Annotated in this window: 197 protein-coding genes and 3 pseudogenes (1 of these 200 cut by a window edge); 99 read left to right on the top strand and 101 right to left on the bottom strand. The window is 73.2% G+C overall.

Going from position 1 to position 227,646, the window contains the following annotated elements; genetic code table 11:
- Positions 1-156 precede the first annotated feature (156 nt).
- Positions 157-900, bottom strand: coding sequence for a hypothetical protein (locus tag AFM16_RS34610; protein ID WP_078637186.1), 744 nt, complete (start codon positions 898-900; stop codon positions 157-159).
- A 245-nt stretch (positions 901-1,145) separates the two neighbouring features.
- Here AFM16_RS34610 and AFM16_RS34605 point away from each other — a divergent pair, with 245 nt between their 5' ends.
- The 6 genes from AFM16_RS34605 to AFM16_RS40300 all read left to right on the top strand — a co-directional run bounded on the left by AFM16_RS34605 (position 1,146) and on the right by AFM16_RS40300 (position 10,665).
- A complete protein-coding gene (locus tag AFM16_RS34605; RefSeq protein WP_078636315.1) occupies positions 1,146-1,814 on the top strand; it encodes a lipoprotein in 669 nt (222 codons plus the stop codon).
- Between the two features lie 116 nt (positions 1,815-1,930).
- Positions 1,931-4,423: a SpoIIE family protein phosphatase gene (locus AFM16_RS34600; protein ID WP_030795872.1), complete on the top strand. Its 2,493-nt coding sequence runs from the start codon at positions 1,931-1,933 to the stop codon at positions 4,421-4,423.
- Between the two features lie 112 nt (positions 4,424-4,535).
- On the top strand, positions 4,536-7,232 hold the full coding sequence (locus tag AFM16_RS34595; RefSeq protein ID WP_179123343.1) for a SpoIIE family protein phosphatase: 2,697 nt from the start codon (positions 4,536-4,538) through the stop codon (positions 7,230-7,232).
- A gap of 155 nt (positions 7,233-7,387) precedes the next feature.
- A complete protein-coding gene (locus tag AFM16_RS34590; protein ID WP_030795870.1) occupies positions 7,388-8,752 on the top strand; it encodes an FAD-dependent oxidoreductase in 1,365 nt (454 codons plus the stop codon).
- Positions 8,753-8,907: 155 nt separating this feature from the next.
- Positions 8,908-9,873: a DUF1152 domain-containing protein gene (locus AFM16_RS34585; protein WP_078636314.1), complete on the top strand. Its 966-nt coding sequence runs from the start codon at positions 8,908-8,910 to the stop codon at positions 9,871-9,873.
- 312 nt (positions 9,874-10,185) lie between these two features.
- Entirely contained in the window at positions 10,186-10,665 is a 480-nt protein-coding gene (locus tag AFM16_RS40300; protein ID WP_078636313.1) for a hypothetical protein, read from the top strand.
- Positions 10,666-10,697: 32 nt separating this feature from the next.
- Here the strand turns inward: AFM16_RS40300 and AFM16_RS34575 are convergent, their stop codons facing one another.
- Positions 10,698-11,198: a roadblock/LC7 domain-containing protein gene (locus AFM16_RS34575; protein ID WP_078636312.1), complete on the bottom strand. Its 501-nt coding sequence runs from the start codon at positions 11,196-11,198 to the stop codon at positions 10,698-10,700.
- Positions 11,199-11,433: 235 nt separating this feature from the next.
- Between AFM16_RS34575 and AFM16_RS34570 the strand changes: the two genes are divergently transcribed.
- Complete coding sequence (locus AFM16_RS34570; RefSeq protein WP_245177871.1) at positions 11,434-12,279, top strand: alpha/beta fold hydrolase; 846 nt, start codon at positions 11,434-11,436, stop codon at positions 12,277-12,279.
- Here the strand turns inward: AFM16_RS34570 and AFM16_RS34565 are convergent.
- Positions 12,260-12,730: a YxiG-like protein gene (locus AFM16_RS34565; protein WP_030795865.1), complete on the bottom strand. Its 471-nt coding sequence runs from the start codon at positions 12,728-12,730 to the stop codon at positions 12,260-12,262. The two genes, AFM16_RS34570 and AFM16_RS34565, sit on opposite strands and share 20 nt — an antisense overlap.
- A gap of 686 nt (positions 12,731-13,416) precedes the next feature.
- Here AFM16_RS34565 and AFM16_RS34555 point away from each other — a divergent pair.
- Complete coding sequence (locus AFM16_RS34555; protein ID WP_078636310.1) at positions 13,417-14,715, top strand: hypothetical protein; 1,299 nt, start codon at positions 13,417-13,419, stop codon at positions 14,713-14,715.
- Here the strand turns inward: AFM16_RS34555 and AFM16_RS34550 are convergent.
- Both AFM16_RS34550 and AFM16_RS34545 read right to left on the bottom strand, forming a co-directional pair.
- On the bottom strand, positions 14,689-16,299 hold the full coding sequence (locus AFM16_RS34550) for a hypothetical protein (RefSeq protein WP_078636309.1): 1,611 nt from the start codon (positions 16,297-16,299) through the stop codon (positions 14,689-14,691). The genes AFM16_RS34555 and AFM16_RS34550 overlap by 27 nt on opposite strands.
- 923 nt (positions 16,300-17,222) lie before the next feature.
- Entirely contained in the window at positions 17,223-17,978 is a 756-nt protein-coding gene (locus AFM16_RS34545; RefSeq protein ID WP_030795862.1) for an SDR family NAD(P)-dependent oxidoreductase, read from the bottom strand.
- A 150-nt stretch (positions 17,979-18,128) separates the two neighbouring features.
- Between AFM16_RS34545 and AFM16_RS34540 the strand changes: the two genes are divergently transcribed.
- Together AFM16_RS34540 and AFM16_RS34535 are read left to right on the top strand one after the other, a co-directional pair.
- Positions 18,129-19,028 (top strand): AraC family transcriptional regulator, encoded by a 900-nt coding sequence (locus AFM16_RS34540; RefSeq protein ID WP_078636308.1) that lies wholly within the window; start codon positions 18,129-18,131, stop codon positions 19,026-19,028.
- 351 nt (positions 19,029-19,379) lie between these two features.
- Positions 19,380-20,588: a hypothetical protein gene (locus AFM16_RS34535; RefSeq protein ID WP_078636307.1), complete on the top strand. Its 1,209-nt coding sequence runs from the start codon at positions 19,380-19,382 to the stop codon at positions 20,586-20,588.
- A gap of 65 nt (positions 20,589-20,653) precedes the next feature.
- Here the strand turns inward: AFM16_RS34535 and AFM16_RS34530 are convergent, their stop codons facing one another.
- Complete coding sequence (locus AFM16_RS34530; protein ID WP_078636306.1) at positions 20,654-21,562, bottom strand: hypothetical protein; 909 nt, start codon at positions 21,560-21,562, stop codon at positions 20,654-20,656.
- 271 nt (positions 21,563-21,833) lie between these two features.
- Here AFM16_RS34530 and AFM16_RS34525 point away from each other — a divergent pair, with 271 nt between their 5' ends.
- From AFM16_RS34525 to tgmB, 3 genes are all read left to right on the top strand, one after another.
- Positions 21,834-22,115, top strand: a complete 282-nt coding sequence (locus tag AFM16_RS34525; RefSeq protein WP_078636305.1) for a DUF1232 domain-containing protein — start codon at positions 21,834-21,836, stop codon at positions 22,113-22,115.
- A 233-nt stretch (positions 22,116-22,348) separates the two neighbouring features.
- Positions 22,349-22,540: a putative ATP-grasp-modified RiPP gene (gene tgmA, locus AFM16_RS34520; RefSeq protein ID WP_030795856.1), complete on the top strand. Its 192-nt coding sequence runs from the start codon at positions 22,349-22,351 to the stop codon at positions 22,538-22,540.
- Positions 22,541-22,555: 15 nt separating this feature from the next.
- Positions 22,556-23,545, top strand: a complete 990-nt coding sequence (gene tgmB / locus AFM16_RS34515) for an ATP-grasp ribosomal peptide maturase (RefSeq protein ID WP_078636304.1) — start codon at positions 22,556-22,558, stop codon at positions 23,543-23,545.
- Positions 23,546-23,633: 88 nt separating this feature from the next.
- Here tgmB and AFM16_RS34510 read toward each other — a convergent pair whose 3' ends face one another.
- The 9 genes from AFM16_RS34510 to AFM16_RS40295 all read right to left on the bottom strand — a co-directional run bounded on the left by AFM16_RS34510 (position 23,634) and on the right by AFM16_RS40295 (position 35,595).
- Complete coding sequence (locus AFM16_RS34510) at positions 23,634-23,873, bottom strand: DUF5133 domain-containing protein (protein ID WP_078636303.1); 240 nt, start codon at positions 23,871-23,873, stop codon at positions 23,634-23,636.
- 164 nt (positions 23,874-24,037) lie between these two features.
- Positions 24,038-25,807, bottom strand: a complete 1,770-nt coding sequence (locus AFM16_RS34505; RefSeq protein ID WP_030795853.1) for an ABC transporter ATP-binding protein — start codon at positions 25,805-25,807, stop codon at positions 24,038-24,040.
- 178 nt (positions 25,808-25,985) lie between these two features.
- Complete coding sequence (locus tag AFM16_RS34500; RefSeq protein WP_078636302.1) at positions 25,986-27,266, bottom strand: ABC transporter substrate-binding protein; 1,281 nt, start codon at positions 27,264-27,266, stop codon at positions 25,986-25,988.
- Positions 27,263-28,405, bottom strand: a complete 1,143-nt coding sequence (locus tag AFM16_RS34495) for a branched-chain amino acid ABC transporter permease (protein ID WP_078636301.1) — start codon at positions 28,403-28,405, stop codon at positions 27,263-27,265. Before AFM16_RS34495 ends, AFM16_RS34500 begins: the two co-directional genes overlap by 4 nt.
- A complete protein-coding gene (locus tag AFM16_RS34490; RefSeq protein WP_078636300.1) occupies positions 28,398-29,294 on the bottom strand; it encodes a branched-chain amino acid ABC transporter permease in 897 nt (298 codons plus the stop codon). The genes AFM16_RS34495 and AFM16_RS34490 overlap by 8 nt, the downstream gene beginning before the upstream one ends.
- The gene (locus AFM16_RS34485) at positions 29,291-30,136 is read right to left on the bottom strand and encodes an ABC transporter ATP-binding protein (protein WP_078636299.1); all 846 of its coding nucleotides are present in this window, start codon (positions 30,134-30,136) and stop codon (positions 29,291-29,293) included. The genes AFM16_RS34490 and AFM16_RS34485 overlap by 4 nt, the downstream gene beginning before the upstream one ends.
- Positions 30,133-30,915 carry an ABC transporter ATP-binding protein gene (locus tag AFM16_RS34480; RefSeq protein WP_030795847.1) on the bottom strand — a complete coding sequence of 261 codons (783 nt, stop codon included), beginning with the start codon at positions 30,913-30,915 and terminating at the stop codon, positions 30,133-30,135. Before AFM16_RS34480 ends, AFM16_RS34485 begins: the two co-directional genes overlap by 4 nt.
- Positions 30,916-31,095: 180 nt before the next feature.
- Positions 31,096-32,394: an RsbRD N-terminal domain-containing protein gene (locus AFM16_RS34475; RefSeq protein ID WP_030795846.1), complete on the bottom strand. Its 1,299-nt coding sequence runs from the start codon at positions 32,392-32,394 to the stop codon at positions 31,096-31,098.
- A 78-nt stretch (positions 32,395-32,472) separates the two neighbouring features.
- Positions 32,473-35,595: a helix-turn-helix transcriptional regulator gene (locus AFM16_RS40295; protein ID WP_256861379.1), complete on the bottom strand. Its 3,123-nt coding sequence runs from the start codon at positions 35,593-35,595 to the stop codon at positions 32,473-32,475.
- A gap of 256 nt (positions 35,596-35,851) precedes the next feature.
- Here AFM16_RS40295 and AFM16_RS34465 point away from each other — a divergent pair, with 256 nt between their 5' ends.
- Both AFM16_RS34465 and AFM16_RS34460 read left to right on the top strand, forming a co-directional pair.
- Positions 35,852-37,189, top strand: coding sequence for a type III PLP-dependent enzyme domain-containing protein (locus tag AFM16_RS34465; protein WP_078636298.1), 1,338 nt, complete (start codon positions 35,852-35,854; stop codon positions 37,187-37,189).
- Positions 37,190-37,287: 98 nt separating this feature from the next.
- Positions 37,288-38,178: a Gfo/Idh/MocA family protein gene (locus AFM16_RS34460; protein ID WP_078636297.1), complete on the top strand. Its 891-nt coding sequence runs from the start codon at positions 37,288-37,290 to the stop codon at positions 38,176-38,178.
- Between the two features lie 16 nt (positions 38,179-38,194).
- On the opposite strand, the gene AFM16_RS34455 is transcribed toward AFM16_RS34460, so the two are convergent.
- Positions 38,195-38,539 carry a hypothetical protein gene (locus tag AFM16_RS34455; RefSeq protein WP_078636296.1) on the bottom strand — a complete coding sequence of 115 codons (345 nt, stop codon included), beginning with the start codon at positions 38,537-38,539 and terminating at the stop codon, positions 38,195-38,197.
- A gap of 152 nt (positions 38,540-38,691) precedes the next feature.
- Here AFM16_RS34455 and AFM16_RS34450 point away from each other — a divergent pair, with 152 nt between their 5' ends.
- Positions 38,692-39,801 carry a PP2C family protein-serine/threonine phosphatase gene (locus tag AFM16_RS34450; RefSeq protein WP_078636295.1) on the top strand — a complete coding sequence of 370 codons (1,110 nt, stop codon included), beginning with the start codon at positions 38,692-38,694 and terminating at the stop codon, positions 39,799-39,801.
- On the opposite strand, the gene AFM16_RS34445 is transcribed toward AFM16_RS34450, so the two are convergent.
- Positions 39,749-42,001: an MMPL family transporter gene (locus AFM16_RS34445; RefSeq protein ID WP_030795837.1), complete on the bottom strand. Its 2,253-nt coding sequence runs from the start codon at positions 41,999-42,001 to the stop codon at positions 39,749-39,751. The genes AFM16_RS34450 and AFM16_RS34445 overlap by 53 nt on opposite strands.
- A gap of 225 nt (positions 42,002-42,226) precedes the next feature.
- Between AFM16_RS34445 and AFM16_RS34440 the strand changes: the two genes are divergently transcribed.
- The 4 genes from AFM16_RS34440 (at position 42,227) to AFM16_RS34425 (ending at position 46,647) form a co-directional block, all read left to right on the top strand.
- On the top strand, positions 42,227-42,433 hold the full coding sequence (locus AFM16_RS34440) for a hypothetical protein (protein WP_030795836.1): 207 nt from the start codon (positions 42,227-42,229) through the stop codon (positions 42,431-42,433).
- 137 nt (positions 42,434-42,570) lie between these two features.
- Positions 42,571-43,974, top strand: coding sequence for a Si-specific NAD(P)(+) transhydrogenase (gene sthA / locus AFM16_RS34435; RefSeq protein WP_030795834.1), 1,404 nt, complete (start codon positions 42,571-42,573; stop codon positions 43,972-43,974).
- A 229-nt stretch (positions 43,975-44,203) separates the two neighbouring features.
- Complete coding sequence (locus tag AFM16_RS34430) at positions 44,204-45,679, top strand: APC family permease (RefSeq protein WP_030795833.1); 1,476 nt, start codon at positions 44,204-44,206, stop codon at positions 45,677-45,679.
- An 11-nt stretch (positions 45,680-45,690) separates the two neighbouring features.
- On the top strand, positions 45,691-46,647 hold the full coding sequence (locus AFM16_RS34425) for a hypothetical protein (protein WP_078636294.1): 957 nt from the start codon (positions 45,691-45,693) through the stop codon (positions 46,645-46,647).
- A gap of 26 nt (positions 46,648-46,673) precedes the next feature.
- Here the strand turns inward: AFM16_RS34425 and AFM16_RS34420 are convergent, their stop codons facing one another.
- Entirely contained in the window at positions 46,674-48,164 is a 1,491-nt protein-coding gene (locus AFM16_RS34420) for a hypothetical protein (protein ID WP_078636293.1), read from the bottom strand.
- A 155-nt stretch (positions 48,165-48,319) separates the two neighbouring features.
- Here AFM16_RS34420 and AFM16_RS34415 point away from each other — a divergent pair, with 155 nt between their 5' ends.
- The 3 genes from AFM16_RS34415 to AFM16_RS34405 all read left to right on the top strand — a co-directional run bounded on the left by AFM16_RS34415 (position 48,320) and on the right by AFM16_RS34405 (position 50,771).
- On the top strand, positions 48,320-48,961 hold the full coding sequence (locus tag AFM16_RS34415) for a nucleoside/nucleotide kinase family protein (RefSeq protein ID WP_030795829.1): 642 nt from the start codon (positions 48,320-48,322) through the stop codon (positions 48,959-48,961).
- A 213-nt stretch (positions 48,962-49,174) separates the two neighbouring features.
- Entirely contained in the window at positions 49,175-50,098 is a 924-nt protein-coding gene (locus AFM16_RS34410; RefSeq protein WP_037876647.1) for a MurR/RpiR family transcriptional regulator, read from the top strand.
- A 289-nt stretch (positions 50,099-50,387) separates the two neighbouring features.
- Positions 50,388-50,771, top strand: a complete 384-nt coding sequence (locus tag AFM16_RS34405; protein ID WP_030795827.1) for a hypothetical protein — start codon at positions 50,388-50,390, stop codon at positions 50,769-50,771.
- Between the two features lie 288 nt (positions 50,772-51,059).
- Here AFM16_RS34405 and AFM16_RS40290 read toward each other — a convergent pair whose 3' ends face one another.
- A complete protein-coding gene (locus AFM16_RS40290) occupies positions 51,060-51,890 on the bottom strand; it encodes a peptidoglycan-binding domain-containing protein (RefSeq protein WP_078636292.1) in 831 nt (276 codons plus the stop codon).
- Positions 51,891-51,947: 57 nt separating this feature from the next.
- Positions 51,948-52,778: an ATP-grasp domain-containing protein gene (locus tag AFM16_RS34395; protein ID WP_078636291.1), complete on the bottom strand. Its 831-nt coding sequence runs from the start codon at positions 52,776-52,778 to the stop codon at positions 51,948-51,950.
- A gap of 222 nt (positions 52,779-53,000) precedes the next feature.
- Between AFM16_RS34395 and AFM16_RS34390 the strand changes: the two genes are divergently transcribed.
- Positions 53,001-53,573 (top strand): MarR family winged helix-turn-helix transcriptional regulator, encoded by a 573-nt coding sequence (locus AFM16_RS34390; protein ID WP_030795824.1) that lies wholly within the window; start codon positions 53,001-53,003, stop codon positions 53,571-53,573.
- Positions 53,574-53,669: 96 nt separating this feature from the next.
- On the top strand, positions 53,670-54,518 hold the full coding sequence (locus tag AFM16_RS34385) for a bifunctional methylenetetrahydrofolate dehydrogenase/methenyltetrahydrofolate cyclohydrolase (protein WP_030795823.1): 849 nt from the start codon (positions 53,670-53,672) through the stop codon (positions 54,516-54,518).
- A gap of 2 nt (positions 54,519-54,520) precedes the next feature.
- Here the strand turns inward: AFM16_RS34385 and AFM16_RS34380 are convergent, their stop codons facing one another.
- From AFM16_RS34380 to AFM16_RS34335, 10 genes are all read right to left on the bottom strand, one after another.
- Positions 54,521-55,237, bottom strand: a complete 717-nt coding sequence (locus AFM16_RS34380) for a gamma-glutamyl-gamma-aminobutyrate hydrolase family protein (RefSeq protein WP_078636290.1) — start codon at positions 55,235-55,237, stop codon at positions 54,521-54,523.
- A complete protein-coding gene (locus tag AFM16_RS34375; RefSeq protein WP_078636289.1) occupies positions 55,234-56,724 on the bottom strand; it encodes an aldehyde dehydrogenase in 1,491 nt (496 codons plus the stop codon). The genes AFM16_RS34380 and AFM16_RS34375 overlap by 4 nt, the downstream gene beginning before the upstream one ends.
- Before the next feature lie 59 nt (positions 56,725-56,783).
- Positions 56,784-58,229, bottom strand: a complete 1,446-nt coding sequence (locus tag AFM16_RS34370; RefSeq protein WP_078636288.1) for an APC family permease — start codon at positions 58,227-58,229, stop codon at positions 56,784-56,786.
- A 175-nt stretch (positions 58,230-58,404) separates the two neighbouring features.
- A complete protein-coding gene (locus AFM16_RS34365) occupies positions 58,405-59,043 on the bottom strand; it encodes a TetR/AcrR family transcriptional regulator (RefSeq protein WP_078636287.1) in 639 nt (212 codons plus the stop codon).
- A gap of 63 nt (positions 59,044-59,106) precedes the next feature.
- Positions 59,107-59,955 (bottom strand): fumarylacetoacetate hydrolase family protein, encoded by an 849-nt coding sequence (locus AFM16_RS34360; protein WP_078636286.1) that lies wholly within the window; start codon positions 59,953-59,955, stop codon positions 59,107-59,109.
- Positions 59,956-59,964: 9 nt separating this feature from the next.
- Positions 59,965-60,909: a 3,4-dihydroxyphenylacetate 2,3-dioxygenase gene (locus tag AFM16_RS34355; protein ID WP_030795816.1), complete on the bottom strand. Its 945-nt coding sequence runs from the start codon at positions 60,907-60,909 to the stop codon at positions 59,965-59,967.
- Positions 60,902-62,365 carry an aldehyde dehydrogenase gene (locus AFM16_RS34350; RefSeq protein ID WP_078636285.1) on the bottom strand — a complete coding sequence of 488 codons (1,464 nt, stop codon included), beginning with the start codon at positions 62,363-62,365 and terminating at the stop codon, positions 60,902-60,904. Before AFM16_RS34350 ends, AFM16_RS34355 begins: the two co-directional genes overlap by 8 nt.
- Positions 62,366-62,405: 40 nt before the next feature.
- Positions 62,406-63,212, bottom strand: a complete 807-nt coding sequence (locus AFM16_RS34345; protein ID WP_078636284.1) for an acetoacetate decarboxylase family protein — start codon at positions 63,210-63,212, stop codon at positions 62,406-62,408.
- Between the two features lie 35 nt (positions 63,213-63,247).
- Entirely contained in the window at positions 63,248-64,477 is a 1,230-nt protein-coding gene (locus AFM16_RS34340) for an NAD(P)/FAD-dependent oxidoreductase (protein ID WP_256861378.1), read from the bottom strand.
- Positions 64,478-64,481: 4 nt separating this feature from the next.
- Positions 64,482-64,670 (bottom strand): ferredoxin, encoded by a 189-nt coding sequence (locus AFM16_RS34335; protein WP_078636283.1) that lies wholly within the window; start codon positions 64,668-64,670, stop codon positions 64,482-64,484.
- A 438-nt stretch (positions 64,671-65,108) separates the two neighbouring features.
- On the opposite strand from AFM16_RS34335, the gene AFM16_RS34330 reads away from it, so the two are divergent.
- The 5 genes from AFM16_RS34330 (at position 65,109) to AFM16_RS34310 (ending at position 72,156) form a co-directional block, all read left to right on the top strand.
- Positions 65,109-66,422 (top strand): glutamine synthetase family protein, encoded by a 1,314-nt coding sequence (locus tag AFM16_RS34330; RefSeq protein WP_078637181.1) that lies wholly within the window; start codon positions 65,109-65,111, stop codon positions 66,420-66,422.
- A gap of 23 nt (positions 66,423-66,445) precedes the next feature.
- Positions 66,446-67,789 (top strand): cytochrome P450, encoded by a 1,344-nt coding sequence (locus AFM16_RS34325; protein WP_078636282.1) that lies wholly within the window; start codon positions 66,446-66,448, stop codon positions 67,787-67,789.
- Between the two features lie 70 nt (positions 67,790-67,859).
- A complete protein-coding gene (locus AFM16_RS34320) occupies positions 67,860-68,639 on the top strand; it encodes a TetR family transcriptional regulator (protein ID WP_078636281.1) in 780 nt (259 codons plus the stop codon).
- Positions 68,640-68,814: 175 nt separating this feature from the next.
- On the top strand, positions 68,815-69,228 hold the full coding sequence (locus AFM16_RS34315) for a Zn-ribbon domain-containing OB-fold protein (RefSeq protein WP_078636280.1): 414 nt from the start codon (positions 68,815-68,817) through the stop codon (positions 69,226-69,228).
- 150 nt (positions 69,229-69,378) lie between these two features.
- A complete protein-coding gene (locus AFM16_RS34310) occupies positions 69,379-72,156 on the top strand; it encodes an alpha/beta hydrolase family protein (RefSeq protein WP_078636279.1) in 2,778 nt (925 codons plus the stop codon).
- 57 nt (positions 72,157-72,213) lie between these two features.
- Here the strand turns inward: AFM16_RS34310 and AFM16_RS34305 are convergent, their stop codons facing one another.
- Positions 72,214-72,594 (bottom strand): PPOX class F420-dependent oxidoreductase, encoded by a 381-nt coding sequence (locus AFM16_RS34305; RefSeq protein ID WP_078636278.1) that lies wholly within the window; start codon positions 72,592-72,594, stop codon positions 72,214-72,216.
- Between the two features lie 64 nt (positions 72,595-72,658).
- Here AFM16_RS34305 and AFM16_RS34300 point away from each other — a divergent pair, with 64 nt between their 5' ends.
- From AFM16_RS34300 to AFM16_RS34290, 3 genes are all read left to right on the top strand, one after another.
- The gene (locus AFM16_RS34300; RefSeq protein WP_245177869.1) at positions 72,659-73,681 is read left to right on the top strand and encodes a hypothetical protein; all 1,023 of its coding nucleotides are present in this window, start codon (positions 72,659-72,661) and stop codon (positions 73,679-73,681) included.
- 43 nt (positions 73,682-73,724) lie between these two features.
- Positions 73,725-74,552, top strand: a complete 828-nt coding sequence (locus AFM16_RS34295; RefSeq protein ID WP_078636276.1) for an SAM-dependent methyltransferase — start codon at positions 73,725-73,727, stop codon at positions 74,550-74,552.
- Positions 74,553-74,689: 137 nt separating this feature from the next.
- Positions 74,690-76,090: a S1 family peptidase gene (locus tag AFM16_RS34290; RefSeq protein ID WP_078636275.1), complete on the top strand. Its 1,401-nt coding sequence runs from the start codon at positions 74,690-74,692 to the stop codon at positions 76,088-76,090.
- Positions 76,091-76,181: 91 nt separating this feature from the next.
- On the opposite strand, the gene AFM16_RS38830 is transcribed toward AFM16_RS34290, so the two are convergent.
- Together AFM16_RS38830 and AFM16_RS34280 are read right to left on the bottom strand one after the other, a co-directional pair.
- Positions 76,182-76,352: a hypothetical protein gene (locus tag AFM16_RS38830; protein WP_107419339.1), complete on the bottom strand. Its 171-nt coding sequence runs from the start codon at positions 76,350-76,352 to the stop codon at positions 76,182-76,184.
- 153 nt (positions 76,353-76,505) lie between these two features.
- Positions 76,506-77,201, bottom strand: coding sequence for a L,D-transpeptidase family protein (locus AFM16_RS34280; RefSeq protein WP_078636273.1), 696 nt, complete (start codon positions 77,199-77,201; stop codon positions 76,506-76,508).
- A gap of 161 nt (positions 77,202-77,362) precedes the next feature.
- Here AFM16_RS34280 and AFM16_RS34275 point away from each other — a divergent pair, with 161 nt between their 5' ends.
- On the top strand, positions 77,363-77,902 hold the full coding sequence (locus AFM16_RS34275; RefSeq protein ID WP_078636272.1) for a hypothetical protein: 540 nt from the start codon (positions 77,363-77,365) through the stop codon (positions 77,900-77,902).
- A 3-nt stretch (positions 77,903-77,905) separates the two neighbouring features.
- Here AFM16_RS34275 and AFM16_RS34270 read toward each other — a convergent pair whose 3' ends face one another.
- The 4 genes from AFM16_RS34270 to AFM16_RS34255 form a co-directional block, all read right to left on the bottom strand.
- Positions 77,906-78,820, bottom strand: a complete 915-nt coding sequence (locus AFM16_RS34270) for an SDR family oxidoreductase (protein ID WP_078636271.1) — start codon at positions 78,818-78,820, stop codon at positions 77,906-77,908.
- A gap of 133 nt (positions 78,821-78,953) precedes the next feature.
- A complete protein-coding gene (locus AFM16_RS34265) occupies positions 78,954-79,583 on the bottom strand; it encodes an MBL fold metallo-hydrolase (RefSeq protein ID WP_078636270.1) in 630 nt (209 codons plus the stop codon).
- Positions 79,583-80,668 carry an S-(hydroxymethyl)mycothiol dehydrogenase gene (locus AFM16_RS34260; protein WP_030795792.1) on the bottom strand — a complete coding sequence of 362 codons (1,086 nt, stop codon included), beginning with the start codon at positions 80,666-80,668 and terminating at the stop codon, positions 79,583-79,585. The genes AFM16_RS34265 and AFM16_RS34260 overlap by 1 nt, the downstream gene beginning before the upstream one ends.
- Before the next feature lie 221 nt (positions 80,669-80,889).
- Positions 80,890-81,189: a hypothetical protein gene (locus AFM16_RS34255; protein WP_030795790.1), complete on the bottom strand. Its 300-nt coding sequence runs from the start codon at positions 81,187-81,189 to the stop codon at positions 80,890-80,892.
- 169 nt (positions 81,190-81,358) lie between these two features.
- Here AFM16_RS34255 and AFM16_RS34250 point away from each other — a divergent pair, with 169 nt between their 5' ends.
- The 3 genes from AFM16_RS34250 to AFM16_RS34240 are packed head-to-tail and all read left to right on the top strand — an operon-like array spanning position 81,359 to position 83,205.
- Entirely contained in the window at positions 81,359-81,724 is a 366-nt protein-coding gene (locus AFM16_RS34250) for a nuclear transport factor 2 family protein (RefSeq protein WP_030795789.1), read from the top strand.
- Positions 81,712-81,942 (top strand): hypothetical protein, encoded by a 231-nt coding sequence (locus tag AFM16_RS34245; protein WP_078636269.1) that lies wholly within the window; start codon positions 81,712-81,714, stop codon positions 81,940-81,942. Before AFM16_RS34250 ends, AFM16_RS34245 begins: the two co-directional genes overlap by 13 nt.
- Before the next feature lie 54 nt (positions 81,943-81,996).
- Positions 81,997-83,205 carry a glycosyltransferase gene (locus tag AFM16_RS34240; protein WP_078637180.1) on the top strand — a complete coding sequence of 403 codons (1,209 nt, stop codon included), beginning with the start codon at positions 81,997-81,999 and terminating at the stop codon, positions 83,203-83,205.
- Between the two features lie 8 nt (positions 83,206-83,213).
- On the opposite strand, the gene AFM16_RS34235 is transcribed toward AFM16_RS34240, so the two are convergent.
- Positions 83,214-85,082, bottom strand: coding sequence for a cellulase family glycosylhydrolase (locus AFM16_RS34235; RefSeq protein ID WP_107419338.1), 1,869 nt, complete (start codon positions 85,080-85,082; stop codon positions 83,214-83,216).
- A 95-nt stretch (positions 85,083-85,177) separates the two neighbouring features.
- The gene (locus tag AFM16_RS34230; protein ID WP_078636267.1) at positions 85,178-87,136 is read right to left on the bottom strand and encodes an elongation factor G; all 1,959 of its coding nucleotides are present in this window, start codon (positions 87,134-87,136) and stop codon (positions 85,178-85,180) included.
- A 151-nt stretch (positions 87,137-87,287) separates the two neighbouring features.
- Between AFM16_RS34230 and AFM16_RS34225 the strand changes: the two genes are divergently transcribed.
- Complete coding sequence (locus AFM16_RS34225; RefSeq protein WP_078636266.1) at positions 87,288-88,397, top strand: XdhC family protein; 1,110 nt, start codon at positions 87,288-87,290, stop codon at positions 88,395-88,397.
- 71 nt (positions 88,398-88,468) lie between these two features.
- Here AFM16_RS34225 and AFM16_RS34220 read toward each other — a convergent pair whose 3' ends face one another.
- The gene (locus AFM16_RS34220) at positions 88,469-88,972 is read right to left on the bottom strand and encodes a metallophosphoesterase family protein (protein ID WP_078636265.1); all 504 of its coding nucleotides are present in this window, start codon (positions 88,970-88,972) and stop codon (positions 88,469-88,471) included.
- 182 nt (positions 88,973-89,154) lie between these two features.
- Between AFM16_RS34220 and AFM16_RS34215 the strand changes: the two genes are divergently transcribed.
- Complete coding sequence (locus tag AFM16_RS34215; RefSeq protein ID WP_078636264.1) at positions 89,155-91,080, top strand: glycosyltransferase family 2 protein; 1,926 nt, start codon at positions 89,155-89,157, stop codon at positions 91,078-91,080.
- A 91-nt stretch (positions 91,081-91,171) separates the two neighbouring features.
- On the opposite strand, the gene AFM16_RS34210 is transcribed toward AFM16_RS34215, so the two are convergent.
- The 5 genes from AFM16_RS34210 to AFM16_RS34190 all read right to left on the bottom strand — a co-directional run bounded on the left by AFM16_RS34210 (position 91,172) and on the right by AFM16_RS34190 (position 97,457).
- Positions 91,172-91,975 (bottom strand): class I SAM-dependent methyltransferase, encoded by an 804-nt coding sequence (locus tag AFM16_RS34210; protein WP_030795781.1) that lies wholly within the window; start codon positions 91,973-91,975, stop codon positions 91,172-91,174.
- On the bottom strand, positions 91,972-92,859 hold the full coding sequence (gene rfbD / locus AFM16_RS34205; protein WP_078636263.1) for a dTDP-4-dehydrorhamnose reductase: 888 nt from the start codon (positions 92,857-92,859) through the stop codon (positions 91,972-91,974). Before rfbD ends, AFM16_RS34210 begins: the two co-directional genes overlap by 4 nt.
- On the bottom strand, positions 92,856-93,821 hold the full coding sequence (rfbB, locus tag AFM16_RS34200; protein ID WP_078636262.1) for a dTDP-glucose 4,6-dehydratase: 966 nt from the start codon (positions 93,819-93,821) through the stop codon (positions 92,856-92,858). The genes rfbD and rfbB overlap by 4 nt, the downstream gene beginning before the upstream one ends.
- A complete protein-coding gene (locus AFM16_RS34195; protein ID WP_030795778.1) occupies positions 93,818-94,885 on the bottom strand; it encodes a glucose-1-phosphate thymidylyltransferase in 1,068 nt (355 codons plus the stop codon). Before AFM16_RS34195 ends, rfbB begins: the two co-directional genes overlap by 4 nt.
- A 100-nt stretch (positions 94,886-94,985) precedes the next feature.
- Positions 94,986-97,457, bottom strand: a complete 2,472-nt coding sequence (locus AFM16_RS34190; protein ID WP_078636261.1) for a SpoIIE family protein phosphatase — start codon at positions 97,455-97,457, stop codon at positions 94,986-94,988.
- Between the two features lie 194 nt (positions 97,458-97,651).
- On the opposite strand from AFM16_RS34190, the gene AFM16_RS34185 reads away from it, so the two are divergent.
- Positions 97,652-99,796 (top strand): SpoIIE family protein phosphatase, encoded by a 2,145-nt coding sequence (locus AFM16_RS34185; protein WP_030795776.1) that lies wholly within the window; start codon positions 97,652-97,654, stop codon positions 99,794-99,796.
- A 63-nt stretch (positions 99,797-99,859) separates the two neighbouring features.
- On the opposite strand, the gene AFM16_RS34180 is transcribed toward AFM16_RS34185, so the two are convergent.
- Complete coding sequence (locus AFM16_RS34180; RefSeq protein WP_078636260.1) at positions 99,860-101,263, bottom strand: S1 family peptidase; 1,404 nt, start codon at positions 101,261-101,263, stop codon at positions 99,860-99,862.
- Between the two features lie 601 nt (positions 101,264-101,864).
- Between AFM16_RS34180 and AFM16_RS34175 the strand changes: the two genes are divergently transcribed.
- From AFM16_RS34175 to AFM16_RS34160, 4 genes are all read left to right on the top strand, one after another.
- Positions 101,865-102,080: a hypothetical protein gene (locus AFM16_RS34175; RefSeq protein ID WP_030795773.1), complete on the top strand. Its 216-nt coding sequence runs from the start codon at positions 101,865-101,867 to the stop codon at positions 102,078-102,080.
- A gap of 131 nt (positions 102,081-102,211) precedes the next feature.
- A complete protein-coding gene (locus tag AFM16_RS34170) occupies positions 102,212-103,018 on the top strand; it encodes an HlyD family efflux transporter periplasmic adaptor subunit (protein ID WP_078636259.1) in 807 nt (268 codons plus the stop codon).
- Complete coding sequence (locus tag AFM16_RS34165) at positions 103,015-105,264, top strand: NHLP family bacteriocin export ABC transporter peptidase/permease/ATPase subunit (RefSeq protein ID WP_078636258.1); 2,250 nt, start codon at positions 103,015-103,017, stop codon at positions 105,262-105,264. The genes AFM16_RS34170 and AFM16_RS34165 overlap by 4 nt, the downstream gene beginning before the upstream one ends.
- Before the next feature lies 1 nt (position 105,265).
- Positions 105,266-108,130, top strand: a complete 2,865-nt coding sequence (locus tag AFM16_RS34160; protein WP_078636257.1) for an NHLP bacteriocin export ABC transporter permease/ATPase subunit — start codon at positions 105,266-105,268, stop codon at positions 108,128-108,130.
- 624 nt (positions 108,131-108,754) lie between these two features.
- Here AFM16_RS34160 and AFM16_RS34150 read toward each other — a convergent pair.
- Positions 108,755-109,192, bottom strand: coding sequence for a protease inhibitor (locus AFM16_RS34150; protein WP_107419210.1), 438 nt, complete (start codon positions 109,190-109,192; stop codon positions 108,755-108,757).
- Between the two features lie 504 nt (positions 109,193-109,696).
- On the opposite strand from AFM16_RS34150, the gene AFM16_RS34145 reads away from it, so the two are divergent.
- From AFM16_RS34145 to AFM16_RS34135, 3 genes and pseudogenes are all read left to right on the top strand, one after another.
- The gene (locus AFM16_RS34145) at positions 109,697-111,334 is read left to right on the top strand and encodes a purine-cytosine permease family protein (RefSeq protein WP_078636254.1); all 1,638 of its coding nucleotides are present in this window, start codon (positions 109,697-109,699) and stop codon (positions 111,332-111,334) included.
- Positions 111,331-111,890: pseudogene (locus AFM16_RS34140) on the top strand (alpha/beta hydrolase). The gene AFM16_RS34145 and the pseudogene AFM16_RS34140 overlap by 4 nt, the downstream one beginning before the upstream one ends.
- Before the next feature lie 176 nt (positions 111,891-112,066).
- Positions 112,067-113,236 (top strand): lactate 2-monooxygenase, encoded by a 1,170-nt coding sequence (locus AFM16_RS34135; protein ID WP_078636253.1) that lies wholly within the window; start codon positions 112,067-112,069, stop codon positions 113,234-113,236.
- Positions 113,237-113,380: 144 nt separating this feature from the next.
- Here the strand turns inward: AFM16_RS34135 and AFM16_RS34130 are convergent, their stop codons facing one another.
- The 3 genes from AFM16_RS34130 to AFM16_RS34120 form a co-directional block, all read right to left on the bottom strand.
- Positions 113,381-115,012 carry an RICIN domain-containing protein gene (locus AFM16_RS34130; protein WP_078636252.1) on the bottom strand — a complete coding sequence of 544 codons (1,632 nt, stop codon included), beginning with the start codon at positions 115,010-115,012 and terminating at the stop codon, positions 113,381-113,383.
- Positions 115,013-115,433: 421 nt separating this feature from the next.
- Positions 115,434-115,811: a hypothetical protein gene (locus tag AFM16_RS34125; RefSeq protein ID WP_030791908.1), complete on the bottom strand. Its 378-nt coding sequence runs from the start codon at positions 115,809-115,811 to the stop codon at positions 115,434-115,436.
- A gap of 3 nt (positions 115,812-115,814) precedes the next feature.
- The gene (locus tag AFM16_RS34120; protein ID WP_030791905.1) at positions 115,815-116,060 is read right to left on the bottom strand and encodes a thioredoxin domain-containing protein; all 246 of its coding nucleotides are present in this window, start codon (positions 116,058-116,060) and stop codon (positions 115,815-115,817) included.
- A 155-nt stretch (positions 116,061-116,215) separates the two neighbouring features.
- Between AFM16_RS34120 and AFM16_RS34115 the strand changes: the two genes are divergently transcribed.
- Positions 116,216-120,976, top strand: coding sequence for a CHAT domain-containing protein (locus AFM16_RS34115; RefSeq protein ID WP_078636251.1), 4,761 nt, complete (start codon positions 116,216-116,218; stop codon positions 120,974-120,976).
- 57 nt (positions 120,977-121,033) lie between these two features.
- Here AFM16_RS34115 and AFM16_RS34110 read toward each other — a convergent pair whose 3' ends face one another.
- The gene (locus AFM16_RS34110; RefSeq protein ID WP_078636250.1) at positions 121,034-123,277 is read right to left on the bottom strand and encodes a glycoside hydrolase family 9 protein; all 2,244 of its coding nucleotides are present in this window, start codon (positions 123,275-123,277) and stop codon (positions 121,034-121,036) included.
- Between the two features lie 290 nt (positions 123,278-123,567).
- On the opposite strand from AFM16_RS34110, the gene AFM16_RS34105 reads away from it, so the two are divergent.
- Positions 123,568-125,943, top strand: a complete 2,376-nt coding sequence (locus tag AFM16_RS34105) for a SpoIIE family protein phosphatase (RefSeq protein ID WP_078636249.1) — start codon at positions 123,568-123,570, stop codon at positions 125,941-125,943.
- Positions 125,944-126,057: 114 nt separating this feature from the next.
- Complete coding sequence (locus tag AFM16_RS34100; RefSeq protein WP_030791893.1) at positions 126,058-127,308, top strand: SLC13 family permease; 1,251 nt, start codon at positions 126,058-126,060, stop codon at positions 127,306-127,308.
- Between the two features lie 199 nt (positions 127,309-127,507).
- Here the strand turns inward: AFM16_RS34100 and AFM16_RS34095 are convergent, their stop codons facing one another.
- From AFM16_RS34095 to AFM16_RS34085, 3 genes are all read right to left on the bottom strand, one after another.
- Positions 127,508-129,472, bottom strand: a complete 1,965-nt coding sequence (locus AFM16_RS34095) for an RICIN domain-containing protein (protein ID WP_245177868.1) — start codon at positions 129,470-129,472, stop codon at positions 127,508-127,510.
- A gap of 316 nt (positions 129,473-129,788) precedes the next feature.
- Positions 129,789-130,757, bottom strand: coding sequence for an aldo/keto reductase (locus AFM16_RS34090; RefSeq protein ID WP_030791888.1), 969 nt, complete (start codon positions 130,755-130,757; stop codon positions 129,789-129,791).
- A 2-nt stretch (positions 130,758-130,759) separates the two neighbouring features.
- Entirely contained in the window at positions 130,760-131,284 is a 525-nt protein-coding gene (locus AFM16_RS34085; RefSeq protein WP_030791886.1) for a flavoprotein, read from the bottom strand.
- Positions 131,285-131,412: 128 nt separating this feature from the next.
- Between AFM16_RS34085 and AFM16_RS34080 the strand changes: the two genes are divergently transcribed.
- The 5 genes from AFM16_RS34080 to AFM16_RS34060 all read left to right on the top strand — a co-directional run bounded on the left by AFM16_RS34080 (position 131,413) and on the right by AFM16_RS34060 (position 135,924).
- A complete protein-coding gene (locus tag AFM16_RS34080; RefSeq protein WP_370628120.1) occupies positions 131,413-132,609 on the top strand; it encodes a serine hydrolase domain-containing protein in 1,197 nt (398 codons plus the stop codon).
- A 563-nt stretch (positions 132,610-133,172) separates the two neighbouring features.
- Positions 133,173-133,796 (top strand): LysE family transporter, encoded by a 624-nt coding sequence (locus AFM16_RS34075; protein WP_078636247.1) that lies wholly within the window; start codon positions 133,173-133,175, stop codon positions 133,794-133,796.
- A gap of 109 nt (positions 133,797-133,905) precedes the next feature.
- A complete protein-coding gene (locus AFM16_RS34070) occupies positions 133,906-134,352 on the top strand; it encodes a nitroreductase family deazaflavin-dependent oxidoreductase (RefSeq protein WP_030791878.1) in 447 nt (148 codons plus the stop codon).
- A 226-nt stretch (positions 134,353-134,578) separates the two neighbouring features.
- The gene (locus AFM16_RS34065; protein ID WP_030791876.1) at positions 134,579-135,589 is read left to right on the top strand and encodes a glutathione S-transferase family protein; all 1,011 of its coding nucleotides are present in this window, start codon (positions 134,579-134,581) and stop codon (positions 135,587-135,589) included.
- Positions 135,590-135,606: 17 nt separating this feature from the next.
- On the top strand, positions 135,607-135,924 hold the full coding sequence (locus AFM16_RS34060; RefSeq protein ID WP_078636246.1) for a DUF4235 domain-containing protein: 318 nt from the start codon (positions 135,607-135,609) through the stop codon (positions 135,922-135,924).
- Positions 135,925-135,996: 72 nt separating this feature from the next.
- Here AFM16_RS34060 and AFM16_RS34055 read toward each other — a convergent pair whose 3' ends face one another.
- The 3 genes from AFM16_RS34055 to AFM16_RS34045 form a co-directional block, all read right to left on the bottom strand.
- Positions 135,997-136,389 (bottom strand): VOC family protein, encoded by a 393-nt coding sequence (locus tag AFM16_RS34055; RefSeq protein WP_078636245.1) that lies wholly within the window; start codon positions 136,387-136,389, stop codon positions 135,997-135,999.
- 107 nt (positions 136,390-136,496) lie between these two features.
- Positions 136,497-136,979 carry a pyridoxamine 5'-phosphate oxidase family protein gene (locus AFM16_RS34050; protein WP_078636244.1) on the bottom strand — a complete coding sequence of 161 codons (483 nt, stop codon included), beginning with the start codon at positions 136,977-136,979 and terminating at the stop codon, positions 136,497-136,499.
- A gap of 16 nt (positions 136,980-136,995) precedes the next feature.
- Positions 136,996-137,715: a TetR/AcrR family transcriptional regulator gene (locus tag AFM16_RS34045; RefSeq protein WP_030791859.1), complete on the bottom strand. Its 720-nt coding sequence runs from the start codon at positions 137,713-137,715 to the stop codon at positions 136,996-136,998.
- A 156-nt stretch (positions 137,716-137,871) separates the two neighbouring features.
- On the opposite strand from AFM16_RS34045, the gene AFM16_RS34040 reads away from it, so the two are divergent.
- From AFM16_RS34040 to AFM16_RS34025, 4 genes are all read left to right on the top strand, one after another.
- Positions 137,872-139,371: an APC family permease gene (locus AFM16_RS34040; protein ID WP_078636243.1), complete on the top strand. Its 1,500-nt coding sequence runs from the start codon at positions 137,872-137,874 to the stop codon at positions 139,369-139,371.
- Positions 139,372-139,408: 37 nt separating this feature from the next.
- A complete protein-coding gene (locus tag AFM16_RS34035; RefSeq protein ID WP_078636242.1) occupies positions 139,409-141,091 on the top strand; it encodes an amidohydrolase in 1,683 nt (560 codons plus the stop codon).
- A 77-nt stretch (positions 141,092-141,168) separates the two neighbouring features.
- Positions 141,169-141,531, top strand: a complete 363-nt coding sequence (locus AFM16_RS34030) for a DUF1304 domain-containing protein (protein WP_030791853.1) — start codon at positions 141,169-141,171, stop codon at positions 141,529-141,531.
- Positions 141,528-142,091 (top strand): TetR/AcrR family transcriptional regulator, encoded by a 564-nt coding sequence (locus AFM16_RS34025; RefSeq protein WP_078636241.1) that lies wholly within the window; start codon positions 141,528-141,530, stop codon positions 142,089-142,091. Before AFM16_RS34030 ends, AFM16_RS34025 begins: the two co-directional genes overlap by 4 nt.
- A 598-nt stretch (positions 142,092-142,689) precedes the next feature.
- Here AFM16_RS34025 and AFM16_RS34020 read toward each other — a convergent pair.
- Positions 142,690-143,667 (bottom strand): GlxA family transcriptional regulator, encoded by a 978-nt coding sequence (locus AFM16_RS34020; RefSeq protein ID WP_078636240.1) that lies wholly within the window; start codon positions 143,665-143,667, stop codon positions 142,690-142,692.
- 70 nt (positions 143,668-143,737) lie between these two features.
- On the opposite strand from AFM16_RS34020, the gene AFM16_RS34015 reads away from it, so the two are divergent.
- Both AFM16_RS34015 and AFM16_RS34010 read left to right on the top strand, forming a co-directional pair.
- Positions 143,738-144,700 carry an NADP-dependent oxidoreductase gene (locus AFM16_RS34015; RefSeq protein ID WP_078636239.1) on the top strand — a complete coding sequence of 321 codons (963 nt, stop codon included), beginning with the start codon at positions 143,738-143,740 and terminating at the stop codon, positions 144,698-144,700.
- A 213-nt stretch (positions 144,701-144,913) separates the two neighbouring features.
- A complete protein-coding gene (locus AFM16_RS34010) occupies positions 144,914-145,309 on the top strand; it encodes an anti-sigma factor antagonist (RefSeq protein WP_245177867.1) in 396 nt (131 codons plus the stop codon).
- A gap of 16 nt (positions 145,310-145,325) precedes the next feature.
- Here AFM16_RS34010 and tuf read toward each other — a convergent pair whose 3' ends face one another.
- Together tuf and AFM16_RS34000 are read right to left on the bottom strand one after the other, a co-directional pair.
- Positions 145,326-146,519, bottom strand: a complete 1,194-nt coding sequence (gene tuf / locus AFM16_RS34005; protein WP_078636237.1) for an elongation factor Tu — start codon at positions 146,517-146,519, stop codon at positions 145,326-145,328.
- Positions 146,520-146,575: 56 nt separating this feature from the next.
- Positions 146,576-147,529 carry a ribose-phosphate diphosphokinase gene (locus AFM16_RS34000; RefSeq protein ID WP_030791838.1) on the bottom strand — a complete coding sequence of 318 codons (954 nt, stop codon included), beginning with the start codon at positions 147,527-147,529 and terminating at the stop codon, positions 146,576-146,578.
- 208 nt (positions 147,530-147,737) lie between these two features.
- Here AFM16_RS34000 and AFM16_RS33995 point away from each other — a divergent pair, with 208 nt between their 5' ends.
- Positions 147,738-148,424, top strand: coding sequence for a DUF4230 domain-containing protein (locus AFM16_RS33995; RefSeq protein WP_078636236.1), 687 nt, complete (start codon positions 147,738-147,740; stop codon positions 148,422-148,424).
- Between the two features lie 73 nt (positions 148,425-148,497).
- Positions 148,498-149,049: a VanZ family protein gene (locus AFM16_RS33990; protein WP_078636235.1), complete on the top strand. Its 552-nt coding sequence runs from the start codon at positions 148,498-148,500 to the stop codon at positions 149,047-149,049.
- Here the strand turns inward: AFM16_RS33990 and AFM16_RS33985 are convergent.
- Positions 149,046-149,282 (bottom strand): hypothetical protein, encoded by a 237-nt coding sequence (locus AFM16_RS33985; RefSeq protein WP_030791829.1) that lies wholly within the window; start codon positions 149,280-149,282, stop codon positions 149,046-149,048. The two genes, AFM16_RS33990 and AFM16_RS33985, sit on opposite strands and share 4 nt — an antisense overlap.
- 132 nt (positions 149,283-149,414) lie before the next feature.
- On the opposite strand from AFM16_RS33985, the gene AFM16_RS33980 reads away from it, so the two are divergent.
- On the top strand, positions 149,415-150,428 hold the full coding sequence (locus AFM16_RS33980; RefSeq protein WP_030791826.1) for a PHP domain-containing protein: 1,014 nt from the start codon (positions 149,415-149,417) through the stop codon (positions 150,426-150,428).
- Positions 150,429-150,434: 6 nt separating this feature from the next.
- Here the strand turns inward: AFM16_RS33980 and AFM16_RS33975 are convergent, their stop codons facing one another.
- Together AFM16_RS33975 and AFM16_RS33970 are read right to left on the bottom strand one after the other, a co-directional pair.
- The gene (locus tag AFM16_RS33975; RefSeq protein ID WP_078636234.1) at positions 150,435-150,695 is read right to left on the bottom strand and encodes a hypothetical protein; all 261 of its coding nucleotides are present in this window, start codon (positions 150,693-150,695) and stop codon (positions 150,435-150,437) included.
- A gap of 313 nt (positions 150,696-151,008) precedes the next feature.
- Positions 151,009-152,298, bottom strand: coding sequence for an ROK family transcriptional regulator (locus tag AFM16_RS33970; RefSeq protein ID WP_030791821.1), 1,290 nt, complete (start codon positions 152,296-152,298; stop codon positions 151,009-151,011).
- 333 nt (positions 152,299-152,631) lie between these two features.
- Here AFM16_RS33970 and AFM16_RS33965 point away from each other — a divergent pair, with 333 nt between their 5' ends.
- The 3 genes from AFM16_RS33965 (at position 152,632) to AFM16_RS33955 (ending at position 155,729) form a co-directional block, all read left to right on the top strand.
- Positions 152,632-153,126: an FBP domain-containing protein gene (locus AFM16_RS33965; protein WP_078636233.1), complete on the top strand. Its 495-nt coding sequence runs from the start codon at positions 152,632-152,634 to the stop codon at positions 153,124-153,126.
- A 51-nt stretch (positions 153,127-153,177) separates the two neighbouring features.
- Entirely contained in the window at positions 153,178-154,401 is a 1,224-nt protein-coding gene (locus AFM16_RS33960) for an FUSC family protein (RefSeq protein ID WP_030791815.1), read from the top strand.
- A 107-nt stretch (positions 154,402-154,508) separates the two neighbouring features.
- Positions 154,509-155,729 (top strand): lactonase family protein, encoded by a 1,221-nt coding sequence (locus AFM16_RS33955; protein WP_078636232.1) that lies wholly within the window; start codon positions 154,509-154,511, stop codon positions 155,727-155,729.
- Here the strand turns inward: AFM16_RS33955 and AFM16_RS33950 are convergent.
- Positions 155,697-156,422: a DUF2470 domain-containing protein gene (locus tag AFM16_RS33950; RefSeq protein ID WP_030791809.1), complete on the bottom strand. Its 726-nt coding sequence runs from the start codon at positions 156,420-156,422 to the stop codon at positions 155,697-155,699. The two genes, AFM16_RS33955 and AFM16_RS33950, sit on opposite strands and share 33 nt — an antisense overlap.
- Positions 156,423-156,524: 102 nt before the next feature.
- Entirely contained in the window at positions 156,525-157,148 is a 624-nt protein-coding gene (locus tag AFM16_RS33945) for a TetR/AcrR family transcriptional regulator (protein ID WP_030791806.1), read from the bottom strand.
- Between the two features lie 107 nt (positions 157,149-157,255).
- Here AFM16_RS33945 and AFM16_RS33940 point away from each other — a divergent pair, with 107 nt between their 5' ends.
- Positions 157,256-158,842: a cytochrome P450 gene (locus tag AFM16_RS33940; RefSeq protein WP_078636231.1), complete on the top strand. Its 1,587-nt coding sequence runs from the start codon at positions 157,256-157,258 to the stop codon at positions 158,840-158,842.
- On the opposite strand, the gene AFM16_RS33935 is transcribed toward AFM16_RS33940, so the two are convergent.
- The 3 genes from AFM16_RS33935 to AFM16_RS40520 are packed head-to-tail and all read right to left on the bottom strand — an operon-like array spanning position 158,804 to position 160,862.
- A complete protein-coding gene (locus AFM16_RS33935; RefSeq protein WP_078636230.1) occupies positions 158,804-159,604 on the bottom strand; it encodes a pentapeptide repeat-containing protein in 801 nt (266 codons plus the stop codon). The two genes, AFM16_RS33940 and AFM16_RS33935, sit on opposite strands and share 39 nt — an antisense overlap.
- 33 nt (positions 159,605-159,637) lie before the next feature.
- Positions 159,638-160,489 carry a helix-turn-helix domain-containing protein gene (locus AFM16_RS33930; protein ID WP_078636229.1) on the bottom strand — a complete coding sequence of 284 codons (852 nt, stop codon included), beginning with the start codon at positions 160,487-160,489 and terminating at the stop codon, positions 159,638-159,640.
- Positions 160,490-160,514: 25 nt separating this feature from the next.
- The gene (locus tag AFM16_RS40520; protein WP_323188801.1) at positions 160,515-160,862 is read right to left on the bottom strand and encodes a DUF6879 family protein; all 348 of its coding nucleotides are present in this window, start codon (positions 160,860-160,862) and stop codon (positions 160,515-160,517) included.
- 808 nt (positions 160,863-161,670) lie between these two features.
- On the opposite strand from AFM16_RS40520, the gene AFM16_RS40280 reads away from it, so the two are divergent.
- Positions 161,671-162,000 (top strand): hypothetical protein, encoded by a 330-nt coding sequence (locus tag AFM16_RS40280; RefSeq protein ID WP_245177865.1) that lies wholly within the window; start codon positions 161,671-161,673, stop codon positions 161,998-162,000.
- Here AFM16_RS40280 and AFM16_RS33910 read toward each other — a convergent pair.
- The 9 genes and pseudogenes from AFM16_RS33910 to AFM16_RS33870 all read right to left on the bottom strand — a co-directional run bounded on the left by AFM16_RS33910 (position 161,997) and on the right by AFM16_RS33870 (position 171,982).
- Positions 161,997-162,740, bottom strand: coding sequence for a PIG-L deacetylase family protein (locus AFM16_RS33910; protein WP_030791791.1), 744 nt, complete (start codon positions 162,738-162,740; stop codon positions 161,997-161,999). The two genes, AFM16_RS40280 and AFM16_RS33910, sit on opposite strands and share 4 nt — an antisense overlap.
- 37 nt (positions 162,741-162,777) lie before the next feature.
- Positions 162,778-164,079: an alpha/beta fold hydrolase gene (locus AFM16_RS33905; RefSeq protein ID WP_078636227.1), complete on the bottom strand. Its 1,302-nt coding sequence runs from the start codon at positions 164,077-164,079 to the stop codon at positions 162,778-162,780.
- 133 nt (positions 164,080-164,212) lie between these two features.
- On the bottom strand, positions 164,213-165,232 hold the full coding sequence (locus AFM16_RS33900) for a LacI family DNA-binding transcriptional regulator (RefSeq protein ID WP_030791782.1): 1,020 nt from the start codon (positions 165,230-165,232) through the stop codon (positions 164,213-164,215).
- A gap of 79 nt (positions 165,233-165,311) precedes the next feature.
- On the bottom strand, positions 165,312-166,736 hold the full coding sequence (locus tag AFM16_RS33895) for a BNR repeat-containing protein (RefSeq protein ID WP_078636226.1): 1,425 nt from the start codon (positions 166,734-166,736) through the stop codon (positions 165,312-165,314).
- A 60-nt stretch (positions 166,737-166,796) separates the two neighbouring features.
- Complete coding sequence (locus AFM16_RS33890; protein WP_030791777.1) at positions 166,797-167,117, bottom strand: L-rhamnose mutarotase; 321 nt, start codon at positions 167,115-167,117, stop codon at positions 166,797-166,799.
- 29 nt (positions 167,118-167,146) lie between these two features.
- Positions 167,147-168,229: a rhamnose ABC transporter substrate-binding protein gene (gene rhaS, locus AFM16_RS33885; protein ID WP_030791774.1), complete on the bottom strand. Its 1,083-nt coding sequence runs from the start codon at positions 168,227-168,229 to the stop codon at positions 167,147-167,149.
- 60 nt (positions 168,230-168,289) lie between these two features.
- Positions 168,290-169,276: an ABC transporter permease gene (locus tag AFM16_RS33880; protein WP_030791771.1), complete on the bottom strand. Its 987-nt coding sequence runs from the start codon at positions 169,274-169,276 to the stop codon at positions 168,290-168,292.
- 160 nt (positions 169,277-169,436) lie between these two features.
- Positions 169,437-170,468, bottom strand: a pseudogene (locus AFM16_RS33875) (ABC transporter permease); the annotation flags it as partial.
- On the bottom strand, positions 170,465-171,982 hold the full coding sequence (locus AFM16_RS33870) for a sugar ABC transporter ATP-binding protein (RefSeq protein ID WP_078636225.1): 1,518 nt from the start codon (positions 171,980-171,982) through the stop codon (positions 170,465-170,467). The gene AFM16_RS33870 and the pseudogene AFM16_RS33875, both read right to left, overlap by 4 nt.
- Positions 171,983-172,252: 270 nt before the next feature.
- On the opposite strand from AFM16_RS33870, the gene rhaI reads away from it, so the two are divergent.
- From rhaI to AFM16_RS33840, 6 genes are all read left to right on the top strand, one after another.
- Entirely contained in the window at positions 172,253-173,413 is a 1,161-nt protein-coding gene (gene rhaI / locus AFM16_RS33865) for an L-rhamnose isomerase (RefSeq protein ID WP_078636224.1), read from the top strand.
- 119 nt (positions 173,414-173,532) lie between these two features.
- On the top strand, positions 173,533-175,572 hold the full coding sequence (locus AFM16_RS33860; protein ID WP_078636223.1) for a bifunctional rhamnulose-1-phosphate aldolase/short-chain dehydrogenase: 2,040 nt from the start codon (positions 173,533-173,535) through the stop codon (positions 175,570-175,572).
- Between the two features lie 5 nt (positions 175,573-175,577).
- Complete coding sequence (locus tag AFM16_RS33855; RefSeq protein ID WP_078637178.1) at positions 175,578-177,029, top strand: rhamnulokinase; 1,452 nt, start codon at positions 175,578-175,580, stop codon at positions 177,027-177,029.
- Positions 177,030-177,100: 71 nt separating this feature from the next.
- Positions 177,101-177,862, top strand: coding sequence for a (Fe-S)-binding protein (locus AFM16_RS33850; protein ID WP_078636222.1), 762 nt, complete (start codon positions 177,101-177,103; stop codon positions 177,860-177,862).
- Positions 177,859-179,337 (top strand): LutB/LldF family L-lactate oxidation iron-sulfur protein, encoded by a 1,479-nt coding sequence (locus AFM16_RS33845; RefSeq protein WP_078636221.1) that lies wholly within the window; start codon positions 177,859-177,861, stop codon positions 179,335-179,337. Before AFM16_RS33850 ends, AFM16_RS33845 begins: the two co-directional genes overlap by 4 nt.
- Entirely contained in the window at positions 179,334-179,963 is a 630-nt protein-coding gene (locus AFM16_RS33840; RefSeq protein ID WP_078636220.1) for a LutC/YkgG family protein, read from the top strand. The genes AFM16_RS33845 and AFM16_RS33840 overlap by 4 nt, the downstream gene beginning before the upstream one ends.
- Positions 179,964-179,989: 26 nt before the next feature.
- Here the strand turns inward: AFM16_RS33840 and AFM16_RS33835 are convergent, their stop codons facing one another.
- Positions 179,990-180,568, bottom strand: a complete 579-nt coding sequence (locus AFM16_RS33835) for a hypothetical protein (RefSeq protein ID WP_078636219.1) — start codon at positions 180,566-180,568, stop codon at positions 179,990-179,992.
- 140 nt (positions 180,569-180,708) lie between these two features.
- Here AFM16_RS33835 and AFM16_RS33830 point away from each other — a divergent pair, with 140 nt between their 5' ends.
- Together AFM16_RS33830 and AFM16_RS33825 are read left to right on the top strand one after the other, a co-directional pair.
- On the top strand, positions 180,709-181,566 hold the full coding sequence (locus tag AFM16_RS33830; protein ID WP_030791741.1) for an AAA family ATPase: 858 nt from the start codon (positions 180,709-180,711) through the stop codon (positions 181,564-181,566).
- On the top strand, positions 181,563-182,918 hold the full coding sequence (locus AFM16_RS33825) for a vWA domain-containing protein (protein WP_078636218.1): 1,356 nt from the start codon (positions 181,563-181,565) through the stop codon (positions 182,916-182,918). Before AFM16_RS33830 ends, AFM16_RS33825 begins: the two co-directional genes overlap by 4 nt.
- Before the next feature lie 11 nt (positions 182,919-182,929).
- Here AFM16_RS33825 and AFM16_RS33820 read toward each other — a convergent pair whose 3' ends face one another.
- The 3 genes from AFM16_RS33820 to AFM16_RS33810 form a co-directional block, all read right to left on the bottom strand.
- Complete coding sequence (locus AFM16_RS33820; protein WP_030791735.1) at positions 182,930-183,295, bottom strand: cupin domain-containing protein; 366 nt, start codon at positions 183,293-183,295, stop codon at positions 182,930-182,932.
- Between the two features lie 144 nt (positions 183,296-183,439).
- Complete coding sequence (locus AFM16_RS33815) at positions 183,440-184,417, bottom strand: pyridoxal-phosphate dependent enzyme (RefSeq protein WP_078636217.1); 978 nt, start codon at positions 184,415-184,417, stop codon at positions 183,440-183,442.
- Positions 184,414-185,172, bottom strand: coding sequence for a helix-turn-helix transcriptional regulator (locus AFM16_RS33810; RefSeq protein ID WP_078636216.1), 759 nt, complete (start codon positions 185,170-185,172; stop codon positions 184,414-184,416). The genes AFM16_RS33815 and AFM16_RS33810 overlap by 4 nt, the downstream gene beginning before the upstream one ends.
- Before the next feature lie 217 nt (positions 185,173-185,389).
- Here AFM16_RS33810 and AFM16_RS33805 point away from each other — a divergent pair, with 217 nt between their 5' ends.
- Positions 185,390-186,208 (top strand): SAM-dependent methyltransferase, encoded by an 819-nt coding sequence (locus AFM16_RS33805; RefSeq protein ID WP_030791727.1) that lies wholly within the window; start codon positions 185,390-185,392, stop codon positions 186,206-186,208.
- Positions 186,209-186,223: 15 nt separating this feature from the next.
- Here AFM16_RS33805 and AFM16_RS33800 read toward each other — a convergent pair whose 3' ends face one another.
- From AFM16_RS33800 to AFM16_RS33790, 3 genes are all read right to left on the bottom strand, one after another.
- Positions 186,224-186,661, bottom strand: a complete 438-nt coding sequence (locus AFM16_RS33800) for a DUF3224 domain-containing protein (protein ID WP_078636215.1) — start codon at positions 186,659-186,661, stop codon at positions 186,224-186,226.
- A 48-nt stretch (positions 186,662-186,709) separates the two neighbouring features.
- Positions 186,710-187,624, bottom strand: coding sequence for a helix-turn-helix domain-containing protein (locus tag AFM16_RS33795; protein ID WP_078636214.1), 915 nt, complete (start codon positions 187,622-187,624; stop codon positions 186,710-186,712).
- 121 nt (positions 187,625-187,745) lie between these two features.
- Entirely contained in the window at positions 187,746-187,988 is a 243-nt protein-coding gene (locus tag AFM16_RS33790; protein ID WP_030791718.1) for a DUF397 domain-containing protein, read from the bottom strand.
- 130 nt (positions 187,989-188,118) lie between these two features.
- Between AFM16_RS33790 and AFM16_RS33785 the strand changes: the two genes are divergently transcribed.
- From AFM16_RS33785 to AFM16_RS33770, 4 genes are all read left to right on the top strand, one after another.
- Positions 188,119-188,568 (top strand): ATP-binding protein, encoded by a 450-nt coding sequence (locus AFM16_RS33785; protein WP_078636213.1) that lies wholly within the window; start codon positions 188,119-188,121, stop codon positions 188,566-188,568.
- A gap of 1 nt (position 188,569) precedes the next feature.
- Positions 188,570-189,058, top strand: a complete 489-nt coding sequence (locus AFM16_RS33780; protein WP_078636212.1) for a hypothetical protein — start codon at positions 188,570-188,572, stop codon at positions 189,056-189,058.
- Between the two features lie 73 nt (positions 189,059-189,131).
- Positions 189,132-190,097, top strand: a complete 966-nt coding sequence (locus tag AFM16_RS33775) for a pirin family protein (protein WP_078636211.1) — start codon at positions 189,132-189,134, stop codon at positions 190,095-190,097.
- 92 nt (positions 190,098-190,189) lie between these two features.
- Positions 190,190-190,573 carry a tetratricopeptide repeat protein gene (locus AFM16_RS33770; RefSeq protein WP_078636210.1) on the top strand — a complete coding sequence of 128 codons (384 nt, stop codon included), beginning with the start codon at positions 190,190-190,192 and terminating at the stop codon, positions 190,571-190,573.
- A 67-nt stretch (positions 190,574-190,640) separates the two neighbouring features.
- Here AFM16_RS33770 and AFM16_RS33765 read toward each other — a convergent pair whose 3' ends face one another.
- Positions 190,641-192,032, bottom strand: a complete 1,392-nt coding sequence (locus AFM16_RS33765; protein WP_078636209.1) for a PepSY-associated TM helix domain-containing protein — start codon at positions 192,030-192,032, stop codon at positions 190,641-190,643.
- A 135-nt stretch (positions 192,033-192,167) separates the two neighbouring features.
- Here AFM16_RS33765 and AFM16_RS33760 point away from each other — a divergent pair, with 135 nt between their 5' ends.
- Positions 192,168-192,839: a peptide deformylase gene (locus AFM16_RS33760; protein WP_078636208.1), complete on the top strand. Its 672-nt coding sequence runs from the start codon at positions 192,168-192,170 to the stop codon at positions 192,837-192,839.
- Positions 192,840-192,847: 8 nt separating this feature from the next.
- On the opposite strand, the gene AFM16_RS33755 is transcribed toward AFM16_RS33760, so the two are convergent.
- Positions 192,848-194,266, bottom strand: a complete 1,419-nt coding sequence (locus AFM16_RS33755) for a dihydrolipoyl dehydrogenase family protein (protein ID WP_078636207.1) — start codon at positions 194,264-194,266, stop codon at positions 192,848-192,850.
- A 143-nt stretch (positions 194,267-194,409) separates the two neighbouring features.
- Here AFM16_RS33755 and trxA point away from each other — a divergent pair, with 143 nt between their 5' ends.
- Positions 194,410-194,787 carry a thioredoxin gene (trxA, locus tag AFM16_RS33750; RefSeq protein WP_078636206.1) on the top strand — a complete coding sequence of 126 codons (378 nt, stop codon included), beginning with the start codon at positions 194,410-194,412 and terminating at the stop codon, positions 194,785-194,787.
- Positions 194,788-194,820: 33 nt separating this feature from the next.
- Here the strand turns inward: trxA and AFM16_RS33745 are convergent, their stop codons facing one another.
- The 3 genes from AFM16_RS33745 to AFM16_RS33735 form a co-directional block, all read right to left on the bottom strand.
- On the bottom strand, positions 194,821-196,266 hold the full coding sequence (locus AFM16_RS33745; RefSeq protein WP_078636205.1) for a benzaldehyde dehydrogenase: 1,446 nt from the start codon (positions 196,264-196,266) through the stop codon (positions 194,821-194,823).
- A 121-nt stretch (positions 196,267-196,387) separates the two neighbouring features.
- The gene (locus AFM16_RS33740; RefSeq protein WP_030791689.1) at positions 196,388-197,437 is read right to left on the bottom strand and encodes a LacI family DNA-binding transcriptional regulator; all 1,050 of its coding nucleotides are present in this window, start codon (positions 197,435-197,437) and stop codon (positions 196,388-196,390) included.
- 69 nt (positions 197,438-197,506) lie between these two features.
- The gene (locus AFM16_RS33735) at positions 197,507-198,175 is read right to left on the bottom strand and encodes a TetR/AcrR family transcriptional regulator (protein WP_078637177.1); all 669 of its coding nucleotides are present in this window, start codon (positions 198,173-198,175) and stop codon (positions 197,507-197,509) included.
- 120 nt (positions 198,176-198,295) lie between these two features.
- Here AFM16_RS33735 and AFM16_RS33730 point away from each other — a divergent pair, with 120 nt between their 5' ends.
- Positions 198,296-198,856, top strand: coding sequence for an NAD(P)H-dependent oxidoreductase (locus AFM16_RS33730; RefSeq protein WP_078636204.1), 561 nt, complete (start codon positions 198,296-198,298; stop codon positions 198,854-198,856).
- A gap of 50 nt (positions 198,857-198,906) precedes the next feature.
- Here the strand turns inward: AFM16_RS33730 and AFM16_RS33725 are convergent, their stop codons facing one another.
- Positions 198,907-199,788: an LLM class F420-dependent oxidoreductase gene (locus AFM16_RS33725; protein WP_078637176.1), complete on the bottom strand. Its 882-nt coding sequence runs from the start codon at positions 199,786-199,788 to the stop codon at positions 198,907-198,909.
- A 170-nt stretch (positions 199,789-199,958) separates the two neighbouring features.
- Between AFM16_RS33725 and AFM16_RS33720 the strand changes: the two genes are divergently transcribed.
- The 3 genes from AFM16_RS33720 to AFM16_RS33710 all read left to right on the top strand — a co-directional run bounded on the left by AFM16_RS33720 (position 199,959) and on the right by AFM16_RS33710 (position 203,232).
- Positions 199,959-200,960 carry an FkbM family methyltransferase gene (locus AFM16_RS33720; RefSeq protein ID WP_078636203.1) on the top strand — a complete coding sequence of 334 codons (1,002 nt, stop codon included), beginning with the start codon at positions 199,959-199,961 and terminating at the stop codon, positions 200,958-200,960.
- 214 nt (positions 200,961-201,174) lie between these two features.
- Entirely contained in the window at positions 201,175-202,149 is a 975-nt protein-coding gene (locus AFM16_RS33715) for an alpha/beta hydrolase (RefSeq protein WP_078636202.1), read from the top strand.
- Positions 202,150-202,233: 84 nt separating this feature from the next.
- Complete coding sequence (locus AFM16_RS33710; RefSeq protein ID WP_078636201.1) at positions 202,234-203,232, top strand: helix-turn-helix domain-containing protein; 999 nt, start codon at positions 202,234-202,236, stop codon at positions 203,230-203,232.
- Positions 203,233-203,272: 40 nt separating this feature from the next.
- Here AFM16_RS33710 and AFM16_RS33705 read toward each other — a convergent pair whose 3' ends face one another.
- Positions 203,273-204,727 carry an MFS transporter gene (locus tag AFM16_RS33705; RefSeq protein WP_078636200.1) on the bottom strand — a complete coding sequence of 485 codons (1,455 nt, stop codon included), beginning with the start codon at positions 204,725-204,727 and terminating at the stop codon, positions 203,273-203,275.
- A 165-nt stretch (positions 204,728-204,892) separates the two neighbouring features.
- Between AFM16_RS33705 and AFM16_RS33700 the strand changes: the two genes are divergently transcribed.
- Entirely contained in the window at positions 204,893-205,348 is a 456-nt protein-coding gene (locus tag AFM16_RS33700) for a MarR family winged helix-turn-helix transcriptional regulator (RefSeq protein ID WP_078636199.1), read from the top strand.
- On the opposite strand, the gene AFM16_RS33695 is transcribed toward AFM16_RS33700, so the two are convergent.
- A complete protein-coding gene (locus AFM16_RS33695) occupies positions 205,345-206,025 on the bottom strand; it encodes a formylglycine-generating enzyme family protein (RefSeq protein WP_078636198.1) in 681 nt (226 codons plus the stop codon). The genes AFM16_RS33700 and AFM16_RS33695 overlap by 4 nt on opposite strands.
- A gap of 12 nt (positions 206,026-206,037) precedes the next feature.
- Positions 206,038-207,417: a glycoside hydrolase family 43 protein gene (locus AFM16_RS33690; protein ID WP_078636197.1), complete on the bottom strand. Its 1,380-nt coding sequence runs from the start codon at positions 207,415-207,417 to the stop codon at positions 206,038-206,040.
- Positions 207,418-207,621: 204 nt separating this feature from the next.
- Here AFM16_RS33690 and AFM16_RS33685 point away from each other — a divergent pair, with 204 nt between their 5' ends.
- From AFM16_RS33685 to AFM16_RS33670, 4 genes are all read left to right on the top strand, one after another.
- On the top strand, positions 207,622-209,076 hold the full coding sequence (locus AFM16_RS33685; protein ID WP_078636196.1) for an amidase: 1,455 nt from the start codon (positions 207,622-207,624) through the stop codon (positions 209,074-209,076).
- Positions 209,077-209,149: 73 nt separating this feature from the next.
- Positions 209,150-209,368: an NfeD C-terminal domain-containing protein gene (locus AFM16_RS33680; RefSeq protein WP_217687320.1), complete on the top strand. Its 219-nt coding sequence runs from the start codon at positions 209,150-209,152 to the stop codon at positions 209,366-209,368.
- Positions 209,369-209,515: 147 nt separating this feature from the next.
- Entirely contained in the window at positions 209,516-210,919 is a 1,404-nt protein-coding gene (locus AFM16_RS33675) for a flotillin family protein (protein ID WP_179123341.1), read from the top strand.
- Positions 210,920-210,965: 46 nt separating this feature from the next.
- A complete protein-coding gene (locus AFM16_RS33670) occupies positions 210,966-211,412 on the top strand; it encodes a type II toxin-antitoxin system PemK/MazF family toxin (RefSeq protein ID WP_078636194.1) in 447 nt (148 codons plus the stop codon).
- A gap of 57 nt (positions 211,413-211,469) precedes the next feature.
- On the opposite strand, the gene AFM16_RS33665 is transcribed toward AFM16_RS33670, so the two are convergent.
- A complete protein-coding gene (locus AFM16_RS33665) occupies positions 211,470-212,306 on the bottom strand; it encodes a TIGR02452 family protein (RefSeq protein ID WP_078637175.1) in 837 nt (278 codons plus the stop codon).
- A 328-nt stretch (positions 212,307-212,634) separates the two neighbouring features.
- Here AFM16_RS33665 and egtA point away from each other — a divergent pair, with 328 nt between their 5' ends.
- Genes egtA through egtD form a run of 4 tightly spaced genes read left to right on the top strand, consistent with a single transcriptional unit; the run spans position 212,635 to position 217,029 of the window.
- Entirely contained in the window at positions 212,635-213,945 is a 1,311-nt protein-coding gene (gene egtA, locus AFM16_RS33660; protein ID WP_078636193.1) for an ergothioneine biosynthesis glutamate--cysteine ligase EgtA, read from the top strand.
- The gene (gene egtB / locus AFM16_RS33655; RefSeq protein ID WP_078636192.1) at positions 213,942-215,270 is read left to right on the top strand and encodes an ergothioneine biosynthesis protein EgtB; all 1,329 of its coding nucleotides are present in this window, start codon (positions 213,942-213,944) and stop codon (positions 215,268-215,270) included. The genes egtA and egtB overlap by 4 nt, the downstream gene beginning before the upstream one ends.
- The gene (gene egtC / locus AFM16_RS33650; RefSeq protein WP_078636191.1) at positions 215,270-216,070 is read left to right on the top strand and encodes an ergothioneine biosynthesis protein EgtC; all 801 of its coding nucleotides are present in this window, start codon (positions 215,270-215,272) and stop codon (positions 216,068-216,070) included. Before egtB ends, egtC begins: the two co-directional genes overlap by 1 nt.
- Entirely contained in the window at positions 216,067-217,029 is a 963-nt protein-coding gene (gene egtD, locus AFM16_RS33645) for an L-histidine N(alpha)-methyltransferase (protein ID WP_078636190.1), read from the top strand. The genes egtC and egtD overlap by 4 nt, the downstream gene beginning before the upstream one ends.
- A gap of 7 nt (positions 217,030-217,036) precedes the next feature.
- Here egtD and AFM16_RS33640 read toward each other — a convergent pair whose 3' ends face one another.
- Positions 217,037-217,708, bottom strand: a complete 672-nt coding sequence (locus AFM16_RS33640) for a 2-phosphosulfolactate phosphatase (RefSeq protein WP_078636189.1) — start codon at positions 217,706-217,708, stop codon at positions 217,037-217,039.
- Positions 217,709-217,757: 49 nt separating this feature from the next.
- Entirely contained in the window at positions 217,758-219,242 is a 1,485-nt protein-coding gene (locus tag AFM16_RS33635) for a glycosyl hydrolase family 28-related protein (RefSeq protein ID WP_078636188.1), read from the bottom strand.
- Positions 219,243-219,283: 41 nt separating this feature from the next.
- Between AFM16_RS33635 and AFM16_RS33630 the strand changes: the two genes are divergently transcribed.
- Positions 219,284-219,985, top strand: a complete 702-nt coding sequence (locus AFM16_RS33630; protein WP_078636187.1) for a CDP-alcohol phosphatidyltransferase family protein — start codon at positions 219,284-219,286, stop codon at positions 219,983-219,985.
- A 21-nt stretch (positions 219,986-220,006) separates the two neighbouring features.
- On the opposite strand, the pseudogene AFM16_RS33625 reads toward AFM16_RS33630, so the two are convergent.
- From AFM16_RS33625 to AFM16_RS33605, 5 genes and pseudogenes are all read right to left on the bottom strand, one after another.
- Positions 220,007-220,423 (bottom strand): annotated as a pseudogene (locus AFM16_RS33625) (FAD synthase family protein); the annotation flags it as partial.
- Positions 220,420-222,042 (bottom strand): fibronectin type III domain-containing protein, encoded by a 1,623-nt coding sequence (locus AFM16_RS33620; RefSeq protein WP_245177863.1) that lies wholly within the window; start codon positions 222,040-222,042, stop codon positions 220,420-220,422. The pseudogene AFM16_RS33625 and the gene AFM16_RS33620, both read right to left, overlap by 4 nt.
- Before the next feature lie 114 nt (positions 222,043-222,156).
- Complete coding sequence (locus tag AFM16_RS33615) at positions 222,157-223,707, bottom strand: oligosaccharide flippase family protein (RefSeq protein ID WP_078636185.1); 1,551 nt, start codon at positions 223,705-223,707, stop codon at positions 222,157-222,159.
- Entirely contained in the window at positions 223,704-225,269 is a 1,566-nt protein-coding gene (locus AFM16_RS33610) for a GumC domain-containing protein (RefSeq protein ID WP_078636184.1), read from the bottom strand. Before AFM16_RS33610 ends, AFM16_RS33615 begins: the two co-directional genes overlap by 4 nt.
- Positions 225,266-226,777 carry a hypothetical protein gene (locus AFM16_RS33605; protein ID WP_245177862.1) on the bottom strand — a complete coding sequence of 504 codons (1,512 nt, stop codon included), beginning with the start codon at positions 226,775-226,777 and terminating at the stop codon, positions 225,266-225,268. The genes AFM16_RS33610 and AFM16_RS33605 overlap by 4 nt, the downstream gene beginning before the upstream one ends.
- A 218-nt stretch (positions 226,778-226,995) precedes the next feature.
- Between AFM16_RS33605 and AFM16_RS33600 the strand changes: the two genes are divergently transcribed.
- Positions 226,996-227,646, top strand: the 5' portion of a protein-coding gene (locus tag AFM16_RS33600) for an NAD-dependent epimerase/dehydratase family protein (protein ID WP_078636183.1). Its footprint extends 330 nt past the window's final position; only the first 651 of its 981 coding nucleotides appear in the window; the start codon lies at positions 226,996-226,998; its stop codon lies off the right edge, out of view.

Here is a 227,646-nt window from a genome sequence, read left to right as displayed (position 1 = left end):
CCGCCCGTGGGGCGTCTGCGCCTGTTGTGTACCAAGGAATGCTCCTACGCGTCGTGGTCGGCGGCGGACAATAATTCCCCCCGGTCCCATACGCGGCCCGGTCCGGAAGTGTTCAACCGTCCCGGAAATTCATAGCAACATCTCAGATCGCGCCTCTCACCTGGGTACATGGAGCCGCACGCGGAGCCACTCCCGCAACAGGCGTCGCAGACGCACCCCCTGACCGTGCAGCAGTCCGAGGACGACGGCGGCGGCCACGGCGATCAGATGCTCGCGTCCGGCGAGGTTGGGTCTGACGACGGACTCCACGAGCATCGAGCCACCGGTGAGCGTGAACAGTACGGGGGCGCGGCGCAGGACCGCCAGATAGGTGAAGAGGCCGACGACCGCGGCGGACGGCCCGGTGTCCAGCACCTGCCCCGCCTCGGGCGGCAGCCCGAACCCCCACACGTCCGGTCCGGCCGCGAGCATGAGCCGCACCGTGAGGGTGCCGGCGAGCGTGGCGGCGTACGCGATGGCCAGGGTCCTGGCGCGGCCGAGGGTCAGCTCGGCGAGCGCGAAGGCGAGGAAGAGCTGCGCGATACCGCCCCACACGGGCAGATCGAGCGCGGGCACATACAGAGATACGGGAGTCCGCGACAACGCCACCCACAACGGCAGATCCCCCTGCACCCCACCGAGCATCCGCACAACTTCAGCCCCACCGGGCCGCTGGGCGAGGGCATGAAAGAAGACGACACCCCCACAGGCCACGAACGCCAGCACCAGCCCCCCGGGCCCCCGCCGCCGCAACCGCCGCACGGGATCGACGACGATCCCCTCCCACTCCCCCCGCAACACCCGCCGGACGAACCGGAGCCCACCCCACCGCCGCGCTCCCCCCTCGGCCGCGGCCTCCACCTCGACAAGCTCGTCCCCGTCCGCCCGCTCCACATCCGGACTCGCGACACTCACGGCGTCCCCCACACTCCTCTCACCGGCCCACCCGTCCCCACACGGCACGGCACCGACGAAGACGCGAAGACGCCCCGCGAGGATCACTGGCGCGCCCTACCACCCGGTAACCCCTCGCCCCGAGCCCCTCGGTTAAAGTTCCCCGCCGGTACCGAAGCTGGCTGGGGTCATGTCAAGAGGGGGAGATTCAGGTGCGTGCAGGGGTGGGGAACGTGGGGCGGGGGCTCGTCGTCCTCGGGATGGTGGTGGGGATGGCCGCCGTCACCGGGTGTTCGGGTGGGGAGAGCGGGGGGTCCACGAGTGTGGGGGCCTCGGCGAGCCCCACCGCCGATGTCGCCAAGCGTGGGGCGTCGGTCGGGGCGGACGGGTCGGCGTGTGAGCTGCCCGTCACCTTCGACACCGCCGAGTTCTGGAAGCCGAAGGCGGTCGACGCGTCGGCGGCGACGCAGGAGGGCGGTGACCTGGGGGAGCTGGCGGACGCGTTCCTGCGGCAGGGGCCCGTCACCGTGGCCTGTGAGATCGACGCCAAGCCCGCCGGGAAGATCGGCTTCCTGCGGGTCTACACCGGCGAGGCGGGCGACGCCGAGCCGCGCGCGGTGCTGGAGGAGTTCGTGGCCGCCGCCGAGGGCGTGAGCGGGGCGACGTACCGGTCGGTCGAGGCCGGCGAGGTCAGCGGTACCGAGGTCGAGTATCAGACCACGAGCGAGCTGCTGGAGGAGACGAAGAAGGAGCGCGCCCTGGCGGTCGGGACGCCGGAGGGGACCGTGATCCTGCACCTGGGCGGCATGGACACCCAGGAGCACGAGGCGATGCTCCCGGCGTACGAGCTGGCCAAGAGCACCCTGCGCGTCTCCGGCTGAGGCTCCCGCGCGGGCCGTGCGCGGAGCCGTTCGGCGGCCCGCGGGATGCAGACCGGCCCCGGTGTGGCGCATTCTTGCTGTGTCGCCCACGCGGCGGCACGGACGAGGTAGGGCCGATGACTGGGAGCGCCGGGGACGACGAGCTGAGGCCGCCGGGACCGCCGCCCGCGCTGCTGACCGGGGCCGCGGTGGACGCCCTGCGGGCCGGGAACGGCCGCGCCGGGGGCGTATACCTGCGCTCCGGCACGCCCGGCGTCCTGCGTCTCGCGGTCGTCACGGGGCTGCCCGGTCCGCTGTTCCGGCCGTGGTGGCGGGTGCATGTGGACCGGCCGTTCCCGGTGGCCGACGTGCACCGCACCGGCACCCCGGTGGTGCTGGCGAACGCCACGGACGCGATGCGCCGCTATCCGCAGTTCGCGGCGGGCCTGCCGTTCCAGTTCGCCGCGCTGAACGTCCCGGTGGTGGCGGAGGGCGTGTCCTTCGGTGTGATGACGGCACTGCGCGACGCGGTGGCGGACGCCGGGGAGCTGCTGGCCGAGCGCGAACGGCTCGCCGAGGCGGCGAACGCCCTGGCGAAGGCCCTGCTGCGGCTGGAGGCCGAGGGCGGGGGCACGGTCTGGGACGACGATCCGCTGTGCGTACGGCCCCCGGCCACCGCCTCCCCGCCGGGCCGGGTGGGCCGGTTCTCCTGGGATCCCGCGAGCGACACGGTCCTCGCCGACGACCAGGCGCGGGCCCTGTTCGGGCTGCCGCCCGGCGCGCTGCCGCGGACCCTGGACGCGCTGGCCCGGGTCGTGGACCCGGCCGACGCGCACCGGCTGCCCGACCTGCTGCACCGTACCGCCGAGGGCCGGCCGCCGACCGTGCCGATCGAGGTGCGCAGCGCGGCGGGCGGGCTGCGGCTGCTGGAGCTGTGGCCGGCGTCCGACGGCGCCCCGGGGGCCGTGACCGGCGTCCTGCTGGATCCGGGGCCCGGCGCGCTCGCCGACGGGGCCGCCGACCTCCTGCCGGAGGGGGTGTTCTGCCTCGACCGGCTCGGGTTGGTCGTCTACGCCAACGCGCGGGCCGCCGAGCTGCTGGGGGTGGAGCGCGCCCGGCTGGTGGGCCGTCCGCTGTGGGACGCGGTGCCGTGGCTGAGCCAGCCGGCCTGCGAGGAGCATCTGCGGGGCGCGCTGCTGTCGCCGGAGCCGGTGCACTTCCATGTGCGGTGGCCGGGCGGCGAGCCGCCGCCGTTCGAGGGGGACTGGCTGAGCATGGCCGTCTATCCCGGCGCCGACCTGGTCACCTGTACGGCGGTCCCGGCCACCCGGATGCCGGACGACTCGGCGCCCGCGCCCGAGGACTCCGGGGCGCCGCCCGCCGAGGACACCTCGACGGCCCCGCTGTACCGGCCCATCCTGCTGGCGATCGCGCTGACCGAGGCGGTGACCGCCCGGCAGGTGTCGGCGGTGGTGATGCAGGAGCTGCTGCCCGCGTTCGGCGGCCGCCGGCTCGCCATCTACCTGCTCCAGGAACGGCATCTGTACCTGGCCTGGGAGAGCGGCTTCCCGGAGGGCTTCCTCGCCCCGTTCGAGGGCGTCGGCCTCGACGCGCACCTGCCGGGCGTGGAGACGCTGACCACGGGCCGCCCGCTGTTCTTCGACTCCATGGAGGAGCTGGCGGCCGCCTACCCGGGGATACGTCTCGACGCGACCGTGGGCGCCCGCGCCTTCCTGCCGCTGATCGCCTCCGGCCGCCCGGTCGGCTCGTGCATCCTCGGCTTCGACCGCCCCCGCAGCTTCAGCTCCGAGGAGCGCACGGTCCTCACCGCGCTCGCCGGGCTGATCGCCCACGCGATGGAGAAGGCCCAGCGCTACGACACCGAGGCCGCCCTCGCCCGCGGACTCCAGCAGGCCCTGCTGCCGCGCCGGCTGTCGCAGCACGCGCGCGTGGAGACCGCCGGACGGTATCTGCCGGGCACCGAGGGCATGGACGTCGGCGGCGACTGGTACGACGTCGTGGGCGCGGGCGACGGACTGGCGCTGGTGATCGGGGACGTCCAGGGACACGGCGTGCAGGCGGCCGCCACGATGGGCCAACTGCGCAGCGCGGTCCGTGCCTTCGCGCTCGGCGACCATCCGCCCGAGCAGGTCATGAGCGGCACGAACCGGCTCCTCATCGACCTGGACCCCGGCCAGTTCGCGAGCTGCTGCTACGTCCGTCTCGACCCGGTCACTGGCCGGGCGCGGGCCGCCCGGGCGGGCCATCTCCCGCCGCTGCTGCGCCACCCCGACGGCCGTACGGACGTCGTCGAGCTGCCCGGCGGGGTGGTCCTCGGCGTCGACCCGCGCGCCCACTATCCGGTGACCGAGCTGGTCCTCGAACCCGGGGCGATCCTGGCGCTCTACACGGACGGGCTGGTCGAGCGGCCGGGGCACGACATCGACGACGGGATCGCCGCCCTGCGCGCGGCCCTGGCCGAGGCCGGGTCGCGCCCGTCCGGGCCGCTCGCCGACGTCGCCGACCGGCTCACCGTGACGGCCCGGCATCTCGTGGACCGGCCCGACGACATCGCCCTGCTGCTCGCCACCCGTCCCGAGGGCCCCGGAGATCACCCGGGGAGCACGTGACGGCGTGATCGCGGCCCGCGTGAGGGCGGGTCCGCGGACCGTGTGACGGCGCGTTCCGTGACCGTGGGTGACGCCCCTCGCCTCACCAGGCCAAGCAGTGTAGACATGGCACATGGTCCGACTCCTGGGGCGCTCGGACGCCCAGCCGGCCCGTCGACCCCGGGGCCCGCGGGTCCTGCGTACGTCAGAGTCCGCGCTGGGCGGACGCAGTCTCGCCGCGCAGGTGTTCGTCCTCCAGGTCGTGATCGTGCTGCTGGTCGTGGTGGCCGCGGTGGTGGCCCTGCTGCTCCAGGTGCGGCACGACAGCGCCCAGGAGGCCCGCAGGCGTTCGGTGGCCGTCGCCCAGACTTTCGCGAACTCGCCGGGGATCGTCGCCGCGCTGCGCAGCCCGGATCCCACGGCGCTGCTCCAGCCGTCGGCCGAGGCCGCCCGCAAGGCGTCCGACATGGACTTCATCGTCGTACTGAACACCGACGGCATCCGCTACACGCACCCCAAGCCGGACCGGATCGGCAAGCAGTTCGTCGGGAACTACCAGCCGGCGCTGCGCGGCGAGACGGTCGTCGAGGAGGTCGACGGGACGATCGGGCGGCTGGTGCAGGCCGTCGTACCGGTGAAGGCGCCGAACGGCACGGTCGTCGGGATGGTGTCGTCCGGCATCACCACCGAGCACGTCGGCGGGAACGCGGACCGCCAGCTCCCGCTGGTCCTGGCCAGCGCCGCCGTGGCGCTGGTCCTGGCCACCGCGAGCACCGCGCTGGTCAGCCGCCGGCTGCTGCGCCAGACGCACGGCCTGGGCCCGCGCGAGATGACGCGGATGTACGAGCACCACGACGCGGTGCTGCACGCGGTCCGCGAAGGGGTCATCATCGTCGGCGGGGACGGCGATCTGCTGCTCGCCAACGACGAGGCGCACCGGCTGCTCGACCTGCCGCCGGACGCCGAGCGCCGGCAGGTCCTCGACCTCGGTCTCGACCCGGGGACGGCGGAGCTGCTGGCGTCCGGGCAGATCGTCACGGACGAGGTGCATCTGGTCGGGGACCGGCTGCTGGCGATCAACCAGCGGCCCACCGACCTGGCGGACGGCCCGGCCGGCAGCGTCGCCACCCTGCGGGACTCCACGGAGCTGCGCGCGCTGTCCGGGCGGGCGGAGGCGGCCCGTGAACGGCTGGACCTGCTGTACGCGGCCGGGGTCGGAATCGGCACCAGCCTGGACGTCACCCGCACCGCCGAGGAGCTGACGGAACTTGCGGTGCCGAGGTTCGCGGACTTCACGACCGTCGACCTGTTCGACGCCGTGCTGGACGGCGAGGAGCCGGAGGCCCGGGGCGTGCTGCGGCGCACGGCGGTCGGCGGGATCCGCAAGGGCGCGCCGCTGTACGCGGTGGGTGAGCGGATCCGGTTCGTGCCCAGCTCGCCGCAGGCCCGCAGCCTGGCCGGGTCGCGGCCGGTGCTGGAGGCGCGGCTGGCGGAGGCGCCGGGCTGGCGGGCCCAGGACCTGGAGCGCACCGAGCAGGTCGTGGAGTTCGGCATCCATTCGCTGATCACGGTCCCGGTGCGGGCCGGGGCGCTGGTGCTGGGCGTGGTGAGCTTCTGGCGTTCGGAGCGGCCGGACCCGTTCGACCCGGACGAGGTGGTGCTCGCGGAGGAGCTGGTGGCGCGGGCCGCCGTCTCCATCGACAACGCGCGCCGTTTCACCCGCGAGCACGGCATGGCCGTCACCCTCCAGCGCAGTCTGCTGCCGCGCACGCTGCCCGAGCAGAACGCGCTGGACATCGCCTACCGGTACCTGCCGGCGCAGGCCGGGGTCGGCGGCGACTGGTTCGACGTGCTGCCGCTGTCCGGGGCGCGGGTGGCGCTGGTCGTGGGGGACGTGGTGGGGCACGGGCTGCACGCGGCCGCCACGATGGGCCGGCTGCGCACCGCCGTCCACAACTTCTCCGCGCTGGACCTCGCGCCCGAGGAACTGCTCGGCCTGGTGGACGAGCTGGTGGCCCGGATCGACCAGGACGAGGAGGCGGACGGCACCAGCGCGCCGGTCTCCGGGGCCACCTGTCTGTACGCGATCTACGACCCGGTCTCGCGGCGCTGCACGATCGCCCGGGCCGGCCATCCGCCGCCGGCGCTGGTGCGTCCCGACGGGCGCGTCGAGTATCCGGACGTACCGGCCGGGCCGCCGCTGGGGCTGGGCGGACTGCCGTTCGAGACGGCGGAGCTGGAGCTGCCCGAGGGCAGCCGGCTGGTGCTCTACACGGACGGGCTGGTGGAGGACCGGCAGCGGGACATCGACACCGGCCTCGACCTGCTGCGGGCCGCGCTGGAGCGCGGGGCGGACGGCACGCCGGACCAGATCTGCCGGACCGTGCTGGAGTCCATGCTGCCGGCCCGGCCCAACGACGACATCGCCCTGATCGTCGCCCGCACCCGGGGACTGGGCGCCGACCGGGTCGCCGAGTGGGACGTGCCGATGGATCCGGCGGCGGTGGGCGTGGTGCGGTCCGCGGTGGTGCGGCAGCTCGACCTGTGGGGTCTGGAGGAGCTGTCCTTCACCACGGAGCTGATCCTGAGCGAGCTGGTCACCAACGCGATCCGGTACGGCGCGGCCCCGGTGCGGGTGCGGCTGCTGCGGGACCGGACGCTGATCTGCGAGGTCGCTGACAGCAGCAACACCTCGCCGCATCTGCGGTACGCGGCGATGACGGACGAGGGCGGGCGCGGTCTGTTCCTGGTGGCGCAGCTCACGGACCGCTGGGGGACCCGGTACACCCCGACCGGCAAGATCATCTGGGCGGAACAGCCGCTGCCCTGACGGGAGTCGGGCGCGGGCGTGGGCGGAACCGGCGGCGCCTTCGACTCATACATCACGCTTATGAGTTCATAGACCGGACCCGCGTACCGGGTTAGGCATGCCTTAGTTTAGGCTTCCCTCGAGTCGATCTGTCACCGCTCGAAGGGAAACTGATCATGCCCCGCCCCCTGCGGGTAGCCATCGTCGGAGCCGGCCCCGCCGGGATCTACGCCGCCGACGCGCTGCTCAAGTCCGATGTGGCCGCCGACCCCGGTGTCTCCATCGACCTCTTCGAGCGGATGCCGGCCCCGTTCGGACTGATCCGTTACGGCGTGGCTCCGGACCACCCCCGGATCAAGGGCATCATCACCGCCCTGCACCAGGTGCTCGACAAGCCGCAGATCCGTCTCTTCGGCAACGTCGACTACCCGACCGACATCAGCCTCGACGACCTGCGCGCCTTCTACGACGCCGTGATCTTCTCGACCGGCGCGACGGCCGACCGCGAACTGCCGATCCCGGGCGTCGAGCTGGACGGCTCGTACGGCGCCGCGGACTTCGTGTCCTGGTACGACGGCCACCCGGACGTGCCGCGCACCTGGCCGCTGGAGGCCGAGAAGGTCGCCGTCCTGGGCGTCGGCAACGTGGCGCTCGACGTGGCCCGCATCCTGGCCAAGACGGCCGACGAGCTGCTCCCCACGGAGATCCCGCCGAACGTCTACGACGGCCTCAAGGCCAACAAGGCCGTGGAGATCCACGTCTTCGGCCGCCGGGGCCCGGCCCAGGCGAAGTTCTCCCCGATGGAGCTGCGCGAGCTGGACCACTCCCCCACCATCGAGGTCATCGTCGACCCCGAGGACATCGACTACGACGACGGCTCGATCGCCACCCGGCGCGGCAACAAGCAGGCCGACATGGTCGCCAAGACGCTGGAGAACTGGGCGATCCGCGACATCGGCGAGCGCCCGCACAAGCTGTTCCTGCACTTCTTCGAGTCGCCGACGGAGATCCTCGGCGAGGACGGCAAGGTCGTCGGCCTGCGCACCGAGCGCACCGCCCTGGACGGCACCGGCAACGTCAAGGGCACCGGCGAGTTCAAGGACTGGGACCTCGGCGCGGTCTACCGCGCGGTCGGCTACCTGTCCGAGAAGCTGCCCAAGCTGCCCTGGGACCTGGAGTCGGGCACGGTTCCCGACGAGGGCGGCCGGGTCATCCAGGAGAGCGGCACCCACCTCCAGTCGGTCTACGTCACCGGCTGGATCCGGCGCGGCCCGGTCGGCCTCATCGGCCACACCAAGGGCGACGCCAACGAGACGGTCTCCAACCTGCTGGACGACCACGCGAACGGCCGGCTCCAGACGCCGTCCGCGCCGGAGCCGGAGGCCGTGGAGGCGTTCCTCGCCGAGCGCGAGATCCGGTACACCACGTGGGAGGGCTGGTACAAGCTCGACGCCGCCGAGAAGGCGCTGGGCGAGCCGCAGGGACGCGAGCGCGTGAAGCTCGTCGAGCGTGAGGACATGCTGCGGGAGAGCGGGGCGTAGGCGCTTCGGGATGCTCTCGGGCGAGTGACAGGTGGGGGCGGGTGTCTTCGGGCGCCCGCCCCCGCGTGCTGGGGCGGGGCCCAATTCGCTTGCGGCGTACGAGAGTTGCGGCTGATCCGCTGCTCAGGACAGTGATCGACTGTTAGCGTCCCGGAGTGTTCACCCTCCACGAGCCTCCCCTGTTCACCCGGCTGCGCGACGCGCGCCGGGTGCTCGTCGCCGGTGCGGGCGGCGGCTTCGACGTGTACGCGGGCCTGCCGCTGGCCCTCGCGCTGCGGGCGGCGGGCAAGGACGTCCACCTCGCCAACCTCTCCTTCGCCGACCTGTACGGGCTGCCCGCCGAGGTCTGGCCGGCTCCCGACGTCGCGGCCGTCCGCCCCGGCACCCCGGCCCGCGGCGACTACTTCCCCGAACACACCCTGGCCACCTGGCTCGACGGGCACGGTCTGCCCGCCACGGTGTACGCCTTCCCGCGCACCGGTGTGAAGCCGCTGCGCGACGCCTACCGCGCGCTCCTCGACCACCTGGGCGGGGTCGACGCGATCGTCCTGGTGGACGGCGGCACGGACATCCTGATGCGCGGCGACGAACACGGCCTCGGCACGCCCGAGGAGGACATGGCCAGCCTGGCCGCCGTGTACGGCCTGGACGAGGTCCCGCACCGGCTGGTGGCGTGTCTCGGCTTCGGTGTGGACGCCCACCACGGCGTCAACCACGCGCTGGTCCTGGAGAACCTGGCCGCGCTGGACCGGGAGGGCGGCTACCTGGGCGCGTTCTCGCTGCCGCGCGACAGCCGGGAGGGCGCCCTGTACCTCGACGCGGTGGCCCATGCCCAGGCGTCCACGCCGGGCCGGCCGAGCATCGTCAACGGCTCCGTCGCCGCCGCCGTACGCGGGGAGTTCGGGGACGTACGGTTCACCGAACGGACCAGGGACAGCGAGCTGTTCGTCAACCCGCTGATGAGCGTGTACTTCTGCGCCGACGCGCCCGCGCTGGCCCGCCGCAACCTGTACCTGGACCGCCTGGAGGACACCGTCCTGATGCGGCAGATCAGCTCCCGCATCGAGGACTTCCGCGACGGCCTGCCCGTGCTGCGGCAGCCGCGCGCCTACCCGCACTGACGGCGACCGCGGCGGCAGGGTGAACACGGCCCGGACGCCGGGTGTCCGCCAGGAGGGGCACAGCACGCAGGGTCCGCCGGGCCGTGGGCATGGCGGGGCCCGGCCACGGGCATGCTGTGAACGAGGTCACTTCCGGCGGGCCGAGCCGGAACCGTTCCCGGACTCGTCGCCCTCCCCCCACGAAGGACATGTGCTTTGGCTCTTACGTACCCTGACGCCCCTTCAGCCCGTCGCCCCGGCCGTTGCTGGACGATCCGTGTCGTCGGGCACCGGGACCGTACGGCGTCGGTCACCTGTTCGTCGACGTGCGCGATGCCGCCGCGCTCCCGGGACCTCGCGGCGCTGCGCCGTTTCGCCGAGGCCCATGTCGCCGCGCACGCCCGAGCGGCCGCGGTGCACCATGACGCGGCGTGCTGGTGCCGCCGCCAGCAGTGCGCGCTGCACGACGGCACCCGGGTCAACTGCGCGGGCGGCGTGGTCCTCGTCCTGCGGCACGATCCGGCGGTGGGCCAGGTGTGGACGCTCACCGAGGTCTGCTCGGCGTGCGCCCCGCTGATGCCGCACGCGCGCGTGATGAGCCGCGCGGTACCGCCACCGGCGGCGCCGCGGGAGCCGTACGAGCCGCTGGCCACCGCCTCCGAGAGTGGCGGGCCGCGTCGCGTGCCGGGCGGATTCAGCGCGCCGCCGGGCGGTATGGGCCAGGTCCCCGTCCCGGAGCGACGCGGCGGCCGACGGCACGGAACGGCCAGACGGCGTGGGGGGCGTACGGCGTCCGGGGGCGCCGGGGGGTGACTGCGGAGGGCCGACGGTCTTGACGTCTCGGGTCAGTACTCGCGGCGGGACTGGGGCGGTATCCGGATCGGCAGGGCGCCGAGCATCGGGCCACGGGGGGTCGCGGGGGCGGGTGCGGGCGCGGGTGCGGGCCGGTCGGCGAGGAGGGGCCGGTCGGCCGGAAAGCGGCCCGTGAGGAGGTCGGCGATCCGGCTGCCGCCGCGCCGCCCCTCCAGGTGCAGCCGGCCGACGTTGACCCGGTCGTCGGCGACGAGCGTCAGCACGGCGGTCGGCCCGGCCGCGTAGGTGGCGATGTACCCGCCGGCCCCGCGGACCAGCAGCTCACGGAATCCTCCGCCGCCGGCGAGGTCGGTCATCCGCTGCCCGATGCCGAGCGCCGCCGCGGTGAGCGCGGCCAGCCCCTCCGGCTCGACGTCCGGCATGTCCCGCGCCAGGACCAGCCCGTCGGCACTGGCCGCCAGGACCCCCGTCACCTCGGGCATGCACGCGCGCAGTCGGCGCAGTTCCTTCAGAACCTCGGCCTCGACGGCCATGACCGTGTCCTTTCGGCGCGCGGGCGAGCGAGCGGTGGAGAGCGACGGAGAGCGACGGAGACGGATCAAGTGCGGTACGGGAGAGGGGTGTTCGTGTGACACCGAGACTACGGAATGTGGTGGGGCGCGGCGAGCGTTTTGGCACATTCACCTGGAACATGCGTCGACCGCCGCCTTGACAATCCGTCGCCACGACCTGAACGCTTACCGACCAGTAGGTACGAAGGAGCGGATCGTGGTTGCCGTAGCCGAACTGAGCATCCCCACCGCGGCGGGGGTCTTCGACGCCATCGCGGCGGGTCCGCACGAGGGCCGCCCGGTACTCCTGCTGCACGGCTTCCCCCAGACGAGCCTGGTCTGGCAGCGACAGCTCACGGCCCTGGCCGCACAGGGCTACCGAGCGGTGGCCCCGGACCAGCGCGGCTACTCCCCGGGGGTCCGCCCGCCGCGCCCCGAGGACTACACGATCACCACCTTGGTCGACGACGTCATCGCGATCACGGAGGCGCTGGGCTGGCCGACCTTCGACCTGGTCGGACACGACTGGGGCGGGGCGGTGGCCTGGTGGACGGCGGACGCCCACCCCGGCCGCGTCCGCACCCTGACCGTCGTCTCGACCCCGCACCCCGGCGCCCTCGCCGTCGCCCTGCGCATCGACGAGGACCAGCGCACGCGGTCGCGCTACATGCGGGACTGGCGCGAGACGCCCGCGACGGAGGACCGCCTGCTAGCCGACGACGCCCGCCTCCTGCGCACCCTCTACGCGAACAAGGTCCCGCGGGCCGCCGAGGACGCGTACGTCCGCCACCTCTCCCGCCCCGGCGCCCTCACGGCGGCGCTGAACTGGTACCGCGCCGGCCGCCCGTCCCACCCGATCGGCACCATCGACGTACCCACGCTGTACGTCTGGAGCACCCAGGACACGGCCTTCGGCCCGACGGCGGCCCAGGAGACGGGCCGCTGGGTCACCGCCCCGTACCACTTCGAAACCCTCCCGGACACGACCCACTGGATCCCCGAGGAGGCCCCGGACACCCTGAACGACCTGCTCCTGGAACACCTCAACGGGCAGGGTGGGTAGGGAGTTCGCTCACCTGAAGGTCGGAGAACACCAGGGTCAGGGTGTGCGCGTTGGTCTCCATGCGCACCTCGTGAAAGTCGATCCCGAGCGCTTCCGACCACCGACGCCCCGCCTCGGACGCCGGCAGTACGGTGGCTCCTGGATACAGACAATGCCACTTCACACCCCACACATATCCGTCGAGGTCGGCGAGGTCGGCGGCGGTCTCCTGCTCGATGAGCCGGTCGTCCAAGGAAACCCGCCAGATGTCCGGCGGCACCGACGTCTCACACCGGGCCTCGACGCAGTACCGGAAGAGATACCGCAGGTAGGCGGGCGCAACTCCGGTACGGGGATCAGCCGTCGCGTAGACGACGACCTCGTAGTCGCGCATGTAGTCGGTGTATCCGTGGTGCACGACGGCATGATCGAGGGCCTCGTCCAGCAACTGTTCGAGTACGGCGGTGTCCATGCCGCGTTTCTACCTGACCCGGCGACCGGCCAACGGCGCATGACCCGCGCATGACTATCGTGTAGCCGGACGGTTCCGGACGATCATGTGAGGTGCGCGCGTGGGCGAGGGGGGACGACTGCCCGCACCCCTGCGGGACGACGGCCGACGTTGGAGCACGGTACTCGCCGAACGCAGCGTCCTGGGCGTCGTACACAACATCGCCTCCGCCACGCGGTTGCTGGATGTGCTGTCGGTTTTCGAGGGCGATGAACGCGTGCAGGTCTTCTTCTCCTGTACGGAGTCCTCGGCACTCGATGAGGGGACGAGGGAATTCCTCTCGTCACGCGGGGCGATTGCCCTCCCGTGGGATCAGGCTGTCTCCCATCCCTTCGATATCGCGATTTCCACGAGTCGGGGCGGAGATCTGCACAAGATACCGTTTCCGCTTATATTCACCCCTCATGGCGCCGGGTATAATAAACAATTGAGCCGGGAGCCGGGAGCCGGGAGCCGGGAGCCGGGAGCCGGGAGCCGGGAGCCGGGAGCCGGGAGCCGGGAGCCGGGAGCCGGGAGCCGGGAGCCGGGAGCCGGGAGCCGGGAGCCGGGAGCCGGGAGCCGGGAGCCGGGAGCCGGGAGCCGGGAGCCGGGAGCCGGGAGCCGGGAGCCGGGAGCCGGGAGCTTTTGGGCTGACCGATGAGTGGTTGATGCATGAGGGGCGGTTGATTCCCTCGGCCATCGTGCTGTCCCACTCCGAGCAACTCGCCCGCCTGGCCGAGGGTTGCCCGGCGGCCCTGCCCATCGCCCACGTCGCCGGCGACCCCTGTCTCGACCAACTCCACGCGGGCACCGCCTTCCGCGAGACCTTCCGGCGGGCGCTCGGCCTGCTGCCGGGTCAGCGTCTGGTCGTCGTCTCCTCGACCTGGGGCCGCGACTCCGTCATGGGTTCCCCGCAGACCGATGTCCTGCGAAGAACCCTCGCCGAACTACCCGCCGACGAATTCCGCGTGATGGCGGCCATACACCCCAATGCCTGGTACGGACACGGAGCCTGGCAAATACACACCTGGCTCGCCCCACTCACCGAGGCGGGCCTCATCCTCCCGCCCCCGGAAACAGAATTCTGGAAAGCGTCCCTGTGCGCGGCAGATTTCCTGATCGGCGACCACGGATCACTGACGATTTACGGAGTAGCCCTCAAAATCCCGACCCTTCTCGGCTCATTCCGCGATTCCGTGGTCGCCCCCGATTCCCCCATGCACCGCCTGGGAGAACTCCTCCCCCGCCTCACCCACACCCGCCCCCTCCCCACCCAGCTCGCACGAGCCGCCGACACCCAGCAGGACGCCCCGGAACTGCACGCCCTCAGACGGAGCGTCACATCGGAGCCCGGCAGATCGGCCGCCCTGATCCGCCGCCTCCTCTACGCCTGGCTGAACCTGCCGGAACCGTCCCACCCGGCCGCGACCCGACCGATCCCCCTGCCCTCGCCGTCGTCCGCGCGCAACGCCCGCCTGCCGCACCTGCCGGCCATGCTCACCACGGCGACGACCACCGACACCGGCACGGCACCGTCCATCTCCCTGTGCCGCTTCCCCGGTGCTCTCCAGCGCACGGAAGGCCCTCACCTCGCCGGTGCCCACCTGACCGCGGACCCGGACGACCCGGACCCCCGCTGGCCGAGATCAGCCGACGTACTCCTGCTGCCCCGCGAGCGACACCCCCACGCCGAGACGGTGAAGTGGTCCGCCTTCACACCCCGATTCCCCGGATGCTCACTGCTCGCGGTGGAAGAGGCGGACCACGGCTGCACGGCACTGCTCCCCGACGACACCCGGCTCCAGGCCCGGTGGGTCGATCCCCCGGCCTGGGTGTCGTTCGGCACGGCGGCCTCGGCCGTCCACGCATGGCTCGAGACCTCCCCCGCGCGAACCCGACTCCGCATGACGGTCCGCGCGGGCGACCACCTACCGCCGGCCCTACTGGAGGTCTCCCCCCTCATCTGACGCGGCCAGCCGCGCCCGCGCCTCCTCCGCACGACCGCTGCGCACGTCGGTGAACAGCGCCCGCGCCCGCTCCCAGTCGGCCACGGCGCGCCCGTTGTCCCCGAGACTCCGGAAGACGTCACCCCTCGACAAGTGCGCCGTCGCGAGCACGTACGCCGCGTCGGCCTCGGCCAGTTCGGAGATCGCCGACTCCAAGGCGAGGACGGCCTCCCCGGGTTGCTCACACGCGACCCGGTCCTGCGCGTACCTCATCCAGGACTTGCCGATGTTGAGGGCGATGTCCTTGCCCTGCCCCAGAGCGGCGAAGCCCTCCCGCGCCTCCCGCAGGGTGCGTTCGGCATCGTCGTGGTGCCCCAGGGCCGAATAGGCGGGAGCCCGGTGATAGGCGAGAAGGGCGAGGCCGCGAGGATGGATGACACCGTCGAGCGCCGCCTCCGCCTGCTGGAAGCGGTCGAGCGCGTACCGCGGGCGCCTGAGCTTCTGCTCGAGAAGCCCCAGCCCCTCCAGCACGCTCGACTCCGTACGCCGCTCCCCTTCACTCCGGCCGGGAGTTCCGGACCGTACGAGACCGAGCGCCGCGTCGAACTGCTCGCGCGCCCGGCGCGGATCGTCCTCCTCGACGCTCCACCGGTCCAGGTACGCGAAGCCGAGCTGATAGTGCATCCGGGCCGTCGCCAGCCGGTCACCGCACGCCTGCGCACCGGCGAGTCCGACCCGGTGCGACTCGATCCACTCCGCATGGCTCGCCGTCCGCAGATAGAACGTCCACAGCCCCTGACACAACCGCCACGCCTCGACGTGCAGCCCGCTGTCCTGGGCGAGATGCACGGCGGCGAGCAACCCCGCGCGCCGACGGGCAAGTTCGCGCTCCGTGTCCGTACTGCCACCCGCCGGTCGCACGGCAGACGCGTAGACGCCCATCGGGTCGTGCCGCCACCGCGAGGACAACGCGGCCTCACCGGACTCGGCCGTACGGAGGTAGTACCGGACGATCCGCTCGCGTACGACCGCGCGCTCCGCGCCGCCCTCGTCCCTCTCCGCGACGGTCGCGGCGTGGTCGTGGACGAGCGGGTGCAGACGATAGGTGTCCGCACCCTCCCGCTCGACGAGCCGGGCCGAGATCAGCGCGTGGAGGGCACGCCTGATGGCCGTGGGCTGCCGATCCTCCGTGAGGGTGAACACCGTGTCGATCTGGAAGTCGACCCGCGCCAGGATGCCGAGACGCCGGTAGAGCAGGGCGGCCTCGGCGGCGAGACGGCCGTAGGTGGCGTCGAGCGCGCTGGGCAGATCGTGCGCGTCGTCCATGGTCAGCAACTCCTGCCGCGAACGTCGGTCCGTGAGCAGTACGGTGATGTCCTCGAGTACCCCCGGCACCGGCGACTTCAACTGCCCTGCGATAAGCCGCACCGCGAGCGGCAGACCACCCAACTGCTGTACGACAGGCCGGAGTCGATCCGGATGTTCGGTACTGCGGCTGACCTTGACGAGGAGTTCGAGGGCGTGTTCGTCCTTGAGCGGCTCCACGACGACGAGTTCGAAGTCCAGCACCGACTCCAGCGCGGCCGGCGCCTGTTGCCCGGTCATCAGCAGAACGCTCTGGGGCGTCGGGAAGCAGAGGTCGAACCTGCGCGAGCCTGGTGACGTTCTCCAGCAGGACGACCATCGGCCGGTGGCGCAGTTGCCGCCGCACCTCGCCCGCCTTGTGCTCCACATCGGCGGGACGGTCCTCCCTCGGCACCCCCAACTGATCCAACCAGCGCTCCAGAACCGCGGCGAGATCGGCCGGACGCCCCCGCTCGTCGGACCCCAGGTCGGCATGCAGGACATCCCCTGGGAGAGCGCCCTGATGAGACTGGAGCCAGTGCCGCGCGGTGGTGCGCTTGCCCACCCCCGGCAGGCCGGACAGATACATGGCGGTCATGCTGTGCTCGGCGGTGCAGCGGGCCCAGTAGTCGTTCATCGCCTGAAGCACGGCCGAATTGTTGACGTAGTGCAGGATGTTGGCGAAGGCGACCGGTGCGGGGCTCCGCTCGACGACCTCCCCCACGACGGCACGCACCCGGGCGGCGGCCTCGGGATCCCGCTCCAGCAACTCCTGGAACCGCCGCACCCACTCCTCTTCGACGCCGGCTTCCGCGTCCTCGTCCCCGGAGCGACGCGCGTCGAGCAACTCCCGCCGCAGCCCCTCCAACTCATCCTCCGCCGCGGCCCCCTCCCTCCCCAACAGAGAGGCGAACCGCTTCTTGCCCCACCCCCACAGGTCCTGCAGAGCCAGTCCAGTGAGGCTGCTGACACACATGACGGCCAACGCCATCATCTCGGCTTCCACACGCTCCCCCGTCCCGGTGGCCCATCCACACACCAAGCACCACCGTAGAGATCATGCACGCCCCATGACACACGATCAGAGAAGGAACGACCGAATCCAGCCGCCGGCTTCGGAAGCGATGTACGTCCCCGCACTGGTCAGGAGGAGCAGCGCCGCCTGTCGGTGGTGAGGGATCCGGCTAGAGGTTGTAGCCGCCCGATACCTCGATGTTCTGGGCCGTCACCCAACGGCTGTCGTCGGAGAGCAGGGTGGCGATCAGGGCACCGATGTCGTCGGGTTCGCCGACGCGGGCGAGGGCGGTGCGGGCGGCCAGGAGGGGGACGACCTCGGGGTGGCGGGTGAAGGCGTCGTCGGCGAGGCGGGTGCGGGTCGGGCCCGGGGAGACCGAGTTGACACGGATGCCGCGGGCGCTGAACTCCTTGGCCATGTAGCGGGTCAGCACGTCCAGGCCGCCCTTCATCGACGCGTAGACCGAGTATCCGGGCTCCAGGCCGCCCGACGTCGAGTTGCTGCTCGTGTTGACGATGGCGCCGCCGTCCGCCATCAGGGGCAGGAGCCGTTGGGTGAGGAAGTACGGCCCCTTGAGCAGGACGCGCATGAGCGCGTCGAAGGTGTCCTCCGTGGTGTCGGCGATCGACGACGTCCGTACGAAACCGGCGTTGTTGACCAGGTGGTCGAACGTGTCGCGCCCCCAGGTGGTGCGCAGCACGTCGGCGACCGTGTCGCGGAAGGCGTCGAAGCCGGCCGTGTCGCCGAGGTCGAGGGGCAGCGCGACGGCCGTGCCGCCCTCCTTCTCGATGGCGGCGACCGTCTCCAGCCCGCCTTCCCGGTTGGAACCGTAGGTCAGGACGACCCCCGTTCCGCGTCGGGCGATCTCGATCGCGGCGCCCTGTCCGATGCCGGAGCTGGCGCCCGTGACGACGGCGATCTTCATGATGTTCCTCCTGGGGAGTAGTGCCGTATGGGTGAACTTCCTCCATTCAAGCCGCCTGAGCTGCGGAGATGTTAGAACGATGCTCGCCGGTACTTGCACGATCCTCCCGGATCCGGGAGTCGCGGCGCGCGGCCGTGCTGCACTGTCCGTATGCCTCTGGACGAGCTGCGCACCCTGCTGGACCGGCACGCCCGGCCCGACTGCACGACCGCCGTCGACGGCGTCCTCATCTCGAAGGTCGACCGGTCGGATCCGCCGGCGCCCTCCATGTCCGGCACGGTCCTGGCGGTCATCGCCCAGGGTGCCAAACGCCTCGCGCTGGGCGACCGGGTGTTCGAGTACGGGGCCGGACAGTATCTGGTCGCGTCCGTGGATCTGCCCGTCACCGGGCAGTTCCTGCGGGCCGAACCCGAGAGGCCCGCGTTGGGGTTCGGGCTGACGCTGGAACCGTCCGCCGTCGCCGAGCTGCTGATCGAGGCGGGGCAGGGGGGCAGGGCCGCTCCGCGTGGCGGTGCGGGCGCGTCGCCCGGGATCGCGGTCAGCGACGCCCCCGCCGCGCTGCTGGACGCCGTGGTCCGGCTGCTGCGTCTGCTCGATGAGCCGCGCGACCGGCCCGTCCTGGCTCCGATGATCAAGCGCGAGATCCTGTGGCGGCTGATCACCGGTGAGCAGGGCGCCACGGTCCGCCAACTCGGCCTCGCCGACAGCGGCCTGAGCCATGTCTCCCGGGCCGTGCGCTGGATCCGCGAGCACTACGCGCAGCCGTTCCGGGTCGAGGACGTGGCGCGGCTGTCCGGGATGAGCGTGTCGGCCTTCTACCGCAACTTCCAGACGGTGACGGCGATGAGCCCCATCCAGTTCCAGAAGCAGATCCGGCTCCAGGAGGCCCGGCTGCTGCTCGCTACGCGGCCTGGGGACGTCACCGGGGTCGGGCAGCGGGTCGGGTACGACAATCCGTCGCAGTTCAGCCGTGAGTACCGACGGCAGTTCGGTGTGCCGCCCAGTCAGGATGCCGTTCGGCTGCGGCGGTCCGTGGGTGGGATTCCCTGAGGCGGGGGCGGTGTGGGCAGGGCTCGCCCCGACGCGGATGGTGGGCGGGCCCTGCCGCGTGTTCGATTGTCGGGGGGACCCGGGTGGCGGGTACATGTGTGCGGGGTGTCCTGCCGTGGTGAAGCGGTCACACCCCGTGTGCGGCGACCGCGCCGACAGTTGTGCGGGGTCAGGACGCGTGCGGGGGCGGGCTCCGGGGAAGGCACCCCTCTGCCGGGCACCCCCGGCACCGCCGAGTGACCCGGCACACCGGGCCCCTCACGCCCGGACCCGCCTGGTCACGCACACCCCGCGGCGCGCGATACTGGGACATACGCCCATCGCCCCGCCCGTCTCTCACCGAACGGACCCATGCTCATCTCCGCGACCGTCCCGCCCCCGACTCCCGCCACGGTCTGGCTCGGCCGTGGCCGTCACACCGGTCCCGCCGCCCCGGACGTCCTGCGCGGGCACCTCCAGGAACTCAAGGACGCCGGGACGCTCCTCGACTTCGTCGAGCTGCCCGACGCCGACACGGCCGAGGGGGAGCTGGCCTTCGAGGCCCGCTGGCTGCTGCCGGAGGACATCACCGTCCGGGCCCGGCTGAACCTCACGGAATGGTCCGGCCGGGGGCAGGAGTGGACGCTGGTCGCCGAGGCCGAGCGGTCCTGGGACGCGCGATGGCCGTCGCCCGTCACCATGTTCTGGCCCTGGGACACGGACTCCGCCTGGGGCCACGAGACCGTCACCGGACTGCGCTTCCTCGACACCAACCCCCTCCCCGCCGACGACAAGGAACTGCGCCGCACCCTCCGGGGCGCCCTGCGCGACACCTGGACCGTCCCGCTCGTCGTCCACGAGGCGATGACCCCCGACGAACGCGGCCGCCGTTCCCTCGTCCCGCTGCTCCCGCCCGGCCTCCACCACCGCGTGGTGGAACTACGCGCCGCGCCGCACCAGTTGCGTACGGTGAACTGGGCGCTCAAGGAATTCGGCGTGGAAGTGCCGCGCGGCGGCGCGCTCGTACTGCCCGGTTCCCCGGCCCTCGACGGCTACGACCCCGACGACTTCTCCGTCCGCAGCGTGTTCCTCGACGGCAGTCATCCCACCGAAGTGCTCGACGCGGTACGGCGGTTCGCGGCCCTGGCCCGGCCGCTCCCGGAGGGCGGCGACGCCGCGCTCACCCTGCTGCGGGAGCAGTGGCGGCTGCTGACCCCGCAGGAGGAACTCGCCCGGGCCCGTGAGCTGATCGCCATGTACAAGGAGGCTCTGGAGGCGATGACGCAGTCCCGGGACCTGTACCGGGAGGCCGCCGAACAGGCCCACGAGGCGCTCACCTACTACCGCGAGGCCGCCGCCGAGGCCGGTGACCCGGGTCCGAGCCGGCCGCAGTCCAAGCGGGGCGGTTCGTCCTTCCAGCCCTTCCAGCAGTTGGGCCGCACCCTGGAGCGCTTCAAGGAGTCCACCAAGGGCAAGGGGCTCGTCCCCGTCATCCCCCATCCGGCCAAGAGTGCCCAGGAGCCGGCCGACGCCGGAGCCGCTCCGGACGCGCCCGCCTCGTCCGACGCCACCAGCCGCTAGGCGCCGAAGCGGCAGCCGGGCCGTCGACGAAAGGTTTCGTCGGCGGCCCGGCCCGTGAGCGGACGTCAGTCCGTCGCCGCCGCCTCGGGCACCGTCCCCGCGTCTCGCGGCTCGGCGTCCCGGTCGCGCCGGTCACCGAACACCCGGACCAGCAGCGCGCAGAGCGCAGTCAGCGCCGCGCACACCGCCGTCGCCGCCGCGGCCCACGGCGGGGCAAGGGCCGCTTCCGGCAGTCCGGACAGGGCCGCCACGCGGCCGGACAGGAGCTGCGCGGCCAGCAGGGCCAGGGGCGCCAGCACTCCCGCCACGGCCGCCGCCGTCGGCACCGGCCCGCGGGACAGCGGCACCGCCGCCAGCAGGCACAGCACCGACAGTGCCCAGGCGATCACGAGGGCGGTGAGCGGGACGCCGTCCGGGTGCACCGGAATGTGAGAGATCCCACAGGCGGTCAGGACCGATGCCGCCGTCCACCTCGTCGCCGGACCTGGCGCGTCGGAACGACGGGGTCGTGACGCGTCGATGTCGGCGGCCGTCGGCGACGGCCCGACCGGCCGCCCCTCCTGCTCCCGCCCCCGCTCCCGCGTCAGGCGCCCGACGAGTTCCGCGACCTCCTCCACCGGACGGTGTTCGGCCGCGGCGCGGATCATGTGGCCGGTGTGGTCCGCGGGGTGCGGTGCGCGGGAGAGGACGGTCACCAGGCGGGACACGTCCTCCAGGGAACGGCTGGTGCCGGCGGCGCGCAGGACGCCGGCCGCCGCGTCCGTGCACTCCTCGGACTGTTCGAGCATGGTGATGAGCCGGGCGACGTCCTCCAGCGGCCGGTGGGCCGCGGCGGCGTGCAGCAGGCCGTCGACGGGGTCGGGGTACGGGGTGGCGGCCGCCGTGGGCGTGCCGGGGAGGGGCGGAACGGCTCGGGCCGTGGCCGGGCGAGTCGAGCCGGTGGGACGGGTGGTGCCGGTGGAGCGGGTGATCATTCTGTGCTCTCTCTGAAGGCTGCGGTCGCTCCTGCGCCCCCGAGGTGCGACACGCGATGTGACGCTGACCATTACTACGGGCATATGGCACCCCCCGCCACCCGGCCGGAGCACTCGTGTGAGGGGGCGCGTACCGACCGGCGTGCGCCTCGCTCACGCGTACGATGCGGTAATCCCGGCGGAAGCGGGAGTTCGGGGGCCCAAAGCGGGGAAACCGACAACGGGGAGCACAACACCGTCGGGCGACCCCCGCAGCGGAGGGAGAGGGCACGTGGACACGACCACCACGCTCGTCGTCATCGGCGCCGTGCTGGCCGCGGCCCTGCTCGGCGGGGCCGTGCTGGTGCTGGTGCGGCTGGTCCGGGCCCGTCGGGGCCTGCGGCGGGCCGGGCTCCCCACCGGGCCGCGCTGGGTGTTCTGGGGCGCGGTCGCCTATTTCGTCCTCCCGGCCGATGTGCTGCCCGATCCGGTGTACCTCGACGACATCGGAGTCCTGCTGCTCGCCCTGCGCTCGATGCGCCGTACTCCCGGGCGCGCGGAGTCCCTCAACTGACCTCAACCGACCTCAACTGACGTTCGCTGAAGTCGTTTTCACGCTCCACCCGGTCCATCTCCCCTGCTCCGAGCCCTGCTTGGGTCCGAACTCGACCGTGATCACGGAGAGTAAGGAAACCAATCACCCGTTCGATCCGTATTAATGACTGAAGGTCGCACCAAGGCAGCGGGCCCGAGTGACGTCGCACAGCGGCACCGCTTGATCGAGGCAGTACCGACGAGGGAGAGAACATGCAACCGTTCGCGCTCAACTACGCACGCCCCGCGGCGGAGTTGGAGTTCGCCACTCCATACGCGTACGACCCCGGAATGCAGTTGAACGTACTCCTCGACGGCCGGGTCGCCGCTCGCGACCACGCCCTGCTCAGAGAACTGGGGACGACCACCTCGACTGCGGGGTCCAAGACCCACTTCGACGACTGACCACGGGTCGCGAACATGACCGTGCTCATCCTGACCTGTGAAGAAGACGTCACGGCGGACATGGTGGTCGTGCACCTGAACGCCGTGGGCGTCCCGGTCGTCCGGCTCGATCCGGCCGATCTGACCGGCACCGTCGCCCTCTCCGGGGAGTACGTCCACGGTGCCTTCCGGGGTCATCTGTCGTCCGCGGGCCGGCTGGTGAGTCTCGACGGGCTGCGCTCCGTCTGGGTCCGCCGGCCGGGTGACGCGGCGGCCCGGGCGGCCGAGCCGTCCCCGTGGCTCACGGAGGAGTCCTCACAGGCGCTGTACGGCATGCTCCGGGGCACCGGGGCACGCTGGATGAACCATCCCGACGCGGCCGTACGGGCCCGGCACAAGCCGTGGCAGCTACGGCTCGCGCAGCTCAGCGGGCTGCCCGTGCCCGCCACGCTCATCACGTCGTTCCCGCAGGCGGCGCGGGACTTCGCCGAACGCTTCCCGGACCTGGTGGTCAAGCCGGTGTCCGGGGCTCATCCGCAGGATCCGCCGCGCGCGGTGCCCACCACCCGGGTCCCGCCGGGCGCCGACTTCGCCGCCGTGGCCTACGGTCCGACGCTGCTCCAGCGCCGGGTCGCCAAGCGGGCCGACATCCGGCTCACGGCCGTGGGGGACCGTCTGCTCGCGGCCCGCAAGGAGACCGTGCCGGGCGGCGACCCGGACGTGGTGGACGTGCGGTTCGCGCCCTCGGCCACGCCCTGGCAGCCGGCCGAGATCGCGCCGCGGCTGGCCGAGGCGGTGCGCACGTACCTACGGGAGGCGCAACTGGCCTACGGCGCCTTCGACTTCGCCGAGGACGGCGACGGGACCTGGTGGTTCCTGGAGTGCAACCAGTCGGGGCAGTTCGGGTTCGTGGAGGTGGACACGGGTCAGCCGATCGCCCGCACCATCGCGGAGTGGCTGTCGGGGCCGCCACCCGCGCGGCGGGACTTCCGGCGGGCCGACCACTGCGGCACCGTGGCCCCCTGAACTCACCCCGGACCCAGCGGACGTGACATCGCACCGGCGCCGGCCGAAGCCCGAGGGAAAGGCTTCGGCCGGCGCCGGATCAGGTCCCTCAGACGGCCAGGGACAGTCCCGGGCCGGCCGTCCTGACCGCGCCCGCCGGCGCGAGCAGCGCGTCGGCGGCGGCGACCGCCTCCCCGACGTCGGACGTCCCCATCAGCACGCACAGCGTGTAGGTCACGTCCTTGAGTTCACGAGCCGTCTCCGGCCGTTCCCCCTCGGACTGAGCGATCCTCAGCGTCGCGTACCGGGTCAGCAACGTCCTGGCGACCTTCGGGTCCGGAACGATCACGGGCGCCCCTCTCTACGGTTGTTGCGCAGCGTGTGCCCGGACCTGGGCGTTTCATGCACGCCGGGCGGACATGTCACCCGCCGGGGGCATGATCCCGCCATCGGCGCCGTTACCGAGGGCGACACGACCGACGACGGGGCGTGACACATGGTCGTAACGGTGTGTCATGCGACCTGTCCGCTGTGCAGTTCGGTGTACGGGCCGCCGCGGCGCAGGAGTTCGTCGTGGGTGCCGGTCTCCAGGATGCGGCCCTCGCCCATCACGACGATGCGGTCCGCGCCGCGCACGGTGGACAGCCGGTGGGCGACGACGAAGGTGGTCCGGCCGTGCAGCAGACGGGCGAGTGCCTGTTGGACGAGCGCCTCCGAACGGGTGTCCAGGGCGGAGGTCGCCTCGTCGAGGACGAGCACCTTGGGGTCGCGGATCAGGGCGCGGGCGATGGCGAGCCGCTGTTTCTGCCCGCCGGACAGCCGGGCGCCCCGGTCGCCGACGAGGGTGTCCAGGCCCTGCGGCAGCCGTTCGACGAACTCCAGGGCGTTGGCGTCCCGCAGGGCGGCGCGGACCGCCTCGTCGTCGGCCTCGTCCTCCTTGCCGTAGACGACGTTCTCGCGGATCGTGCCGTCGAAGAGGATCGACTCCTGGGGGACGACCGACACGAACCGGCGGTAGGTGCGCAGGTCGAGGGTGCTCATGTCGGTGCCGTCGAGGAGGAGCCGTCCGGTGGTCGGCCGGATGAAGCCGATGACGAGGTTGAGGACGGTGGACTTGCCCGCGCCGGACGCGCCGACCAGGGCGATGGTCTCGCCGGGGGCGACGGTCAGGGTGAAGTCGCGGACGGCGGGCCGGTCTTCGTCGTAGGCGTGGCCGACGTCCTCGAAGGTGACGGCGCCGCGCAGGGTGGTGACCTCGGACTTGCCCTCGTTGTCCTCCAGTTCGGGTGCCTGGAGGACCTCGCCGACCGAGCGGACCGACTCCAGCCCCTTGGCGATGACGGGGGCGAGGCCGGTGAGGGTGGTGGTGGAGTTGGTGAGCGTGGTGAGGAACGCGCTGAGCATCACGACGTCGCCGGCGCTGACGCCCCAGACGCCGTAGTACGACACCAGCGCGGCGCCGGCGAGGACGAGCACGCCGATCACGTTGAGCAGGACCCAGGCCAGCGAGCCGACACGGCCGTTGAGGAGGTCGAGGCGCATGCCGGAGGTGAGCAGCCGGCTCAGCGTGCCGTCCATGCGGCGCAGGGCCTTGCCCTCCAGGCCGTGGGCGCGGGTGACCGGGATGAGCCGGGTCATCTCGGTGACGCGGGAGGAGAGGGTCTCCACCTCGTGGCGGAAGTTCTCGTTGTGGGCGCGCAGTCGGGCCCGGAGGCGGTCCACGAGGAGGGCCGCGGCGGGCACGACGAGCAGGAAGACGGGCACGAACTCGGGGGTGCGGACGGCGATGATGACGAGGCCGCCGGTGAGCACGGTGACCGCGCCCAGGCCCTGTTCGGCGGTCTGCTGGACCATCTGCTCGACGGTCTCGACGTCCCGCACCACCTTGGCCTGGAGGACTCCGGCGCTGACCCGGGAGTGGTAGCCGATGGACAACTGCTGCATCCGGGTGCACAGGGCGGAGCGCAGCGCGGTGCCCATGCGGCGGACGCTGCCGTAGAGGAGGCGGACGTACAGCAGGTGCAGGGGGTAGTTGACGAGCAGGATGAACAGGATGACGGCGGTGCTGGTCCACAGCCGGTCGATCGGCTGGTGCTGGACGACGGTGTCGATGATGGACGCGGTGATCAGCGGCAGCAGCCAGATGGGGCTGTGCTTGACCGTGAAGACGACGACCGCGAAGGCCAGGCTGCGGCGGTCGGCGCGGAGGAGGTAGGCGAGGGTGCGGATCGGGTGCTCGCCGCGGTAGCGGTGGTCGAGCGGTCGTTCGTACGACGACGCCATGGGCGGCGGTCCTCCTGAGGGTGTCGCATGTCGGCAAGCGCTTGCGCGCGCCACCAGCCTGGCCCCGGCGCCACCAGGGGTCCAATACACAGGAGCGAACGCATTCAGCAGCGCGACCGCTGAATCGCGAGAGGGGCGCGCCGCGGCACGCCCCTCTCCCCCGTTCATGTGCGACCGGTCAGCCGCGGCCCGCCAAGTAGTCGGCGACGCCCGGTGCCTGGTGCGCGTCCTCCACGCCCACCAGACCGCCGACCGCCTTCGCGTCCGGCTTGAGGACGTACGACGCGAGGGCCGCCGGCCGGGAGACGTCGGAGAAGTCCTGCGGGGAGCCGAGGCCGGTGTCGGCGTTCTTCGTGGCGCGGTGCGCCTTGACGACGTCCTCGCGGGCGAGGCTGCCGTCCGCGCACGCCTTCTTCAGGTCGCCGCCCAGGAGTTGGGCCGCGTTGTAGCCGGAGAGCACGCCGGAGTCGACGAGGGAGTCCGGGTACTTCTTGCCGTACGCCGCCACCATCTTCCGCACGCCGGGCAGGTCCGAGCTGACCGCGGGCGCGGCGCTGACCACGTGGAGCAGGGCGGTGAGGGCGGGTGCGGCGGGGGTTTTCATGAGCTGGGGCGCGAAGCCGGGGGCGCTGCTGACCACGGGGACGCGCAGTCCGCGGGAGGCGGCGACGCCGACCAGGGACGCCGTCTGGGCCGGTCCGGCGCTGATCAGGACGGCCTTGACGCCGGCCTTGCGGAGCGCCGACACCTGTGCGGACAGGTCCGTGTCGGTGGCCTTGATCTTCTGCCCGACGACCTTCATCCCGGCCTGCTTCGCCGCCCAGGTCGAGCCCTCCAGGGCGTTGGAGCCGTAGTCGCCCTCGAAGTAGACGTGGCCGATGGTGTCGCCCTTGGCGAGGCCCTTGGTGCGGGTGAGGAAGTCGACGGCGGCGATCATGTCGACGTCGTAGGTGGTGCCCATGACCTGCACCGAGTCCTTGCCGAGCAGGGAGGCCGCCCATGCCTGCGGGAAGGTCAGCAGATGGTCGCGCTCGATGTCGTCGAGGAGGGCGGCGACCACCGGCGATCCGATGACCTGGGGCAGCGCGACGACGTCCGGGGAGACGTCGGCGTACGCGGTGACCGCCTTCTGCACGTCGTAGCCGTGGTCCTTGACGACGATCTCGACCTTGCGGCCGCAGATCCCGCCGTCGGCGTTGGTCTCGTCGGCCCACATCTGCTGGGCCTGCACGATGGACTTGCCGAGGGTGGCGTAGGGGCCGGTGAGGTCGGTGAGGGCGCCGAGCCTGACCGTCTTGTCGGTGACTCCCGGGCCGGCCTTGACGCCGTCGGCGCCCGCCGAGCCGCCCTTTCCGTCGGCCTTGGAGCTGCATCCGGTGGCCGCGGCCAGCAGGACGGCGAGGGAGGCGGCGAGGACGGCGGTGGACGGGGTGCGGTGTCTGTGGTGCGTGCGCTTCACGGGGTGGGCTCCTTGGCTCGGGCGGCGGTGGCCGAAGTGGGGTCGGTGGGAGGGGACTTCGGGCTGCGGGTGCGTGCGGCGGGCCACGGCCGGGCGCGGATCCGGGCGCGGGCGCGGCGGGCCAGGCCGTGCAGTCCGTCGGGGGCGTACAGCAGGACCAGGACGATGGCCGCGCCGTAGAGGTAGCGGGCGGCCTCGGTCGGGCCGACGCCGCCGTCGGTGGTGCCGGGGGCGGCCACCAGGGGCAGTTGGTCGGCGTAGCGGGTCATCAGCAGGGGCAGCGCGGTGACGAAGACGGCGCCCGCGGTGGCCCCGGCGACCGAGCCGAGGCCACCGATGACGATCATCGCGAGGTAGTCGACGGAGAGGGTGAGGCCGAAGTAGTCGGGGACGACCCGGCGGAAGGCCAGCGCGAGCAACACCCCTGCCAGTCCCGCGTACATGGAGGACACGACGAAGGCCGCCGAGCGGTAGCGGGCGACGTCGACGCCCAGCACCGAGGCCGCGGTCTCGCTGTCGCGCAGCGCGGTCAGGGCGCGCCCGGGGCGTCCGCGCAGGATGCCGCGCGCGGTCCACCAGGTGCCGGCCAGCAGGACGAGGCCCAGGTACCACAGCCGTTCCTCGGCGCCGAACGGCACGCCCAGCACGAGGAGTTCGGAGCCGTCGCCGCCGAACGAGAAGCCGCCGAGGGTCAGCGGGGGCACCGAGCGGCCATTGAAGCCGCCGGTGACGGAGTCCGCGGTGAGCAGGACGTGGTGGCCGAGGAAGACCAGCGCGAGGGTGGCGACGCCCAGGTAGATGCCGCGCACCCGGCCGGCGACCGGGCTGAACAGTCCGCCCGCCGCGCCGGCCAGCAGCACCGCGAGGAGCGCGGCGAGCGCGGGCGGCAGCGCGGGGCCGGGGTCGCCGGCCAGCCAGGTGTAGCCGTAGGCGCCCACGGCGAGGAAGAAGGCGTGCCCCAGGGAGAGTTGGCCCGCGGTTCCGGCGAGCAGGCCGAGGCCGACGGCACCGATGGCGGCGGCCATCGCGAACAGGCCGACCCGCAGCCAGAACGCGTCCAGGTAGAACGGCGGCGCGCACAGCAGCAGCGCGGCCAGGAGCGCCGTGACGCCCTTGGGGATCCGGGTCCGGTCAGACACGGGCCGCTCCCTTCGCTCCGAACAGTCCGGTGGGCCGTACCAGGAGGACGGCGACCATCACGGCGTAGGGCGCCACGTCGCCGAACCCCTCGCCGAGCACGTGCAGTTCGGACTGGTAGCCGGCCACGAGCGCCTCGGTCAGACCGATCAGCAGGCTGCCCGCGAGGGCGCCGGGCGGGGACGCGAGACCGCCGAGGATGGCCGCCGGGAACGCCTTCAGGGCGATCTGGCCGGTGGTGCGTTCCAGTCCGGGGGCGGGGAACGAGGCGAGGAACACGGCCGCCAGGGCGGCGAGCGCGCCGGCCAGGCACCAGGCGAGGGTGCGCACCCGGCTCAGCCGTACGCCCATCAGGGCCGCCGCCTCGGTGTCCTCGGCGGCAGCCCGCAGCGCGAGACCCCAGGAGGTGTACCGGAACAGGGCGAAGACGGCGCCGATGGCGACGGCGGAGACGACGATCGCGGCGATCCGGCTGTCGGCGACGGTCACCGGCCCGAGCCGGGTCACCGCGTCGCCCCAGGGGTCGCCCAGGGAGAGCAGGTCCCCGCCGATGCGCCGGGACAGGTCGGTGAGCAGGACGATGTCCACGCCGATGGTGACGATGGTCTGGACATGGGCCGCCCTGGGGTCGGGGTCGCCGCGCTGGAGCAGCAGCCGGTCCAGGGCGCCGGCCAGGGCCGCGGTCGCCACGACGGCCAGCGCGAGGGCACCGGCGAAACCGAGGTCGTCGTGGAGGACGGCGACCAGGTAGCCGCCGAACAACAGCAGTGAGCCGTGGGCGAAGTTGAGCACGCCGGACGCCTTGAAGACGACGACGAAGCCGAGCGCGACCAGGGCGTAGACCGCGCCGAGGGCGAGGCCGGCCAGGACGCTGTCGAGGAGAGCGGTCATACGGAATCCTCTCCGGGGGCGGTGGTCCGGCCGGGGGCCGTGAACTCGCCCGGGGCGCTGATCTCGCCGGGGGTGCCGAGGTAGGCGCGGAGCACCTCGGGGTGGTGGCGGATCTCGTCGGGGGTGCCGTGGGCGACGGTGCGGCCGAAGTCGAGGACGGTGACCTCGTCGGCGAGCCGCATCACCAGGCCCATGTCGTGTTCCACCAGCAGCACGGTCAGGCCGAGTTGGGCACGGACGGTGCCGATCACCTCGGCGGTGCGGTCGCGTTCGGCGCCGTTCATGCCGGCCACCGGCTCGTCGAGCAGCAGCACGCGCGGCTCCAGGCAGAGGGCGCGGGCGAACTCGACGCGCTTGCGGTCGCCGTACGACAGGAGGGCGACGGGTGTGTCGAAGTGGGCGCCCAGGCCGGTGAGTTCGGCGATCTCACGGGTCCGCTCCCGGTGTGCGCGCTGCTCGCGGACCGCGCCGGGCAGCCGTAGCGCGCTGGCGGCGAAACCGGCCCGGGTCAGGGCGTGCCGGCCGAGCATGAGGTTGTCGGCGACGGTGCCCTCGGTGGTGACGATGTTCTGGAAGGTGCGGGCCACCCCGAGCGCGGCGACCCGGTGCGGGGCGAGGCCGGTCAGCTCGGTGTCGCCGAGCCGGACCCGTCCCGACTCCGGGCGGTACAGGCCCGACAGGACGTTGAAGCAGGTGGACTTCCCGGCGCCGTTGGGGCCGATCAGGGCGTGCACGGAGCCCGGGACGACGGTGAACGACACGGCGCCGAGGGCGGTCAGGCCCGCGAACCGTACGGTGACGTCCTCGAAGCGGAGTTCTGGCGGCGGTGCCGGGAGGTTCACGCGGCCCCCTGGTCGCCGGCCGTGCCGCCGAGGTAGAGCCGGCGCACCTCGTCGGTGCGGGCGAGTTCGTCGGCGGGACCGGACAGCCGGACCTCCCCCACCTCCAGCACATGGGCGTGGTCGGCGAGGGACAGGGCCATGCCCGCGTTCTGCTCGACCAGCAGGACGGCCGTGCCCTGCTCGTTGATCTCGCGGATCACCTCGGCGATCCGGAACACCATGCGTGGGGCGAGGCCGAGCGAGGGCTCGTCGAGGAGCAGCAGCCGGGGCGCGGCCATCAGGGCGCGGCCGATGGCCAGCATCTGCTGCTCGCCGCCGGAGAGCAGTCCGGCGGCCTGCCGGCCGCGTTCGGCGAGCACCGGGAAGAGGGTGTACACGCGGTCCCGGGCCTCGCGGACCTGCTCGGGGGCGCGGCGGCCGAGCCCGAGGCCGCCGCTGCGCAGGTTCTCCTCGACGGTCAGACCGGCGAACACCCTTCTCCCTTCCGGGACCTGGACGACCCCGGCGCGGACGGCGGCGACCGGGTCACGGCCGTCCAGGGCCGTGTCGCCGTAGCGGATCAGACCGGCGGTGACGGTGCCGCGGTGCAGGCGCAGGGTGCCCGACACGGCCCGCAGCAGGGTGGTCTTGCCGGCGCCGTTGGCACCCAGCAGGGCCACCACCGCGCCGTGCGGGACGGTCAGGGACACGGAACGCAGGGCTTCCTGGGCGCGGCCGTACGTGACGTCGAGCCGTTCGACGTGCAGCGCGGGCCGCTCCTGCGGGGGTGCTTCGGGCATCGCGGCTCCTCGGATCCGTACCGGCGGCGGCACGTGTGTCGGGGGAAGGGGCAGCCACGACAGCACGGCGGGCGAGGGGCGGTACAGGCGAGGAGGCGGGCTCGCTGCGCGGAACCAACGGGAGGTCGGAGGGGTTGTGCGGGTGCCCAGGGGGTGGCCCGGGGGGTGGCCCGCGGTGTCTCAGGGAGTGCCCCGCAGGCCCCGGGACGTCAGGGCGAGGCTGATCTCGACCACGTCCGTGGGGCGGGACAGTGAGCGGCCCGTCAACTGCTCGTAGCGGCGCAGGCGGTTGAGGACCGTGTTGCGGTGGCAGTAGAGCCGCTCCCCGGCCCGCTGGGCGGAGCCGTCGCAGGCCAGCCAGGTGGCGAGGGTGTCGAGCAGGACGGCCTCGTCGGCGGGTTCGAGGGCGGCGAGCGGGCCGAGGACGCGGTCGGCGAGGGCGCTGCCCAGTTCGGGGGCGGAGACCACCAGCGCGGCCGGCAGGTGCTCGGTCAGCCGGACCGTGCCGCCGCCCTGCGGGCACAGGCCGAGCGCGAGGTCCGCGAGCCGGCGGGCGTCGCCGACGGCGGCCAGTCCGGTCACGGCCGTGCCGACGCCGGTACGGGTGCCGCCGTGGGCGGGGGCCGGACCGCCGTCCGCGCCGGGGTCCCGTCCGGGGTCCGGGTCGTCGTCGCCGAGCAGCACGATGCCGTAGTCCACCTCCACGCCCGTGTGCCAGTACACGCGTGTACCGCGGCCGTAGGCGGCCCGGACCGCGGCGGTGTCGGCGGGGCAGCCCCCCGTGACGGCGACGACGGCGTACCGCCCCTGTTCGGGCAGGTCGAGGGCGTGGGCGGTCTCCGGCAGGTCGGCGATCCGGCTGGTGCCGTCGAGCAGGGCGGCGGCCAGCAGCCGCAGCCGGTTCTCGCGCCGCCAGGCGAGCTGCCGTTCGACCTGACGGTACGCGTCGGCGACGAGGGTGCAGTGCTCGTCGACGAAGTTCCACACGTCGGCGGCGACATGCACCAGCAGCCGTACGTCCTCCGGGGCGGTCCGGGAGGTCTCCTCGACCAGGCCCTGCCACACCAGTGAGCCGCCGAGCCGGAACGCGTGCAGCAGGGCGTCCAGCGGCAGACCCTGTTCCGCGCGGCTCGCGCCGATCTTCCACGAGCACCGGCGGGCCGCGTCGCGGTGGCCGCGCGGGTCGAGGAGCGAGGACACGCTGTGCCGCAGGGACCGGTGCACCTCCTGCCAGGTCGCGCTCGGGTCGCTCGCCACGGCCGCGCGGTAGGCGGGCTCTTCGTCCTGGAGCGCGGCGACCAGCCGGTCGGTGAGGTCGGGCAGGTCCGCGAGGAGCACCCGGGCGGCCCGGTGCAGGACCTGGAGGGCGTCGGCGTCGATCAGCGACCGGACGCGCTGCGGGCGCGGCCGGTGCGCGGGCACGGCCGACGGGGCCGGTGCGGGGCGGGCCACGGTCCGTGACCGTAGGGCGTACTGCATCGCGGTCTCCCCCCGGGGCGGGTTGCGTGCCTGCCGGCTCGTCCTGCCCCGAAGGATGGCATACCGTCCGGTCGGTCCCTAGGGGTGTGCACGGTCGATTTCGGCGCGCCCGCCGCTCGTGCCCCCGTCGGCACCGGTGCCGCCCGGGGGTGGCTGGGCGCGTTCGACCAGCCGGGCCAGCTCGACGCGGGAGCGCACGCCGAGCGCCGCGAACGCCTTCCGCAGGTGGTAGTCGACCGTGCGGGTGCTGACCGACAGGGCCAGTGCGACCTCCCGGTTCGTGGCGCCCTCGGCGACCCAGCGGGCGATCCGGAGCTGCTGCGGGGTCAGCCCGGACAGTCCCGGCGCCGTCCCGGTCCGGCCGCCCGCGGAGACGCCGTTGGCGCGCAGTTCGGCGCGCGCCTGCTCGGCCCAGGCGCGCGCCCCGCAGCGTTCGAAGCCCACGAGGGCGGCACCCAGCCGGTCGCGCGCCTCGCGCAGCCGGCGCCTGCGCCGCAGCCATTTGCCGTACGACAGCTCCGTGCGCGCCCGCTCGAAGTCGCCGCCGGCCCGGTCGTGCAGGCCGAGCGCGGCCCGGTAGAGGGCGTCGGCCCGGTCCGGCGGGGCCAGCAGGGCACGGCAGCGCAGGAGCTGAGCGGGGGCCTGGGGATCGGCCCCGAACCCGGCCCAGCGGGCGAACTCCTCGACGACGGCGACGACTTCGGCGGCCTCGCCGGCCTCGCCGGCCCCTTGGCCGCGACCGTCCTCCCGGCCGCCTCCGTCCCGCCGGTCGCCACCGTCTCGCCGGCCGCCTCCGTCCCGTCGGCCGTCTCCGTCCCCTCGGCCGCCTCCGTTCCGCCGGTCGCCACCGTCCCCTCGGCCATCTCCGTCCCCTCGCCCGCCACCGTCCCGCCGATCGCCACCGTCCCCCCGGTCGCCACCGTCCCGTCGGCCGTCTCCGTCCCGTCGGCCGCCACCGTCCCCTCGCCCGCGACCGTCCCGCCGATCGCCTCCGGCCCCTCGCCCGCGACCGTCCTCCCAGCCGCCTCCGTTCCGCCGGTCGCCACCGTCCCGCCGGTCGCCACCGTCCTCCCGGCCGCCCCGGTCCCCTCGGCCGCCACCATCCCCCCGGCCACCCCCATCGACCCGGCCCGCCGAGACGGCGGCCTCCACATAGCAAGGCACCGCCGACATCCACACCGCGAAGTGGCCGCGCCGCGGTCCCGGGCGCACCAGGGGTCCGAGCCGGTCGGCGGCCTCGCGGGGGCGCCCGTGGCCGAGGTCGGCCCGGGCCGTCGCCCACTCCGCCAGGGTCGCCGCCTGCACGAGCCCGTGCCGTCGGGCGACGGCCAGCGCGGCACGCGCGTGGACGGCGACCTCGGCGAGGCCGCTGTCGACCGAGGCGGCCAGGGCGAGCGCCGCGTGGTGGTGGGCGGCGGTGTTGCGCCGCCCCGTCCGGTGCGCGGCGCGCAGCCCTTCCTCCGCGTGGGTCCTCGCCACCGCGTGCCGTCCGGCGCGCAGTTCGGTGTAGGCGAGATACTCCCGGGCCAGGGCGGCGGCACCGGCACCGGTCCCGTGATCGGCGGCCAGGGCCCGCGTCCCGGCCCGCCGGGCGGCCGGCAGATCGCCGAGCATCAGGGCCGCGGCGGCGGCGCGGAGGTGGGTCTCGGGGACGTCCGGCGGATCTTCGGTCTCCGGGTCCGTCACCAGCCGCCCCAGCCGCAGGGCCGCCGCCGGGAACCGCCCTTCGAGCAGGGCGCGCAGCCCGTCGGCGTAGTCGGCGGCGGACGGCACGGCGTCGCCCCCGGCCGGATCCTCGCCCTGTGGCAGGGCCTGGAGGCAGCCCGCCGCGTCGCCCGCCGCCCAGGCCGCGTCCGCCGCCGCCAGGGCCGCCGTCCGGGCCGCCCGTGGGTCGTCCGCGTCGGCCAGCAGACGGGCGGCCAGGAGCAGGGAGGCGCGGGCCTCGTCGACCGGGCCGTCGTGGCGGATCGTGGTGCCGCGGGCCAGTTCGACACGGCCGCGCAGGGCCCGGTCCACGGCGTGGTCGCGGGCCGCGTCGAACAGCCGACGGGCCCGGTGCGCGCGTCCGGCGAGCAGGGCGTGTTCGGCCGCCGCCGTGTACCACTCGGCCCGCCGGGCGGCGTCCGGCGCGAGTTCGGCCGCGCGGGTGTAGGCCGCGCAGCGCGGGCCGTGCGGGCCGGGGCCGGTGGCGGCTCCGGCGAGGGCGTCCGCCGTCCCCGGCGGGGGCGTCGCCGAGGCGCGGGCCCGGTGCAACAGGGTGCCGAGTCCAGGGGAACCGTCCGCCTCCAGCGCGGCGGCCAGCGCGCGATGGGCCGCGCGACGCCGCTCGGGCGTGGCGCCCTCGTAGACGGCGCGGCGCACCAGGTCGCTGTGGAACCGGAGGGTGCCGTCGGTCGAGTCGAGCAGCTCGGGCACCGGGACGGCGGTCCGCAGGTCCCGCGACACGAGGCGTACGTCGACCCGCTCCTCCTCCCCGTCCGCGTCCGCCAGGGCCGCCGCGACCCTCAGCAGCAGGTCCCGCCCGGCGTCGGTGAGCCCCGTCAGACAGTCGCCCGCGAGGCCGGTCAGCAGAGCGGCGTCGGCCGGCGGGCGGGGCGGCCGCCGGTGCCCTCGGAGCTGGGCGGGCGTGAGCCGCCGGGCCATGGCCAGCAGCAGGGCCGGGTTGCCGTCGGCGGCGTCCACCAGATCGTCCCGTACGGCCGGGTCGACGTCGCCGCCCGTGACCTCGTCCAGCAGCGCGGCCGCCTCCGCCGGGGCGAGCGGGTCGAGGCGGATCACCGGCAGTCCGGCGAACTCCGGGTCGACCGGGCGGTGTCCGGCCACGCTCAGCAGCAGGCTCACCCGGGCGGTGCCGCGCAGCCGCCGCGCAGCCTGGCCGAGCACGGCGCGGGAGGGGGCGTCCCACAGATGGGCGTCGTCCACGCACACCAGCAGGGGCGCGTGCGCCGCGGCGGCGTGCAGCGCGTCGACCAGCACGGCCGGACCCGGGACCGCGCCGGGCGGCGGCCCCGTCCCGTCCGGCGCCTCCACGGCCCGGAGCAGGGCGCGCAGTCCGCCGTCCGGTACGGCGGGGCCGGCCGCCACGGACACGGTGGCACCGGCCCGGTGCGCCCGGACCGCTCGCGCCAGGAACGTCGTCCGCCCGCAGCCGGGTTCACCGGTCACCACCCGTGCGGGAGCCGTGATCGTCTGTCCGGTCATGTCCACGACGCTACGGACGCGCCCGGGGAGCCGGAAGCCGTGCGTCCGGCCCCGGTTCCGGCCGTCCCGGGGCTGTCACCTGGGGGTTCGTGGGGGCCGGGAGCCCGGCGCCTTGTGCGGGTGCCCAGCGGCCACGGCCACGCCGCGTGCACGGGCACAGAGGCGGGCGGACGGCGGATGAAGACGTACGGCGTCCCGGGGGCCACCCTGGAGGTGCAGCACCGTCTCAGCGCCCCCGCCCCGAGGAGACCGCGACGTGTCGTCCCGCACCCGGAATCTGGAGACCGCGCTCCGGCAGGCCGTCACCGACGGGCTCCTCGGGGAGGAACGGCCGGTGGCCGGCTTCGTCGACGTGCGGGGCGTACGGGACAGCGTGGCCGGGCTGCACGCGGCGTTCGCGGGGGTGCCGGACGTGCTGCACGCCTTCGCGGCGAAGGCGTGCCCGCTGGTGCCGGTGCTGCGGCTGCTCGCGGACGCCGGGACGGGCTGCGAGGTGGCGAGCCCCGGGGAGACCCGGCTGGCGCTGGACGCGGGGTTCGCGCCGGAGCGGATCGTGCTGGACTCCCCGGCGAAGACCCGCGCGGAGATCCGGGAGGCGCTGGCCCTCGGCATCGCGCTGAACGCGGACAACCTCGCCGAGCTGGAGCGGATCGACGCCCTGCGCCCGGCCGGCTCCGCGTCCGTCATAGGGTTGCGGGTCAATCCGCAGGTCGGCGAGGGCTCGATCGGCGCGATGAGCACCGCGACCCCGCACTCCAAGTTCGGTGTGGCGCTGCGGGACGAGGGCGCCCGGGAGCGGATCGTCGACGCCTTCGCCCGCCGCCCCTGGCTGACCCGGCTGCACGCGCACGTCGGCTCGCAGGGCTGCCCGCTGCCCCTGATCGCCGAGGGGCTCGCGACGCTCCACGGGCTCGCCCAGGAGATCGACGCGCGTGTCGGGCGGCGCCGGGTGACCAGCCTCGACCTGGGCGGCGGGCTGCCGGTGAACTTCGCCGACGACACGGTCACACCGACCTACGACGACTACGTGGCCGCCCTCACCGCGGCCGAGCCGGCGCTGCTGGACGGCCGCTACCAGGTGGTCACCGAGTTCGGCCGCTCCCTGCTGGCGAAGAACGGGTTCACCGCGGCGGTCGTCGAGTACGTCAAGGACGCCGGGGGCCGCCGGGTGGCGCTCACCCACGCCGGCGCCCAGGTCGCCACCCGCACGGTGTTCATGCCGGAGTCCTGGCCGCTGCGGGTGTCGGCGTACGGCCCCGACGGCACGCCCAAGCGCGGGCCCCGGGTGCCGCAGGACATCGCGGGGCCGCTCTGCTTCGGCGGGGACGTCGTCGCGCACGAACGTCCACTGCCCGAACTCGCCGAGGGCGATCTGGTCGTCCTGCACGACACCGGCGCCTACTACTTCTCGGCGCCCTGGGCCTACAACAGCCTGCCCCGGCCCGCCGTGTACGGCTTCCTGGCCGAGGACGACGGCAGCGCCGCCTTCGTCACGGTGCGGCCCGCGCAGTCGGTGCGGGAGGTGTCCGAGGAGAGCGGGCTGGCACAGGCGGACGCCCTGCTGACGGGGTTCGCCGCTCCCCCGCCGCCTTGAGCGGGGGTACCGGCGGGCGCGCCCGGTGTGCGAGGCTCGGCCCGGTCGACATCGTCCCGCGTCGGCACGAGCCCCCCACGCCAAGGAGAGTCCCCGGCATGCGCATCGGTCTGCTCGGAACCGGTCCCTGGGCCCGTATGGTCCACGCCCCCGTCCTCGCGGCGCACGAGGGCCTCGACCTCGCCGGTGTGTGGGGCCGCCGCCCGGAGGCCGCGAAGGAGCTGGCGGACCTGCACGGCACCCGGGCCTACGACGACGTCGAGGCGCTGTTCGCCGACGTGGACGCGGTGGCGGTCGCGCTGCCGCCGGACGTGCAGGCGGGGCTGGCGGTGCGGGCGGCCCGGGCGGGCTGCCATCTGCTGCTGGACAAGCCGATCGCGACCACGCCGGAGGGCGCCCGGGCGGTGGTGCGGGCGGCCGAGGAGGCAGGGGTCGCGTCGGTCGTCTTCTTCACCACCCGTTTCGTGCCGGAGGCCGCCGCGTGGATCGCCGGGCAGGCGGCCGTGGGCGGCTGGTTCACGGCGCACGCCCAGTGGCTGGGGTCGGTGTTCGTCAGCGGGAGCGGCTCCCCCTTCGCGACGCCGTGGCGCGGGGAGAAGGGCGCGCTGTGGGACGTCGGCCCGCACGCCCTGTCCGTGCTGCTGCCTGTCCTCGGCGACGTCCGCCGGGTGACGGCGGCGGCCCCGGGGCCCGGCGACACCGTCCATGTGGTGCTGGACCACACCGGCGGTGCCTCCAGCACGGTGACGCTGAGCCTGACGGCGCCGCCCGCGGCGTCGGGTGCGGGCGTGGAGCTGCGCGGTGCGGCCGGGACGGCCCGGCTGCCCTCGGGCGGCCCGGACGCGTTCGCCGCCCTCACCCGTGCCGCCGACGCCCTGCGCGCCGCCGCCGAGACCGGCCGCCCCGACCCGTGCGACGCCGCCTTCGGACTGCGTGTCACCGAGATCCTCACCGACGCCCAGACCCTGCTGGACGCCGGCCGCCCCTGACCGGGCCGTCCCGGACTCAGTCGTCCTCGAACGGTTCGTCGCTCCACCGGAACCACGCCTGCTCTCCCTGGATGTGCAGCAGGAACTCGGCGACGGGGCCGCTCGGCGACACGAGTCTCACGCGCCGCCGGACCTCCTCGTAGGCGCGCGCCCACTCCTGCCAGTCGTACCCCTCCGCCTCCAGGCCGGCCTCCAGCAGGGCCAGTTCCCGGGCGAAGAAGGGTTCGACGTCGGCGAACCCCGGGCCGGGGCCGAAGCGGCCCGACAGCCACGGGAAGTCGGCGTCGTCGATCCTGATCTCCCCCACCCGCTCCCCGCCGTCCGCGCCGCGCACCTGCCAGATCTCCCCGTCGAACCCCATCGCTCCCCCGTCTCCCTCCGTCACGGTCCTCACCCCGCGTCCCAGGATGGCACCCGGGTCTGACAACGCCTGCCGACGCGGGTCCCGGCGGTCGTCACCCCGGGAAACCGTCCCGGCGTGCGCGGGCCGAGGGCGGGGTGGAGCGTGGGGGTGTGGCAGGAGCGGCGGGAACGGACGGGGAACGACGGGGCTGGCTGCGGGGCGCGCCTCCGCCGCCCTGGGTGCGGGCGCTGCCGTTGCTGCTGATCGTGGGTGTGTGCGTGGCGACGCTGATCAGCCCCGATCCGCTGGACATCGGGTTCCTGCTGGGCGCGATCCCGCCGCTGGCGGTCCTGTCGTACGGTCCGCTGGCGACCGCGCTGCTGGGCACGGCCGTGGTCGTGATGCTCAACGTGCCGGCGTTCCAGCTCGACCGGCCGGGACGCACCGATGTGCTGACGGTGTCCTTCGTCGCGGTGCTGAGCGTGTTCGTGGCGTTCGTGCGCAGCCGCCGGGACGTGCAGCTCGACGCCGAGCGCACCATCGCGGAGGCGGCGCAGCGTGCCGTGGTCCCGCCGGTGCCGGAGCGGGTCGGGGCGGTGCGCTGCGCGGGGCTGTACCGGGCGGCGGAGCGCGGCACGCTGGTCGGCGGCGACTTCTTCGACGTACGGGAGAGCCCGTACGGGGTGCGGGCGGTGCTGGGGGACGTGCGCGGGCACGGGCTGGCGGCGATCGCCACGGTGGCGTCGCTGATGGGCGCGTTCCGGGAGGCGGTGCTCGACCGGCCGACGCTGGAGGACGTGGCGGCCCGGCTGGACCGGCGGCTGACGGTGGACTCGGCGCGGTCCCCGGACACGGAGCTGTTCGCGACGGCCGTGCTGCTGGAGTTCGCGCCGGGCGCGGACCGGGTGCGGATCGTGGTGTGCGGGCATCCGCCGCCGCTGCTCCTGCGCGACGGTACGGCGGCGGAGGTGCCCGCGGTGCCGTGGACGCCGCTGGGTCTCGGTCTGCCGGGGGCGGTCCCGCCGACCGGTCTCGACGTGCCGCTGCGGCCCGGTGACCGGGTGTTCCTCGCCTCGGACGGGGTGTGGGAGGCGAGGAACGCGGCCGACGCTTTCTATCCGCTGCCGGAGCGGCTGCCGGCGCTCGCCGAGGACGCGGGCCCGGCCGTGACGGCCGACCGGGTGTGGGCGGACGTGCTGCGGCACTGTCCCGCGGTCCGTGACGACGTCACGATGCTCGTCCTGGCGCCGGGGCATCGGGAGGACTCGGAGGCGCGGTGAGCTTCTCGTCGTCGCCCTCCGCGTCGATGTGCGGCAGGATCCGGTCCAGCCACCGGGGTGTCCACCAGGCGTGCGGGCCGAGCAGGGTGAGCACGGCGGGCACCATCAGCAGCCGGACCACGGTGGCGTCGATCAGCACACTGACCGCGAGGCCGAGCCCCAGCATCTTGACCACGATGTTGTCGCTGATGATGAAGGCCGCGAAGACGCTCACCATGATCAGGGCGGCGCAGGTGATGACCCGGGCGGTGATCTCCAGGGCGTGGGCGACGGAGCCCTTGGCGTCGCCGGTGCGCACCCATGCCTCGTGGACGCGGGAGAGCAGGAAGATCTCGTAGTCCATGCTCAGGCCGAAGATGATCGCGAACATCATCATCGGCACATAGCTCTCGATGGGCACCTTGCCGTTGACGCCGAGCGCGGGCCCGCCCCAGCCCCACTGGAAGACGGCGACGACGACGCCGTACGAGGCCGTGATCGACAGGACGTTGAGGACGGCGGCCTTGACGGCGACCAGCAGGCCGCGGAAGACGGCGAGGATGATCAGGAAGGCGAGGGCGACGACGACGCCGATGATCAGCGGCAGCCGTTCGGCGACGATGTCGCGGAAGTCGACCTGGGCGGCGGTGGTGCCGGTGACATACCCCTTGGCGTCGTAGCCGGAGACGGCGTCGGGGAGGGTGTCGTCGACGAGCCGGTTGGTCAGGTCGGTGGTGGTGGCGCTCTGCGGGGACTGCTGCGGGTAGACGGTGGCGAGCAGCACGTCGCCGTCCTGGGTGGGAGTCAGCGGGGTGACCGTGGCCGCGCCGGACACCGCGTTCAGGGTCTTCTGGGCCTGGTCGGAGAGGTCGGAGCGTTTGTCGGAGGGGACGGACGTCTGGTCGATGACGACGGTGAGGGGCCCGTTGGAGCCGGGTCCGAAGGCGTCGGTCATCAGGTCGTAGGCGCGCCGGTCGGTGAAGGACGTCGGGTCGGCGCCGTCGCCGATGTGGCCGAGCTGGATGGAGAAGACCGGGATCGCGAGGATCGCGATGACGGCGATCCCGCCGCCGAGGAACTGCCAGGGGCGGCGTTCGACGCGGCGGGCGTAGGTGTGCCAGGTGCCGTGCGCGGGGGTGCCCGGTTCGGCGTCGGTCTCGGCGACGGGCTTGCGCACGTGGTAGCGGTCGATACGGCGGCCGATGAGCCCGAGGAACGCGGGCACGAGGGTGAGGGCGCCGATGACGGCGGTGACCACCGTGACGGCGGCGGCGACACCGAGTTTGCCGATGAAGGACACCCCGGACGCGTACAGACCGGCCAGCGCGATGATCACGGTGGTGCCGGAGACGAGGACGGCCCGGCCGCTGGTGGTGTTGGCGTGCCCGGCCGCCGCGACCGGGTCGGCGCCGTTCATGAGGTTCTGCCGGTGCCGGGTGATCTGGAACAGGGCGTAGTCGATGCCGACGCCCAGACCGATCATGGTGGCGAGGGTCGGTGAGACGGTCGCGAAGGTGAAGGCGGCGGCGAGCAGACCGAGCAGCCCCAGTCCGCAGATGACGCTGATCAGCGCGGTGACCAGGGGCAGTACGGCGGCGATGACACTGCCGAAGCCGATCAGCAGCACGATGATGGCGACCGCGAAGCCGATGAGTTCACTGACCCGGTCGTCCGGGGCGGGCCGGGCGAGTTCGCCGAGCGAGCCGCCGTACTCGACGTCGGCGCCGGCGGCCCGCAGCGGCTGGACGGCGTCGTCCACGCCGTCGAGGTAGGCGTCGCCGAGGGTGGACGGCTGCACGTCGAAGCGGACCGTGATGTACGCGGTCTTGCCGTCGCCGGAGACCGGGCCGACCTTGGTGGAGCTCTGCGAGAGCGGGTTCTGCGCCGAGAGCACATGGGGGAGCTTCTGGAGGCTGGCGACCGCGGTGGACATCGGGGAGGCGAGCCCGCTCACGGCGTCGTCGTCGTGCAGGACGATCTGGCTGCTGTAGCCGCCGGCCTGCGGATCGTGCTTCTCGAGCACGTCGAGGCCCTTGGTGGACTGCACGTCCGAGAGCTGGAAGTTGTCCTCGTACTCCCCGCCGAACTGCCGGTCGAGCACCTGGACGGCGACCAGGGCCACCAGCCAGGCGACGATGACGACGACGAAGTGACGGGCGCACCAGGCGCCGAGCCGCCGTAGTCCCCCGCCTCGCGGTTCCCCGGCACCGGTGGGTTCCATGTTCTGGGCCTTCTGTGCCACGCGTCGTCCGCGCTGTCCGTTCGGGCGTCCCGGGCAAGCCCGTTGCGTCCTGAGTAAGCCCATTACACGCCGCGCCGATCATCCCGGCATCTCGACGGAACGCCCCCTTCCGGATGCAGGCTCCGCCGTCAGGATGAATGGTGTTAGTGGACCCGTTGACCGCACCGGGCCCGTGCAGCCCTTCGGACGCGAGGAGCGGACACCATGCCCACGTCACAGCCCGGCGATTCCCAGCCCTCCCGGGAACGCGCCACCCCGGACAACCTGCTCCACACCCGCACCGGCACCGAGGTGTCGCCCGAGGACATGGTCCTGGCCACCGGCCGGGACATCACCCCCCGCAATCTCGCCTGGGCCAAGCGCAAGCTCGACGAGGAGGGGCCGGCGGCGATCGAGAAGCTGCTGCCCTGACCCACCGGCCCCGGGCCGCCGTACCGACGGCGGGGCGGCCGCGCCGTGCCCTGCCACGGGCGGCCGCCCCGCCGTTCGCCCATTCCTTGCCCGTTCACCCTTTCGCCCCGGGCCCCGGCACTGACAGACTCCGGAGGATGCCCGACTTCGACATGCTCGTCCTCGGTTCAGGTCCCGGCGGCCAGAAGGCCGCCATCGCCGCGGCCAAACTGGGTCGCCGAGCCGCCGTCATCGACCGCCCCGACATGGTGGGCGGGGTCTCCCTGCACACCGGCACCATCCCCTCCAAGACCCTGCGCGAGGCGGTGCTCTACCTCACCGGACTCACCCAGCGCGATCTGTACGGGCAGAGCTACCGGCTGAAGGAGGACATCACCGTCGCCGATCTGACCGCGCGCACCCAGCATGTGGTCGGCCGTGAGACCGATGTCATCCGCAGCCAACTGTCCCGCAACAACGTCCAGTTGTTCTCCGGCACCGGCCGGTTCGTCGATCCGCACACCGTCGCCCTGCGCGAGGCGGGCGGGCAGGAGCGGCGGATCAGCGCCGAGCACGTGGTGATCGCCACCGGGACCCGGCCCGCGCGGCCGGACAGCGTGGAGTTCGACGGGCGGACCATCCTCGACTCCGACAACGTGCTCACGATCGAGCGGGTGCCCCGGTCCATGGTCATCGTGGGCGCCGGCGTGATCGGCATGGAGTACGCCTCGATGTTCGCCGCGCTCGGCAGCAAGGTCACGGTGGTCGAGAAGCGGGCCGGGATGCTCGACATGTGCGACGTCGAGGTCATCGAGTCGCTCAAGTACCACCTGCGGGACCTGGCGGTGACCTTCCGGTTCGGGGAGACCGTCGCCGCCGTGGAGCGGCATCCGCGGGGCACCCTGACCGTGCTGGCCAGCGGCAAGAAGATCCCGGCGGACGCGGTGATGTACTCGGCGGGCCGGCAGGGGCTGACCGACGAACTCGACCTGGAGAAGGCGGGGTTGGCGGCCGATCCGCGGGGCCGGATCGAGGTCGACGAGCACTACCGCACCGCGGTCCCGCACATCTACGCCGTGGGGGACGTCATCGGCTTCCCGGCGCTCGCGGCGACCTCGATGGAGCAGGGCAGGGCGGCGGCGTACCACGCCTGCGGGGAGCCGGTGGCGCGGATGCACCACCTCCAGCCCATCGGGATCTACACCATCCCCGAGATCAGCTTCGTGGGCCGCACGGAAGACCAACTCACCGAGGACAGCGTGCCGTTCGAGGTGGGCATCGCCCGCTACCGGGAGCTGGCGCGCGGTCAGATCATCGGCGACGCGCACGGCATGCTGAAGCTGCTGGTGTCCCCCGTCGACCGGACCCTGCTCGGGGTGCACTGCTTCGGCAGCGGCGCGACCGAGCTGATCCACATCGGCCAGTCGGTGATGGGCTGCGGCGGGACCGTCGACTATCTGGTGGACGCCGTCTTCAACTACCCGACGCTGGCGGAGTCGTACAAGGTCGCGGCGCTGGACGCCACCAACCGGCTGCGGCAGCTCGACCGCATCGGGGACTGACCGAGCACCCGCGCGCCGACCGGCAAGTGCCGTGCCTGTCACGGCACTTGCCGGTCCTATCGGACGCGTCACGTTACCCGCAAGTCAATCTTGAAACCTCAAGTGTGCGGGCTATCATCACTCGCGACTGGGTGTGACCGTCCGCCGACGCTGTGGTGGCCGGTGTCTCCACCGCGTTCGCCCGACCGGCGCTTTCGCGGCCGTGTGCACGACGGAAAGCAGCGCAGGCATGAGCAAGGGCACCGGACGCGGGCTCCAGGCGAACGCCCTCGGAACCTTCGACACCGTGGTGATGGCCGTCGCGGGCAGCGCCCCGGCGTACTCCGTCGCCGCCACGACGGCGGTCCTGTTCGGTGCCGTGGGACTGGCCGGTCCGGCGGCGCTGCTGTACTGCGCGATACCCATGGCGGGCATCGCGATGGCCTACAGCCGGCTCGGCCGGATCGATGTGAACGCGGGGGCGGGCTACTCGTGGGTGGGGCGCACGCTCCACCCGTTCCTGGGCTTCCTCAGCGGCTGGGCGCTGGTCGTCTCGGCCACCCTCTTCATGGTCGCCGGATCGCTGCCCGCCGGGGCGATGACCCTGGCCCTCTTCGACGAGGAGCTGGCCGGCCACACGGCGCTGTCGACGGCGGTGGGCGCCGGCTGGTTCGTCCTGATGCTGGCGGTGGTGCTGGGCGGGGCCCGGCTCACCGTGCGCGCCCAGATCCTCATGTCCGGCGTCGAGTTGACGATCCTCGCCCTGTTCGCACTGCTCGCGCTCTTCCACACCGGCGGCCGGGGGCAGCGGTTCGAGTGGTCCTGGCTCGGCCTCGGACACTTCGACGGGGTGGCCGGGTTCGCCTCGGGCGCGCTGGTGGCCGCGTTCTACTTCTGGGGGTGGGACGTCACCGGCAACCTCAGCGAGGAGACCCGCGACAGCCGCCGGACCACCGGGCTCGCGGGACTGCTCGGGCTGGGCATCGTCTTCCTGCTGTTCGAGGTGTTCACCATCGCGGTCGACGTGATCCTCAGCGGGCCCGAGATCAGCGCGAACGGCGCCGACGTGCTGGCGGCGCTCGGTGAGGCGGTGTGGCCGGGGACCGGCGGGAAGCTGCTGACGGTCGCCGTGATGCTGTCCACCATCGCCACCCTGGAGACCACGCTCATCCAGGTCACCCGCTCCCTGTTCGCGATGGGCCGGGACCGTACGATGCCGGCCGCGCTGGGCCGGGTGCACCGCACGTGGAACACCCCGTGGGTGGCGATCGTGGTGGTCGGCGGGGTCGCGCTGGTGATGTTCGTGGCCTCCAACGCGCTGGGCTCGGTCGGTGACATCCTCGCCGACGCGATCGCGGCGATCGGCCTCCAGATCTCCGTCTACTACGGTCTGGCGGGGCTGGCCGCGGTCGTCGCCTACCGCAGGACCCTGCTGAGGTCCCCGGCCGACTTCGTCCTCGGCGGGCTGTGGCCGCTGTTCGGCTCGGTCTTCATGTTCTGGATCCTCTTCGAGTCGCTGGGCGAGCTGGAGCCGGCGGCGATCGCCATCGGTCTCGGCGGGCTCGCCGTGGGGCTGGTGCCGATGCTCTGGTACTGGCGGCGGGGCAGCGACTACTACCGGCCCGCCCGGCTGGACGCCTCGCGCACCGTCGAGGCGGACTGTGTGCCCGCGCGGCACCCGGCGGACCGGGCGACGGCCCACGAGGGTCCGCCGACCGACTTCTGAGGGGGAGCGTGATGGCGCGCAACCGTTTCGTTCCCGGCTTCGACCCCGACTGCGGGGACGCGGCCCTGTCCTCCGCCCGGCACGACATCGTGATCGGCCGCTGGCAGGGGGTGCGCGATCTGCTGCGGACGACCGGGGCGGACTGGCTCGCCCGCGGGCACCGGGTGCGGCAGCTCGCCCAGGCGTGCGCGGGCAGTTCGACCGTGGAGACCTGGCTGGCCGCGGAACCGCACAGCGCGGACGCGCTGGTGCTGCGCGCCGCCACCGAGACGGTCCGGGCGTTCAACCTGGCCATCGCCGCGGGCCGGGGCGTGCCGATCGACCAGCGGCGCATCGACGCGGCGGTGGCGGCCTGTCTGTCGGCGACCGAGTCCTACCTCGACGACCCGACGCCGTGGATCTCCCTGATCTCGGTGGCCCGGCTCTACCCGGCCGGGGTGCGGCGGCAGGAACTGGCGCGCTGGTGGGACGAGTTGCACCGGCGCGACCCGTACAGCATGGAGGGACATCTCCAGGTGCTGCACTACTACTCCGCGCGCTGGCACGGCTCGCACGGCCTGATGTACGACTTCGCGCGGGACGCGGCCGGGGTGGCGCCCCGGGGCTGTCCGCTGCCGGTGCTGGTGCAGTACGCGCGCGTGGAGGAGTACCGGTACGCCGTCGACACCACCGCGGGGCGCTCCGCGACCGTGGGTCTCGGCCAGCACTGGACCGACGACGCCGCGGCGAGCGACGTGCGCCGCACCTGGGAGCGGTGGTTCACCGGCCGGGTGCGCGGCACGGTCGCCCCCGGTGCGCTGCGCGACTGCAACTATCTCGCCCACGCCGCGTGTTCGGCCCGCGCCGAGGACGTCGCGGGCCCGCTTCTCACCCACCTCGGTACCCGCTTCACCCGCACACCCTGGTCCTACACCGGTGACCCCGCCCAGCAGATCACGCGCTGGCGCAAGGAGTACGTCCGCCGCTGACGTCCGTCACGCGCTCGCGTTCTGCCTCACGACCGGCCCCGCCCCGGCGCCGGTGCGATGTGCAGACGCAACAGCGGGGAACGGTGGACCGTCCAGTCGCGGGCGTACGCGGGTGGGCTGCCGTCCGGACGGCTGAGGGCGGCGGTGGGGATACGGCGGGCCGTGCTGCGGACCGCGGCCTCCGTGGCGTTGGCGTTGTGGCCGCGGACGGCGGCCGAGGAGCAGCCGGCGTAGTAGGCGACGGGGATGGCGTCGGCGCCGGTGAGGAGGCAGGGCGGGCGGACGCCGAGGCGGTGCAGTTGGGCGGCGGCCCGGGCCCAGTCGCGGTGGTGGGCGGTGGTGCGGTCCACGGTGCGGTCCAGGACCGCGTACTGCACGGCGAGGTGTCCGGCGACGGCGAGCGCGGTGAGGGCCGCGACGACGGGGCGTGGACGGCCGTCCGGGCGGGTGACCAGGTGGAGCAGGGCGTCGGCGACCGGGATCGCGAGGAGGGCGTAGACGGGCAGCAGGAAGCGCGGCGCCGCGTAGCCGATCATGAACAGGTAGGGGACGGCGGCGGTGGTGGCGCAGGCCAGCGGGAGCAGGGTGGGGGCGGGGCGGCGGGCGCGGACCGCGATCACCAGGCCGAGGGCGGCGACCAGTGGCAGCACGAACCACCAGGCCATGATCACCGGGTGTGGCAGGGAGCCGGTGCAGGGGCGGCACAGGGTGCGTCCGACCAGGCCGCGCAGTTGGTCGTCGACGGCGAGGTTCCAGCCGAGGCCGCCCTGGATGCGGGACGCCTCGGACAGCCGCCGGCCCAGACCGCCGTGCGCGATGTACGCCTCGATCACCCACTGGATGCCGCCCGCCGTGAGGCCCGCCAGCAGGAGCAGCCCGAGGCCGCGGTGGCGCAGGGCGGCGAGGACGAGCAGGGGCAGCGCCAGCCAGACGGCGTCGGTGGGCCGCATCCACGCCATCAGCGCGGCGCCGGCGGCGAGGCCCGCCAGGGCGGCCGGGTCGCGGCCGTCGGCGCGGGCCCGCAGGAAGCAGCCGACGCAGACGAGTCCGCCGAGGGCGACCCAGAGGTTGGGCATGGCCTGGGGGCCGTAGAAGAGGGTCACCCACAGGGAGGCGAAGAAGGCGCCGGCGACGGTCAGAACGCGGTCGGGGAAGAGGGGGCGCCAGACCCGCAGGGCGAGGTAGAGCCCCGCGCCGGAGAGGAGGGCGAGGTAGATCCTCAGCAGTTCCGTCGACGTCGACCAGGAGACGACCGGTGCCGTGAGGAGGGAGACGCCCCGGGCGCGGGGTGCGCTGAAGAAGGCGGGCGGCGCCTGGGCGGCGTACTGGCTGACGTACACCGTCTCGTCCCAGCCGAGGCCGAGGCCGGGGCGGACCAGGAGGAGCTGGGCGAGGGTGAAGGCGACGGCCACGGCGGCGAGCGGCAGGGCGCAGCGTTCGCGCCAGGCGGTGCCGGACGCGTGCGCCGGGGTGCCTCGCCGGCCGCCGACGAGCAGGGCGTTCGCGCCGTTGGACATGACCCACCCCTTGCCCGGGATCAGCGGAGAGTGAAAGTGCGGCAAAACGTAAGAAAATCTTTAAAACACGGTCAAGCTAGCCCACTCGCCCGCCGGGCGCGGGGCCGGATACGCCCACCCGGGTCAGCGGCGGGGCTGGGACACTCGGCGGTGTGCTGACTTTCGACGACCTGTGCCATCGCGCCCGCTCCCTCGTCCGGGACGGCGGGCCGCGCGTCCTGCTCGGCATCGCGGGCAGTCCGGGCGCCGGGAAGACGACGCTCGCCGAGCGCCTCGTACGCGCCCTGGAAGGGGAGCGCGGCGACGGGGCCTGGGCGGCGCACGTGCCCATGGACGGCTTCCATCTGGCCGACGCCGAACTCGACCGGCTCGGCCGCCGCGACCGCAAGGGCGCCCCCGACACCTTCGACGCGGCCGGGTACGCGGCACTGCTGCGCCGGCTGCGCGAGGAGGGCGACGGCGAGGACATCGTGTACGCGCCCGGTTTCGAACGGGAGCTGGAGCAGCCGCTCGCGGGCGCGCTCCCGGTACCGCCGACGGCACGGCTGATCGTCACGGAGGGCAACTACCTCCTCCTCGGCACGGGCGCGTGGACGCGGGTACGGGCCGCGCTGGACGAGGTCTGGTTCTGCGAGACCGACGAGGAGGAACGGGTACGCCGCCTGATCGCCCGCCACGAACGCTTCGGCAAGGCCCACACCGAGGCGGTGGCCTGGACACACGGCACCGACCGACACAACGCCGCCCTGGTCGCGTCCACCCGGGAGCGGGCGGATCTGGTGGTGCGGGTGGGGTGACGGCGGGCCGTTCGCGGGCCGTTCGAGCGCGTCGGGATGAACCCCTTCGCGCCTCGCGCCGTACCCGTGTGCGCCGGTGGCGGTCCGGGGGCGTGATCATGTCTACCGGCGGTAACTGCAAGCGGGATGTGCGGTTGCCGGGCTTTCGGGCACGCTGGCCGGCACGGTCCGTGAGCTATGTTGAGCTGCGTGGGAGACAAAGGAGGCGCACCGGTGCCATCGCCCCAGCAGGCACGCGCACAGGCATCCGCCATCACCTCGGGAAAGACCGCGCCGGAGGCGGAGGTGTCCCCGACCTCCCGGTTGCGGGCCCTCTTCGACGGGCCTCATCTGTCCCCGGGGCAACGGCGCATCGCCCAGTATCTGATCGAGAACATCACCGAGGCGGCGTTCCTGTCGATCACCGACCTCGCCGATCGCGTGGGGGTGAGCCAGCCCTCGGTGACCCGGTTCGCCGCGGCCGTCGGGTTCAGCGGGTACCCCGCGCTGCGCGAGCGGCTCCAGTCGATCGCGCTCGGCACCCTGGCGGGCGGCCCGGCGACGGCCGAGGTGAACCGGAGCAACGAGCTCCAGGCGGCGGTGGACGCGGAGATCGAGAACCTGGAGAACCTGCGGCGCGACTTCGCCGACCCGGACCAGGTCATCGACATCGGCCGCAAGCTGTCGCAGTCGACGCCGCTGACCATCCTGGGCCTGCGGATCTCGGTCTCGCTCGCGGAGTACTTCGCGTACGCGGCCCGGCGGGTCCATCCGGACGTACGGCTGGTGACGCGCGGCGGCAGCGTGGCCTACGACGCGCTGCTCCAGTCCCGGGAGGCGGGCGGCACCTGGGTGCTGGCGTTCTCGATGCCGCGGCACGCGACGGAGACCCTGACCGCGGTCCGGGTGGCCCGCAGCGCCGGGCTGAAGGTCGCCCTGATCACCGATCTGGCGCTGGGTCCGGTGGCCGACGAGGCCGACGTCACCTTCGCCACCGGTACGGGCTCCCGGCTGGTCTTCGACTCGTACGCGGCCCCCGGGATGATGGCCGCCGCGGTGCTCCAAGCCATGACGGACGCCGGACCCGAGCGCACCCAGGCGCGGCTCGAGGAGTACGAGCAGATCGCCGAGCAGCACCAGTTCTTCCTGCGCGACTGACCCACCCCCCTCCCTGAAAAGCGACACAGGGATCATTGCGGCCAAATCGCGCATGAATGTTTTCATACTCCTTGCAAAGCAGACGGCATATATAAATACTGCGTACGCCGCACCCGCCCAGCAGGGCACCCGGTACGAGCGCCCGAAGCCGCCGTCCCCTACCCGCGTCGGCGCTCAGGGCACTCGGGGCTCTCCTGGCGAGAGCACCGTGGCGGCCCCGGTCATCCCCTGGACCGGGGCCGCCCCGAACTGTCGGACCACCCGTCCCGACGCCACCCTCCCGGAAGCGATGATCATGACCCTGACGACGACGACTCGCATCAGCCCGGACTGGCCGTGCCAGGTCAAGAGCCCGGGGAGCTACGACTGGGAGCGCTCGGCCGCCAAGTGGCTGCGCGAACTGGTCCCCGCGCGCTACGCGAGCTACCCGGCGCTGCTGCGCCACCCCGTGCTGCTCGCCCGGCACGCGCAGCTCCAGGTGCAGCAGGAGGTCCGGGTGGCGCGCACCGCCCTCCAGACCGCCCGCGCCGATCTGCCCCGCCTGGGCATGCCCGAGTCGGTCATCGAGCACACGATCAAGCTCTACGCCGCCGAGGTCATGCAGCTCCAGCACATCGCCCGCAGCGTCCGCGCGGTCACCCAGGCACTGGTGGAACACGGCTCCACGCGCTGAACGGCCCTGAACGTCCAGGGCGTCCTGGGTGTCCTGGGTGTCCAGGTGGACCGGGACACCCAGGAGCGGGGCGGCGGTTCAGTCGTCGCGGTGCCGCCAGTACCAGAGCGCCCCGACGACGAGGGCCAGCAGGAAGGCGACGGGCAGCACCAGGCCCGGGAGGCGGGAGACGTTCATACGGGCGGCTTTCGGCTCGGCGGACCGACGCGCCTGATCGCACCCCGACCCGCCGAGCATTGTGACACGCGCCACATTGCCGCTCGGCCCACTTTTCCGATGCGTTACGCGTCATCCGGTGGCGGTGCGCGCCTCCAGTGCCTCCCGGGTGTCGTCGCCGTAGACGCCGTCCTCGTCGCCCCGTATGCCGTACCAGAGCTGGAAGCGCGCCACCGCCTCGGTGAGGACGGTGTCGTAACGGCCGTCCGTGCCGCCGCCGTCGTACACGTTCGGGATGCGCAGCAGCCGCTGCTGGAGGTCGGTGACCTCGGGGCCGCTGTCACCCTCACGGAGGGTGCCCGCGCCGTCGGGGTCAGTGCCGGTGCCGGGTGACGGCGCGGTGGCGGCCGGGCTCGGGGCAGCCGGGGCCGGGGCGGCCGCCGCCTCGCCGTCCCGGGCGGGCAGCAGGAGGGCGCAGGCGAAGCCGACCAGCGCCGCCGCGGCTACGGCGACGATCACCGCGGCCCGGCGCAGTCCCGCACCGGATCCGGCGGTCGGCAGCCGGGCCGGCACGGCCGGGTGCGGCGCCGGGACGCGTGGGCGGGCCATCTCACGGGTGGCACCCGTCCCGGTCGTTCCCGTCGGGCCGGGCGGCGCGGTCGGCACACCCCGGGTACGGCGGCCGTCGGCCCGCCGGAACGTCGCGCCCGTCCTGAGGTGGCGGCCACCGGCCGGCGGAGCGGCGCCGTCCGTGCCGAAGAAGTCCGTCCCACCCGCCGGTACGGCGGGCAGTTCCTCGGTCGCCTCGTCCCCCACGGGCACGGCCTCGTAGGAGCCGGTGTCCTCGGTCAGCTCGCGGAAGAGTTCCGCGAGGGCGTCGGTGTTGCGGGGCCGCAGGACCCGGATGGGTTCCAGGACCGGTCGTTCGTCGGGCTCCCGCCCCGGTTCGGCCGGTGTCGGCACGCTGCTTCTCCCTCCGTCCGTTCCCCCGGAGAGATACGGGCGGCGGGGCGGCGGGGTTCAGGCGGCCAGGAAGCCGTGCAGGGAGCGGCAGGTCGCGGCGACGAACGCGTCCCGCCCGGCGTCGTCGAGGACGTCCAGGGAGAGATACGGATTCAGGTCCTCCAGCTCCACCAGGAGCAGTTCGCCGCCCGGCGCCCGGCAGGCGTCCACCCGCTGGATGCCGTGCCCGAGGTCGTTCCACTCGATGAAACGGCCGGCGAACTCCAGGTCCCCCACGGTCGGTTCGTACGGCCGGAGCTGCCAGCGGCGGTCCGGGTCCGGAGCGTAGAGGGCGTACTGGAAGTCGTGGTCGACGTAGTAGAAGGAGACCTCGTACGAGAACTCCACCCGGGGCTGGATCAGGACCGTGCCGTCGGCGAGAGGGGCCAGCCGGTCGGCGGTGACGAACTCCAGCCCTATCGAGTCGGCGCCCAGCTTGGGCTTCACGGCGTAGCGGTCCGCCGCGGGGAGGCGGTGCAGGTCCTCGGCGCGGTCCACGGTCGGGATGACCGGGTACCCGGCATCGGTGAGGTCGAGGAGGTACTGCTTGCCGGCCATGTCGGCCTTGCCGGTGAGCGGGTTGTAGACCCGCGTCCCGCTGCTCAGCGCCCGCTCGCGGAACGCCCGGTAGGCGTCGGCGTACGCCAGGACGGGGCCGCTGTTGCGGACCACGACCGCGTCGAAGCCCTCCATCAGCCGGGCCGCGTCGAGCGGATGGCACAGGGCGAGGTCGAACTCGGCGCGCAGCCGGGCGGTGAGCGCGATGTCCTCGTCGCAGTAGCGGCGCCCGCGGGCCGGGTACGCCAGGTCCGTGACATAGAGGAGGCGGGGACGGGCGGCGGCGGACATGCGTGCTCCTCGGACCGGGTGTGACGTGCGGAAAGGGTACGTCGGGGCCCTCGGGCCGCCGCGCCGGGGCCCGGCCTCCGTACAATTTGAGGCCGAACGACCACCGAAGTGACCGCCGAGCCGATCGCCGACCGACCACCGAAGCGACCGCCGGACGATCACCGAACCGATCGCCGAACGACCGCCGGGCCCCCGCCCCGGTGCGATGCGAAGGAGCCGCCCGTGCCCGGCCAGCGTTCCATCACCGAAGCCGAGCGGCTCGCGTCCGAGAAGCTCGGCGGCGTACCGATCCGCCGGGAGCAGATGGCGGCGGTGGCGAACATCTACCGGGCCGCCTCGGCGGTGCGCCAGCATCTGGAGAACTCGGTGCTGCGCGGCTCCGACCTCACCTGGACGGCGTTCGTGGTGCTGTGGGTCGTCTGGATCTGGGGCGAGTCGGAGACCCGGCACGTGGCGGAGGAGGCCGGTATCTCCAAGGGCACCCTGACCGGGGTGGCGCGCACCCTCCAGACCCGGGGGCTGCTGCGCCGGGCGGACCATCCGACCGACGGCCGGCTGGTGCTGCTGAGCCTCACCGACGAGGGCGAGGAGCTGATGGGGCGGCTCTTCCCCCGCTTCAACGAGGAGGAGGCGTTCGTGACCGGGCGCCTCGACGCCGAGGAGTGCCGGGGGCTCGCCGAGGCGCTGCGGCAGGTCGTGCTCCAGGTGGAGGAGGACGGCGAGGAGCGCCGCCGCGCCCTGCTGGACGGCGCCGATCCCACGCCCCGGCGCAGCGGCCGGCGGCCCCGGGCCTGAGGGAGAGCGGGACGGACGCGGGAAAGAAGGGTGACGGTCGGGTCGTACGATGGAACGACCGTCGTTCTCTCCCGAACCCGAAGGGCTCGTCCACCCGTGACCACCGCAACGCTTCTCGACGGCAAGGCCGCCGCGGCCGACATCAAGAACGAACTGGCCCTGCGGGTGGAGGCGCTCAAGGAGCGCGGTGTCCACCCGGGGCTGGGCACGATCCTCGTCGGCGACGACCCGGGCAGCCGTTCCTACGTGGGCGGCAAGCACCGGGACTGCGCGCAGGTCGGCATCGCCTCGATCCGGGTGGAGCTGCCCGCCGACGCCTCCCAGGCCGATGTGGAGGCGGCCGTGCTGCGGCTGAACGCCGACCCGGCCTGCACCGGCTTCATCGTGCAGCTCCCGCTGCCCGCCCATATCGACACGCACGCGGTGCTGGAGCTGATCGACCCGGTCAAGGACGCCGACGGACTGCACCCGACGAACCTCGGCCGGCTGGTGCTGGGCATTCCGGCGCCGCTGCCCTGCACCCCGCGCGGCATCATCGACCTGCTGCGCCGCAACCGGGTGGAGATCACCGGTCAGCAGTTCTGTGTCATCGGCTGCGGGGTGACCGTGGGCCGTCCGCTGGGGCTGATGCTGACCCGTGCCACCGAGCACGCCACCGTCACCCTGTGCCACGAGGCCACGCAGGACACGGCCGCGCACGCCCGGGAGGCGGACGTGGTGGTGGCCGCGGCCGGGGTGGCGCACCTGGTGCGGCCCGACTGGATCAAGCCGGGCGCCACCGTGCTCTCGGTGGGTCTGACCCGCACGGTGGAGGGCGTCCTCGGGGACGTCCACCCGGACGTCGGTGACGTGGCCGGTTCCTTCGCGCCGCCGATCGGCGGGGTGGGCCCGATGACCCGGGCGATGCTGCTGACCAACGTGGTCGAGGCCGCCGAGCGGATCTGACGTCACCGGCGGGCGGCGGCCACCAGGGCGTCGAACAGTCCCTGCTGGGCGGGGTCCTGGTGGGCGGTGTCCTCCGGATGCCACTGCACGGCCGTGAACCAGCCGCGCGCCGCCGGGAGTCCGAGCGCCTCCACGGTGCCGTCCTCCGCGGTGGCGGTGACGGTGAGGCCGGTGCCGGGGCGGTCGACGCGCTGGTGGTGGTAGCAGGAGACGTCCGTCTTCTCCTGTCCGACCGCGGCCGCGAGCGGGGTGCCGGATGCGATGCGCACGGGGTGCGTGCGGTGCCGGTGGTCGAGCCCCGGACCGCCCATGTCCTGCTCCAGGGTGCCGCCGAGCGCCACGTTGACGACCTGGAGGCCGCGGCAGATCGCCAGCAGCGGCAGCCCGGCGGCCAGGGCGGCGCGGGCGGCGGCCAGGTCGAAGGCGTCCTGGAGGTCGTCGACGTCGTAGACGGCGGCATGGGTGCCGGTGGCGCCGTAGCGGTACGGGGCCAGGTCGCCGCCGCCGGGGAGCAGCAGGGCGTCGAAGCGGGCGAGGCGGGCGGCGGCGCCGTCCGGGTCGGCGGGGTGGAGGGTCACGGGTTCGCCGCCGGCCCGCCAGACCGCCTCGGCGAGGGAGCGGGCGGTGACCTCGGCGGCGTACCGCAGGGCCGAGGTGGTGGCGGAGAACCGGGCGGGGATCGCGATGAGCGGCCGAGGGGGTTTCAGGGGCGTGGTCACAACTGGATCCAGGTGGTCTTCAGTTCGGTGTACTTCTCCAGGGCGTGGGCGGACTTGTCGCGGCCGTTGCCGGACTGCTTCATCCCGCCGAACGGCACGGTGAGGTCGCCCTCCTCGTAGCAGTTGACCCAGACCGTGCCGGCCCTGAGCGCGCGGGCGACCGTGTGGGCGGTGGACAGGTCGGCGGTCCACAGGCCGGCGGCGAGGCCGTACTCGGTGGCGTTGGCGAGCCGTACCGCCTCGTCGAGGTCGTCGAAGGCGAGCACGGACAGGACCGGGCCGAAGATCTCCTCGCGGGCCAGCCGGCTGCCGGGGCCGACCCGGTCGAAGACGGTGGGCTCCAGATAGCTGCCGCCGCTGTCGGCGAGGGTGCGGGCGCCGCCGGTGAGCAGCCGGGCGCCCTCGGCGAGGCCGCTGTCGATGTGGTCCCGCACCCGGCGCAGATGGCCCTCGCCGACCAGGGCGCCCATCTCGGTGGCGGGGTCGAGCGGGTCGCCGACGCGTACCTCGCGGGCCCGGCGCACGACGGCGTCGGTGACGCGTTCGGCGATCGAGGAGTGCACGAGGAGCCGGGAGGGGGCGGTGCACATCTCGCCCTGGTTGAAGAAGATCCCCCAGGCCGCGGTGGCGGCGGCGCGGTCCAGGTCGGGGGCGTCGGGCAGCACGATGTTGGGTGATTTGCCGCCGAGTTCGAGCCAGACCCGCTTGAGGTTGGAGTCGGCGGCGTAGCGCAGGAAGTGGCGGCCGACGGGCGTGGAGCCGGTGAAGGCGAGGACGTCGACGTCCGGGTGGAGGCCGAGCGCGCGGCCCGCGGCCGGGCCGTCGCCGGTGACGACGTTGAGGGCGCCCGGGGGAAGTCCGGCCTCGGTGCCGATCCGGCCGAGCAGGAGCGCGGAGAGCGGGGAGGACTCGGAGGGTTTCAGGACGACCGTGCAGCCGACCGCGAGCGCGGGGGCGACCTTCCAGGCGGCCAGGGTGAGCGGGAAGTTCCAGGGGACGACGGCGCCGACCACCCCGGCGGGTTCGCGGGTGACGAGGGCGAGGGTGTCGGGGGCGGTGTGCGGGGCCTCGTCGGTGAGCTTGTCGGCGAGCTGGCCGTAGTGGCGGAAGGTGGCGATCGCGGCGCGCAGTTCGATGTCGTGGGCGTCGGTGTAGGGCTTGCCCATCTCCAGGGTGATGGTGAGGGCGAGCCGTTCGCGCCGTTCCTCCAGCAGGTCGGCCATGCGGAGCAGGACGCGGCCGCGGTCGGCGGGGGCCAGCCGGGGCCAGGGGCCGCTGTCGAAGGCGCGGCGGGCCGCGGCCACGGCGTGGTCGACCTCGGCCTCGCCGGCGTCGGCCACCCGGGTGAGGAGCTGTCCGTCGCGGGGGGAGACGACCGCGAAGGAGGGGCCGGCGCCGGGTTCGTCGGCGCCGTCGATGTGGTGCTGAGTGGGGAACTCCAACTCCTTCGCGCGGTGCAGGAGTTCGTCGTGGGTGAGGGCCGGCATGGGTGTCCTTCGGGGGTGTGCGGGGGCCCGCCGGTGGGCGGGCCCCCGCGCGGGGTGCGTCAGCGGGTGCGGGCCAGTCGGGCGGCCGTGGCGCCGAGCAGCAGGACGGCGGGGACGGCGAGCACGAGCCAGGTGGCGGTGGTGCCGTCGCCGCCGATGAGGGTGGTGAAGTTGGCGAGGACCACCCAGATCACGGCGGCGATGCCGAGGGCGCCCAGGGCGGGGGCGATCAGGGTGTTCCAGGGCCGGGTGTCGAGGCGTTCGCGGCGGAAGAAGACGATCACGGAGACCGAGGTCAGGAAGTACAGCAGCATGCAGGCGAGGACGCCGACGCCGCTGAACCAGGAGAAGAGGGTGAGCACCGGGTCCTTGCCGGTGACGGCGAAGGGGAGGACCAGGACGGCGGCGATCGCGGTCTGGACGAGTCCGGCGGCCCAGGGGGCGTGCCGGGAGTTGACCGCGCGCAGCCGGGCGGGCAGCAGGCCCTCGCGGCTGAGGGAGAACAGATAGCGGTTGGCGGAGTTGTGGAAGGCGAGGATGCCGGCGAAGAGCGAGGTGGCGAGCAGCACCGGCAGCACGTCGTTCACCCAGCCGCCGAACTGGTCGGCGATGGGGCCGAAGACGAAGACCGTGGAGTCGCCGCCGGCCAGGGCGTCACCGGCCGCCGCGGTCGCCTTCGAGGGGCCGTAGGAGGAGATCAGCATCCAGGAGGTGAAGGCGAAGAAGCCGGTGACGACCGCGACCGAGAGGTAGGTGGCGCGCGGGACGGTCCGGTGCGGTTCGCGGGCCTCCTCGCCGTAGATGGCGGTGGCCTCGAAGCCGAACATCGACGCCACGGCGAACATCAGGGCCACGCCGGGGGCGCCCTGGAGGGCGGCGCCCGGGGAGAAGGTGTCGGTGAAGGCGAGGCCCTCGGGGCCGCCGCCCTTGACCAGGGTGACCAGGGCGAAGACCAGCAGGATGCTGAACTCGGCCAGGACGAACACGGCGAGCACCTTGGCGCCCAGCTCGATCCCGGCGGCGCCGAGGATCTGGACGGCGGCCATGGTGACCAGGGACCACACCCACCAGGCGATGTGGACGCCCGCGTAGTGCTCGACCAGACCGGCGACGGTGAAGCCGTAGAGGCCGTACATCGCGGCCTGGACCGTGCAGTAGGCGAAGAGGGCGACGGCGGCGCTGCCGCTGCCGGCGGTCCGGCCGAGGCCCTTGCCGATGTAGGTGTAGAAGGCGCCCGCGTTCACGACGTGCCGGCCCATCGCCACGAATCCCACCGAGAACAGCAGGATCACCGCGCCGGCCAGGGCGTAGGCGGCGGGGGCGCCGGGGCCGTTGCCGACGGCGACCGCGATGGGGACCGCGCCGGCGATGCCGGTCAGCGGCGCCTGGGCGGACAGGACGAAGAAGAGGATGCCCAGGACACCCAGGGCGTTGCGTTTGAGGGTCGCCGCGGGGCGGGCGGCCTCCGCGGTCGGCGGAGCTGTGTCGACCGTCTGACTGTCCACTCGGATCACCTGCTGGGAGGAAGGGAGAGGTTTCGTTTAGAGCCAAACGAGTTGCCCTATGGTGGGCCGGAACTATCCATCTGACAAGGGGGTGGAGACGGCGAATTCGCGGCGGGGAATCCACGGACGACGAACCCCCCGCCGCGGGACGCGACGGGGGGCCGGAGACGTGCGCTCAGGCGTCGTCCCCGGGCGGGCGTCCGCCCAGGTGCCGCAGGAGGGTGTGCAGTTCGGCGAGGGCGGCCTCGGTCTGCGCCCGGTCGCCGATCCCGGTGAGCTGGTGCAGCACGAGCCCGTCCAGCGCGGCGAACACCAGCCGGTTGAAGGCCGGGCTCGCGCCCTGCGGCAGGATGCGGTCCAGCTCCCGCCGGGAGGCACCGAAGTACTCGTCGTACAGCGCCCGCACCTGGGTCAGCAGCTCGGGCCTGCGGCGCGCCTCCAGCAGCAGTTCGTACTGGTACGCCTGGCCGTCGGGGTCGCCCTCCACCATGTCCGTGAGCCCGGCCACGAAGTCCTCGGGGCGGCCGGTGCCGGACTCCAGGAGACTGCTGCTGAGGCTGGTGCGCACCGCGTACGCGAGGGACTCCTCGATCAGCGCGTCCCGCGAGCCGAAGTGGTGCACGACCAGGCCGTGGGTGACCCCGGCCTCCTCCGCGACGGCCCGGTAGGTGAGATGCCGCAGCCCCCGCCGCGCCACCACCCGCACCGCCGCCTCCAGCAGCGCCTCGCGGCCCTCCCCGTACCCGACCCGCTTACGGCCGCGGGGGCGCGGACGCGGGCGGGGGGCCGACGGGGTCTCGGCGGGTTCACTCATGACGGCGACCCTACCGGCCGCAGGCCGGGGCACCGCGGGGCCGGCCGACCTCGCCGCCCCCGGTCAGTCCCGGCGCGGCGGGCGGACGCCGCGGAACTCCCAGTCGCCGCCGAGGGCGGTGGAGAGGACCTCCTCGGACTCGGTGGGCCGGGCGCCGACGTCGGTACGGATCGCGGTGGGGCCGGTCACGATGTGGTTGGTGAGCCGGCCGAGGCCCTCCACCTCGACCTCCACGACGTCGCCGGGCCGTACCGGGCGGGAGTTGGCCGGGGTGCCCGACAGCAGGACGTCGCCGGGATGGAGCGTGATGGTGCGGGCGATGTCGGCGACCAGGTAGTGCATGTCCCACTGCATCTCGTCGGTCGAACCGTCCTGCACCACCTCGCCGTTGACGTACGTCGTGAGGCTCTTGCCGCGGAAGTCCCAGTCGGTGACGAGGCCGGGGCCGAGCGGGCAGAGGGTGTCGGAGCCCTTGACGCGGAGCATGGAGCCGGCGTCGGTGTCCCGGAAGTCGTGCAGGCCGTAGTCGTTGGCGACCGTGTAGCCCGCGATGTACTCACCCGCCTCGGCCGGCGCGATGTTGCGTGCCGTCCGCCCGATGACGATGGCCACCTCCCCCTCGTAGTTGAGCCACTTGCAGCCCTCGGGGCGGACGACGGCGCCGTGGTGGGAGTTGAGGGAGGAGGTGGGCTTGTGGAAGTACGTCGGGGTGTCGGGCAGGGTGATCCCGAACTCGTCGACGCGGCTTCGGTGGTTGAGGTGGACGGCGATCACCTTGGAGGGCACCACCGGGGGCAGGTGCCGGGCCTCCTCGGCCCTGACACGGCGGCCGTCCCCGGCGACGAGTTCGTCCCCCTCGACGGTGACCTGGACGGCGGCGCCGTCCAGGAGGATGCGGCGGTACTCGGGCATGGCGGTTTCCTAAGAGCGTCGGTGCGGGTGACGGGGTGCGGCGGGTGCGGCCGGCGCCGGGGCTCCCGTGCCGGTCCAGCCGTCGGCCGGGCGGTCGAACCAGAGGTGGACCTGACCGGTGCCGATCGAGTTCTCGTACGCGCCGTACTGGCGGGCGCGGGCGACGCAGTCCTGTTCGCCGAGGGCGCCGGCCATCATCAGGTAGTGGAAGAACTTCGCCTCGGGCCGGTACTTCCAGAACTCCTCCATGGTGTCGAGGACCTTGTCGTGCCGGCCCTCCTTGAACCAGGCGATGCGCTCCAGGTCGGCCTCGCGGGCTTCCGGGGTGAAGATGTGCGCCGGGTCGCTGGACTCGTGGTCGCGCAGTTCGCGCAGCGGCCAGAAGGTGTGCGAGAGGGCGCCCGAGGCGATGAGCAGCACCCGGCGGCCGGGGGTGGCGGCGATGCCGTCGGCGAGGGCCCGGCCGAGCCGCAGATGGTCCTCGGCGTCGCCGGTCTGGCACACCCCGACGGTCACCCACCGCTTGTCGGGCAGGCCCTCGCCCAGGAACTTCCAGAGGTTGATCGTGGCGTAGTAGACCGGCAGGTACGCGTCGTCGATCGCGGTGATCCAGGTGCCGTGCTCGTCGGCGAACTTCGCGATGTTGTGCGCGAGTTCGGGGTCGCCGGGATAGTCGTAGGGCATCCGGCTCATGCCGCGCGGCAGTTCCTCGGAGGTGAAGAGGCCGGCCCTGCGGTCCTGTGCGGTGACGACGAACTCGACGGTGGTCGCCCAGTGCGAGTCGAGGACGACGACGGTGTCGTAGTCGTCGCGTGCGAAGACCTCCCGGCGCAGCTCGCGCAGTCCGGTGACGAGGGTGATCTCCTCGCCGTCGTTCAGCTCCCGGCGGGTCTCCTCGGGCAGCACGATGGTGGGGACGTGGGCGAGCAGGCCCGCCCCGACGATCTCACCCATGGTCGTTCCATCCCTTCGGCGCGGTGACCGTGTTCTTGAGGTCGCAGTAGAAGTCGAAGCTCCAGGTGCCGCCCTCGCGGCCGACCCCGGAGTGCCGGGAGCCGCCGAAGGGGGCCTTGAGGTCGCGGACGAAGAAGCAGTTGACCCAGACGGTGCCGGCGGTGAGCCGCCCGGTGACCCGGTCGGCGCGCTCGCGGTCGCCGGTGACGAGGGTGGCGGCGAGTCCGAAGCGCGTGTCGTCGGCGAGCTGGACGGCCTCGTCCTCGTCGGCGAAGGTCTGGAGCGTGAGGACTGGTCCGAACACCTCCTCCTGCACGATCTCGGAGTCCTGGGCGACCTCGGTGAGCAGGGTCGGCGCGTAATACCGCTCGTCCCGGCGGTGGCCGCCGACGACGACCCGGGCCCCGGCCTCGACCGCCCGGCGCACGAATCCGTCGATCTTCTCGAGCTGGCGGGGGTGGATGGTGGGCCCGATGTCGGTGGCCTCCTCGCGCGGGTCGCCCTGCACCAGCGCGCCCGCCTTCGCGACGAAGCGGCGGGTGAACTCCTCGGCGACCGTCTCCTCGACGAGGATCCGGGTGGCCGCCAGACAGACCTGGCCGGCGTTGTCGTACTGCTCCACCGCGAGGTCGACGGCGAGGTCCAGATCGGCGTCCGCGAAGACCAGCAGCGGTGACTTGCCGCCGAGTTCGAGGCTGAGCGGGGTGAGGTGGGCGGCGGCCGAGGCCGCGATGCGGCGGGCGGTCGGGACCGACCCAGTGAAGCTGATGCGCCGGACGTCCGGGTGCGAGGTGAGGGCGTCGCCGATCTCGGAGCCGTAGCCCTGGACGACGTTCAGCACTCCGGCGGGCAGTCCGGCCTCGGCGGCGATGTCGGCGAGCAGGGAGGCGGTCAGCGGGGACCATTCGGCGGGCTTGAGGACGACCGTGTTCCCGGCGGCGAGGGCCGGCGCGAGCTTCCAGGTGGCCAGCATCAGCGGCGCGTTCCACGGGGTGATCAGCACACAGGGGCCGGCCGGGTCCCAGGAGACGTGGTTGGTGTGCCCGCGGGTCTCGAAGTCCTCGTGGTCCAGGGTGAGCGACCAGTCGGCGAAGAAGCGGAAGTTGTGCGCCACGCGGGGCATGACGCCCCGGCGGTGGGAGCGGAGCAGGGCGCCGTTGTCGGCGGTCTCGACGATCGCCAGCTCTTCGAGGCGCTTCTCGACCCCGTCGGCGATCGCGTGCAGGATCCGGGCGCGTTCGGCGCGGGGGGTGGCGGCCCAGGCGGGAAAGGCGGCCTTGGCGGCGGCCACGGCGGCCGCGGCCTCGGCGGGGGTGCCGCGCGCGATCTCGCCGAGGGCGCGTCCGTCGATGGGTGAGACGTCGGTGAAGGTGCCGGCGGAAGCGACGCGTTCGCCGCCGATCCAGTGCCGGGGGTCGACGGCGACGCCGGCCACCGTGAGGGTGTGCTCGGTCATGTCGGGACTCCAAGTCCTGTGATGGATGCGGTGGTCGGGGTCACTCGGCGCCGGAGGTTCCGGACTCCAGAAGGCGTCCGCCGTCCCAGACGACGCCGACCTGTCGGTAGTAGGCGGCGATCGGTTCGCGGATCTCCAGCCGGGCCAGCTCCTCGGTGGGCGCCTCGAACAGCTCCAGGTCCGCGTCGCCGACCCAGGGCTGTCCGCCTTCGAAGGAGGCGGCGCCCGTCTCGATCAGTTCGTCGAGCGCGAGGCCCTCGCCCTTCTCGATGGAGGGCAGCCAGCGGTGGTGGGCCATGGGGTGACTGTTCACGAACCCGTTGGTCCCGGAGGGCTCCCGCAGGGTGACCACGGCCTGGGCGAGGCGCCGGTCGGCGGCGGCGAGGGTGGCGCCGAAGCGGGCGCCGGCCTCGATGCGCGGGGCCGGACCGTAGGGGTGCGGCCGGGTCTGGTGGATCGAGCCGAGCTTCTTCGGATAGCCCTGGTGCAGACCGCGCGCGATCGCGAAGTCCTTGTCGACCCAGATGTACACGCACCGCGAGTAGGTCCGGCCCCGGTAGGAGCAGCGGACGACCGCGAACGCCTCCTTGTACTGGGCGCGGACGGGGTCGAGGAGTTCCTCCCCGGTCGCCGAGCAGGACTGCCAGTCGGCCCAGATCAGCGCGACCGCGCCCGGGTCCTCGTCCGCCAACTCCAGCGGCGCGGGCAGGAGTTCACGCACGCGCGCGGGGTCCGTGCGGTACTCGACGGTGAGCAGGTCGCCGGAGTAGCGCCACGGCGGGGCGGGGATCAGGGACGAGGCGCCGCTCGCCGTCTTGGGGTGGAAGTAACCACGGACGGTGGTCATGTCGAATGCTCCTTGCGCGGTGAGGACGGGGTGCGTCACGCCGTGACGGCGGGCCGCGCCAGCAGCGCGGGGCGGTGGCGGGCGGCGGCCGACGCGGCGCCGGGGCCGCCGAGGGCGACGACGCCGACCAGCAGGCCGTCGCGGTGGTAGCCGACGACGAGGTCGCCGTCGCCGTCGGTCGTGCCGTCCAGGACCCGCACGTCGTCGGCGCCGTAGGAGGGCGCGCCGAAGGACTGGAGGCGGAAGTCGTGCTGGTCGCTCCAGAAGGTGGGCAGCGGCGCGAACGGCGCCGGCTCCTCCCCCGTGCCGTGCAGATGCGCGACGAGCGTCCGGGCGGCCTGCTTGGCGGTGTCGCCGGGGATGGACCAGTGCTCGACCCGGCGGGGTACGCCGTCGTAGCGGGCGTTGGGGAAGCGGGCCACGTCGCCGACCGCGACGGCCTCGGGGCGGCCCCCGGCGCGCAGCAGGGCGTCGGTGCGGACGCCGTCGGTGAGGTCGAGGCCGTTGCCGTCGAGCCACTCGGTGTTGGCGACCGAGCCGACCGACTCGACCACGACGTCCGCCGCGAGGACCCGCCCGTCGGACAGCTCCACGCCGGTGACGCGGTCGTCGCCGGTGAATCCGGCGACGCCGGTGCCGAGGGCGAAGCGCACCCCGCGTGCCTCGTGGCGGCGGAGCAGGGCGCGGCCGAGGAGCGGGCCGAGGGGGCCGGTCATGGGCAGCGGCAGCGGGTCGACGACGGTCACCTCGCGGACGCCGAGCGCGACGGCGGTGGCGGCGACCTCGCAGCCGATGAAGCCGGCGCCCACCACGACCACCCGGGCGCCGGGCCGGGTGAGGGCCTCGCGCAGGCCCTGGGCGTCGTCGAGGGTGCGGACGGTGTGCCGGCCGGGCAGCGGTCCGGGGCAGGTCAGCCGGCGGGGGCGCATACCGGTGGCGACGACGAGTCCGTCGTACGAGAGGGAGGTGCCGTCGTCGAGGACGACGGTGCGCTCGGGGAGCCGGGCGGTGACCGCGCGACGGCCGAGGAGCCAGGCGGCGTCGGCGACGGCGGGGCGGGGGCGGAAGGCGAGGGACGCGAAGGGCGCCTTGCCGGCCAGGACCTCCTTGGAGAGGGGCGGCCGGTTGTAGGGCATGTGGGGTTCGTCCCCGACGAGGGTGATCGCGCCGGTCCAGCCCGCCGCGCGGAGCTGTTCGGCGGCGCGCAGGCCGGCCATGGAGGCGCCGACGACCAGGACGCGTCCGGTGCTCTCGGATGCGGTCACGGCGTCAGTCCTCGATCCGGATGGCCTGGAGCGGGCAGACGTCGGCGGCTTCCTCGACCTCGTCGCGCAGGGCGTCGTCGGGGTCGGGGACGTAGAGCAGCCGGCCGTCGGCGTCCAGCGAGAAGACGTCCGGGGAGGCGAAGACGCACTGGCCGTGGTCCTGGCACTTGTTCATGTCGACGACGACCTTCATGGCCGGTCCTCCTGGGGGACGGGGGCGAAGGGGGAGGTGAGGGAGGGGATCGGGGCCCGGCCGCGGACGGCCGGGCCCCCGCCAAAGGTGTGCGGCGACCGCGGCGCGGGGCCGCACACCCAACTCGTTTGGCTTCAAACAACGTAGGGACGCGCCTCACCCCGGTCAAGACCTATCCACATGGATAAATTATTGGTCCGCACCCCTTGCGGAGCCCCCGGCCCGTGCCTAGCGTCTGTGCTCGTACAACGGCCCCGGCCGCCGTCCCTCCCGGACCGCGCGGCCCGTCCGGCGCCGTTCCCACCCCGCACGCCACCCGCCTCCCCGGCTGCCCTCCGGCGCCCCGGAGGTGCCCCGCCGTCCCCCGAGGAGACACCGGTGAGCGCTCAAGATCCCGGCCAGAACACCGCGCAGGACCCGGCGGCGGTCCGCCGCCGCATGGAGCGGCTCGCCGCCGACGGCATCGACGTCGTCCGGGTGACGTATCCCGATCTGATCGGCACCGAGCGGGCCCGCGACGTGCTGCTCGAAGAGCTGCCCCGGGCCGTCGAGCACGGCCTCGCCTTCTGCCGGGCCGTCTACCACACCACCCCGCAGGGCGATGTGGTGCCGGTGGCCGGCGGCCTGGAGGCGGGCCTGCCCGACATCTGCGTCCGCCCGGACCTGTCCACCCTGACCGCCCTGCCCTGGGAACCCGGGGTCGCCACCTGTCTCGCCGAGGTGACCGACCCGGCCACCGGCGCCCCGGCCCCCGAGTCGCCCCGCGATCTGCTCCGCTCCGTCCTGGACCGCTGTCACGAGCACGGACTGCGGCCGGTCGTCGGCCCCGAGCTGGAGTACTTCCTGTGCGAGCCGGACCCGGCCGGCGGCTGGCGCCGCTACGGCGCCGTCCCCGGAGTCGTCTACACGGCCGGGCTGCGCGCCGACCCCGACAACCATCTGCTGCGCACCCTCCGCCAGGTCCGCGGCCTGGACATCGGGGTGCTCAGCGGCAACCACGAGTTCGACGGCGGGCAGTTCGAGATCAACCTGCTGCACTCCGAGGCGCTCTCCGCCGCCGACCGGGCGTTCCGCTTCAAGGCCGCGATCAAGGAACTGGCCCGCCGGGAGGGCCGGCTCGCCACCTTCATGGCCAAGCCCTTCAACGACGCGGGCGGCTCCGGCTTCCATCTGCATCTGTCGGGCACGGACCCGGACGGGCGCAACGTCTTCGCCGACCCGGCGGCACCGCACGGACTGTCCGCCACCGCCCGGCACGCCGTGGCCGGTGTCCTCGCGCACGCCCCGGCCCTGGCCGCGCTCGCCAACCCCACCGTCAACTCCTACAAACGGTTCGGCCCCGACACGCTCGCGCCCTGGCTCGTCGACTGGGGCCTGGACAACCGCAGCGCGATGGTCCGCGTCCCGCCGGAGCGCGGCGCGGGCGCCCGCCTGGAGCTGCGGCTCGGCGACGCCGGCGCCAACCCCTATCTGCTGACCGCGGGCACCGTCGCCGCCGCGCTCCTCGGCGTCCTGGCCGGCGAGGAGCCGCCCGCCCCGCTGGAGGGCTACGGCTACGACCCGAGCGCCGCGGCCCTCCTGCCCACCAGCCTGTCCGCCGCCCTCGACGCCTTCGAGGCGGACACCGCCCTGACCGGCCTCCTCGGCAAGGACTTCGCCACCGCGTTCCTCAGCTACAAGCGGGACGAGGTGGAACGCTTCCAACGGCACGTCACCGACTGGGAGTTCACCGAGTACGGCTACCACCTGTGACGACGACCGGGAGACCCGCCACCATGACCGCCTCCGCCCATCTGCCTTCCGTGCCCGCCGCCCCCTCCACCCCTTCCGCCCCCTCCGCCCCTTCCGTCCGGGAGGCGCTCCGGGAACCGCTGCCGCTCGCGGAGGTGGACCTCGCCGACCTCGACCGCTTCACCGACGGGATCACCCCCTGGCGGATGTTCCACACCCTGCGCCACGAGGACCCGGTGCACTGGCAGCCCGAGGAGGCGCCCAACTCCGGCTTCTGGGCGGTGACCCGGCACGCCGACATCGCCCGCGTGGACCGCGACGCGGAGACCTTCACCTCCACCCGCTTCGTCAACCTGGAGGAGGTCGACGACGACCAGATCAAGAAGCGCGCCTCCATCCTGGAGCTGGACGGCGTCCGCCACCGCGCCCTGCGCAGCGTCATCCAGCGGCAGTTCGGCGCGGGCGTCATCAACAGCTACACCGACTTCCTGCGCGGTCTGACGGCCAGGACCCTGGACACGGCGCTGGCCAAGGGCCGTTTCGACTTCGTCGCCGACGTCTCCGCCGACTTCCCCATCAACGTCCTCGCCCGGCTGCTCGACGTCCCGCCGGAGGACAACCAGCGGCTGATCGACTGGGGCAACCGGATCATCGGCAACACCGACCCCGACTACGCGGACGTGCTGCTGCACAGCGCGGAGAGCGAGCGGTACCGCGATCTGCCGTTCCGCTCCCCCGCCTCGCTGGAGGTCTTCGAGTACGGCCGCGACCTGGCCCGGCGGCGACGCGGCGGCGCGGGCACCGACCTGGTGTCCAGGCTGGTCAACACCACCCCGCGCGACGGCGTTCCGCTGTCCGCGCAGGACTTCGACAACTACTTCCTGCTGCTGGTGGTGGCCGGCAACGAGACCACCCGGCACACCATCTCCCACTCGATGCTGGCGCTCCTCCAGCACCCCGAGCAGCTCGCCCGGCTGCGCGACGACCCCTCACTGATCCCGGCGGCGGTCGAGGAGTTCCTGCGCTGGGCCTCCCCCGTCTACCACTTCCGCCGTACGGCCACCCGGGACGTGGAGCTGGGCGGCAAACGGATCAGGGAGGGCGACAAGGTCGTCATGTGGTACGCCTCCGGCAACCGTGACGAGGAGGTCTTCGGCGACCCGTACGCCTTCGACGTCACCCGGGAGAACAACGACCACGTGACCTTCGGCAAGGGCAGTCCGCATCTGTGCCTGGGCAATCTGCTGGCCCGCACCGAGATCCGGATCATGTTCGAGGAGCTGATCCCCCGGCTCGCGGACATCCGGCTGACCGGCGAGGTGCCTCGGGTGCGCTCCAACTTCGTCAACGGCATCAAGAAGCTGCCCGTCGAGGTGACCCTGGCCTGATCACGACACGGGGTACTCGGTTCCCTCGGAGCAGGGAACCGAGTGCCGTTCCGCGTGTAACGTTCCGGGCATGAGCAGCACCACCAGCAGACCCGAGGCCGCGAAACCGCCGATGCGGGAGGCCCTGGTCGCGGCGGCCTTCCAGCTCTTCCTGGAGCGGGGCTACGAGCAGACCACCGTCGACGACATCGTGGCCCTCGCGGGTGTCGGCCGGCGCTCCTTCTTCCGCTACTTCCCCTCCAAGGAGGACGTGGTCTTCCCCGACCACGAGCGGTGCCTGGCCGACATGACCGCGTTCCTCGCGGCGAGCGAGCCGGACCACGAGCCGGTGCGGCGGGTCTGCGACGCCGCCCGGCTGGTGATGCTGATGTACGCCGAGAACCCGTCCTTCTCCGTGCAGCGCTACCGGCTCACCAAACGGGTGCCGGGGCTGCGGGCGTACGAACTGTCGGTGGTGTGGCGCTACGAGCGGGCGCTCGCCGCCTATCTGCGGGACCGGTTCGCCGGGACGCCGGACGGCGATCTGCGGGCCGATGTGATCGCCGCGGCCACGGTGGCCGCGCACAACAACGCGCTGCGCTCCTGGCTGTGGTCCGACGGACAGGGCGACGCGGCCGAGGCGGTGGACCACGCGCTGGGGTCCGTGCGGACGGCGTTCGGCGCGGCACCGGAACCCTCGGCGGACGCTCCGGGGGGCGCTCCGGCGGGCGTTCGGGCGGGCGTGGCCCCCGGGCTGCCGCTGGTGACCGCCCTACCGGACGAGGACGACGTCGTCGTGGTCGTCTCCCGGCGCGGAGCACCCCTGTGGCGTGTGGTGCAGGAGATCGAGACGACCCTCGCCCGGAAGTGAGCGGCAGGACGCGCATCTGAGCGATCCCCGCAATTTAGGGGTACCCAGTGCCTTTACGCATGGCACTGAGTGCCATACGCTGCACGTGTGCGCGGCGGCACGGTGAGCCGCGCATGTGCGTGCACGGGTGAGCCGCGCCCGTGGCATTCCGGCCCAGCGCAGGGAGTTGACCAGCGTGTACCACCACTCAGGAAGCGCCGTTCAGCAGACGTCCGGCTCCGCGGCGGGCGTGCTCGACCGCCAGGCCCCGGACACGGACACGATCCTCTTCCAACGCTGCACCTGGTGCGGCACCGCCATGTACCACCGGCTGCTCTGCCCGGTGTGCCAGGGCAGCGACCTGCGCACCGAGCGCAGCGAGGGCGTCGGAACGGTCCGCCACGCCACCGTGGTGCACCGCAACACCCCCTCCGCCCGCAATGTGTCCCTGGTCGAGATGGCCGAGGGGTTCGTGGTGCGCGGCCGCGTGATGGGCCCGCTCATCGGCATCCACAGCGGCGACCGTGTGCGGCTGTCCACCGTCAAGGACCCGGTGCGGGGCGAGCCGGTCTTCCAGCTCGTCGACGAGCCGTTCCGGGGCTGGCACTGACTCAGGTCGCCCGCGTGACCTGATTTCCTCCCTGCCGGGACGGTCCCCGGCGGCACAGGCAACCCACGGGTCCCGTTTCGCTTCCTCCGGGGAGTGAGGGGCTCCCGGTTCGGACGGGGTCCCCGCGCTCCCTGTGTGAGGAGGGGACCCTTGATCCATGCCCGGCGAACAGGTGTCACCGCCGTTGCCGCGCTCGCGGCCCTGGCGGTGTCACCGGTACCGGCCCTGGCCCAACAGCCGCCCGCGCCCCGGGTGTCGGCGACGGCGTCGTACGACGGCGGTCTGCCGGCGGGCTGGCGGCTCACCGGTGACGGCGACACGCGCACCCTGGTCTGGCGGTCGGCCGCACCCGTGCCCATCGGGGACTCGCGCGTCGAGTTCCACGCGGCGGGCCGGCTGCTCGGCACACCCCGGCCGGCCGCGGACGGGCACACGTTCCGGCTCACCCTGGACCGGGACACGCCACTGACGGGCCTTCAGGTGCGGTCCGGCGGCAGACGGTTGGACGCCCCGGACGACAACTCAGGCAGCGGCAGGCGGAATTCGCTGTCGTCGGCCCGTCCCGCCGCCCCCGCCCCGGCCCCCGCCAACCCGGTCGACCCCGGCAAGCCCGGCGCGTACCGCACGGTCAGCGGCTCGTACGCCCTCGACCCGGTGAAGCTGCCCGGCTTCCCCCAGCCGGTCGAGATGCAGGCCGTGGTGGTCGCGCCCAAGGGCGCCACCGGCAAGCGGCCGCTCGCGCTGTTCCTGCACGGCCGGCACGGCACCTGCTACAAGCCCGGCACCGACGACGTGACCGGCGACTGGCCCTGCCCCGCCGGAATGAAGGCGATCCCGAGCCACAAGGGCTACCTCCAGGACCAGAAGCTCCTGGCCTCGCAGGGCTATGTCACCGTCTCCGTCTCGGCGAACGGCATCAACGGCCAGGACTGGAACGCGGAGGACGGCGGCGCCCAGGCCCGCTCCTCGCTGGTGCGGCAGCACCTGGCCCGCTGGGCGGGCTGGGCCGCGAACCCGGCCGGCGCGCCCGCCGTCGTACGCGAGGCGCCGAAGGCAGACCTCTCGCGGGTGCTGCTCGTGGGCCACTCGCGCGGCGGCGAGGGCGTCAACCGCGCGGCCCTGGACAGCCTCTACCCGCCGCCCGCGGCCCAGGACGGCTACCGCGGCCCGGTCCGCTGGAAGATCCGCGGCACCGTGCTCGTCGGACCGACGATCTTCGGCCACAATCCGGTGGCCGACGTCCCGTCCGTGTCGGTCCTGCCCGGCTGCGACGGTGACGTGTCCGACCTGGAGGGCGAGGTCTTCGTCGACGGCACCCGCGGGGTGAGCCGCGGCACCGCCCTGCACAGCGCGGTGTACATGGTCGGCGCCAACCACAACTTCTTCAACTCCGAGTGGACACCGGGCCTTTCGGCGGCGCCGTCCTTCGACGACTTCTGGGACGACGGCCAGGGCGACCGGGACCCGGTGTGCTCCCCCGGCACCCGCACCCGGCTGACCGCCGCGCAGCAGCACCGCGCCGGCGCCACCTACATAGCCGCGGCGGCCCGGCTGTTCGTCGCCGGTGACGACCGGGTCCGCCCCCTCCTCGACGGCACGGGCCGCCGCGCCCCCTCCGCCGATCCGGCCCGGGTCCTGACCCACGCGGTCGGCGCCCGGCGCACCGGCGGCTTCCTCCAGGCGGCCGGGGTGAAGGTGACCGGCGGCCGGGTGTGCTGGGCGGACCCCAAACCGGCGAAGGCGTGTCTGAACGCGGAGACCGACGGCAGGTCACCGCACTTCGGCTGGTGGGCGCTGGACCGGGACACCGGTGTCAACGCGGTCGCCCTGAAGTGGTCCGCGCCGGGCAGGCCGACGAAGATCACCTCGAAGGCGCCCCTCTCCCTCGCCGGCTCCAGGAGCCTGGCGCTGCGGGTGTTCGTGCCGCCGAACACCACCGGGACCAAGCTGGACGTGACCGTCACCGACACCGCCGGGCGGCGCGCCAAGCTCGGGCGGGTCACGGCCGACGGACTGCCGGGCTCGGAGCGCACCGCGTCCTACTGGGCGCGTGAACTGCGTGTCCCGCTGACCGCCGCCACCCGCGCCGGGCTCGACCTCAAGCGGGTCAAGTCCCTTGAGCTGACCCCGCGTTCGGGTTCCGGGCGGGCCTGGTTCATGGACGCCTGGGGCTGGGCGCCGGGCACCCCGGCGGTCAAGGCGGCGGCGCTGCCGCGCGTCGACATCGGGCGCCTCACGGTCAAGGAGGGCGACTCCGGCACCCGCACCTACCGGGTCCCGGTGACGGTGTCCGGCCACGGCAAGGGCACGGTGCGCTTCTACGTCGTGAGCCCGGAGACCGGCGCGGCGCGGGAGAAGGTCGTCGCCGTCCGGCCCGGGGCCCGGCCGATCGACGTCCCGGTCGTGGTGAAGGGCGACACGCGCTTCGGCCACGGCAAGCAGCAGGACCTGCTGGTGAAGGCCGTGCGCGGCGCGGTCGTCGGCTCCGCCCAGGGCGGGGTCACGGCGGAGGAGGACGATCCGGCGCCGAAGGTCACGCTGACGCCGGTCGCCGACAAGGTGACCGAGGGGAAGCCGCTGATCTGGCGGATCTCGCTGTCCGAGGCGGCCGACGTGGAGATCTGGCAGCCGGTGCGGGTGCTGGCGCCCGCCGAGGGCGCGGAGCTGTCCACGAAGGACGTGGACCCGCGGTGGTTCACGGACACCTCGGGTGAGTCGCCCGATCCGGAGCGCCCGCTGTCCGGGGCGGGCCTGTGGGTGTGGCTGACCGTCCCGGCCGGGGCCACGGGCGTGGACGTCTCCGTGCCGACGGTGCGGGACCAGGTGGCCGAGCCGGCCGAGTCGCTGCGGCTCGCGCTCACCGACGAGGAGGGCGAGCCGCTGCCGGACTACCCGCCGCTGACGGGGACGGTCACGGACGTGCCGTAGCACCCGGCCGGCAGCGCGCAGGGGGCGTGGACCACTCGGTCCGCGCCCCCGTCGCGTTCACAGCGTGACGCGGATGCCGACCGTCCCGTCCAGACCCCGGCGCAGGCGGCTGCCGAGGAGGGTGAGACGGCCCGTGATGCCGTACTTGCGGGCGATCAGGGTGCGGTAGCGGGCGGTGGTCGCCGCGTCGCAGATCTCGGCGGTGGCCGGGATCTGCTCGCCCGTGGGGTTGCCGCGCAGATCGCAGGGGCCGACGAGGACCTCGCCGCGGGCCCTGATGCGCTTCACCTTCCAGGAGTCGGCGGCGGACCAGGCACCCAGCGCGTCACCGTCGCGGACCACCCACACGGGCGTGGCCACCGCGGATCCGTTCTTCCGATAGCTCGTGATCAGCAGGTACTTGCCCGCCGCCAGCCGGTCGAGCGCCGTGTCATCCATGACGGCAGTCTAGGCAGTGTCCCGCCGGGGTTCACCGGACGTGCCGGGTGGGAACGGGACAGTCGTGGAAGCGGCGTGCGACGAGTCCGGGTCCGACGGGGAGAATCTCACCGGCGGGAACACCGACGTGTTCGCGCACGCCAGTGTGGTGCTGCCGCAGGAGTCGGCGGCGGGGTACATCCGGGAGATACGGCGCCGGATCCGCTCGCCCGCCGAGGAGTACAAGGCGAACCATCTGCTGCGGGAGAAGCACCGGGCGGTGCTGGAGTGGCTGCTCGAACCGTCCGGGCCGCTGTACGGGCACGCCCATGTCCATCTGGTGGAGAAGGCGTTCTTCCTGGTGGACCGCACCGCGGACCTGCTGCTCGCCGATCCCGGCGCGGCGGCGCCCCTCTACACGGAGGGCCGCGCGACCCTCTCGCCCGCGGAGTGGCGGGAGTTCCTCGCGGCGGCGAACGGGATGCTGTGGGTGCGCTCGGGCAGCTCTCCCGGAGAGCCGGAGGAACCGGTCGAGGCGTTCTTCGGCACGGTCGCCGCCCTGCGGCGGGCGTACCCGGGCACGCCGGTGGCGGACGTGCTGGAGCGGTTCGGGGAGGGGCGGTCGCGGGCCCGCGACCGTCGGACGGCGATCCTGGCCGGACGGCCGCCGGTGGTCCCGGCGCTCAATCCGCTGCCGTCGTCGATCCTGTCCACGGCCGCGCACTGGAGCCGCGGCGGCCGGCCGGTCCGGCTCGCGCACGACCGGCAGAACATGCTCACCCCGGAGCGGATCGCCTGGATCGAGGAGGCGGCGCGGCGGGAGGGCATCGGGCTCACCGGGCTGCGTCTGGTGGTCGCGGGGGCGGACGCGCGCGTGCAGTTGGCCGACTTCCTGGCCGGGATCGCCCGCAGGTTCGCCTCCGACGAGCTGAACGGCACCGGCGACCCGGAACTGACCGCGCTGCTGCGTCCCTACACCGGGGAAACGGCCGTGTGGGGCGACCCCGGGAGCGGGGCGCGGCTCGGCACGGCACCGGTTTCGGCCAAGGAAGGGCGCGCGGGCGGCGAGGTGACGGGACCCGCCGCGCGGACCGGTTCGGCGCTCTAGATTTCTGGTCCACCGACCCCTTCCGCCCTCTCAGGAGCCCTCCATGACCGACACCCCGCCGGCCGCCGCCGGGGACGACCGGGACCCGTACCGCCGGATCGACACCACCCAGCCGCACACCGCCCGGATCTGGAACTACTGGCTCGGCGGCAAGGACCACTACGAGGTCGACCGGCTGACCGGCGACCGGATCAGGGAACTGCACCCGGGCATCGGCGCGTACGCCCGCGCCGACCGGCTCTTCCTGGGCCGGGCCGTGGAACACCTGGTGACGGAGGCCGGGTTACGGCAGTTCCTCGACATCGGCACCGGCCTGCCCAGCGCGGACAACACGCACGAGGTGGCGCAGCGGCTCGCCCCGGACGCCCGGGTGGTGTACGTCGACAACGACCCGCTGGTCCTGGCGCACGCGCGCGCCCTGCTGGCCGGTACCCCCGAGGGCCGTACCGACTATCTGGACGAGGATCTGCGCAACGTCGACTCGATCCTGCGGCACGCGGCGAAGACCCTGGACCTCAGCGAGCCCGTGGCGCTGATGCTGCTGGGGGTGGTCATCTTCATCGGCCCGGACGAGGACCCGTACGCGCTGGTGCGGGCGCTGCTCGACCGGCTGCCGTCGGGCAGCCATCTGGTGCTCTCGCACACCGTGACCAGTCCCGCGATGCCGGACGTCGACGAGGCGGTGCGGTTCTGGAACGAGCACGGCACACCGAAGCTCACCCAGCGCACGCCCGAGGAGGTCGCGCGCTTCTTCGACGGTCTCGAACTGCTGGAGCCGGGGGTGGTGTCCTGCTCGCGCTGGCGCCCCGAGGAGACGGGCCAACTCCCGGACGAGGTCGCGATGTTCGGCGCGGTGGCCCGTAAACCGTGAAGGTTCCGCGGGCATCGAGGCGATCGGCCGCGGGGTGAACGCGCGGGCGCCCCGGCACGTATGGAGTTGAGGGCACTCGACGACCGGAGGGCCTCCGCGGTGTCGACGCCGCGCGTTCGGGGTTTCGGGAGCCATACATGAGGCATGTACGACGACGGATCGTCAGGCGAGTGACACGGCTGGCGGCCGTCGGCGGACTCCTCCTGGGAGGGACCATGGTCACGCAGGCGGCCATGGCGAGCGAACCGCCCGCCGCCGGGGCGAGGACGCTCGGTACCTCGGAGGACTCGGTGGTGACGAATCCGGGGGCCGAACTGGTCGAGGAGCTGGGCGCGTCGAAGACGGCCGGCACCTGGATCGGCGACGACGGCAAGCCGGTGGTCGCGGTCACGGACGAGGACAGCGCCGCCGCCGTGCGCGAGGCCGGGGCGGAGGCGAAGGTCGTCGGGCACAGCATGAACGAGCTGAAGGCGGCCACCGAGGCGCTGCGTTCGGCGCCGACGGTGCCGGGCACCGCGTGGGTGCTGGACTACCGGACCAATGAGGTGGTCGTGCAGGGCGACACCACGGTGTCGGCCTCCGACTGGTCCCGGATGAGCGAGACCGCGGCGGACATCGGCAGCTTCGTGCGGATGGAGCGCACGAAGGGCACCTTCACCACCCGTCTCAACGGCGCCCTGCCGATCCTGTCGACGGCCGGGCGCTGTTCGGCGGGGTTCAACGTGACCAACGGCTCGAACGACTTCATCCTCACCGCCGGGCACTGCGGGCCCGACGGTTCCACCTGGTTCGCGGACAACCAGGGCAAGCAGGAGGTGGGCACCTCGCTCAACTCCACGTTCCCCGTCAGTGACTTCTCCCTCGTGCAGTACGCCGGCGGCAAGGCGGGCGCCGGGGCCGACATCGTGGCGATCGGCAACGGCGAGGGGGTGCGGATCACGGGCGCCGGCGACGCGGCCGTCGGTCAGCGGGTGTTCCGCAGCGGCAGCACCAGCGGGCTGCGCGACGGCGAGGTCACCGGTCTCGACGCGACGGTCAACTACCCGGAGGGCACGGTCAGCGGGCTCATCGAGACGACGGTGTGCGCCGAACCCGGTGACAGCGGCGGCCCGATGTTCTCGGAGGGCATCGCGCTCGGTATCACCTCGGGCGGCAGCGGCGACTGCACGACCGGCGGGACGACGTTCTTCCAGCCGGTGACGCGGGCGCTGGAGCAGCTCGGTGTGCAGCTCATCGTGGCCGCCCCGTCGGACGGCGCGGCGCAGGGCGGCGGGGCCGCGGCCGGGGACGGACCCGAGCCGTCGGTGTCGTCCACGGAGGCGGCGGCCGCGCCGGGTTCCGCGTCGCCCGGCTCGACCACTCCGGTGGGCGGTGGCGCCGGGCTGGACCTGGCGGCGCGGCTGACCGATCCGCGCACGATCGGACCGGGTCTGCTGGTGATCGCGGGCAGTCTGGTGGCGCTGGTCGCGACCCGGTACATCCGCGCGGAGCAGGACCGCAGGGCCTACCGGGACTACTACTCGGCGACCTGGGGATAGGCGGCCCCGGGAGGGGCGAGAGGCGGACAACGAAAAGGGCACCCGGTGAGGGTGCCCGCTTTCGACGGAGGACGAAGGTCCTCGGGGAGTGTCAGGCGGCGTTCTCCTGCTGGGGGGCCGAGGCCCACTCCAGGACGAGTCGCTGGTACTCCTCGCGCTGCTCGACGCTCAGTATCCCGCCCGACCGGAGCCACAGGGCCCGGATCTCCTCGTTGACCTCCGCGGCCGATCGCTCGGAGAGGGATTCAACAGTGGTGGACATGGTGTGAATCTTACGACGGCAGAGGTGAAGGCCCCGTGAGCAAGCGGGGACAAGGCGGACATACGGGACCGTGTCGCTGATCACGTCCATCTGGCAGGGGCGGCCGGTGAGTTCGCTCACAGCGGTCGGCCGCCCCGGGACGCGCGCCGCCCGTCAGGTGCCCGGCTTACGGCCGTAGACGAAGACGTCGTCGCCGTTCTTCAGCAGCGACCAGTACTTCTTGGCGGACGTCTTGGTCATGTTGACGCAGCCGTGCGAGCCCGGCGGGTTCCACATGCTGACGCCCACCGAGTGGAACGCCTGCCCGCCGTCGAAGAACTGGCTGTACGGCATGGGCACGTTGTAGATGCTGGACACGTGGTCGATGTTGCGCCAGTAGATCTTCTTCAGGCCGGTGCGGGTCTCGTACCCGTTGCGGCCGGTGCGCACCGGGACGGGCCCGTACACGAGCCGGCTGCCGTCCTGGATCCAACTGATCTGGAGCGTGAGGTTCACACAGGCGATGCGGCCCTTGTTGGTCGGGCACTTGCCGGCCTTGTTGGGCTTGGTGCCCACCGCCTTCTGCTTGTTCATGAGATCCATCACACCCCAGGTGACCGGCCCGGCGTAGCCGATGTTCGGGGTGATGCCGTGCTTGTTCTGGAACGCCTGGATGGCCTTGCAGTCGGCGCTCGACTGCTTGCCGTCCACGGGCCGGCCGAGGAACTTCTCGACCTTCTTCTGGTACGGGCCGGCCGAGGTGGTACAGCTCGCGGCCTGCGCCGGCGCCGCGCCCAGTGCGAGCGTCAGCGGTGCCAGCAGCCCCGTCACCCCGAGCACGACGGCCCCTCGTCTGCGTATGTCCCCCATGTCCAGCCCTCTTTCCGGCGCGATTGTGGCGATCTCCTCCTGGTAGACCGTCATGCTCGCGCATCGGTTGTAGGACCGCCCAGGCTGTGACGAAACGGTGAACTTCCGACGGACCGTCCGGTCCGGTCCGCGGTGATCGACACGCTGGATATCGTGCCGTCATGTCGGCGTTCATACAGCAACTCCCCGCGCTCATCGGTGTCGTGATCGGCGCCCTCGGCTCGTATCTGGCGATCGTGCGCAGCGACGGGGCCCGGTTCCGGCGGGAGACGGCGGCGCGCTGGGAGGAGCGCAGGCTCGCGGTGTACGCCGACTACGCGCGGGCGCTGAAGAAATCGGTGAACCTCACCTACCGCGTCGCCTCCCACCTCGGCAACGACCCGCACCCGCATCCGCTGTCCCCGGCGGCGGCCGAACCGCTGCTGGCGGAGGCCACCGACGGACGCGACCCGGCCGGCGAGGCGCTGATCATGCTGGGCAGCCGGGAGGTGGTGGAGCGGGCGCGGGTGTGGGTGACCGCGGTGATGGACATGGAACGCTTCATGCGCGAGGGGACCCGCGACCCGGAGGGCTGGCAGGCGCTGCTGGAACGGCAGCGGGCCGGCCGCGAGGGCTACTACACCGCCGTACGCGCGGATCTCGCGCTGCCGCCGGGGCACCCGGCGCGCTGGCCGACCCGGGTGGAGCCCGACGACGCCTGAGCGTCAGCGGTAGCCGGTGGTGTCGGCCGGGCGGCCCGGGTCCTGGACCTCGACCATGTACCGCCAGGCGTCCGGGCGGCTGCCGTCGAGGTCGGTGAAGCCGTACACCGGGGCGAGGCCGCCGCTGGAGAGGGACTGTCCGTTGAGCCGGGCCACCTCGGGGTCGGCGGCGAGCGCGGCGACGGCCCGGCCGACGTAGCGCGGGGTCTCCGAGATGGCGAAGTGCGGTTCGTTCCCGAGGGCGTCGCGCCAGTTGTCCTCGCGGACGCCGAACGCCTCCAGCATCATCTCCGAGCGCATCCAGCCCGGGGTCAGGGCGACGGCGGTGGCGCCGCGCGGGCCGATCTCGTGGGCGAGGGCGAAGGCCATCCGCAGCACGGACGCCTTGGCGAGGTCGTAGAAGAAGTTCACGCGGTAGGTGTCGCGGTTGTAGGCGGCGGTGCCGTCGGTCATCTCGACGACCAGTCCGCCGGGCCGGCGCAGCAGCAGCGGCAGGGCGTGGTGGCTGGTGATCGCGTGGGTCTCGACGGCCAGGCGCAGCAGCCTGAGGCCGTTGTCGAGGTCGTGCTCCCACACCGGGGTGTCCCACTGGAAGAGTTTCTCGCCGCCCCAGACGTCGTTGACGAGGACGTCGAGCCGGCCCTGCTCGGTGTCGATCCGCTCGACCAGGGCGCGCACCCGGGCGGGGTCGAGATGGTCGGTGGGGACGGCGATGCCGTGGCCGCCGGCCTCGGTGACCAGGTCGGCGGTGTCCTCGATGGTCTCGGGTCGGTCGTACTCGGAGCGGTGCTCGCGGGTGGTGCGGCCGGTGACGTAGACGGTGGCGCCGGCCGCGCCCAGTTCCACGGCGATGCCCCGTCCCGCGCCGCGGGTCGCCCCCGCGACCAGTGCGACCTTGCCCTCCAGCGGACCCGGCATGTCCGGCCTCCCTCTCCCTCACGGGTGTTCCCTCACGAGTGGTGTCACTGCGAGGGTGCCGGGGAAACCGGACATCTTCTGTCGTCTTTGCCGCGGGGGTCACCCGGACGGTCGGCCGGATGGCTCCGTGCCGTCAGTGGCCGCGGTCGATCCACTCCTGGAGGTGCGGGGCCTCCGCGCCGATGGTGGTGGGGTCGCCGTGGCCGGTGAGCACCTTCGTCTCGGGCGGCAGGGACAGCAGCCGGTCCCGGATCGAGGTGATGATCGTCGGGAAGTGGGAGTAGGAGCGGCCGGTGGCGCCGGGGCCGCCCTGGAAGAGGGTGTCGCCGGTGAACAGCACGCCGAGCCCGGGGTCGTACAGACAGACCGCGCCGGGCGCGTGCCCGGGGGTGTGCAGGACGGTCAGATCGGCGCCGGCGGCCTCGATGACCTGCCCGTCGGCCAGATGGGCGTCGGGTTCGCGGCCGGGGTGGGTGAGCTTCCACAGCGGCAGGTCGTCGGGGTGCAGCCAGATGGTCGCGCCGGTGAGGTCGGCGAGGGCGGGGGCCGCGTCGATGTGGTCGTTGTGGGCGTGGGTGCACACGATGGCGGTGAGCCTGCGGTCGCCCACGGCCTCGGCGATGGCGGCGGCGTCATGGGCGGCGTCGATGACGATCGCCTCGTGGTCGTCGCCGACGATCCAGACGTTGTTGTCGACGTCCCAGGTGCCGCCGTCGAGGCTGAACTGCCCGGAGGTGACGAGGCGTTCGATGCGCGCGGCCATCACAGCACCACCACCGAGCGCAGCACGTCGCCGTGGTGCATCCGCTCGAACGCCTTCTCCACCTCGTCGAGTCCGATGGTCTCGGTGACGAACGCGGCGAGATCCAGGCGGCCTTGGAGATGCAGGTCGATCAGCATGGGGAAGTCGCGGGAGGGCAGACAGTCGCCGTACCAGGAGGACTTGAGGGCCCCGCCACGCCCGAACACGTCCAGCAGCGGCAGTTCGAGCTTCATCTCGGGGGTGGGCACGCCGACCAGGACGACCGTGCCGGCCAAGTCACGTGCGTAGAAAGCCTGCTGGTAGGTCTCCGGGCGCCCTACGGCCTCGATGACGACGTCCGCGCCGAAGCCGCCGGTCAGTTCCCGGATCGCCTCGACGGGGTCGGTGTCCTTGGAGTTGACCGTGTGGGTGGCGCCCATGGTGCGGGCGGTGGCGAGCTTGCGGTCGTCGATGTCCACGGCGATGATCTTCGCGGCGCCGGCCAGGTTCGAGCCCGCGATCGCCGCGTCGCCGACGCCGCCGCAGCCGATCACCGCGACCGTGTCGCCGCGGCCGACGTTGCCGGTGTTGAGGGCGGCGCCGATGCCGGCCATCACCCCGCAGCCCAGCAGACCGGCCACGGCCGCCGACACGGACGGGTCCACCTTGGTGCACTGGCCGGCCGCCACCAGGGTCTTCTCCGCGAACGCGCCGATGCCCAGCGCCGGGGACAGTTCGGTGCCGTCGGTGAGCGTCATGCGCTGGGTGGCGTTGTGGGTGTCGAAGCAGTACCAGGGCCGCCCGCGCAGACAGGCGCGGCACTGTCCGCACACCGCACGCCAGTTGAGGATCACGAAGTCGCCGGGCGCCACGTCGGTGACGCCCTCGCCGACGCTCTCCACCACACCGGCCGCCTCATGGCCGAGCAGGAAGGGGAAGTCGTCGTTGATGCCGCCCTGCTTGTAGTGCAGATCGGTGTGACAGACCCCGCACGCCTGGATCTTCACCACGGCTTCGCCGGGGCCGGGATCGGGGATCACGATGGTCTCGACCCGCACCGGTTCGTTCTTGCCCGGCGCGATCACTCCGCGTACTTCCTGCGGCATGGTGCCTGCCCTTTCCTCGACGGTCGAAGTCCCCTGTCCGACCCTACGCGCGCCCGATCGATCAGGACACGGGACGGGCCGCCGGACCGCCGGACGGCCGCCAACACGGCTTTGGGGAGGCCGGGTTCGTACGTCCCGCGCCGAGCCGTCCGCAGGGGTGGAGAACGCGCGCGGGGCCGCCGTCCGGTGGTCCGGGCGGCGGCCCCGCGTGCGGTGTGCGCTCAGGTCTGGACGGCGGGCAGCAGGCCCGTGACCGGGGCGGCGAGATCGGTGACCTGGTGCAGTTCGTTCAGCCTGCTGAGCTGCTGGACGTTCTTCACTTCGGAGACCTGCCGGGAGACCTTCGGCAGTTGGCCCCGGCTCTCCGGCGGGAGCTGGCTCGCGCTGAGCGCGTCCAGGGCGGCGATCGGGTTCAGCTTGCCGGCGTCCGGGGCTTCGGCCGCGTTCGCCATGGGCGCGGCGAGACCGGTGAACCCGGCGGCGAGCGCGGCGGCGGCGACGATGCGTCGAGGGGAGATCATGACTGGGGCAACGGCGGCGGCGCCCCGCCGGACACGGGTGCGGTGCCGGGCTCACCCGTGAGGACGACGCCGCGGCTGCGCTTGCCGAGCCCGGTGCGGCGGAGGAGTCTCGAAGGTGAGGGCCGGGCGGTCCGGCTCCTTCGGTCCGCGGCCCTTCCGGGAGGTCACCATGGGCACCGCCGCAGGCTCCGCCTTCGACAGCGACACCCTGCGCAGGGGCGTCGAAGGGCAGACCGCGAACGTACTGCTGTCGCTCTACGCGGACGACGCCGAACTGCGCGTCGTCGACCAGAACACCCAGCCCAGCCATCCGCGGGTGCTGCGCGGCCGGGACGAGATCGCCGAGATGCTGGAGGACGTCTACAGCCGGGACATGTCCCACACGCTGGAGGAGTGCGTCGTCCAGGGCGACCGTGCCGCGTTCAGCGAGTCGTGCCGCTACGCGGACGGGGTGCGGGTCCTCTCCGAGTCGATGGTCACCCTGCGCGACGGCAAGATCGTCGAGCAGACGATGATCCAGGCATGGGACGCGTAGGAGGGAGGTTCGCAGGGGTCCGGTTCAGTTCCCGGCTGACCTGGGACGTCTCGTTCCGGGCCGGTCTCGGGCGGCGCCGCGCGCCCCGGCCCCTGCTGTCGGGCGCGGCGGCCCGGCGCGTGTCCGTGGCCCTGCTGCGCACCGCGCTGGAGGCGGCGCGCGCCCGCCCGCTGCCCCCTCCCCCACGGCCGCGCACGGTCCGGACGCGGCGGCGCTGAGCGGGCCGTGCGGCCGTGCGGCGGGCCATACTGTCGGTCGTGCGAGTGGCGGTCATCACGGCGGGCTCCCGGGGCGATGTCGCCCCCTTCACCGGACTCGGGCACGCGCTCGTGCGCGCGGGCCACGAGGTCACCCTGGTCACGCACGGACGGTTCGCGCCGCTCGTGGCGGGCTCGGGGGTGGCCTTCCACGCCCTCCCGGTCGATCCGCGCGCCGAACTGGAGTCGGTGCGCGGCCGGGGCCTGCGCCGCAGCACGACCGGCGCGGGCAAGCTGCTGCGGGTGGTGCGGATCGCCCGGGCACGGGTGGGCGAGCTGGCCGACGAGGTCCTGGCGGCGGCGCGCGGCAGCGAGGTGCTGCTGGTGTCCGCGTCGGTGGGGCCGCTCGGCCGTACGATCGCCGAGGGGCTCGGGCTCCCGGTGATCGAACTCCCGCTCCAACCGGTCGCACCCACGCGGGAGTTCGGGCCGCCGCTGCTCGGGGGCGGCTCCTTCGGCGGACCCGCCAACCGGCTCGCCGGGCATGGTGTGGAGTGGGCCGTCGACCGTGTCTTCGCCCCCGCCCTGCCGGCGCTGCGCTCCCGGCTCGGCCTGCCGCCCGGCCGCCCCCGCACCCCGCCTGCGGGACCGGTGCTGCACGGGTTCAGCCCCCTGGTCGTCCCCCGGCCCCGCGACTGGCGGCCGGACCTCGACATCACCGGCTACTGGTGGCCGTACGACGGTGAGCGCCGACTGCCGCCGCACGTACGGGAGTTCCTGGACGCGGGGCCGGCCCCGGTCTTCGTGGGCCTGGGCAGCGCGACCGTGCCGGATCCGGCGGGGCTGAGCCGGCTGGTCGTCGGGGCGCTGCGGCGGGCCGGGCTGCGCGGGGTGATCCAGCGCGGCTGGAGCGGTCTCGAGGCCGACGGCGACGACATGCTGACCGTCGGCGAGGTCCCGCACGCGCTGCTCTTCCCGGAGACGGCCGCGGTGGTCCACCACTGCGGCGCGGGCACCACGGCCGCCGGACTGCGGGCCGGGGTGCCCGCCGTGCCGGTACCGGTCCAGTTCGACGAGAGCTTCTGGGCCCACCGCCTGCTCACCCTCGGCGTGGCCCCGACCGCCCTCCCCACCCGCCGCCTCACCGCGGAGAACCTGGCGGCGGCCCTCACCCGCGCCACGGGCGACCCGCGATTCCGTGCGCGGGCCCGGGAGTTGGGCGCCCGGGTGCGCGAGGAGGACGGGACGGGCAGAGTGGTGGAGGCGGTCGGGCGGCTGGCCTGAGCGGTGGCCTAGGCGAACTTCTGGCCCACCCAGGAGGCCAGTTCGGTGCGGGCTGCGGCCAGCAGGGTCGCCGAGGGGGCCGTCGCGCCGTTGGTGATCAGGGCGTAGTGCACGGTGCCCTGGCCGGTGGTCGTGAGCAGGAGGCGTCGGCTGCCCGTGCCGCCCGGTTCGGGAGCCGTGGCGATCGGGGTGGTGGGGGTGTACGCCGGCGGACCGTGGGCCGTGCCGAGGTCGGAGACGACCGTCGTGGTGGAGGTTGGGAAGGACGCGGGGAGGTGCAGTTCGGTGGGTGCCGTGCCGGTGCCGGACCGCCAGACCAGCAGCCCGTACTGTCCGGAGCCGACCAGTGCGGCCACGTTGGGCAGGGCGGCGGGCACCGGGTTCCAGGTGAGGGTGGTGGAGCCGTCGCGGGAGCGGTCCTCGTAGGTGAAGGCGAGGGCGGTGCCCGAGGTGGCGCTCGGGTAGATCCGGTCGAGCAGCCGCGCGTCCTGACGGAGCGTCACCGTGCCGTTGTCGTCCAGGCGTACGGCGGAGAGGTCCTCGTCGTTCCAGGCGTCCCCGGCGGTGAGGACCTTGTCGGGGTTGCCGTTCATCAGCTCGTGATGACGGCCGTGGTAGATGTCCCACTGCCACTGCGCACCGGAGAGGACCGGTCCGGAGGCGGCCGGGGTGGTCCACCAACTCGCGCCCTTCACACGGGAGTCGAGCGCCTGGTACATCGCCTTCAGCACGGTGGGCGCCTTGTCGGAGACGAGGCCGGACAGCGGGTGCCCGAACTCGCTGACGAGCGCCGCGGTCCCGGCCGCCGACACGCGGTCGCGCAGGGCGCCGAAGTCGGTGACGTACTGGCCGTCGGCCGCCTTGCCGGGCATCAGGATCGCGGAGATGGCCTTCTGGTCGTAGAAGTGGGTGCTGAGGACGTATCGGGAGCCGAGGGTGCCCGCATCGAGGAGGCCGCCCTCCTGCCGCTGGGAGGTGATGTTGGCGTTCCAGAACAGGTTGGGTTCGACCAGGGCGGGCTTGTCCTGCCAGCCCGCCGCGTCCATCCGGGCCCGGAAGCGCACATAGAAGGGCCACAGCAGATCGCGTTCCCAAGTACGGCTGGTCTGGCCGGAGTCGTAGGTGCCAGCGTACGGCTCATTGTAGGGGTCGAAGCCGAGGACGCCCGCGAACTGCTCGGCGGTGAGGTGCTGCCGGATGTAGGTCATCGTCCGCTCGGCCATGGTGAGGAAGGAGTCCTGGAGGCCGTGGGCGTTGTGCCAGAAGTCGTACTGGGCGGCCTTCACCGCGCCGTTCTGGGTGATGTTCTGGCCCCAGAAGAAGCAGATCCCGCACGACTCCCGGGGGTAACCGCCCAGTTCCACGGCCCACTTGGGCGCGCCGTCGCCGGTGTACCAGCTTCCGGAGTTGAACAGGTACCGGGAGTACAGGTCCTGGTGGAAGTCGGGGTGGACCCGGACGCCCGCGTCGAGGAAGGCGCGGATCTGGTCGGTGGCGGCGGCCAGATAGGCGGTGTCGATCTGGCCGCGCACCGGCTCGGCGTAGGCCCAGGAGAGCAGGAAGCGGGCGGAGTTGCCGCCGCCGAGGGCACGCAGGGCGGTCGCCGACTTCCTGGCGTCGGCGACCGAGGCGAAGGGCAGGCCCTTGTTCTCGTCGAGTTTGGTCTCGCCGGAGACGTTGTAGCCGCGCAGGACGGCCTCGCGGCCGTGCCCGTCGACGAAGCGGCCGTTCGCGACGGTGAGCGCCGTGCCGTCGAACGGCAGGGAGTCGGGGAGGGCGGCGGCACCGGCGGCGGGGGTGCCCGCCGCCGTGAGGAAGCCGCAGAGTCCGCAGAGGACCACCAGAACAGCGAGCAGACGTGCTCGGATATTCGGCATGTCCACTACATTCCGGCGGCTTCCGGACACCGTCAATAGGTTCTGACTCGCGAGTAAGTTGACGATCAATCAGACCAGTTGCCCGGTGCGCCGTCTCAACCGCCCACCCGGCCCGTCACGTTCAGCAGGTACTCCTTGCGGTCCAGCGGATTGCGGTCCGTGCGCGGCCGTTCCGGCACCGCGCCGCCCGCCACCGGCGCGTAGTGGTCGAAGGCGCTCTCCCACTCCCCCTCGCCCCGCGTCAGTCCGGGGATCCGCTGCTCCAGCGCGTGCACCCGCGCGGCCGGCACCACCCCCTCCAGCACACACCGCGCCCCCTCGGTCCGGGTCGTGCCCGGTACGGCGTCCAGCGCGGCCAGCACCGGCAGCAGCGCGCCGAGCGTGTCCGCGGGGGCCTCCAGCCGGAAGCGGTGCATCGGCTCGTGCACCCGGGTGCCCGCTTGGCGCAGCGCGTCGACGAGGACCAGCGGGGTCAGACCGCGGAAGTCGTAGCCGGTGCTGGACATGCTCTTGTCGAAGCCCTGGTGGGCGTGGCTCTGCCGGGGCCAGTAGCCCGAGTGGGTCATGGTGACCGCGCAGTCGGTGACCCGCCAGCCGTGCAGCCCCTGGGCGAGGGTCTCGCGCACGGTGTCCTCGACCGCCTTGAAGAACGCGTACGGCATCGCGCCCAGCTCCACCTCCAGGCCGAAGGTCACCCCGGTGCCGGGCGGCGCGGGCTCCACCCGCAGACCGACGGTGGCGAGGAAGGGGTGATCGCCCTTCTTGATGAACTCGGCGGCCGCCCCGGTCCCGGCCGGGCGCTCCAGACAGAGCGGTGTCGTCTCCCGGAAGGTGACCGCGAGACCGTGCTCGTCGGCCAGGGTCGCCTGGAGGACCTCCTTCTGCACCTCGCCGTAGAGCGACACGGACGTCTCGGCGCGGACCTCGTCGTGGCGCAGGCCGATCAGCGGATCCTGTTCGGCGAGCCGGGTCAGGGCCAGGTGCAGGGCGCGGCGGTCGGTGCCGGGGCCCGGTACGACGACCGTCTCCAGGGTCGGCGGCGCGAAGAAGCGGCCGTGTCCGGGCCGGGGCGTGCCGAGGCTGTCGCCGACCCGGGCGTCGGTCAGGCCCCACAGGCGGGCGATCCGGCCGGCGGGCACCGCCTCGGCGCGCGTGTCCGCGCCGTCGGCGAAGACGCTGACCGCGGTGACCTTGCTCCGCGCGTCGTCGGCGCCGATCCGGTCGCGCACCCGCAGGGTGCCGGAGAAGAGCCGGGCGTAGGCGATCTTCTCGCCGGCCGGGCCGCGCTCCACCTTGAAGACGGTGCCGGACAGCGGGCCGTCGGGGTCACCGGCGGCCGGGGGCAGCAACTCCTTGATCCCGGCGACGAGTTCGGGCACCCCGGCACCGGTCGCGGCGGACCCGGCGTACACCGGGTGGACGACGCCCCGGTGGGCCTGGGCGCGCAGGGCGGCGCGCACCCGGGCGGGCGTGAGGGTGCCGTCGACGTACGCGGCGAGGAGGGTGTCGTCGTGGTCGGCGAGGACGTCGGGGGCCGGGTCCTCGGGTGTGAAGGCGGCGGCCGGTGTCCCGGGTGCCGTGACGGAGCCCATGGCGACGACCGGTACCGCGAGCCGCTCGGACAGCTCCCGCAGGACGCCCTCCGGGCGGGCGCCGCGCCGGTCGGTCTTGTTGACGAAGACCAGGGTGGGGATGCCCAGCCGGCGCAGGGTCCGCATCAGGACACGGGTCTGGGCCTGGACGCCCTCCACGGCCGACACGACCAGGACCGCGCCGTCGAGCACGCCGAGGACGCGCTCCACCTCGGCGATGAAGTCCGGGTGGCCGGGGGTGTCGATGAGGTTGACGGTGATGCCGTCGACCGGGAAGGAGACGACGGCGGCCTTGATGGTGATGCCGCGCTGCCGCTCCAGCGCGAGGGTGTCGGTCCGGGTGCTGCCGGCGTCGACACTGCCGAGTTCGTCGATGACCCCGGCGTGGTGCAGCAGCCGTTCGGTCAGGCTGGTCTTACCGGCGTCGACGTGCGCGAGGATCCCGAGGTTGAGCAGATGCACGAGGTGTCATGTCCTTGGAGAGAGGAGTGGTTCCTTCCTGCTGGGTGGACATGGACGTCGCTCGCATCTCGGCTCCTGTGCGGTGGGGTCGGTGGTACCCGCGCAGTGCAGCAGAACGGCGCGGGGCGCGGCAACGGATTAACGTTCAAGCATGCGCGAGATTCTTCCGGCGCTGTCCGGGTGGTACGCGGCCGGTGAGCCGTTCGGGCTCGCCACCGTGGTCGCCGTCAGCCGCAGCGCGCCGCGCGAGCCGGGGGCGGCGATGGCGGTGGGCCCGGACGACGCGGTGGTGGGCAGCGTGTCCGGCGGCTGCGTGGAGGGCGAGGTGTTCGAACTGGCCCGGGAGGTGGTGGCGAGCGGCCGGGCCCGCCTCGAGACCTTCGGCTACAGCGACGCGGACGCCTTCGCCGTCGGGCTGACCTGCGGCGGCGAGATCACCGTCCTGGTGCGGGCGGTCGACCCCGCGCGGGACGCCGTCCTCGGCGAGGTCGCCGACGCGGTGGCCGCGCACGAGCCGGTGATCGTGGCCACGGTGACCGACGGGCCCGCGCCGCGCGGCGCCACGCTCGCCGTCCGGCCGGACCGGACCGTCGGCACGCTCGGCACGGCGGGCCTGGACGCGGCGGTCACCGCCGACGCGCGCGGCGGACTCGCCCTCGGGGCGACCGGGCTGCGCCACTACGGGCCGCGCGGGCAGCGCCGCGAGGACTCCGTCACGGTCTTCCTGCACTCGTTCGCACCGCCGCCGCGGATGCTGGTGTTCGGGGCGATCGACTACGCGGCCGCCGTGGCCGGGATCGGCGCCTTCCTCGGCTACCGGGTCACGGTGTGCGACGCCCGCCCGGTCTTCGCGACGCCCCGGCGCTTCCCGGACGGCGTGGAGGTCGTCGTGGACTGGCCGCACCGCTATCTGCGCGGCACGGACACCGACGCCCGCACGGTGATCTGCGTCCTCACCCACGACCCGAAGTTCGACGTACCGCTGCTGGAGGAGGCGCTGCGCCGCCCGGCCGCGTACATCGGGGCGATGGGCAGCCGCCGCACCCACGAGGACCGGCACCGACGCCTGACCGAGGCCGGCCTCACCACCCCCGAACTGTCCCGCCTCCGCTCCCCGATCGGCCTCGACCTCGGCGCCCGCACCCCGGAGGAGGTGGCCGTATCCGTGGCCGCCGAGATCATCGCCCAGCGCTGGAACGGCACGGGGGCGCCCCTCTCCTCCACGACGGGCACGATCCACGGCGAACGACCGCAGAACTGACCGGGCACCCGGTGCACGACCACGCCCCGGCACCCGAACCCGGCCGAGCCGGCCCCCGACCCCGACCCCGGTCAACCGCGTCGCGGCAACCGGTGCAGGGCCACATCCGTCAGGCGGCCGTTCGTGATCGTCGTCGTGAGGTACGTGCAGTGGGGCTGGTGGCGGCGGTCCGTCGGGGAGCCCGGGTTCAGGAGGCGGAGGCCGCCGGGGGCCGTCGTGTCCCAGGGGATGTGGCTGTGGCCGAAGACCAGGACGTCCACCCCGGGAAAGTCCGCCGCGCAGCGCGCCTCCCGGCCCCGGGCGGGACCCGTCTCGTGGACGACCGCGAAGCGCAGGCCGCCGAGGTCGGCGTACGCCACCTCGGGCAGCCGGGACCGCAGCTCGGGGCCGTCGTTGTTGCCGTACACGGCGACCAGGCGGCGGCTGCGGCTCTCCAGCAGGTCGAGGGTGGCGGTGTCGACCCAGTCCCCGGCGTGGAACACCACGTCCGCGCGGGGGATCTCGTCGAGCAGCGGGGCGGGCAGCGCCCTGGCGCGGCGCGGGAGGTGGGTGTCGGACATGAGGAGCAGTCGCACGGTGTCAGGCTACGCGTGGCCCCTCCCCCGGCCGGGCGAACCGGGTCCGACGGGTCCGGGCCGTGAACGGTCGGCGAAGTCCGGGGTGCGGCGCGGAACAGAACAGGTGGGCCCCGTTCCGCGGGGTTAGCATCGGGCCACGCGCCCGTCCCACGGCGAGAACAGAGGGGGCCAGGAGCCCGATGCCGGTCAAGGTCAGCGTCATCGTCCCGGTCTACAACCCCGGCCGCTACATCGAGGACTGCATCGCCTCGCTGCTCGGGCAGTCGCTGCCGCCCGACGCGTACGAGGTGATCTTCGTCGACGACGGTTCGACCGACGCCACCCCGGCCCGGCTCGACGCCCTCGCCGCCGAGGACCCCCGGGTGACGGTGATCCACCAGGAGAACTCCGGCTGGTCGGGCAAGCCGCGCAACGTCGGCATCGACGCCGCGCGCGGCGAGTACGTGATGTTCGTCGACAACGACGACCACCTCGGCCCCGAGGCCCTGGAGCGGATGTACGACTACGGCGTCGCGAACGACGCGGACGTGGTCGTGGGCAAGATGGCCGGCCGGGGCCGCGGCGTGCCGGTGGAGCTGTTCCGGACCGACCGGCCACGCGCCACCGTGGAGAACGCGCCGCTCATCGACAGCCTCACCCCGCACAAGATGGTCCGCCGCGCGTTCCTGGAACGCACCGGGCTCCGCTTCCCCGAGGGGCGGCGCCGCCTCGAGGACCATGTCTTCGTCACCGAGGCGTATCTGCGCGCGAGCAATGTCTCCGTGCTCGGCAACTACGTCTGCTACTACCACGTGCGGCGCGACGACGCCGCGAACGCCGGGTTCCAGCGCTTCGACCCGGTCGGCTACTTCAAGAACCTGCGCGAGGCCCTGGACGTCGTCGAGAAGTACACCGAGCCCGGCCCGCTGCGCGACAAGCTGTTCCGCCGCTGGCTGCGCGTGGAGATGGTGGAGCGGCTGCGCGGCCGGCGCTTCCTGAACCTGCCGGAGGACTACCGCAGGGAGCTGTTCGACGAGATCCACGCCGTGGTCACCGAGCGGTTCGGGCCGGGCGTGGCGGCCCCGCTCCAGCCCACCCAGCGGGTCGTCGCCGCCCTGGTCGCGGACGGCCGCTACGACGACACGGTGGCGTTCGCGGAGTGGGAGGCCGGGGTCGCGCTCACCGTCGAACCGGAGTCCGTGCGCTGGCAGGGCGGCCTGCTGCGGATCGCCTTCGCCGCCGAACTCACCCACGACGGCCGCCCGATGACCTTCCCCTCCGCCGGGGGCTCCCCGCCGTGGCCGCCGCACGACGTCGCCGAGGCGGTGCGCTGGCTCGGCGAGGACGTCGTGGTCCGGTTCGGCCGCGCCCGGCCGGACCTGCTGCTGCGCGAACGCGCCAGCGCCGCCCAGTACTTCCAGCCGGGAGAGGTGGTCCGGGAGACCGTCCCGGTGGGCGACGGCAGCCGGGTACGGCTGGTGCTGCGCGGTACGGCGGCCGTGGACCCCGGCGCCCGCGAGGTGCTGCCCGCCGACGGCCTGTGGGACGCCTACGTGCGGGTCGGCATCGGCGGCTGGACGAAGGAACTGCGGCTCGGCCCCGCCCCGCGTCACGACGTGCCCGCCCCGCCCGCCGGGGTGGTCGCGGGCCGGGTGGTGCTGCCGTACTGGACCGAGCGGCACGGCTCGCTCGCGCTGGACGTCGGCCGGGCGGGCAAGCGGCTCGGGCTGGGGCGGCTCACGCCCGCCGACGTCACGGTGGACGGCGACCGGCTGGGCGTGGACCTGCCGCTGTACGTGCCCGCCCCGGCGGAGGCGGTGCTGCGGCTGACCGGCCCCGGCGCCCAGGACGTACCGGCCGTGCTCACCGCGGGCGGCCGTCTGGAGGCCGTCCTGCCCACGGCCGCCCTCACCGGACGGACCTGGCGGGCGTCCCTGTGCCTCGCGCCGGGCGCCCGGGAGGGCGAGGCGGACCGCTTCCATCCGCTGCCGTTCGCGCTGCGGGCCGGCGCCGACCGGGTGCGCGCGGTGCCGGCGCACCGGCCCGGACGGGTGCGCCGGCTGGTCCGCCGGACGCGGCGCGCCCTGCACCGGATCGTCGGCAGGATCACCGCGCGGACGGGGTGAGGCGACGGCGCCTTCGCCAGCGGAACAAAAAAGGGGGGAGGCGTCCGGGCTGCCGCCGTCGTACGCCTCCCGCCCCTGATGCCGTGGTGGCTCAGCCGCCGACGGCGATCCGCTCCAGCGCGGCGCGCAGCGGCTCCCAGCCCCGGGAGCGGGGCAGACCGAGGTTGCGGGCGCGGACCAGCGGGCGCCACAGACCGGCGTCGAGCAGGACCTCCGGCGGGACCGCGCGGACCCGGTCCAGGACGGACTCGGGGACCTTCTGCGGGTCCGGCACGTCGTACTCGGCGATGATCTCGTCGTACTTCTGGGAGAGCACCCGGTTGCGCGGATCGGCGCCGAAGACCACCAGTTGGCCGGTGGGCTGGGTGTCGACCAGGACGGTGACCAGGTCGGGCCGGTAGCGGTTGAGGATCTCGCCGACCTTGTAGACGTCGCCGGTCCAGGCGGTGGTGTGCCGCTCGCGCGCCGCCTCGTCGACGGTGCGCGGCAGCATGTCGTCCAGGACGATCACGCTCGACCAGTCGGCGTGCCGCTCGACGTTGACGAAGTCGCGCAGCGCGTACTCGAAGAGGTGCATGCCGTCGATGAAGGCGAGGTCGAGGGTGGTGCGCCGCCAGTGTCCGAGCGGATGGCGGCCGCGGCGCAGATTGCGCCAGGGGTGGCGGCCGCCCCTGAGATGGGCGAGCGGGTCGGCGCGGGCGAAGAAGTCGTCGCTGGTCGCCTTGACCAGGTGGACGTCGCAGCGCAGCTCCGAGGTCACCTTGAAGGCGGGGTCCACGGCGATGCTGGGGACCCGGGACAGCCGCAGGCTGCGGCCGTCGTTGACCCCGATCTCCAGGTAGTTGCGGTTGGCGGTGGCCTTGTGCAGGGCGCGCAGGAAGTCGTGGCGTTTCACGCGGCTTCTCCTCGGGTCTCCTCGCGGATGAGGGGCAGTGCTTCGAGCAGGGCGGTGCGCCAGTCGCGGGGCGGCGGCAGGCCCGCCTCCCGCCAGCGGCCGTGGGCGAGGACGCTGTACGCCGGGCGGGGCGCGGGCCGCCGGAAGGCGTCGGAGGTGGTGGGGCGGACCCGCCCGGGGTCGGCGCCGATGCCGCGGAACACCTCGCGGGCCAGGTCGTACCAGGTGGCCTCGCCGGCGGCGGTGGCGTGGAAGACGCCGTGCGCGCCACGGCCGACGTGCGGGCCGAGGTCGGCGAGGCGGGCGGCGACGTCGGCGCTCCAGGTGGGCTGGCCGCGCTGGTCGTCGACGACGTCGAGGGTGTCGCGGCGGGCCTCCAGGTCGAGCATGGTGCGCACGAAGCTGGTGCCGTGGACGCCGTAGAGCCAGGCGGTGCGCACCACGGCGGAGGCGTCGGGGAGTGCGGTGAGGACGGCCCGCTCGCCGGCGAGTTTGGTGCGGCCGTAGGCGGAGCGGGGTGCGGGCGGGTGGTCCTCGGGGTAGGGGGCGGTGCGGGCGGCGCCGTCGAAGACGTAGTCGGTGGAGACGTGCAGCAGCCGGGCGCCGTGCTCTGCGCAGGCGCGGGCCAGCAGCCGGGGGCCCTCGCCGTTGACGGCCAGGGCGCGCGGCTCGTCGGTCTCGGCGTCGTCGACGGCCGTGTAGGCGGCGCAGTTGACCACCAGGTCGGGGCGGTGCGCGGCGAAGGCGTGCGCGACGGACTCGGGGTGGGTGATGTCGAGGTCGGCGCGGCCGAGTCCGGTCACGTCGGCGCCGCGGCGGGCCAGTTCGGCGACGGTGTCGCGGCCGAGCATGCCGCCGGCGCCGGTGACGAGCCAGCGGGTCATGGGCGCGCCCCCCGTTTGAGGGGTTCCCACCAGTCGCGGTGGTCCCGGTACCAGGCGACGGTGTCGGCGAGGCCCGTCGTGAAGTCGTGGCGGGGCCGGTAGCCGAGTTCGGTGCGGGCCTTGCTCCAGTCGACGCTGTAGCGCAGGTCGTGGCCCTTGCGGTCGGCGACGTGGTCGACCCGGTCCCAGCCGGCCCCGCAGGCGTCGAGGAGCAGGCCGGTCAGCTCGCGGTTGCTCAGTTCGGTGCCGCCGCCGATGTTGTAGACCTCCCCGGCACGGCCCTTGGTGCGGACGAGGTCGACGCCCTGGCAGTGGTCCTCGACGTGCAGCCAGTCGCGGACGTTGCGGCCGTCGCCGTAGAGCGGGACCCGCCCGCCGTCGAGGAGGTTGGTCACGAAGAGCGGGATCACCTTCTCGGGGAACTGGTGGGGCCCGTAGTTGTTGGAGCAACGGGTGACGCGCACGTCCAGGCCGTGGGTGCGGTGGTAGGCGAGCGCGATGAGGTCGGAGGACGCCTTGGACGCGGAGTACGGCGAGTTGGGCGCGAGCGGACGGTCCTCGGACCAGGAGCCCGTCTCGATGGAGCCGTAGACCTCGTCCGTCGACACGTGCACGAACGGCCCGGCACCGTGCCGCAGGGCGGCGTCCAGCAGGGTCTGGGTGCCGAGCACATTGGTGCGCACGAACGTGCCCGCGCCGTCGATGGAGCGGTCCACATGGGACTCGGCGGCGAAGTGCACGATCTGATCGGCCCCGGCGACCACCTTGTCGACGAGATCGGCGTCGCAGACGTCGCCCTGCACGAACTCCAGCCGGGGATGGCCGATCGGCAGATTGCTGAGCGTGCCCGCGTAGGTGAGCTTGTCCAGCACGGTGACATCGACGTCCCCGCCCGCGGCGAGCAGCCCGCGCACATAGGCGGACCCGATGAATCCGGCGGCCCCGGTGACGAGGAGGTTCATCTGTGGATCTGCACCTTGCTGTGGTCGCCCAGGACGAGGCAGTGGGCGCTGGGGACGCCGGGGGCCGGGGTGACCTCGACGTGGCGGCCGATGAGGGAGTTCTCGATGCGGCCGACGCCGTCGATGGAGGAGTCGCGCAGGACGATGGAGAACTCCAGCTCGCTGTCGGTGATGCGGCAGTTCTCGGCGACGGAGGTGAAGGGGCCGACGTAGGAGTCGCGGACCTCGGTGCCGGCGCCGATCACGACGGGGCCGACCAGCCGGGAGTTGACGACGGTCGCGCCGGCCTCGACGATCACGCGGCCGACGGTCTCGGAGGCGTCGTCGACGCGGCCGTCGATCCGGCGGTCGAGGCTCTCCAGGACGGTCCGGTTGACCTCCAGCATGTCGACGACGTTGCCGGTGTCCTTCCAGTAGCCCTTGATGATGGTGGAGCGGACGTCGGCGCCCTGGTCGATGAGGTGCTGGATGGCGTGGGTGATCTCCAGCTCGCCGCGGAAGGAGGGCCGTACCGCCCGGACGGCCTCGTGGATCGCGGGGGTGAAGAGGTAGACGCCGACGAGCGCGAGGTCGCTCTTGGGCGCCCGCGGCTTCTCCTCCAGGCCCACGACCTGTCCTGCGGCATCGAGTTCGGCGACGCCGAAGGCGCGGGGGTCGGGGACGCGGGTGAGGAGGATCTGGGCGTCGGGGCGGGTGCGGCGGAACTCGTCGACGAGGTCCGTGATGCCGCCGACGATGAAGTTGTCGCCGAGGTACATGACGAAGTCGTCGTCGCCGAGCCAGTCGCGGGCGATCAGGACGGCGTGCGCGAGGCCGAGGGGCCGTTCCTGGGGGATGTAGGTGATGCGCAGGCCGAAGCGGGAGCCGTCGCCGACGGCTTCGCGGATCTCGTCGGCCGTGTCGCCGACGATCACCCCGACCTCGGTGACGCCCGCGGCGGCGATGGATTCGAGGCCGTAGAAGAGGACGGCCTTGTTGGCGACGGGGACGAGCTGTTTGGCCGAGGTGTGGGTGATCGGCCTCAGCCGGGTACCGGCACCTCCGGACAGCACGAGAGCCTTCATCTGCCTCACCCTAGCCCTGGATGTCCGGATCGGATCGTTCATTCATCGGTTTGCCCGATTGTCGCCTGATTGTCGGGGAGCGGCGAGTCCGGTCACGCGCTCAGTACGTGAGCTGGAGTTCGCACCACACCTGCTTGCCGCCGCTGACCGGGACCGTGCCCCAGGCGTCGGACATGGCCTCCACGAGCAGGATGCCGCGCCCGCCGGTGGACTCCCAGCCCAGATGGGTGGGTTTGACGGGGGTGCGCGGGGAGGTGTCGGTGACGGCGATCCGCAGCCGGCGGTGGATCAGGGTGAGGTCCAGCCTGACCCGGCCGTCGGTGTGCACGAGCGCGTTGGTGACCAGTTCGGAGACGGCCAGCAGCGCGGTGTCCATGGCCTCCGCGGGCACCCCCCAGGACCGCAGGGAGCGCTTGGTGAAGCGGCGGGCGTGCCGGGCCGCCTCGGGTACCCGCCACACCGTCCAGCCCTCCCGCAGCGGCCGGACGGCCATGCCGTCGTAGCGCATCAGGAGCAGGGCCACGTCGTCGCCCCGGTGGGCGTTGCCGAGCAGCGCGTCGGCGACGAGGCCCAGGTGGGCGGGGTCGGAGACGGACAGTTCGTGGGCGAGCCGGTCCAGGCCGGTGTCCATGTCCAGCTCGGCGGACTCCACCAGCCCGTCGGTGGTCAGCGCGATCACCGTGCCGGGCAGCAGCCGCAGCGGGGTCATCGGGAACTCGGCCCGGTCCAGCACGCCCAGCGGGGGCCCGCCGTCGGCCTCGGCGATGTCGGTTGCGCCGTCCGGGTGGCGCAGCACGGGCGGCGGGTGTCCGGCGCGCACGCACCAGGCGGTGCCGGCCTCCATGTCGACGTCGACATAGCAGCAGGTGGCGAAGAGGTCGGTCTCCAGCTCCATGAGGAGACGGTTGGCGTGGGCGACGACCACGTCCGGCGGGTGGCCCTCGGCGGCGTAGGCGCGCAGCGCGGTGCGCATCTGGCCCATCAGGGTGGCGGCGCCCGCGCTGTGCCCCTGGACGTCCCCGATGACCAGGGCCACATGGTGGTCGGGCAGCGGGATGACGTCGTACCAGTCGCCGCCGACCTCCAGGCCCGCGGTGGCGGGCAGATAGCGGGCCACGGCGACCCCGCCGGGGAGCTTGGGCAGCCGGCGCGGCAGGAGCTGGCGCTGAAGCATGGCGACGAGTTCGTGCTCGGCGTCGAAGGCGTGGGCACGTGTCAGCGCCTGCCCGGCGAGTCCGGCGGACGCGGTGAGCAGGGCGCGTTCGTCGGGGCCGAAGTCGTGCGGGGTGTCCCAGCCGATCAGACAGGCGCCGGCCATCCGGCCCACGCCGGGCAGCGGCAGCACGGCGAGCCCGCCGGGGCCGACCTCGGCGAGGGCGGGTTCCAGGTCGGCGGAGCCGGCCGGCCAGATCCGGGCCCGGCCGTCGCGCAGCGCGGCGGCGAGGGTGGGCATGGCGCGCACGGGCGCGTCGGGCCACTCGGTGCGCCACTCCGACTGCCACAGCTCGGGCCAGGACTCCGGGGCGGGCGGGTCGAGGACGGTGACGACGAGCCGGTCGTTCTCCAGCTCGGCCAGGGCGATCCGGTCGGCGCGCAGCGGCTTGCGCAGCGCGGCGACGACGGCCTGTCCGACGTCACGGACGGTGCCGGCGGTGGCGAGCGCGGCGGCCAGCTTCTGCACCCGGGCGACGTCGGTGACCTCGGGGCGCAGCGCGGAGGCGTCGGCGACGGTGCCGGCCAGCCGGACCGGACGGCCCTCCCCGCCGGGCAGCAGCCGGCCGCGCAGCCGCAGCCAGCGGGGCGGGCCGTCGGGCCGCAGCACCCGGAACTCCAGTTCGCGTTCGCCGATCGACATGTGGTCGGCCTCGACCACCGACATCAGGGACGGCAGGTCCTCGGGGACGGTGAGCCCGAGCAGGGTCTCCACCCGCCCGTCGAACGCCTCCCGCTCCAGCCCGAACAGGTCGAGGAGGTCGTCGCCGACCTCCACCCGGCCGGAGTCCATGGCGAGGGAGAAGGCGTTGCCGTGCGGTGTCTCGCTCTCGGCCGCGCCGGTTCCGGCGGCGGGGCCGGCGGTCCGGGCGAGGGCCTCCGCGACGAGCGCGAGGGCGGTGCGGTCGTCGGGGCCGAAGCCGGCGGGGCGCTCCCCCATGGCGAGCAGACAGCCGCCGCCCCCGGGTACGGGCAGGGCCGCCAGATGGATGTCCCGTACGGGCATCCGCCGCGCGTCGGGGAAGCCGGCCAGCTCGGCGGGGCCCAGCCACAGGGGGCGTCCGGTGCGGTGCGCCTCGGCGGCCGGGGAGAGGCCGTCGACGGGGTAGCCCTCGCGCAGCCCGTACAGGGTGCGCGGGACACCGGCGGACTCGGCCAGGCAGAGGGTCCGTCCGTCGTCGCCTCGCAGGTAGACGGCGGCGAGGGCCGCGCCCGAGAAGACCAGTGCCTGTTCGAGGACGCGGCGCGTCCGCTCGGGGGTGGCGGGGGCGGCGGTGACGGTCTTCAGGGCGATCTCGGCACGCGGCGGTGCGGAATCGCTCCGCGTCGCACCCGTATCCGCATCGACCACGTCCGTCATTACAGCGCGGTTGGCGAGGTGACGCAGCCCCTGTGACGGGTCGAGTGCGGGTGCGGGTCCGGTGGGGGCCGGTCGCGCAGTTCCCCGCGCCCCTGGGTGGGCATGGTGGACGTCGGGTGAGGGGGTGCTCGCCGTGCGCGGTGGGCCCGTAGGGGGCAGATTTGGGTTCGGGGGTCGTGCGGCCTGGTGAGGAGGTGGTCGCCGTGGTCGATGCGCAGGGCGCGGCCGCCGTTCGGCCACCGATCCGGGAGCCGCTGCTGTCGTTGGCGCTGACCTCGATGATGGACGCCGTCGGGGCGCACTCGGGGGCCGTCTATCTGCGGCCCGGTGACGAGCCGCTGCTGGAGATGGCGGTGATGGCGGGGCTGCCCCGGTCCTTCGCGGCGCCCTGGGAGCGAGTGGGACTGAGCGCGCCCATCCCGGTGGCGGACGCCGTGCGCGAGCGGCGGCTGGTGTGGGTGGGCGGGCAGGAGGAGATGGCCCGGCGCTATCCGCGGATCGCCGTCGTCCTGCCGTATCCCTTCGCGCTCGCCGCCGTACCGCTCGCGACCGCCGAACGGGTGTACGGCGCCGTCTTCATGACCTGGCCCGGCTCGCGGCCGCCGGAGCTGACCGAGCGGGAGCGCCGGGAGCTGACCTCGGCCTGTGACCGGCTGGCGGCCCGGCTGGAGCGGGCGGCGCAGGAGAACCGGACCGTGCGCGCCGAGTCCGATCTGCTGGACGCGGGGCCGGTGGGCGGCGCCGCGCGCACCCTGGGCCCGGTGGAGGCGGCCCGGATGGTGGCCCGGCTGCCGTACGGGCTGTGCTCGCTGGATCTGGGCGGACGGGTGGGGTTCGTCAACGCGGCCGCGGCGGAGATGCTCGGCGTCCCGGCCACCAGGCTGCTCGGCACCCAGTTGTGGGCGTCGGTGCCCTGGCTGAACGACCCTTCCTACGAGGAGCGCTACCGGGCGGCGCTGATCAGCCAGGACGCGGTGTCGTTCGTGGCGCTGCGGCCGCCCTCGGACTGGCTGTCGTTCCGGCTGTATCCGAGCACCACCGGGATCAGCGTGCGGATCTCCCGGGCCCGGGCGGTGACGGAGAACAGACCGTCGGGCCCGCGGTCGGGGGACGCGCCGACCCGGCTGGTGTCGATGTCGCAGGCGCTGAGCCTGGCGGGGGCGCTCACCGAGACGGTGAGCGTGCAGGACGTGGTGGGGCTGGTGGCGGACGAGATCGCCCCGGCCGTGGGCAGCCAGGCGCTGGCGCTGCTGGGGGCGCGGGCGGGACGGCTGCACGTGCTGGGCCATCACGGGTATCCCGATCCGCGGGTCGTGCAGCGGTTCGACGGGATGCCGTTGTCCTCGCAGACGCCGGGCGCGCACACCGTCGTCCACGGGGTGCCCGCGTTCTTCGAGTCACGACGACAGCTCGAACATCTGTACCCGGCCCGGCAGGAGAGCCCCGACGGGTTCGCGTCCTGGGCGTTCCTGCCGCTGATCGCCTCCGGCCGCCCGGTGGGCGCCTGTGTGCTGGCGTACGCCACCCCGCACCTGTTCTCCACCCATGAGCGGGCGGTGCTCACCAGCCTGGCGGGCCTGATCGCGCAGGCGCTGGACCGTGCGCTGCTCTACGACGCCAAGCACCAGCTCGCGCACGGGCTCCAGGCGGCCCTGCTGCCGCCCTCCCTGCCCGCGCTGCCCGGCATCGAGGCGACGGCCCGCTATCTGCCGGCCACCCGGGGCATGGAGATCGGCGGCGACTTCTACGACCTGGTGCCCTCCCGGCCGCTGCCCGCGGCGGTGATCGGGGACGTCCAGGGGCACAACGTGACGGCGGCCGGGCTGATGGGCCAGATCCGTACCGCCGTCCGCGCGTACACGACGGTCGGGCAGGAGCCGGGGGAGGTCATGCGCAGCACCAACCGGCTGCTGATCGATCTGGGCTCGGACCGGTTCGCGAGTTGTCTGTATCTGCGGCTGGATCCGGAGCGGCACCGGGCGGTCATGGCCCGCGCGGGCCATCCGCCGCCGCTGCTGCGCCGGGCGGACGGCCGGGTGCGGGTCCTGGACCTCGCCGGCGGACCGCCGCTGGGCATCGTCCCGACGGCCACCTATCCGACGACGGAGGTCGACCTGTCGCCCGGCAGTGTCCTCGCCCTCTACACCGACGGGCTGATCGAGTCGCCGGGGGTGGACATCGAGGACGCGATCGCGGATCTGGGGCGGCGGCTCGGCGAGGCCGGGGACCGTCCGCTGGAGGAGGTGGCCGACGAGCTGGTGGGCCACTACGCGGCGGCCGAGGAGCGCATCGACGACGTGGCGCTGCTGTTGCTGCGGGCGGCGCGGGAGGACGGCTGACCGCACCGCAGACGGAAGTCCGGCCCTCCCGCCGGAGGGCCGGACCGTCACTGGGTGTCCGGGTCAGTGCCCGCCCGCACCGGCGCCGTTGCCGCCGTTGCCGCCGCGTGCCTTGCCGTGGCCGCCGCCGTTGCCGCCCGCGTCGCCGGCCTGCTGGTCCGCACCGGCCTGGTCGTCGGCACCGGCCTCCTGGCCCGCGCCCGCCTCCTGGCCCGCGCCGGCCTCTTCACCGGCACCGGCACCGGCGTCGGCACCCGCGCCTTCCTCCGCACCGGCGCCCGCGCCCGCACCGGCCTCCTCGCCGCCGACCTGGTCGTCGGCACCGAGGCCGCCGCCCGCGCCCGCGCCGCCGTCGCCGAGGGTCGCGCCGACCGCCTGGAGGGCGGTGGTCACCGGCTGGAAGAACGTCTCGCCGCCCACCGTGCAGTCACCGCTGCCGCCGGAGGTCAGACCGATCGCCAGACCGTCCTGGGTGAACAGGGAACCGCCGCTGTCGCCGGGCTCGGCGCACACGTTGGTCTGGATGAGGCCGGTGACCGTGCCCTCGGGGTAGTTCACGGTGGCGTCGAGTCCGAGCACCTGACCGTCGGACAGGCCGGTGGTGCTGCCCATCCGGAAGACCTGGGTGCCCACGGTCGCGTCGGCGGCCCCGCTGATCTGCACCGTCTGCTGGCCGAGGTTGACCTCGCTCGGCGCCTGCGTGTTGGGGTCGTCGTACTTCACGAGTGCGAAGTCGCCGTCGCCGGGGAAGGTCGCCTGGTCGACGGTGGCGATCGGCGCGCCGTTCTGCGCGTCCGACCACTGCTCGGCCGCGACACCGCAGTGACCGGCCGTCAGGAAGGCCGGGGAGCCGTCGCCCGCGGTCACGTTGAAGCCGAGGGAACAGCGCGCCCCGCCGGCGAAGATGGCGTCGCCGCCGGAGGCGAAGGTCTTGAAGGTGCCGGCCGACTTCTTGATGGTCGCCACGCCCGAGCCGAGGCTCTGGACGGTGGACTCCAGGCGGTCCCACTTGCCGCCGGTGACCGTGGAGTCGGCGGTGACCAGGATCTGGTTGGTGCGCGGATCGACGGCCCACGAGGTGCCGGGTATGGTCGCGCGGGCCTTGAGGGTCTGGGCCGCGGTCTTCAGCTCGGCCGTGCTGTTCTCCACCTCACGGACCTTGGCGCCGGCCTTCTGGGCCTGCACGATGACGTTGTTCTTGTCGCCGGAGACGTCGATGACATTGACCACGAGCTGCTGCTGCGCGGCGTCGTAGTACGAACCGGCGAAGGCGTCGCCGAGCAGTTCCTGGAGCCGGGAGGCGAGATCCGAGGCGTCGCCCGCCTTGAGGGTCTTCACCGCGGCGGCGTCGCCCGAGCCGTCCTGCGAGGCGTTGGCGTGGGGAAGCAGGAATGCCGCCGCTCCGAGCGCCGCCACACCGCCGACCGCGATCACGGCCTTGCGCTTCGAAACTCGCTTGTGACTCAAAAAACTCGACCTCCTGGGGGGCGGGGTCCGGCTGCCGGCGTTCGGCAGCCCCGTCGTACAGCGGCGCCTGGTTGGCCATAGGTACGCGGGAGGCGGGTGATGCGTTCATCGCGATTGCCAACTTCCTTTGCGGGTCCGGGAATCCGCCGGTTCGACGGGGGTGTGTCCGGGTGGTGACGGTCCGTCGACATCTGGGAGCGGAATCCCGGCTTCAGGGAATCTGCACATGGATTGCCCAAGCGGGTCACGGGGTGCGGCGGTTCTGCACAACCGGGTGGTGTCCCGCGGGCCGGCGGGCCGGGAGTGTCCGATTCGCGGCCCCGGTCCCCGCACCCGTCCCGGCCGTTACCGGCAAAGCTGTGGAGAAGTGGCCGACATCGGGTGCGCGCGTCTGCACGGTTTCCCGCGTCTGTGCCGCAAGTGCCCAGGTGAGGAGGGTGCGTGGGTGGCTGCGCGCGCCGCGGACCTGCTTTGATCCATCGCACCGCGGGAAGCCGGGGGCGTCCGGGAACGGGCGCTCAGGGCCCGCGGTCCGCGGCCGTCTGTCCCCAGAGGGGGCCGCTCCCCCTTGTAGAGATTTCCATGTGAAGGGAAGTTCCCCATGACCTCCATCCCCCAGGTCGAGACCGCCGAGATCGCCGACGCCGAGCTGGACAACGTCTCCGGCGGTCTGTCCCTCAACGCCCTGGGTGCCGTCACCGGCCTGGTGGACGGCGTCGCCCCGGTCTCCGGCCTGGTCGACACGGCCGTCGGCACGGTCGAGGGCGTCACCGGCCTGAGCACCGCCCCGGTCACCAACCTGGTCGCCGGTCTCTGACCGCACCCGTGTGACCTTCCGGGTCCCGGAGCCGGTGTCCGGCTCCGGGACCCGTCGGCGTACCCGGCCCTCCCCGAGAAGTCCGGTCGTCCCACCCCGGCCCCCCTTCGTCCCGCCCCCGAGAGAAGCCCGTGCAGTTCCGACAACAGGCCCTCGCCAGACTCCAGTCGCCGGAGGAGCTCGACCTTCCGGTGCGTTTCGCACGCCCGCAGGGCTGGCTGGTGCTGTCCGTGACCGTGGTCGTCATGGCGGCCGCGTCCGTGTGGGCGGTGACCGGTTCGGTCTCCTCCACGGTGGACGCGCCGGCCGTCCTCACCCACGGCGAGGGCAGCTACATCCTCCAGAGCCCGGCCGCCGGCCAGGTCACCGCCGTCCTCGCGAAGGAGGGCGAACGGCTGCCCGCCGACGCGCCCGTGCTGAAGGTGCGTACGGCCGACGGCGAGGCCGTGGTGCGCACGGTCGCCGCGGGGCGGATCACGGCACTGGCCGCCACCCTCGGCCAGATCATCGCCACCGGCGCGAACGTCGCCGCCGTCGAGAAGGTCGCCGACGCCGACGACCCGCTGTACGCCACGGTGTACGTGCCGGCGCAGCACGCCGCGTCGGTGGCGGAGGGCGCGGCGGTCGATCTGACCGTGCAGACCGTGCCGTCCCAGGAGTACGGCGTGCTGCGCGGCCATGTGAAGTCGGTGGACCGCACCGCCCAGTCGGCGCAGCGCATCGCCGCGTTCCTCGGCGACAGCGGGCTCGGCGAGCAGTTCACGAAGGACGGCCGCCCGGTGGCCGTCCTGGTCCGCCTCGATCCGTCGCCGTCGACGAAGAGCGGCTACCGCTGGTCCTCCAAGGACGGGCCGCCCTACCGGCTGACCTCCATGACCCTGGCCTCCGGCGCGATCCGGGTGGCCGCGCAGCGCCCGGTCGACTGGCTGCTGCCGTGACCGCCGTCCGACACGACCGACGCGACCGTCACGAGGGGCGCGGACGGCGCCGGGCCGCGCCGACCCGCCGCACGACCGTCCCCCGGAGCCGGGTGAAGACGGTCCGGACGCCCACCGTGCTCCAGATGGAGGCCGTCGAGTGCGGCGCGGCCTCGCTCGCCATGGTCCTCGCCCACTACGGCCGGCACGTCCCGCTGGAGGAGCTGCGCATCGCGTGCGGCGTCTCGCGGGACGGCTCACGCGCCGGCAACCTGCTGAAGGCGGCCCGCGGTTACGGGCTGACGGCCAAGGGCATGCAGATGGACCTGGCCGCGCTCGCGGCGGTGCGATCGCCCGCGATCCTGTTCTGGGAGTTCAACCACTACGTCGTCTACGACGGGATGGGCCGCCGTTTCGGACGCCGCGGGGTGTTCGTCAACGACCCCGGCAAGGGGCGGCGGTTCGTGCCGATGGAGGACTTCGACGGCAGCTTCACCGGGGTGGTCCTGGTGCTGGAACCCGGTGAGGGTTTCGAGCGGGGCGGCCGCCGCCCCGGGGTGCTGGGCGCACTGCCGGCCCGGCTGCGCGGCACCGCGGGCACCCTGCCGGCCGCCGTGCTGGCGAGCCTGCTGCTGGTCGTGGTGGGCGCCGCCGTACCGGCGTTGAGCCGGACCTGGATCGACACGTATCTGATCGGCGGTCAGACCTCGCTGCTGGGAACGCTGTTCGCGGCCATGGGCGCCTGCGTCCTGCTGTCCCTGGTGCTGACCTGGCTCCAGCAGGCCAATCTGCACCACGGCCGGATCGTCTCCTCGACGCTCTCCAGCGCCCGCTTCCTGCGGCATCTGCTGCGGCTGCCGGTCACCTTCTTCTCCCAGCGCAGCCCCGCCGACCTGGTCCAGCGTCTCCAGTCCAACGACGCCGTGGCCGAGACCCTCGCCCGGGACCTGGCGGCGGCGGGCGTGGACGCGGTCGTCGTCGTCCTGTACGCCGTGCTCCTCTACACCTACGACCCCCAACTGACCTTTGTCGGCGTCGGGGTGGCGCTGCTGAACGTCGTCGCCATGCGGGTCGTCGTACGGATGCGGGCGACACGCACGGCGAAACTGCGCGCCGACTCGGCGCGGCTCACCAACACGGCGTACACCGGGCTCCAGTTGATCGAGACGATGAAGGCGACCGGCGGTGAGGACGCCTACTTCCGCAAGTGGGCGGGGCAGCACGCGACCACGCTGGAGGAGCAGCAGCGGCTCGGGGTGCCGAGCGCCTGGCTGGGGGTGGTGGCGCCGACGCTGGCCTCGCTCAACAGCGCGCTGATCCTGTGGATCGGCGGGGTGCGGGCGATCGAGGGCGGTATCTCGGTGGGTCTGCTGGTCGCGTTCCAGGCGCTCGTCACCCGGTTCACCGCGCCGCTGACCCGGCTGAACGGGGTGGCGGGGCGGATCCAGGACTTCGCGGCGGACGTGGCGCGGCTGAAGGACGTGGAGAACTTCCGCGCCGATCCGCTCTACGACCGCCCGGCCGGTGCCGACGGCTCGACGCGCCGGCTGCGCGGCCTGGTGGAGCTGGTGGACGTCACGTTCGGCTACAGCCCGCTGGACAAGCCGCTGTTGTCCGGTTTCGACCTGACGGTCGGTCCGGGGCAGCAGGTGGCGCTGGTGGGCGGTTCGGGCAGCGGCAAGTCGACCGTGTCACGGCTGATCTCGGGCCTGTACGCGCCGTGGGAGGGGGTGATCCGGATCGACGGGCGGCGTCTGGACGACATTCCGCGCGGGGCGCTGGCCGCCTCCGTCTCCTTCGTGGACCAGGAGGTGTTCCTCTTCGAGGGCACGGTCCGCGACAACGTGGCGCTGTGGGATCCGTCCGTGCCGGACGAGGCGGTCGTGGCGGCGCTGCGCGACGCGGCCCTGTACGACATCGTGACGCGGCGTCCGGGCGGGATCCACAGCCGGGTCGAGCAGGACGGGCGGAACTTCTCGGGCGGCCAGCGCCAGCGGCTGGAGATCGCGCGGGCGCTGGTGCGCCGGCCGAGCATCCTGGTGCTGGACGAGGTGACGAGCGCGCTGGACGCGGAGACGGAACGGGTCGTCATGGGCAACCTGCGGCGGCGCGGCTGCGCCTGTGTGGTGATCGCGCACCGGCTGAGCACGGTCCGCGACAGCGACGAGATCGTCGTCCTCCAGCACGGCACGGTGGTCGAACGCGGGCGGCACGACGACCTCGTGGCGCGCGGCGGGGCGTACGCGGCGCTGGTCGGGGAGCGGTGAGATGACCGACGTACGGCAGCAGGGCGACCAGGTGCTCGCCGCGCTCGGGCAGTCGGGCGTGCGCGTCGACTGCGCGGGCCTCGCCCGGCTCGACCTGGCGGGCCCCCAGGTGCTGTGGCTGGTGGTGTCCGGGGCGCTGGACCTGTTCGCGGTGGACGTCGCCGAGCAGGGGCACTGGCATCATCTGGGCCGGCTGGAGGCGGGCGCCCTGCTGCTCGGCCCGGTCACCGGCGCCCGGCACACGCTGGTGGCCCGCCCGTCCCGCGACTGCGTGGTGCACCGCATCGGCCTGCGCGAGCTGTACCGGCAGGCGGACACCGGGACCTGGGCCCACGACGCGTACGGCCCCTACGACTCCTACGGCGCGCCCCAGTACGTCCCACCGGCGTCGAGCCCGCTGGAGTACGCGCTCGCGCTCGGCGTGGGCCGCGCCCTGTCCGTCCTGTTCCAGGCGCCGACGGCCACCGGCGAGAGCGGCGCGGCGGAGCTGACCGACGACGACGTGTTCTGGATGCCGGTGCCGCCGGGCAGCGTGCGGTACGGGTCGCTGTACGGCCCGGAGGCGGCCGCCGATCTGCTGATGGACCCGGCGGTGTGGCAGAGCATGGTCGACCAGCAGTACCGGCTGCTGACCACGCTGGACCGGTGGATCGAGCAGATCGAACGGACCCACGAGACACGGGCCGCCGCCGGGATCGAGGCCGGTGAGGCGGTCCGGGCCCGGGCCGACCGCACGCTCCTCGCGTCCATCGGCCGCAAGGCGGGGCCGCGTTCCGGCCGGACGACCGCCGACGACGCGGACGCCACGTTCGCCGCGTGCCGGCTGGTGGCGCGGGCGGCCGGGATCGCCCTCGTCGAACCGTCCCGCAGTGCGGCGGACGGCGACCGGCCGGACGACCGGCTGGACCCGGTCGAGCGGATCGCCGTGGCCTCCCGGGTCCGCACCCGGGCGGTCCGGCTCGACGGGCGCTGGTGGCGCGACGACGTGGGTCCGCTGGTGGGCCGGCGGGCCCTGTCCGGGGCGCCGGTCGCGCTGCTGTGGCGGCGCGGCGGCTATGTGAGCGTCCATCCGTCGACGGGGCGCGAGACGCCCGTCGAGAAGGCCAACGCGGCGGAGTTCGAGCCGCGGGCCGTCATGTTCTACCGGCCGCTGCCCGAACGGCGGCTCGGTCCGCTCGGGCTGCTGCGGTTCAGTGTGCGGAGCACCGGCGGTGACCTGGCCCATCTGCTGCTGAGCGGGCTGGTGACGGTGGCGATCGGGGCGCTGGTGCCGGTCGCCACCGGAAAGGTGCTCGGCGAGTACGTGCCGAGGGCCCAGGAGGGGCTGATCGCGCAGGTGTGTGTGGCGGTGCTGATCGGCGCGCTGGTGGCGGCGGTGTTCACGCTCCTTCAGAACCTGACGATCCTGCGCCTGGAGGGCCGGATCGAGGCCACCCTGCAACCGGCCGTGTGGGACCGGCTGCTGAGACTGCCGACGGCCTTCTTCGCCGAGCGCTCGACCGGCGAACTGGCGAGCGCGGCCATGGGGATCAGCGCGATCCGCCGGCTCCTCGCGGGCCTGGGTCCCTCGGTGGCGCAGTCGGTGACGGTCGGCGCGATGAACCTGGGGCTGCTGCTCTGGTACAGCGTGCCGCTGGCGCTGGCGGCGGTCGGGATGCTGGTCGTCGTGGCGGCCGTGTTCCTGGGGCTCGGGCTGTGGCAGGTGCGCTGGCAGCGGCGGCTGGTGGTGCTCTCCAACAAGCTGAACAACCAGGCGTTCCAGACCCTGCGCGGGCTGCCGAAGCTACGGGTGGCGGCCGCCGAGAACTACGCCTACGCGGCCTGGGCCGAGGAGTTCGCGCGCAGCCGGGAGCTCCAGCAGCGGCTGGGCCGGATCAAGAACCTCAGCACGGTGCTCGGCGCGGTCCATCTGCCGCTGTGCTCCCTGCTGATGTTCATGCTGCTGTCCGGTCCGGCGCGGGGCGCGCTGTCGGCGGCGGACTTCCTCACCTTCCACACCTCGGTGACGATGCTGCTGACCGCGGTCACCTCGCTGACCGGCGCGTTCGTGGCGGCGGTGGCGGCGCTGCCGCTGTTCGAGGAGATCCGGCCGGTCCTGGAGGCGGCGCCCGAGGTGCGAGCCGCGAGCACCCGCCCGGGTCCGCTGTCGGGCGCGCTGGAGGCCCGTCGGCTGTCGTTCCGCTACTCCGACGACGGGCCGCTCGTCCTGGACGACGTGTCCTTCGCGGTGCGGCCGGGCGAGTTCACGGCCGTCGTCGGCCCGAGCGGCTGCGGCAAGTCGACCTTGCTGAGACTGCTGATCGGCTTCGACCGCCCCGCGTCGGGCAGTGTGCTCTACGACGGCCAGGACCTGTCCGCGCTGGACCTGGCGGCGGTGCGCCGGCAGTGCGGGGTGGTGCTCCAGCACGCCCAGCCCTTCACCAGTTCGATCATGGACGTCATCTCGGGGACCGGTTCGTATCCGCCGGAGGAGGTGCTGGCGGCAGCCGAACTGGCGGGGCTGGCGCGGGACATCGAGCGGATGCCGATGGGACTGCACACGATCGTCGCCGGCAGCGGTTCGGTCTCCGGGGGCCAGCGTCAGCGGCTGATGATCGCGCAGGCGCTGATCCGCCGGCCGCGCATCCTGTTCTTCGACGAGGCGACCAGCGCGCTGGACAACGACACCCAGCGCACGGTCATCGAGAGCACCCGCAAGCTGAACGCGACCCGTGTCGTGATCGCGCACCGGCTGTCGACGGTCATGGACGCCGACCGGGTGATCGTCATGGAACACGGCAGGATCGTCGAACAGGGCCCCCCGGCCGCACTGCTCGCCGCCCCGGACGGCCGGCTACGGGAGCTGGTACGGCGGCAGTTGGCGTAGGGGTGGGGGTGGGGGCGGGCCGTGGATCCGGGGGCGGCGGCGGGCGGTCCTCGTGGGCGGCGGGTGGTCCGGCTGCGGCGGGTGGTCCGACAGCGGCGGTCATCGGCCCGGCAGCCGCGGGCGGTCCACGGACGCCGGGCGTCGGGCGTCGGGCGTCGGGCGTCGGGCGTCGGCCCGCGGACGGCGGGCGTCCGTGCGGTCGCGGACGGCGGGCGTCCGTGCGGTCGCGGACGGCGGGCGTCTGTCCGGTCGCGGGCGGTCCGGCTGCGGCAGTCGTCTGCCCGGACGCCGGCGGTCCGCGGACGTCGGGCTCGGTCCTTGGACGGCGGGCGTCCGTCCGGCTGGGGGCACGAGAAGGCCGCCGTCCGGGATGGACGGCGGCTCTTCCCGCGACCGGGGAGGGAAGCCTCCGCCGGCGGGAGGCACGACGCCCGGGGAGAGGCGTCGGGACCCGGCGGGTTCCCCGGTGCCCGGGACGAAAATGACCCCAGGGGCCGGACGGCGGCCCCACTCCGCCTCTTCCGGCCCCTGGGTACGAGATCGCGGTCGCCCCGTGTTCAGTGGCTCGCACTCCCCACGTCACGAGCCTGTCGCGGCGTCCACGGGGGGTACGCGATCCCGGTCTCAGAACGCGAAGAGCGTGCTCACGGCAGCGTTCTTCACGCATTCGTTGGCGAAGGTGCGCTCGAAGGAGACGCGCTTGCCCTGCCACACTCCGTCGGCGGTGACGACGACGGGGTCGTACTGCTTGGTACACACCCTGCCGCTCGTGCTCCCCGCCAGCAGCTCCAGGTCGCCTCCCGCGGCGCGCAGTTCGGCACAGGCCAGGGCCGGTGCCGGGTGGGTGCCGGAGGCACCGGGCGCGCAGTTCAGGGTGACGGCACGAGCCGCGTTGACGGTGGCGGCGCTCTCGCCGTGGCCCATGGTGAGCACCAGGGCCGACGGGGCGTAGAGCGAGGCCGGTGCTGCGGCCGGGGCGGCGAGCGCGGACCCGGTGAGGGGTCCGCAGACGGCGGCGGCCGTGAGGCCGAGAGTCGCTGCCCAGCGCGCGGTGTTCCGCATTGTGTGCATCCTTCCGCTCGATTCGGGGGGTGCCGGCCGATGCGATCGGCGTCGGATCCGGCGAGCGCCACTCTGCCGAGTCCGGCGCCGAAACTCACATCGACCCCACGCGTTTCAGTAACATTGCGTATTCAAACAGTGGCGTGAAGTCACAGAATTCGAACGTTACAACGCCGAAAGCAAGGGCTTCCGGAGCCCCGAAGTCGGCCACTTGGCTGGTTTCCCTAGCTTGCTTAATCGGCCTGAAACATTCCGCTCGGACCGTGATTCGCCCCTGCGAACTTTGCTGCAACGCCGAAACGCCAGGACGATTCATCCATCTGGGCCGCGAAAAAAGGATGATCCGCCTGCTGGTCGAGGGCTTGTCATGACCCGTACCTTCGGCGCACCCCGTCCCCGGACGGCGTCCGCCCGCACCGCCCACCCGGCGGCGGCACCGGCCGTCCGCGTTCCACACGCGCCACCCCGCGCTCCACCGTCGAACACCCGCTGCTGGAGCCTGCCTTGACCGCACCCACCCCCTCCCCCGGCCCTTCCCCCGCCCCCGTCACGCCTCCCCCGGCTCTCACCGAGGTCGAGAGCCACGGCGTGGACCGCATCCCCGACGCCGAGCGCACCGCGACCCCGTTCGACCTGTTCCGGCTGGCCTTCGGCGGGGCGAACACCTTCTCCACCTGCGTCCTCGGCGCCTTCCCGATCCTCTTCGGCCTGTCCTTCTGGCAGGGCCTGGCCGCCACCCTCCTCGGGGTCGTCGTCGGCGCCCTGATCCTGTGCCCGATGGCGGTCTTCGGACCGGTCAACGGCACCAACAACGCCGTCTCGTCCTCCGCGCACCTGGGCGTGCACGGCCGGATCGTCGGCTCGTTCCTCTCCCTGCTGACCGCCGTCGCGTTCTTCTCCATCTCGGTGTGGAGCTCCGGAGACGCGCTGGTCGGCGGCGCCCACCGGCTGTTCGGCCTGCCGCGCGGCGACCTCACCTACGCCGTCGCGTACGCGCTGTTCGCCGCGCTGGTGCTCGCGGTCTGCGTCTACGGCTTCCGGTTCATGCTGTTCGTCAACAAGATCGCGGTGACCTCGGCGACCGTGCTGTTCCTGGTCGGCGCGATCGCGTTCGCCGGGGACTTCGACGCCTCCTACGCCGGTGTCTTCACCGACTCCGCGGACGCGGCGACCCGTTCACTGTTCTGGCCGTCGTTCATCGGCGCGGCCCTGATCGTGCTGTCCAACCCGGTGTCGTTCGGGGCGTTCCTCGGCGACTGGTCGCGCTACATCCCGGCCGACACCCCGCGCCGCCGGGTGATCGGCGCCGCGTTCCTCTCCCAGCTCGCGACGCTGCTGCCGTTCCTCTTCGGTCTGGGCACGGCGAGCATCATCGCCGCGCGGGCCCCCGAGTACGTCGACCCGGCCGCCCCCGACTTCGTGGGCGGGCTGCTGGCGATCTCGCCCGGCTGGTTCTTCCTGCCGGTGTGTCTGCTCGCCCTGATCGGCGGCATGTCCACCGGCACGACCTCGCTGTACGGCACGGGGCTGGACTTCTCCTCGGTGTTCCCCCGGCTGTCCCGGGTCCGGGCCACGGTGCTGGTCGGCCTGGTGTCGATCGGCTTCATCTTCGTCGGCCGGTTCGCCCTGGACCTCGTCCAGTCCATCTCCACCTTCGCCACCATGATCATCACGTGTACGACGCCCTGGATGGTCGTCATGATGCTGGGCTTCCTCACCCGGCGCGGCTGGTACGACCCGGAGGCGCTCCAGGTCTTCAACCGCCGTCAGCGCGGCGGGCGTTACTGGTTCGCGCACGGCTGGAACTGGCGCGGCATGACCGCGTGGTGGGTCTCGGCGCTGCTCGGGGTGCTGTTCACCAACATCCCGGGCCAGTTCGTGGGCCCGCTCGGCGATCTCGCGAACGGCGTCGACATCGGCCTGCCGCTGTCCCTGGCCGTCGCCGCCGTGCTCTACCTGACCCTGCTGCGGCTCTTCCCCGAACCTCGCGCGGTGTACGGCCCCGAGGGCGCCCGGCTGGCCAGAACGGTGGACGTGCCGGTGCGGCCCATCACCGGACCCGGTGCGGAGGGCGAGGAGCGGTCGGAGGAGGGACCGGAGGAGGGGGCGTTGTCAGACCCCTCCGCCACGCTGCCCGCGTGACTCATTTCGTGGTGGTGCCGGGGGCCTGGCTGGGCGCGTGGGCGTGGGACGAGGTCGCGGCCGAGCTGCGCGCCGCCGGGGACCACGCCCATCCGGTCGGACAGGCTGCGGAGCGGATCGGGGACCGGGTGAGACGGGTGGTGTACGTCGACGCGAGCGTCCCCTTCGACGGGGAGGACTTCCTGTCTGGGCCGGTCCAGCGATCCGGTCCGCGCCGCGATCGAGGAGCACGGCGGGCTGTGGCCGGTCCCGGCCGCTGAGGAGTTCGCGGGGGCAGGGGCTCACGGACGCGCAGAGCGCCCGGATCCTGGTCGAGGGCACCCCGCACCCGGGCGCCACGCTCACCGCGTCGGCCGAACCGAAGGGCTCGCCGGGTGACGTGCCCGCCACGCACGTCAAGTGCCTCCTGGACGGGGCCGTTCCGCCGCCCGCGGTGGCCGGCCCGGTCGAAGGCGGCCGATGGGAGCTGGTGGAACTGGACACCGGCCACTGGCCGATGTTCTCGCAGCCACGCCAACTGGCCTGCGTCCCGCGCGAGTCGGCCGCCGCGGACTGAGCCCGTGGGCCGAGCCACCGGACTGATCCCTCGGGCCGAGCCACCGGACGAAGTCCCCGGCCAGAGCCCCTGACCGGAGTCCCTGACCGGACCCCGCCCGCCCCCTCCTCCGCCCCGCTACCGGCGGGTATCGTCGCCGTGCACGCGAGCTCGACGACGAGAGGCGGGACGGGCGGATGGCCAAGCACTGGGCCGACTTCCAGTACGAGATCTATCTGAACGGCATGACGGGCGCCGTCCCCCGGCTGCCCACCGATCTGACCCGGCTGGAGGAACTGACCGAGCGTCGGCTCGGGCCGGGTCCGGTCGGCTATGTGGCGGGCAGCGCGGGCGACGGCAGCACGGCCCGCGCCAACCGGCGGGCCCTGGAGCGCCGCCGGATCGTGCCGCGGATGCTGCGGGACGTGCACGAGCGGGACCTGTCGGTGGAGGTGCTGGGCCGGGCGCTGCCCGCCCCGCTGGCGCTGGCGCCGGTCGGGGTGCTGTCGATCATGCATCCGGAGGCGGAGCGGGCGGCCGCGCGGGCCGCCGCCGCGCAGGGCGTGCCGTTCGTCCTCTCCTCCGCCTCCAGCACCCCGATCGAGCAGGTGGCCGAGGCGATGGGGGACGCGGAGCGCTGGTTCCAGCTCTACTGGTCCAAGGACCGCGAGGTGACCCGGAGTTTCCTGGACCGGGCGCGGGCGAGCGGCTTCTCGGTGCTGGTGGTCACCCTGGACACCCCGCTCCTCGCCTGGCGGCCGCGCGATCTCGACCAGGCGTATCTGCCGTTCCTGCACGGCGTCGGCACCGCCAACTACTTCTCCGACCCGGCGTTCCTGGCGGGCCTGGCCAAGCCGGTGCACGAGGACCCGAACGCCGCCGTGCTGCACTTCACCGGCCTGTTCGCGGACCCCGGGAAGACCTGGCCGGATCTGGCGTTCCTGCGCGAGCACTGGGACGGTCCGATCGTCCTGAAGGGCGTCCTGCACCCGGACGACGCCCGGCTGGCCGCCGACGCCGGGATGGACGGCGTGGTGGTGTCCAACCACGGCGGCCGGCAGGTGGCCGGTTCGGTCGCCGCCGCCGACGCGCTGCCCCGGGTGGCACAGGCGGTCGGCGACCGGCTGACCGTGCTGTTCGACAGCGGGATCCGCACCGGCGACGACGTGTTCAAGGCCCTCGCGCTGGGCGCCCGCGCCGTGCTGCTGGGCCGGCCGTACGTCTACGGCCTCGGCCTGGACGGACAGCCCGGCGTCGAGCACGTGATCCGCTGTCTGCTGGCCGAACTGGACCTCACCCTCGCCCTCTCCGGCCACGCGAGCCCGACGACGGTCGGACCGCACGACCTGGAGACGGCCGAAGGATGACGGCGCCTCAGGTCGGGCATCGCAGGCCGGACGCCTCAGGCCGGGGGTTCGGGCCGGGCGCCTCACGCCGGGCGCCTCACGCCGGGCGCCTCCGGCCTGGCGTCTCCGGCCGAGGGCTCAGGCCGGGCGCCTCAGGCGGGTGTCTCAGGCCGTGTCGTCGGGGAAGCCCGCCGGGTGGGCCGCCGGGTGGGCCGCCGGCGGGGTGACCGCCAGTGAGCCGGGTGTGGCGGAGACGGCCTCGGTGGCCCAGCGTTGCGAGGGCGAACGGTCGCGGACCTTCACCACCACGTCGGCGCCCGGCTCCTCACCGGCCGGCGCGAGCGCCAGGGCGTCGTCCCAGCGGGGCAGCAACTCGCCCTGGGCGGTGAGGTCGTAGCGCACGTCGTCGGCGCGCGGGTCGCCGGTGTCGGCGCAGTCGCCCAGGATGACGACCCCGGCGTCCGCGTGCGCGTCCACGCACAGGCCGGGGTCGGCGACACTGCTCAGCATGCCGTCGTCGGAGTACGACCACTGCTGGGTGGCCTCGCCCGAGCACTCCGCGAGCTGGACGGCGGCCCCGGCGGCCGGCTCGCCCTGCACGTCGAGACAGAGGTCGGTGCCGATGTTGCGCAGGGTGGTCCGGCCGGACGCGGTGGGCAGTTGCGCGGGGTTGGTGGGCGAGCCGGTGGCGGCCCGGGAGTCGGTGCCGGGGGCGGACCCGCTGGTGGCGGCGGCCGGGTCGGCGCCGCCGTCGTCGGACCACACGCCGGCCGCGAGCAGGGTGGTGAGCAGCCCGGCCGAGGCGAGGCCGACGCCGGTGAACAGGGCGCGCGGCGAACGGGGTCCGCCGGACGCCCCCCGGCGGGGCGCGGACAGGCGCGAGAGCAGGGTGGAGCGCCGGCCACGGGTCCCGCCGCCGCCCCGGTGCCGGGCGGAGCCGCGCAGCCGTACGGACTGCTGCTTGTCGCGGCCGGGTCGGGTGTCGTGGTAGCGGCGGGCGCCCCAGCCGAGCACGGCCTCGGTGAGCAGGACGCCCAAGCCGTTCTCGAAATGGCCGAGTTGTTCGGCGGCGGCACGGCAGTAGCGGCATTCGTCCAGGTGCGAGCGGACGTCCGGGAGGAGGTCGCCGCCACGCCGGATGGGGACGTCGAGGAGCCGGTTGTAGAAGCGGCAGTCCTTGCTGGGGGCGAGTTCGCGGTGGGCGCGCACCAGGCCCTCGCGCAGCTTGTCCCGGGCCTGTTCGAGGGTGCCGGTGACGGTCTCGTAGTCCATGCCGAGCAGTCCGGCGGCGACGGTGATGTCCTCGGCCTCGACCTCCACGTGCCACAGGACGCAGCGGGCGACCGCGGGCAGGCCCTGGAAGGAGCGTTCGGCGAGGACGCGGTTGTCGGGGATCAGCGACTTCGAGGTGCGCATGCCGCGGGCGCCGGCCGGTTTGGTCAGCACCGGAAGGACGTCGGAGATACCGGGGTCGGCGGCCCACAGCCGGGCCATGTCCCGTACGGTCACCAGGAGTCGGGGGCGCAGCGCGGTGCCGGGCTCGCCGAGCTTCACCCGGTCGAAGACCTGGTGGAAGGCGGCCGCGGTGAGCATGTTGGACACGTTCCCGCCGGACGCGAGGCAGATGACCGCGTACTCGTGCACCGGCCGCCAGTGCCGGGCGATCAGCAGCGCGGTGGACTGGGCCACTTCGCTGTCCGTGCCGCCGCGTATCCCCGCGGCGAGCGACTCGTCGGATTCGCCGGGGGCCCCGCCTGGCGGCGGGTAGGGGGGACGAGGAGGCTGGGGGGTGGGCACTGAGGGTTTCCTTTGGTACGTACCTGGTCGACGCGACGGGGAGCGCGAAACTCGACTCCGCCGGCGAACGCGGAGATCCCGCTTTCACCCCCCGCCCCACGCGTCACCCTCGCACAACTGAGTCGTACGCAACAAGGCGCGAGGACAAGCGGGCCCTTGTTGAAAGAAAGTCGACAGACGGGACCGTCGGCATGCCCCTCGGCACCCCTTTCCTCCGCTCTTGCGCCCCGTGTGAAACGCGCGCACCCGCCGGGCCCTCGCGCACCTTCCCGCGCGCGGTGCCGCGTAGTGGACTGGAACCGGCCACTTCCTCGGAAGGCCCCGCGCGGGACGGCGGCTCTCCCGCGCGCCCTGGCCGCCGGCCGTGCTCCTCCCGCCCTCGGCCGGCGGCCCACGAGGTTTCAGGGGTGGCCGGGGGGTGTCAGATCTGCCAGGACCGCAGCCGGTCCGCGGCGCCGTAGACGTCCGTCTTGCCGTCGATCAGGTCCCGGGTGAGGTCGACTAGGGCGCCGTAGGGCGGGTCGATGCCGACGCCGCTGACGAACATGTAGGCCACCGCCGTCGCGCAGGCGAAGCGGGCGTTGGCCGCGGGCAGGGGTCTGAGCAGGGCGAGCGTGTGCAGCAGCGCGGTGGCCCGCCAGGCCGGGTCGGAGTTCACACCGAGCCGGGGCGGGTCGACCCGGTGCCGGGCGACGGCGGCGACCAGCGCCGAGAAGTCGTCGATGGCGGGCTGCTCCGGCAGCACCTCCTCGTGGCGCCGGAGCAGCCAGGGCACGTCGATGTGGAGGACGGCTGCCATCGGTCAGACGACCCGCCCCGTGCCCCTGGCGGAGGGTTCGTCCTCGGGGAAGGCGGCCGCGAACTCGTCGGCGTGGGCCGTGAAGAACGTCCGAAACGCTTCGGCGCCCTCCTGGAGCGCCCGGTGCCGCGCGATGTCCGCGGCGGCGGCCTGCCGGACGAGCGTCTTCATCGAGATGCCGCGTTCCTTGGCGATCCGCCGCAGGTCCTCCAGCTCGCGATCGCTGAACTCCACATTGAGGGCTGGCATGCCCCTCACGGTAGCGCCCGGGTACTCGGCCGTAAATGTCCCCAGCTCAGCGGGGTGCCGATGCGGTACCGACGGTAAGGGGCGCGTGCCGCACATCGTGCGCCCTTGTTGCCGGGCCGGACCGGACGCATCCTGCTCGTCACCGGGGGTGGGGCATGACGGAGAACGAGACGGGGCCGGAGCCGGAGCCGGACACCGAACGGCGGCGGGAGCTGCTGGCCGCTGTCGAGGAGCGGATACGGCGGTGGGAGCGGGACGGGGACCGCACGGCGCTCTCCGTCGACGGGTACGTCGAGGCCGGGCGGCTGGTGGCGAGCGTGGGCGCGTCGCTCCGCGGTGATCACGAGGTGCGCCGGGCGGCCGGGCTGTTCTTCTGGTACCGGCACACGGCGGCCCGCCTCACGCGGCGCGGACAGTCCCGGGAGGCGGCGCTCGGCCTGCTGGAGACGGTGTGGCTGGACGCCCCCGAGCGACTTCCGCCCGAGGTCGGGGCGCGACTGAGCGACGCCTACCGGCCGCAGGGCGGCCCCCTGCAGTGGCAGCGGCGGGCCGCGGTCCTGGTGGACCGGTACGAGCGGACCGGGGACGTCGACGCCCTGTTGACCGCGGTCCTGCTGCTCCGGCACGTATGCGAGGCGCTGCCCCTGCGCCATCCGCAGCGCCCCGAGTACTTCTCCCACACCGCCCGCCAGTTGGAGCGGCTGCACGACCGGACCGGTGAGGTCACCCTGGGGGCGGCGCTGCACTGGCGGCGCGCGGCCGTGGCGGCGGCCCCGGACGGCGATCCGCGCCGGGCGCCGGTGTTGCGCGAGCTGGCGAGGACCCTGCACGACCTGGCGAAGGAGACGGATGACCTCCAAGTGGCGGAGGAGTCCCTGACCACCGCCCGCGCCGCGGTCGCGCTGCTGCCGGAGGGCGCGGAGCTGCGCCCGTTGGCGTTGCACGTGCTGGGGGCCGCGCTGACGCTGATCCATCAGCTCCGGGCCGATCCGGCCGTACTGGCGGAGGCCGTGGCGGTGACCCGGGATGTGACCCGGCAGACGTCCGAGGAACTCTCCGCCGCCACGGCCCTGCGGAACCTGTACATCGTCCTGCTCGTCGAGGGGCCCGACGAGGCCGCCAGGCGGAGGGAGCGCGCCGACGTCCTGCGGCGCTTCCTCGACGCGGCCGGACCGCGGGAACGGGCCGAGGCGCTCCTCGACTTCGCCCGAGCGCTGACCACCAACGCCGTGGAGAGGCCCTCCGCCGAGGCCCGGCGGGAGGCCCTGGACGTCGTCGGCAGGGCGTGGGAGGAGCGTGCCGTCGGCACGGAGGCCGAGACCCACTGCCGCCAACTGCTGCGGGCGCTCTGCCGTACTTCCGATGACACGGAGGACCTGCTGCGGCGGCAGGTGGCGCTGTGCCGGGCGGTCCTGGACGGGACTTTGCCCGGTGATCCCTGCGAACTCGACCTGCGGACCGCGCTCTACAACGGCCTTCGCCAACTGCTCCTGCTGACCGGGTCGCCCGAGACGCTGAGCGACCTCACGCGTCTGACCCGCTCCTTCCTGCCGACGCCGACGGAACGGGGCCCGGAGCGAGCGGCCGGCCTGTGGCGCTTCGTCCAGGCGGCGATGGGCGTCGTCCAGCACGGCGACGACCGTGCGCTGATGTCGGACGCCCTCGCAGCGGGACGGGAGGCCACCGCGCTCACCCCGGCCGACGCCCCCGGGCAACTGCACGGTCAGGCCGACCGGGCGTCGCTCGTGCTCCTCGCCCATCAGCGCCACGGTGAGCCCGAGGCCCTGGCCGAGGTGGTGGCCGACCTGCGCCGGCTCGTCCACGCGCCGCTTCCGCACGACGACAGGTACACCCGGTGCCTGGCCCGGCTTGCGGAGTGCCTTCAGGCGCAGGCCGAGGCGTCTGACGCCCCCGACGCGCCGCGGGAGGCCGCGGACGTCCTGCGGGCGGGCCTGGCCGAGTCGTCCGTGAGCAGGCCCGAACTCCTGCGCGCCAACCTGGCCCCGATCCTCCACGACTGGTACGAGCGGACGGGCCGGCTCGCCCTGCTGGAGGAGGCCGTCACCGTCGGCCGGGCCGCGGTCCACGCCTACGGCGAACCGGTGCGCGACACCGTCACCGTCTTCTCCGCCCTGGGTCTGGCACTGCACGACACGTTCCTGCTCACCCGGGACGCGGCCGTCCTCGAGGAGGCCGTGACGTACGCCCGGAGCGCCGCAGCGGCCTCCTCGGAACACGACTGGCACCGCAGCCTGGTGCTGACGAACCTCGCGCTGCTGCTGAACACCCGGTTCCTGGTGACGGGCGACCGGGACGCGCTGGAGGAGGCCGTCACCGCCGCCCGCTCGTCGGTGCGGGAAGGAATCCGGCATGTCGACGTCCACGCCTGGTCCAACCTCTGTATGGTCCTCACCCGCTTGCATCAGGCGACGGACTCCCCCGAAGCGCTGGCCGAGGCGGAGGAGGCGGGTCGCCGGGCGCTGGCCACGCAGGACCCGCCCTTGGCCACGACCTGGAACAACCTTGCCATCGTGGTCCGTTCACGGTTCGACACCAGTGGGGACGTCGCGTTCCTGCGGCAGGCGGCGCAGCACCTGCGCAACGCCGTCGACCGCACCGCCCCCGGCCATGTGGACCGGCCGGTGTATCTGACCAACCTCAGCGGCACCCTGGGCCTGCTGCACGAGGCCACCGGCGATCTGGGCCCGCTGGAGGAGAGCGTCGCCACCGCGCGTCAGGCCATCGAGGACTCCCCGCGCGGGGACCACTGGTCCGCCGAGCACCTGTCGGCCTACACCCGCGCCGCGCTCCGGTTCCACCAGCGCACGGGGGACACGGGTTCGCTGGAGGCGGCCGCGGAGTCCGGCCGGCAGTCGCTCGAACTGACCTCTGACGGCCATGTGCTGCGACCCCAGATCCTCAACGAACTGGCACTCGTGTTCCAGGAGATCGCTGAGGTCACCGAGAACCCGGACGCCCACGACGCGGGAACGGCTCTGCTGCGCGCCGCGGCGGCGACCGGCTCTCCGACGCTGCGTCACGCGGCTCTCACCAACCTGGCGATGGGCCACATCGAACGGTACGGACAAACGGACGACCCCGGCCGACTCGACGAAGCCGAACGGAGCATCGCCGAGGCGGCCCTGCTGACGACCGGCGACGCCGTCGACCGCTTCACGGTACTGGTGCTCCAGGGACGCGTCCGCTGGCAGCGGTACCTCCGCGGCCAGGACCCGGCCGTGCTGGACGAGGCGCTCGCCGCCCTGCGCGCCGCCGTCGGTGTCCGCGCAGGCGAGGTGTCGCGGCGTCTGGAGACCGCCTGGTACTGGGGCGTGTGCGCGCACGAGGCCGGGCGGCTGGACGAGGCGCGCGAAGCCTTCGACCGGGCGATGGAGCTGCTGGTGGGCGTCGTCCCCTGGACGCTGGACCGGGAGGACCGCGAGCACCGGCTCGGTCGGCTCACGGGGCTGGCCTCCGCCGCGGCGGCCGCCGCGCTCGACGCCGGACTGCCCGAACGGGCCGTGGAGCTCCTGGAGCAGAGCCGGGGTGTCCTGATGGCCGAGTCCGTGGACGCGCGCGGCGATCTCGCCCGGCTGCGGCGGAGCCGGCCTGGGCTCGCCGAGGCGTTCGACGCGTGGGGCGAGCGGGCGCGCGCCCTGGACAACCTCGCCGCGGCGCCGGACTCCTTCGTCCGGCTGGCCTCCACCGTCGGCGGCCCGCGCGACGAGGCGGACGACCGCAGGCGCAGGACCGCCGAGCGGCGCCTCTCCCTCGCCGCCGAACGCGACGCCCTGCTCGGGGAGATCCGCGCGCTGCCCGGCTTCGAACGGTTCCTGCTGCCGCCCACCTGGGCCGAGCTGAGCGGACAGGCCGCCGAGGGGCCGGTGGTGTACGTCAACGCGACGCGCGGGCGGTGCGACGCGCTCGCCGTGACGCGCACCGGGCTGTGCGCGATCCCGCTGCCCGGCCTGGAGTGGAAGGCGATCGAGCGGGAGGCGAACCGGCTGCTGGACGCCACCCTGGCCGAAGCCCAGCCCGCCGAACCGTTGCGGGAGATCCTCGGGTGGCTGTGGGACACCGTGACGGGTCCGGTGCTCGACGCGCTGGAGTCGGGCGGTCATCTCCCGGCGGGCCCGGAGGGCGGGCCGCCGCGGCTGTGGTGGTGTCCGACGGGGCCGATGGTCTGGTTCCCGCTGCACGCGGCCGGGCACCGGCCCGGTGCCGTGATGGACCGTGTCGTCTCCTCGTACACGCCCACGCTGCGCGCCCTGGCGTCGGCGCGGCTGGCCCGCCGCGAGGCCGGCGCCGACGGGCCCCGGCGCACGCTCGTGGTCGCGATGCCGGACACCCCGCTGGCCTCGGCGCTGCCCGGGGTGCGGCGCGAGGCGGATCGGCTGCGCGCGCTCGTGCCGGACGCCCGCCTCCTGAAGAGTCCGGACACGGTCCGGGACACGGTGCTCGGCGCGCTGCCCGGGCACCGCATCGCCCACTTCGCCTGTCACTCCGTCAGCGACTGGGGCTCCCCGCGGCAGAGCCGGCTCCTCCTCGACGACCACGAGACCCGGCCGCTCACCCTGGGCGCGGTCTCGCAGTTGCGGCTCCGCGGCGACCTCGCCTTCCTCTCGGCGTGCAGCACCGCGGGCGCCGCCCCCGACCGCGTCGACGAGGTGCTCCAGCTCACCTCCTCCTTCCTGCTCGCCGGGTACGCCCAGGTCGTGGGGACGCTGTGGCCGGTGCAGGACGCTACGGCAGCGGCGCTGACGGACGCCTTCTACACGGACCTCACCGACGACGGCACCGGCCCGCCGGACGTCGGGCGGGCGGCCAGGGCCCTGCACCGCGCCGTCCTCGCGCGGCGCGACGCCCGGCCCGACAACCCTTGGCTGTGGGCCGCGCACGTCCACGTCGGCGTCTGACCGGGCGCACGTGCGCGGAGCGTCCGACCCTCAACCGCTCACCCCTCGACCGCCCGCTCAGCCCTGGTCCGCCACGAACGACGCCAGGCGGACCAGGGCCGCGTTCCAGTTGATCGCGGTCTCGTTGGTCGACCAGGACTGGATGTCGTCGATGTAGCAGAACTGGCCGACGCAGCCCTGGAGCAGGCTCTGCGCGTAGGGGTCCTGGATGCTGGAGTTGGGGCCGCCCGCGAGGGTGCCGGCCGGTGGGCCCGGGAGCGCCGGGTCCAACTGGTGGGCGTACCAGCGGCTGTGCTGGTTGCGGGCCGCGACCTCGCCGTAGCCGGTGACGTAGGAGATGTTGAGGGCGTTGCGGCCGAGGACGTGGTCGATGCTCTGGACCGCGCCGTCGCGGTACTTGGTGGCGCCGGTGAGGTCATGGGCGGTGGCGATGACGACGGCGTTGTTGAGGACCTGGTGGGCGGAGCCCCAGTCGTAGAGGTTGCCGGCGGGGGCGTAGGGCATGCCGTACGGCTGGGCGGCCAGGGTGGCGAGGTAGGTGTCGGCGCCCCGGACCACCGAGCGCCGGACCGCGTCGCGGCCGGGGAGCCCGTTGGGGACGAGCGCGAGGTCGAGGCGGCCGGCGGCGGCCGTGCGGGACCAGTCGAAGCCGTTGGGGACGAAGATGTCGGCGGTGTGCGCCGGGGAGGCGAGCACATGGTCGGCGAAGCGCTGTTCGCCGGTGGTGAGGTACAGCTCGGCGGCCGCCCAGTAGAACTCGTCGGTGGCGTCGTCGTCGGGGTAGGCGCCGCCGCCGGTGCCGTCGGCGGGGTCGGCGTAGAGGTGCGGGTGGGCGAGCGCGGCGGCCCAGGCCATGCGGGCGGCGTTCAGCGCCCGCTGGGCGAACGCCTTGTCGTAGGGGCGGTAGAGGCGGGCGGCCTGGGCGGCGGTGGCGGCCAGGTTGAGGGTGGCCGTGGTGGTCGGCGGGTGGAGTTCGCGTTTCTGCGGATCGGCGGCGGGCAGCAGGGGCAGCCCGGTCCACTGCTCGTCGTGGACCTTGTGGTGGGCCATGCCGGCCAGCGGCTGTCCGGCGGGCACCTGCATCTTCAGCAGGAAGTCGAGTTCCCAGCGGGCCTCGTCGAGGAGGTCCGGGACGCGGTTGCCGCTCTCGGGGAGGGCGAGGGTGCCGTCGCCGAACCGGGAGGGGCGGCCGGTGCGGGCGTGCAGGGAGCGTTCGTAGGTGCTGAGCAGTTCCCAGGTGGTGATGCCGCCGTTGACGACGTACTTGCCGTGGTCGCCGGCGTCGTACCAGCCGCCGCTGACGTCGAGGGTGTAGTCGCAGACTCCCGGCTGACAGGGCACGGCCGTGTCGCCCTGGTTGGGGGCGACGCCGAGGTGACCTGCGGCCCTGCCGTAGCCGGGGCGCAGGTCGTCGCGGATCGGGGTGCCGCTGCGCTGGGTGTAGTAGTACTTGGCCGCGTCCAGGCGGAGCCGCTCGTAGCGGGCAGTGCCGATGTCGAAGGGGCGGCTGGTCTCGCCGTCCGCGACCAGGGTGAGGCCGGTGCCGCGGGCCCGGTGGGCGCCGAAGTCGATGGAGTGGACGCGCTGTCCGGAGGAGACGTCGAGGCCGCGCGGTACGGTCCAGCCGTGCGCGACGGTCCTCCCGGCGGCGTCGCGCAGCCGCCAGGGCAGCCGGGTGGTGGCGTCGGTGACGAGGGTGGCGTTCTTCGGGCCGTCCGGGAGGTAGGCGACCTGGTTGACGCGCACCCGTGGCCCGGTGTCGGGCTCGTACACCTCGGGCGGCACCCCGCCGAGCAGGGACACGTCGTCCAGGCAGAACCGCCAGGGGTCGGCGGCGCCGCCGACCTGGAAGGCGACCTGGGCGCGGGTGGAGTCGACGGGCGCGGTGAAGGTGGCGGAGTACGTGGTGCCCGACTCCCCCAGTGCGGGCGTCACTTCGTACCAGGTGTCGTAGGGGGCGTCCGCGAGCCCCACGATCGCCCGCACCACCTGTCCCTCGGGGGCCCCGGAGGCGGTGAAGGAGAACCGGTACGAGGTGCCCTTCACCAGGGTGAGGCCGTTCTGGCCGACGGCGGCGTCCCAGCGTTCGGCGGTGCCGCCCGGGACGTCGGCGCAGAGCCGGCCGTCGGTGAGTCCGGCGGTGACGTTGCTGGTCCACCAGGGGTCGGCGGTGCCGTCGAAGCCGCCGTTCCTCACCTGTTCGACCTCGTCGGCGGCCCCGGCCGGCGCCACGGGCAGCGCGGTGAGCGCCGCGCCCAGCAGGGCCGCGAGGGACAGCAGGGCGGTGCTGCGTCGTTTCACGTCCGGGCTCCTCGGGGATTTACGGGACGCGTCCCACGACGATTCCATGGGAGCGCTCCCAAAGAAGGGTCGTCCGCTATGTTTGTCGCAGTCATGACACCCCGTCAACGGTCCGGACGACATCCACCCGGTCGCCGGACCACATGCCCCCGAACGGCCCTTGACGCCGCGCGGCACCCACGGTCCCCGCACCTGCGGGGGTTCCGGTCCGCCCGGCAGCCGGACGGACTAGGCTGGAACGGATGTGACAGCGCCCGTTCACTGTGAGTGTCCGCGATGGAGTGGCGACGATGACCCCCGAGTATCCCTTCGACGAGGCCGCGACGGCCCGGGTGGTCGTCGACGACACCGGCACGCTCGTCGACTGGAACGAGGGCGCGCGCACCCTGCTCGGCTGGAGCCCGGCGGAGGTGGTCGGCCGCCCCGCGGGGGATCTCCTCGCCGACGGTCCGCTCCCGCTCCCGGTCATGGGCCGCTGGGACGGCACGGTCACCCTGCGCCACCGTGACGGCCGTGCCGTGCCGGTGTGGCTGCTCGCCCACCGCCGGCCGCCGCACGACGACGCCCCGGGCCGGTGGCTCGTCGTCGCCCCGCTGCCCGACGCCCCGCGTCCCGCCGACGACCTGCTGACCACGGCCGCGCTGCTGCAGTCCCCGTGCGCGATCGCCGTCTACGACGAACGGCTGCGGCTGGTGCGGATCAACGCCGCGATGGCCCGGGCCATAGGTCTGCCCGAGGAGCGGGTGCGGGGGCTGCGGCCCTCCGAGATCGGCGGCCGGCCGCAGAGCACCGACCTGGAACGGCACATGCTGCGGGTGCTCGCCACCGGCCGCGCCCAGGACGTCCAGACGTACACCCGCAGCGGCGGCGAGGCGCGGGCGCACGCCTGGCTGGCCCGGCTGGCGCCGGTGACCGACGCCGAGGGCCGGGTGCGGGGCGTGTGTCTGTCCGCCCACGACTTCACCGACAACTACCTCGCCCGCGAACGGCTCCGCCTGGTCAACGAGGCGAGTGTGCGGATCGGCACCACCCTGGACGTCACCCGCACCGCGCAGGAGCTGGCGGACGTGTGCGTGCCCGCGCTCGCCGACTTCGTCAGCGTCGACCTGCTGGAGCCGCAGGACGGCGGGGAGCCCCCCACCCGCTTCTCGGCGCCCGTCGGACTGCGCCGCTGCGCACACCGCTCGATCACCCCCGGCGAACCGGAGGCCGTGGCCAAGCCCGGCGAGGTGCAGGAGTATCCGGCCGGTTCCCCGCAGGCCGACTCGCTGCTCGCGGGCCGCACCACGGTCGGCTCGGTGCGGCAGGGCCGGCTCGACGACTGGCTCGCCCAGGACGCCCCGCGGCACGCGCGCGTGCGCGAGATCGGCATCCACTCCACGATGTCCGTGCCGATCCGGGCCCGCGGCACGACCCTCGGGGTGGCCGTCCTCACCCGGTTCCGGCGGCCCGACCCCTTCACCCCGGACGACGTGCTGCTCGCCGAGGAGATCACCGCCCGGGCCGCCGTCTGCATCGACAACGCGCGCCGCTTCTCCCGGGAGCGCGAGACGGCCCTCGCCCTCCAGCGCAGCCTGCTCCCGCGCACCCTGCCGCGCACCGCCGCCGTCGACGCGGCGTCCCGCTATCTGCCGGCCTCGCGGGCCGGGGTGGGCGGCGACTGGTTCGACGTCATCCCGCTGTCCGGGATGCGGGTCGCCATGGTCGTCGGCGACGTCGTGGGCAGCGGTGTGCAGGCGTCGGCCACGATGGGCCGGCTGCGGACCGCCGTGCGCACGCTCGCCGACATCGACCTCGCCCCCGACGAACTCCTCACCCACCTCGACGACCTGGTGGTCCGGCTCTCCGAGGAGGCGGCGGGCGGCGAGGGCGGCAGCCCGGGCGAGGTGGGCGCGAGCTGTCTGTACGCGGTGTACGACCCGGTGTCGCGGCGCTGCACCATGGCCGGGGCGGACCATCCCTCGCCGGTGCTGCTGCGGCCCGGCGGCGTGCCGCGCGAGGTCGAGCTGCCGCCGGGCCCGCCGCTGGGCGTGGGCGGTCTGCCCTTCGAGTCGACCGAGCTGGAGCTGCCCGAGGGCAGTGTCCTCGCCTTCTACACCGACGGTCTGCTCGACTGCGGCGAGCGGGGACCGGCGGTCGGCAGACGGCGGCTGACCGAGGCGCTCGCCGCGTTCTCCGGCTCCCTGGACGAGACCTGCGACCGGGTGCTGCACGCCCTGCTGCCGGTCGGCAACGCCGCCGACGACGTGGCCCTGCTGCTCGCCCGCACCCGGGGGCTGCCCGCCTCGCAGGTCGCCACCTGGGACATCCCCTCCGATCCGGCGCTGGTCGCGCCGATCCGCAAACAGGTCGTGGACCAGCTCGCGCGCTGGGAGCTGAGCGAGGCGTCGTTCACGACCGAGCTGGTGGTGAGCGAGCTGGTCACCAACGCCATCCGCTACGGCTCCCACCCCATCCGGCTCCGGCTGATCCATGACGCGGAGACCCTGATCTGCGAGGTCTCCGACACCAGCCACACCGCCCCGCATCTGCGCCGGGCGAAGACCTGGGACGAGGGCGGCCGCGGTCTGCTGCTGGTGGCCCAGCTCACCCAGCGCTGGGGCAGCCGGCACACCGGCGACGGCAAGACGATCTGGGCGGAACTGACCCTGCTCGACCAGGAGTGAGCGCACCGGTCACTTGGCAAGCGCTTTACGCCGGCGTGTTTACATGGACGGCACACCCGAACCCGCACGTCCTGGGGCGGGGCACGCCCTCACCCCGCCGCCCGGAGATCCACCCTGAACGCGCCGCTCGCCGAAACCCTGTCCGCCGCCCTGCTCGTCGCCTCGCTCGGCTGGGCGGTGCTGCGCCCCGCCGGACGCTCGGAGGCCCTCGTCGCCGTCCCCGCGGCGGCCGCCCTCATCGCCCTCGGCGCGATCTCGCCGGAGCACGCGCTCGCGGAGGCCGAACGGCTCGGACCGGTGGTGGGGTTCCTCGCGGCCGTCCTGGTCCTCGCGCACCTGTGTGACGTCGAGGGGCTCTTCACCGCGTGCGGTGCCTGGATGGCTCGGCGGGCGGCGGGACGCCCCCGCACCCTGCTCACCGCCGTGTTCGTGCTGGCGTCCGTGATCACCGCCGTGCTCAGTCTGGACGCCACGGTGGTGCTGCTCACCCCGGTGGTGTTCGCCACCGCCGCCCGGATGGGGGTGCGGGCGAAACCGCACGTCTACGCCTGCGCCCATCTGTCGAACACGGCCTCGCTGCTGCTGCCGGTGTCCAACCTGACCAACCTGCTGGCGTTCACGGCGAGCGGGCTGAGCTTCACCCGGTTCACCGCGCTGATGGCGCTGCCGTGGCTGGTCGCGATCAGCGTCGAGTACGCGGTGTTCCGGCGCTTCTTCGCCGCCGACCTGCCCGCCGCCGAGCCCGTCGAGGACACCGGCCCGGCGCCCGAGGTGCCGGTGTTCGCGCTGGTCACCGTGGCCTGCACGCTCGCCGGGTTCGTGGTGGCCTCGGCCGTCGGCGTCGAACCGGCGTGGGCGGCCTGCGCCGGGGCGCTGGTCATGGCGGGGCGGGCGCTGGCCCGGCGCCGGGTGACACCGGCGGCCGTCGCGCGGTCCGCCGCGCCGGGGTTCCTGGCGTTCGTGCTCGCCCTCGGCGTCGTCGTCCGCGCGGTCGTCGACAACGGCCTGGCCACCGCGCTGCGGCACGCCCTGCCCGACGGCACGGGACTGCTCGCCCTGCTCGCCGTCGCCGCGGTCGCCGCCGTCCTGGCCAACCTGATCAACAACCTGCCGGCGGTCCTGGTCCTGGTCCCGCTGGCCGCCCCGGCCGGCGCCGGGGCGGTGCTCGCGGTCCTGATCGGCGTGAACATCGGCCCCAACCTGACCTACGCCGGCTCGCTGGCCACCCTGCTGTGGCGCCGGGTGGTGCACGAGCGCGCGCAACGGGTCGCGGTCGGCGAGTTCACCCGCCTGGGACTCCTCACGGTGCCGGCCACCCTGGTACCGGCGGTGGTGACGCTGTGGGTGTCGCTCCAGGTGGTGTGAGGCGGCCCAGGGCGTGTCCGCGAAGTCCCGTCCGGCTCGCGACGCCTGGCACGCGCTCCCCCGGAGGGGGACCCCCAGCCGCGTTGCCGGGCCACCCGCGTCCCACGGGTACGCGGGCAGCCCTGCGCCTTGCGATCGCACGCACCGGACGCCGCGAGCCCTGCCCTGCGGGCAGACGACGCCACTTCGCGGACCCGCCCTAGTCGCGTCCGTCCCCGTGCCGGCCGCGGCCGTCGCCGTAGCCTCCTCGGTCGTCGTCCTCGCAGCCGTGGTGGTCGCCGTACGAGCATCCTGTGCCGTCGGTGGCGGACGGGGTGGTCGTCGGGGCGGAGGCCGAGGGCGTGCTGCTCGGCTGCGGGGCCGGGGTGGCCGTTCCGGCGGTGGGGGCCGGGGTGACGCCGGGGCTGCCGGTCTCGCCCCAGTTGACGAGCTGCATCCGGGCGTCGGACTGCGAGGTGTCGATCACCCAGCGCTGTTCGGGGCCGTCCTCGCGGTTCTTCAGGACGAGCGCGCCGGATCCGTCGGTGGCGGCGGGTGCCAGCGCCAGGTCCTGGCCCGAGCGGGGGACGAGCGTGCCCTGCAGGGTGAAGTCGTAGCGCAGGTCGCGGGTGTCCGTCCGGGCGCCGCCCGTGCAGGGGGCGAGCCGCACGGAGTAGCCGAGGCGGGAGTCCAGGCACAGTCCGGTGTCGGCCGTGCTGCGCAGCAGCCCGTCGGTCTCGTACGACCACTGCTGGCCGAGCGCGCTGGAACAGGTGGCGAGTTCGGCCTCGGCGCCCTCGACGGCCCGGTCGCCCGCGATGCCGATGCAGAGCCCGGAGGAGACGTTGCGCAGTCCGCCGCGCAGGGTGCCCTGGGGGTCCTGGGCACCGATCCAGGACGGGTCGGAGCTGGTGGAGCCGGTGCCCGCGCCGGGGCTCGTCGCGGCCTTGCCGTCGCCCCGGCCGCCGGCCTGGGTGTCGGACCGGCCGTCCGCCTGCCCGTCGGTGTGGCCGGAGCCCTCGCCGGAACCGAGGGTGGCCCACAGCACGAGGGGCAGGACGACAAGTCCGCTCACGGTGAGGACGGCGGCGGCCAGATGGCGGCGCCGGGCCCGGCGGACCGCCTTCTGCACGGAGCGGCGGGACCCGGCCGGGGCGTCGCCCGCAGGGCCCGCGGCGGACCGCGCGGCGCTCCGGGAGACACCGGAGGTGGTGGCGGGGGCGGTGCGGGAACCGCGGGCGGCGCGGGCCGGGCGTGCCGGGGCCGTGGGGAGGGGTGCGGCCGGACCGGTCGGCAGGCCGGTCTCGTCGGTGAAGGGCTCGCCGGGCGCGGCGGTCGCCTCCGCCACAAACGCCTCGGCGGTCTCCGCGGCCGCGGCCCTCGCCGCCAGGTACGCGTGGGCGGCCCAGCCCAGGACGCCCTCGGCCAGCGCGACCCCGAGCAGCCCCTCGAACTGGAGGAGCTGGTCGGCGGTGTGGGCGCAGTGCCGGCACCGCTCGGTGTGGGCGCGCAGATCGGCGTCGAGGTCGACGCCGCCGCGCCGGCAGGTGACGTCCAGGAGCCGGTGGTAGCGGTGGCACTCCTCGTCGGTGGCCAGCTCGTTGTGGACCTGGAGGACCTCCTCGCGCAACCGGGCGCGGGCGCGCCGGAGTTCGACACGGGCGCCGTCGTCGTCGAGGCCGAGCAGCGCGGCGGGCGTCGCCAGCGGTTCGGTCTCCACCTCGGTGTGCCACAGCAGACAGCGGGCGGACTGGGGCAGCCGCTGGAAGGCCCGGGACAGCATGCGCCGGTTGGCGGGCGGCAGCAGCCGGGCGGCGACTCGCTCGCCGTCGCCGTGGTGGGAGCGCAGTTCGGGGTGGAGCAGGTCGCGGGGGCCGTCGGCGTCCCATTCGGCGGCGAGCCGGCGGATGGTCACCAGGAGGTGGGGGCGCCAGGCGGCGGTGGGGCCGTCCTGGCGCAGGGTCGCGCCGAAGAGGCGGGTGAAGGCGGCGGTGGTGAGCATGCCCGCCGCGCGTTCCCCGTCCGTGCACAGCCGCGCGTAGGCGAAGGCCGCCTCCCAGTGCCGGTCGAGGAGTTCGCCGACGGGGTACGGGGCGGGCGACGCTCCCGTCCACTGCTGCTTCAGCTCGGCGCCGAGCTGTTCGTCCGTCGCGTCCAGGCGGCGCGCCGAAGGGGAATTCGACATGCCTGCGTGATTCACGAGTGCATTCCTCCTGGGGGCATGCGTCATCAAGTCCGGACCATGGAAAAGTCCAGACCAATAGATTTGCTTCGGTGAAGCGTGGGGGGTGCGGACGCCGAAGAGGGGCCTCTCGCGCACGGCGCGGGACAGCACGACCCGTGCGCGACACGGCACACCTTTGCACAGCCTGACCAAGCGGAACAAGAGATACCGTCGTTTCGTGCGCCGGGCGCGGCCACAACGGAATTGATGAGGCGTCAAAACGGGACGATATAAAGGGGGTTATCGGAGACGCTCGCGGCAGCGAACGCCGGACCGGTCAGTGTCCGGCGATCGGATGCGGGCTATAGGGCTGCTCCAGCTCCGCCAACTCCTTTTCGCTCAGCTCCAGTTCCAGTGCGGCCACCGCGTCGTCGAGATGGTGGGGCTTGGCGGCGCCGACGATCGGGGCGGTGACCGTGCTCCGGCTCAGCAGCCAGGCGAGGGCCACCCGGGCGCGGGGGACGCCGCGTCCGGCCGCGATCCGGGAGACGGCGGCGACGATCGCGTGGTCGCCGTCCAGGTAGAGACGGCCGCCGAAGTCGTCGGTCGCGCTGCGCTCGGTGACGGTGCCCCAGTCGCGGGTCAGCCGGCCGCGGGCCAGCGGACTCCAGGGCAGTACGCCGACACCCTGGTCCGCGCAGAGCGGCAGCATCTCGCGCTCCTCCTCGCGGTAGAGGAGGTTGTAGTGGTTCTGCATGGAGACGAAGCGCGTCCAGCCGTGCAGTTCGGCGGCGTGCTGCATCTTGGCGAACTGCCAGGCGTACATCGAACTGGCCCCGAGATAGCGGACCTTGCCCGCCTTCACCACGTCGTGCAGCGCCTCCATGGTCTCCTCGACCGGGGTGTGCGGGTCGAAGCGGTGGATCTGGTAGAGGTCGACGTGGTCGGTGCCGAGCCGGCGCAGGCTGTTGTCCAGCTCGGACAGGATCGCCTTGCGGGACAGTCCCGCGCCGTTGGGCCCGGTCCGCATCCGGCTGTGCACCTTCGTGGCGAGGACGATCTCGTCGCGCCGGGCGAAGTCGCGCAGCGCCCTGCCGACGATCTCCTCGCTGGTGCCGTCGGAGTAGACGTTCGCGGTGTCGAAGAAGGTGACGCCGGCCTCCAGCGCCTGCCGGATCAGCGGACGGGACGCCTCCTCGTCGAGGGTCCACTCGTGCACGCCCCGGTCGGGCAGACCGTAGGTCATGCAGCCCAGACAGATCCGCGACACGTCCAGACCCGTCGAACCGAGCTTCACGTACTGCATCGTCACCGCTCCTGACGTACCAGGTCCAACGCCGGCTTCCACCCGAACTCTGTGCCGTCCGCGCCGTCGTAGGGGGATCCGAAGCGTACGCCCATCCCGCGCAGCCGTATCAGGCTTTCCCGGTAGGCCGGATGGGTGGCGAGGGCGGCGGAGACGCACGGCTGGACGCCGACCGGGACGCCCGTCGCCGTCACCTCGCACAGGGTGCCGAGCGCCAGGGTGTCGGCGATGCCGGCCGCCCACTTGTTGATCGTGTTGAAGGTGGCCGGGGCGACCACGACCGCGTCGGGGTCGGGGAAGGGACGGGGATCGTCCGGGCGCCGCCAGGCGGAGCGGATCGGGCGTCCGGTCAGCGCCTCCACGGCGGCGGTGTCGAAGAAGCCGTTCATGGCGTGCGGCGTCGCGATGACCCCGACCCGCCACCCCCGCTCGCGGGCGGCGCCGATCAGCGTGCCGACACCCGAGGCGATCCCGGCGGCGCAGACGACGACGTAGAGGAAGGGCCGCTGCTCGTCCTGTTCGGTCATCCGCGCACCCTACTGAACGGGGCCCTCGGGACGGGGTCTGGGCCGTGTGCAGTAGTCCGGGAGGCAGGGCGGTGCCGGTGTCCGAAGGCTTGACCTCCGGTAGGTCCGTCCGTCTTCCGGGAGCCCCGATGTCCATGTCCTCGCGCCCTGCCCCGCCGCGGTCGCGGCTGCGGGCGGTGACCGTCGTCGCCCTCTGTCTGGGGGCGCTGATCCCGGCGGTGGCCGGGGCCGGGCCGGCCGGTGCCACGGCCGCGCCGCCGCCGGACGAAAGCGCCCTCCAGCGCCGGCTCGCCGCGTTCGTGGCCTCGCCGGGCGGTCCGCCCGGGGCGATCGCCGTGCTGCGGCGCGACAAGGAGACCCGGATCGTGCGGGCGGGCGTGGCCGACCTCGCCACCGGGCGCGCGCCCCGCCCGGACGACCACATGCGGATCGCCAGCACCGCCAAGGCGTTCAGCGGCGCGGTGGCGCTGTCCCTGGTCGACCGGCACGCGCTGCGGCTGGACGACACCCTGCGCAAGCGGCTCCCCCGACTGCCGCGCGCCTGGGGCTCGGTGACGCTGCGTCAGCTCCTGAACCACACCAGCGGGCTGCCGGACTACACCGAGTCGCCCGCGTTCCTGAGGGTGCTGACCGCCGACCCGCGCCACCGCTTCGACTCACGGCGGCTCCTCGACTACGTGGCCGGCGAGCCGCTGCGGTTCCGGCCGGGCAGCCGGTACCGGTACTCCAACTCCGACAACATCGCCGTCGCGCTGATGGCCGAGGCCGCCACCGGCACCCGGTACGAGGAGCTGCTGCGCAAGCTGGTCTACCGGCCGCTGGACCTGCGGCGCACCAGCCTGCCGCAGGGCTACCGGATGCCGGCGCCGTATCTGCACGGCTACGACGTGAGCCCGCCCGCCCCGCCCGAGGACGTCAGCGAGGTGCTGAGCGCCTCCGGCGTCTGGGCGTCCGGCGGGATCGTCTCCACGCCCTCCGACGCGACGCGTTTCGTGCGCGGGTACGTCGGCGGGGCGCTGTACGGCAAGCAGGTCGTTCGGGAGCAACGGCGCTGGATCCAGGGCGCGTCGGAACCGGCGGGGCCGGGCCGCAACACCGCCGGCCTGGCCGTCTTCCGCTACCAGACGCGCTGCGGCACGGTCCTCGGCCACACCGGCAACTTCCCCGGCTACACCCAGCTCATGGCCGCCACCCCCGACGGCCGCCGCTCCCTGACGTTCTCCGTGACCTCCCAGATCAACAAGACCGTGGCCCCGGCCCGCCTGGAACGGCTGCGGGCCCTCCAGGAGGACTTCGTCTGCGCCCTGCTGCGCGACGGACGCTGATCCGGCCGGGCGGCCGGGCGGCCGTTAGGGGCGAGAGGGGGTCGAGACCGTCGCGGGCCGAGACCGTCGCGGGCCGAGACCGTCGCGGGCCGAGACCGTCGCGGGCCGAGACCGTCGCGGGCCGAGACCGTCGCGGGTCGAGACCGTCGCGGGCCGGGATGTGAGCGGGTCAGGGCAGTCACAGGCCCGGCCGGCGGCGGGCCGCGGCGGGAGCGCGCCGCGGGGCGGGCACGACCGGCGCAGCCCGCGGGCCCGGGCAGGCGCAAGCCGGGCCCGCGCAGCCCGCGGGCCGGGACACGCACACACCAGGTCGGCGCAGCCCGGACAGGCGCGGGCCAGGCAACCGCAACCCGGGCAAGCAGGCCGCCGAGCGAGCAGGCCGCCGGGCAAGCACTCGCCGATGCGCCGGCAGGTGAAATCCGCTTGCCGGAAGGTGGGCCGGGACCGCAGGATCCGGCCATGTTCATGAAGCACACCCTTCTGCCGCTGACGCCCGCCGACGCCGTTCCCGCGCGGCGACAGCAGCAGTCCGGCGGCCGGCGGAGGCTCGATCCCTCGCACCCGTGACGGGCGCGCTCGTCGCGGGGCTGGTCGCCGGGTACGGGATCGCCGTACCGGTCGGGGCCGTCGCGACCTACCTCGTCTCGCTGACCGCGCGGACCTCCCTGCGTACCGGGGTGTGCGCCGCCCTCGGGGTCGCCACCGCCGACGGGCTGTACGCCCTGCTGGCCACCGTCGGCGGCTCGGCCGTCGCGGTCGCGCTGCGGCCGGTGCTGGTGCCGCTGCGCTGGGCCTCGGCCCTGGTCCTGCTGGCGCTGGCCGCCCGGGGCGCGCTGACCGCCGTACGCCGGTACCGGGCGCGGTATCTCGCCGTGCGGGCCGTGCCGCCACCGCCGTCCGCCCGGCGGGCCTTTCTGAGTCTGCTGGGGATCACCCTGCTCAATCCGGCCACCGTGGTCTACTTCGCCGCCCTGGTCCTCGGCAGCGGGGCCTCCGAGGCCGTACGGCCCCTGGAACAAGGGGTGTTCGTGGGAGCGGCGTTCGCCGCGTCGGCGAGCTGGCAGGTGCTGGTCGCCGGGGGCGGGGCGCTGCTCGGGCGGGCTCTGACGGGTCACCGGGGGCGGCTGGTCACGGCGCTGGTGTCGAGCGCGGTGATGACCGTGCTGGCGGTGGGCACGGTGGCCTGAGGGCCGGGAGGTGAAGAGGTGGCCGGGGCTCGGCCCGGTGCGGACGAATCCCGGGCGGGCCGTTGTTGAATCGAGGCGTCAGCCGACGCTACGAAGAGGACGGAGAGCCATGCCGCTCGAAGGCGAGTACGAGCCGAGTCCGACCCAGTGGGTGCGTGAGCAGGTGGAGCTGTACGAGAGCTCCGGCGGCACCGAGGGGACGACCTTGCAGGACACGGGGCTGCCCGTGATCCTGCTGACCACGCGGGGCGCCCGCAGCGGGAAGATCCGCAAGACGCCGCTGATGCGGGTCGAGCACGACGGGGAGTACGCCCTGGTCGCCTCGAAGGGCGGGGCGCCCGAGCACCCGGTCTGGTACCACAACGTCAAGGCCGACCCCCATGTGGAGCTGCGGGACCGCACGGTCAAGCAGGACATGACGGCCCGTGAGGTCACCGGCGAGGAGAAGGCGCGGTGGTGGGAGCGGGCCGTCGCCGCGTTCCCGCCCTACGCCGACTACCAGAAGAAGACGGATCGGGAGATTCCGGTCTTCGTGCTGACACCGGCGGCCGACTGACCTGGGCGGACGGCACCCGGCGGCGGACGCGTAGAAAAATCTACCGCCGGGCGCGCATGAACCCTCGCGGACCGGGCACCGGACTGTCGGGCCCCGCCGCGCTCCCCCGTCGCGGCGGGGCTTTCCGCTGCCCCGAGGCCCCGGCGCGGGACTCCTGCGGTGCGTACGCGGAGATCGGGGAACGCGGTGAGGGGAACACGCGACCGCGAGCGACGGGAGGATCTCCATGAGCGGGGGAAACAGCGCGTACGGCCATCAGAAGTTCACCCGGTCCAGGAGCCGGTTCACCGACCGGATCACCGCGGACGGCCGGGACGGCTGGCCGGTGGAGGCGGGACGCTACCGGCTGGTGGTCAGCCGGGCCTGTCCGTGGGCGAGCCGGGCGGTGATCTCACGGCGGCTGCTCGGGCTGGAGGACGCGCTGTCGATGGCGATCGCCGATCCGATCCAGGACGACCGGAGCTGGCGCTTCACCCTCGACCCCGACGGCCGCGACCCGGTCCTCGGCATCCGCTACCTCGGCGAGGCGTACGAACGCCGGGAACCCGGCCACCCGGGCGGGGTCAGCGTTCCGGCGGTGGTCGACGTGGAGAGCGGGCGGCTCGTGACCAACGACTACCAGCGGCTCACCCTCGACCTCGCAACCGAGTGGCGGGACCTGCACCGGCCCGGCGCGCCCGACCTCTACCCGGAGAAGCTGCGGGACGAGATCGACACGGTCATGGCCGAGGTGTACGAGGACGTCAACAACGGCGTGTACCGGGCCGGGTTCGCGAGCGGGCAGGACGAGTACGAGGCGGCCTGCGCGGGTGTCTTCCGGCGGCTGGAGCGGCTCGCGTCGCGGCTCGCCGGGCAGCGGTACCTGGTCGGTGCGACGATCACCGAGGCGGACATCCGGCTGTTCACCACGCTGGTCCGTTTCGACGCGGTGTACCACGGCCACTTCAAGTGCAACCGGTGGAAACTGGCGGAGAACCAGGTGCTGTGGGCGTACGCGCGGGATCTCTACCAGACGCCGGGCTTCGGCGACACGGTCGACTTCGACCACATCAAACGGCACTACTACCAGGTGCACACCGGGATCAACCCGACCCGGATCGTCCCGCTCGGCCCCGACCTGTCCGGCTGGCTCGCCCCGCACGGGCGGGAGACGCTGGGCGGACGGCCGTTCGGGAACGGGACGCCGCCGGGTCCGGTCCGCGCCGACGAGAGGGTCCCGGCCCGGGGCCGGCCCTGAACAGTGAGGAGAGCCACGTGAGCAAGAAGAACGCGAAGCGGAAACTGCCCCTCGTCTACCAGCCCGTCGGATTCCTCTTCGGCTGGGCGGGCGGCCTGCTGGCCGGCTACGCCTTCCGTACGGCGTGGCGGGCGCTGCGGCACGAGGACGACGCCCCGGACGCCCTGGACCGCGACCGCGGCTGGGGCGAGGTGATCCTCGCGGCGGCGGTCCAGGGCGCGATCTTCGCCGCGGCCCGCAGCGCGGCCGACCGCACGGGCGCGGTGGCCATCGAACGCCGTACGGGGGTCTGGCCGGCGAAGGAGAAGGAGAAGGGGAAGAAGGGCCGGGACTGACGACGGCACGGGGCCGGACCCGGCCGGGACCGGCCCCGTGGGGAGGGGCGGGAGGGGCGGGCACGCGGCGGGTCAGCCCTGCTTCGGCGCCGTGGAGACGGTCCGGCGCAGGGTGAAGGAGTGCCCCGCCGGGTCCGAGAAGAGGCGCTCCTCATGGGCTTCGGGGGCCGGCTTGGCCTCCAGGGGGCGGCCGCCCAGGCCGACGACCCGGCGCTCGGCCTCGTCGAGGTCCTCGACCAGGAACTCCAGGTGGGCCTGGAGGGCGTTCTCGGGGCGGGGCCAGCTCGGCGGGGTGGCGTTGGCGTCGCGGCGGAAGGCCAACCGGGTGCCGTCGCCGCCCCGGATCTCCAGCCGGTTGGCGCTCACCTCGCTCTCCTCCCCCTCCAGCAGCCCCTTGTAGAACTCGGCGAGCTTCTCGGGCTCCGCGCAGTCGAGCATCACCACACCCGCAGTCACCAGTGCCATGTCGTCCCTCCCGGGGTTTCGCGGTCCGGGACGGCGGTCGCGGCCCCGGACCTTGCGGATACCCCGGTTTCGGACGGTCACCGGCGTTCCCGGCGGCCGCCGACGTCTCAGTCGGCCACCAGCCAGGTGCCGTCCCGCATCAGCTCGCGGTCCGGGAGTTCCTCGCGGGTCCGCCACGCCTGGACGCGGCGCGGGTGGACGTGGAAGTACAGGTAGGGCTCGGGGAGTTCGCGGGGGTCGAAGCCGGTCTTGCCGGCGAAGATCTCGGCGTCCTCCTCGGGCAGTTCGGTGGGGTGGACGGCCGTGGCGGTGCCCTCGATCATCACGACGTCGGTCGTCGCGCCGATACCGAGCCGTACCGCACCGCCCGCCAGCAGGTTGCGGCCGGTGACGCCCGCGGCCGGGGTCGCGAGGAGGAGGGTGGCGCCGTCCCAGACGAAGGACAGCGGCACGAGCCAGGGCACGGCGCCGTCCGCGCCGTCGTCGGTGGGCGGCGCGGCCGTGGCGACCCACGCGTGGTCGTCGTGTTCGAGCCGGTGGAGCGTGTCGTGCTTGCGCTGCCGCGCGGGGCGGACCGGTGCTCGGGTCATGCTTCCAGTGTGGCCGTCAGCCGTCCGTCCGCCCGCCGACCGCCGCCAGTCGGGCCGCGGCCGCGTCGAGCAGCAGGTCGAGCGCGGCCGGGTAGGAGCTGTGCCGCATGGACTCCCGCAGATACCGGGCGGTCGCCGCGACATGCGGGTGGGTGGCGGCGGGCAGCGTGCCGTACGTGGTCCGCCACACCTCGGCCTCCGCCTCCCGGGCCGCCTTCGGCAGGGCGACGTGCGCCGAGTCCAGGGCGCCGAAGGCGAGGGTCTGGTCCACGAAGGCGTGGTAGATCCGCACCGCCTCCGGGTCGGGGAACCCGGCCCCGCGCAGCACGCCGAGGATGGTCTCCACGGCCTGGATCTCATGGACCCGCCCGGTCACCCGATAGGCGCTGAGGATGGCCGCCCTGGGGTGCGCGAGGGCGCCCGCGTGCATCCGCAGGCCGAGTTCGCGCAGGTCGGCCAGCCAGTCGCCGGTGGGCCGCCAGGCGCGCAGGGTGCGGCCGATCAGCTCGTCGGCGATGGCGAGCATCAGGTCGTCGGTGTGCCGGAAGTACCGGTAGAGGCTGCTGGGGTCGGCGCCCAGGGCGCGGCCGAGGCGGCGCACGGAGAGGGCCTCGGCGCCGTGCTCCTCGATCAGCCGCAGCGCCGTCGCGACGATCAGTTCCTCGGAGAGCACGACGCCTTGCTTGGTGGGACGGCGGCGTCTGCGGGCGTCCGGTGCGACGACTCGCTCGGTCATGGGATCCCTCCGGTGCCTGGGGCCGGGAACACGGTCCGCATGGTCCGCATGGTCGGCACCTTACGACAACACCGTTGACCTGTTAAGTCCCCCGCCGGTTTCATCTGCGTTCACCGGGGCCGCCCAGGCCCCTCCGGTGCGAGCGGAGTGCTGGCCATGACCGACAAGCCCTACGGCGTCGACCCTCCCGCGCGGCCCGTGCTGCGCAGGTCCCTCGGTGTGATCGACGGGATCGCCATCGCCGCGTCCAGTACGGCGGCGACCACCAGCATCGGCATCGGCCTCGGGGTCACGGCCGGTGTGGTGGGACTGCATCTGCCCGCGATCATGCTGCTGGCGTTCCTGCCGGTGCTGGGCATCGCGGGGGCCTACACCCGGCTCAACCGGGTGGAGCCGAACGCCGGCAACGGCTATGTGTGGGTGGGCCGTTCCCTCAATCCGTGGCTCGGCTTCATGGTGGGCTGGGTGAGCATCGTGGCGACGATCGCGTTCCTCGCGTACACCACGGCGGTGACCGGCTCGGCGCTGATCCAGCTCGCCGGGGACGCCGGGATCCACTCGCTCGGCGGCCTCGCGCTGGACCCGGGGTCCACCGCCCAGACGACCCTGCTGGGCCTGGCCGTGCTGCTCGCGGTGACCCTGACCGCCGTCACCGGTGTGCGCACGGCGGCCCGGCTCCAGACCTGGCTGCTGGTCTTCGAGTACGTCGTGCTGCTGGGCTTCTGCGGCTACGGCATCGTCACCGGCCCGCACGCCTTCAGCCTGAGCTGGTTCAACCCGTTCGGCATCCCCTCGGCGACGGCGCTGGCGCAGGGGCTGCTGCTGTCGGTGTTCTGTTACTGGGGCTTCGAGGCCGCGTTCACCGTCACCGAGGAGGTCCGCGATCCGCGCGACGCGTCCCGGGCGGGTCTGATCACGCTGGTCACGATGGTGCTGCTGTTCCTGCTCGGCTCGGTCGCCTTCCAGCGGGTGCTGTCCGAGGAGGAGCTGGCCGGGCACGGCGCGGAGGGCCTCGCCTTCTTCGGCGAACGGCTCGCCTCGCAGCCGCTGGCCGCGCTGCCCCTGGTCGCGCTGATGTTCTCGGCGGTGGCCTCGCTCCAGGCGGGGGTCATCCCGACGGCGCGGGGCATGTTCGCGATGAGCCGGGACCGTACGCTCGGGCCGGTCTGGTCGCGGGTCAGCCCGCGCTACGGCACCCCGGCCGCCGGGACCGTGCTGATCGGGGCGCTGGCCGCGGCGGTGGCGGCGCTGGCCCTGGTGATCCCGCGCCTGGCCGACATGATCATGGCGACGGTGAACGCGGTCGGCATCATCGTCGCCCTGTCCTACGCGCTCACCGCCCTCGCGGCCGCGGTGCGTTTCCGGGGGCTGCTGCGGGAGGACTGGCGGCAGGGTCTGCGGGCGGTGGTGGCGCCGGTGCTGAGCGCCGCGGCGCTGCTCTGTCTCGGCGGCTATCTCTGCTGGTCCTTCTACACCTCCACCGACCATCTGGAGATCAGCCCGGACAACGGCTGGTTCCTGCTGCTCACTCCCCTGGTGATGATCGCGTCCGGTCTGGTGGCCGCGGCCTGGGCCAAGTGGGTGCGCAGGTCCCCGTACTTCCGCACGGGCACCGGGACCGACGCGGACGCGCCCCGGCTGCTGGCCACCCACTGACCCAGCCCCCCCCCCCACCACGCACAAGGAACGGATCATGCACGCAGACCTGCTGTTCATCGGCGGCCCCGTCTTCACCCCCGACGGCGGAGAGACCCCCGACGGCCCGACGGCCCCCAGTGGCCGGGTGACCCCCGACGGCCGGGTGTCCGCCGTGGCCGTCACCGGCGACCGGATCACGGCCGTCGGCGGTCCGGAGCTGCGCGAGCTGGCCGGGCCGCGCACCGAGGTCGTGGACCTCGCCGGACGGCTGCTGCTGCCGGGCTTCCAGGACGCGCACGTCCACCCGGTGCCGGCCGGGCTCGAACTCGCCCGGTGCGATCTGACGAAGGCGAGGACCGCGCGGGAGACCCTCGCCGCCGTCCGCGCCTACGCCGACGCGCATCCCGAGCGGGAGTGGATCACCGGCGGCGGCTGGTCGATGGAGGCGTTCGAGGGCGGTACGCCGACCAGGGAACTCCTCGACTCCGTCGTCCCTGACCGGCCGGTCTATCTGCCCAACCGCGACCATCACGGCGCCTGGGTGAACTCGCGCGCGCTGGAGATCGCCGGCATCACCCGGGACACCCCCGACCCGGCCGACGGGCGGATCGAGCGGACCGCGTCCGGGGAGCCGGCCGGCACGCTCCAGGAGGGCGCGATGCAGCTCGTCGGCCGGCTCGCCCCGCCCGACACGGCGGCCGACCGGCTGGCCGCCCTGCTGCACGCCCAGCGCCGGCTGCACGCGCTCGGCGTCACGGCCTGGCAGGACGCGCTGATCGGCGTCTTCCCGGGGATGCCGGACCCGACGGACGCGTACCTCACGGCCGCGCGGGACGGATCGCTGACCGCGCGGGTCGTCGGCGCCCTGTGGTGGGACCGGACGCGCGGGGCCGAGCAGATACCGGAGCTGGTCGAGCTGCGGGCGCGGTCGGCGCACGGCCGGTTCCGGGCGGACAGCGTGAAGCTGATGCTGGACGGGGTCGCCGAGAACGGCACGGCCGCGCTGCTGGACCCGTATCTCGACGCGTGCGGCTGCGCGACGGCCAACCGGGGCACGAGTTTCGTCGACCCGGAGCAACTGCCCAAGTACGTGACCGAGTTGGACGCGCTCGGCTTCCAGTGCCACTTCCACGCGCTGGGCGACCGGGCCGTACGGGACGCGCTGGACGCCGTGGAGGCGGCGCGGGCGGCGAACGGGCCGAGCGACACCCGGCCGCATCTGGCGCACCTCCAGGTGGTGCATCCGGACGACGTGCCGCGGTTCGCTGCGCTCGGGGCGACGGCGAACATCCAGCCGCTGTGGGCGGCGCACGAACCCCAGATGGACGAGCTGACGATCCCCTTCCTCGGGGCGGAACGGGCGGGGTGGCAGTACCCGTTCGGGGCGCTGCTGCGCTCGGGGGCCCGGCTGGCGGCGGGCAGCGACTGGCCGGTCAGCAGCCCCGATCCGCTCCAGGGCGTCCATGTCGCGGTCAACCGGGTCGAACCCGGCGGCTCGCGGCCGGTGTTCCTGCCTCGGGAGCGGATCTCCCTGGCCCGGGCGCTGACGGCGTACACGGCGGGTTCGGCGTACGTGAACCGGCTCGACGACACCGGCGTGGTGCGGCCGGGCGCGCTGGCCGACCTGGTCGTCCTGGACCGGGACCCGTTCGCGGGGCCGCCGGAGGCGATCGCGGGGACGGGGGTGGCCCTGACGTACGTGGGCGGCGAGCGGGTGTACGCGGCGCCGGACGCGTGAGGCTCCCGGCTGGACTTCTTGGACAGGTGTCCCGCTATGATGGACACCTGTCCAAGAAGTTGAGGGAGTCGGAGTCCATGGAGATCCTGGCGAACGTGCTCGTCGCGCTGGTGGCCGCGCTGCACGTCTACATCCTGGTGATGGAGATGTTCCTGTGGCAGCGGAGGCCGGGGATGTCCTTCCATGGCTTCGACGCCGAGATGGCACGGCGGACCGCCCCGCTCGCCGCCAACCAGGGCCTCTACAACGGCTTCCTCGCGGCCGGTCTGGTGTGGGGGCTGATCGCCGCCGACCCGACCGGGTTCCGCGCCCAGGTGTTCTTCCTGTCGTGCGTGATCGTCGCGGGCGTGTACGGCGGGGTCACCGCGAACCGCCGGATCCTGCTCGCCCAGGCCCTGCCCGGCGCGGTGGCGCTGGCCGCGGTCCTCGCCGCACGATGACCCGCGCGGAGCCCGAGGACCCGCGGGCGGCACGCACCCGGGCACGGCTGCGCGAGGCACTGCTCCAGGAGTGCGCGGAGCGGCCGTTGGCGGAGGTCGGCGTGGCCGCGCTGGTACGGCGGGCGGGCGTCGGCCGGGCCACGTTCTACGTGCACTACGCCGACCTGGAGGCCCTCGCGGTCGACGCCTGCGCGGACGTCGTACGCGAGGCGGTGGAGGCGCTGCACGCCTGGCGGGGCCGCCCGGACCCGGTACGCGCACCGGCCGCGCTCCCGGAGTTCTTCGCCTCCCTGACCCCGCACCTGGCGCTGTACCGCACCCTGCTCCCCCCGGGCGGCGGCGGCCCCCTGGGCCAGGTCCTGTACCGCGACCTCCGCGCGTACAGCCTCCGCGAACGAGAACGCGCGGGCGCACGGGACGCCCCGCTGATCGCCTCGGCGGTCGCCGCAACCTTCACCGGAGTCCTCGCCGACTGGCTCCACGGCACCCTCCCGGGCACGCCTGAGGAAATCGCGGACCAGGTATGGCAATTGCTGGTGGCGCTGCACGCCAGCCGCTGAGAGAGAGGGGGGCGGGGGCGGTGACGCGGGGGGCACTGGAACGGCGGCCCGCGCGCGGTGCGCCACTCGCCCCTGCCGGGCACCCCCGGCATGCGCCCGAGACAGGCGGCAGGGCCGCACGGCGGCCGCTGACGCGGGGGGGGAACGGCGGCCTCGCAACCTGCCGGACGGACGGTGACACCCGGGGGGCGACGGGACAAGCGGCCCGCCCCGGGCGCCCCCGGCCCACGCCCGAGCCAACCGGGTTCCGCGCACGCCGGACGCGTGGCACACGGCGCGGCCACCGGTCGTCGCGGGCACCCACGCCGATGCGCAGGACGAACGCCCCTGCCCGCGCACGCCTGCCGCCGACGCGAGCCACCAAGCGGTCCGCATGCAAGTGCCGCACGGCGGGGCCGCCGGGTGTCACACCCGCCTGGCCGCTGGGGGGTGAGGGCCCCGGGTCCCCCGTCCATGGCAGCCGGGCCCGCTCCTACCGACCGGTGGCCCCAGGCGCCGGCCGCCCGCCCTCACCGCACGGCCCCCCGTGCCCTGGACGCGTGGCAGCCGCCGACACGAGGACCGACCACCCACCCTCAGACCGACGCCGCAGGCCCCGTCACCGGGTCGTCTGGAACGTCCTTCGATACGTCTGTGGGGACACGCCGATCGCCGCGTGGAGGTGCTGGCGCAGGGACGCGGACGTGGCGAAGCCGGAGCGGGTGGCCAGTTCGTCGATGGGGAGGTCGGTGGATTCCAGCAGGTGGCGGGCGTGGGCGACGCGTTGCTGGATGAGCCAGCGGCCGGGGCTGAGGCCGACCTCGTGGTGGAAGCGGCGGGCGAAGGTGCGCAGGCTCATGCGGGCGTGGGCGGCGAGGTCGGTCAGGGTGAGGGGGTCGGCGAGGCGTTCCAGCGCCCACGCGCGGGTGGCCGCCGTGCTCGCCGCGCCGGTCTCGGGCACGGGCTGTTCGATGTACTGGGCCTGGCCGCCGTCCCGGAACGGCGGGACCACGCAGCGCCGGGCCACCCGGTTGGCGAGGTCGCTGCCGTGGTCCTCGCGGAGGAGGTGCAGACAGGCGTCCACCCCGGACGCGGCCCCCGCCGAGGTCAGCACCCCGCCGTCGTCGACGAACAGCACACCGGGGTCCAGTTCGACCTGCGGGAACTGCCGGCGGAAGCGGTCGGCGAACTGCCAGTGGGTGGTGGCGCGGCGCCCGTCGAGGAGACCGGCGGCGGCGAGCACGAAGGCGCCGGTGCAGATGGAGACCAGCCGGGCGCCGGGCCGGATCCTGGCGAGGGCGGCGCGGACGGGCTCCGGCAGCTCGGCCGTGACCCAGTCGGTGCCGGGGGCGATCACCACCGTGTCGGCGTCGTCCAGCGCCGCCGGGCCGTGTTCGACGCCCACCGTGAAGTCGGCGCTGGTGCGGACCGGGAGGCCGTCGACGGAGCAGGTCAGCACCTCGTAGCGGCCGTCGGCCGAGCCGAGGACCCGGCTCGGGATGCCCAGTTCGAAGGGGTAGACGCCGTCGAGGGCGAGGACGACCACACGATGGGGACGCCCTTCGGCCCGCTGTGCCACCCGCCGTTCGTCTCGCATGGCAGAATCTTATCGAAGAATGGCAATCATGCCATTCCCCGGAGGGCAGGACCCCGGCAGGCTGGTCCGCATGACCACCACGAACACCCAGACCCTCACCATGCGCGCCCTCACCCAGGACTCCCTCGGGGGACCCGAGGTCCTCACCCTCAGGGACGTCCCGCGGCCCGAACCCCGTACCAACCAGGTCCTCGTCCGCGTCCGCGCCGCCGGCCTCAACCCCACCGACTGGAAGCACCGCGCGACCGGCGGCCACCTGGGCGGCCCGCCGTTCGTCCTGGGCTGGGACCTCTCCGGCACCGTCGAGTCCGTCGGCATCGGCGTGGCGGACTTCGCGCCCGGCGACGAGGTCTTCGGCATGCTGCCGTACCCGTACGGCCACGGCTCGCACGCGGAGTACGCCGTCGCCCCGGCCCGCGCCCTGTGGCACAAGCCGGCCGCCCTGGACCACGTCCAGGCGGCCGCCCTGCCGCTGGTCTCGCTCACCGCCTGGCAGACCCTCGTGGAGACCGCCGGACTCGAACCGGGCCGGCGGGTCCTGATCCACGCCGCCGCCGGCGGAGTCGGCCATGTGGCCGTGCAGATCGCCAAGGAGCGCGGCGCGTACGTCATCGGCACCGCGAGCGCCGCCAAGCACGGCTTCCTGCGCGAGCTGGGCGCCGACGAGGTGATCGACTACCGGGAGACCGACGTCACCGAGGCGGTCGAGGACGTCGACGTCGTCCTGGACACCCTCGGCGGCGACACCTCCGTGCGCTCGCTGCGAGTGCTGCGCGAGGGCGGGATCGTGGTGTCGATCCTCCCGGTCGGCACCCGGGAGTTCTACGACGAGGCCGAGCGGCTCGGGGTCCGGGCGGTCCGCACGGTGGTGGACGCCGACCGGACCGGCATGCGCACGATCGCCGCGCTGGCCGAGGCGGGAAAGCTGCGCGCCACCATCGCGGGAACGTTCCCGCTGGCGGACGCCGCCGAGGCGCACCGGCTCGGCGACACCGGCCGCACCACCGGGAAGCTGGTCCTGACGATGGACTGACCCCGGCCCGATCCGGCCGCCGCCCCCTTCGCTCACGGCGTGAAAGAAAGGCGGAAACTGGTCTGCGACACGGCCTCATTTCGAAGACATATGTCAATCGAACATGCTGGAATTCACTCCACCGGGGGTACCTTGCTGGAGCGGGGAACTGCTGTGCACACCCCCGCCGTTGGAGGCTCCCGACCGGTGGAGCGGGTTGGAGGCGATGTCGTCGTGCAGCAGGAACCCGCCACGGACGCTCCGCACCGCGACACCCCGCATCTACGGGTCCGCCAGGACCGCGGGTACACGGTGCTGGAGTTCCGCGGCGAGATCGACATCGTCGCGGCGACGGAGATCACCGCGCGGCTCGACGACGCCACCAAGGGCCCGGCCCCCCGGGTCGTGATCGACCTGACCCGGATCGAGTTCTTCGACTGCTCCGGGCTGCGTCTGCTGTACCGGGCCCGCGGCCGGGTCCTGGACCGGGGCGGGCGGCTGCGTCTGGTCTGCACCCACCCGCTGACCCTGCGCATCCTGCGGACGACCGGCCTGTCCCGGCTGCTGCCGCCCCAGGCGTCGCTGGACGCGGCCCTGGGCAGACCCGAGGCCGCGTCCGGCACGTTATGACGGCGCCCCGAGGCGCCTACTCGACGATCCGGGTGACCTGACCGGCCCCGACCGTCCGCCCGCCCTCCCGGATGGCGAACTTCAGCCCCTCCTCCATCGCGATCGGCTGGATCAGCTCCACCGTCATGGTGGTGTTGTCGCCCGGCATGACCATCTCGGTGCCCTCGGGCAGGGTCACCACCCCCGTCACATCGGTGGTGCGGAAGTAGAACTGCGGACGGTAGTTCTGGAAGAAGGGCGTGTGCCGGCCGCCCTCGTCCTTGGACAGGATGTACGCCCGCGCCTCGAACCGGGTGTGCGGGGTGACCGAGCCCGGCTTGATCACCACCTGTCCGCGCTCCACCTCCTCCCGCTTGATCCCGCGCAGCAGCAGACCGACGTTCTCCCCGGCCCGCCCCTCGTCGAGCAGCTTGCGGAACATCTCGACTCCGGTGACCGTGGTCCGGGTCGCGCGCTCGTGGATGCCGATGATCTCGACCTCGCTGTGCACCCGTAGCGTGCCGCGCTCGATCCGGCCGGTGACGACCGTGCCGCGCCCGGTGATGGTGAAGACGTCCTCGATCGGCATCAGGAACGGCCGGTCCACGTCCCGCTGCGGCTCGGGCACCGCACGGTCGACGGCGTCCAGCAGCTCCAGCACCGACCGCGTCCACTTCGGGTCGCCCTCCAGGGCGCGCAGCGCGGAGACCCGTACGACCGGCACGTCGTCGCCCGGGAAGTCGTACTCGAAGAGCAGCTCGCGCACCTCCAGTTCGACCAGCTCCAGGATCTCCTCGTCGTCCACCATGTCGGTCTTGTTGAGCGCGACGACGATGTACGGCACCCCGACCTGGCGGGCCAGCAGGACGTGCTCCTTGGTCTGCGGCATCGGCCCGTCGGTGCCGGCGACGACGAGGATCGCGCCGTCCATCTGGGCCGCGCCGGTGATCATGTTCTTGATGTAGTCGGCGTGGCCGGGGCAGTCGACGTGCGCGTAGTGCCGGCGTTCCGTCTGGTACTCCACATGGGCGATGGAGATCGTGATGCCGCGCTGCCGCTCCTCGGGCGCCTTGTCGATCTGGTCGAACGGGGTGAAGGGGTTGAGGTCCGGATACTTGTCGTGCAGCACCTTGGTGATGGCTGCCGTGAGGGTCGTCTTGCCGTGGTCGATGTGCCCGATGGTGCCGATGTTGACGTGTGGTTTGGTCCGCTCGAACTTCGCCTTCGCCACTGCGAGCCCTCCCTGGTCCCCTGGGTGACGACGTGCGCGATGCCGCTCCTTCCTGTCTATTCGCTGCGCGTCGCGTCGAACAGGGCGCTGACGGACTCGCCGTTGTGGATCCGGCGCACGGCCTCCGCGAGGGCCGGGGCGATGGACAGGATCCGCAGCTTGTCGGTGTGCTCCTCGACCGGTACCGGCACGGTGTTGGTGCACACGATCTCCAGCACGTCCGGCTGTTCGCTGAGCCGTTTGAGGGCGCCGCCCGCGAACAGCCCGTGCGTGCACGCCACTCGGATCGGACCGGCCCCCGACTCCCGCAGCCGGGCGAGGAGTTCGATGACCGTGCTGCCCTTGGCTATCTCGTCGTCCAGGACGATCACGTCCCGCCCGGCGACCTCGCCGATCACGGCGCTGATGGTGACCCGGTCGTCGGCGAAACGCTGTTTGGCGCCGGCCGCGACCTGGGCGCCGATCATCCGGGCGAACGCGGCGGCCTCCTTGGCGTTGCCGAGGTCGGGCGAGACGACGGTAGTGCGGCTGAGGTCGTAGCGGCGGAAGTGGGCGGCCAGCTCGCGGCGCGCGTGCAGATGGTCGACCGGGACCGAGAAGAAGCCGTGGACCTGCGGGGAGTGCAGGGTCATCGTCAGCACGCGGTGCACCCCGGCCGCCGTCAGCAGATCGGCGACCAGACGTCCGCCGAGGGAGATCCGGGGCGCGTCCTTCTTGTCGGAGCGGGCGTAGGAGTAGTGCGGCATGACGACCGTGATCCGGCCCGCCGAGGCGCCGCGGGCCGCGTCGCACATCATCAGCAGTTCGACGAGGTGTTCCTGCACCGGCCGGACCAGGGGCTGCACCAGGAAGACGTCCCGTTCCCGGCAGTTGGCCTGGAGCTGCACCTCCAGACAGTCGTTGGCGAACCGGCTGACGCGGGTGGGGCTCAGGGGCACACCGAGATGGGCACAGACCTCGGCGGCCAGCTCGGGGTGGGCACTGCCGCTGAACACGGAGATGTCGCGCACGATCGGCTCCTCGCTGACCACGTCCGGCTGGAGACGGGATCTCTCATGCTACGGACCACCCGCGGACCGCCCCACCCGAAGCCGGTGCGGTCGAATCGGCCGATCGGGTGATACAGCCGCTGCCGTACGCCTGTCACAGGTTCTCAACAAGCCGGTCTGGCACCGGGGATCGGTGGGAAGCCGCTCTCTAGGAAGGAGGGCCGTCACGATGACGACTCCCACAAAGACTCCCAGCAAGAGCCGCCCCGCCCGTCTGCCCGCCCGCCTGCCCGGCTGGGCCAAGGTGCTCACCGCGGTCGTGGTCGTGCTCGTCGTGATGTTCGCCGGGATCAGGCTCAGCCTGCTGCCCGGCCTGCGCGACTTCTTCGGCACGGAGACCCACGACCGTTCGGGCCCCGCGCTGCTCAAGTCCATCCAGGACATGAGCCGTTACGACGCCGCCTCCGGCAACTTCCAGGTCGTCGTGGACCTGGAGAAGGACGCCAAGTACCTGCCCGACGCACTGCGCGGCACCCGCACCCTCTACGTCGGCGCGGGCACCGTGGACGCCTATGTGGACCTCGGCAAGGTCGGCAAGGGCGACGTGAAGGTGAACGAGGACCGCACCACGGCCACGCTGCACCTGCCGCACGCCCGCCTCGGCACCCCCGCCCTCGACCCCGACCGCTCCTACGCGGTCTCCAAGCAGCGCGGCCTCTTCGACCGCATCGGCGATCTGTTCTCGGACAACCCGAACGGCGAACAGGCCGTGCAGAAGCTCGCCGTACGGCACATCGGGGACGCGGCGAAGGACAGCGAGCTGACCGCCCGCGCCGAGACCAACACCACCGACATGCTGGAGGGGTTGCTGCACTCCCTCGGCTTCACCAAGGTCACGGTGTCGTACGGCACCTAGGACCCGCATCCCCCGACGGAACGCGGGTAACCGAGCACCGACGCAGGCCGGACGAGGACTGGAGGACCATCGCATGGCCAGGGAAGCGGCAAGTCCACGCACCACCCGGCCGGACACCACCGGTCCTCGTACGGAGGCGCCGCTCCCGCTCCCCCTGCGGCTGCTGGCGATGCTGTTCGCGTTCGCCTTCATGGTGGGGTTCGCGGTCGTACTGGCCCGGCTCACCCTGGAGCCGTCGCCCGCCTCCGAGGCGCTGGTGCACTCCAATCTGCGGCCGGGCGACTCGCTGCGGGCCTACGTCGAGCGGTCCACGGTGCGCGACGCGGTCAAGCAGATCGGCGGGAACGTGCTGCTCGGGGTGCCGTTCGGCATTCTGGTGCCGGTCGTCGCGCCCCGGGCGCGCGGCCTGCTGAGCGTGCTGCTGCTGACCGCGTCGGTGATGCTCCTCGTGGAGTTCGCCCAGGGCGCGCTGGTCACCGGGCGCGCCTTCGACATCGACGACGTCATCCTCAACACCGCGGGCGCGCTGATCGGTTGGCTGCTGCTCGGCCGGCGCGTCGGCCGGGCCGTGCACGCCCGCAGGCCCCGCCGGGCGGTCAGGGCCCAGCAGGGCCGGCGGGCCTAGCGGGGCTTCCAGGTGTAGCGGTCGCCGCCCACCCAGCGCACGACGTCCGGATCGTCGAGGTCGTGGACGGTGATGCCGAACGCGGCGGCCGTCTCCAGGACGTCGGTGACGGCCGTCGCCGCACCGACCACTTCACCGTCGATCTCCACGATCCGGAACGGCGGCGTGCCCGGCTGCACCCCGAGCACCATGATCCGTGGATTGGAGATGTGAGGGCTCGCGACTTCGGTCATGTATTAGAGGGTAAAGCGGAATCACGGAATCTTCCGGGGCGAATCATGGCATTCCGTGACATGCGGGCCGGACCGACCTGGGGAACCCTGGATCCAGGAGGTGGACCAAGGAGGCGGAGCCGGGAGGTGGCGATGGATCCCCTCGAGGCCCTGGACCGGATCGCCTTCCTGCTGGAACGGTCACTGGCGCCGACGTACCGCGTCCGGGCCTTCCGTACGGCGTCCCGGGTGCTGGCGGAGCTGCCCGACGGCGAGATCGGCGAGCGGGCGGCGGCCGGGACGCTGGAGTCGCTCAAGGGCGTCGGCCCGAAGACCGCGCAGGTGGTGCGGGAGGCGCTGGCCGGCGAGGTGCCGTCGTATCTGGCCAAGCTGGAGGCGGAGGCGGGGCGTCCGCTCACGGAGGACGGGGCCGGCGCGGGGCTGCGGGCGCTGCTGCGGGGGGACTGTCATCTGCACTCCGACTGGTCGGACGGCGGCAGCCCGATCGAGGAGATGGGCCGCGCCGCGGCCGCCCTCGGCCACGAGTGGGCCGTCCTGACCGACCACTCCCCCCGGCTGACGGTGGCCCGCGGGCTGTCGCCGGAGCGGCTGCGCCGCCAACTGGAGGCCGTCGAGGAGCTGAACGCCACCTGGGCGCCGTTCCGGCTGCTCACCGGCATCGAGTGCGACATCCTCGACGACGGCTCCCTCGACCAGGAGCCGGAACTGCTGGAGCGGCTCGACGTGGTCGTCGTCTCCGTGCACTCCAAGCTGCGGATGGACGCCCCCGCGATGACCCGGCGCATGGTGAACGCCGTCCGCGATCCGCACGCGGACATCCTCGGCCACTGCACCGGACGGCTGGTGGGCGGGAAGGGCCGGCCGGAGTCGCGGTTCGACGCGGACGAGGTGTTCGCGGCCTGCGCCGAGGCCGGTACGGCGGTGGAGATCAACAGCCGGCCCGAGCGGCTCGACCCGCCGCGCCGGCTGCTGCGCAGGGCCGTGGACGCGGGCACGCTGTTCTCGGTGGACACCGACGCGCACGCGCCCGGCCAACTGGACTGGCAGATCCTCGGCTGCGCGCGGGCCGAGGAGTGCGAGGTGCCCGCGGAGCGGGTGGTGACGACCTGGCCGGTGGAACGGCTGCTGGAGTGGTCGCGCGCGTGACGCGGCTCAGCCCGGCGGTTCGTCCGGCACGGGCTGTCCGGGATGCACCCCGGACGCGTGCGGCGCGCCACGCCGCCCGGTACCCGCCTCGTCGGTGTCGGGGGTGTCCGGGTCGGCCGCGTCAGGCTCCGCGTCGGCCTCCGGTTCCGTCGGGTCGGACTCGTCGACGTCCCAGGGGTCGTCGCCCGCCCCGGCCTGCTGATCCGGCAGATCACGCGGCACCGGCGGCCCCTGCTCGCCGGGCCCCTCGTCGCGGTGGTCGGTCACGGCCCGCTCCTTCCCGCTGGCACTGAGGCGAAGCGAGTACCACCCCCGCACGGGGCGAAACGTCAGTGCGGCGCGCGGCGCGCCAGGCAGGCACCGGGCCCGCCGCCGACCAACTCCACGGTGACCTTCTCGGCCGGGTGACGCGGGCCGTCCGCGCACCTCCCCCGCGACCCGCGAAACGACAGTGCGGCCGGCGACAGGACCGCCGCATCCGCGGTGACCGCATCGGGGCCCGGTCGGCCCGGCGGCACGGTGACCTTCCCGGCAGGGTGGCGCAATGCCTACGCGCACCTCCCCCACCACCAGCCCCACGTCAGTGCGGCGCCCGTTCCTCCAGTGCCGTGCGCCAGGCCGGTTCCGGGCCCGTGGGGAGCGGCTCGGGGCGGCGGCCGCCGCGGGTGAAGAAGTCGGCCAGCGGGAGGATCGCCGCGCCCACGGTGACCGCGTCGGGGCCCAGGCGGCCCAGTTCCACGGTGACCTTCTCCGCCGGGTGGCGCAGGGCGTACGCGGTGGCGTGGCGGCGTACGGCGGACAGGAAGCGCACACCGAGTTCCAGGCCCGCCCAGCCGCCGATGAGGATGCGCTCGGGCTGGAAGAGGTTGATCAGGTCGGAGAGGCCCGCGCCGAGGTACTCGGCCGTCTCGTCGAGGAGGGTGAGCGCCACGGCGTCCGGTTCGCCGCCGTCGGCCGGGTGGGCGGCGGCGAGCATCGCGCTGAGCGCGGTCTCCTCGTCGGTGCCCCGGGGCGGACGTCCGCCCTCCTCCCGCCAGCGGTCGAGAAGCGCCTCCGCGCCCGCGTACGCCTCCAGGCAGCCCAGCGAGCCGCAGCGGCAGCGCCGCCCGCGCACCCGTACCGTCAGATGCCCCCATTCGACGGCCCGGCCCTGCTCCACGTCCGGGGTGACGATGCTGGCGCCGACGCCGGAGCCGAAGAGGACGACGACGGCGTTACGGGCGCCGCGGCCGCCGCCGAACCACATCTCGGCCTGACCGAGGGTCTTGGCGCCGTTGTCGATGAAGTACGGCACCGTGGCGGGCAGCGGGGAGCCCTCGCGCAGCAGGGCCTCCAGCGGGACCGCGTCCCAGCCGATGGTCTGGCCGTGCACGACCGCGCCCCGGTCGGGCGTGTGCTCGACGATGCCGGGGACGCCGATCCCGACGCCCAGCAGCCGCTCGGGCGTGATGTCCGCGGCCGCGAGGACCTCGGCGACGCCCTCGCGGATGTGCCCGACGATGCCTTCGACCTCGTACCGCCGTTGCTCCAACGGCTTTTCCACGCGGGCGAGTTCGGTGAGGGTGAGGTCGAACAGCTCGATCCGGACCCGGGTCTCGCCGACGTCCACGCCGATCATGTGGCCGCTGGCCGGTGCGACCCTGAGCAAAATCCTGGGGCGGCCGCCGTCGGAGTCGACGCTGCCTGCCTCCTCCACCAGTCCGTCGGCGACCAGATCGGCGACGACATTGCTGATCGACCCGGAGCTGAGCCCGGTGGCCGGACCCAGCTCGAACCGGCTGAGGGGTCCGTCGAAGTAGAGCCGTTGCAGTACGGCCGTACGGTTGGCCCGCCTGAGATCGCGTACCGTGCGCCCGTTCCGCCCCGTCATGTCGCTCCCTTCGCACCCTGCCCGACCTGCAACATACCGCTGCGGGCGGGCTGGGCGCGAGATTCCTCCAACCCTTAGTTCACGATGTGAGCTAAGCGACCCCGGGCGGCCCGGCGCGAGGGCACCGGGGGTGTGGTCCCGGTACAGGGTACGGAAGACGTCCGGCGCGTCCGGGGCGTTCCGCGAACATCGCCCGCCGCGAGCGGACTTGGCGACCGGAGAGACGTCCGCCCGCGAGCGCGAAATTCACTGGCCGCCACGGACTGCGACTACCTACCCTAGGCCAAAACCTAGAGTCCCTAGGTGAACCGTGAACCATGAACGGAGACCGCCATGAAGCCACTCACCGAGCAGGACATCCGCAGCTCCTTCGTCAACTGCTCCAAGGGCGAGGCCAAGCGGCTGCCGGTCCCCCGCGATCTGGCCGACCGGCCCTGGGACGACCTGGACTTCCTCGGCTGGCGCGATCCGGGCGCGCCCGACCGCTGCTACCTGGTGACCGAGCGGGAGGACCGGCTCGTGGGCGTGACCCTGCGGCTCCCGCCGTCGCGGCACGGCTCCCCGCACCGCAGCATGTGCTCGCTCTGTCTGACCACCCACCCCGGCGGCGGGGTCTCCCTGATGACCGCCCGCAAGACCGGCGCGGCGGGCCGCGAGGGCAACTCCGTCGGCCTGTACATGTGCGCCGATCTCGCCTGCTCCCTCTATGTGCGCGGAGTGAAGGTCCCGGACCGGGGCGGCCGCTTCGAGGAGAGCCTCACCCGGGCGGAGCAGATCGCCCGCACGACGGGCAACCTGGCCGCGTTCCTCGACACGCTGTACGCATGATCCTTCAGGAGAAACGTTCGAGCACCGTGGGGAGGGGGAACGGAACTGGGGATGCGAGATGTACGTGAGCGGGCGGCACGGATCGTTCGGCGCCGTAGGGAACCCGTGGTCGTCCAGGCCGTGCGGTCCACCGCCGCGGCGACGGTCGCCTATGTGGTGGCGCTCCATCTGAGCACCGAACCGGCGCCGCTCACCGCGCCCCTGACCGCGCTCCTGGTCGTCCAGGTCACCCTGTACGGCACCCTCACCAACAGCATCCGCCGGGTGAACGCGGTGGTGGCCGGCGTACTGGTCGCCATCGCCTTCAGTCTGCTGGTGGGTCTGACCTGGTGGAGCCTGGCGCTGCTGATCATGGCGTCGCTGGCCGTGGGCCATCTGGTGCGGGTCGACGAGTATGTGCCCGAGGTGGCGATCAGCGCCATGCTGGTGCTCGGCGTGACCTCCGTCGGGGACACCGCCTGGGCGCGGGTCCTGGAGACCCTGATCGGGGCCGTCGTCGGACTGAGCTGCAATCTCCTGCTGCCACCACCCGTGTGGGTGGAGGCGGCGGGCGAGTCGATCGAGGGGCTGGCCCGCCGGGTCCGGCTGCTGATGCTGCACGTCGGGGAGCAGGCCGCCGGACGCCCCGCGTTCGAGCAGGCGGCCGCCCGGCTGCACGAGGCGCGCCGCCTCGACCACGACATCGTGGAGGTGGACACGGCGCTGCGGCAGGCCGAGGACAGTCTGCGGCTCAATCCGCGGGTCCGTGAGGGTCTGCTGCACCGGGTGGTGCTGCGCACCGGTCTGGACACGCTGGAGATCTGCACGGTCGTGCTGCGGGTGCTGACCCGCACCCTCACCGACCTCGCCAAGGAGCGCGAACCGGAGCCGCTGTTCGCGCCCGCGATCGGCGAGACGCTGGAGCAGTTGCTGTCGGAGATCGCGGACGCCGTGGTCAGCTTCGCGGTGCTGGTCACCACCCAGGTCAGCCTGAACGCGGACGCCGCCGAGGCCCGGCTCACCGCGGAGCTGCGGCAGGCCGCCACCACCCGCGACAAGCTGGCCCAGCTCCTCATGGAGCGGGTCCAGCACGACGTCCGTGAGTGGCAGCTCCACGGCGCGGTGCTCGCGGAGGTCAACCGCATGATCGACGAGCTGGACACCGAGCACCGCACCCGCCGGCTGCTGGAGGAACTGGACCGGGTCTCCAGCGAGCAGCGCGAGCGGATGCCGGCCCTGTACCGGATGCGCGAACGCGTCCGCCTGCCGGGGCCCTTCCGCCGCCGGAACCGGTAAGGACCCGGCGGGGGCGTTTCGCGGCGGCGCTTTTGCGTTCCGCGGCAGGAGCACGACAAGGTGGCTGTCACGGGCGGGACGCGGGACGACCTGAGGTGCGTGCGCAGATGGGCAGTGGGACGGACGAGTCGGGCGGCGGCTGGAGCAGGCGGCGGCTGGTGGGCGTGCTCGGCGGGGCGGCCGCGTCGGCGGCGCTGGCCGGGTGCGCCGACGACTCCGGAGGCACGGGCGGGAGGGCCGTACCCGAGGCGCGGGAGACGGCCGGGACGTCCGCCCCCGGGTCCTCCGCGTCCCCTTCCGGCCCGCGCCCTCTCTACCTCGGCACCTACACCTCCGCCGAGGGCGGCGGGCGCGGCATCGGGGTCGCGTCCTACGACCCGGTGTCGGGGCGGATCACCGGCGGCGGGACGATCACGGGGGTGCCGGACCCGTCGTATCTCGCGGTGCACCCGGACGGCGGCACGCTGTACGCGGCGAACGAGCGGGCGCGGGGCGCGGTGACCGCCGTACGGCTGTCGGACCGCGCGGTGCTGGGCAGCCGGGCGACCGGCGGGGCCCACACCTGTCATGTCTCCGTGCATCCGGGCGGGCGGTGGCTGCTGAGCGCCGACTACGGTTCGGGGACGGTGGCCGTGCATCCGATCGACGCCTCGGGGGCACTGGGCGAGCGCACCGACCAGGTCACGCACCGGCGTCCCGCACCCGGTCCGGGGCAGCAGGGGCCGCACGCGCACCAGGTCGTCACCGCGCCGGACGGCGGCCATGTGCTCGCCGTCGACCTGGGCACGGACACGGTCTACAGCTACCGGCTCGACGAGCGGAACGGCACGCTCACCGAGGTCGCGCAGGCGCACACCCGGGCGGGCGCGGGGCCGCGCCATCTCACCTTTCATCCCGGGGGCCGGTACGCGTATCTCGCGAACGAGTCGGACGACACGGTCGCGGTGTGCGGCTACGACGCCGCCACCGGCCGTCTCAGGATCGGCGCACCGCAGTCCACGGGCGCGAAGGCGGGCACCAACTATCCGGCGCAGTTCGCGGTCACGCCGGACGGCGCGCACGCGTTCCTGGCGAACCGGGGCGACAACACGCTCGCCCGGTACGCGGTGGAGGCCGACGGGGCGCGGCTGCGGCTGGTCGGGACGGTGCCGGTGGCCGGGGACTTCCCGCGGCAGATCGCGCTGTCCCCGGACGGCGGTCTGCTGTTCGCCGCGAACCAGCGCTCGGGCACGGTCGGCGTGTTCCGGGTGGACGCGGCGAGCGGTGAACCGCGGCTCACGGGCGAGCCGTTCGCGTCACCCGTCGCCGTCTGTGCGGTGCCGCTGTAGGGCGCGCGGGCAGGCGGCCGCGCTCGCCTGGGTGAGCAGGACGTGCATGCGCTCGGTGAGCTGGCCGACGTCGTCGGCGGGCGCGTGGAAGGGCAGGCGTACGTCGCCGTGGGCGCGGGCGCGTTCGATGCGCAGCGTCAGTCCGTGCCGGTCGACGGCGAGCGGCTGGACGCGGACGGCGCCGTGCAGGCTGTCGCGCTGGACGAGCCGGGTGAGCCGCTCGACGGCGTCGGGGTGGGAGTCGGCGAGATGAGTGAGGAGCTGGGCCTCGGCGGTGGCGAGCGGGTCGGGAGCGGCGTCCGCGAACTCGTCGAGGGAGACGACCACGGCGCCGGTGGGCTGTTTCAGCACGACGCGGGTGGCGTGGAAGGCGAGGTGGCCGTCCTCGGGGGTGAACCAGCCGGCCAGCCAGAGCCGGGCCCGGATACGGTTGCGGACGGGGACGGGTGCGACGTCGGCGAACTCCAGCACGGCGGACGGCTCCCCGCGGGGCGCGCAGATCGCGGCCGTGAGCAGCGAGCTGTCCTCGGGGACGTGCAGGATGACCCTGCCGTCCTCGTCGACCGTGTGCGCACCGACGAACTCCTCGCGGCCGCCGTCCGCGGTCACCGCGCAGGACCACGAGGCGGCCAGCACCGAGCGGGCCCGTTCGGCCGCGCCGGGCACGGCCGTCCAGCTAGGGCTGTCACCCATCCCAGAACCTCCTTAGGTAAGCCTTGCCTAAGCTATCGGAGATCGCGGCCGACGCCAACCATGGTGATGAGGATCGAGCGGGCTTTCGGGTCGGGCCTCGCGTCACGCGGACGGTGAGACGACCCCGAGCAGCGCCCGCGCGCACAGGTCGCGCACCTGCTCCCGGCTCAGATCCGAACCGCGCAGCCACTCCAGGCAGACGGCCGTGGTGAACGCCAGCCAGCCGCGCACCGCGAGCCGGACCTCGGGCCGCCGGCCGAAGAGGGGGCCGAACTCGGGGTCGGCGGCGAGGGCCGCGAGGATCTGCCGCTCCTGGGCCGCGAGCGCCCGCCGGTAGACGCGGCGCACGCTCTGGTCGCCGGCCGCGTCCGCGCGGTGGAAGGCGCGGTAGCCGTGGGCGTGGGTCTCGACGTACGCGAGATAGGTGTCGAGCCCGGTGGCGAGCTGGTCGCGGACCGGAACGCCGGGGACCGCCGCCGTCATACGCAGCATGCGCTCGCTCTCCCGCTCGACGACGGCCGCGAAGAAGTCCCGTTTGGTCGGGAAGTAGTGGTACAGCAGCCCGCGGGAGACCCCGGCGATCTCGGCGACCTGCTCGATCCAGACCTCGTCGTACGGACTCTCGGAGAACAACCGGGCGCCGACCGCGAGGAGTTGCTCCCTGCGTTCCCCCGTGCTGAGTCGGCGCCGGGGGCGTTCGGTGCGCTCCCCCTGGTTCGCGGCCATGCGCGCACTCTACTTGACGCCGGTTCGGCGCCGGGACCACACTGAACGCGTTATTGAACTCGCGTACAACACGCTCAACCTGCCGCTGGATCAAGGGAGATCGCGTCATGGCGGACACGGCGACGAGGACCGGGGACGCGGCGGACGGTGCGCCTGAAGACGCGTCGGGGGACCCGCTGCCCAAGGGGTTCCGCAGCGCCGAGCAGGGCTGGCCCGAGCTGGAGCGCATCCCGCATCCGCCGCGCCGGATCCCGCTGCTCGGCGATCTGCTCGGCGCGAGCCGGCACACCCCGCTCCAGGACACCCTGCGCTACGCCTGGCAGCTCGGGCCGATCTTCCGGCGCAAGGCGTTCCACCGGGAGTTCGTGTTCGTGTGGGGCCACTCGCTGGCCGCGGACCTGGCCGACGAGTCGCGGTTCGCCAAGCACGTCGGGCTCGGCATCGCCAATCTGCGGCCCGTCGTCGGGGACGCGCTGTTCACTGCGTACAACCACGAGCCCAACTGGCAGACGGCGCACGACGTCCTCGCGCCCGGGTTCAGCCGGGAGGCCATGGCGGCCTACCACCCGATGATGCTGGACGTGGCGGCGCGGCTCACCGGCCACTGGGACCGGGAGCTGGCCGCGGGGCGGACCGTCGACGTGCCCGGGGACATGACCAAGCTGACGCTGGAGACGATCGCCCGCACCGGCTTCGGGCACGACTTCGGCTCCTTCGAGCGTGACCGGCTCCATCCCTTCGTGACGGCGATGGTGGGCACGCTCACCTACGCGCAGCGGCTGAACAGCGTGCCCACCCCGGCGCTGCTGCGGCGGGCCGGGCGGCGCAACGACGCGGACATCGCGTACCTCCACCGCACGGTGGACGACCTGGTGCGGGCGCGCGCGGGTGGGGGCGGTGACGGGGGCGGGCAGGGCGATCTGCTCGACCGGATGCTCGACACCGTCCACCCCGGCACCGGGGAGCGGCTGTCCGCGGAGAACGTCCGCCGGCAGGTCATCACCTTCCTGGTGGCCGGGCACGAGACCACCTCGGGCGCGCTCTCCTTCGCGCTGCACTACCTCGCCCGGCACCCCGAGATCGCGGCCCGCGCCCGCGCCGAGGTGGACCGGGTCTGGGGCGACGCGGACGTGCCCGGATACAAGCAGGTGGCCAAGCTGCGCTATGTCCGCCGGGTGCTCGACGAGGCACTGCGGCTGTGGCCCACGGCGCCCGCGTTCGCCCGGGAGGCCCGTGAGGACACGGTGCTCGCCGGGGAGCATCCGATGCGGCGGGGTGCGTGGGCGCTGGTGCTGACGGCGATGCTGCACCGCGACCCCGAGGTGTGGGGTCCGGACGCGGACCGCTTCGACCCCGACCGGTTCGAGGCGCCGGCCGTCCGCGCGCGGGCGGCCCACACCTACAAGCCGTTCGGCACGGGCGCCCGGGCCTGCATCGGCCGCCAGTTCGCCCTCCACGAGGCCACCCTGGTCCTGGCCCTGCTCCTACGCCGCTACGACCTCCGCCCCGACCCGGCGTACCGCCTGCGCGTCACGGAGCGCCTGACGTTGATGCCGGAGGGTCTGCGCCTGGGCCTGGAACGCCGTACGACGCCGAGGGCGACGGCGGCTGTGGCTGTGGCTGTGGCTGTGGAGCGACGGGACGACGAGGATCCGTCAGCCCCCGGCTGCCCAGTGCACAGGTCGGCCGACTGACCCCGGCAGCCGGGTGCCGCCGTTCCCCCGGGCGGCGTTGACCTGCGGCTGGGTCAGGAAGAACGCGCCGGTCAGATCGGCATCGGTGAGGTCGGTGTCCCGCAGGTCGGCACCGATGAGATCCGCGCCGCGCAGATCGGCACCGGAGAGATCGGCGGCGATGAGCAGGGCACCGCGCAGGCTCGCCCCTCGCAGGTCGGCGCCTCTGAGCCGGGCGCCCATGAGATCGGCGCCCCGCCGATCCTTCCCACGGCCACCCCGAACAAGTTCGCTGGCACGCAACAGCAAGGCGCTGACGTCGTCATGATGGCCGGAGAGATCCAGCGCGACCAACTCCTCGGCCCCGAGCCGAACCAACTCCTCCGTCCGCTCCCGTGCCCGGCGCAGCTCACCGTGGACCGGCCGGGCGGCGGGCAGGTCGAGGGCCTCGGTGAGATACCAGAGCAGCTCGTGCAGCCGCCGCACGACAGGAAACACGTCGAACATCAACCGGCCCCCGGCCTTCCCGCCGAAGGTCTCCTGCGACACGCGCTGCCCGGCCCCGAAGCAGTCGTAGACGGTACAACCGACGAACCCGGACTCCCGCAACCGCGCATGAATGCCACACCGGTACCCCTCCCCCAGATTCGGACAGGGCGTCCCACCCGGCTTGTCGAGAGCGAAGTCCGCGGACCGGGCAAAGGGCAGGGCGACACAACACAGCCCGAAACAACGGCCACAATCCCCTTGCAGCGCGCTCCGGTCGGTTGTCTGAGTAGGCATCCCTCCAGCCTACTGACCTGCGCACCAACGGGGTCAGTGAAGCTGCTCGATCGCGCGGAGGATCAGACGGCGCGCCTCGGCTCCGTACACCGCCAGGCCTCGCAGTCGCTCGAAGGCCCTGGCGTACTGGGCGATTTCGCCGGGCTGCGTGACGGACACCTCGGCTGAGACGAGTTCGACGGAGACAAGGCGTTCGTCGTACAGGTGAAAGGTCTCCTCCGGCCAGTGCGCGCGCCGGGTGGCCATCGGAATGATGCCGAGCGACACGGCTGGCAGCGCGCCGGCGGTGAGCAGGTACCCCAACTGGGCTGCCATGGCATCCGCGTCGGCGACTTGGTACCGCAGCACGGCCTCCTCGATGACGGCGACCACACGGTGTCCGGGTTCGTGGATGAGCCGTGAGCGCTCGACCCGTGCCTGCGCCGCTTCGGCGCTGTCGTCGACCGGCAACCCATTGACGTGCGCCGAGATGCCCAGGACGGCTGCCGCGTATCCCTCTGTCTGGAGCAGCCCTGGCACGAGGCTGGACGAGTAGATACGGAACAGTTCGGTGGTACGGAACGCTTTCGCGCGGGACTCCTGGAGGTGCCGTAGACCGGACCGGACCTGGTCGCGCCACTGCCGATACATGGACTCCGCAGTGAGCGACTGAACGATGAGGTCGCCCGCCCGGTCCGCCTGGCCCACTGCCGCGCACCAGGCACGCACGTCCTTGGCGGAGGGGCCGGTGAGGGCGTTCTCGATGCGGCTCGTCTTGGAGTGGTGCCAGCCGCACGCCGCGGCCAGTTCCACGACCGTCAGGCCGGCTTCCTTCCGGAGGTCGCGCAGCCGCTGGGCGACGGCTCCGCGCGCGGCCTGGGCGGATGAGGACGGCGAGGCGGGCATGGTCTGGTCGCTTGCGCTTTCTCAGTCAGTGGATGTCGTACTGGGCGTGCGGGACTGCCCGCTGCCATACGGCCTTGAACACCTCGGCGCACTGTCCGGCGGTGCCGGGATCTTCGGACACCTCGTGGCCGAGGAGAGCGCCTTCACCGGAGAAGAAGCCCCAGCGGACCACTGTTTCATCGAAGAGCCAGAAGTCGGTGGCCGGGAGCAGCACTCCGAGGGCCTGACGCCGAGGGAGCCAGCGAACCTCCTCTCCCGCCAGCAAGTTGACGACCGTGGAGGCGTGCTCGTAGCGGATGTAGTCGGACACCGGCTCGGAGACGACGCGAGCACGCCGGACGCTGACCCCGCGTGTGACGGCGCTCGATACCAGCTCGACCCATGGCGCCCGTTCCTCGGACCGGGGGTCGGTGTCGAGTCGGCAGGCCGCAACCAGCTCTGAAAATCGGCCGCTTCATGCGCGACACCGTGGTGATCACGCGTCTCGATGTGGACGGCAGAGCGCTTGCAGCCAGCCAGGCGTTCAGCGACAGTGGGCGCGCCCGATGGCATCGCACACCTCCCGGATCACGGGCGCCAACCTGGCGGGAATGCGGAACACCCCTTCGTCGTCCGAGATGCCGACGGCGTGCCCCCGAACCTCGAATGCGGCTGCCTGCGCTTCGAGGTCCAACCCTGCTTTCCGCTCTTGGAACACGAATTCCTGCCACTCCTCGTTGATCCGGACGGTGGGGCCGTCCGCCGTCTACGTGTCGGGGTCGATGCCGATGAACCGTAACGTCATGCCGCTCTCCGTCCGATGCGATGTGCATTTCCTTGCAGAAGGGGCGGCCTGACAGGGAGCAGTCGTCAAGGGTGAAATTCTCGCTACAACCAGGATGAGTTACGGCGGCGCACAGATCTGCACATCCCTGGCAACCCCACACGCCGCACTCCTAACGTCATGCCGAGCAGCAGCAGTTACGTACAGCGGAGGCATGCTGATGAGCGCTCACACCGACCAGAGATCCCTGCCTGCCGTCGAGCACTGGCTGCTGTCGACCCTGGCGGATGCCCGTGGGCGTGAAGTGGCTCGCAGGCAGTGGCGGGAGTTGGGGGCCGCCATGTTGCCCTTGGGTGGGGTGTTCTCCGTGGTGCGGTTGCCCGCGCGGCTGGTGCATGCCGTTGCGGGGAGCAGTGCGGTGGGTGATGTCGACGCGTTTCTTGATCAGGCGCTCGACGGCGGGCCCGTCATCAGCGTGCTGCACGGCGGGGCGCGGTACTACGCCCTCGTGCCGGCGAGCGTGCCCCGGACCTGGCGGGACGCCGCCGAGGAGTGGCAGGCCGTCGAGGTCGACTGTCTCGGCCGGGGTGCCTATCTGGGCGTGCCGCCGCCCGCGCGGGTGGAGTTCGACGCCGAGACCTGGGCGTCGTACTGGGCGGTGCCCGTCGCGGCCCCCGGGGAGTTGTGCTCACCGCTCGCCGTGGCGCGGGTGATCGCCGCCGGCACGCATCTGACGACGTGCGGTTAGCGGGGGAAGAGTTCGAAGGCCACCGCCGGGCGGCCCCCGTACCGCTCCCCCGCCGAACGGGCCACCCCGGTCAGGAAGTTGCGGGCGTACGTCTCGGGCGCCTCGTCCGTGAGGGCCTCGATGTATGTGCGGTGTTCCAGGAGGGAGGCGATCGCGCGGTCCAGGCCCGCCGTCGCGTCCACCGCGTGGGTGGGGGTCGAGGAGCCCGCGACGGCGACCCAGCGGACGCCGTTCCAGGGTTCGAGGCCCTGGTCGGTCAGTTCGGGGAAGATCCAGCGGTTGCCCGCGTCGCCGGCGGCGTCGAGGGTGGCGCGGCCGACGGCGACATGGTCGGGGGTGTTCCAGGCGACGCCGCCCCAGGTGTCGCGGTGGTTGAGGGTGATCACGAGTTCCGGGCGGTGCCTGCGGATCGCGGCGGCGATGTCCCGGCGCAGGTCGGGGCCGTAGGTGACGACTCCGTCGGCGTGGTCGAGGAACTCCACCGTCGACACGCCGACCACCGCCGCGCTCGCCCGCTGCTCCCGCTCGCGCAGCGCACCGCACGCGGACGGCGGCACCGTGTCGATGCCCGCCTCTCCGCGGGTCGCCAGCACGTAGGCGACCTCGCGGCCGGCGTCGGTCCAGACGGCGACGGCCGCGGAGCAGCCGTACTCCAGGTCGTCCGGGTGGGCCACGACGGCCAGGGCCCGCCGCCAGTCCTCGGGCATCGGACGGAGCTGGGGGTTCGTCGGCTCGGTCATGCCAGCAGGGTAGGGGCGGCGGGCGTCCGGCGCCCGCTCACGCCTCGTCGCGGGTGAGGGACAGGAGGCGGTCCAGGACACGGGGGCCGCCCGCGCGGACGCCGTCGTGCTCGTACTCGTCGGTGACCCAGGTCCGCAGGCCCCGGATGGCGCGCGCGGTGCGCAGCGAGTGCGCGGTGTCGACGTACAGGTCGTCGTGGTAGACGGCGGCCGCGACCGGGACCTCGTTGGCGGCGAGGCGCGCCGGGTCGTAGAGCGGGGCCCAGTCGGTGCGGGCGGCGAGGAGTTCGGCGGTCTCGCGGAGCGGGCGCAGGGCGGGGTCGGTCTCGAACATCCAGGGGTGAATCGTTTCCCCGGTGAGGAGGAGCGGTCCGTCGCCGGTGAGCGTCTTCTCCGCGTCGAACTGCGGGAACTCGGCCCGCACCCGCTCCGCCGACCAGGCGGTGGGGCGGGCGTCCTGGCCGTAGATCGCCTCGTGGACGAGGGCGTACAGGGGGTGGCCGGCGTACGAGAGGAGGCCCTGGATCTCCTCCTGGAAGGCGTCGGACAGATCCGGGCCGTGCGGGGTGGGGACGAAGGCGTCCTCCAGCAGGTGGTGCAGCCGGTGGCTGCCGTCGCCGCCGCCGAGCAGGATGCCGACGGTCTGGAACGCCTCGACGGTGAGCCGGTAGCCGTTGGGCAGGGTGACCTCGTGGCGGAGCAGATGGTCGGCGATCGCGCGGACCCGCTCGACGTCCTGCGGGTAGCGGGCGTAGTGCGCGGCGGTCTTGCGCTCCATGCGCGGGTAGGCGGCGCGGTAGACGTCGTCGGCGTGGGCGTCGAGGGAGGGCAGACCGCCGGTGATCAGGGCCGCGGCGAGGCCCTCGGGGGCGGTGGAGAGGTAGTGGACGGCGCAGAAGCCGCCGAAGCTCTGGCCGAGGACGGTCCAGGGGGCGCCGCCGGTGACCTCGCGGCGGATCAGCTCGCAGTCCCTGACGATCGAGTCGGCGCGGAAGTGCGTGAGGTAGTCGGCCTGCTCTGCGGGGCCGCCGCGCAGTGGGAGCGTCTGGCGGTTGGCGGGCGTGGAGTGGCCGGTCCCGCGCTGGTCCAGGAGGAGGACGCGGAACTCCTTCAGGGCGCGGCCGAGCCAGGCGGGCCTGCCGACGAACCGGTTGGCGCCGAAGCCGGGGCCGCCCTGGAGGTAGAGCAGCCAGGGCAGCGCCTGCCCCGCCTTGTCGCTCGCGACGACCTCACGGGCGTAGAGGCCGATCGTCTCCCCGGCCGGGTCGCTGTGGTCGAGGGGCACGGTGAACCGGCGGTCGGTGAGGACGACGCCGGGCTGGCGGTAGCTGAGAGACAACAGGGGGCTCCTGGGACGCTCGGGATGCGGGCCGCGTCCCAGTTCAGCACATGTCGGGGCGGCCGCGACGGCCGGGGGACCACGGGGGCCTACTGAACGGCGGATCAGCGTCCGGCACCTCCAGGGCCCCGCGTCACCGCGCCGCGAGGCTGGAGCGCCGCACCACCAGTTCCGGCTGGAGCACCACCCGGCGGTGCTCGTGCCGGCCCGCGCCGTCCTCCGTCTCCTCCAGCAGGAGTTCCGCGGCGAGGGCGCCCATGGTGACGGCGGGCTGGCGCACCGAGGTCAGCGGTACGGCCGCGGCGGCGGCGAACTCGATGTCGTCGTAGCCGACGATGGCCAGGTCGTCGGGGACGCCGACGCCGGCCGCGTACATCGCCTGGAGGACGCCGAGGGCGAGCAGGTCGTTGGCGCAGAACACGGCGGTGGGCCGGTCGGCGAGGCCGAGCAGCCGGGCGCCGGCGTCCCGGCCTGCGGCCACGTCGAGCCGCTCGGTGGGCAGCTCGCGCAGGCACTCGGGCCCGAGCCCGGCCTCGGCGAGCGCGTTCAGCGCGCCGGTACGGCGGTCGCGGACCTGGTTGAACCCGGGCGGGCCGCTGACGTAGGCGAGGGAGCGGTGCCCGGCGTCGATCAGATGGCGGACGGCGAGCGCGCCGCCCGCCACGTCGTCCACGGACACCGAGCATTCGGTGGTGCCCTCGGCGACCCGGTCGACCAGCACGAACGGGATGCCGTGCCGGCGGAAGGAGTCGATGTTGCGGCCGGTGGCGTCGGCCGGGGTGAGGAGCACGCCGCGCACCCGCTGCTCGGCGAAGAGGGAGAGGTACTCGGCCTCCTCGCCGACGCTCTCGGCGCTGTTGCAGACCATCACACCGAGCCCGGCCTTCCGCGCGGCGCGCTCGGCACCGCGGGCCACGTCCACGAAGAAGGGGTTGCCCATGTCGAGGACGAGCAGGCCCATGATCCGGGAGCGGCCGGCGCGCAGTTGGCGCGCGGACTCGCTGCGGACGTAGCCGAGCCGGTCGATCGCGGACAGCACCCGGGCGCGGGTCTCCGTGGCGACGGTGTCCGGGCGGTTGATGACATTGGAGACCGTGCCGACGGAGACTCCGGCGGCACGGGCGACGTCCTTGATTCCCACCGACTGGGCCATCAGGCGGGGACCTCCAGGTGAGCGGGGTACGGCGGGACGGTCTTCACATTACCGTCACGCCGCCTGCGCGCCGCCCGCGTCATGCGGGCAGCGCGAAGTCGACGACACGGAGTGCCGAGGGGGTCGTCCCGCTCGACCTCTCCTGGTACATGAACGACAGCGTGTTGTCGGCCCTGATCCTCGTCTCGTCGATCACGACCTCGCCGAAGGCGTTCAGTCCGCCGCCGTCGAAGAGGAGCGTCCAGTCGGTGTGACCGGACGCCTTGGACGCGCCGGCGATCCGGCCGAAGGGGAGGACGGCGTACGCGTTGTCGTAGCGGTCCAGGACCAGCTTGGTGCGCTGGCTGGAGTTCAGGGGTACCGGGATCTCCGTCTTCTGCCAGGTGCCGGAGGCGTTCCTGCGGACGTGGAAGGCGCGGCCGTTGGCGGTGCGGTCGGTGACGTAGTTCGTGGTGCACTGACCGAAGCGGCCCGGTACGTAGCTGATGATCGCGTGCGGCCGGCCGGCCGAGTCGGTGGCCTGGCTCTCCTGGTTCATCAGGGAGTGGTCGGGGTTGAGGGCGTCGACCACCAGGCCGGCGTCGGTGACGGCGACCTTGTCGGCGCCGCCGGTGGTGCCGACGACGGTGCCCGCGCCGGTGCGCCAGGTGCGGCCGCGGTCGTCGGAGTACACATAGCCGGTGTCGTGGTTGGTGATGCCGCCGCCGTTGCACATCACGGCGCCGTTCTGCTCGCGCCAGGTGAAGAACGCGTGCAGCCGGCCGTTGGCGTCGTAGTCGATGCCGTGCAGATACATGTTGCGGGCGGTGGACGAGCCGTGCTCGCTGCTGTAGGTGCCGGTGGAGGCGGACCATTCGCCGAGGGCGGTCCAGGCCGAACCGTCGTACTCCGCGAGGCCGTTGCGGCCGTTGCCGGACACCCCGGCACGGTAGCTGAGCTGGAGCCGGCCCTCGGGGGTGGCGATGAACTGGGGGTAGGTGAACTGGCTGGTGAGGGTGAGGCCGTCGAGGGTGGACACGGGGGTGCCGAAGCGGGCGGACGTCCAGCTCAGGCCGGTGGGGTTGTCCAGCAGCCCGGCGACGGACTTGACGTAGGTGAAGCCGTCGCTGTGGGAGTCCATGTTCAGGTGGAGCCGGCCGTCGAGCGCCGAGACGCCCAGGGAGATGACGTTGTGGGAGTCGTCGTAGCGCAAGGTGTGGCCGACGGCGACCGTGGACCAGGTGGTGGCTCCGAGCGCGCGGCGGCCGACGACGGCGTTGCGGTCGGCGGTGTACCAGGCGGCGTACTGGTGACCCTTGTACGTCAACAGGCCGTTCTTCTGGAAGGAGTTGTTGTTGACCAGGCCGTCGTAGGACACGAAGTACAGGGCCCGGGTGTCCAGGGTGGTGGTGCCGGTGCGGGTGACCGAGGGGCCGGGGTCGGCGGCGCGGGCGGTGCCGGTGGTGAGCACCGGGGTCACCACGGCACCGGCGAGGGCGGCGCCGAGCAGCGTGCGTCGGTTCATCACGGGGACTCCGTCGTCGGGGCGGGCGCGGGCGTTCGAAGAAGGGTGTGCCGGGGGTGGTCAGGCGAGGTGGAACACCTCGGTGAGCGGTCTCATGGCGTCGTCGGGCCGGGCGCCGTCCAGTGACTCGAAGAACGGCGCCATCTCCGCCTGCCAGCGGGCGTTGACCTCGGTCGCTTCCATCCCGGCGCGGGCCGCCTCGAAGTCCTCGGTCTCCAGATAGCCGACCAGCAGACCGTCCTCCCGCAGGAAGAGCGAGTAGTTGCGCCAGCCGGTGGCCGTGAGTGCCCGGAGCATCTCGGGCCACACGGAGGCGTGCCGCTCGCGGTACTCGTCGAGGCGGTCCGCCCTGACCTTCAGCAGGAAGCACACGCGCTGCATCAACGCCCCTGTCAACGTCCCTTGTGGCATCAGAAGTCGAACTGGTCGATGTTCTTCGCGTCGAACACGGTCGGCTTGCCGAGGCTGATCACGCCGTCCTCGCCGATCGTGTACGAGCCCATGTCGCCGGCGGTGAAGGTCTCGCCCTCCTTGCCGGTGATCTGGCCGGAGACCAGCGCGACGGAGGTGCGGGCGGCCAGTTCGCCGAGCTTGGCGGGGTCCCACAGCTCGAAGGCGTCGACGGTGCCGTTCTTGACGTAGGTGCGCATGTCGTTGGGGGTGCCGAGGCCGGTCAGCTTGACCTTGCCCTTGTACTTGGAGCCCGCCAGGTACTGGGCGGCGGCCTTGATGCCGACGGTGGTCGGGGAGATGATCCCCTTCAGGTTCGGGTACTCCTGGAGCAGGCCCTGGGTCTGCTGGAAGGACTGCTGGGCGTCGTCGTTGCCGTACGCGACCTTGACCAGCTTGATGTCCTTGTACTTGGCGTCCTTGAGTTCGTCCTTCATGAACTCGATCCAGGTGTTCTGGTTGGTCGCGGTCTGCGCGGCGGACAGGATCGCGATCTCGCCCTTGTAGCCGATCTGTTCGGCGAGGAGTTGTACCTCGGTGCGGCCCAGGTCCTCGGCGGACGCCTGGGAGACGAAGGCGTTGCGGCACTCGGGCTTGGTGTCGGAGTCGTAGGTGACGACCTTGATGCCGCCGCTCATGGCCTGCTTGAGCGCGGTGCACAGGGCACCCGGGTCCTGCGCGGACACGGCGATCGCGTCGACCTGCTGCTGGGTGAGCGTGTTGACGTAACTCACCTGTCCGGAGGTGTCGGTCGCGCTGGAGGGTCCCACCTCCTTGTAGCTGGAGCCCAGTTCCTTCAGCGCGGCCTCGCCGCCCTTGTCGGCGGAGGTGAAGTAGGGGTTGTTGACCTGCTTGGGCAGGAAGCCGACGGTGAGGCCCTTCTTCAGTTCGGCGTTCGGGTCGGCCTTGCCGGTGGCGGCCGCCGGGCCGCCCTCGCTCTTGACGTCCTCCTTGGTGGTGCCGCCGCAGGCGGTGGCGGTGAGCGCGAGCGAGGAGACGGCGGCGAGGGCCGCACAGGCACGCCGAAGGGATGACTTGCGCATGGAAATTCCTTCTGGGAGAGGGGAGTTGGTGGTGAGGATGCGTGGGGGCCCGGCGTACGCCTAGCCGGTGGAGCGGGCCGCGGCGCGGGCGACGGAGATCTGCCGGGCGACCCGGGGGCCGAGCACGGAGACGACGAGCAGCACACCGGTGACGACGATCTGGGACTGCGCGGAGACGCTGAGCAGACTCATCACGTTCTGGAGGGCGCCCAGCAGGAACACGCCCGCGATCGCGCCGCCGAGGGTGCCCTTGCCGCCGTCGAAGTCGATGCCGCCGAGCAACACCGCGGCGACGACGGAGAGTTCGAGGCCGGTGGCGTTGTCGTAGCGGGCGCTGGCGTAGTGCAGCGCCCAGAAGATCCCGGTGAGCGAGGCCATCAGGCCCGTCACCGTGAACAGGATCAGCTTGTGTCGTTTGACGCGGATGCCGGCGAACCGGGCGGCCTCCTCACCGGCGCCGATCGCGAAGAGCGAGCGGCCGAACGGGGTGGCGTGCAGGGCGACGACGGCGATCGCGAGCAGCACGAGGAAGGGCAGGAACGCCTGGGGCAGGAAGCTGTCGCCGACCCGTCCGGCGGCGAACTCCAGGTACTGGGTGGGGAAGTCGGTGACCGCGTCGGAGCCCAGCACGATCTGTGCGATGCCCCGATAGGCGGCGAGGGTGCCGATGGTGACGGCGAGGGACGGCAGCCCGAGGCGGGTCACGAGAAGGCCGTTGACCAGCCCGCAGACCACGCCGAGCAGCAGACAGATGGGGATGATCGACTCGATGGTCATGCCCTGGTTCCACAGGGCGCCCATGACCGCGCCGGACAGACCGGCGGTCGAGGCGACGGAGAGATCGATCTCGCCGGAGACCACGAGGAGGGTCATCGGCAGCGCGATGAGCGCGATCGGCAGGGTGTTGCCGATCAGGAACGACAGATTGAGGGCGTTGCCGAAGCCGTCCACGAAGGTGAAGGAGAACAGCAGCAGCACGATCAGGAGAGCGCCGACGACGGTGTCCCAGCGGATCACGCGGTGCGCAAGGGATCCGGACTCAGGCACGGGCCTCCCCCTTCTTCTCTACGGCGGGCTCTGCGGAGGGCTCAGCGGCGGGCTCTACGGCGGGCTCTACGACGGCCTCTACGGCAGGTTCCGCGGTCGGCTCTACGACGGGTTCTGCGGCGTCCTCGACGGCGGGCCGCGCCGAAGCCGGCCTCCTCTTACGGGCGTTCAGGGCGTTCAGCGCGGCGGCCACGCGCAGCGCCACGATCCGGTCGACCGCGATCGCGAGCAGGAGCAGCACGCCGTTGATGGCGAGCACCCACACCGAGCTGACGCCCAGCGCGGGCAGGACACTGTTGACCGAGGTGAGGAGCAGGGCGCCGAGGGCGGCGCCGTAGACGCTTCCGGAGCCGCCGGTGAAGACGACACCGCCGACCACGACCGCGCTGACGACGGTGAGTTCGTAGCCGGTGCCGGTCCCGGAGTCGACGTTGCCGAAGCGGGCCAGGTACAGGACGCCGGCCAGTCCGGCGAGGCCGCCGCAGAAGGTGTAGGCGGCGAGGATCCGCTTGCGCACCGGGATGCCGGCGAGGCGTGCGGCCTCGGGGTTGGAGCCGAGGGCGTACAACTCGCGTCCGCTGCCGTAGTGCTTGAGGTAGTAGGCGGTGGCGACGAGGACGGCGAGGGCGATCAGCGCGAGGTAGGGCACGGCGGCCAGGCCGCCGGAGCCGAAGTCGACGAATCCGGCGGGGAGATCGGCCGCGGTGATCTGCCGGGAGCCGACCCAGATGGAGTCGATGCCCCGGATGATGTAGAGCGTGCCGAGGGTGACGACGAGGGCGGGCACCTGGCCGAGGCTGACCAGCAGGCCGTTGAGGAGCCCGAAGCCGATGCCGAGGAGGACCGCGAGCACGGTCGCGAGCAGCGGGTCGCCGCCGCCGTGCAGGTAGGTACCGGCGGCGAAGGCGCTGATGCCGAGCGTGGAGCCGACCGACAGGTCGACGTTGCGGGTGATGACGACCAGGGACTGGCCGGTGGCGACCAGGACCAGGATGGTCGCGTTGAGCAGCAGGTCCTTGATGCCCTGCTCGGAGAGGAAGGCGCTGTTGCCGGCCTGGGTGACGGCGATCATCACCAAAAAGACGGCCAGGATGGCGAGTTCGCGCACCTTGAAGACGCGGTCGACGAGCCGGGTGCCGCGGGAGGTGGGTGCCTCGGCGACGGGGGCCCGGTCGGGGGTGGTCACCGTCATGCGGCGGCCCTCCCGGTGGCTGCGGCCATCACGGATTCCTCGGTGGCGTCGGAGCGGGGGATCTCGGCGGTGAGCCGGCCCTCGTGCATCACCAGCACGCGGTCGGCCATGCCGAGGATCTCGGGCAGGTCGGAGGAGATCATCAGGACGGCGACCCCGTCGGCGGCGAGTTCGCCGAGCAGCCGGTGCACCTCGGCCTTGGTGCCGACGTCGATGCCGCGGGTGGGCTCGTCGACGATCAGCACCTTGGGGCCGGTCGCCAGCCATTTGGCGAGGACGACCTTCTGCTGGTTGCCGCCGGACAGGGTGTTGACGGTGTCGGCGATCCGGGCGTACTTCACCTGGAGCCGGACCGCCCAGTCCAGGGCGCGGCTGCGCTCGGCGCCCCGGTCCATCAGCCCGGCCCGCACGGTCGTCCGCAGGCCGGTGAGGCCGATGTTGCGCTCGATCGACAGGTCCATCACCAGGCCCTGGGCGCGGCGGTCCTCGGGGACGAGCGCGAGGCCCGCGGCCATGGCGGTGGAGGGGGCGCCGTTGGTGAGGGGACGGCCGTCCACGACGACCTCGCCGGCGTCGCGGCGGTCGATGCCGAACACCGCTCGGGCCACCTCGGTGCGGCCGGCGCCGACGAGTCCGGCCAGGCCCACGATCTCGCCGCGCCGGACCTCGAAGGAGACATCGGTGAAGACGCCCTCCCGGGTCAGCCGGCGGACGCTGAGGGCGACCTCGCCGGGGGTGACGTCCTGCTTGGGGTACAGCTCGTCGAGGTCGCGGCCCACCATCCGGCGGACCAGGTCGTCCTCGGTCATGCCCGCCAGCGGCTCACTGGCGATCCAGGCGCCGTCGCGCAGGGTCGTCACCCGCTCGCAGATCTCGAAGATCTCCTCCAGGCGGTGGGAGATGAACAGGACGGCGGCGCCCTGGTCGCGCAGGGTGCGCACCACGCCGAAGAGGCGGGCGACCTCGCTGCCGGTGAGGGCGGCGGTCGGCTCGTCCATGATCAGGACACGGGCGTCGAAGGAGAGCGCCTTGGCGATCTCCACGATCTGCTGGTCGGCGATGGACAGTCCGCGCGCCGGACGGTCGGGGTCGAGGGCGACGCCGAGCCGGGCCATCAGGGCGGCGGTCGCCGCACGGGTGGCCTTGTGGTCGATCCGGCCGAGCGAGCGCCGGGGCCGACGGCCCATGAAGATGTTCTCGGCGATCGAGAGGTCGGGGAAGAGCGTGGGTTCCTGGTAGATCACGGCGATACCGACGGCGCGGGCGTCGCCGGGACCGTGGAAGACGACGGGCTCGCCGTCGAGCAGCACCCGGCCGGCGTCCGGCCGGTGCACCCCGGCGAGGGTCTTGATCAGGGTCGACTTGCCCGCGCCGTTCTCCCCGGCGAGGGCGTGCACCTCGCCGGGGAACAGCTCCAGGGAGACGCCCCGCAGGGCGCGTACGGCTCCGAAGGACTTGGCGACGTCCCGCAGCGCCAGGACCGGGGCCGGTCCCGGGTCGGACGGGTGGGTCATGGGTGGCTCCTCGACGACGTCCGGGGCCGGCCCCTTCGAGCGGCCACGGCGTCGTGAAAGGTTTCAACTGGATTGCCGGGACGTTAGGCATGCGGGGCATGTCACGTCAATGGGTGCGTCTCGAAAAGTTTTCGACAGCCGAAGGCCAAGCGGCGACTGAGGAGGACGGGCACGGCGGAGGGGGTTGACACTCGCGCGGCAGGCTCATAGCTTCCCGTTCTGAATCGTTTCACCGAATACGTTTCACCGAATACGTTTCAGGAGCCCTCAGTGACCGACCTCGCCGCGGTGAAAGCCGCGCTGAAGACCCAGGCCGTCGAGACACCGTCGTGGGCGTACGGGAACTCGGGGACCCGCTTCAAGGTGTTCGCGCAACCCGGCGTGCCGCGCACCCCGCAGGAGAAGCTCGACGACGCGGCGCAGGTGCACGCGTTCACCGGCGTGGCCCCGACCGTCGCCCTGCACATCCCCTGGGACAGGGTGGAGGACTACGCCGCGCTCGCGAAGCACGCCGAGGACCGCGGGGTCCGGCTGGGCGCGATCAACTCCAACACCTTCCAGGACGACGCCTACAAGCTGGGCAGCGTCTGCCATCCCGACCCCGCGGTGCGCCGCAAGGCCGTCGGCCATCTGCTGGAGTGCGTCGACATCATGGACGCGACGGGCTCCACGGACCTCAAGCTGTGGTTCGCCGACGGCACCAACTACCCCGGCCAGGACGACATCCGGGCCCGGCAGGACCGGCTCGCCGAGAGCCTCGCCGAGGTGTACGAACGGCTCGGGGACGGTCAGCGGATGCTGCTGGAGTACAAGCTCTTCGAGCCGGCCTTCTACACGACCGACATACCGGACTGGGGCACGGCCTACGCCCACTGTCTGAAGCTCGGACCGCGGGCGCAGGTGGTCGTGGACACCGGGCACCACGCGCCGGGCACCAACATCGAGTTCATCGTCGCCACGCTGCTGCGCGAGGGCCGGCTCGGCGGCTTCGACTTCAACTCGCGCTTCTACGCCGACGACGACCTGATGGTGGGCGCGGCGGACCCCTTCCAGCTCTTCCGGATCATGTACGAGGTCGTACGCGGCGGCGGGTTCACGCCCGACGTGGCGTTCATGCTCGACCAGTGCCACAACATCGAGGCGAAGATCCCGGCGATCATCCGGTCCGTGATGAACGTGCAGGAGGCCACGGCGAAGGCGCTGCTGGTCGACCGGGACGCGTTGGCGGCCGCGCAGGCGGCCGGGGATGTGCTGGAGGCGAACGCCGTGCTGATGGACGCCTACGACACGGATGTGCGGCCGTTGCTTCGTGAGGTGCGGGAGGAGATGGGGCTGGACCCCGAGCCGCTTGCCGCGTACCGGCGGTCGGGGTGGGCGGAGCGGGTTGTCGCCGAGCGGGTGGGAGGAGCGCAGGCCGGCTGGGGTGCGTGAGCGTCTGCGTTGTCGCTCTGTCGCGTTGCGGGGTGCGGGGCCGTTGTGGCTGGTCGCGCAGTTCCCCGCGCCCCTGAGGGAAATGCACTCACCCTGTCTTTGAAAGTCGAGGAATCTCTATGTCCACCCATCCCGAGGCCGTCGCCCTGATCGGCCGGTCCCGTCGGCTCGGTGCCGATCCCCGTAACACCAACTACGCCGGTGGCAACGCCTCCGCCAAGGGCACCGGAACCGACCCCGTCACCGGGTCGGACGTCGAGCTGATGTGGGTGAAGGGGTCCGGGGGCGATCTGGGCACCCTGACCGAGGACGGTCTGGCCGTGCTGCGGCTCGACCGGCTGCGGGCCCTGCGGGACGTCTACCCCGGTGTCGACCGCGAGGACGAGATGGTCGGCGCCTTCGACTACTGCCTGCACGGCAAGGGCGGGGCGGCGCCGTCCATCGACACCGCCATGCACGGGCTCGTCGAGGCCGCGCACGTCGACCATCTGCACCCGGACTCCGGGATCGCGCTCGCCTGCGCCGCCGACGGCGAGAAGCTGACCGCCGAGTGCTTCGGGGACACCGTCGCCTGGGTGCCCTGGCGGCGGCCCGGTTTCCAGCTCGGCCTGGACATCGCCGCCGTCAAGGCCGCCCACCCGAGGGCCGTCGGAGTGATCCTCGGCGGGCACGGCATCACCGCCTGGGGCGACACCGCCGAGGAGTGCGAGCGCAACTCCCTGCACATCATCCGCACGGCGGAGGCGTTCCTCGCCGAGCGCGGGAAGGCGGAGCCCTTCGGCGCCGTCGTCGAGGGCTACGAGGCGCTGCCCGAGGATGAGCGCCGGGCGCGGGCCGCCGCGCTCGCGCCGTACGTCCGCGCCATCGCCTCCCAGGACCGGCCGCAGGTCGGGCACTTCGCCGATCCGGACGTCGTCCTGGACTTCCTGGCGCGGGCCGAACACCCCCGCCTCGCCGCGCTCGGCACCTCCTGCCCGGACCACTTCCTGCGCACCAAGGTGCGGCCGCTGGTCCTCGACCTGCCGCCGACCGCTCCGCTGGAGGACGCGGTGGCCCGGCTGAAGGAGCTGCACGCCGCGTACCGCGAGGAGTACACCGCCTACTACCGGCGGCACGCCGAGCCCGGCTCCCCCGCGATGCGCGGCGCCGATCCGGCGATCGTGCTGGTGCCGGGCGTCGGCATGTTCTCCTTCGGCAAGGACAAGCAGACCGCCCGGGTCGCGGGCGAGTTCTACGTCAACGCGGTCAACGTGATGCGGGGCGCCGAGGCGGTGTCCTCGTACGCGCCGATCGAGGAGCGGGAGAAGTTCCGCATCGAGTACTGGGCCCTGGAGGAGGCCAAGCTGCGGCGGATGCCGAAGCCCAAGGCGCTGGCCGCCCGGGTGGCGCTGGTGACGGGCGCGGGCAGCGGGATCGGGAAGGCGATCGCGGGCCGGCTGGTCGCCGAGGGCGCCTGTGTCGTCGTCGCCGATGTGAACGAGCGGAGCGCCGCCGCCGTCGCCGCAGAACTGGGCGGGCCGGACCAGGCCGTCGCCGTGACCGTGGACGTGACGTCCGAGGAGCGGATCGCGGACGCCTTCGCCGCCGCCGCGCTGGCCTTCGGAGGCGTCGACCTGGTGGTCAACAACGCCGGAATCTCCATCTCCAAGCCGCTGCTGGAGACCTCCGCGAAGGACTGGGACCTCCAGCACGACATCATGGCCCGCGGCTCCTTCCTGGTCTCGCGCGAGGCGGCCCGGACGATGATCGCGCAGGGGCTGGGCGGGGACATCGTCTACATCGCTTCCAAGAACGCGGTCTTCGCCGGTCCGAACAACATCGCCTACTCCGCCACCAAGGCCGACCAGGCCCATCAAGTGCGGCTGCTGGCGGCCGAGTTGGGTGAGCACGGCATCCGCGTCAACGGCGTCAACCCCGACGGTGTGGTGCGCGGCTCCGGGATCTTCGCCGGGGGCTGGGGTGCCCAGCGGGCGGCGACCTACGGCATCGAGGAGGAGAAGCTCGGCGAGTTCTACGCGCAACGGACCCTCCTCAAGCGGGAGGTGCTGCCTGAGCACGTCGCCAACGCCGTGTTCGCGCTGACGGGCGGCGAACTCTCCCACACCACCGGACTGCACGTCCCCGTCGACGCGGGTGTGGCGGCCGCGTTCCTCCGGTGACGGCCGTGCGGTCGTACGCCGCGGTCGACCTCGGCGCGTCCAGCGGGCGCGTCATGGTCGGCCGAGTCGGCCCGGACACACTGGAGTTGACGGAGGCGCACCGGTTCCCCAACCGGCCGGTGCGGGTGCCGGAGGGGCTGCGCTGGGACGTGCTGGCGCTGTACGCCGGTGTCCTGGACGGGCTGCGGGCGGCCGGGTGCCTCGCGGGCGGGCGGCTCGACTCGGTCGGCATCGACAGTTGGGCCGTGGACTACGGGCTGCTGGACACCCGAGGGGCCCTCATGGGCAACCCGGCGCACTACCGCGACACCCGCACGGAGGGCGTCGCGCAGAAGGTGTGGGCGACCGTCCCGGCGGCCGAGCTGTACGCGGCCACCGGGCTCCAGTACGCGCCGTTCAACACCCTGTACCAGATGACGGCCGACCGCGAGGCGGGCCGACTGGCCCACGCCGAACGGCTGTTGCTCATCCCCGACCTGCTGACGTACTGGCTCACCGGCGAGCAGGGCACCGAGCTGACCAACGCCTCCACCACCCAGCTCGTCGACCCGCGCACCCGCACCTGGGCGCACGGTCTCGCCGCCCGTCTGGGCATCGACCTGGGGCTGTTCGCGCCACTGCGGCAGCCCGGCGATCCGGCCGGGACGCTGCGGCCCGAGGTGCTGGCGGAGACCGGGCTCAGCGGGCCGGTGCCGGTGACGGCCGTCGGCTCGCACGACACCGCCTCGGCCGTCGCCGCCGTCCCCGCGACCGGCGAGCGGTTCGCGTACATCTGCACCGGCACCTGGTCCCTGGCCGGGCTGGAGCTGGACGCACCCGTGCTCACCGAGGAGAGCCGCGCCGCCAACTTCACCAACGAACTCGGCCTGGACGGCACGGTCCGCTATCTGCGCAACATCATGGGCCTGTGGCTGCTCCAGGAGTGCGTACGGGAATGGGGCGACCCGGACCTCGGCTCCTTGCTGCAAGCGGCTGCCGAGGCCCCGGCGCTGCGGTCGGTGGTGGACGCGCAGGACACGGCGTTCCTCGCGCCCGGCCGGATGCCCGAGCGGATCGCCGAGGCGTGCCGGGCGTCGGGACAGCCGGTGCCGGGCACGCCCGCCGAGATCACCCGCTGTGTCCTGGACTCCCTGGCCCTGGCCCACCGGCGGGCGATCGAGGACGCGCAACGCCTCGCGGACCGGCCCGTGGACGTCGTCCACGTCGTCGGCGGCGGCACCCGCAACGCCCTGCTGTGCCGGCTCACCGCGGACGCCTGCGGGCTGCCGGTGGTGGCGGGTCCCACGGAGGCGGCCGCGCTCGGCAATGTGCTCGTCCAGGCCCGGGCGCACGGGCTCGCCGGCGACCGCGCCGGCCTGCGCCGCCTGATCGCCGGAACCCAGCCGCTCGCCCGTTACGAGCCGAGGGGCGACGCCGGACGCTGGCGCGAGGCGGCGGCCCGGCTCGCCGCGCGGTGAGCCACGGTCTCCCCGCGGCGCCCCGCCGCACTACCCTGCATCCGTCCGACGACCGATCACGAGGAGCCGCGATGCGTGTCGCCCTGTTCCTGACCTGCGTCAACGACACGCTGTACCCGGAAACCGGCCGTGCCGTGGTGACGTTGCTGACCCGGCTGGGCGTCGAGGTCGACTTCCCGGCGGCCCAGACCTGCTGCGGACAGGCCCACTACAACACCGGATACCGCCACCAGGCCGAACCCCTGGCCCGGCATTTCGCCGAGGTCTTCGGGGAGTACGACGCGATCGTCACCCCCTCGGGCTCCTGCGGGGCGATGGTGCGGGAGCTGTATCCGCGCCTGGGCGAGCGGGCCCGGGCGGAGGGGCGCGGGGGCGGCCTGGCCGCGACCCTGGCACCCGTGGTGCCGAAGACGTACGAGCTGACGGAATTCCTGGTGGACGTGGTCGGGGTGACGGACGTCGGCGCGTACTACCCGCACACGGTGACCTACCACCCGACCTGTCACGGACTGCGCGGCCTGGGACTCGGGGACCGGCCCCTTCGGCTGCTCCGGGCCGTCAAGGGGCTGGAGTTGGTCGAGCTGCCGGGCGCCGAGGAGTGCTGCGGTTTCGGCGGCACCTTCGCGCTGAAGAACGCGGACGTGTCAGCGGCGATGGGCACGGACAAGGTGCGCAGCGCCGAGTCGACGGGCGCCGAGGTGCTGTGCGCGGCCGACAACTCGTGCCTGATGCACCTCGGCGGGACCATGACCCGGCTGAGGTCGGGCCTCAGACCGGTGCACATCGCGGAGATCCTGGCGGGCACGGAAGAGGACGGGGAGGCCGGGCGATGAGCGGCACGTTCGTCGGGATGCCGGCGTTCCCGGAGGCCGCGCGGGCGGCCGTGGCCGATGCGAGACTGCGCGGGAATCTGCGGCACGCCACGCACACCATCCGCGCCAAGCGCGCCAGGGCGGTCGCCGAGGTCTCCGACTGGGCGGAACTGCGGGAGGCAGGCAAGCGGATCAAGGACCACACGCTGCGTCATCTCGACCGGTATCTCGTCCAGTTGGAGGAGAAGGTCACGGCGGCGGGCGGCACCGTCCACTGGGCGGCCGACGCCGAGGACGCCAACCGGATCGTCGTCGAACTGGTGCGGGCGACCGGCGAGTCGGAGGTCGTCAAGGTCAAGTCGATGGCCACCCAGGAGATCGGGCTCAACGAGGCGCTCGAAGCCGCGGGCATCCGCGCCTACGAGACCGATCTCGCCGAGCTGATCGTGCAGTTGGGCGACGACCGGCCGTCGCACATCCTCGTCCCGGCCATTCACCGCAACCGCGGTGAGATCCGGGACGTCTTCCGCGAGCGGATGAGCGACTGGGGGCGCCCGGCCCCGGAGGGCCTCACCGACAGCCCGGCCGAACTCGCCGAGGCGGCCCGGCTCCATCTGCGCGAGAAGTTCCTGCGCGCCAAGGTCGGTGTCTCCGGCGCCAACTTCATGGTCGCGGAGACCGGCACGCTGGTCGTCGTGGAGTCCGAGGGCAACGGACGGATGTGTCTGACCCTGCCCGAGACGCTGATCTCCGTCGTCGGCATCGAGAAGACCGTGCCGACCTGGCGGGACCTGGAGGTCTTCCTCCAGACCCTGCCCCGCTCCTCCACCGCCGAGCGCATGAACCCCTACACGTCGACCTGGACGGGCACCACGGACGGCGACGGGCCCACCGCCTTCCATCTGGTGCTGCTGGACAACGGCCGCACCGACACCCTCGCCGACGAGGTCGGCCGCCAGGCGCTGCGCTGCATCCGCTGCTCGGCCTGTCTGAACGTCTGCCCGGTGTACGAGCGGGCCGGCGGCCATGCCTACGGCTCGGTGTACCCGGGTCCGATCGGCGCGATCCTCAGCCCCCAACTGCGGGGCACGGCCAGTGAGATCGACGCCTCGCTGCCGTACGCCTCCTCGCTGTGCGGCGCCTGCTACGAGGTGTGCCCGGTCGCCATCGACATCCCCGAGGTGCTGGTGCATCTGCGGGAGCGGGTCGTCGAGGGCGGTCCGATGGTCCGGGAGGGGAACAAGGTCGTGCTGAAACCGGCCAAGGGGCACGCCGCCGAGCGGGCGGCGATGCGGGCGGCCCGCTGGGCGTTCTCCCGCCCCGGCGCGTTGCGGACCGGCCAGCGGCTGGCCTCCCGCACCCGTCGGCTGCATCCGCGCACGCTGCCCGGCCCCGGCAAGGCGTGGACCGCCACGCGCGCGCTGCCCGCCGTCCCGCCGGAACCCTTCCGCGACTGGTGGCGGCGCACCGGCGGTGGCAAGGAGGGCGGCAAGTGAGCGGCAGGGAACGGATCCTGGGCCGGGTGCGGCGCGCGCTGGCCGACGCGCCGGACGTGCCCGCGCCGGTCGAGCGGACGTATCTGCGGGCGCACGGCGATCTCGACGCCGAGGGGACGGTGGATCTGCTGGCGGAGCACCTCGCGGACTACCGGGCCCTGGTGCACCGGTGCACGCCCGACGAACTCCCGTCCGTGGTCGGCCGGTTGCTGGCGGCGCGCAGTTCGAGGTCGGTGCTCGTGCCGCCGGGGCTGGATCCGCGGTGGCTCGCGGAGGCGGACGCGCGGCGGGTCGAGGATCTCGCGCGGGACACCCCGTACGAGCTGGACCGGGTGGACAGTGTGGTCACGGCGTGCGCGGTGGCGATCGCCGAGACCGGGACGATCGTGCTGGACGGCGGCCCGGACCAGGGCCGTCGCCGGATCACCCTGGTCCCCGACCATCATGTGTGCGTGGTGCGGGTGCCCGGGCAGGTCGTCTCCTCCGTGCCCCAGGCCCTCGAACGGCTGGACCCCGCCCGCCCCTTGACGTGGATCTCGGGTCCGTCGGCGACCAGTGACATCGAGCTGGACCGGGTGGAGGGGGTGCACGGTCCGCGCACGCTGGAGGTCATCCTCGTCGGCTGACGCCGGATGCGCGGCCCGCCGCGGGCTCAGGACCAGGTGATCGGGCGGCCGTGCCGCAAGGAGTACTGGGCGGCGCGCAGGTACACCGCCGTGTAGAACGCGGTGGCCAGGTCGTCGGCCCAGGGGCCCGGCCGGGTCGGCGCGGCGCGCTCCGCGTCGCCGTCCAGGAACCACAGGGTCAGTTCGAGGTTGGCGAAGGTCGCCGGGACGAGGTCCAGCGGCAGCGCGAGGGCGGCGGCGAGCCGCTCGGCGAGGGCGAGGACGTACGGGGCGCCGACCACCAGCGTCTCGTCGGTGTACGGGGAGCCGAAGGGCAGCGTGATGCCCTCCGGGAGCGCGCACGGCACCAGGACGGTCCAGCCGAGGAGGTTCTCGCGCTCCTCGGCGGTGAGCGTGGCCCGGCACAGCGCGTCGAAGCCGTCCATCGGCGGGCTCATCTTCTCCTCGAACCAGCCCGGGGGTTCCTCTCCGGTCGCCCGCGGCGCGTAGGGCGGCAGGCCGCGCCGCTCCAGTTCCGTGTTCAGGGCCGCGGCGAGGTCCGCGTGGCCGCCCTCCCCGGTGCCGGTCCAGTCCTGCGCGTCGACGCTCACGAGATACACACCCATGCCCGCACGGTAGCGGGCGGCACCGACAACGGGTCGGCGAGCACATCGACAAGCGAGGTGAACAAGCGCTTAGATAGTGCCCGTGCGCGCCGCCGCGCACGCCCATGTGACCGGCCACGACCCACCGCACGGAGGCCCCGTTGTTCACGTCCGTCGACGATGTCTCCGCCCGGCTCGCCGAGACGGGCTATCTGGCCTCCCCCGCCGTCGCCACGACCGTCTTCCTCGCCGACCGGCTCGGCAAGCCGCTCCTGGTGGAGGGCCCGGCCGGGGTCGGCAAGACGGAACTCGCCAAGGCCGTCGCCCAGGTGGCCGGGGCCCGGCTGGTGCGCCTCCAGTGCTACGAGGGCGTCGACGAGTCCCGGGCGCTGTACGAGTGGAACCACGCCAAGCAGTTGCTGCGGATCAGCGCAGGCCGCGACGAGAGCTGGGACGAGACCCGCACGGACGTCTTCAGCGAGGAGTTCCTGCTCCCCCGCCCGCTGCTCACCGCGATCCGCGGCGAGGAGCCGACGGTCCTGCTGATCGACGAGACCGACAAGGCGGACGTCGAGATGGAGGGCCTGCTCCTGGAGGTGCTCAGCGACTTCCAGGTCACCGTGCCGGAGCTGGGCACGATCACCGCGACCCGCCGCCCGTTCGTCGTCCTCACCTCCAACGCAGGGCGTGAGCTGTCGGAGGCTCTGCGCCGCCGCTGTCTGTTCCTCCACATCGGCTTCCCCGAGGAGGAGTTGGAGCGCCAAATCGTCCGGCTCAAGGTGCCCGGCATCGACGCGGCGCTCGCCGAGTCGGTGGTCCGGGTGGTGGGCGCGCTGCGCGCGATGGACCTGCGCAAGGTGCCCTCGGTGGCCGAGACGATCGACTGGGCGCGCACCCTCCTCGCCCTGGGCGCCGGCACCCTGGACGAGACCGTCGTACGGCAGACCCTGGGCGTGATCCTCAAGCATCAGGAGGACGTCCAGAAGGCCGGGGCGAAGCTCGACCTGGACGCGGTGTGAGCGCGCCGGACACCGCGGACCGGCTGGTCGGCCTCGTCGCCGCGCTGCGCGCGCACGGGGTGCGGATCGGCACCGGTGAGACGGTCGACGCGGCCGAGGCGGCGGCGGTGCTGGGGTTCGCGGACCGGGGGCTGCTGCGCGAGGGACTGGCCGCGACCCTGCTGCACTCCCCCGGCCAGCGGCGGCTGTTCGACACGGTCTTCGACCTGTACTTCCCGCACGGCGTGGGCGCGCCCGAGGAGCGGTCCGGTGGCCGGGACGCCCTGCGCGACCGGCTGGCCCGGGCACTGGCCGACGACGACCGGGCGGCGCTGGCCCGGCTGGCGATCGAGGCGGTGGACGGGTTCGGCGGGTACGGGAGTTCGCCGGGGTCGGACGGCTTCTCGTCGTACCAGACCCTGGAACGGCTGCGGCCGCAGACGCTGTTGGCGCGGGTGCGGGACGACATCCGGGCGCGCGGCGAGGGCGGCGGCTTCGCCGACCGGCTCCTGGAGGACGAGATCCGGCGCCGTATCGAGGCGTTCCGCACCCTGGTGGCGACGGAGGCGCGGCGCCGGGTCGCCGAGCGGCGGGGGCGGGACGAGATCGCGCGGCGCGCGGTGGCGCCGACGGCGGACCGGGTGGACTTCCTGTACGCCGGGAAGGACCGGCTGGCCGAACTGCGGCGGACCGTGCAGCCGTTGGCGCGCAAGCTGGCCACGCGGATGGCCGCGCGGCGGCGCCGGGCGGCGCGCGGCACCATCGATCTGCGCCGGACGCTGCGCGGTTCACTGTCCACGGGCGGGGTGCCGATGCGGCCGGTGCTGCGCCGACGCCGCCCGTCGCGTCCCGAACTGGTGCTGCTGTGCGATGTGTCGGGCTCGGTGGCGGGTTTCTCGGACTTCACGATGCTGCTGGTGCAGGCGCTGCACGACCAGTTCGCCAAGGTGCGGGTCTTCGCGTTCGTCAACCGGGTCGACGAGGTGACCGGCTTCCTGCGGCACGGCGCCGCCGACCCGGCGGGTCTGGGCGCCCTGATCCAGGCTGAGGCACGGCTGACGGCGTATCACGGCAGCAGCGACTACGGCCTGGCGCTCGGCGAGTTCACGGAGCGATACGGGACCGCGGTGGGCCCGCGCACGACGGTGTTCGTGCTGGGGGACGCCCGGACGAACATGAGCGACCCGAATCTGGCGGCCCTGCGCCGGATCGGTGAACAGGCCCGCCGTGTGTACTGGTTGAACCCGGAGCCGCGGTCCCTGTGGGGCACGGGCGATTCGGCCGCACCGGAGTACGCCGAGCTGGTCGCGATGCACGAGTGCCGCAACGCCCACCAACTCGGCGCGCTGATCGGCCGGTTGCTTCCGGTGTGAGCGGAACGCGCTCAGTCGTCCTTGGCCTTCGCGTACTCCTTGGCCATGGTGCCGGCGAAATCGTAGACCACGCACTGCTCGTCGCCCACGACCCAGGCGTCATGGCCGGGCGGGATCACGAAGACGTCCCCGGGGCCCACTTCGCTCTCACCGCCGTCGTCCATACGGACCTGCATCCGGCCGGAGACCACATAGCCGTTGTGGTGGACCGTACAGCTCTCGGTGCCCGCGATCGGGGCGATGGACTCGGACCAGCGCCATCCCGGTTCGAAGGTGGCCACGGCGAAGTCGAGCCCCGTCATGTGGACGGCCTCGATGTGCCCGCGGGGGAAATCACGCCGCTCGTCCGGCTTGTCGAGCGTCTTCACTTCCATCATGACGCTCCTCCCTTCCGGCCGTGCCTGATCACGGCCGGGGCCGGTCTCCCCGGCGGCCCTGGGCGTCGCCGGTCGGGGGCCGCACCCCACCTTCCATGGTCCGCCCGCGCCGGGGGCCCCGCCAGCCCGTGACCGACCGGGCGCTCAGGAGCCGCCGCCGCACAGCTCCGCAAACCGTCCGGCGTCGATGTTGCCGCCGGAGACGATCACCCCGATCCGGCGGGGCGGCGGGCCGACCCGGCCGGACAGCAGGGCGGCCAGCGGGGTGGCGCCGCTCGGCTCCATGACGGTCTTCAGCCGCTCGAAGGCGAACCGCATGGCGGCGCGGATCTCGTCGTCGCTCACCAGCACGATCCCGTCGACGAGCCGCCGGTTGACCTCGAAGGTCAGCTCGCCCGGTGTGGACAGGGCCTGCCCGTCGGCGATGGTGTGCGGCACCGGGATCTCGACGCGCCAGCCCGCCTCCAGCGACCGCAGGGTGTCGTCCCCGGTCTCCGGCTCGACGCCGACGACCCGGACGCCCGGCCGGAGCCCCTTGGCCGCCGTGGCGCTCCCGGCGATCAGCCCCCCGCCGCCGACCGGCACCAGCAGCAGGTCCAACTCGCCTGCCTCCTCGATCAGTTCGAGGGCGGCGGTGCCCTGGCCCGCCATGACGTGCGGATGCTCGTAGGGCGGGACGAGGGTGAGGCCCCGGTCGGCGGCGAGCGCCTCGGCGATGGCGACCCGGTCACCGGTGTAGCGGTCGTACGTGACGATCTCGGCGCCGTACCCCTCGGTGGCCGCCCGCTTGGAGCGCGGGGCGTCCTCGGGCATGACGATCACGGCGGTGGTGCCCAGTTCCCGGGCGGCGAGGGCGACGGCCTGGGCGTGGTTGCCGGAGGAGTAGGTGGCGATGCCCCGGGCCAGTTGCTCCGGGGTGAGCCGGGAGGCCGCGTTGTAGGCGCCGCGGAACTTGAAGGCGCCGACCCGCTGGAAGTTCTCGCACTTCAGATGCACCTCGGCGCCGACGAGGGCGTCCAGGGTGCGGGAGCGCAGGACGGGCGTGCGGTGGGCGACGCCCTTGAGCCGGGCGGCCGCGTCGCGCACGTCGTCGAGGGTGATCGGCAGGGGGGTGGTCGTCACGGCTGTGCTCCCTGAGAGGTGTCGTCGGTACCGGCGGGGGCGTCGGCGGCGGCCGCCCTGGACTGCGCGAGATAGCTGTAGGCGGAGGCGCGGGAGATGCCGAGGCGGGCGGCGACCTGCTCGATCGCCCGGCGTACGGCGAACACGCCCCGCTCGTCCAGACCGCGGAAGAGCGCGAGCCGCCGCCCGCGGTCCAGGCCGGCCCAGGTCTGGTCCCGGCCCCGCAGCGGGGCGTCGAGCAGGGCGTCGAGCAGCGCCTCCACGACGGAGTCGATGTCGTCGCCGAAGGTCGTCACCGGGGCGTCGGCCGGCGGGGCGGCGAGGCCGGTGGGGCCGGTGGGGCCGATGGGGCCTTCAGGGCCGGCGAGCGCGTCCAGCAGCCCGCGCACCCGGTCGACCTCGGTGACGTCCACGTTGACGCACAGGGCGCCGAACACCGCGCCCGTGGAGTCGCGCAGCACCATCGTGGACGACTTCACCAGCCGGCCGTCACCGGTGCGGGTGACGTAGTTCAGCTCGGGCTCGGCGGTGTCGCCGCGGGCGAGCATCCGCATGCCGATCTCGCTCATCGCACCGCCGACCGTGCGTCCGGTCACCGTGCCCGCGACGGCGACGACGGACCGCTCGGGGCGCCGGTAGTCGTGCAGCACCACCTCGCACACCGGTCCGAACGTCGCCGCGATGCCGTCCACGACGGGCGCGAGCGCCCGCAGGATCGCGTCCCGCTCGGTGTCCCGGGGGTCCGCACCGGCCATCCGTCCTCCTCCGCCTCGCTGCCCGGCCACCTCGCTGCCCGACCCCTCGATTAGACCATGAGTCCAAGCTTTGGACCAGCAGTCCAGAGCCGCGTCCCGAAGGTCGACACCTTCACGGGAACCACCGATCAAGGGGGGTGGTGGGGCCAATTGCCGTTTCCCTAGGATGGGTTGTCGACCGCGCCGGCACCGGCACGGCTGGGAGCTGGGGGAAGAGATGCAGTCAGGAAAGCCTCTGTCCACGAAGATCGACGCCACGGTTCCGACGGCCGCGCGCATGTACGACCACTATCTCGGCGGCAAGGACAACTACGCGGCGGACCGCGCCGCCTGCGAGGAGCTGGACAAGGTCGTCCCCAGCACCCGCGCCCTCGCGCTGAACAACCGGCGCTTCCTCCAGCGGGTCGTGCGGACGCTGACGCAGGAGTTCGGCATCCGGCAGTTCCTGGACCACGGATCCGGTCTGCCCACGCAGAACAACGTCCACCAGGTCGCCCAGAGCATCGACCCGACCGCGCACGTCGTCTACGTCGACAACGACCCGATGGTCCTCGTCCACGGCCGCGCCCTGCTGGAGCAGGACGAGCGCACCACGGTGATCCACGCCGACCTGCGCGAGACGGAGGCGATCTTCACGCACCCCGACACCGAGCGGCTGATCGACTTCTCGCAGCCGGCGGCCGTGCTGTTCAACTCGGTGTTCCACTGCATCCCGGACAGCGAGACCGACGGCCCGCAGGCCGTGGTGCGCCGGGTGACCGAGCGTCTGGCGCCCGGCAGTGTCCTGGTGATGTGCCAACTGGTCAGCGAGGACCCGAAGGTGCGGGAGTTCGTCACCGACTTCATGGACCAGGCCACGCAGGGGCACTGGGGCCGGGTGCGCCAGGAGAAGGACGTGGCCCGGCTGTTCGACGGGCTGGAGATCCTCGAACCGGGCCTGGTGGAGGTCTCCACCTGGCGCCCCGACACCGAGGTGGCGCCCCGTCAGCTCACCCAGGAGTGGATCGAGTTCGGCGGAGCGGGACGCCTCGGCTAGACCGGTGCCGGGCCGCTACCGGCCCAGTTCGTAGTCGAACCAGACGCGGTGGGTGCCGTCCGGGTCGACGGCGATGCCTCCGGACCCGGTGATCCCGGCCAACTCGTCCGTTCCGCTGCCCGGGACAACGACGAAGAACTCGCTCTGTCGGTCCTCGCCGGTGGTCGTCGCGGAGTGGGCGAAGTTGAAGGCACCGGAGCGGCCGTGGAGCGTCCCCTCGAAGGACTCCATCGCGACATAGGTGCCCACGCCCTTCGCCTGGTCGAAGGCTGCCGTGAAGAGGGTGGCGGAGCGTCCGACGACCTCGCCCTCGAACTCCTTGCGCATCGTGGCGAGACCGACGGGCACCGCGGTCTCGATCTCCGCGCCCGGCCCGGCGGCGGGATCGGCACCCGCGGCAGGTGTGGGTGCGGGGGTGAAGTCGGCCACTGTGAAGGTTCCGGAAGCTCGCATGCCCGGATCGTATGCGGCACCACTGACAGCGGTGCCCGACCAGGGCCGTCAGCCGTAGCGGTGCGCCGCCGTCCCCTCCAGGAGGGCGAGGGACTCGCGCGGCTGGAGGGCCGCGTCGGCCAGGCGGTCCAGCGCGACCCGGTACTCCTCCGTCTCGTCCCGGTCCTCCAGGAACGTCGCGCTCCTGATCTGCTCCAGATAGACGACGTCGGGCAGATCGGCGCCGCCGAACCGCAGATAGGTGACCGGTATGGCGGGCGCCGAGGCGTGCGTGACGTCCAACGGCACGATCTGCACGGTGACATGGGGCAGCCGGGCCAGTTCGATGAGCCGCCCGAGCTGTTCGCGCATCACGTCACGGCTGCCCAGGACGCGCAGCAGCACCGACTCGTCGAGGATCGCCCACACCTGCGGGGCGTCCGGGCGGTGCAGCAGTTCGGTGCGGCGGGTGCGCAGCTCCACCCGGCGCTCGACCTCACGGCCCGGCGCCGACGGCAGCCCGCGCTCCACGACGGCCCGGGCGTAGGCGGGCGTCTGGAGCAGTCCGGGCACGTACTGCATCTCGAAGGTACGGATCGCGGTGGCCGCCTCCTGAAGTCCGACCAGCCGGTCGAACCATTCGGGCATCAGCCGTTTGTCGTAGCGCTGCCACCAACCCGGCTCGCCCGCCTGCCGCAGCAGACGCAGCAGGACCGACGCCTCGTGACCGTCCGCCTCGTACAGCGTGAGCAGGGCGCGGACATCGGCCTCGGTGGGTGGGCGGCGGCCCTTGCCCGCCTCGATCCGGGACAGCTTGGCCGGGCTGAACCCGAGCATCCTGGCCGCCTGTTCCTGGGCCAGGCCGGCGTCCTCCCGCATACCCGCCAACTGAACGCCGACCAGCATTTTGAGCAAGGTCGGGGCGGGCTCCGCCCGGTTCAGATACGGTTCAAGACGGGAGACGCGAGGCAACTCGGCAGACATCCTGACTCCCCGTGGACCGGCAGACGACAGACCCAGTATCGCATCCGACGCCCACCGACCGCACGGAGCAAGGCAATTGAGTTCACCGGGCGCGCCACGACCGGCCCGCCCGGGCGTGTGCTCAGATCAGGTGGTCGAATTCGCCGCCCTTCGCCCCGGCCACGAACGCGGCGACCTCGGCCGGTGTGTACACCAGCGCGGGCCCGTGGGGATCACGGGAGTTGCGCAGTGCCACACCTCCTCCGTCGAGGGCCGCGACCTCGACGCAGTTGCCCTCCGCGTTGCTGTGACTGCTCTTGATCCAGCGGGCGTCCAGCGAACTCGCCCGCACTCCGTTCGGCACCGACTCCGGTACTGACGACATGGCAACTCTCCTCGCTCGTACGCGCAATTTCCCGTGAAATTGCACGAGGACATCGTCAGCGTGGATAATAGCGGTGTCGTCAACCGCACTTCTGGCGCCCCGTCCTGACGTCGCCTCAGGGAGATGCACCGTGTCGTCACCTGCGCAGTTCCGGAGCCTCGAGTCCGTCCTCGACTCACCCAGAACCGCCGCCCTGCACCTCACGGGCAGCCGGGAGGGTTTCACCGAGGCACGGCACTTCACCCATCGCACGCTGGACGCATGGTCGTTGGAGCACTGTGCCGACGACGCGGTCATGGTCGTCACCGAACTGGCCGCCAACGCCGTCCTGCACGGCCTTCCGCACAGCACGGGTGCCGTGGTCCGGCTCAGGCTCACCCTGCGCCGCTCCCACCTGATGTGCGCCGTCACCGATCCCAGCGACCGCCTGCCCGTCTACCCGTCCACCGACGACCCGCTGCTGGAGCACGGCCGCGGGCTGCACATCGTCGAAGCCCTCTCGGAACACTGGGGCTGGACCCGCCGCCGTCCCGCCGGCAAGACGGTCTGGGCGATGCTGCCGACCCGTACCCCCCTCTGACATGACTGCCATGAAGCCCACCGCCCCCCTCGACGCCCTGCAACACGTGCCGTGGCCCGAGATCAAGGACTCCACCGGGTCCGCCGCGGCCATCCCCGGACTGCTCACCACCGTCGCCCGCGGCGACGCCGACACGGCGGAGTCCGCGCTCGGTCAACTGCGCGGCCGGATCTGCCAGTACGGCTTCGTGGTGGACCAGGCGACGGCGGCGACCGTGCCCTTCCTCTGGGAACTCGTCCGGCTTCCGCAGGTCACCTGCCGCGCCGGGATCCTGCGACTGCTCAAGAGCATCGCCGACGCCCGGCAGTGGGAGGACACCGCCGCCGCCTACCCCAAGCTGCTGCGCCACCCCGACAACCATGTCGCCTGGGAGCGCCAGGCCCGGCTGGCCGTCCGCGCCCAGCGCGGGGTCCTGCGCGACCTGCTCGCCGAACGCGACACCGACATAGTGCGCGCCTCGACGGAACTGGCCGACGCCCTCAGCGACTGAGACCGGCGCACGGCACCTCGATACGGCCCGTTTCCTCGCGCACGGCCGGACCCGCGACCGCTAGGTTGGCCGTATGAGCAACCTTGACCGGGCGCCGGTGCCCAGTGTGTGCGGCGGGCGTGGATTCGTCGTCGCCGAACCCGTCCGCGAGCTGCTGAGTCCCCGGCATGTGAAGCTGGGCGGGTCCACCGAGGTGCGCCGGCTGCTGCCGAACCTCGGCCGGCGCATGATCGGCGCCTGGGCCTTCGTCGACCACTACGGCCCCGACGACATCGCCGACGAACCGGGCATGCAGGTCCCGCCGCACCCCCACATGGGACTCCAGACCGTGAGCTGGCTGCACGAGGGCGAGGTGCTGCACCGCGACTCGACGGGCAGCCTCCAGACCATCCGGCCCCGGGAACTCGGGCTGATGACCTCGGGCCGCGCGATCAGCCACTCCGAGGAGAGCCCCCGCTCGCACGCCCGCTTCCTGCACGGCGCCCAGCTCTGGGTCGCCCTGCCCGACGCCCACCGGCACACCGACCCCCACTTCGAACACCACGCCGACCTGCCCACGGTCACCGCGCCCGGCCTCACGGCCACCGTGCTCCTCGGCGGCCTCGACGGCGCGACCTCGCCGGGAACGGCGTACACCCCCATCGTCGGCGCCGATCTCGCGCTCGCGCGGGGCACGGACGTACGGCTGCCGCTGGAGCCCGACTTCGAGTACGGCGTCCTCGCGATGTCCGGCGAGGTGCGGGTCGACGGGGTGCCGGTGCTTCCCGGGTCGATGCTCTACCTCGGCTGCGGCCGCACCGAACTCCCCCTGCGGGCCGAGTCCGACGCGGGCCTGATGCTGCTCGGCGGCGAGCCGTTCGAGGAGGAGCTGGTCATGTGGTGGAACTTCGTCGGCCGCTCCCAGGAAGAGATCGTCCAGGCCCGCGAGGACTGGATGAAGGGGGACCGGTTCGGCGAGGTGCACGGCTACGACGGCGCCCCGCTCACCGCCCCCGAACTGCCCGCGACCCCGCTGAAACCCCGGGGACGCGTGCGCTGACCCGACCTGGCCGCACGCACCTCGCCGATGTAGTCGATGTAGTGGAATATTCAACCAGCCGTGCCGGTTGACGGCCTCGAAGGAGGTCACGAGTGGACACGACATACGAGGCGACGCACCAGGACACGTACGCGGACACCTACTACGCCCACGGCACCCCGGCGGAGCGCTGGGAGCGGGCGGGGCTGTTCTTCGACGCGCGGGACTACACCGCCGCCGCGCGGGTGCTGGTCGGACTGGTCGAGGAGGTGCCGGAGCAGACCGGACCCCGGCTGCTGCTGGCCCGCGCCTACTACCACTCGGCCCAACTGCGGCGCGCCGAGACGGAGTTGCGGCGGATCGTGGAGCGCGACCCGGTGGAGGGGTACGCCCGGCTGATGCTCGGCCGCACCCTGCAGCGGCAGGGCCGGCACGACGAGGCGGCGCCGCATCTGCGGATCGCCTCCGCCCTGGCCGGGGAGTTCCCCGAGATCTGACGCGCAGGGCACAGGCACGGCACACGGCGGCGGCCCGGCGGGTGAACTCCCGCCGGGCCGCCGCAGTTCACACCCGCTTCGCCCGCCGGTGCGCGATCTCCCCGAGGACCACGTCCACGACGAGGAACGCGGCCAGCGGGATGCCGAGCAGCGGCACGAAGTAGCCGAGCACCGCGATCACCGCCATCAGCGGGACCAGGACGTACGGCGGGACCTGCGCCCAGGCGCCGCGCGGGATGGGCCGTCCGAACGCGCGGCCCCGCCCGCGCTGCCACCACATCCGGTAGCCCCAGACGATCAGCAGGATCAGGGAGAGCGCGAGCAGCATCAGCAGGATCTGGTTGGCCAGACCGAACAGCAGACCGGTGTGCAGGTCGATGCCCCAGCGGGTCAGCTTGGCGAGCACCGGGTACTCCTCGAACCGCAGGGTGTCGGTGACGCGGCCGGTGGCCGGGTCGACGGCGACCGTGTCCAGTTCGGTCGGCCAACCGCGCTGCACCTGACGGACCACGTACGCCGACTCGGCGTCCGGGGGCGTGACGATCTCGACCGGGTCGTCGAGGCCCTCGGCGCGGGCGGCCGACAGGACCTTGTCGAGCCCCACGCCGTGCTCGCCGTCCCCGCCGGCCGCCGAGGCCGCGCCGTGGCCGCCGTGCTCGCCGCCGCCCGCGGTGGCCGAGATCGACGGGGTGGCCTGGCGGAGCGAGGTGCGCAGCTCGTCGATGGTGGCGCCGGCGTACGTCGACCAGGTCAGACCGGTGGCGGAGAGGAAGAAGAAGCCGAGGGCGGCCCAGACGCCGACGGTGCCGTGCAGCCCCAGGGTGCGGCGCCGGCCGCTGGTGCCGCGGACCTTGCGCAGGGCGCGGCGGCGGGAGTACCAGAGCACGACGCCGCCGCCGGCGATCACCCACAGCCAGCTCGCGGCCAGTTCGCTGTAGAGCCGGCCGGTCTCCCCGAGGTGCAGATTGCGGTGGAGTTCGGAGATCCAGGTGCGCAGAGGCAGCGCTCCGCTCGACCCGTACTGCTCCAGGGAGCCGCGGACCTCTGCGGTGTAGGGGTCGACGAACACGGCGAGGGTGTGGTCGGGGTTCACACCCGGCACGCCGGAGAGCAGCACCCGGGTGCTCGCGTCGGCCGCCGGGGACGGGCGGACCGCCGAGACCGTGCCCTCGGGGTGGACCTTGCGGGCCGCGGCCACCTGCTCCGAGACCGGCAGCTTGGTGTCGCCCACGGGCACGGTCGTCTCGTGCGCGTACACGAGCTTCTCGGCCTGGAACGAGCCGGCGTACAGGAAGCCGGTGACGGCGGCGACCAGCAGGAACGGGGCGACGAGCAGACCGGCGTAGAAGTGCAGACGCAGGATCAGCGGGCGCAGCGGTGCCCAGGGGCCGCGGGTGGGGGCCGCGGGCCCGGACTGTTTCGGGGCCTCGTCCGTGAGGGTCGAGGGAGCGGTGGACATGAGCGGGCCCTCCGGGGGCAGCAGGGGGACGATTTTCAGCCGTGACGGACCAGTAGTCGGGACGGACCCCGGTCGAGTTCCCGCCACTTCAAGTGACCTGCGTCACACACCTGGCGGTCATGGCATCCTGGCCCGATGGCACCGACCAGTCCCCGCACGCCCGGCTCCTCCGGCGCCCCGCTCGCCCCGCTCGCCGAACGGGTCGAGGAACTCCTCGCCCCCGGCGGCCCGTTGACCGTCGTCGCGGCCGGCGACCCGGTCCTGCGCGCCGGCACCGAGCGCTACGAAGGGCAGCTCGGCCCCGGCCTGCTGGCCCGGTTCGTCGAGGCGCTGCGGATCACCATGCACGCGGCGCCGGGCGTGGGGCTCGCCGCCCCGCAGGTCGGCGTGGGGCTGCGGATCGCCGTCATCGAGGACCCGGCGCCGGTGCCGGAGGAGGTGCGCCTCGCCCGCGGCCGGGTGCCGCAGCCGTTCCGGGTGCTGGTCAACCCGTCGTACACCGGCGTCGGTCCGGGCCGTGCCGCGTTCTACGAGGGCTGTCTGAGCGTGCCCGGGTACCAGGCGGTGGTGGCCCGGCACGCCGCGGTCCGGCTGACCGGCGAGGACGAGCAAGGGCGGGCCCTGGACGAGGAGTTCACCGGCTGGCCGGCCCGGATCGTGCAGCACGAGACCGACCATCTGGACGGCGCCCTCTACCTCGACCGGGCCGAACCGCGCTCGCTCAGCGCCCAGCACATCGCGCTGGAACGCTGGTCACAGCCCACCCCGGACGCGGCGGCACGGGCTCTGGGCTTCGAACTCCCCTAGCGGAAGGCTCAGTTGTCCCGGTACGCCTCCAACAGCCGCAGCCACACCTCGCTCAGCGTCGGGTAGGACGGAACGGCGTGCCACAGACGGGCGATCGGGACCTGTCCGACGACGGCGATCGTCGCCGAGTGGATCAGCTCCCCCAGGCCGGGACCGACGAAGGTGACCCCGCGCAGGATCTCCTCGTCCAGGTCGACGATCATCCGGGCGCGGCCCTTGTAGTCCTCGCCGTAGAGGCCCGCGCCGGAGACGGACGACAGGTCGACGTCGACGGCCCGCACCCGGTGTCCGGCCGCCTCCGCCTCGGTGAGCGAGAGGCCGACGGCGGCCGCCTCGGGATCGGTGAAGACGACCTGCGGGACCGACTCGTGGTCGGCGGTGGCGGCGTACGCGCTCCACGGGGCGTTCTCCGGCAGGTCGGTGCCGGCCGCGCGGGCGGCGATCGCGGCGCCCGCGATCCGGGCCTGGTACTTGCCCTGGTGGGTGAGGAGGGCGCGGTGGTTGATGTCGCCGACCGCGTAGAGCCAGTCGGTGCCGTCGACACGGAGGCTGTCGTCGACGCTCAGCCAGGAGCCGGGGGTCAGGCCGACCGTCTCCAGGCCGATGTCGTCGGTGCGCGGGGCGCGGCCGGTGGCGAAGAGGATCTCGTCGGCCTCGATGCGCTCGCCGGTGTCGGTGACGACCACGACGGTGCCGTCCACCCGGCTCACGGAGGCCACCGAGGTGCCGGTGCGCACGTCCGCGCCGGCCGCGGTGAGCGCCTCGGCGACCAGTTCGCCCGCGAAGGGCTCCATCCGGTCGAGCAGGCCCTTGCCCCGGACCAGGAGGGTGACCTGCGAGCCGAGGGCCTGCCAGGCGGTGGCCATCTCGGTGGCGACGACTCCCCCGCCGACCACGACGAGCCGGCCCGGCGCGGACTGGGCGCTGGTGGCGTCCCGGCTCGTCCACGGCCGCACCTCGGCGAGACCGGGCAGGTCGGGCAGCGCGGCGCGGGTCCCGGTGGCGACGGCGACGGCGTGGCGGGCGGTGAGCACGGTGTCCCCCACGGTCACCTGGCGCGGGCCGGTCAGTCTGCCGTGGCCGCGGTAGAGGTCGGCTCCGATGCTCTTGATCCAGTCGACCTGGCCGTCGTCCGTCCAGTCGCCGGTGAACCAGTTGCGGCGGGCGAGGACGGCCGGGGTGTCCAGGGGGCCGCGCACCGCCTCGGCGAGGCCGGGCAGCCGGCGGGCGTCGGCCTGGGCGAGGACCGGGCGCAGCAGGGCCTTGCTGGGCATACAGGCCCAGTACGAGCACTCGCCGCCGACCAGTTCGCTCTCCACGACCGCGGTGGTCAGTCCGGCCGCGCGGGTGCGGTCGGCCACGTTCTCCCCCACGGGTCCGGCTCCGAGCACCACGACGTCGTACGTGTTGGTTTCCGTTTCCGTCATGGAGTCAGTCTGGTGGGTGGTGTGCCCGGTGGCCACACGGGTAGGGGCGCGGAATAGCGACCCGGCCGGCCGTGTTTGTGCGGACGGCTTCAGTCCGTGTCAGGACGCCCCTGGCAGGAAGCACCGGGAAGAGGGAACACGTCATGAGCAGCACCGTGGAGCTGACCAAGGAGAACTTCGACCAGACGGTCACGGAGAACGACTTCGTCCTGATCGACTTCTGGGCGGCCTGGTGCGGGCCGTGCCGGCAGTTCGCCCCGGTCTACGAGAAGGCGGCCGAGGAGAACCCGGACCTGGTGTTCGGCAAGGTGGACACCGAGGCGCAGCCGGAGCTGGCCGCCGCGTTCGGCATCCAGTCGATCCCGACGCTGATGATCGTCCGGGACCGGGTGGCGGTGTTCGCGCAGCCGGGCGCGCTGCCCGAGGCCGCCCTGACGGACGTCATCGGGCAGGCGCGCAAGCTGGACATGGACGAGGTCCGCAAGTCGGTCGAGGAGCAGCAGGCCGCCCAGGGCGAGTAGCCGCCGTCGGTCGCTGGAAGTCGCTAGAAGTCGCTAGAAGGGGTACGGCGCCACGTCGCCGCGCACGGTCGTCCAGCGGATGTCGGTGAACGCGTCGAGGTTGGCGTCGCCGCCGAAGCGGGAGCCGGTGCCGGAGGCCGCGACGCCGCCGAAGGGGGCCACCGCCTCGTCGTTCACCGTCTGGTCGTTGATGTGGACGATGCCGGTCGGGATGCGTTCGGCGAGGTCCAGACCGCGGGCGGCGTCGCGGGTGACGATGCCCAGGGACAGCCCGTAGGGGCTCGCCGCGGCCAGGGCGGCGGCCTCCTCGGCGGTGGAGAAGGCGCGCACCGGCGCCACCGGGCCGAAGACCTCCTCCGCGTAGGCGGGGGTGCGGTCGTCGACGCCCGCGAGGACGGTCGGCCGGTAGAAGCGGCTCTCGTGGGTGCCGCCCGCGGCGAGCTTCGCGCCCGCCGAGGTGCTGGCCTCGACCAGGGCGTGCACCTTGCCGAGCTGGCCGTCGTCGATGAGCGGGCCGAGGTGCACCTGCGCGCGGTGCGGGTCGCCGACGGCCAGGGAGTCGGCCTTGGCGGCGAGCCGTTCGACGTACTCCTCGTAGAGGGAGTCGTGCACCAGGTGGCGGCCGGTGGTCATGCAGATCTGGCCCTGGTGGAAGAAGGAGCCCCAGGCGGCGGTGGAGATCACCGCGTCGAGGTCGGCGTCCGCCAGGACGATCAGCGCGGAGTTGCCGCCGAGTTCGAGGTGGGCGCGCTTGAGATGGCGGCCCGCGGCCTCGCCGACGGCCCGTCCGGCGGCGGTGGAACCGGTGAAGGAGATCACCGGCACGCGCGGGTCGGCGACCAGGGCCGCGCCGGTCCCGGCGCCGCCCGGCAGCACGTGCAGCAGCCCCTCGGGCAGTCCGGCCGCGGCGAACACGGCGGCCAGGGCGAGGCCGCCGCACACGGCCGTGCGCGGGTCCGGCTTCAGGACCACCGCGTTGCCGAGCGCCAGCGCGGGCGCGACCGAGCGGATGGAGAGGATCAGCGGGGCGTTGAACGGCGCGATCACGCCGACGACCCCGGCCGGGACCCGCCGGGTGTACGACAGCCGGGGCGCCTCGCTGGGCAGCACCTGGCCGGGCGGGCGGGAGGCGAGGGCGGCCGCCTCGTAGCACTCCTGGGCGGCGACGTGCAGTTCGAAGTCGGCCTTGCCGGGGACGGAGCCGGACTCGCGGACGATCCACTCGCGCAGTTCGTCGGCGTGCGCGGCGAACAGGTCGCCCGCCTTGCGCAGCACGCCGGCGCGGACGAAGTGCGGGAGGCGGGCCCACTCGGTCTGGGCGGCGCGGGCGGCCTCGGCGGCCGGGGCGACGTCCTCGGGGGCGGCGAGGACGACCGTCCCGAGCCGCTCCGACGTGGCGGGCTCGGTGACGGCGTACTCGGATCCGGTCAGGGGGCGGGAGGACGAGGTCTGCCAGGTGTGGGGGTCGAGCAGGGGCATCAGGGCTCTCCGATCGGTGACCCGCGGGACTCCGGACTCGGGGAACGAAGTCCCATGTGGTTGAGCGCTCAACTTCGCACCCTACTGCGCCGGGCCGGTCGCCGCGCGGGCTCGCACGCGGTCAGGTCGAGTCGCGGTGCACCACCGTAGCCGCCAGCGGTTCGTGCGCCTCGGGCGCCGCGCCCGGGTTGCGCACCGCCCGGTCGACCAGTCCGGCGAGGTCGCGTCCGGAGGGCAGCGCGACCCGGACCGTGCTGAGCCGGGGCCGCAGCAGCCGGCCGAGGAGCAGGTCGTCGGCGCCGATCACGGCCGTGTCCTCGGGGATCCGCACACCCGCGTCCTGGAGGGCGCGCATCAGCAGCATGGCGTACTCGTCGTTGTAGGCGAACACGGCGTCCAGTCCGAGTTCCGGCCAGCGGGCGGCGAGCGCGGCCGCGGAGTCCTCCGTGTGGGCCAGCGGCAGCGCGGTGACGGTGGCGTCGGTGTCGCGCACGGCCTCACGGGCACCGGCGAGCCGGGGCCCGGCGAACATGTCCATGCCGCGTTCCTCGGGGACGACGACGCCGATCCGGCGCCGGCCGCGCGCGTACAGGTGTCCGGCGGCGCTGCGGCCGACGCCCTCGTGGTCCATCAGGAGCGCGTGGGTGCCCTCGACCCGCTCGGAGCTGAGGGTGACGACGGCGCGTGCGCCGGAGCGTTTGAGGACGGACACCCCCTCCGGGCCGAGGCCGGGTCCGGGCACCAGCACCGCGACCGGCCGCAGCTCGGCCCAGGCCCGCGCGGCGTCGTCCCCGCGCAGCCCGCAGGCGCCGTACTGGACGACGATGTAGTCGAGCCGGCTCAGGGCGCCCTGGAAGTCGTGGACGAACTGGCTGTAGAGCGGGCCCGCGGGGACGGGCGGGGCGGGCATCAGCACCATCCGGCTGTGTCCGGCGCGCAGGCTGCGGGCGGCCGCGTGCGGCACGTACCCGAGTTCCTTCGCGGCGTCGCGGACCCGGCGGCGGGTGGGTTCGCTGATCCGGACGGCGCTGGTGTTGTTCAGGACGTAGGAGACGGTCGCGCGGGAGACGCCGGCCAGACGGGCCACGTCGGCACTCGTGGGGACGGAGCGCGGCGCCGGCGAGATCGTCGGCGCGGGTGGGTTGGGTATCTGCACCATGACGTACGGCATCTTGGCAGAAGCCCCGAACTCGCTTGCACGCAGGGGACGTTCATCCGTGACGACCGTCAAAAATGCAGGTCAGTCGGTTGGTTGGGTGATTCCGGCCGTGAGACGGTCCACCAGTTCGGTCCAGCCGGACTCCAACCGGGCCGTGGGCAGCCCGCATTGACGGGTCAGATGGTGGACGAGCGCGGGGTTGAGATAGCCCATCAGGGTGTGCGCCAGGAGTTCGCAGTCCGCCTCGGGCACCGCCTGCCGCAGCAGCAGGAGCAGATGACCGTGGAGCACCCGGCGGGCCGGCACGGAGTAGCGGCGGGCCGGGTCCGGCTCGGCGGCGAGCTGGAGGTCGAGCTCGTCGACCGTGCGCCGCAGCAGAGCGTGACCGAAGGCCCGCAGCCGCTCGACCGGCGGGGCGCCGGGGCCCATCGGCGGCGGTCCGGTCAGGAAGGCGGCCTGGAACTTGCGCTCGGAGTGGTCGAGGAGCGCGGTCAGCAGTCCGGTGCGGTCGCCGAAGCGCCGGAAGACGGTGCCCTTGCCGACGTTCGCGGCGGCCGCGACGGCCTCCATGGTGACGCCGGCCGCGCCGTGCTCGGCGATCAGCTTGGCGGCCGCGTCCAGCAGCCGGGCCCGGTTGCGGGCCGCGTCGGCACGCAGGCACGGCTCGTCCCCGGCCGGCCCGAGCTGCACGAGTTCGGGCTCGCCGGCGATCTCCTGGACGTTCGCGAAGAGCGGCGGATCGGCGGGCATGAACACAGCGTAAAGCACCGGGAATGAAACTGGACCACGGTCCGGTTAGAGTGCTAGAACAATAAACGGACCCCGGTCCGGATCGTTACGGCAATGTTTCAGCCCCTTGGGAGTACCCACATGTCCGTTCGCATTCTCGCGCTCGTCGGCAGCCTTCGCGCCGGTTCGACCAACCGCCAGCTCGCCGAGGCCGCGGTCAAGCTCGCTCCCGAAGGCGCCGAGGTCGACCTCTTCGAGGGCCTGGCGGAGATCCCCTTCTACAACGAGGACATCGACGTCGAGGGCAGCCTCCCGGCCGCCGCCGCCAAGCTGCGTGAGGCCGCCCAGGCCGCCGACGCGTTCCTGCTCTTCTCCCCCGAGTACAACGGCACCATCCCGGCCGTGCTGAAGAACGCCATCGACTGGCTGTCCCGCCCGTACGGCGCCGGCGCCTTCGGGGGCAAGCCCGTCGCCGTCGTGGGCACCGCTTTCGGCCAGTTCGGCGGCGTGTGGGCGCAGGACGAGGCCCGCAAGGCCGTGGGCATCGCGGGCGGCAAGGTGATCGAGGACCTCAAGCTCTCCATCCCCGGTTCCCTGACCCGTTTCGCCGAGACCCACCCGGCCGACGACGCCGAGGTCGCCGCCCAGCTCACCGAGGTCGTGGCCCGGCTGCACGGCCACGCGGAGCCCGTCGCCGCCTGATCCGATCCCGCGCGAGCGGTCTGGCGTACGGCGCCCCGCGTCGCCGTACGTCAGTCCAGCTCGGCCAGCCGCTTGACGGCCGGGGCCACGAAGCGGTCGATCCAGCCGGAGGTCTCGCCCAGCTTCGGCGCGAGGATCACCGTGTCGATGCCGAGCCCCGCGTACCCCGAGATGTCGGCCATGAAGGCGTCGAGATCACCCTCCGTGGCGGGATCGGCGGTGTAGGTGACGGTCTTCAGGACCGAGTCGTAGTCACGCTCCTCCGCCTCGCAGTGCTCGCGCAGCACGTCGAGCTTGTGGCGGACCAGGCCGGGACCGGCGGCGAAGAGGTTGCAGGCGTCCGCGTAACGGGCCACCAGGCGCAGCGTCTTGCGCTCACCCCCGCCGCCGATCAGGATCTCCGGACGCGGATCGCTCACCGGCGCCGGGACGCAGAGCGTCTCCCGCAGTTGGTAGTGCCGGCCGACGAACGGCCCGTCGTCGTGCGGGTCCCACATCCGCAGACAGATCTGGAGCGTCTCCTCCAGCCGCTCGAAGCGCTCCGCGAGCGGCGGGAACGGCACGCCCAGACCGTCGTGTTCACGGTCGTACCACGCCGCGCCGATACCCAGCGAGGCACGGCCCCCGGAGAGCACGTCCAGAGTGCTCGCGATCTTGGCGAGCAGCCCGGGATGACGGTACGTCACCCCCGTGACCAGCGCGCCGAGTCTGACGGTCGAGGTGTGGGCGGCGAGGTACGCCAGGGTCGTGTACGCCTCCAGCATGGGCGCCTCGGCCCCGCCGTTGAACTCCATCTGGAAGTAGTGGTCCATCACCGACAGCCGGCTCACCCCGGCCGCCTCCGCCGCGGCGCCCGCCGCCGCCAGCTCGGCACCGAGGGCCGGGGCGCCCCCGTCGTCGCCGAACTGGTTGATGTGCACGCCCACACGCATGTCCGTCTCCGCCTTCCCGATCTTCAACGTCACCTGTGACGCTAGGTGTTGGAGTGCTCTTCAAGTCAAGGCCCACCCCAGGGGTCCGACGGGTTTCCGTCGCGTAACCGGTCGTCGAAACTCGTTCAAGCCGCAGACGCCTCCCGGACATCCCTGATATGGCTTGGGAGATGCAGACTCTTTTCCGACGACTGCTTCGACTCGTACCCCGCTTCGGCGTCCAGGTGACCGATCTCGGCCCGGGAGCTGCGGTGGTCTCCCGCCGGGGCGGCTACCAGACGACCGAGGTCGGCCCCGGCACCACGGTCCTCTCCCGGCGCGGCGGCCCCTACCGGGTCACCCCCGTGGACAAGGACACCTGGCTGCTGCGGCGCACCCGCGGCGGCGAGCGGGGTGAGATCCCCAGGCAGGGCGTCGTCCCGCTCGGCGAGTCCGGCGCGCTGGTGCTCACGGACGCGCCCGAGCGGGTGGACGAGCGCAAGATGCAGTTGGCCGCCGCGGAGTACCTGTGCGTGCAGCACGTCACCGCGATGCTCGAACTGTACGGCGTGACCTGCGTGTTCGACGTGGGCGCCAACACCGGTCAGTACGCCAAGCGGCTGCGCCGGGCCGGGTACACCGGGCGGATCGTCTCCTTCGAGCCCACGTCGGCGACGTTCGCCAAGCTCGAGAAGGCCGCGGCGGACGACCCCGAGTGGCGGGTGTTCCAGTGCGGCCTGGGCCGCGAGGAGACCACCGCCGAGATCCACTCCAGTTGGCTGACCATGAACTCCCTGCTGCCGCCCAGCGATTACGGCAAGGACCGCTACAGCCGCTTCAAGAAGTCCGACACCGAGGAGATCCGCATCCGCCGCCTGGACGAGGTGATGGACGAGGCCCTCGACGGCCTCACCGCCCCCGTCCCCTACCTGAAGATGGACACCCAGGGCTACGACCTGGAAGTCTTCGCCGGCGCCGGAAAACGCGTCACGGAGTTCGTCGGCATGCAGTCCGAGGTCGCCTGCCTCCGCCTCTACGAAGGCAGCCCCACGATGAGCGAGTCCGTCGCCGTCTACGAGGCGGAGGGCTTCGGCATCAGCGGCATGTACCCGGTCACCCGCGAGGCGACGACGGGCCGAGTGATCGAGTTCGACTGCGTGATGATGCGCGCGGAGGCGGCACCGCAGGCGTAACCGCCGCGCGGGGAACGGGCGGGGCGCGTGCCCGGCAGGTGCGGGGTGTGCGCGCGACCGGTGCGAGGTGCGTGCCCGGCAGGTGCGGGCGCGTGCCCGACTGCCGTGGCAACCGCCGTACGGCGGGCGGATTCCGCCGGACGGCGGCGGTCCCGGCGGGTGGCGGGCGCGGATCATGGACGCACGAGCCGCCGCGTCCACCCGAGGAGCCGTCATGCCGCCCGTCCCCCCGCCGTTCGATCCCGAACTCGCCGCCGCCCTCGAACTGATCAAGGACCTGGTCCCGCCCTCGCTGACCATGGAGGACATCGAGACCGTCCGCCAGGGGCCGGGCATGCGGATGCTGGCCGACCTGGACCTGACGGCGGGCGGCGCCTTCGCGGTGGAGGAGCGCGCCGTGCCCGGGCCGCAGGGCGCCCCGGAGATATCCCTGCTGATCTGCACCCCCACCGGCCCGGCGCCCGCCCGGCCCCGGCCGGTCGTCTACCACGTGCACGGCGGCGGCATGGTGGTCGGCACCAACCGGGTCGGTGTGGACGTGGCCCTGGAGTGGGCGCGGGAACTGGACCTGGTCGTGGTGTCCGTGGAGTACCGGCTGGCCCCCGAGCACCCGCACCCGGCGCCGGTCGAGGACGTCTACGCCGGACTGCTGTGGACGGCGGAGCACGCCGGGGAACTGGGCGCCGACCCGGAGCGCATCGTGATCGCCGGGGCCAGCGCGGGCGGCGGCCTCACCGCCGCGCTCGCCCTGATGCTGCGCGACCGCGAAGGCCCGCGCCCGATCGGGCAGTTGTTGCTGTGCCCGATGCTCGACGACCGCAACGACACCCCGTCCACGCACCAGATGGCGGGGCTCGGCGTCTGGGACCGCACCGCCAACGACACGGGCTGGACGGCCCTGCTCGGCGAGCGGCGCGGTGGCCCGGACGTCTCGCCCTACGCGGCGCCGGCCCGCGCCGAGGACCTGTCCGGGCTGCCCCCGGCCTTCCTCGACGTGGGCTCCGCGGAGACCTTCCGGGACGAGGTCGTCGCCTTCGCCTCCCGGCTCTGGCAGGCCGGCGGGATCGCCGAACTGCACGTCTGGCCGGGCGGGTTCCACGGCTTCGACGGCTTCGCCCCGCAGGCCGCGCTGTCGCGTTCGGCCCGCGCCGCGCACCTGGACTGGCTGCGCAGGCTGCTCGCCGAGTAGCGCCCCGGCCGGCCATGGCCGCTCTCGGCCGGGTGCCGGGCCGCTCCTCTCCTCACCCGCGCGGACGTGCCGCATGATGGCCGTATGAAAGAGCTGGCCGGGCGGTTGACCGCGCTGGACCCCGCCGCGGGGGAAGCGGTGCGCGTCATCGCCTACTTCGACCGGCTGGCGGAGGGCCGGGCCGGTGCGGAGGCGCTGGTGCGCGGGGCCGCCGTGCTCGCCGGGGTGCCCGCGCGGCTGGTGGACGCGGAGCGCGGGGTGCGGATCCGGGTCGAGGCCGACGGTGTCCGCCGGGACACCGAGCTGCCGCCGGACCCGCGGTGGCCGTCCGCCGCGCTGACGCCGGGCGGCGCGGACGCCCTCTGGCTGGAACGCCCCGGCGCGCGGCCCAGCGTGGTCGACGCCGTGATCCTGGAGCGGGCGGCCGGCGCCGTACGGCTGGTCCTGGACCGCACTCGTGGCCGGGCCCCGCTGGAGGATCCGGCCCTGGTCGAGACGCTGCTCGACGCCACCGCACCGGAAGCGGCCCGGCTGCACGCGGCGCGCCGGCTCGGGCTCGATCCCCGGGTGCCCGCCCGCGCGCTGGCCCGGCCGGGCCTGCCGCCCCGGGTGGTCGCCGCCCCGGCCGGGACACCGGTGCCCGAGTTGTCCGCGGGCCGGGCCGGGATCGGCCCCGCCGTCGCCGTGGCGGAGCTGCCCGGCTCCTGGGCCGCCGCCCGCACCGCCCTCCGGTTCACCGCCGAGGGCACCGCGCACGACCCCGGCCCACGTGTCGTGCACGCCGACGAGCTGGGCGGGATCGCCCTGCTGGCCGACCTCGTCATACCGGGCGCGCAGCCGCCGCCGGATGTGCGCGCCTTGGAGCGGGCGGCTGCGGACGCCCCCTGGCTGCTCGCCACGCTGCACGCGGTGACCACGACGGCGAGCCTGCGGGCGGCCGCGGCCGAGGCGACCGTGCACCACTCGACGCTCCAGGACCGGCTGGTCCACGCCGAGCAGCTTCTCGGCTGGCCGGTGCGCACCCCGCAGGGCCGGCTGCGGCTGCATCTCGCCCTGACGATGCGCCGGCTGACCCGGCCGTAGCGGCGAGGCGACTGCGCGGGGCGCCGGACCAGTCGCCGGGTCAGACCTTGGCCTGCTCCGACGGCTCGGCCGCCCGGCCGGGCTCGCCCGCCCCCGACTGCGCGGCGCGGGCCGCCGGGATGACGGCGGCGACGGCTGCCGAGACGAGGGCGAGCGCGCCGCCGACCAGCAGTGCGGTGCGGAAGCCGTCCTCGGAGGCGAAGGTGTAGCCGCCCATCGTGGTGGTCATCTGGGCCAGGATCACCCCGATGACCGCCGCGCCGATCGAGGTGCCCAGCGAGCGCATGAGGGTGTTGAAGGCGTTCGCGGCGGCCGTCTCGCTCAGCGGCACCGAACTCATGATCAGCGCGGGCATCGCGCCGTAGGCGAGGCCCACACCGCTGCTGGTGATGATCGTGACCAGCATGACGCCCCAGGCGGAGCCGATCAGGGCCAGCGAGGCGAAGTAGCCGGCCGCCAGGACCAGGGCGCCGCAGATCAGGGTGAACTTGGGGCCGCGGGCGTTGGTGAGCTTTCCGCCGAGCGGGGAGACCAGCATCATCATCAGTCCGCCGGGCGCCATCCACAGACCGGCCGCCAGCATCGACTGGCCGAGACCGTAGCCGGTCGCCTCCGGGAACTGGAGGAGCTGCGGCATCACCAGCATGCTCGCGTACATGCCGAAGCCGATGAAGACCGAGGCGAGGTTGGTGAGCAGCACCCGGGGGCGGGCCGTGGTGCGCAGGTCGACCAGCGGATCGGCGGTGCGCATCTCCCACGCGCCCCACCCGGCCAGCACCACCACCGCCGCGCCGAACAGCCCGAGCGTGGTGCCCGAGGCCCAGCCCCAGTCGGCGCCCTTGGAAACCGCCAGCAGCAGGCAGACCAGACCGACCCCGAGCCCGATCGCACCGGGCAGATCGAAGCGCTGCCCCTTCGCCCCGGCGGGCACGTCCGGGACGAGCACGAAGATCAGGACGGCGACGATCGCGGCGAGGACCGCCGACCCCCAGAACAGCACACGCCAGTCCGCGTACTGGGCCACCGCCGCGGCGAGCGGCAGCCCGATGGCACCGCCGATCCCCATGGACGCGCTGACCAGCGCGATCGACCCGCTGAGCCGCTCGGCCGGTACGACGTCCCGCAGCAGCGCGATGCCCAGCGGCACCATCCCCATGCCCATGCCCTGAAGCCCGCGTCCCACGATCATCGTGACGACGTCGGAGGCCACGGCACACACCACCGAACCGACGACCAGCGGCACCGAACAGGCCAGCAGCATCCGCCGCTTGCCCACCAGATCGCCGAGCCGGCCGACGACAGGCACGCAGACGGCGGCGACCAGCAGGGTGACCGTGATCACCCAGGCCGCGTTCGACGACGACGTGTCGAGGATCTGCGGCAGTTCGGCGATCAGCGGTGTGACCAGCGTCTGCATGATCGCGGCCGTGGTGCCGGCGAAGGCGAGCGTGGCGATCACCGCGCCGGCGCGGGCCGTGGGCTGGGGGGCGTCCATGGCGGACTCCTCGCATGTTCCGGAGAGAGGACGAGATGACGAGCGACGACAAAACGAAGGCAACGGATGTGCATGATACATGTCGCATGCATCACGCACATTTCATGGCCCCTGCACACCCATGTGCCAGGATGGTCCGGCCGCACGGAATCAGGAGGTCGGGCCATGGAGACGCCCACGCACGAGGTCGAGTACGAGCAGATGCTGCTCAGCCGCCACACGTTCCTGAACCAGCGCGGCGGCCGTCGCAAGAACAGCCTCATGGAGCGCAGCGCCTACATCCTGCTCAGCCGCATCCGGGTGCAGGGCCCGATGTCGATCGGCGAGCTGAGCGAAGCCTTCGGCCTCGACGCGTCCACCCTCAACCGCCAGACCGCGGCGGCGATGCGCGCCGGCCTGATCGAGCGGATCCCGGACCCCGAGGGCGGCATGGCCCGCAAGTTCCGGCTCACCGCGGAGGGCGACCGGCTGCTCGACGAGGAGCGCGAGGGGATCGTCGAGGTCCTGGACCGCGTGATGCACGACTGGCCGGACGACGACATCGCCGCCTTCGCCGCCTACCTACGGCGCTTCAATCACGGCATCGAATCCATCGGCGGCCGCCCCTGGCCCCGCCCCTAGAACCCGGTGCCGGCCGGGCGGGCGACGCGGAAACCGACGTCGTCCACCCGGAACGTGGGGTGACTGCGCCGTCGTACCGACGCACGGCAGCTCCAGTGCTCGTCGAACCAGCCGCCGCCCCGCAGCACCCGGTAACCGCCGTACACCTCGGGGTCGTAGAGGTCCCAGCACCACTCCCACACGTTGCCCAGCATGTCGTACAGGCCCCAGGCGTTGGGCAGCCGTCCGCCGACGGTGTGGATCCGCTCGCCGGAGTTGCCGCGGTGCCAGGCGATGTCGTCGAGCGGTCCGTAGCGCGGGCCCTCGGTGCCCGCCCGGCAGGCGTGCTCCCATTCGGCCTCGGTGGGCAGCCGGTAGCCGTCGGCGGTGTCGTCCCAGATGACGGACTCGCCGCCGGGCGGGACACGGTAGGCGGGCGTGAGGCCCTCGCGCCGGGAGAGGGCGTTGCAGAAGTGGACGGCGTCCCACCAGGACACGCCCTCGACCGGACGCCGGTCACCCCGGCCGGCGTCCGCGTCCTCGCCGGTGACCAGCGCGTACAGCTCCCGGGTGACCGGGAAGGTGCCGAGCCGGCAGCCCGGCAGGTCGACGTCCCAGGTCCGCCGGGTCCGCCGGTCCGACAGGGTGACCCGCCCCGCCGGAACCTCGGTCATCGACTGCGCCGCCGCCGTGTCCATACGCCGATGATCTCACCCCCAGGCCGTCACCGGCACGAAGGAGCTGTCCTGGCGGAAGAGGTCCGTGCCGTCCGAACGCTCCACCCGGAGCTGGTAGTTGTAGTGCCGCAGATAGTGGCCGGGGTAGTTGTACGACTCGAAGCGCACCGAGCCGCTCGCCGTGCCGGTGCGGGCGACGAAGGTCGCGTCGCGGGCGAAGACCGACGTGCCGTCGTGGGCGTCGAAACGGGCCCGGAAGTCGTAGTGGCGCAGATAGGCACCGGAGGCGTCGCGGAAGGAGAAGCCGCCCGCGTCCGCCAGCCCCGCCACCACGGTGAAGGTGGCCGCCTGCTTCTCGGTGGCCGTGCTACTGGCGCTCACCACGGGCAGGTTGAGCAGCGCGGACTGCTGCTGCCAGTACCGCGTGGGGTAGTTGACGGAACGGAACGAACGCGTCGTGTCCTTCGTGACGCTCGGACCGCCGGACACCGTCTCCTTGACCACCGAGAAGTGGCGGGCCGTGCCCGAGATCCCGGGGAGGGCCCGGGGCGCGCTCCAGGTGGCGAAGGTGTCGTAGCTGTCGCTGTAGTAGTAACTGCCGTCCCCGTAGCCGTCGAAGAAGAGCCGCCAGGCGCCGTTGTCGAGCTGCGTCAGCGCCGGACCCTCACGGTAACTGCCCCAGCCTGCCCAGTCACCGGTCCGCGAGACGGTGTACGGGCCGGTGAGCGTGGAGGCGGTGGCGTACTCGATGTACTTGGTCGTCTCGTTCTTGGTGAACGCGTGATAGGTCGAGCCGGTCCGCACCAGGAAGGTGTCGATGTGGTTGGCGCCCAGTCCGGACAGGGCGACCGGTGAACTCCACGCGGTGAGCGCCGAGTTGGTGGCACGGAGCAGATACGGCGTGAAGATCCACTCGTCGGCGGTCGTCGAGCAGGACACGATGACGTACACACTGCCGTCGACGTCCACGAACCACTCCGGCGCCCAGGCGCGCGACAGGCCCGCGATCGGGACCGGATGGTCGTACAGGAACGTCCAGTTGACACGGTCGGCGCTGCGGGCGAACCCGATGGTGGTGCTGACGTCCTGCCAGGTGTGGGTGGTGTAGGTGACGTAGTAGTAGCCGTCGGTGTGCCTGAGGACGCCGGCGTCCCGGATCCGGTCGGCGGGCGGGGTGTAGGCGGACGCCTTCAGCAGCCGGAAGTCGGTGGCGTCGTCGGACTGGTAGACGTTCACCGTGCCGTCGTCGCTGTTGAGGAACGGCACGATCGTGTACCGCGTGGCGAGACCGCTCGCGGGTGCGGCGGCCGTCGCCGCGCCGAGCAGCCCGGGCAGTTCGCCCAGCGCGAGGGCCGAGACGGGCAGGGCGGCCGCGGCACGGAGCAGGGTGCGGCGGGAGGGGCGTGGGGTCACGGGCGGCTCTCCTGAGGCTCACTCACACGGATTCGTCCGATATATCGAACACAGTTCGACAAGTCGTGCAGAAAGTAGGCCCGCGGCAGGTGCACGTCAACACTTTCAACACGCCCCGTACGCCACCTGTGCGAAACCTGTACGGCTCCGCGCGTTCGGGAGTTACTCTCCGGTAGACATCGTGCACCCGGAGGTGGTCCCGCAATGACGCTCGACCGTGCCCATGGCCTGGCCGAGTCCGCCCGCGCTCTGGCCGACGGGGAGGTGACCTCCCGGCAGCTCGTCGAACGGAGTCTGGCCCGGATCGGCGCCACGCAGGACTCGCTCAACGCCTTCCGGATCGTGCGGGCCGAGGCCGCGCTCGCCGAAGCCGACGCGGCGGACCGGGAGTTGGCGGCCGGGCGGCGCGCCCCGCTGCTCGGAGTGCCGGTCGCCGTGAAGGACGACATGGACGTGGCCGGCGAGCCCACCGCCTTCGGCTGCCCGGGCGCCTACCCGGCGGTCGACCGGGACGGCGAGGCGGTCCGGCGGCTGCGTGCCGCCGGGGCCGTGATCGTCGGCAAGACGAACACCTGCGAGCTGGGCCAGTGGCCGTTCACCGAGGGCCCCGCCTTCGGCGCGACCCGCAATCCGTGGCACACCGATCACACGCCGGGCGGCTCGTCCGGCGGCTCGGCGGCGGCCGTCGCGGCGGGGCTGGTGCCGGCCGCGCTGGGCTCCGACGGCGCCGGGTCGGTCCGTATCCCCGCCTCCTGGACGCATCTCGTCGGCATCAAACCGCAGCGCGGGCGCGTCTCGACCTGGCCGCGCGGCGAGTCCTTCCAGGGCATCACCGTCAACGGCACCCTGGCCCGCACGGTCGCCGACGCCGCCCTGCTGCTCGACGCGTCGAGCGGCAATCACGACCTCGACCCGCACCGGCCGCCCGCCGTCGACGCCTCGGCGGCCGTCGGCCGCGACCCCGGGCGGCTGCGGATCGCGCTCGCGCTGAAGCCGCCGTTCACCGCGGTACCGGCCCGGCTGCTCCCCGAGGTGCGCGCCCGGGTGGTCGAACTCGCCGAGAAACTGGCCGTGTTGGGACACCACGTCGAGGAGGCCGACCCGCCGTACGGGCAGATCGGGCTCACCTTCGTGCCGCGCGCGACGGCCGGCATCGCCGAGTGGGTCGCCGACGCGCCCTTCCCCGCCCTCCTCGACCGGCGCACCCTCGGCGCCGCCCGGCTGGGCCGGCTGCTCGCCGGTGCCCCGCTGCGGGCGGCACGGCGCGCGGAGGCGGTCCTGCACCGCCGTATCGGCGGCTTCTTCACGGCGTACGACGTCGTCCTCGCGCCCACGACGGCCGCTCCCCCGCCGCGCATCGGGGCGATGCGGGAGCTGAGCGGGTTCGCCACCGACCGGGCGATGATCGCCGCCTGCCCCTACGCCTGGCCGTGGAACGTGCTCGGCTGGCCCGGTGTCAACGTCCCCGCCGGGTTCACGTCCGCCGGTCTGCCGGTCGGCGCCCAGCTCCTCGGCCCGGCCCACAGCGAGCCGCTGCTGATCTCGCTCGCCGCCCAACTGGAGGCGGACCTGCGGTGGTACGAGCGCCGGCCCCCCACCCACCACGCGGGCGGGGCGGCCGTGGACTCCGCGCCGCCGGACGCGCTGCCGGCGGTGTGAGCGGCCCTCGTTTCCGCCCCGTTCCCGTCCCGGACCGAGGCCGTCGGCGGTCACCGGCGCCTACCCTGTGACCATGGACGAAGCGTCGATGGTCGGGCTCATGGGGCGGGTCACCGGAACGGTCGGGCCCGGGCTCGTCGGCGAGGTGATCGTCCGGGTGCGGGGCGGGGCCGAGCACTTCCTCGCCTATCCCGCCTCCGGCACCGAACGCATCGAGCGCGGGACCATGGTCACCGTGGTGGAGTACCTGGCACCACGGACCGTCTATGTCGCGGCGATGTACGGGAGTTGACGGTCCGTCGGCTCGGAGCGTGTCCGGCGTGTGCCGTATGTACCAAGCGGGCAACAGCGGTTCGGCCGTCCCTGTACACGCCTCGGCGCGCGGGCCCACACTCCCGTTACATCGGTGCCGTGAAGGCACCCCGCACCGGGGGAGTGCATGCCCATGGAAGTCGGATTCGTCGTCGGGGCGGCGTTAGGCGTCGTCCTCGTCCTGATCGGTGCGTTCAAGTTGATGTGGCGTGTCGCCGAGCCCAACGAGGCGCTCATCATCTCCGGTTCGAAGCACAAACTGGAGGGCCTGGAGGAGGGCATGGGCTTCCGGATCGTCACCGGGCGGGGCACGCTGGTGACGCCCGGGATGCAGGCGGTCCGCAAGCTCTCGCTCGATCTGAACCAGACGGAACTGCATGTCGACTGCGTGACCCACCAGGGCATTCCGCTGAAGGTGCGGGGCGTGGTCATCTTCAAGGTGGGCGACGACTTCGTGTCGATCGCCAACGCGGCCCGCCGCTTCCTCGACCAGCAGAAGCTGATGGCGGAGCGCGTGCACACGGTGTTCGCCGGTCATCTGCGGGCGATCGTGGGCGGGTTGACGGTCGAGGACATGATCCGGGACCGGGAGAAGCTGACCGGTCAGGCGCGTGCCGCGTGCGGTACGGAGATGGAGAAGCTGGGTCTGATCGTGGACTCGCTCCAGATCCATGAGATCGAGGACCCGACCGGCTACATCAAGAACCTGTCCGCGCCGCATCTGGCGGCGGTGCGCCGGGACGCGCGCATCGCGCAGGCCGAGGCCGACCGACTGGCCACGGAGGCCGAGCAGTTGGCGTTCGGGCGGATGGCCGAGGCCACCCGGGACAGCGAGATCCTCAAGGCCGGCTACCAGGCCGAGCAGGACAAGGCCAACGCCAAGGCGCGGCAGGCCGGACCGCTCGCGGACGCCGCGGCCCGCCAGGAGGTCGTCGTCCAGGAGACGCGGGTCGCCGAACTGGAGGCGCAGCGGCGTGAGCAGCAGCTCCAGGCCGATGTCCGCAAGCCGGCCGACGCGCGGGCGTACGAGAAGCGGACGCTGGCCGAGGCCGAGCGGGACGCGTTGATCTCGGTCGCGGAGGCGCGGGCGGCGGAGACGCGGGCCACCGGTGAGGCGGAGGCGGCCGCGACCCAGGCCAAGGGGCTCGCGCAGGCCGAGGCGAACCGGGCCCAGGGGCTCGCCGAGGCGGAGGCGATCAAGGCGCGGGCGGCCGCCCTCGCCGAGAACCAGGAGGCCGTGGTCGCCCAGCAACTCGCGGAGAAGTGGCCGGAGATCGTGCAGGCCGGGGCGTCGGCGTTCGGCAACGTCGACAACATGGTGCTGCTCAACGGCGCGGACGGCATGGCCGATCTGTTCGCGAAGGCGCTCACGATGGGCGGCACGGGGCTGGGGCTGGCCCGTCAGCTTCTGGCGTCCATGAACCAGAACGGCCCGTCCCCGATCCAGAACGGCGCCTCCCCGCAAGGGACTTCGCCAGTGAACGGGGGCGCCGTCCCGCCTCCGGCGCAGAAGGTGCCGGTCGAGGGATAGCGAGACCGGGTGAGAAGGTCACGGGGGCAGCCCTTAGGGTGCCCCCGTGACCGCGTTTACCGATGGATACGTTCCGGGCCGTACCGGCCCCACCGCCACCACCGAGGCCGACCCGCGCGAGGTGGGCCGGGTGCGCACGGAGTACTCGCCCGCGTACGACGGCGATCCCGACCCCGGTGAGATCGTCTGGACCTGGGTGCCCTTCGAGGAGAACGACGGCCGGGGCAAGGACCGTCCGGTGCTCGTGGTGGCCCGTGAGGCGGGCGGCACCCTGCTCGCCGTACAGCTCTCCAGCAAGCGCCATGACGGCGACCGGGAGTGGGTGGCGATCGGCAGCGGCCCCTGGGACAAGTCCGGGCGCGACTCCTGGGTGGACGTGGACCGGGTGCTGCGACTGCACGAGGACGGCATGCGCCGCGAGGCGTGCGCCCTGGACCGGATGCGGTTCAACCTGGTCAGGCAGCGGCTGTACGAGCGGTACGGCTGGACCTGAGACCGGCGCCCAGCGGGCCGGGGAGCCCGCGCCGGGCCGCGGAAAGCCCTTGCCCGGCTACCCGGCCGGAAAGCCGGCGAACGCCTCCTCGAAGGCGCGGCGCACCACGCCGCCCGGCGTCCGGTCGAGCACCCCGAACACCACCTGGTCGAACGTGTGCCCGAATCGCCCGTCGGGGGTGAGCAGGGCGCGGAACGCCTCCGCCACCTGCGCCGGGTCGTTGCGGAACACCCCGCAGCCCCAGGCGCCCAGCACCAGGCGCCGGTAGCCGTGGGCGGCGGCCGTCTCCAGCACCCGTTCGGCGCGGACGGCCAGGGCGGCCGGGAGGGCGGCCGCGCGCTCGGGGGCGGTGCGCAGCACCACGCCCGCGTTCGGCGCGGCGGCCGTGAGGAATCCGGCCGTGAAGGGGTCGTCCAGCAGCCGGCCGCGGTCGTCGCGGAAGACCGGGACGGCCGGGGAGTGGATGACCCGATCGGAGTAGAACGGGTCCCGGTGTGCGCGGTGGTGGGCGTAGAACCCGGGCGCCTCCCGCAGACACGTGTACAGCGCGGAGGCCCGGCAGAGCGCCTCCTCCTGCGCCTGCGCGCCGTTGAGGTAGCCGCCGCCGGGGTTGCGGGCGGAGGCGAAGTTGAGGACGGCGACGGGCCGGTCCGCGAGGCGGCGGGCGGCTTCGGTGCTGCTCTCGCCGGTGACCTCGACGGCCGTACGCACCGGCGCCGCCCCGTCCCGCGGCGCCGGCACCTCGACCGGCCCCGGCCCCGCCATACGGGTGCCCGCGCGGGCGGCCTCGACGGCCGCCGCGATGCTCACCTCGCGCCCGTCGGGGGCACGGTAGGCGCCCGCCGCGACGATCTGTTCCGTCTCGCGCGCGATGCCGCGCAGCCGTGCGCTCACGGCGCCACCCCCGTGGACGCCGTGCGCGCACGCCATGCGGTCGTGCGGACACCGTACGTATCCCCCGTCGTGCTCATGCACGCATCGTGAGCGATCCTGGATCCGCCGTGCAACGCGTTTTCCGGCGCGGGAAGACGGCGGCGACAGCGTCGTGAACGCCCAGGAAACGGCCCGAAAGCGGCACGGAACCGGAGCTTCCCGGTCCCGGATCCGCCGATGTGCACCCTTGTGGGATTCGGAACGAGGGTCTTGGGTGGGACGAGCGATCCCGGTCGGGCCGCCCCGAGGCACGACCGGTGGCATGGTGGAATCTCAGGAGGATCCCGACATGTCCGATTCGGCCAGCGACAGCACCGACCCGACCGACTGTACGGAGCACCGCGACCCCCTGTCCGAAGCCGAGGTGGAGGCCCTCGTCCGGGGCATCTGCTTCAAGACCGGCCCGCCCACCACCGTGGGGATCGAGCTGGAATGGCTGATACACGAGCTGCGCTCGCCGCGGCTCCCCGTGACACCCGAACGACTCGACGCGGCCTACGCCGCACTGGAGAGCGTGCCCCTCGGCTCGGCGCTCACCGTCGAACCCGGCGGCCAGCTAGAACTCAGCTCGCCGCCCGCCGCCTCCCTGACGGACGTCGTCGACACCGTCTCCGCCGATCTGAAGGCCGTCCGCGCGGCCCTGCGGGAGCAGGACCTCACCCTGGTGGGCCTGGGCACCGACCCCTGGCGGACCCCCCGCCGTTTTCTGCGCGAGCCCCGGTACGACGCCATGGAGGCGTGCCTGGACCGGACGGGACCGGCCGGCCGCGCCATGATGTGCACCTCGGCCTCCGTCCAGGTCTGTCTGGACGCCGGTCACGAGGAGCCCGGCCCGCTGGGGCACGGGCGGCGCTGGTGGCTGGCGCACACCCTGGGCGCGGTCCTGACGGCCGCGTTCGCCAACTCGCCGTTCCTGCGCGGCGCCCCCACCGGCTGGCGGTCCAGCCGGCAGCTCCTGTGGATGGAGATCGGCGCCGGCCGCGCGGGCGCGCCCGTCCTGGACGGCGACCCGCGCGAGACGTGGGCCCGGCACGTCCTGGACGCGCCGGTGATGTGCGTACGGCGTGACAGCGGGCCGTGGGAGGTGCCCGAGCGGCTGACGTTTCGCGAGTGGACCCGCACCGGGTCCCCCACCCGGGCCGATCTCGACTACCACCTCACCACCCTGTTCCCGCCGGTCAGACCGCGCGGCCATCTGGAACTGCGGATGATCGACGCCCAGTCCGGCGAGGACGGCTGGACGGTGCCGGTGGCCGTGACGACGGCGCTCTTCGACGACCAGCAGGCCGCCGAGACCGCCTACCGCGCCGTGAAACCGCTGGCCGAGCGGGCGGGGCCGTTGCCCGCCCCGCACAATCCGCTGTGGATCGACGCGGCCCGGGACGGGCTCACCGACCCCGAGCTGCGGGAGGCCGCCGAGATCTGTTTCGCGGCCGCGCTGGACGCACTGCCCCGGATCGGGGCGGGCCCCGCCCTGGTGGACGCCGTCACCGCGTACCGGGACCGCTATGTGCTGACCGGCCGCACCCCCGCCGACGACCAGCTCGACCGCCTGCGCGGCACGCACACCCGCGCGCACGGGAAGGACCTCCTGTCATGACCGAGACCGCCCTGGACGCCGCGACCGACTCCGACACCCTCCGCGCCCGCGCGCTGTCCGGCCTGACCACCGCGCGCGAGCGCACCACGCTGCTGACGAGCTGCGTCGAGGACCCCGACCTCACCGCCCAGCACTCCCCGCTGATGTCACCGCTGGTCTGGGACCTGGCCCACATCGGCAACCAGGAGGAGCTGTGGCTGCTGCGCACGGTGGCCGGCCGGGAGGCGATGCGGCCCGAGATCGACGGCCTGTACGACGCCTTCGAGCATGCGCGTTCCGAACGGCCGTCGCTGCCGCTGCTGCCGCCCGCCGAGGCACGCCGGTACGCGGCGGAGGTCCGCGGCCGGGTGCTGGACCTGCTGGAGTCGGCACGCTTCGACGGCAGCCGGCTGACCGAGGCCGGGTTCGCCTTCGGGATGATCGCCCAGCACGAACAGCAGCACGACGAGACCATGCTGATCACCCATCAGCTCCGCACCGGCCCCCAGGCCCTGACCGCCCCCGACCCGGAACCTGCCCCGCTGTTCACCGGCCCGGCCGAAGTCCTGGTCCCCGGCGGCGAGTTCACCATGGGCACCTCGGGCGAGCCCTGGGCGCTGGACAACGAACGCCCCGCGCACCGGCGGGAAGTGGCCCCCTTCTTCATCGACACCACCCCGGTGACGAACGGCGCCTACCGGGCGTTCATCGACGACGGCGGCTACGACGACGAACGCTGGTGGACCAAGGAGGGCTGGGCGCACGTCAGGCGGCACGGGCTGCGCGCCCCGCTGTTCTGGCATCTCGACGGCGGGCAGTGGCTGCGCCGCCGGTTCGGGATCACCGAGGTCGTGCCGCCCGATGAGCCGGTGCTGCACGTGTGCTGGTACGAGGCCGACGCCTACGCCCGCTGGGCCGGACGCCGGCTGCCCACCGAGACCGAGTGGGAGAAGGCGGCCCGCTTCGACCCGGCGACCGGCGGCTCGATGCGCTACCCGTGGGGCGACGCCGATCCCGGACCCGAGCACGCCAACCTCGGCCAGCGCCATCTGCGCCCGGCCCCGGCGGGCAGCTATCCGGCCGGTGAATCCCCGCTCGGGGTACGGCAGTTGATCGGCGATGTCTGGGAGTGGACGGCGAGCGACTTCCTGCCCTACCCCGGGTTCCGGGCGTTCCCGTACAAGGAGTACTCGGAGGTGTTCTTCGGCCCCGAGTACAAGGTGCTGCGCGGCGGTTCGTTCGCGGTGGACCCGGTGGCCTGCCGGGGCACCTTCCGCAACTGGGACTATCCGATCCGGCGGCAGATCTTCTCCGGCTTCCGCACCGCCCGCTCGGAGGCCGTCTGATGTGCCGTCATATCGCCTACCTGGGCCCCGAGGTGACGCTGGGCAGCGTCCTCGTGGAGCCCGGGCACGGTCTGTACCGCCAGTCGTGGGCGCCCCGGCGGCAGCGGTACGGCACGGTCAACGCCGATGGTTTCGGCGTGGGTTGGTACGCGGCCGGGGATCCGGTGCCGGCCCGCTACCGTCGCGCCGGGCCCGTGTGGGCGGACCTGTCCTTCGCCGACCTGGCCCGGGTGGTCCGCTCGGGCGCGCTGCTGGGCGCCGTACGGGACGCGACGCTGTCCGGGGCGGACGCGGAGGCCGCGGCGGCTCCGTTCACGGCCGGGACCTGGCTGTTCAGCCACAACGGGGCGGTGCCGGGGTGGCCCGGGTCCCTGGCCGCGCTGACCCGGACGCTGCCCGCGGCCGATCTGCTGTCGATGGAGGCCCGCACGGACTCCGCGTTCGTGTGGGCGCTGGTCCTGGCCCGGCTGCGGGCGGGCGACGCGGCGGGCCAGGCACTCGCCGACACGGTGCTGGAGGTCGCCGCGGCGGCCCCTGCCTCCCGCCTCAACCTGCTGCTCACCGACGGCACCGCGATCACCGCGACCGCCTGGGGCGACACCCTCTGGTATCTGACGGAGCCCGGCGGCGGCACGGCCGTGGCCTCCGAGCCCTACGACGACGATCCCCGCTGGCGGGAGGTCCCCGACCGCACCCTGCTGGTGGCGGACGGCACGGACGTCCTGCTGACCCCCCTCAAGGACCCGAGCACCGCCGCGGTACCCGCACCACCCGCACCACCCAAGGAGACCGGCACGTGAGTCCGTTCCAGATCACCCGCACCCTCCCCGAGGACGCCACCGACGCCGCGCTGCGCGCCGACGTCCGGCACGGCCTCACCACCACGCCCAAGACCCTGCCGCCGAAGTGGTTCTACGACGCGCACGGCAGCGAACTGTTCGAGCAGATCACCGAACTCCCGGAGTACTACCCCACGAGGGCGGAGCGCGAGATCCTCACGACCCGCGCGCCGGACATCGCAACGGCGACGGCCGCCCGCACCCTCATCGAACTGGGCTCGGGCTCCTCCGAAAAAACCCGCCTCGTCATCGACGCCCTCACCCAACTCCACACCTACGTACCGGTCGACGTGAGCGAAACGGCCCTGACCCAGGCCGGCCAGGCCCTGATCGCCGAACGCCCCGGCCTCCATGTACACGCCCTGATCGCCGACTTCACGGCCCGCCTGGAACTCCCCGACACCCCGGGCCCCCGCCTGGTCGCCTTCCTGGGCGGCACGATCGGCAACCTCCTCCCCACGGAACGAGCCGAGTTCCTCACCTCGGTCCGCGCCCTCCTCTCCCCCGGCGACGCCCTCCTCCTGGGCACCGACCTGGTCAAGGACGAGGAGATCCTCGTCAGGGCCTACGACGACGCGGCCGGCGTCACAGCCGCGTTCAACAAGAACGTCCTGTCCGTCGTCAACCGCGAACTGGGCGCCGACTTCGACCCCACCGCCTTCGACCACGTGGCCCTCTGGGACACCCAGAACGAGTGGATCGAAATGCGCCTCCGCTCCCGCACGGCCCAAACGGTAAAAATCCCGGCCCTGGACCTGGCAGTGGACTTCACCACCGACGAGGAACTCCACACGGAGATCTCAGCAAAGTTCAGAGAGTCAGGAGTCCGCAATGAACTCGCCGCCGCAGACCTGCACTTGACCCACTGGTGGACGGACGAGGCGGGCCGCTTCGCACTGTCACTGAGCGTGGCCCGCTGAGCATGTCCTAGGTGTACGGGCGCAGGATCATGAGTGTGTCTTCCTGCGTCGCCCGCATCGCGAAGGGGAAGCGGTCGAGTTCGAGGCAGAGGGGGACGTCGTCGGGGTGGGATCCCTCGCGTACGCCCTGGCTCAACTCGGCCGCCGCTGCGGAATTGGCGGCACGTTCAAGGTAGTCGGTCGGGTCTGTGCTCGGTTCGGTGATCCTCCGGGCTATGTAGTGGGCGCAGGCCAGGTCCTCCTCCGCGCGGCCCTCCTCGCCGGTGATCACGAAGGTGACGTCGTCGCTGGCGCGTGTGCGCACGACGCGTGCCGTCGCCTCCGCCACCACGAAGCTCGCGCACAGGACCAGCGAGGCGTCCTTGACGGCCAGCGCGCCGACCGTTCCCGCCGTGGTCTTCTGGACGACGGTCCGGCCCGTGAGGTCGGTCGATCTCAGGAGGGCCGGTGAGTTGACGGCGTCGAAGCCCGGGGACGGTGGGCCGTCCTTGAGTGTCACCCAGTCCGGGTGGCGGGCCTTCAGGGAGCGGGCGTCGTCCAGGGACTCCGCGAGGACGATCTTCTCCGCACCTTGCGCGAAGGCCCACGCCGCCACCGTGTAGGCGCGCATCACGTCGACCACGACCGCCACGGACGGGACGTCGGTCAGCTCGGGTATGCCGAGGAAACGAGGGTCCATGGGGTCATGATCGCGTATGGGTGGTGCAGTGCGGTCGGTCGGTCCGTCCTCAGCGTCCGGGTGGTGGGACGGTGGCCGGCGGGGCCTCGGGGGGTGCCTCCGCCTTGCCCTGCCCAGCCGGTTCGGACGGTGCCTCCGGGGCTGCCGGCTCAGCCGCCGCCTCCGGGGCCGCCGGTTCCGGCTCCGTCGCCGGTGTCTCGCGGGCCGGTGTTCCGTCCAGGCAGTTGACGAACGTGACGAAGCCCGTCTCCCGGGCAGCCGCGCCCTCCGTCGCCACGAAGTCGGCCTCGGGGTGGCTGCGCAGGAGGCACATGTCGTAGCGGGCGACCGTCTGGGCGGGGGCCTCGCGCTCCAGGGCGCGGTACTCGTGGCGGCCCACGAGCTGGCAGGAGTCGTAGCGGATCAGCGGGCCGCGCGGCCCGACCGTGTAGCGGTGGGCGCGCAGTTCGGGGGCGAAGTCCTTGAACGCCTGCCCGGTGTCGTCGCAGTCGCTGAAGTGGACCGTGCCGCTCTTCCACTGGCAGTCGATGACCCGCGTGTCCGGGTTGCGGACCTCGAAGCGGATGTCCTGGGCGTGGAAGCGCTGGACGGAGTCGTGGTGCTGCGGCACGGGAAAGCGGAAGAACGTGCTGCTCGTGCCGTACTCAGGCGTGTTCTCGGGACGCGTGCCGGTCATGATGTAGGAGCCGCCCCGGCAGGTGATCGAGCCGCCGTAGGGGAACTCCAGGAAGTTGCCCCACTCGTACTCGACCTTCATGTCGGTGAACCAGTAGTTGAGGAACTGGTCCTGCTGGTTCGGATCGGTCTGGCCGCGCTGGGACAGACCCGAGTAGAGGAAGGCCCTGCGGTACGCGCCGCCGACCCGGCACGCCTCCCACCGCATCTCGGAGTTGGTGTCCGTGCCGTCGAGGGCGAGCCCGTACTCCCACTCCCCCATCCACTCGCACTCGGTGAACCGGTAGTCCTGCGCCTGGCCGGTGGAGTAGGAGCTGAAGAAGGAGGCGCCCGGCGTCGCCGAGCGGAACTGGATGCGTTCGAAGGCGATGTTGGACCAGATGTTCTCGTTGCGGCAGAGAAAGGAACCCGGTCCGGTCGCCGGGCGGAACACGATCGTGGTCATCCGCTTGCCCGCCCCGATGTACCGCAGCCCGTTGGCGGGCCGCAGCGGCGCGGCCCCGTCGAGGAGCGCGTTCGGGCGGGTGATGAGGAACTCACCGGCGGGGATCTCGATGACCGTGCGCCCGACCCCGCCGGTGACCCGGCTCGCGGCGAGCGTGTAGGCGAGTTCGAACGCCGCGCTGTCGTCGGTGCGTCCGTCGCCGACCGCCCCGAGGTCGGCCACGTTGATCACCCGGGCCAGCAGTTCGGAGCGCGGCCGCCCGGCGCCGGCCGGTCCCAGCGGGCCGGGTCGTCCGGGCCCCACGGCGGCGGACGCGCTGTGGCCGGTCAGGGCCGTGGCGGCCAGGATCGTCGCTCCGCCACGCAGAAGTTGCCGACGACTGACACGAGCCGTCCCACCTCCCCGTTCTGCCATAATTGCCTTCTTTCAAGCGGTTTTGTCGCTCAAGGAGAGAAATGACCGAATTCGCCGAGGTACTCAGGCAACTGTCGGCGGCCCAGAAACCCGCCAAGGGCGTCTCGCTCTACACCCGGTTCGTCAACCGTCCGGCCGGCCGCCTGCTCGCCGCGGTGGCCTTCAGGGCGGGCGCCACACCGAATCAACTGACCGTCCTCGGCGCGCTGTTCACCTTCCCGGCCCTGGCGGCGGTGGCGCTGGTGCCGCCGGGACCGACCCTGGCCGTCTGTGTCGCCGCGTCCCTGGCGGTGGGGTTCGCCCTGGACGCGGCCGACGGTCAGCTCGCCCGGGGCCAGCGCTCGGGCAGCGCGTCCGGCGAGTGGCTCGACCATGTGCTGGACTGCGTCAAGATCGTCACCCTGCATCTGGTCGTCCTGGTGTCGTTCTACCGCTTCTTCACCCTGCCGAGCCCGGTCTTCCTGCTGGCCCCGATGGTCTTCCAGCTCGCGGCCGTGGTGATCTTCTTCGCGGGGATCCTGACCGAGAAGCTCAAGCGCCGGATCCCGGGCGAGGCCGCGCCCGCCTCGCCCCCGGCGCTCCGCTCCGTCCTGCTGTTGCCGGTCGACTACGGTCTGACCTGCGTCAGCTTCCTATTCCTGGGACGCCAGGACGTCTTCCTTGCGGTGTACTGCGCCCTGCTCGCGGCCCATGTCCTGTTCATGGCCGCCTTCCTGGTGAAGTGGTACCGGGAGCTGCGCTGACGGGATCTCCACCGGCTGCGGCGCGGCGAGCAGTTCCAGGGCGCCGCGCAGCATCGTGGAGGAGGTGTGCATGGTGTACGGGAAGTAGACGACGTCGACGCCGACCTCCGCGAACCGCCGTTCCAGCTCCAGCCACTTGGGGGTGCCGCGCCAGTCGTCGCCCTTGAAGATCCGGTGGAAGCCGACGCGCCGCCAGGTCTTGAGCTTGTCGACCTCCGACTCCACCACCGCGTCGTCCACGTAGCGGAGGCTGCGGACGATCTCCAGCCGCTCGGCCAGCGGGACGACCGGGGCCCGGCCCTTGAGGCGCTCGGTCAGTTCGTCGGAGGTCACGCCCGCCACCAGCCGGTCGCAGTGCCGCCGCGCCTCGCGCAGGATGTTGAGGTGCCCGACGTGGAAGAGGTCGTAGACGCCGGGGGCGAATCCGATACGGGTCATCGCACCTCACCGGCCTCGTTCGCGGCCGCCTCGGCGAACTCCCGCGGGGACCAGGACTGTTCGTGCTCGGACTCCGGCGCCTGCTGCGTCTGCGGCTCCACCGCCGACCGCTGCTGCGGCGTCCCGCCCGGCGTGGCCTCGGGGGCCGCCGCGCGCTTGGCCGGCTTCGGCACGGTCACGTCGAGGGCGGCGGACTTGGCCGAGGTGTTCGTGCCGTCCGTCACCTCGATCCGGTAGCTGTGGCGCGAGCCGGCCGCCACGGTGTCGGTGTACGTCATCCTCGGCATGTCCCAGTAGGTGGAACGTTCCGTCTTGCGAGCCACGAGCTTCCCGTCTCGGTAGATGCGGTAGGTCAGGACGGCGTCGTCGCGGTCCCAGGTGGCGCGCCAGGCGAGGGTGACCTTGCCCGGCTGGGCGCTGTCCAGCTTGAGCGCGGGCACCTTCGGCGCCCCGGTGTCGGTGTCGCCGAAGCGGGTCAGGCCCTGCTGCGGCTTGTCGTTGACCTTGGTGAACTCGCCGCCCACCCACAGGTACCCCTTGGACACCACGAGGGCGCGGGGGCCGACCTCCTCACCGAGGCCGCCGTTGGTGTCGGGGAACCAGTGCAGGATCCGGCGGTCGTCGACCGACTGGGCCAGCAGATGCTGGCGGTCGCCGCGCTCGGGGAACCCGCCCGGTGTCTCGTTGCAGTTGTGGGCGTGGGACGCGCTGTAGAGGACGCCCTTGAAGGGGACCACGGACTGGGTGGCGCCGAAGCAGGTGTCCTTCCACACCATGGTCCCGTTGGTGAGCCGGCCCGCGATCCGGCCGTCGTAGATGCCGGGGCCGTGGCCCTCGGCGCCGACGAAGAAGCGGGTGTCGTCGCGGGCGATGGTCTTCACCGACGACTGGGCGGGGAACCAGCCCGGGTAGGTGAACAGGGTCGCGCCGGTGGTGGGGTTGAGGGCGACCAGCGAGCGGACGGACTGTCCGTTGACGGCCTCGAAGTCCCCGCCGACGAAGAGCGTCTTGTGCTTCGTCGCGATGGACAGGGCGCGCACCGGCTGGTCGATCTCGGCCTTGAAGGGCAGCAGGGCGCCCTTGCGGTCGACGGCGGCGATGCGCGGCCGGGCCTGTCCGCCGACCTTGCCGAAATCGCCGCCGAGGTAGACCGTGCCGTCGGTGGCGTCGATGGCCCGTACGGTCGCGGAGACCGCCGGCTTGAACTGCTTGAGCACGGCGCAGGTCTTGGTGTCGATGGCCGTCACGTTCGCCACCTTCTCGGAGCCGGCCTGGGCGAAGGAGCCGCCCACGTACAGCACCCGGCCGTCGGGCGACGCCTTCATGGCCCGCACGGTGTGGTTGTGTCCGGTGAACGCCGGTGCGCAGGGCAGCAGTTTGCCGGTCTTGGCGTCGAACGCGGCGAAGTTGCGGCGCTTGACCTGCTGTTGGCCGGGGGCGGCGCCGGGGGGACGGACCGTCTCGAAGGTTCCTCCGACGTAGACGACGCCGTTCGCGGCGGCCAGCGACCAGACGATGCCCTCCGGCTGCCAGGTGGCGAGCGGGTCGGCGGAGAGCGTTGCGGGGTCACCTTCGGCGGCCGCGGCGAGGGAGGCGTCGAGGAGGGCGGTGGAGCACACGAGGACGGTGACGGCAGCCCTCGTGACCGGCTTCGTACGGAGCTTTCTCAGGCGCAATGGACACCCCAGGGCAGTGGTGTGGGTGGGAGGCGGACCGAGACGCCGACTGGGTGCTCATGCGGCGCGGCGGCGCAGCACCCCGACCAGCTCGCTCACTCCCAGCGACGTCCGATATCGCCACAAGCTAGTACCAAATACACACAATCCCAAAGCCATCCCCACGGCGAGTCCTGACGGAGTGTCACCTTTCATCAGCCGGGTCGCCGTCATGACGACGGTGACGAGGAGACCGGCGGTGAGGGCCACGGCGTAGCCGCCGTCGACGGTGGTGAAGCCGAGCCTGCGGCGCACCAGATGGGCCGCGGTGAGGTTCTCCACCACGATCGCCGCGCCCCAGGACACGGCGGCGCCGAGCACGCCCCAGACCGGTACGGCGAGCAGCCCGACGACCAGTTGCACCCCGAACGCGGCGGCGGTGACGGCCAGATGCCAGGAGCTGCGGCCCGCCATGAGGAGCACGGTCTGCGCGTTGCCGACCGCGACGTTGACCAGCGAGGCGGCGCACAGGACGACGAGTCCCGGCGCGCCGATGCCGAACTCCGGTCCGAACACGGACAGGACGGTCTCGGGGAAGGAGGCGACGACGGCGAACAGCGGCCAGGAGAACAGCACGGTCCAGCAGGTGGAGATCCGGTGCAGCGCCTGCGCGGGGACGACGGCGTCGACGGCGAGCAGCCGGCTGATCTCGGGGGCGACGGCGAGCCGGACGGCGAGCTGGACGAGGGTGCACGCGGTGACGACCCGGCCGATCGCGGTGTAGACGCCCGCCTCGCCGGCCGTGGCGAGCGCGGAGAGCAGCAGGACGCCGACCCATACGGCGCTGATGTCGAAGACGGAGGAGACCGCGCGGGGTCCGGCGAAGCCCCAGAACTCCCGCCAGGTGACGGAGGATCCGCCGGTGCCGGGCCCGCTGGCGGGGTGCGGGCGGGCGGCGCGGCAGCGGCGCAGACACACCCAGGCGGCGACGGAACCGGCGAACGCGGGCAGCAGCCAGGCGGAGGCGAGGGCGAGCGTCCCGGGCAGCCAGAACGCCACGGGGACGGCGATCAGCACCCGCAGCACGGGCTTGCCGATCTGCTCCACGCCGACGAACGGGACGACGGTGCCGTAGCCGCGGGTGGCGCCGAGCAGGACCATGCCGACGGTGGCGGCGGGCAGGAAGAGCCCGAAGAGCCGGACCAGCGCGATCGCGTCCGCCGCGGGCAGGTCGGGCAGCAGCGCGGTCGCCACGGCGGGCGACATCAGCAGCGGTACGGCGGCGGCGGTGCCGGCGACAGCCGCCGGCAGGACGGCCGTGCGCAGCAGGGCGTCCACCGAGCGGCCGTCGTCGACGGCGAGGTCGCGCGGCACGAACCGGACCAGGCCGGTGTCGGCGCCGAGCTTGCAGGTGTTGCTGAGGATGGTGAAGAGGGCGACGCCCGTGAAGATCGCGCCGGCCCCCTCGGCGCCGACGGCGCGGGTGATGAGGCCGACGAGGAGGAAGGAGAACACGGCGTTGACGCCGGACCCCGCCACGCCCCACCAGCCGCCCCGGGCGGCCGCGGCCACCCCGCTCGGGGCCGGGGCCCCGGGGCGGGTGGGAGCGGCCGCTTCGGGGGCGGTCACCGGCGGGAGACCGTGAGGGTGCTGTCCTGCACGGGGAGTTCCATGGCCGACGCCGGGGCGTGCGCCACGGGACGGTACTTCGGACGGCGGCGCAGCCCGCGCAGCTTGCGGCGCGGGCGGCCCGCGTCGAGGACGGCGCCGAGGAGGCGTCCGCCGGCGCAGCCGATCAGCTCCTCGACCTGGCGGAGGTCGTCGCGGCGGGTGCCGTCGAGACCGGCGACGACGAGGACGCCGTCGACCCGCTGGGCGACCGCGAGCGCGTCGGCGTCCGCGAGGAACGGTCCGGTGACGACGACGGTCGACAGGTCGCCGTCACCGTGCGCGCGGTCCCGGTCGCCGACGCGGACGTGCGGGGCGTTCGCGCCGCCCGAGGCGAACGCGAACCGTCCGGTGACGTCGGCCTCGACGAGGACGCTGCCGGCCGGCAGGAACGCCTCCTCCAGGGTGGGGGCCTCGTACGGCATCAGCGGCAGCCGGGACGCGAGGTCGGAGGTGTCGGGGGCGGCGTCCACCAGCAGGACGTCACCGCCGTCGTCGGCCAGGGCCGCGGCCAGGTTGGCGGCGACCTCCTCGGCGGCCTCGGAGTGGCGCGGGGCCACGACGAGCACCCGGCCGGGGCCCGCGGTGCCGGCGATCTGGCGCAGCCGGAAGGCGAGCGCCCGGTACGCCTCGGCGCGGGTGCCCTCGGTGCGGCCGACGGTCAGCAGGGTGTCGCCCTGGCGGCTGTCGGCGGGCAGGATGCCGAGCACGGGCGCGCGCAGGGCGCCCTGCACCTCGCCGACCGAGCGGATCCGGTTGTCGACCGAGGAGCGCACCCAGGCGAGCACGATGCCGAGCAGCAGACCGCAGACCAGGCCGAGGGCGAGCAGGGTGCGCAGGCCGGGGCCGATGGGCAGGGCGGGGGCGGTGGCGCGGCGGACGACGTCACCGGCGTCGATGTCGCGGGACTTGATGTCCAGGACCCGCTTCTGGAGGGTGTAGAGCTGGCTCTGCGCGGCGGTCTTGGCGGGCGCCGTGTCGTTGGCGAGCTGCTCGTTGAGGACGTCGATCTGCTGGTCGAGGGCCTTGGTGGCGCGCAGCACGGTGGCCTCGCTGCGGCTCTTGCGGTCGGCGAGGTACGCCTCGGCGAACGCGTTGGCGCCGCGGGCGGCGCGGTCGGCCCCGGCGGCGGTGAACTCGAAGCGCAGCACCTGGGACTTCTGCGGGTTGGTGACCCGGACCCGGGAGGCGTAGTCGTTGGCCTGGCTGTCCGGGCGGCCCAGGATGCGGGCGGCGCGCAGGGCGACGGCGGCGCTGCCGGCGATCTGCTGCTCGGTGGTCATGCTGACCTGGTTGTCGGCGCTGACGCCCACCGCGCCGAACTGGTCGAAGGTGGAGCGCACGAGGACTTCGCTGGTGGCGCTGTAGGTGTGGGCGCGGTGCTGGGCCAGGGCCAGGCCGCCGGTCACTCCCAGGAGGATCCCCAGCGCGATGAGCATGCGGTGCCGCAGGATGCGACGCAGTTGGTCGCGTAGTTGGTCCGGCTCGTCGTACCGGTCGTCGAAGTGGATGGGGCCGGTCACGGGTGCCCTCCTGTTCCGGGGATCGATGCGTGACGGTTGGGTGCGGTCGGCATCGCCGTTGAGGGGAACCGGGATGCTCGGGCGGTGGGGGTGCTGATGAGCAGGGGGACGGCGACCAGCAGGGTCAGCGGGCCCGCGATGGCGAGCAGGCTGCCGCGCAGGAAGACCATCTGGTAGAAGGCGAACGCCGGGACCAGCAGCGCCGCGAGGACGCCCGCCCGGTCGCGCAGCCGGTGCCGGACGTCGTCGACCCGCCGGCCGAAGGCGCCGAGCAGGCAGAACACCACGATCACCGCGAAGGGGCCGGCCCACAGGTAACTCTCGATCCACAGCGGCGCGGAGAGGTTGTGGAAGTCGTAACCGGCGTACCGGGCCAGGGCGATGCCGGTGTCCTCGGGCTTCTCCGGCCACATCGAGCGCGGCACCATGAACAGCGGGGGCCCCAGCACGTTCTGCGGGGAGAGGCCGTCGTCGCGCGCGTGGTCGAGGCCGGTCTGCACCTGCTGGAAGGCGTCGTAGTCGCCGTTGGCGGTGAACTGTTCGGAGAGCGAGACGACGGCGACGTCCTCCCGGTCGCTGTAGCGGAAGTAGTCGCTGTAGGGGAAGACGAACAGCAGGGCGGCGATCAGGGCGGCCGCGGTGACGCGGAAGGCCCGGGGCCGGCACAGCCGGGGGATCGAGAACAGCAGGGTGAGCAGGACCATGCCGGCCCAGAACCGCGGTTTGCTGATGGGGTTGTTGACGACGACGTTGAGCGCGACGAGCACCGGCAGGAGCAGCCAGCGCACGCCGCGCAGCCAGCGGTCGCCGCCGGTCGCGCGCGGCACCCGCAGCAGTCCGAGCAGGGCCCAGAAGGCGGGGACGGACAGCGACCAGGTGAGCAGCGAGCGCAGCGAGGAGTCCTCGCCGCCGGCCTCGGTGATGGCCTCCCGGCTGGTGAAGTAGGCGCCCAGACGGCCGGGTTGGCCGGAGATCAGCACCGCGGCGAGGCCGAGGGCGAGCGCGCACAGGGCGATCAGCCGCCAGGGCGCGATCCGCCGGGCGAGGACGCGCTCGACGAGTCCGGGCGGTGCGCTCGCCGCGCGGCCCTGGTCGCGTCGGCCGGCGAGGGCCGTGCCGGCGCTGTAGGCGAGCAGCCCGAGTTCGACGACGGCCACGGCGCCGAGGGCGGTGAGCTGGTCGGCGCGGTAGGGCCACGGGTAGGTGTCGGTGGCGAGCATCGCCAGCGGGGCCAGGCCGAGCCAGACATAGGCGAAGACCCAGAACCCGAAGCCGACGAACCGCACGGTGGAGGCGGTCAGCACCCGGGCGAGGGCGCCGCCGGAGTGCGCCACGACGACGCCCTGGAGGGCGAGGGCGGGCGAGATCCGCACGCCGTGCGCCTGGAGGATCAGCCCCGGAAGCACGACGGTCAGCACCACGGCCCAGACGAAGACCGCAGCCACACTGCGGACGCGGGCGTCCTGCATCCCGACCTCTCTGCCGAGCGAGTATTTAGGCTGAAACATCACTGAAGGATATATAGCGCTCATATCTCCTAAATCAGACCAGGCGCGCACAAATCATTCAGTTGGACGGGACGCTCCCCGGACAGAGTCATCGAGGTGACGCGCATGATCGGGAGCGGCGCGCCATTTCCCGTAAATCCCGACAAATGTGTATTGCTTATGGTCGCCGGTCGCACTGACCGCACATCAGATCTCCGGATTCCCAGAGGAGTTGTGCCATGAGCAAGCAGGTCGACGTCGTCGTCGCCGGAGGCGGGGGATTCATCGGTGGTCATCTCGTGGGCGACCTCCTGGCCCAGGGGCTGACCGTCCGGTCGATCGACATCAAGCCCCGGCACGAGTGGTACCAGGTCCACCCGGACGCCGAGAACGTCGTCGACGACCTCTCGCTCCTGGAGAGCGCCCGCGCCGGGGTGCGCGGCGCCCGTCAGGTGTACATGCTCGCCGCGGACATGGGCGGCATGGGCTTCATCGAGAACAACAAGACCGCCTGCATGCTGTCGGTCCTCACCAGCACCCACATGCTGCGCGCCGCCCACGAGGCCGGTGTGGAGCGCTACTTCTACTCCTCCTCCGCCTGCGTGTACGCCGCCGGCAAGCAGACCGACCCGAACCTCACCGCGCTGCGCGAGGAGGACGCCTACCCGGCGCAGCCCGAGGACGGCTACGGCTGGGAGAAGCTGTTCTCCGAGCGCATGTGCCGCCACTACGCGGAGGACTTCGGGTTCGTCACCCGCGTCGCCCGCTACCACAACGTCTACGGACCCAACGGCACCTGGACCGGCGGCCGGGAGAAGGCGCCCGCCGCGGTCTGCCGCAAGGTGGCCGAGGCGGTCCTCAGCGGCGACCACCGCATCGAGATCTGGGGC

The organism is Streptomyces antibioticus, from assembly GCF_002019855.1.
Classification (GTDB): domain Bacteria; phylum Actinomycetota; class Actinomycetes; order Streptomycetales; family Streptomycetaceae; genus Streptomyces; species Streptomyces antibioticus_B.
The sequence above is the reverse complement of the archived record's forward strand: the minus strand, read 5'-3'. Positions and strand labels throughout refer to the sequence as shown.

What these genes read in the sequence shown, in the direction of transcription:
- AFM16_RS34395 (WP_078636291.1), bottom strand. Translation starts at nt 52,778, where the DNA reads ATGTCCGCCGCCGCCCGTCCCCGCCTCCTCTATGTCACGGACCTGGCG.
- AFM16_RS33805 (WP_030791727.1), top strand. Translation starts at nt 185,390, where the DNA reads ATGCAGTCAGGAAAGCCTCTGTCCACGAAGATCGACGCCACGGTTCCG.
- AFM16_RS34420 (WP_078636293.1), bottom strand. Translation starts at nt 48,164, where the DNA reads ATGTCCAACGGCGCGAACGCCCTGCTCGTCGGCGGCCGGCGAGGCACC.
- AFM16_RS38830 (WP_107419339.1), bottom strand. Translation starts at nt 76,352, where the DNA reads ATGTCCACCACTGTTGAATCCCTCTCCGAGCGATCGGCCGCGGAGGTC.
- AFM16_RS33730 (WP_078636204.1), top strand. Translation starts at nt 198,296, where the DNA reads ATGTCCGTTCGCATTCTCGCGCTCGTCGGCAGCCTTCGCGCCGGTTCG.
- AFM16_RS33985 (WP_030791829.1), bottom strand. Translation starts at nt 149,282, where the DNA reads ATGACCGAAGTCGCGAGCCCTCACATCTCCAATCCACGGATCATGGTG.
- AFM16_RS33640 (WP_078636189.1), bottom strand. Translation starts at nt 217,708, where the DNA reads ATGGACCCTCGTTTCCTCGGCATACCCGAGCTGACCGACGTCCCGTCC.
- rfbD (WP_078636263.1), bottom strand. Translation starts at nt 92,859, where the DNA reads ATGACCCGCTGGCTCGTCACCGGCGCCGGCGGCATGCTCGGCCGCGAC.
- AFM16_RS34095 (WP_245177868.1), bottom strand. Translation starts at nt 129,472, where the DNA reads ATGTCGAATTCCCCTTCGGCGCGCCGCCTGGACGCGACGGACGAACAG.
- AFM16_RS33965 (WP_078636233.1), top strand. Translation starts at nt 152,632, where the DNA reads ATGAAGCCACTCACCGAGCAGGACATCCGCAGCTCCTTCGTCAACTGC.
- AFM16_RS34280 (WP_078636273.1), bottom strand. Translation starts at nt 77,201, where the DNA reads ATGGGGGACATACGCAGACGAGGGGCCGTCGTGCTCGGGGTGACGGGG.
- AFM16_RS33980 (WP_030791826.1), top strand. Translation starts at nt 149,415, where the DNA reads ATGGATCCCCTCGAGGCCCTGGACCGGATCGCCTTCCTGCTGGAACGG.
- AFM16_RS33870 (WP_078636225.1), bottom strand. Translation starts at nt 171,982, where the DNA reads ATGACCCACCCGTCCGACCCGGGACCGGCCCCGGTCCTGGCGCTGCGG.
- AFM16_RS34015 (WP_078636239.1), top strand. Translation starts at nt 143,738, where the DNA reads ATGACCACCACGAACACCCAGACCCTCACCATGCGCGCCCTCACCCAG.
- AFM16_RS34505 (WP_030795853.1), bottom strand. Translation starts at nt 25,807, where the DNA reads ATGGCGTCGTCGTACGAACGACCGCTCGACCACCGCTACCGCGGCGAG.
- AFM16_RS34290 (WP_078636275.1), top strand. Translation starts at nt 74,690, where the DNA reads ATGAGGCATGTACGACGACGGATCGTCAGGCGAGTGACACGGCTGGCG.
- AFM16_RS34355 (WP_030795816.1), bottom strand. Translation starts at nt 60,909, where the DNA reads ATGGGTGAGATCGTCGGGGCGGGCCTGCTCGCCCACGTCCCCACCATC.
- tgmA (WP_030795856.1), top strand. Translation starts at nt 22,349, where the DNA reads ATGCAACCGTTCGCGCTCAACTACGCACGCCCCGCGGCGGAGTTGGAG.
- AFM16_RS34305 (WP_078636278.1), bottom strand. Translation starts at nt 72,594, where the DNA reads ATGGATGACACGGCGCTCGACCGGCTGGCGGCGGGCAAGTACCTGCTG.
- AFM16_RS33910 (WP_030791791.1), bottom strand. Translation starts at nt 162,740, where the DNA reads ATGACCGAGCCGACGAACCCCCAGCTCCGTCCGATGCCCGAGGACTGG.
- AFM16_RS33950 (WP_030791809.1), bottom strand. Translation starts at nt 156,422, where the DNA reads ATGGGTGACAGCCCTAGCTGGACGGCCGTGCCCGGCGCGGCCGAACGG.
- AFM16_RS33725 (WP_078637176.1), bottom strand. Translation starts at nt 199,788, where the DNA reads ATGCGTGTGGGCGTGCACATCAACCAGTTCGGCGACGACGGGGGCGCC.
- AFM16_RS33945 (WP_030791806.1), bottom strand. Translation starts at nt 157,148, where the DNA reads ATGGCCGCGAACCAGGGGGAGCGCACCGAACGCCCCCGGCGCCGACTC.
- AFM16_RS34080 (WP_370628120.1), top strand. Translation starts at nt 131,413, where the DNA reads ATGTCCATGTCCTCGCGCCCTGCCCCGCCGCGGTCGCGGCTGCGGGCG.
- AFM16_RS34270 (WP_078636271.1), bottom strand. Translation starts at nt 78,820, where the DNA reads ATGCCGGGTCCGCTGGAGGGCAAGGTCGCACTGGTCGCGGGGGCGACC.
- AFM16_RS33960 (WP_030791815.1), top strand. Translation starts at nt 153,178, where the DNA reads ATGCGAGATGTACGTGAGCGGGCGGCACGGATCGTTCGGCGCCGTAGG.
- AFM16_RS34555 (WP_078636310.1), top strand. Translation starts at nt 13,417, where the DNA reads ATGCATGAGGGGCGGTTGATTCCCTCGGCCATCGTGCTGTCCCACTCC.
- AFM16_RS34550 (WP_078636309.1), bottom strand. Translation starts at nt 16,299, where the DNA reads ATGACCGGGCAACAGGCGCCGGCCGCGCTGGAGTCGGTGCTGGACTTC.
- AFM16_RS34065 (WP_030791876.1), top strand. Translation starts at nt 134,579, where the DNA reads ATGAGCGGGGGAAACAGCGCGTACGGCCATCAGAAGTTCACCCGGTCC.
- AFM16_RS34040 (WP_078636243.1), top strand. Translation starts at nt 137,872, where the DNA reads ATGACCGACAAGCCCTACGGCGTCGACCCTCCCGCGCGGCCCGTGCTG.
- AFM16_RS34150 (WP_107419210.1), bottom strand. Translation starts at nt 109,192, where the DNA reads ATGCGGAACACCGCGCGCTGGGCAGCGACTCTCGGCCTCACGGCCGCC.
- AFM16_RS34025 (WP_078636241.1), top strand. Translation starts at nt 141,528, where the DNA reads ATGACCCGCGCGGAGCCCGAGGACCCGCGGGCGGCACGCACCCGGGCA.
- egtB (WP_078636192.1), top strand. Translation starts at nt 213,942, where the DNA reads ATGACCGAGACCGCCCTGGACGCCGCGACCGACTCCGACACCCTCCGC.
- AFM16_RS34275 (WP_078636272.1), top strand. Translation starts at nt 77,363, where the DNA reads ATGTCGGCGTTCATACAGCAACTCCCCGCGCTCATCGGTGTCGTGATC.
- AFM16_RS34445 (WP_030795837.1), bottom strand. Translation starts at nt 42,001, where the DNA reads ATGGAACCCACCGGTGCCGGGGAACCGCGAGGCGGGGGACTACGGCGG.
- AFM16_RS34600 (WP_030795872.1), top strand. Translation starts at nt 1,931, where the DNA reads ATGACTGGGAGCGCCGGGGACGACGAGCTGAGGCCGCCGGGACCGCCG.
- AFM16_RS34030 (WP_030791853.1), top strand. Translation starts at nt 141,169, where the DNA reads ATGGAGATCCTGGCGAACGTGCTCGTCGCGCTGGTGGCCGCGCTGCAC.
- rhaS (WP_030791774.1), bottom strand. Translation starts at nt 168,229, where the DNA reads ATGCGCAAGTCATCCCTTCGGCGTGCCTGTGCGGCCCTCGCCGCCGTC.
- AFM16_RS33745 (WP_078636205.1), bottom strand. Translation starts at nt 196,266, where the DNA reads ATGCCCCTGCTCGACCCCCACACCTGGCAGACCTCGTCCTCCCGCCCC.
- AFM16_RS34050 (WP_078636244.1), bottom strand. Translation starts at nt 136,979, where the DNA reads ATGACCCGAGCACCGGTCCGCCCCGCGCGGCAGCGCAAGCACGACACG.
- AFM16_RS33935 (WP_078636230.1), bottom strand. Translation starts at nt 159,604, where the DNA reads ATGCCTACTCAGACAACCGACCGGAGCGCGCTGCAAGGGGATTGTGGC.
- AFM16_RS34090 (WP_030791888.1), bottom strand. Translation starts at nt 130,757, where the DNA reads ATGCAGTACGTGAAGCTCGGTTCGACGGGTCTGGACGTGTCGCGGATC.
- AFM16_RS34455 (WP_078636296.1), bottom strand. Translation starts at nt 38,539, where the DNA reads ATGGGGTTCGACGGGGAGATCTGGCAGGTGCGCGGCGCGGACGGCGGG.
- AFM16_RS33780 (WP_078636212.1), top strand. Translation starts at nt 188,570, where the DNA reads ATGACTGCCATGAAGCCCACCGCCCCCCTCGACGCCCTGCAACACGTG.
- AFM16_RS33940 (WP_078636231.1), top strand. Translation starts at nt 157,256, where the DNA reads ATGGCGGACACGGCGACGAGGACCGGGGACGCGGCGGACGGTGCGCCT.
- AFM16_RS34545 (WP_030795862.1), bottom strand. Translation starts at nt 17,978, where the DNA reads ATGAAGATCGCCGTCGTCACGGGCGCCAGCTCCGGCATCGGACAGGGC.
- AFM16_RS33890 (WP_030791777.1), bottom strand. Translation starts at nt 167,117, where the DNA reads ATGCAGCGCGTGTGCTTCCTGCTGAAGGTCAGGGCGGACCGCCTCGAC.
- AFM16_RS34070 (WP_030791878.1), top strand. Translation starts at nt 133,906, where the DNA reads ATGCCGCTCGAAGGCGAGTACGAGCCGAGTCCGACCCAGTGGGTGCGT.
- AFM16_RS34565 (WP_030795865.1), bottom strand. Translation starts at nt 12,730, where the DNA reads ATGGACACCGCCGTACTCGAACAGTTGCTGGACGAGGCCCTCGATCAT.
- AFM16_RS34125 (WP_030791908.1), bottom strand. Translation starts at nt 115,811, where the DNA reads ATGGCAGCCGTCCTCCACATCGACGTGCCCTGGCTGCTCCGGCGCCAC.
- AFM16_RS34330 (WP_078637181.1), top strand. Translation starts at nt 65,109, where the DNA reads ATGGAGCGGCTCGCCGCCGACGGCATCGACGTCGTCCGGGTGACGTAT.
- AFM16_RS34335 (WP_078636283.1), bottom strand. Translation starts at nt 64,670, where the DNA reads ATGAAGGTCGTCGTCGACATGAACAAGTGCCAGGACCACGGCCAGTGC.
- AFM16_RS34265 (WP_078636270.1), bottom strand. Translation starts at nt 79,583, where the DNA reads ATGGCCGCGCGCATCGAACGCCTCGTCACCTCCGGGCAGTTCAGCCTC.
- AFM16_RS34225 (WP_078636266.1), top strand. Translation starts at nt 87,288, where the DNA reads ATGCGCGAGATTCTTCCGGCGCTGTCCGGGTGGTACGCGGCCGGTGAG.
- AFM16_RS33630 (WP_078636187.1), top strand. Translation starts at nt 219,284, where the DNA reads ATGACCGAATTCGCCGAGGTACTCAGGCAACTGTCGGCGGCCCAGAAA.
- AFM16_RS34490 (WP_078636300.1), bottom strand. Translation starts at nt 29,294, where the DNA reads ATGACCGCTCTCCTCGACAGCGTCCTGGCCGGCCTCGCCCTCGGCGCG.
- AFM16_RS34135 (WP_078636253.1), top strand. Translation starts at nt 112,067, where the DNA reads ATGGCCAAGCACTGGGCCGACTTCCAGTACGAGATCTATCTGAACGGC.
- AFM16_RS34175 (WP_030795773.1), top strand. Translation starts at nt 101,865, where the DNA reads ATGACCTCCATCCCCCAGGTCGAGACCGCCGAGATCGCCGACGCCGAG.
- tgmB (WP_078636304.1), top strand. Translation starts at nt 22,556, where the DNA reads ATGACCGTGCTCATCCTGACCTGTGAAGAAGACGTCACGGCGGACATG.
- AFM16_RS33715 (WP_078636202.1), top strand. Translation starts at nt 201,175, where the DNA reads ATGCCGCCCGTCCCCCCGCCGTTCGATCCCGAACTCGCCGCCGCCCTC.
- AFM16_RS33850 (WP_078636222.1), top strand. Translation starts at nt 177,101, where the DNA reads ATGCGTGTCGCCCTGTTCCTGACCTGCGTCAACGACACGCTGTACCCG.
- AFM16_RS34440 (WP_030795836.1), top strand. Translation starts at nt 42,227, where the DNA reads ATGCCCACGTCACAGCCCGGCGATTCCCAGCCCTCCCGGGAACGCGCC.
- AFM16_RS34055 (WP_078636245.1), bottom strand. Translation starts at nt 136,389, where the DNA reads ATGGCACTGGTGACTGCGGGTGTGGTGATGCTCGACTGCGCGGAGCCC.
- AFM16_RS33795 (WP_078636214.1), bottom strand. Translation starts at nt 187,624, where the DNA reads ATGTCTGCCGAGTTGCCTCGCGTCTCCCGTCTTGAACCGTATCTGAAC.
- AFM16_RS34365 (WP_078636287.1), bottom strand. Translation starts at nt 59,043, where the DNA reads ATGAGTGAACCCGCCGAGACCCCGTCGGCCCCCCGCCCGCGTCCGCGC.
- AFM16_RS34475 (WP_030795846.1), bottom strand. Translation starts at nt 32,394, where the DNA reads ATGCAGTACGCCCTACGGTCACGGACCGTGGCCCGCCCCGCACCGGCC.
- AFM16_RS34430 (WP_030795833.1), top strand. Translation starts at nt 44,204, where the DNA reads ATGAGCAAGGGCACCGGACGCGGGCTCCAGGCGAACGCCCTCGGAACC.
- AFM16_RS33700 (WP_078636199.1), top strand. Translation starts at nt 204,893, where the DNA reads ATGGAGACGCCCACGCACGAGGTCGAGTACGAGCAGATGCTGCTCAGC.
- AFM16_RS33765 (WP_078636209.1), bottom strand. Translation starts at nt 192,032, where the DNA reads ATGTCCACCGCTCCCTCGACCCTCACGGACGAGGCCCCGAAACAGTCC.
- AFM16_RS34530 (WP_078636306.1), bottom strand. Translation starts at nt 21,562, where the DNA reads ATGATCACCCGCTCCACCGGCACCACCCGTCCCACCGGCTCGACTCGC.
- AFM16_RS34345 (WP_078636284.1), bottom strand. Translation starts at nt 63,212, where the DNA reads ATGACCACCGTCCGTGGTTACTTCCACCCCAAGACGGCGAGCGGCGCC.
- AFM16_RS33800 (WP_078636215.1), bottom strand. Translation starts at nt 186,661, where the DNA reads ATGCGAGCTTCCGGAACCTTCACAGTGGCCGACTTCACCCCCGCACCC.
- AFM16_RS33695 (WP_078636198.1), bottom strand. Translation starts at nt 206,025, where the DNA reads ATGGACACGGCGGCGGCGCAGTCGATGACCGAGGTTCCGGCGGGGCGG.
- AFM16_RS33635 (WP_078636188.1), bottom strand. Translation starts at nt 219,242, where the DNA reads ATGGCAGAACGGGGAGGTGGGACGGCTCGTGTCAGTCGTCGGCAACTT.
- AFM16_RS34120 (WP_030791905.1), bottom strand. Translation starts at nt 116,060, where the DNA reads ATGCCAGCCCTCAATGTGGAGTTCAGCGATCGCGAGCTGGAGGACCTG.
- AFM16_RS34045 (WP_030791859.1), bottom strand. Translation starts at nt 137,715, where the DNA reads ATGACCGAGCGAGTCGTCGCACCGGACGCCCGCAGACGCCGCCGTCCC.
- AFM16_RS34360 (WP_078636286.1), bottom strand. Translation starts at nt 59,955, where the DNA reads ATGCCCGAGTACCGCCGCATCCTCCTGGACGGCGCCGCCGTCCAGGTC.
- AFM16_RS34295 (WP_078636276.1), top strand. Translation starts at nt 73,725, where the DNA reads ATGACCGACACCCCGCCGGCCGCCGCCGGGGACGACCGGGACCCGTAC.
- AFM16_RS33680 (WP_217687320.1), top strand. Translation starts at nt 209,150, where the DNA reads ATGGACGAAGCGTCGATGGTCGGGCTCATGGGGCGGGTCACCGGAACG.
- AFM16_RS33775 (WP_078636211.1), top strand. Translation starts at nt 189,132, where the DNA reads ATGAGCAACCTTGACCGGGCGCCGGTGCCCAGTGTGTGCGGCGGGCGT.
- AFM16_RS33900 (WP_030791782.1), bottom strand. Translation starts at nt 165,232, where the DNA reads ATGGCCCAGTCGGTGGGAATCAAGGACGTCGCCCGTGCCGCCGGAGTC.
- sthA (WP_030795834.1), top strand. Translation starts at nt 42,571, where the DNA reads ATGCCCGACTTCGACATGCTCGTCCTCGGTTCAGGTCCCGGCGGCCAG.
- AFM16_RS33930 (WP_078636229.1), bottom strand. Translation starts at nt 160,489, where the DNA reads ATGCCCGCCTCGCCGTCCTCATCCGCCCAGGCCGCGCGCGGAGCCGTC.
- AFM16_RS34325 (WP_078636282.1), top strand. Translation starts at nt 66,446, where the DNA reads ATGACCGCCTCCGCCCATCTGCCTTCCGTGCCCGCCGCCCCCTCCACC.
- AFM16_RS34250 (WP_030795789.1), top strand. Translation starts at nt 81,359, where the DNA reads ATGGGCACCGCCGCAGGCTCCGCCTTCGACAGCGACACCCTGCGCAGG.
- AFM16_RS34460 (WP_078636297.1), top strand. Translation starts at nt 37,288, where the DNA reads ATGCGCATCGGTCTGCTCGGAACCGGTCCCTGGGCCCGTATGGTCCAC.
- AFM16_RS34575 (WP_078636312.1), bottom strand. Translation starts at nt 11,198, where the DNA reads ATGGCCGTCGAGGCCGAGGTTCTGAAGGAACTGCGCCGACTGCGCGCG.
- AFM16_RS34115 (WP_078636251.1), top strand. Translation starts at nt 116,216, where the DNA reads ATGACGGAGAACGAGACGGGGCCGGAGCCGGAGCCGGACACCGAACGG.
- AFM16_RS33705 (WP_078636200.1), bottom strand. Translation starts at nt 204,727, where the DNA reads ATGGACGCCCCCCAGCCCACGGCCCGCGCCGGCGCGGTGATCGCCACG.
- AFM16_RS34105 (WP_078636249.1), top strand. Translation starts at nt 123,568, where the DNA reads ATGACCCCCGAGTATCCCTTCGACGAGGCCGCGACGGCCCGGGTGGTC.
- AFM16_RS34235 (WP_107419338.1), bottom strand. Translation starts at nt 85,082, where the DNA reads ATGCCGAATATCCGAGCACGTCTGCTCGCTGTTCTGGTGGTCCTCTGC.
- AFM16_RS34375 (WP_078636289.1), bottom strand. Translation starts at nt 56,724, where the DNA reads ATGCCGGCCCTCACCCACGACGAACTCCTGCACCGCGCGAAGGAGTTG.
- AFM16_RS34035 (WP_078636242.1), top strand. Translation starts at nt 139,409, where the DNA reads ATGCACGCAGACCTGCTGTTCATCGGCGGCCCCGTCTTCACCCCCGAC.
- AFM16_RS34245 (WP_078636269.1), top strand. Translation starts at nt 81,712, where the DNA reads ATGGGACGCGTAGGAGGGAGGTTCGCAGGGGTCCGGTTCAGTTCCCGG.
- AFM16_RS33860 (WP_078636223.1), top strand. Translation starts at nt 173,533, where the DNA reads ATGTCCACCCATCCCGAGGCCGTCGCCCTGATCGGCCGGTCCCGTCGG.
- AFM16_RS33895 (WP_078636226.1), bottom strand. Translation starts at nt 166,736, where the DNA reads ATGAACCGACGCACGCTGCTCGGCGCCGCCCTCGCCGGTGCCGTGGTG.
- AFM16_RS34255 (WP_030795790.1), bottom strand. Translation starts at nt 81,189, where the DNA reads ATGATCTCCCCTCGACGCATCGTCGCCGCCGCCGCGCTCGCCGCCGGG.
- AFM16_RS34260 (WP_030795792.1), bottom strand. Translation starts at nt 80,668, where the DNA reads ATGCCGCAGGAAGTACGCGGAGTGATCGCGCCGGGCAAGAACGAACCG.
- AFM16_RS33995 (WP_078636236.1), top strand. Translation starts at nt 147,738, where the DNA reads ATGACGACTCCCACAAAGACTCCCAGCAAGAGCCGCCCCGCCCGTCTG.
- AFM16_RS34085 (WP_030791886.1), bottom strand. Translation starts at nt 131,284, where the DNA reads ATGACCGAACAGGACGAGCAGCGGCCCTTCCTCTACGTCGTCGTCTGC.
- AFM16_RS33955 (WP_078636232.1), top strand. Translation starts at nt 154,509, where the DNA reads ATGGGCAGTGGGACGGACGAGTCGGGCGGCGGCTGGAGCAGGCGGCGG.
- AFM16_RS33760 (WP_078636208.1), top strand. Translation starts at nt 192,168, where the DNA reads ATGGCACCGACCAGTCCCCGCACGCCCGGCTCCTCCGGCGCCCCGCTC.
- AFM16_RS33820 (WP_030791735.1), bottom strand. Translation starts at nt 183,295, where the DNA reads ATGATGGAAGTGAAGACGCTCGACAAGCCGGACGAGCGGCGTGATTTC.
- AFM16_RS33685 (WP_078636196.1), top strand. Translation starts at nt 207,622, where the DNA reads ATGACGCTCGACCGTGCCCATGGCCTGGCCGAGTCCGCCCGCGCTCTG.
- AFM16_RS40295 (WP_256861379.1), bottom strand. Translation starts at nt 35,595, where the DNA reads ATGACCGGACAGACGATCACGGCTCCCGCACGGGTGGTGACCGGTGAA.
- AFM16_RS34535 (WP_078636307.1), top strand. Translation starts at nt 19,380, where the DNA reads ATGCTCATCTCCGCGACCGTCCCGCCCCCGACTCCCGCCACGGTCTGG.
- AFM16_RS33755 (WP_078636207.1), bottom strand. Translation starts at nt 194,266, where the DNA reads ATGACGGAAACGGAAACCAACACGTACGACGTCGTGGTGCTCGGAGCC.
- AFM16_RS34320 (WP_078636281.1), top strand. Translation starts at nt 67,860, where the DNA reads ATGAGCAGCACCACCAGCAGACCCGAGGCCGCGAAACCGCCGATGCGG.
- AFM16_RS34480 (WP_030795847.1), bottom strand. Translation starts at nt 30,915, where the DNA reads ATGCCCGAAGCACCCCCGCAGGAGCGGCCCGCGCTGCACGTCGAACGG.
- egtC (WP_078636191.1), top strand. Translation starts at nt 215,270, where the DNA reads ATGTGCCGTCATATCGCCTACCTGGGCCCCGAGGTGACGCTGGGCAGC.
- AFM16_RS34215 (WP_078636264.1), top strand. Translation starts at nt 89,155, where the DNA reads ATGCCGGTCAAGGTCAGCGTCATCGTCCCGGTCTACAACCCCGGCCGC.
- AFM16_RS34160 (WP_078636257.1), top strand. Translation starts at nt 105,266, where the DNA reads ATGACCGACGTACGGCAGCAGGGCGACCAGGTGCTCGCCGCGCTCGGG.
- AFM16_RS33970 (WP_030791821.1), bottom strand. Translation starts at nt 152,298, where the DNA reads ATGACGGGGCGGAACGGGCGCACGGTACGCGATCTCAGGCGGGCCAAC.
- AFM16_RS33710 (WP_078636201.1), top strand. Translation starts at nt 202,234, where the DNA reads ATGAAAGAGCTGGCCGGGCGGTTGACCGCGCTGGACCCCGCCGCGGGG.
- trxA (WP_078636206.1), top strand. Translation starts at nt 194,410, where the DNA reads ATGAGCAGCACCGTGGAGCTGACCAAGGAGAACTTCGACCAGACGGTC.
- egtA (WP_078636193.1), top strand. Translation starts at nt 212,635, where the DNA reads ATGTCCGATTCGGCCAGCGACAGCACCGACCCGACCGACTGTACGGAG.
- AFM16_RS34190 (WP_078636261.1), bottom strand. Translation starts at nt 97,457, where the DNA reads ATGACGGACGTGGTCGATGCGGATACGGGTGCGACGCGGAGCGATTCC.
- AFM16_RS33675 (WP_179123341.1), top strand. Translation starts at nt 209,516, where the DNA reads ATGCCCATGGAAGTCGGATTCGTCGTCGGGGCGGCGTTAGGCGTCGTC.
- AFM16_RS33990 (WP_078636235.1), top strand. Translation starts at nt 148,498, where the DNA reads ATGGCCAGGGAAGCGGCAAGTCCACGCACCACCCGGCCGGACACCACC.
- AFM16_RS33735 (WP_078637177.1), bottom strand. Translation starts at nt 198,175, where the DNA reads ATGCCCGCCGATCCGCCGCTCTTCGCGAACGTCCAGGAGATCGCCGGC.
- AFM16_RS33720 (WP_078636203.1), top strand. Translation starts at nt 199,959, where the DNA reads ATGCAGACTCTTTTCCGACGACTGCTTCGACTCGTACCCCGCTTCGGC.
- AFM16_RS34595 (WP_179123343.1), top strand. Translation starts at nt 4,536, where the DNA reads ATGGTCCGACTCCTGGGGCGCTCGGACGCCCAGCCGGCCCGTCGACCC.
- AFM16_RS33845 (WP_078636221.1), top strand. Translation starts at nt 177,859, where the DNA reads ATGAGCGGCACGTTCGTCGGGATGCCGGCGTTCCCGGAGGCCGCGCGG.
- AFM16_RS34195 (WP_030795778.1), bottom strand. Translation starts at nt 94,885, where the DNA reads ATGAAGGCTCTCGTGCTGTCCGGAGGTGCCGGTACCCGGCTGAGGCCG.
- AFM16_RS34405 (WP_030795827.1), top strand. Translation starts at nt 50,388, where the DNA reads ATGATCATGACCCTGACGACGACGACTCGCATCAGCCCGGACTGGCCG.
- AFM16_RS34540 (WP_078636308.1), top strand. Translation starts at nt 18,129, where the DNA reads ATGCCTCTGGACGAGCTGCGCACCCTGCTGGACCGGCACGCCCGGCCC.
- AFM16_RS40300 (WP_078636313.1), top strand. Translation starts at nt 10,186, where the DNA reads ATGCCGCCGCGCTCCCGGGACCTCGCGGCGCTGCGCCGTTTCGCCGAG.
- AFM16_RS34590 (WP_030795870.1), top strand. Translation starts at nt 7,388, where the DNA reads ATGCCCCGCCCCCTGCGGGTAGCCATCGTCGGAGCCGGCCCCGCCGGG.
- AFM16_RS33810 (WP_078636216.1), bottom strand. Translation starts at nt 185,172, where the DNA reads ATGGCCGGTGCGGACCCCCGGGACACCGAGCGGGACGCGATCCTGCGG.
- AFM16_RS33835 (WP_078636219.1), bottom strand. Translation starts at nt 180,568, where the DNA reads ATGGGTGTGTATCTCGTGAGCGTCGACGCGCAGGACTGGACCGGCACC.
- AFM16_RS33790 (WP_030791718.1), bottom strand. Translation starts at nt 187,988, where the DNA reads ATGTCGTCAGTACCGGAGTCGGTGCCGAACGGAGTGCGGGCGAGTTCG.
- AFM16_RS34350 (WP_078636285.1), bottom strand. Translation starts at nt 62,365, where the DNA reads ATGACCGAGCACACCCTCACGGTGGCCGGCGTCGCCGTCGACCCCCGG.
- AFM16_RS33740 (WP_030791689.1), bottom strand. Translation starts at nt 197,437, where the DNA reads ATGCCGTACGTCATGGTGCAGATACCCAACCCACCCGCGCCGACGATC.
- AFM16_RS34020 (WP_078636240.1), bottom strand. Translation starts at nt 143,667, where the DNA reads ATGCGAGACGAACGGCGGGTGGCACAGCGGGCCGAAGGGCGTCCCCAT.
- AFM16_RS34425 (WP_078636294.1), top strand. Translation starts at nt 45,691, where the DNA reads ATGGCGCGCAACCGTTTCGTTCCCGGCTTCGACCCCGACTGCGGGGAC.
- rfbB (WP_078636262.1), bottom strand. Translation starts at nt 93,821, where the DNA reads ATGAACCTCCTCGTCACCGGGGCCGCCGGATTCATCGGGTCCGCCTAT.
- AFM16_RS33605 (WP_245177862.1), bottom strand. Translation starts at nt 226,777, where the DNA reads ATGTTTCAGCCTAAATACTCGCTCGGCAGAGAGGTCGGGATGCAGGAC.